The following is a 181,520-nucleotide window of genomic DNA, read 5'->3' on the forward strand; positions in this document are numbered from 1 at the left end:
ATCCGGTCATTATCCGCCCGGCCTTTACGCTTGGTGGCACTGGTGGCGGAATTGCCGAAAATGCTGGTCAACTCAGTACAATTGTCAAAAATGGTCTTAGCCTGTCACCAGTCGGTCAAGTCCTCGTTGAACAGAGCATTGCCGGATACAAGGAAATCGAATTCGAAGTCATGCGTGATTGCAACGACAACGCATTAGTCGTCTGCAATATGGAAAACTTCGACCCAGTCGGTATTCATACTGGTGACTCTATTGTGTTTGCACCCGTTCAAACACTTAGTGACCGTGAAGTTCAAACGTTACGTGATGCTGCGCTTAAAATTATTCGTGCTTTAAAGATTGAAGGGGGCTGTAACGTTCAATTGGCCCTTGATCCTAATAGCGACCACTACTACATTATTGAAGTCAACCCACGGGTGAGCCGCTCGTCAGCCCTTGCCTCTAAAGCCACTGGTTATCCAATTGCGAAGATGGCGGCAAAAATCGCGGTCGGTTTAACACTGGATGAAATTCATAATCCAAACACTAAGACGACTTACGCGCAGTTTGAACCAATGCTCGATTACGTTGTTGCTAAGATTCCCCGTTGGCCCTTTGATAAGTTCAACAAAGGTGACCGCCAATTGGGCACTCAAATGAAAGCTACTGGTGAAGTGATGGCGATTGGGCGCAACCTTGAAGAAGCACTCCTCAAAGCTGTCCGCTCACTTGAAATCGGCACTGACCATCTTGAAATTTCGGGATTAACAGCCGTCGGTGACAACGATCTTATCCAACGAATCGTACATCCCCAAGATGACCGACTCTTTTACCTCGCTGAAGCGTTGCGTCGTGGCTATTCAATTCAAGAACTTAGTGAATTGACAAAAATCGATCTTTTCTTTTTAGATAAACTTAGCCACATTGTTGAAATTGAAGAACAACTACGTACTGATAAAGGCGACTTAACGCTACTTGAAATCGCCAAGAAAAATGGCTTCGCCGATGCTAAAATTGCAGCCACTTGGCAAATTATGCCCGCTCAAGTTCGCCAAATGCGCCAGGAAAGTGGCATCCAGCCAGTTTATAAGATGGTCGATACCTGTGCAGCCGAATTCGCGGCACAAACCCCTTATTACTATGCAACTTATGAACAAGAAAACGAAAGTATCGTCAGTCCCAAACCCTCAATCCTAGTGATTGGTGCCGGGCCAATTCGAATTGGCCAAGGGGTCGAATTCGATTATGCAACCGTCCACTGTGTTCAAGCCATCCAAAAGGCCGGTTATGAAGCAATTATTATGAATAGTAATCCCGAAACGGTCTCCACGGATTTTTCAATTTCAGATAAATTGTACTTCGAACCACTCACGCTAGAAGATGTCTTAAACGTCGTTGAACTTGAGAAACCAGAAGGCGTCATCGTTCAATTTGGGGGACAGACTGCTATCAACCTCGCCGAACCACTAGCTGAAAACGGGGTGCAAATTCTTGGCACAGATGTCGCTAATTTAAAACGCGCGGAAAATCGCCATCAATTCGACCAATTAATCACTGAACTCGCCATTCCACAACCCGTCGGGGCAACTGCAACAAATACACCAGATGCCTTAAAAATTGCAGCAAACATCGGTTACCCTGTGTTAATCCGACCTAGTTTTGTACTAGGTGGACAGGCAATGGAAATCGTCCATACTGCAGAAGACCTTACCCATTACATGAAAGAAGCCGTTAGCATTTCGACTGATCAGCCAGTCTTAATTGATCGCTACTTATTGGGTAAAGAATGTGAAGTCGATGCAATCTGTGACGGCCAAGATGTCTTAATTCCAGGGATTATGGAACATATCGAACGCGCTGGTGTTCACTCAGGCGATTCAATGGCCGTTTACCCCCCACAGAACCTGACGGATACCCAAAAGCAAGCCATCATCACCTATACAACAAAACTTTGTTTAGCACTTGAATGTCGCGGCTTATTAAACATCCAGTTTATTATCCAAAATGAAGAAGTTTACGTCATCGAAGTCAATCCCCGAGCTAGCCGGACCGTCCCATTCTTGAGTAAGGTCACTGGGATTTCCATGGCGCAACTGGCAACCCAAGTCATTTTAGGTAGTACTTTAGCCGAATTAAAGAGCCCAACCGGTCTATTACCAGCTGGTCCACTCATTCATATTAAAGCGCCAGTCTTTTCATTTTCGAAACTAACGCGGGTTGACAGCTTACTCGGTCCAGAAATGAAATCCACTGGGGAAGTCATGGGGACTGATGTTACGATGCAAAAAGCGCTCTACAAAGCGTTTGAGGCTAGTGGGATGCACCTACCAAGTCATGGTAACGTCTTAATGACGATTACCAACCAAGATAAGACACACGCGCTCGAATTAGCAAAGCGTTTCCGTGAAGTTGGCTATCAAATCATCGCCACACCTGGGACTAGTCAAGAATTTCAAGCAGCTGGCGTCCCAGTTCAATCCGTTGCCAAGATTAATGCTACTAGCGGGGATTTGCTTGATAAAATCAAAGCCGGCCACATTCAATTAGTCATCAATACAACTGGTTTAAATGAAGCCCCGCAAGTTGCTAAAGATAGCATTGTTATCCGTCAAACCGCCATTGAACACGGTATTCCATTAATGACATCATTAGACACCGCCGATGCGATCTTAGCCGTCTTAGAATCACAATCGCTCCTGACCAAACCCCTTTAAAACCATTAAAAGCAACTAAAGTCTTTGGTCAAGGACGGCTTGCTCCGTTTGTCGATCCAAAGCGAACCGATTTAAAATCATTTGGTTTACCATAGGAGGCCCTTATGACGAACCCTTTAATTATTGCGCTTGATTTTCCAGACTGGGAAACAACAAATTGTTTTTTAGCGCAATTTCCAACGAATGAACCTTTATTCGTTAAAATTGGCATGGAACTTTTTTATCAAGCGGGACCACAACTGATTAAAACGTTAAAAGCGCGCGGTTATCGCCTTTTTCTCGACTTAAAACTCTACGATATTCCTAAGACGGTTCAAAACGCAATGACTGTTATCGGGCAACTCGGTGTCGATTACACAACCATGCACGCTACCGGCGGACAAGCAATGCTAAAAGCAGGGGCAATTGGCCTTAAAAAAGGGGCCGCTCTAGCTAACGTGCCACCCGCCAAACTACTGGCGGTTACGCAGTTAACCTCAACTAGCGAAGCGCAAATGCAAGCTGAACAACTTGTTAATGTCAGCCTGCCAGCGTCTGTCGCCCACTATGCAAAGCTCGCACAAAATGCTGGTTGCGATGGTGTGATCTGTTCCGCTCAAGAGGTCCCAATAATTCGTGAACATACCAATCCTGATTTTTTCTGTGTCACCCCAGGTATTCGGCCAGCAACCAGTCAAACTAACGACCAAAAACGGGCCGTTACCCCGCTAGCAGCAGCCCAAGCTAAGAGCTCAGCCATCGTCGTTGGCCGACCGATCACCCAAGCTACACAACCTTATCAAGCCTATCAGGCGATTAAATCAGAATGGGAGTCCTTCAAATGACAACAATTGCCCACCAAGTCGCACAAGCCTTAATTGATATTCATGCCATCGGTCTGCGACCAAACCAGCCTTTTACTTGGGCCAGTGGGTTGAAAAGTCCCATCTATTGCGATAACCGCCTAACGATTGGTTATCCCCAAGTACGTCAGCTCATCGCTACTAACTTAGCTACGGCAATCAAAGGGCAATTCCCAGACGTTGAAGTCATCGGGGGGACCGCGACGGCCGGCATCCCACATGCCGCTTGGGTGGCTGCTGAACTCAACTTGCCGATGGTGTATATCCGTTCGAAACCAAAAGAACACGGCCAAGGCCGCCAAATTGAAGGTCCATTTAAAGCCGGCCAAAAACTAGTCTTGATTGACGATTTAATCTCAACAGGTGGAAGTGTCTTACAAGCAGCTGCGGCGGCTCAAAAGGCGGGGGCGGCAGTCCTTGGGATTTTCGGAATTTTTTCATACGAACTAGTAGCCAGCCAAAAGAATTTTGAAGCCGCCAAATTACCACTAACAACCTTATCGAATTTCTCCGCTTTATTAGCCGTTGAAAAAGCAGCTAATAACCTAACAGCGGAACAAGTAAATGTGCTAAACGAATGGCGCCAAGACCCACAGGCATGGTCAGACGCACATTAAGCGTTAGCGTGTGACGGCAATCAGGTCGCTTAAGCCGTCAAAAAAGCGTTCCCCGAAAATTGATTTTTGGGGAACGCTTTTTATTAGGCTTGTAGCGGCTTGTTACGTAACTTCTGGACAAGTTGCTCATCCGGTGTTGTATACAATGTTTGTTGGCCTTCATAGACCACAAAACCAGGTCGCGCACCGTTGGGTTTCTTAATCTTCTTAACCTGAATATAATCAACTGGGACGGCAGCAGATAAGCGGGCCTTCGAGAAATACGCCGCTAAGTTAGCGGCTTCTTGAAGCGTGTCTTCTGATGGGTTTGGACTATCAATAATGACATGGGAACCCGGAATATTTTTCACATGCAACCAAATGTCGGATTTATGCGCTTTTTTTAAGGTCAACTGATCATTTTGATAGTTATTCTTACCAACAAAAATCCGGGTGCCATCACTAGCATAGAAAACTTCCGGTTCACTAATCTTGTAACGTCTCTGTTTCTTAGCACCAGTTTGTTTAACCTTTAGATACCCCTCGGCCTGTAATTCAGCTTTGATATCGTCCAAATCCTTTGGTTCGGCAATTTCAATTTGCGCCATCATCGTTTTGAAGTAGGTCAGTTCAGCTTCTGTTTTAGCCATTTGTTCGTTAACGTAAGCAATTGAATTTCGTAATTTCTGATATTTTGCGAAATACTTCTGCGCATTTTTAGACGGGCTAATTTGGTTCGACAGTGTAATCTTAAGCGGTTCGTTATTGGCATAGAAGTTAGGTAACGTGATTTCAGTCATGCCTCGTTCCACTTCCCGTAGGTAGGTGGTTAAAATTTCGCCTTTAATCCGGTAATCATCAGCACTATCAGCGGCTTTTAACGTTTTTTGTAGTTTTTGCAGTTTCTTTTCATCCTTTTGAATCTCGTTACGGATAAAATGGATGAGGGCCCCACCTTGTTGTTGCACACGGTCACGCTGCGCTTTGTGTAAGTAATATTGGTCTAATAGTTCACTCAATGTTGCAAAATGGCTCAGACTCCCTGTCAGGCTCTCATAGGGGAAAGCCGTAAACCACGATTTTTGAGCGCCAATCGTTAAAGTCGGGGTGGCTTGATCGAATTGCTTAAAAAACGCCGTGGCAACTGCCAAATAATGATCATGGTCGGTTAAACGCGTCTGTAGTTCAACAGCACTTTCACGACTCATCCCTTGAAATTGTCGTTGTAACCATTTCACCTGTTCATCGGCAGTTTCATTATAGTAGCTCAACCAATCAAGTGTTTTCAAATCCGTCGTAAAACCATCAACCCCAGTCGCTGCCGGGGGATTGACATAATCGGCACCAGGCATCAAAAAACGATACCGGTTTTGTGAAACACCAACGTGCCGAATCAAATCGAGAATCTTATTGGTCGCTTGATTGACTAAAATGACATTACTATGCCGGCCCATCAATTCAACGATTAGGCACAATTGTTGTAAGTCACCAAGTTCATTGCGTGATTTAAATCTGAATCTTAGAATCCGGTCACTTTCAACTTGCTCGATTTTTTCTAAAATGGCGCCATCTAAATATTTGCGTAAAGTCATCGCAAAATTGGGTGGGGTGGCAGGATTCGCATAGGGCACACGGGTCACTTGCACGCGAGCATACGAGGGGTGCGCTGATAGAAGGAGGGGATAAGTCTTGCGATTTGCACGAATCGTCAAGATCACTTCATTTGGATAAGGTTGTTGAATTTTCGTAATTTTGCCGTCTGCTAAAGTTGTGTTTAGCTCATTTACAACGGCATGGGTCATTAAACCATCAAAGGTCATTATTGCTCACACTCTCTATAATTAAATTGTCTTACTTATTGTAACGGTTTTGGAACGGAACCTCAAAGAAATTAGTTGTTTGCAATCGCTAACATGACTATTGTATAATACAATCATTAAATTGCTTTATACAATTCAAGGGGAATTTGCCATGCATTCAACCTTAACAACGTTTAATCAACTAAATCGATTATATCAGGAACAAAAGAAACACTGGGCGGCACAGCTCGGGTTGAAATTAGCACAAATCAATATTCTAATGACAATTGAACCCCATCAAGAGCAGATTGTGCATGCAAAATTAATCGTCTTAACCAAACTGGATGCTTCGACACTCAGTCGGCAATTAAATACGATGACTCAAGAAGGCCTATTAACAAAAGTGCCCGGTACTGACCCGCGCCAACGCGTGTACGCATTAACACCAGCCGCCAAAACTGCATGTCATGCATTGGAACACCTCCAAACTGAACTTGAAAACCACATTCAACAGAACTGGAGTTCCGAAGAACAACAGTTTTTAAAAATCCTACTGAACCGTTATTATCAAAGCTTCAATCGGCTACTAAAATGAAATGCCCTATACATATTTGGGAAAATCGGCAATTTTAGGGGAATTAACCTATCATTTATGATATAGTTATTACCGAATAATAAAAAAGTAGGTGTCACCATGAAAATTGCTGTAGTCACTGATAGTACCGCTTATCTCACAGAACAGCAAGTGAAAGACCATCAACTCTTCGTTGTGCCGATCCCAGTTATCCTTGATGGCCAGGTCTACGATGAAGGCGTTGATATAACCACTGAAGAGTTCTATCAAAAATTAAAAATATCCGAAACATTCCCAAGTACATCACAACCCCCACTGGGCGAAATGCTAAAACTGTACGAAAACCTAGGCAACGAAGGGTATGATGCAGTTATCAGCATTCACCTGGCTAGCACCATTTCTGGGTTTGTCACGACATTGAAAAATGCGGCAAGCACCATTGATAACATTCAAGTTGTTCCATATGATTCTGGGATTACTGTAATGTTAATGGGCTATTTAGCGATGGAAGCGGCTAGACTGGCACGCGAGCCAGAAGCAACCGTTGACCAGATCATTGCTCGCCTCGATGACCTAAAGAGTACAATGGATGAATGCTTCATTGTTAACGACTTACAAAACTTAGTGCGTGGTGGTCGTTTATCAAACGCATCCGCTTTTATTGGTAGCATGTTGAAGATTAAACCGCTTTTAACGTTTGACGCTGAAACTAACAAGATTACGGCTTTTGAAAAAGTTCGTTCATTGAAGAAGGCTTACGCCCGCGCTGAACAAATTTTTGCTGAAACAGCTGAACGTGTTGATTATCCATTACGCGCACTGATTATTCACGCCAACGATGAACCGGCAGCCATTGCTTGGCGTGATAAGCTTCGCGCAAATTACCCAGACTTACCAATTGATATCAGCTACTTTGGCCCGGTTATCGGGACCCATCTTGGTGAAAAAGCAATTGCGCTTGCTTGGATTAAAGATTTTGATAAAGCCTAGTTATAAAAAGCCTATCGAAGTATTCGATAGGCTTTTTGTGCTTTATAGAATAGCAACAGGGTCTTCTAGGGTGACCAACTTCGTACCAATCAACTTATAAATAACCGATTTAACGGCAACTTTTTGAACAATATTGAGTGGATCTTCACTTAAGTTGAATTCATTGACCGTTGATTGCGCGTTGATATTAGCAATTTCGGCATTAAATAACTGCACAAAATGATCATAGGCTTTACTAGCAGTGTTGTTTGCCAGTGATTGTGAAATTCCCTGTTTGATGACTTCCAGTGGGAAGACCAGCTTCATGATGCTCACCACGATCAATTCGGCTAAATGATCACGATTGTAACGTTTCTTTTCAGGTCGTTCAATAATCGCCATTTTGACATAACTATTAATCATCGTTTTCGTTATTTTAACGTCCAACAGGGGACTCAGCCGTTTATTGACTTCGCTAATGACTTGGTCCATATAGAGGTCTAAATCTGGAAATTCTGACCATAGTGGTAACCGTAGTTGTTGAAAGTCACCTAACCATTTTTCAAATTCTTGTGATTGCATCCTGATTAACGCCACCAATCTGTTGATAGTGTATTTATTATGCCATAGTAATTATCATTTGTCACTAATGTAGAATCGAATTCTATTATCTATTGACTTGCAATCTACATTCGCGCTATAATACTCGACAAATAGAGAAAGCGAGGCAAGAACCATGCAGCCATCTACGATTAAACGCCAACAATTAATTTATGAAATCTGGAATGCCATTACCCACGGGATTGGTTTTTTCGGTAGTTTAACGCTCGTCATTATGCTTCTAGTCAAAGGCATTCATCAAACCCTTTCACCAGTCGCGATTGCTAGTCTCGCAGTATATGGGGCTACATTACTGTTATTATACCTCGCTTCAACTTTATTTCACTGCTTGGCATTTACCAAGGCGAAACGCGTCTTTCAAATCTTCGATCATAGCAATATTTTCTTGCTGATTGCTGGGACCTACACGCCATATTGCTTGATTTTTATTGGCCATGCAGCAGGCATTAGCTTACTGATTGCAATCTGGACACTAGCAATCGCTGGCATTGTTACCCACATTTTAAGTCACGGTCGCTACCAAAAGGTTGAAACAACAATTTACGTTGTGATGGGTTGGTTATGTCTATTAGCCGGCAAGACCCTCTATGCAAACCTCAGTCCGGTTGGTTTTTGGCTGTTAGTCAGTGGCGGCGTAGTTTTTACCGTTGGTGCTCTAATTTACAGTTTTCCCAAAATTCCTGGTTTACACTTAATTTGGCATTTCTTCGTAATGCTCGGAACGACTTTGATGTTTTTTTCAATTTATCTCAACATTTAACTTGAAGGAGTACAACGCACATGACAATTAAAATTGTAACGGACTCATCAGTTCAACTAACAGCAGACGAACGCGCCAATTATGACATTCATATCGTTCCTTTAACCATTCAACAAGGGACTGAATCTTTCATCGATGGTCAAACCATCACGCGCGCCGAATTTTTAAGGCGCTTACAAAGCGCGACGACCGATTTCCCAACAACTAGTCAACCAACCGTCGGCAGCTTCGTTGAACTCTACGACCAATTGGGCACGGATGGCAGTACAATTTTATCAATCCACTGTACCGGATTACTCAGTGGCACGATCGAAGGCGCCCACACAGCGGCCCAACAATCAACAAGTGATGTCCACGTTATCGATAGTAAAGAAATTGACCGCGGACTTGCTTATCAAGTCGTCGCAGCCGCACAAGATGTTGAAGCCGGTAAGTCACTTGCTGAAATTATCGCACATCTTGACGATATTCGTAGTAGGACGGAAACCTATGTTTTCTTAGATTCACTAGATGCTCTCCAACGCGGTGGACGGATTAGCCGGATGGCCGGCCTCTTAACAAAACTGATTAAGCTCAAGGTAATTGTCCGCTTAACGGATACGGAATTAGAAGTGATTGCAAAGGGGCGGGGACTAAAAGCTTTTACAAAAGAAATCAACAATATTCGTGGACACTTAGCCACTCAAACCGTTGCTGAAATCGGCATCTCCCACGTAGGAATCACTGACGAACTATCCACGAAGATCCAAACAATCCTTGAAGAAACACAGCCGCATGTACCTTATATCGTCGCTTTAACGAGTCCCGTTATTATGAGTCACGTTGGCCTAGGCGCCTTCGGGATTTTTTACCTTACTAAATAGTACTATCCGAGAACGTCTTTTTGAGACGTTCTTTTTTGATACCTAAAATTGTGCAAAATCGAGTTGTCATATTAAAAATTATCATTTATACTAGAATGAACGTTCTAATAAGAGGAGATCATCAGATGCGTACAAAAGAATTTGACACAACAGCGGTTTTAGACAAAGCAATGCTTGTTTTTTGGCGCCAAGGGTATGAACAGACATCGATGCAAAATCTAGTAGCTGAAATGGGCATTCACCGGCGTAGTATCTATGATACATTTGGCGATAAGCACCAACTTTTCTTGGCAGCCCTAGCGCACTACCATGAGCAAACCATCGCAATGTTTGACCAAATTAATAGTCAACACAACGACCTTCGAAGTCGTTTAACGGCTATTTTTACGGCGTTTATTAAACATCCAACTCAGCAACCAAATGGCTGCTTAATTGTTAATACGGCTACCGCGTTAGCCACATTAGAAGATGATGTCCAAAAACGCATACAACACTATTTACAGCAAGAGCAAGTCATATTGCAACAATTGCTCATTGAAGGGCAAGCTGAGTTGAGACACCCCATTAAAGACGAACTGCTAGCCGCAACACTTCAAAATGCGTTGGTCGGCATTCGTGTCATGGCTAAAGTCAATCCCGATTCAGACGTCTTAATCGCAACAGCACACCAAACACTTCAAATACTCCCATGGAAAGAGGTTCTCTAAGATGAAAGCAGCCCAAATCACAAAATATAGTAAAGATCTCAATGTAACTGTTAAGGAAATGGCCATACCACAACCACAAGCTAACGAAGTACTGATCAAGGTTAGCTATGCTGCCGTGAATCCATTAGATTTAATGAATATTCACGGCAGTGTTAAGTTAATTCAAGATTATTCAATGCCGTTAACCCTTGGCAATGAAGTCGTCGGGGAAATTACCGCTATTGGTTCTAACGTCACGCTTTTTAAACCTGGGGATCTGGTTTACACCCGGTTGCCACTTGCTAAAATTGGTGGTTTTGCAGAATATGTTGCCGTTGATGCCGACGCTATTTGGTATACACCCACCACTTTATCAGCTAAAGAGGCGGTTGCTGTCCCATTAACAGGTTTAACCGCTTATCAAGGGCTTACGGAAGAATTGGCCGTTGAATCAGGTAAAACACTTTTTATTCCTGGCGGTTCTGGTAGTTTTGGGCAATTAGCCGTGCCAATCGCTAAATCTTTAGGTTTAACAGTAATTGTCTCCGGGAATGCTGAAGCACGTGGGCGCCTCTTAACATTAGGGGCTGATCAATATCTCGATTACCGAACAACCGATTATTGGCAAGTACTAAACGATATCGATTACGTGATTGATACCCGCGGTACTCAAGATATTGAACGTGAGCTTTCCATTATGAAACCAGGTGGCCGCTTATTAAGTTTGGTGGCAGGTCCTAATAAGCACTTTGCAATCACCCACGAATTACCTGCTTGGAAACGACTTTTATTTAGCTTAGCGGGGAAGAAGTGGGATAAACTCGCTGCTAAAGCTCAAGTTGACTATCGCTTCATCTTTGTTCGTTCAGATGGTCAACAACTTAAAAAAGTCACTGAACTAGTTGAAAAACAGCACATCACACCAGCTATCGATCCCCACGATTTTGACCTTGATCACATCCAAGAGGCACTCACTTTGGTTGCCAATGGTAAGCTCGCTGGTAAAGTTGTGCTTCATTTCTAATCATTGTCAAAGGAGAACAATTAATGACTTATCTAACAGCATCTAACAAAACCGTTCGTGGTCGTGACGGTAGCCAGTTTAATTACCGTGAGACTGGTGCAGGGGACGGCCTACCACTTGTTTTACTCAATCATTTATCTGCCACTTTAGACAACTGGGACCCAAGGTTCATCGACGCATTAAGTCACCATCGAAAAGTGATTGTCTTTGATAATCGCGGCATTGGCCTGTCGAACGGTGAGGTGCCAACAACAATTGAAGAAATGGCCGCTGATGTTATGCAGTTTTTAGAGTTACTCGGCTTAAAGCAAATTGATTTATTAGGCCTATCAATGGGCGGCTTTATTGCACAGACTTTCACGCTAAAATACCCATCCGTTGTTCGTAAACTTATTTTAGTCGGTACCGGTCCGCAAGGCGCTGTTGATATTGCTAAAGTTGGTAGAATTGTAAATATTGATCTTTTACGGGCAACCATTACCCGTCGTGACGTTAAAGAATATCTCTTTTTTACAAAAACAAAGCAAGGTCAGGCAGCCGGTAAAGCATTTATGGCCCGTTTAAAGCAAAGAACCATGGTTAAAGATCAACCTATCAGATTAACAGCTTATCGCCGACAATTAAAAGCAATCAAGCATTATGCGCACAGCAAACCAGCCATGCTATCACAGATCAACCAACCAACCTTGATTGTCAACGGTGATCATGATCGTATGGTGCCAGTTCTTGGTTCATATCAAATACATGAACAGATTAAGAATTCACAGCTTAAAATTTATCCAGACGCCGGCCATATGTCATTATTCCAATATACAGATGATTTTGTAACAATCCTTGAACATTTTTTAAATCGATAATCCTAAACCAGCACATCATAAGATGCGCTGGTTTTTTATTGCATCTTAACGCGAATATGGGAGTGGGTGATCCGGTTAATTTAAAAAAATATTCTAGTTTACATAATATATATTATACGAAGAATTGCTTATTTCTTAAAATGGCTTAAAATCACCAATTATTAGTCAACATCATTCAACTGATTGGCTTACTTAAATTTAATCCGTTTCGTTTTTTATACTGAATGATTCATTAACTACTATAAGCTGCTCAGCGCAAAGCCAAAGTTTTAAACTGGCTGTATATCTAATATCGCCAGCCTTTAAGCTAAATGCTATCATTCAGCGAAACAAATTTAAATCCGTGATTGCTATGGCGACTATGACGGCATTAAATTGATAAATACGCGCATTAATCCAGATTAGCCTTAAAATCACACATCAGAACGTTAAAATAGGCCTTAAATGGCTGATATAACGGCATTTATCCATGACAGTGATCTTTTAAGGTCGCCATATAGCGAAGCATCAGAGCACCTAAACAACCGCTAGTAAAGTGGTTTGCTAGACAAGTGTTGTTAAAATTATGGTTTTAACAACACTTGTGGTATTATCGCCTCATTTTTGCTAAACTATGAATAAACTACTCACTAAGGAGTTCTACATCATGGATCAACAACGTTACTTAGAACTTTGCGAAAAACAACTTGCTAATCTTCCAGATTACATTCGTAAATTCTACATTAACCGCCAAGCTAATGCCTACTCCTCGGCAACACTTTATCAATACTTGCAAGAATATATTCGCTTTTTCACCTGGTTAGTTGATGAACAGATTGTCGTGGTCCCCACTATCGCTCAGATGCCGCTATCCGCCCTTGAAAAAATGAAGCTCGAAGATATTGAGCTCTACAAGATCTTTCTAATGAATAAGCGTAAACAAAATCACCATAAGCTCTCTTTTCAAGCTGTTAACCGCTCAATTAACGCGTTAAACGCACTTTGGTACTTCTTAACCATTGAAGCCGAACAAGCTGATGGTGAGCCCTATTTTTACCGGAACGTTATGAAGAAGGTGAAACTACTTAAAGCTTCAGAGACAATGGCGACCCGTTCACGGCACATTAGCCAACAACTACTGACCGGTGAAAAGAAACACGATTTCATCACCTTCATGCAAGTCGATTATCCTAACTTACTTTCTAATCGTCAACTAGCATCATATAAGCAAAATTGTGAACGCGATATTGCCATTTGTGCACTGGCACTGGCCACTGGCATTCGACTCTCAGAGCTAGCCCAAGCTAACATCAATGATTTAAATCTTGAGCAACTGACGATTACCGTCATTCGTAAAGGCGGACAGCAAGATACTGTCCCGATTGCCCCGTGGAGCTTACCTTTTTTAAAGAATTACTGCCAGATCCGTAAGTCACGCTATCTAAAAGAAGCTAACGAACAAGCCTTATTTGTCAGCCGCTATCGTGGTAGCGCTAAGCGGATGAGCAACTATGCCATTGAAAAACTCGTTGCGAAGTATTCTGAAGCATTTGGCGTACGCCTCACACCCCATAAGTTTCGCCATACACTCGCCACTGATCTCATGGCAGCAACCCATAGTGAAACAATTGTTGCAACCCAGCTAGGCCAAACGACCACGCAAGCTACACATTTATATACGCACGTCGCTGCTGATGAACAACGCTCGGCGATGGACCAACTTGAATAGCCATCATTAGTTCTTTTTTGACAATGATGTCAATATTGTTTGGATTTTATTAGTTTATCGATTAGCACATTGCTTGACTTATACCATCTAGCGCGTATACTGAAAGCGTTCCTAAAAATTAAATGTTAACCATCACAAAGGGGAGCCATTGGCTGAGAGTGATTTTAATCAGACCCTTCGAACCTGTTTGTTAAGACAAGCGTAGGAATTGTGATGGAGTTGAAATGATAACTCCTTTTTTGTGTTGGTTGAACAAGAAAAGGGGTTTTTTTATGCAACATCAGCGTTTATTGATTCAAATTGAAGGCGCGATTATCGCGGCATTTGCCATGGCCTTGGAGTACATTCCGCATACTGTGGGCCCTTCAGCAATCGAAGTTTCCTTGGGGATCATTCCGGTTGTGATTTATAGTTTACGTCGTGGCGCCATTCCTGGGATGAGCGCCGGCTTAATCTGGGGCCTACTAGACTTAATTCTGCGTGGATTAGGCAACGGTAGTGTCTTAAATGCATGGCAAGGGCTGCTAGAATTTACCATTGCTTTCATGGTTGTTGGTTTGGCCGGTATCGTCCAACGACCGGTTCAAGTCAGTCTCCAGCAGCAGACAAAAGTCAAAACGATTACCTTTTTATGGGGGGCTGCATTCATCGGTACTTTTACAAAATACTTCTGTCACTTCTTAGCCGGTGCTGTTTATTGGGGCTCATATGCCCCCAAAGGTATGAATGCTTGGCTATACTCACTCACGGTTAATGGTGGGAGCTTTATCGCCAGTTTCGTACTAACGGGGCTCGTCCTATGTATTTGTTTAGCCATGGTGCCTAAGTTATATCTGCCAAAAGACATGGCTTTCCACATGCAATCTGAAAAATAACGAAAAGAGCCGTCCAAACACAATTTAAGTGTTCGGATGGCTCTTTTTAGTTTCCTTAACGATCCATTCTAGCACGTAAAGCGTATAAAATTGAAACGGTATCAACAACTTCTTGGAATAAAGCCCCCACCAACGCTGGAACAATTCCGGTGCTAGCAATCAACATTAAACCAATACAGATTGCAATTCCAATTAAAACCGCTTGGCGCGCAATCCGCATCGTATCACGCGCAATTTGAATGGCTTGACTGACCCGCTTTAAATCATCTTTTAGGATTACCACATCCGCTGATTCACTTGCGGCTGTTGCCCCATGGGCGCCCATCGCTATCCCGACATCAGCACTTGCCAGTGAAGGGGCATCATTGACCCCATCGCCAACCATAATGAGTGGGCGTTGGTCTTGCGGTGTCTGTTCAATGAAATGAATCTTATCGACAGGTAAACAACCAGCATGGACCTCATCAATCCCGACTTGTTCCGCAATCTGGTGGGCCGTCATTGCTTGATCGCCGGTTAGCATCATCAAGCGCCTAATCCCCAGTTGATGAAGCGTCTGCATTGTGGCTAGCGCTTCTGGCCGTAAATGATCAACAAACGTAATGTACCCCGCATATTGCTCATTAATCGCAACATAAACAGTTGTTTGCTCCTGCAAAGGTTGGTTAGCATCTGGCGCCACGAATTGCTGTTTACCAACACGAACCGTTTGTCCAGATGTCAAAGTCGCAACGACCCCAGCGCCAGTTGCTTCTTTTAGCGTTTCAATTGGCTGTAATGGTTTTACTTGCGCTGCCTTAACAAGTGATCGCGCTAAAATATGCGCTGATTCTTGCTCCGCACTAGCCGCCAATTGTAATAACTCGTTTGGTTTGATACCAATTACTGGCACAACTTGGTCGACCGCCAATTGACCATCGGTAATTGTTCCGGTTTTATCAAACGCTGCCGATTTAGCCGATGCTAATTTTTCAATTGTTGTCCCCGTTTTGACAATAATCCCATTCCGACTGGCACGACTCATCCCTGAGATTAATGCGATGGGCGCCGCCAAAATTAATGGGCACGGTGAGGCCACGACAAGTACCTCTGCAAACCGTACTGGGTCTTTAGATAACCACCAAGCTATCCCGGCAATCGCATACGCTACTAATGTAAATGGGACGGCATATCGATCAGCTAGCCGAACAAAATGGGCTGGTTGAGCCGCAGAGGTCGCTACAAGCCGCACAATTGCTTGATACTGGCTATTAATCGCTAATTGGTCGACTTGCATAGTAACCGATGTATCGCCGTTCACAGAGCCTGACATGAGCTCGTCATTCAGTGCTTTTTCAACGGGCCGTGATTCACCCGTTAACGATGATTCATCGAACAAAGCACTGCCACCAATAATATGCCCATCAACGGGAACCAATTCGCCCGGTTTAATCAGCACATGATCGCCAACTTGGAGCCTTTCGACTGAAACTTCTTCTACCACATCGTTAACAAGGCGGTGTGCTGTTTGCGGAGAGTTATCAAGTAACGTTTTTAACTCACGGCCTGCTTTATGCGCTGCATAGTCTTCTAGTGAGTCGCCACCAGTTAACATGATCAAGACCATTAATGCCGCCCAATATTCACCGACCGCTAACGTCGCAATAATGGCGGTAATTGCTAACAAGTCAATCCCGTATTGGCCTGACTTTAACGTTTTAACCATCTCAATAAACATCGAGAACGCTACTAAGCTCCCAGCTAGGCTCACTACTATTTGTGCCCACAATGGCTCATGTAGCAAAAATGCCAAGCATAGCGCAAACACACCCACGCTAATTGTTAATGCAAACTTAATGGTATGTTTCATCGTCACTCGCTCCTTCTTGTGAATTCAAGTACATTATAACACGTCGCCCAGTAGATTATAATGATTCTAATCTATTTGGCATAGAAAAAGCCCTGCCAATGATCGGGCAGGGCTTTTTGTCGCTCGTTGAGGCAAAATAGCAGTCAGGATGGCGACCATGCTGTTAGCAAAAAAAATAAAGCCCCGGCGGACTTTATTTTTAATGGTGCTTAAAAAGCTTCTGTCAATTGTGGCACCACTTGTTTCTTACGGGAAACAACACCGGCTAATTGGGCACGATGATTGTTTAATTTGACATTAAAAGCTTTTTCAAAAGCTTCTGCTGGTTCACCGATGACTAGTGCTTCTGAATTACTGTTTAAGATATCAGTGATTAACAGTACGAACAGGTCGTAACCGTTAGCTTTACTGTCGGCTTCGATAGCAGCCTCAAAAGCCGCTTGGCGTTTGAAAACAGCTTCGATATCAACCGTATTGACTTGATCAATACGAACTTTTTTACCAGCCATGTCAAAAGTTTTAGCATCAGCTTCGATTAATTCGGCTTCGCTCTTATCATCCAAGTTAGTGCCAGCTTTTAGCATTTCTAGACCATATGATTCGAAATCAATATCAGCAATTTCAGCCAATGTCTTAATCGCAATCCGATCTTTTTCAGTCGTTGTAGGTGATTTCATCAACAATGTGTCTGAAATGATAGCGCTCATCATTAAACCAGCTAATTGAACAGGGATTTCAACTTTGTTTTCGTTAAACATTGCCAATAAAATGGTGCTGGTACAGCCAACTGGTTCCGCACGGTAAAATACTGGGTTTACAGTTTCGAAGTTTGCAATCCGATGATGGTCAACAACATGGGTAACCGTCAAATCTTTGATATCAGCCACACTTTGTTGGCTTTCGTTATGATCAACTAACATCACACTGTCAACTTCACTACTTGCTTCTTTGATGATACGCGGGGTTGCTGCCGCAAAGTGACGTAATGCATAGCTTGTTTCTTCATTAGGTTCACCTAGCGCGACGGCTTCTACGTCGTTTCCTAGCTGTTGTTGAAGATAAGCAAACGCCATTGCCGCAACAATTGCGTCTGTATCTGGGTTTTGGTGACCGAATACTAATTCTTTACTCATATTTATACAGACCTTCCTTTTAAAAAAATAACATCCTAATTATACCAAAAATATTAGATGATTCTACGGTTTTGCTCTCTAATCCGCGTTAAATAGTCTTTTTCTTCTAAATAATGGTCAAATTCCCGGAAAAAGCTATCAATCCGTGGAATATCTTCTTTTTCTTTACGGAAGACAAAGGCTAATTCGAACTGAATGGCCGGATCAAATTGGACTGCGTTCCCGTTAAGGCCTAAGTTATGCGCTTCATAGAAACTCTTTGGTAAAGCAGTACTTAAGCCAGTCGCTTCAGCAAACCGCATGATTTCAAATGGTGACGTAAATTGAGCCGCACTTACTGGGCGATCAACTAATTGATTTTTATAAGCTTCACTGATGAATTGATTTAAATAATATTCATCTGGGTAGGTCACCCATTTATTATCTAATGTGTCTTTAAAACGAATTTTCTTACGGGTCTTTAAAGCAGGGTCTTGATTAATAAAAAGTAGGCGTTCATCTACAATCTTACGCGACTTATAAGGTTTCCAGTTCTTAATGCTGTCATCCGGTAGATACATGATGGCAATATCAATTTTGTTGTTTTCAAGCCGATCCCAGATTTCCTTTCGCGTCAACAAGTGCATGCTGACTTCGATGTCAGGAAATTGCTTATAATATTGGATTAAGAAAGATTGGATAACGCTGATTTCCATCGATGCCAAAACCCCAATATTAATCTTACCACGCGTAGCGCTCGTAGCGCTTTGAATTTCATCTGTTGCCGTATTTAATAAATCATAAATCTGATGGGTGACATCAAGCATTGTCCGACCAGCATCCGAAATATGTAACTTCTTGCCTACTGAATAGAACAAAGGCGCTCCAACTGTCCGTTCGAGTTTTTTAATTTGTTGGGTTAAAGCGGGTTGCGTAATGCCGAGTAGTTGTGCCGCTTGGGTATAATTCATCGTTTCTGCTAACTGCAGAAAGTAGGTTAATGTTTTAGAGGAGAAGATATTTTCTTGTTTTGTTTTCATTTTCAAATCTCCGTTCTTTAGTTTACGCCTATCATTATAATAATAAAGATATAAAAAAAGAGCAACCCCCTTTCGTTGCTCATTCTTATTAAAAGCTTAAAAATTTCTTATGTTAGCGTTGTTACTTTGGATAGTCGGCTGTATGCAATAAACGCTCGGCATTGATAACCCGATCGTGTGTCGGTGGTTCAATTCCCACCAATGGATATTTAATCCCCATCTTTTCATATTTCACGATTCCCATCGTATGGTATGGCAGCACTTCAACCCGGTCAACATTGTTTAAGGTTTGGATATAATCTCCTAAGCGCATGAGATACTCATCGTAATCCGTCCGTTCTGGAATTAAGACATGCCGAATCCACATATGATGACCATGGTTCGACATATATTCAATCATTTCCAAAATATGCTCGTTAGAAAAGCCGGTCAGCTTCTTATGCCCCGCTGGATCAATATGTTTAATATCGACCATTGAAAGGTCCGTATACTTCATCAATTCTTTAAATTGACTAAAGAAAGGTTCTTTATACGTAAATGGCTGCCCACAGGTATCCAAACAGGTATTAATCCCTTGTGCTTTGCATTTTTTAAATAAATCAATTAAAAAATCTATTTGAATTAAGGATTCACCACCACTACAGGTAATCCCACCGTCTTTACCCCAGAAGGCCTTGTATGGAAGTGCCTTTGCGATTATCTCATCTGCGGTATATGCTTCACCAGTACCAATATTCCATGTATCTGGATTATGACAGAACTCGCAGCGCATACGGCAACCTTGTAGAAAGACAACAAAGCGGATTCCTGGGCCATCGACTGAACCAAATGTTTCAATTGAATGAACGTATCCAATGGGCACCTCTGGTGTTGCATGGGGCGCGAGAACTCCCTGATCAGTCGATCGCCGTGTTGTAAATTTAATTGCCACTTCACTTTCACCTCTTAAAAGAAAAACTATCCTTTCTGGTAAGGTCGTTAATCCACGTTAACGACCTTACCAGAAAGCGGATATGACTATCCACTTTCGTTAAATTACATTTCATCAAAGAACGTTCTTGAAATAACGTCGTCTTGTTGTTCCTTCGTTAAATCAGCGAAATAGACACAATAGCCTGAAACCCGAACCGTTAATGTTGGGTATTCTTCTGGATGTTGTTGTGCGTCCATTAAGGTTTGCTTATTGAAGACATTGATGTTTAAATGCATCCCTTGATTAATCATGTAACCGTCGACCATATTGACAAGAGCATCCTGACGCGCTTCATCGTCATGTCCTAATGTGTTTGGTGTAACACCAAACGTGTTTGAAATCCCGTCAGTTGCATAACGGTATGGAATCTTCGCGGTTGAAAGTAACGATGCTAAAGCGCCGTTCTTTTCAGCACCGTATGCTGGGTTAGCACCTGGTGAGAATGGTTCACCAGCTTGACGACCATTTGGCGTTGTCCCAGTATTCTTACCATAAACAACATTTGATGTGATTGTTAAAACCGATGTTGATAATTTCGAACCACGGTATAAATGATGAGTATTCATCTTCGTATAGAAGGTCTTCACTAACCATTTGGCGATATCGTCAGCACGGTCATCATTATTCCCATAACGTGGATAATCTGGATTCTGCGCTTCAAAATCAACTGCCATGCCATCTTCATCACGAATAACTTTAACTTGGCCGTATTTAATTGCTGAGATTGAATCAACCGCATGTGATAACCCGGAAATCCCTGTTGCAAAGGTCCGGTCTAGGCGACTATTCTTCAATGCTAATTGAGCTGATTCATAGTAATACTTATCATGCATGTAATGGATAGTGTTTAAAGCATTTACGTAAACGTCTGCTAACCAATCCAACATCTTATCATACTTAGCCATGAATTCTTTGTAATCAATGATTTCACTTGTAATTGGTTGGTAAGCTGGGCCGACTTGAGCTTTACCTAATTCATCAATCCCGCCGTTAATTGCGTAAAGAATGGTCTTCGCCAAGTTAGCCCGTGCACCGAAATATTGAACGCCATCTGCGATTGGCTGGGCCGATACACAACAAGCAATTCCATAATAGTCACTCCCCCATTCATTACGCATTAAATCATCGTTTTCGTATTGAATAGTTGAACTCTTTATTGAAACCGCTGTTGCATAGCGTTTGAACCCTTCTGGTAAACGATTTGACCAGAGTAAAGTGATATTAGGTTCTGGGGCAGCGCCCATGTTTTCTAATGTTTTCAAGATACGGAAGGCTGTCTTAGTTACGTGGTGACGACCATCCATCCCCATCCCACACATTGATAATGTTGCCCAGATTGGATCTCCTGAGAATAATGCATTATAATCTTCGGTCCGAATGAAACGCACCATCCGTAATTTCATGACAAAATGATCAACCAATTCTTGAGCTTCAGCTTCGGTAATCAAGCCCCGTTCTAAATCACGTTGGATAAAGATATCCATCGTTGTATCAATCCGACCAACTGACATCGCTGCTCCGTTTTGGGTCTTGATAGCGGCTAAGTAGCCAAAATAAATCCATTGGATTGCTTCTTGCGCATTCTTAGCAGGTCTTGAAATGTCAAAACCATAGCTAGCAGCCATTTTCTTCATGTCTTGTAAAGCACGATATTGTTCATTGATTTCTTCACGAAGGCGAATCACATCATCGGTCATTTCACCATCGCCAACACCGTTAAAGTCACGAACTTTTTCTTCTGCTAACCGATCAATCCCATAGACTGCAATCCGTGGTAAGTCAGGAATAATCCGCCCTCGTGCATAGGCATCAGGAAGACCCGTAATAATCTTGTAATGCCGTGCTTTACGCATTTCTGGTGTATAGGCATCGAAAACACCTTGGTTATGTGTTTTGCGATATTCATTAAAAATCTTGTGTTGTTCAGGATCAGTCTTAAAACCATATGCTTGTAAGGCATCTTCGGCCATCCGAATGCCACCAAAAGGCATGAATGCGCGTTTCAATGGGGCATCCGTTTGTAATCCAACAATCTTTTCAAGCTCCTTGTTCAAATAACCAGGACCGTGTGAGGTAATCGTTGCTGGATTATCATTGTCAGCGGCTAAAACGCCACCTGCTTCACGTTCTTTTTTCTTCAATTCCATCAGTTGATCATTTAACGTAGTTGTTGCTTCGGTTGGTCCCGCTAAGAAGCTTTCATCACCATCATAGGCCGTAAAGTTTTGTTGGATGAAATCGCGAATATCAATTTCATCTTGCCAGTCCCCTTTATTAAAACCATCCCAGTAGTCGGCTAGATTAATTTGCTCGGTTTTTACCATGTGGATTACCTCCATTAGTCAAGTGTTGTTTATCACAGTTTTCACAAATTTAGTATAACACATCACATAGTTTATGCAAGCCCTTTCTTTTTGATTATTTGCAAACCCTTAAACTTTTCCAAAAGATTGTTCTATAGCCATTTAGCTACTTAAACCATTTTTTAATTCCGTTATTTAAATTGTGCAAAATTTATCTTGCTGTTATAGTACAAACGCCATTAATCCACATCTTATGTATAACAGAAAAAGCAAGCCATCTCATCAATGACTTGCTTTTTTATTATTTTGACTTGTCTTCATTGTTAACTGGAATGGTCGTTTGGATAAATTGAGGTTGCCCAACTTCATCAACGTCCATCACAAAACTGCCGTTCGAATAACGATCGCCAGTTGCATGTTGATAAGGATTAATTGTGATTACTTGTTGTTGATCAGTATGAATCAATAACTCGCTTGCCTGCTCAACCTTAACCATTGCTGCTACCCGATGCGGTTCTTTTTTCAATTCACGAAGAATTAAAACCCCACGACGCGCACGACTTGTTAACCCAACTTCACTTAAGAGCATCCGTTTAAAAGCTCCTCGTTGTGTAACAATGGCAATGGCTGCATGTTTATCTTCCGGATGATACAACGTAAAGTCGGTGACAACATCGCCCTCTTTGAGATCCATTAATTTGACCCCACTCGCCTTAGCGCCTGATACAGAGACTTCAGATAAAGCAAAACTTAATCCGTAACCTTTGTAACTAGCACTAAAGACGGCTAAGCCTTCATCACTTGGTACCCAGTTCACGTCTGTCACATGTGCATCCGAATGTAACTTAATAAAGTCTTGCGCTTTCGAACGGTATGTTCGACTTGGCAAGAGGTCTGTGAAAGCAGTTTGCTTAATATAACCATCATCAGTCCCAATTACAAAGTAACCAGCTTGTTCATTGGGTTTGAAGGCAAATGCTGCAATAATCACTTCATCAGCCGCCAATCCGATTGATTGCGAGATATGTTCGCCCATTTCCTTCCATTTTAAATCAGCGATTTCATGAACTGGACGCTGAATTAAATGTCCATAATTGGTAAACATCATTAGTTGATCTAAGGTTTGGAGCGGCTTTTGTAAGATGGTGAAGTCGCCGTCTTTCAGACCACTACCAGTCCCTTCTGATGCTTGGTATGAGCGCAGACTGCTACGTTTCAAGTAACCGTCATGGCTAACGGCGACCATGACAGTTTCATCAACAACCGTGACACTCGTATCAATTTCAAGTGTTTCGATTTGCGCTTCAATTGCTGTTTTTCGCTCACTCCGATAAGTTTTGACCATTGCTTTTAACTGTGCCTTAATGACCCGTGCGAGTGCTTGAGGATCACCCAGAATCATCCGGTATTCCTTAATTGCAGCATCAAGTTCAGCTGATTCTTGTTCCAAAGCAGTCACATCGGTATTCGTTAACCGATACAATTGCAGTGAAACAATCGCTTCAGCTTGCGCTTCTGTAAAGGCGTAGCTTGCCACTAAATTCTCTTTAGCATCTTTTTTATTCTTGCTACCACGAATCGTCGCAATTACTTGATCTAAAATTGAAAGTGCTTTAATCAAACCAGCAACAATGTGTTGGCGATCTAATGCTTTTTGCAAAGTATATTTCGTCCGGCGAATAACGACTTCTTCTTGATGTTCCAAGTAAGCATGGAGAATTTCTAATAAGCCGACCTGTTTAGGTTGCATATGTGAAATAGCGACCATGTTGAAGTTATACGTAATTTGTAAGTCAGTATTTTTGAAAAGATAATTCAAGATGCCCTGACTATCGGCTTGCTTTTTCAATTCAACGACAACTGATAGGCCCATCCGATCACTTTCATCGCGCACTTCGGCAATACCATCGACCTTCTTTAGCACCCGTAACTCATCAATTTTCTTGACCATCATGGCCTTGTTGACTTCATAAGGGATTTCACTGATAACAATTTGTTCACGATTCCCGCGTAATTGTTGAATGCTAGTTTTTGCTCGCAAAACAACCCGCCCGCGACCAGTTTCGTAAGCCTTTTTAATGCCGTCAATCCCTTGTAAGATCCCACCAGTTGGAAAATCAGGCCCTTTGATGAAAGTCATTATCTTTTCCAAGGTTGCGTCGGGATGATCTAATAGATAGACCAAACCATCGGTCACTTCACCTAAGTTATGGGGCGGAATTTCAGTCGCATACCCCGCTGATATCCCAGTCGCACCATTTACTAGGAGATTGGGAAAACGAGCTGGTAAAACGGTTGGCTCTTCAGCAGTATCATCGAAATTCAAAACAAAATCAACGGTCTTTTTATCGATATCCTTGAGCATTTCACCGGCAATCTTGCTTAACCGCGCTTCGGTATACCGCATTGCTGCTGGCGGATCGCCATCCATTGAACCGTTATTCCCATGCATTTCAATTAACGGTTCCCGTAATTTCCAATCCTGACTTAATCGAACCATCGCTTCATAAATCGAACTGTCCCCATGTGGATGGAAATTCCCCATGACATTCCCGACAGACTTCGCTGACTTCCGAAAGCCTTTATCATAAGTATTCCCATCGATGGACATGGCGTATAAAATTCGTCGTTGGACGGGTTTTAATCCATCGCGAATATCTGGTAACGCCCGCTCTTGAATGATGTATTTTGAATAGCGGCCAAAGCGGTCGCCCATGACTTCTTCAAGCGTTAGTTCTTGAATTTTTTGTGCTTCATCAGCCAAATTTAATCACTCACTTTTCTATTCGTCTAATTGGTCAAATAAATCCACTTCAGCGCTTGAAGTTGTCGATGCTGGTTGACCATTTGTTGTTTCTAAAATGCTGCCATCTTCAGCCATTGTAAACTTAACGTTTTCTTCAATCCATTTCCGCCGTGGCTCAACTTTATCGCCCATTAAGGTGGTTACTCGGCGCTCAGCCAAGGCAGCATCGTCAATCCGGACCCGAATTAACGTCCGACTTGTTGGATCCATCGTGGTATCCCAAAGTTGATCGGCATTCATTTCACCTAGCCCTTTGAAACGTTGTTGGCTATAGCCTTTACCCATTTCTTTAGCGACGGCTTTTAATTCATCGTCAGTCCACGCGTAGGCAATTTTAGTCTTTGCACCAGCCCCTTTTTGTAATTTGTATAACGGTGGTAGGGCAATGTAGACTTTCCCCGCTTCAATTAACGGCCGCATATAGCGATAGAAGAAGGTTAACAGTAGGATTTGGATGTGAGCCCCATCAGTATCCGCATCGGTCATGATAATTATCTTATCGTAATTACTGTCTTCGAGTTTGAATTCAGCCCCGACACCAGCGCCAATCGTATAAATCATCGTGTTGATTTCTTCATTTTTTAAAATCTCTTGTAATTTAGCTTTTTGCGTATTTAAAACTTTCCCTCGCAATGGCAGAATCGCTTGGAACTTGCGATCGCGGCCTTGTTTAGCAGAGCCCCCAGCAGAGTCCCCTTCGACCAAGTATAATTCATTCTTGGCTGCATTTTTTGATTGAGCTGGTGTTAACTTACCGGATAATAAACCATCGGATTTTTTCTTTTTCTTCCCGTTTCTACTTTGTTCACGCGCTTTACGGGCAGCTTCTCTGGCTTCTCTGGCTTTTAGTGACTTCCGAACTAACGCTTGGGCGAACTCCCCGTTTTCAAGTAAAAAGAAACTCATTTGTTCGTAAACCAAACTGTCGACCGCTGTCCGTGCTTGGGGGGACCCCAATTTGCCCTTGGTTTGTCCTTCGAATTGTAACAGTTCTTCTGGAATGCGGACGGACAAAACAGCACTGAGCCCTTCGCGGACGTCGGAACCTTCCATATTCTTATCACGTTCTTTGAGCAAGTTAACCTTACGGGCATAGTCATTAAAGGCTTTGGTTAAACCGGCTTTCATCCCAGCTTCATGGGTGCCGCCATCACCAGTCCGGACATTATTAACAAATGACATGATGTTTTCAGAATAGCCATCGTTATATTGGCCCGCAAATTCGACCTCAATCTCTTCCTTAGTCCCTTCGAAGTACAGCTTATTGCCAATCGTGTCCTTATCTTCGTTCAAATAATCGACAAACGATTGAATTCCTTCTGGGTAATGGAAAACATCTTCGCGTTGTGGATCAGCCCGTAAATCCGTTAATGTAATTTTGACATCTTTAAGTAAAAAGGCAGATTCACGTAACCGTTCTGCTAAAGTATTGTAATTGTAATTAGTGGTTTGAAAAATGGTCCCATCCGGTTTAAACGTAATTAACGTGCCATTGGGTTCTTTAACTTTGCCAACTTTTTTCAAGGTCCCAACTGGATGGCCGCCATTTTCAAAGTGTTCTTCGTAGGCAACCCCATCGCGTACAACGCGTACAGTTAACCATTCTGATAAAGCATTTACGACACTTGCGCCAACCCCATGCAAACCGCCGGATGTTTTATAACTATTCTGGGTAAATTTCCCCCCAGCATGAAGGACCGTTAAGATGACCTCAATCGTTGGAATCCCGGATTGATGCATCCCAGTAGGCATCCCACGACCATGATCCCGGACACTAATACTGTTATCCGCACCAATGACGACGTTGATTTCTGAACCAAAACCAGCCAAAGCTTCATCGACAGCATTATCGACAATTTCATACACTAAGTGATGCAAACCGCGACCGTCAGTTGAGCCAATGTACATGCCAGGCCGTTTTCGAACTGCTTCTAGACCTTCTAAGACCTGAATCGAATTATCATTATAATCTTGTTTTTGATTTGGCATTCAAGTATGACTCCTTTGTTTAAAAATGAACAGATAAGGTATATTATCAACAAGTTTGTGTGATTTTACAATCAAAAATTTAAAATTCCTATCAATGCAAATGTACGTTCGCATTCACCTATTCTAACATACAATATTCCTTTTCCCTTGTCAAAATGCTAAAATAGGGGAAACAAATGCCACAAATAGGAGTTTTTATCATGAAACTTAGTCTTATCTTTATTCTTGCGTACTTGATTGGTTCATTCCCATCAGGCGTTATTATTGGCCGCGTTTTCTGTCATAAGGATCCCCGGGATGCTGGGAGCCATAATATCGGCACAACCAATTCGTATCGCGTTCTCGGACCAATTGCTGGCACCGCCGTGTTATTTCTCGATATTTTAAAAGGCACGCTTGCTGCTAGCCTTCCGATGATTTTTCACGTGCCCCATCATGCATTGGTCCTAGTCGTTGGCTTAGCGGCGGTCGTCGGCCATGCCTACTCGATCTTTTTACACTTTACAGGTGGTAAGGCCGTTGCAACAAGTGCGGGCATCCTACTAGCATATAACCCCCTTTTCTTCGTAATTGCCAGTACAATCTTTATCAGTGTGATTCTGATTACAAGTATGGTCAGCATGGCGAGCATCCTTGGACCATTAATGATTGCGATTTTATCGTTTTACACACATGATTGGCTACTCGGTTCGATTGCAACCTTGGTCCTACTTTTCTTGGTCTATCGCCATCGTGAAAATTTACACCGCATTAAAACCGGTACTGAAAACTTAGTCCCGTTTGGCTTATACTATCGCTACAAGCAAAAACATCAATAACTAAAAAAACGCCAATGCGGCGTTTTTTTGTGCAATTAATTAAAGCTCAAGCAATTGTTCGCGTTCATTGTAAAATGACCGATAAGCTAAGTAACACGCAATAACTGAACCGAGACTGGTTGCCGATAATAGCATAAACGTCACTAAAATCTGGTACATAATCGCTTTGACTGGATCAATTCCGGCAAAAATCAAGCCCGACATCATCCCCGGCAAGCTCACAAGGCCCATTGTTTTAGCTGAATCAATCGTGGGTGCCATCCCGGTGCGAATACTTTCGCGAATAATGGCGATTGATGCTTGTTTAGCCGTAGCCCCCAAGGCGAGTCGCTCTAAAACCGGTTGCCGCTCATCCTTAAACTGGGCGCGTAAGCTCCGATAACTCAAGCCAATGGCGACCATTGAGTTGGAAGCAATCATCCCGGTAATCGGAATGATTTGTGATGGGATAAACTTAATTGCCCCAGCCAAAACTAGTAAGCCCAACGTAACTCCAGTACTTATTAAAATCGCGATAAATGAAATTAAAAACCCTTTGCGCAGTTTCCCCGCCCGCTTTTTAGCATTCGTTGCAGCATTGAAAATAATAATCAACATCATCAATAACGTCAACCAAACATCGTTAATATGAAAGATGAATTTCAATAAATAACCGACAATAAATAACTGAACGATGGCTCGTAAAACACTAATTATCAGATCTTTTTCAAGCCCAATTTTTTCGTGAAAACTAATAATTAATGCGACCAAGACTAATGTCATAGCAAACGTTAGCGAAAGCCCATTAACGGCTAAATTCATCTTGATTTACCAATTCGCCAGCCACAATTTGCACTTGGCGTCCTTTCTGTTGTAATTCTTCTGGATCATGGGTAACGGCAATCATTGTGATGCCCCAATCTTCATTGAGATGCCGGACATATGCTAATACAATTGCCTTATTAGCAGCATCTAAGCCAGTTGTAATCTCGTCAAGTAATAAAATTTCTGGTGGGAATAAAACATTGCGAATCAAGGCAATGCGCTGCTTTTCGCCACCCGATAACGTGGTGATTTTTTTCGTCAGTGGCATGTGGATCAAACCAACCGCCGCTAATGCTTTTTCAATCGCCACCATATCGACTGGTATGTGACGGATCTCATATGGAAAACGTAAATTATCACCAACTGTTTCACCAAATAGCGTTGCTTGTTGAAAGCAATACGAAACTTTTTGGCGATACTGGTTTGGACTAAATTGAGTAACTGGGCGGTCATTCAATACAATGGTCCCTTTTGTTGGTGGTAATAAATCCGCAATTAACCGTAATAACGTACTCTTACCACTCCCAGAAGGTCCTGTAATCGTTAAGTAACTGCCGGTTTCAACGGTTAAATTAATATCGGTTAAAATCACTTGTTGATCCACCTGATAAGATAACTGCTCGATTTTTAATTGCGTCATAAGCCCCTCCTGTCAATTATTTAATTCATAGTATACACGAAATTCACTTCATTAGCCTCTTCTACTGATTGGCAAAAGGACGCTTAAAAGCTTATACTAATATCAGCATGTATTAAATTATGGACGTTTCGTCCGCGCTGGAAAAGAGATGGTGATATGTTAAATAGCTTTTTGCAAGTCATGACGATTGCTGGTTCCGATTCTGATGGTAGTGCCGGGGCGCAAGCAGATTTAAATACTTTTTTTGCGCGTAATGTTTATGGCATGAGTATTCTAACGGCTTGTGTTGCCGGAAATTCATATGGGATTCATGCCAGTCAAGCGCTGGCCCCCGACTTCATTGATGCCGAATTTGAAGCCATTGCAGCTGACTTTCAGGTCCGCGCTTGTAAAACAGGGATGTTGACCGATCGTGCGACCATTTTAACCGTCGCTAATCAGTTGAAAAAACATGATTTTGGCCCCTTGGTGTTAGATCCGGTCATTATTACCAAGCATGGGGCATCATTGTTGGCAGACGATGCTTTTAACACCTTAAAAACAGAATTAGTCCCCTTGGCAACTGTCTTAACGCCTAATTTCTATGAAGCGCAAAAATTAACGGGGATTAAACTGAACACGCCCGCTGATTTCCAAGCTGCTGGGCAAGCGCTATTGGCAATGGGGGCCAAAAACGTCATGATCAAAGGCCATCACGCATCCGGACAATCAGTCGTTACAGACTACGTTCGCCTTGCTGATGGACAAGAATTTTGGTTATCGGAACCCTACATCGAAACTACCCATATTAATGGGACTGGCGATTCCTTATCGGCATGCATCTGTGCTGAACTCGCAAAGGGGCAATCAATTGAAGGCGCCATTAAGACCGCTAAGCAATTTGTTCACCGGGCGATTGCTAACCCTATTGAAGTCGGCCACAAATACGGCCCCATTAACCACCATGCTTAAAAGACAAAAAAGCCCCCGGATTTTTCCGTGGGCTTTTTTGAATGTTTAGTGTTCCGCTTCTTCAATATCAGCATTGACTTGTTGCAAGTCAAAGTCACTATTTAAAAAGGCTTGGTTATTACTTGGGAAGTGTTGTTCAAATGTTTCAAATGGTTGGATCGTCATTTGCGCATCAACCACAGTATAGTCTAGCACATGCCCCCCAAAATCGTGGGCATCGTTTAAGAAGTGCACGTGATAACCTGCAACAGCTGCCCCTTGATAAAGGGCTGGTGCATAGTATCCAATCAACGTCCCAGTTACATCGGTTTGTTCAAACTCGGGTTGCACCCGAGTCGCAGTAGTCAAATTCGGATACGGTTCATGTTGGGTTTGTACCGCGCGCGTATGCATGACTTTAAAGATGCCAGTCATTTTAACCGCAAAAAACAAATTTTTTAACGCTGCTTGCGCTAAAATTTGCGTTTCTAAAGCAGCTTTTGAAAGCTGCTGGATTGTCTGAGTAGGTAGCGATGGATCTTGCCAATGCACTGTCGCAAATGGCACTGTTGCATCAGCCGCGAGCTCAGTTACTTGCCCTGCACCATTCACAATATAGGCGTGACCATCTAGTAAGACGAGCTCCCCCGCTAAACCGTGCGCCGTACCAATGCCAAAATTACCGTGTTTTAGTAATTCAGCCACGGTCATCGTCCCTGTAAACAGCCCTGGTATCAATAATGCTAGAGTCCCGTGTTGATAAACACGTTTGCCATCATTTGTCATTTATTTTCCTCCTCAAATTAAACAAGTTGATCAGGTAATAACGCTTGCCCTAATGATTGATTATCTTTGTAATCAACAGGTACATCAACGAGGACCGGACCATCGATGGCAAAGGCTTGGTCCAATACTTTACCAAGATCTGCGGCTTTTTCAACCCGCAACCCAGTTGCCCCAAAGCTCTCAGCATATTGTACAAAATCAACAGGGCCGAACTTCACAGCGGCTGATTCACCATATTTCATTTCCTCTTGGAATTTCACCATGTCATAATAACCATCATTCCAAATGATATGAACGATATTTAAGTTCAGTCGGACTGCTGTTTCTAAGTCTTGTCCAGAAAATAAGAACCCACCGTCACCCGAAACAGACACAATTTGTGTATTTGGACGCACTAGCGCAGCACTAATCGCCCATGGCAATGCGACACCTAAAGTCTGCATCCCATTACTAAAGAGCAAGTGTCGTGGTTCATAACTTCTAAAATGCCGCGCCATCCAGATATAATGGCTACCAACATCGACAGTGACAGTCATTTCATCGGTTACCCGTGCTTGCAGTTCTGAAATAATATTTAATGGATGGCTGAGGGGATTATCAGTTGTCATTTCAGGCGCATTATCGCGTTGATTAAGTTCAGCATGTAACGCAACTAAATAATCACGCACATCGCTTGCTAGTTGATACCCTTTCATATAAGGTAATAAGAAATCTAAGGTCTGGGCAATATCGCCGACCAATTCTTTTTCTGGCTGAAAATTATGATCGATTTCAGCGCGCATATCATCAACCACCATAATATGTGCATCACTTTCAGCGTTCCAGTTACGGGGTTCATATTCGATTGGATCATAGCCAACTGCAATCACGAGATCACTACGTTTTAGAATCCGATCACCTGGTTGGTTACGGAACAAACCAACGCGACCATAAAAATCTGTTTCTAAAGCACGCGAAATCACTCCCGCAGCTTGGAATGTTTCGACAACCGGAATGTGGGTTTCCGCTACTAAATTACGAATCGCCGCCGTCACTTCTGGTGAAGAAGCACGCATACCAACTAAAAGAACTGGTAATTTTGCTTCTTTAATCCGTTGTGCCAAGAGCGTCGTTTCAACTGGACTGGCGGGGCCTAATTTAGGGGCCATCAACGGTTTAATGACCTTAGAATGGACTTCTGCGTCGGTTACATCTTGGGGGATGCTGACAAACGTTGCCCCTTGCTTAGCTGACTCTGCTTCTTGATAAGCATTGGCAATCACTTCTGATAAATTCTCGGGTTCTTGAACTTCAGCGCTGAATTTTGTGATTGGGGCAAATAACGCCGCATTACGCATGCTTTGATGCGTTAGCCGTAACAAATCAGCACGTTTGACTTGCCCTGCAATGGCTAAGACCGGATCACCTTCAGCGGTCGCTGTCACAACCCCCGTTGCTAAATTACTGGCACCAGGTCCCGAAGTCGCCATCACAACCCCTGGTTTACCGGTAATTCGCCCAATCCCGGCGGCCATAAAGGCGGCGTTTTGTTCATGGCGCGTTAAAATTAATTGGGGCGTCTTGGGATTAACAGGATGTTCTAGTCGTTCAAAAATCCGGTCAATCTTGGCCCCCGGAATCCCGAATACATATTTAACATCATGATTTACTAAACTATCAACAATGGCATCCGCGCCGTAATACTTTTTTTCTTCAGTCATGACCTACCCTACCTAACCTATGATTTTATAACTTATATCTTAGCATGGAACTACTGGAAAAACTAGCAACGTGCGTTTGAAACGCTTAACCTAGCGCCACTAATCGTATAACAAAGCGCTAAAAAAGCCACACTCCACCTCTCGGTAAGTGCGGCTTTTTTAGCATTCATTAACGAATAGTAATTTCATAGCTTGCGTTGAACGTTTCACCTGCAGCCAACTTATTGACACCAAATTTTGCTGCAAGGTCGCCATTTGCATCGACAGTGTCAGCAATCCCCCACCAAGGTTCAAGGCACACGAGGTTTCCTTCGGTTGGGTAAGGCGACCAGACACCGATGAATGGGGCCCCTGTTAGTTTCAGGGTAACTGAATGTTCTGTTTTTTCAGAACGAATACTGAATGCATTGGCTTGACCCTTTAATTCATAAATTAAAGCGTCATTTTTAAATAAGTGGTGATTGATATCCGTTGCAACATCGGTAGGAGCCAATGTTCGCTCATTCAAATTGATGAATGCGCCTTGTAATGGGATTTTAACCCGTGATTTTTGGGGGCGGTAGTCTAAGAAGTAATCTTCAAATTGCGTATCATCGGTTAATGGTACTTTGAAACCGGGATGCCCGCCAATCGAGAAATACATTGGCCCACTTGGTGCAACATTGCGAACATCATAATCGACCGTCAAGTGCATATCATGGACACGATAGCGCACGCGTAATTCAAATTCAAATGGGTAGATTTTTCGACTTGCGTCATCTGCTTGCAATAGGAAAGTAACGGCGTGATCCGATTGTTCTACCACGCTAAATTCACGATCACGGGCAAAACCGTGTTGGCCCATTGGATAGGTGTGCCCATTATACGTATATTGGTCATCTTTTGAGCGCCCGACAAATGGGAATAAAACGGGGGCATGGCGGCCCCAAACTTCAGGGTCAGCTTGCCATAAATATTCAAGCCCCGAAATGGCGCCCTTAATACTTTGCAATTCGGCGCCTTGGGGACTGAGGGTCACCGTTAAAAATTCGTTTGCAATTTGGATCATTCTAAAATACCACCTTTTAAGAATTATAGAATAAAGCGGGTTAAATCTTTGTCAGCTGCAATATCACCGATTTTGTCGTTGACGTATTGTTCTGTGATGGTAATATCACCCATCTGCATGTCGGGCCCTTCAAAGAGAATATCCTCTAATAGCTTCTCTAAGATCGTTGCCAACCGACGCGCACCAATATTATCAGTGTCGTGGTTGACTTGGGAGGCAATCGCAGCAATGCGCTCAATCGCTTCCATCGTGAAGGTGACATGCACCCCATCGGCGCCAATCAACGCCATATATTGTTTAACAAGCGCGTTGTTCGGTTCTGTCAAAATCCGAATAAAGTCTTTTTCGGTTAAATCCTCTAGTTCGACCCGAATTGGGAAACGGCCCTGTAATTCAGCGATTAAATCGCTTGGTTTAGATTCAGCAAATGCACCAGAACCAATAAATAAGATATGGTCGGTTTTCAAAACACCGTATTTCGTATTCACTTGTGAACCTTCAACGATTGGTAAAATATCGCGTTGAACCCCTTCACGAGAGACTTCACCGGATTGTTTTTTACCACCAGCCGCAATTTTATCAATTTCATCGATGAAAATAATTCCGGTATTTTCAGCCCGTTGGAGCGCATCATGATAAATATCGGCATGGTTAACTAATTTAGCGGATTCTTCTTGAATGAAGATTTCGCGAGCTTCCTTAACCGTTACCGTTCGCGTAATTTTCTTCTTCGGCATAATTGAACCCAAGGTATCGTTTAAATCAATTCCCATTTGCCCCATCATATCGTTCATTGGGGCAGCTTTTTTCGGTTCATCAACTTGAATTTCGATTTCCCGATTATCCAACAAACCTTTATCCAGCTGTTCTTTGACAGACAACCGTTCATTACGAATGTCATCCGTCACTTCTTCTGGTTCAGCTTGTCCGAAACCAGCAGGCGTTTCCCCTTTTTGAAGCGCATTAAACATGTTCATTAAATCATTCACGTTGTTATTGTTTTTACGTTGTTCCTTTTTGATGCCGGGCACTAATAATTTAACCAAGCGTTTGTCTGCTTGACGGGCGGCCTTAGCACGGACGTTTTTAAACTGTTCGGTTTCTTCCATGTGGACAGCCACATCAGCTAAATCACGGACCATTGACTCAACGTCTCGCCCCACATACCCAACTTCAGTAAATTTAGTGGCTTCAACTTTAATAAATGGGGCATCGACAATTTTTGCTAATCGCCGGGCAATTTCTGTTTTTCCGACCCCCGTTGGTCCGATCATTAACAGATTTTTAGGCGTGATTTCTTGTTGCATTTTGGTACTAAGTTGCATCCGCCGATAACGGTTATATAATGCAACCGCAACGGCTTTTTTAGCTTGATCTTGTCCGATAACAAATTGGTCAAGTTCAGCGACGATTGTTTTGGGTGTTTTATTCATTAAGTCCATTGTGCGACCTCCTAAAATGATTCGACAATCACGTTGTGGTTAGTGTAAACATCAATCCCACCAGCAATATCAACACTGGTTGTAACGATTTTTTCCACGGATAAGTCATCTTTTCCTTCGAGTAATAATGCGGTAGCTGCTGCTTGGGCGAAGTTCCCACCTGAACCTACGGCAATCACTTGATCACCTGATTCAGATAGGGTATCAGGGGTGATCACTTCGCCATTCCCTGAAATTAATAAAATATCAGTTGCATTGACTGCAATTAGCATTGCTTCTAACTTTTGAAGCGTCGGGTCTTTACGCCAATCTTGCGCTAAAGCAACGGCTGCATGTTGTAAGTCACCGGAATATTTTTCTAATTTTTGTTCAAACCATTCTTGTAATGTAAAGGCGTCAGCAACACCACCGGCAAAGCCGATGGCGACCTTATTGCCATAAATCCGGCGGACCTTCTTAGCAGAATCCTTCGTAACAAATTTTTCGCCCATTGTGACTTGACCGTCACCAGCGATTGCTGTTTTGCCATTATGTTTTACTGCACAAATTGTTGTCATTTAAATTACTCCTTATTTGGGGATTGGATGATGCTTAACGTACTTTCATCAACAACTTCTTCCGTCTTACCGCACTTGTTGAATCAGCGATTTCATCACCAATCCGTCGAGTGCTGTAAGTGCTCAGAAGTTAAACGTTGATGATGCACTTCTATTTTAGCAGTCTTTAAGACTGTGTGCTAATATTAGTCTATTTTTCATAAAAAAAAATCAAACTTTAGACCTAGTTTTAAGCGCGGGGAAAGAATTGGCGGTAATCTTTTTGTAAATGGGCGGTTGTAACATGGGTATAAATCTGGGTGGTTGATAAGCTACTGTGGCCTAATAATTCTTGGACCGTTCGTAAATCAGCACCATGGTCCAATAAATGGGTTGCAAACGTATGCCGAATCATATGTGGATGAATGTCACTTGTTAAACTCGTCTTCTTAATAATCTGATCTAAAATGTATTCAATTCCCCGACTCGTAATCGGTGCACCACGATGGTTAACGAAGACGACATCATGGTCCAAATGTTGCTTGGCCATCAATTGAACACGACCTGCTTTCAAATAAGCTTGTAAGGCGCGTTGGGCATGGTGTCCAAATGGCACATAGCGGTCTTTGTTCCCTTTACCATGCACAAGAATGACACGTAAACCGAAATCAATTTGTGCTACCGTCAACTGTGCGCACTCACTCACCCGCATCCCTGTTGCATACAGTAGTTCTAAAATAGCACGATTTCGTTGATCAAGCGGTTGCTCTCCCTCAATGGCAGCAAATAGCGCATCCATTTCCTTTTCATAGAAAAAACGAGGTAACTTATGCTGTTGCTTTTTAAGTTGGACGGCTTCAAAGGGATCAGTTTGAACAAATTCATTTTTTACTAAATACCGATAAAACGACCGCAAACTCGAAATTCGTCGGGCAACGGTTTGCCGACTATATTTTTTTTCATCCAGTTCATTCAGGTAAGTCTGCACATCCAAGGCGGTGACCTGTTTGAACGACGATAACCCTCCGTTAGCAGTTAAAAAAGCGCTAAACATTTGAATATCAGCTTGATAAGCTTTTTGGGTTTCAGACGAGTAATGTCGATCGACCACTAAATACTGTAAAAAAAGGTTAAGCCATTCTTGTTCTAACGCCAAAAAAATCCCTCCAAGCTTGATTAATATTACTTTACCACAAGCCTGGCGGGATTTAAAAGATTCGCATTAAAGTGTCCCTTTAAATTGGTCGATACTTTCAAGTGCGCGCTCAGCAAGCGCTTGGTTCCGTTCCTTTTTATCGCGAATCCGTTGCTTTAAAGGTTCAAAAATCCCAAAGTTAGCATTCATTGGTTGAAAATGTTTGGCACTGGTATGCGTGATATAGTGTGCCATTGAGCCTATTGCCGTATCCGTTGGAAAAATAACTGGTGCTTGATCCAACGCAAGTTTAGCGGCGTTAATCCCAGCCACTAGCCCAGAAGCGGCACTTTCAACGTAGCCTTCCACCCCAGTCATTTGACCAGCAAAGAATAAATCATGCCGTTGTTTTGATTGATACGTTGGTAATAACACGTCTGGTGATTTCATAAACGTATTACGATGCATAACACCATAGCGCACAAATTCAGCGTTTTCTAAACCAGGAATCAGCCGGAAAACACGTTTTTGTTCCCCCCACTTCAAATGGGTTTGGAAACCAACGATGTTATACAAACTAGCCGCTGCATTATCTTGACGTAACTGCACAACCGCATATGGTTGCTTACCCGTGTTAGGGTCTTCTAAACCAACGGGTTTCAAAGGCCCAAATAACATTGTCTTAATACCTCGCTTGGCCATCACTTCGATTGGCATACAGCCATCGAAGAATTTTTCTTCTTCAAAATCGTGCATTTCGGCAACATCAGCACTGATTAATGCCTTGTAGAAGGTTTCGAATTCTTCTTCAGTCATTGGGCAGTTTAAATAAGCGGCTTCCCCTTTATCATAGCGCGATTTGAGATAGACTTTATCAAAATCAATACTATTCTTATCCAAAATTGGCGCTGCAGCATCATAGAAGTACAAACCATTACTGCCGTTTAAGGCACTAATTTTTTCAGCTAAGCCTTCTGATGTCAATGGACCAGTTGCGACAATCGTTGGGCCTTCTGGAAAATCCGTTAATTCTTCATGATGAACTGTAACCCGATCATGATTTGCTAATCGCTTTGTCACAGTTTGAGAAAAAGGGGTCCGATCAACAGCTAATGCCCCACCAGCCGGCACGGCATTTTGATCAGCTGCGCTGATGATTAACGAGTCTAAGTGACGCATTTCTTCTTTAATTAAGCCAACCGCATTGGTAATTTGGTTCGCACGGAGGGAATTCGTACAAACTAATTCTGCGAATTGTTCTGTATGGTGTGCTGGGGTCATTTTGACTGGACGCATTTCATAGAGGTGCACATTCACACCGCGTTGGGCAATTTGCCATGCTGCTTCTGAACCGGCTAATCCGGCACCAATCACGTTTACAAAAGGTTCTGTCATTTACTAGTCGCCACTTTTCTAATTATTTTTGAACGGTTTCTTCATAGTCCCCGTTTGGACAAATCACTTGCTTGCCGCCTTTAATTTTCTTTTCAACAAGGTAGTGTTCACACTTTGGACAGTTTCTACCAACTGGTTTATCCCAAGTCACAAAGTCACAGTCGGGGTAACGATCACAGCCATAGAAGAGCCGGTTTTTCTTCGATTTACGTTCGATGACTTGTCCTTTGCCACATTTAGGACAGGTCACGCCGATTTCCTTCACAATTGCCTTGGTATTACGACAATCTGGGAAGCGACTGCAGGCGAAGAATTTACCATATCGGCCCATTTTGACAACCATTGGCGCGCCGCAGATGTCACAGTCGAAACCAGCCGGTTCATCTTTAATTTGGACTTTCTCGATTTGTTCACTCGCTTTTTCAACTTCTTTTTCAAATGGTTTGAAGAAGTTATCAATCACTTTAACCCAGTCTTCTTGACCAGTTTCAACTTCATCCAAGCGATGCTCCAAATCAGCTGTAAAATCGATATTCACAATATCTGGGAAAAACTCAACAATTAAGCCGTTGACGATTTCACCTAATTCGGTTGGTTCAAAACGTTTCGCATTCAATTTCACATAATAACGACGTTGAATAGTTTCAATTGTTGGTGAATAGGTTGATGGCCGGCCCACACCGTTTTCTTCCAAAGCCTTAACTAAATTAGCTTCAGAATAGCGGGCTGGTGGCTGTGTAAAATGTTGAGCCGGATCAGTCTTAACGAGTTTCACAGCGTCCCCGACTGCCAGTTCTGGTAAGACATTATCCTTAGCTGAATCTTCAGTATCCCGTGATGATACATAAAGTTTCGTAAAACCGGGAAACTTCATTTGTGAGCCGTTTGCTTTGAATAAAACATCGCCTTGGGCAATCTTGACAGCAACTGTATCAAATATTGCTGGTGTCATCTGGCTTGCGACAAACCGTGACCAAATTAAGTTATAAATCTTATATTGATCATTGGTTAAGACGTCTTTTAAGCTCTTAGGTGTCCGCATCACTGACGTTGGGCGGATCGCTTCATGCGCATCTTGTGCCCCTTCTGGATTCTTTGTCTGATGGACCTTTAATGCTGCATATTCTTCGCCGTAGTTATCATGAATAAACTGTGCGGCTTCGTGCTTAGCCCCCGTTGAAATCCGTGTTGAATCGGTACGCATATAAGTAATTAGGCCAACCGTGCCTTCTTTGCCACCGAGATTAATGCCTTCATATAATTGTTGCGCCTGCATCATTGTTTTCCGAGTTCTGAAATTCAGTTTCCGGTTAGCTTCTTGTTGCAAGGAACTCGTTGTAAATGGTGCGGCCGCAAAACGTTTGCGTTCCCGTTTCTTAACATCTTCAATTGTAAAATCAGTGGTCTTATCGATTTGCTTCAAAATCGCTTGAACGGCATCATTGTCGCCCAATGGTAATTTCTTACCCTTCACACCGTAGAAACTGGCGTTAAACTTACTTCGGCTTTTTTTGAATTCAGCGTCTAATGACCAGTATTCTTCTGGAACAAACGCTTTGATCTCATTTTCACGATCAATCACAAGTTTTAAGGCCACGGATTGAACCCGACCAGCACTCAAGCCTTTTTTAACTTTTTGCCAGAGTAATGGACTGATTGAATATCCAACGATTCGATCGAGCACGCGGCGCGCTTGTTGCGCATCAACGAGTTTCATATCGATACTGCGTGGCTTTTTAAAAGCATTTTTAACGGTGTCTTTGGTAATTTCGTTAAAGACAACCCGGTTTTTTTCAGTTGGATCAAGTTTTAAAATATGGGAAACGTGCCATGCGATGGCTTCCCCTTCACGGTCCGGATCGGCTGCCAGGTAGATATGATCAACTTTTTTAGCTTGCTTTTTTAATTCTTTAATCGTTTCGCCTTTACCGCGAATCGAGATATATTTAGGTTCATAATTATTTTCAAAATCGATTCCCATTTGACTCTTTGGTAAATCGCGGATGTGACCCTTGCTAGCGACAACTTTATAGTTACGCCCAAGGTACTTTTCAATTGTTTTGGCCTTTGCAGGTGATTCTACAATGACTAAATTTTTGCCTGCCATGGACAAACCCCTTTCAACAGAACGCTTTGTTCAAATCGTTCATTAGCATAAAACACTACCTTGACGATTGTCAAATGATAGTCTGCTTGATATTAACAGCTTAAAGCATAGCATAGGTTTGGCGGTATGCCAAAGAGAAATTGTTTTCCAATGCACAAATACTACTAAAAATAAAGGAATTGACAACCAAAAAAATCGGGATTTAACCGCTTGGTCAAACCCCGATTTCTTCTATTATATAGTCCCTAGATTGAAGCGCTAGTTTTGTGCACTACTTTTTTGAACCTCTCGTTCGCGAATTCCCGCGATAATTTGGGCCAGCGTAATGGTTGCCATTTCTGCTTCTGCAGCTTTTTGTACCTGCGTATAGGCCGCATCAAGTGTTGCTTGGATATTGCCACCAACCAGACAATCTGGATTCGTCTTCTCATCGACGTGTAACAATCGTTGATCTGTATCAAGGGCCTGAAAAACAGCTAACAACGTAATCTGTTCTGCTGGACGCGCTAATTTAGGGGCAATTGTGCCCGGTTTAGTCGCTAATAAATCCGCCTTCACCAGTAATGACATGAGTCGCCGCACTAAACTAGGATTAGACTCAATGCTCCCGGCAATCGCTTGGCTGGATAGATCACCCTCTTGAAACATATCAACGTAGGCCAAAATATGAATGGCATCACTAAGTTTATGAGAGTATTTCATGGTTCAACCGCCTTTTTGAAATCAATTCAGGCTTATTTAATAATCGTCTGTAACGCTTCTTTTAATGAAGGTAATGGTCGGCCTAAGACATCAGGTAGATCAGAAGTGGTTTCATCTAAATCACCCGCTTGAATCATTGTTTGAATACCAGTGACAACTTCAGCAACTTCAGCAGGTAAGCCGTTGTCTTCAAGACCTTGACAATAATCAGCCGCATCTAATGATACTACCTTAAATTCTTGATTAGTCAACTCACTAATCGCTTGAGCTAGATCGGCATAGGTGGCTGGAGCCCCAGCAAATTCGTAAATCGCTTTTGGTTGATCACTGACTAATACCTTAGCCGCAGCTTCAGCGTAGTCATGTTCAAGCGCCCAACCGACATGTCCTTCACCGGCACCATAAACGAATGGTTGACCCGCTAAGGCTCCTTTGATACTATCCATTTCGTTTTCAAGATACCAGTTATTGCGTAAGAACGTATGGTCAATGCCTGATGCTGCCAATGCTTTTTCAGTTTGAATATGATCACTTGCTAAAGCACCCGTTGCTGAATCGGCATGTGGGAAACTCGTGTAAGCAATCCATTTAACCCCAGCATTTTTAGCAGCTTCAATGACGTTTAAGTGTTGTTGGGCACGAGGAACATCGCCACCAGGTTGTGATGAAATAAATAGTAACCGATCGACCCCTTTCATTGATTCGGTTAACGTGGCAACGTCATTATAATCACCAGGACGGACTGTGACCCCGGCTGGCACCATGTTAGCTGCTTTGTCAGTATTCCGTGCTAAACCAATAATTTGTTCTGCGGGCACTAACTCGGCCAATGTCTTCATTGCGACTTGTCCAAAACGTCCTGTGACTGCGGTAATTGCATATTTCATATTAAAAATCCCCTTTTGAATTCTATTTGTTACTTTATAAGTAACTTGTGACTTTAATATTAACAGCTCGTCACAGGATTGTCAACCCTTAACTTTCAATCAAAATAATGTAACTCATCCATTAACAACTGTTGGTTTAAAAGCGGCGTCGCCCCAGCCAAGATTAGCTGATTACAACCGGCCGATAATGAATGATTAATCTGACCCGGTAAGGCATACACATTACGATTGGCTTGCAATGCTAAATTAGCGGTAATCAAGCTGCCACTTTTTTGGCGGGCTTCTGTGACCACTAAACTATGACAAAGTCCGGCGATGATCCGATTTCTGGCTGGGAAGTGGTGCTTCTTAGCGGTTACGTCCAAACCATATTCGGATAGCAATATTCCGTCTTCAGCAACTTGCTGCTGAAGACGTTCGTTCTGTGGCGGATAAAAACAATTCAAGCCCGTGCCAATTACGCCAATCGGTCGCAACCCTTTTTGAAGAGCAACTTCATGAGCCATCGCGTCCGCACCTTGTGCCAGGCCACTGATAATCGTTGTTGTTTGTGGTAAGCACAACAAATGTTGCAAGGCTTGCTTGGTATATTGCGTAGCTTGCCGTGCACCAACCACTGCAACGCACGGTTTTTTTAGTAATGCTAGGTCACCACGATAAAACAAAATAGTCGGTGGACAGTGGGTTTCTAACAACCGTTGTGGGTAGGCTGCTTCGAGAATCGTCACGTATTGAACATTCCGTTCATGTACAGCACACTTGATTTGTAACGCTGAACTATCAAAACTAGCCTGAAATAGCGGCCAGTAACGTTCCGGTAAACACGCAATCTGGGCGATTTCCAACGCCGATAACGCCCAATTATGACTTGTCACTAGCCACGCAGCCAAGCGTAATTCACTGATGGGGCCAAAACCATCTGCAAGATGTACTTTTAATAATAATTGCTTTTTAGTTAACACAAAAACAGCTCCTTTACGGTTATTTTCGTAAAAGAGCTGTTTTATTTTCTTATAAGGCATCTTTAACGGGCGAAAAACTGCGACGATGAATTGGTGTCACACCGAATTCAGCTAAACCAGCCAAATGTTTCGCTGTCCCATAGCCCATGTTATTTGCAAAGTCATATCCAGGGTATTGTTGATCATAATTAATCATCAATTGATCCCGAATCACTTTGGCCACGATACTGGCTGAGGCAATACTAATACTGCGAGCATCACCTTTGATCAATTTTGATTGCGGAATATCTATCGGGACGGTCATCGCGTCAACCAATAGATAGTTCGGTTGTATCGCTAATCCAGCGACGGCCTCGCCCATCGCAAGTTCCGTTGCGTGATAGATATTTTCTTGATCAATCCGTGGTGCGTCGGCAATCCCGATACTGACACTAACTGCTTGTGCCATGATGCCGCGATACAGTTCTTGTTTCACTTTAAACGAAAGTTGTTTAGAATCGTTGACTTGCCATAAGTCAAAATCGTGCGGCAAAATAACCGCCGCTGTGACCACCGGCCCCGCTAACGGTCCGCGCCCAACTTCGTCAACCCCGGCAATTAGGGGATACTCCGGCCACAAACTTTCTTCCATCTGCCGCCGTTTAATAAACGCCGCTTTTTGCGCCGCTAACTTGGCCATCCGCTTGTCATATTGCATCAACAACTTCTGAACACCAACTCGCGAATCACTGCGCAAAAGCGCGAGCGCTTCTTCTGCCATAGGCGCGCGTAGGCGCGCCTTAATTGAAGCAATTGATTCTGGCTTGCTCATTAGTGCGCCTCCACGGGAACAATGTCAAGGGTAAAGCGCCCCAACTTGCCTTTACGGGCGTCCGTAATAAATTTCATACAAAAGCGATCGTAATCTTCTTTAAAACCAAGTCGTTTGGTCAAAGCCATGATTAAATCAGGAGCTGTCATTTCAAGTTCAGTTGCCGTCACCTGATATTCTCTTGTCAATTGTTGCGGGTAGAACTCCTTGAAATAATCAAGCGCGTAAACGACGACGTCATCTGGATGATAGATTGCATCCGAAATGGCTCCCGTTAAGGCAAGCTTGTTTCCGACGGCTGGATCTTCGAATTTAGGCCATAAAACCCCTGGTGTGTCTAGTAATTCGAGGGATTGCCCTGCTTTTAACCATTGTTGATTTTTTGTCACACCTGGGCGATTGCCCGTTACCGCGATATTTTTTTGCACTAACCGATTTAAAATTGTTGACTTGCCAACGTTAGGGACGCCAACACACATGGCACGAATTACGGGATTTAAAAGCCCCTTTGCCCGTTTCTTAGCGAGTTTGTCGGCCAAAATTTCTTGTGCAGCTTTTTCAATTTGCGGTAATTTTGATTTGTGCTGGGCATCAAGCGCGATTGCTGTGATCCCCCGTTTTTTAAACGTTTCAATCCATTGTTGGGTGCGCTTAGCATCTGCCATATCCGCTTTATTCATAATTAAGAGGGTCGGTTTGTTTTGACCGAGTTCTGCAATCATTGGATTAATGGAAGATTCTGGGACCCGTGCATCTACGATTTCGAGAATCAAATCAACTGCTTTGAGCCGTTCTTTAATTTGTTTTTGGGCCTTTGCCATATGGCCTGGATACCATTGAATTGTCATAATAACTCCTTTATTGCTAGTTAAGTGAGAAACACCGAGTTTAATAGTTGTCACTGATTGTCTCAGCCTTTTGATGCTTTTAAGAATTGGACGTCGTTAATCGGCCAGTAGATTGCCACTGCCCGGCCGAGTATTGTATCGCGGTGAATCGGTCCAAATAAACGACTATCTTTGCTGATTTGGCGATTATCACCCAATACAAAGTATTCATTTTGTGGAATCCGCTGTTCGCCAATTAAGGCTTTTAATTCGAAATCCGACGTTAAGACCCCTGGTTTTTGTTTGGCTGCATCCAAGAATGGCTCGGCAATGTACCGTCCATTGATATACAGTTGGTCATTACGGTAGGCGACTGTTTCACCTGGCAGACCAATCACCCGTTTCACGTAAGTTGTTTGATCAGGCCGAGTAAAGACAACAATATCAAAGCGTTTAATCGGTCCACTAGTCCGTAATAAAAGTTGGTCCGCTGACTTGAGCGTTGGCGCCATTGATTGCCCTGACACCGACGCAGGCACTAGTATAAACGACCGTAACACCATCACCATGGTTCCCGCCAGCAAAAACGCTAGGAGCCAATCGCCTGTAATGACCCATCCCCGCCACAGCTTCTGCTTCGGGGTGGTCATTAGGCTTGTTCACTTTCCTGATAGGCCGCATATGCCTCGTCAAAAATTGTCATACTGGGAAGATAGCTGCCATTGAGTTCCAAATAGCGCGTTAATGTTTCGTAATTGCCGCTTTGCTTAGGGAAAGATTGGTCGAAAAAAGCATTATTGGCAAATTGTGGTACTGGTTCGTAATTATTGGGATCACGTTGCGTCATGAGGTAACGATAAAAACTCTGCTTCATCTGAACACCTTATTTCTTATTTTTTAGCGGGATATAGACGTTTAAATCAATCTTATCGTTTTTCAAATCGATATGTTTAGCAGTCACTTGCATCCCATTTTCGAGCTTAAACTCATTTAAGCGTAATATAATGCGGTTCTTGTGTGCATCTAAAACAACCCATTTAGGGAATTTATATTGACGCTTGATGTAATTAAAGACAAACGACATCGGCACCTTCAATTGGCCAACCGCTAATTGTTTGGCGCGTAATTGTACGTCGCCATTTTCTAAAACATACGGTTCAAAAAAGAGGTTGAATTCAACTGGAAACCCTAAAAATTTGAATTGACCAGATAAAATTGCCTGCTGATCCAAGGTAAGTTGATATTTAATCTTTGAATCTTCCAAATAGTTTTGTAAATAATAGGCGACTAAACTATTGATTTGTTTCTTTTGCATCTGAATTTCAAAGGTGCTATCGGCTTTGATAATTTTTTCAGTTTTAATCGTTTCAGTCTTCGGTGCAATCACGTTGTAGCCAACAAAGCCAACCGTCCCAATCACAATTGCTAATAAAACGATGAAACTGTACTTCCAATAATTGATATTGCGTTTAATGGTTGTTTTCTGTGCTGCTTGATGTGCCTGTCTGGTCGTCATAACCTATCCTTTCTCTAATCCCATGTTTGCTTGTGTGCGTTCATTACTTGCCAAAAAGCCTTTGTTACCCGTTGATAACCTTTATGATTGGGATGGAAATGATCATCTGGACTGATGTAGGGATTTAAATGCTCGTTAGCCGCTAGTGTTTTTTGCAACTGCGCACTATCCATTTTAGCGAGCGATTTCGTCTGTTTGACAAAGTGCCCATCTCCTCGTGTCAACATCCGATCACTATCGACATAGTACGTGTCTTTGAAATCATTAGCAACTGTTTTGACCGTCTGATTCCACTCCGCAACCGCCTTTGACATCCCAGTAATTTCAGGAAAATAAACATAAAATGGATTGTAGACACCCATGATGAAAATCGGGGCATCCGGATTATACTTTCTAATTTGGGTCATTAAGGTGGTTAAATTCATTTGATACTTTTGCTGACCGCTCGTAATCCGCCGTTGATCTAGTTCAAAAAAATTATTCTGTAAAACGGCCATTAAATCGTTGCCGCCAACAGTTAATGTCACAATATCAGCTTTTGCTAGTCGTTGTTGGAGCGGTTTTTGTTTCTGGACGCGTTTAGTAATTTGCACACTGGTATCACCCGTCACACCAAAATTGGCGGTCTTAACGGGATGCTTTGTCGCTTGCTGAATCTGCTTGGCGACTAATGATACATAGCCTTCTTTATTAGTCTCATCACCAACGCCATGCGTCAATGAGTCGCCAATTGCAACCAGTTGCAACGGCTTTTTTGGTTTTGGTTTAATCACTTTAGCCACCGAAGACGTTGCTGTTCCTGTCTTGGGCGCTTGGTTCAGCCGTGGCGTTAACAATTGCCAGATAATAAAGACTACTAAAATCGCACCGGCAAATAACCCTAAATCAATTAAAATTTGTCGTGCTCTCTTCAAACGTAACACCTCGGTTATTTCTAGATAATAGTTAAGGCTGGGACAATTTAATGTCAACCAGCCTTTATGTTAATACATTAATTGAAATCTTGTTAGTCCTCTGTGTAATACATGACGGCAAATGCGCCCGCACCTGAATGTGTCGCAATCACTGGATCAGTCGTCCGGACAAGAATCTCAATATTTGGGAAAACCACTTGCAATTGTGCTTTAATTTTTTCACTTAATTCCAAACCATCCGCATGAGAAATCCCGATTGCCCGAATCTTTAAGTCGCGCATATCAGCTTCCATCTCATCAATGAATTTCGTAATGGTCTTCATTCCACGGCCTTTGCGTAACACTTTTAATTCGCTATCAGCCACTTCAAGGATTACTTTGATGTTTAATAAGCTTGAAATCACACCAGCCGCATGACTCAACCGGCCCCCTTTAACAAGGTTGGTCAAATTAGTCACACCCATGTATAGTTTCGTATGATCGTGTACATTTTGGATGGCTGCTAAAGCATCATCCATATTACCGCCATTTTCAATGACTTCCGCCGCTTTTAGCACTTGAAACGCCATTGCCCGATCAGTGAAATCACTATCGATAACTGTTACATCCGCTTTTGCCATCTCACCGGCTTGGCGGGCTGTATCAACGGTCCCACTAATCGCACGTAACATGTGAATTGATAAAATCTGACTGCCATCAGCCGCTAGTCGTTCGTATGTTTCGACAAAGTTCCCGATTGCGGGTTGACTCGTCTTCGGCAAGGCATTCGCACTGGCCATTTCAGTCATAAATCGATCCCGGGTGATGGTTTCACCATCAATATACACCGTATTATCGATCATAATCGTTAACGGAATAACCGTAATATGATGTTCTTTAATTTCTTCAGGAGTTAATTGGATAGATGAATCCGTTACAATTTTAATATTAGCCACTATTACTTCAGCCACGCTTTCTATCTTAAAATCTGGGCAATAACGGCCCTATGATTTCTATGATTATGTCTATTGACAGTATATCAAACAATCCCATTTTTTTCACCAAAAGTTACTGTTTAAACCAGATTATGTCGTAATTAGTGATGCTAACGACACAAAAACGCCAATTTCTTTAGCCTATTTTTGGCTAAAAGAAACCGGCGCTTGATCGCTAATTTTTATCTCTGTAAAATTGACGCTTAACGGCAATTATTAATAGACTAGCTGCTAATAAATCAGCGCTCCCACCAGGTGAAATGTATTTTTGATGGCAATACTTTTGCAAATTTACAAAACTAACATTTGGTAATGATGTTTGGCTAGCCGACTTCGCCAAGCGTTGCATTTCAATTAATGTACCTTGATCACTACGATGCAACACACAAGTATCTGTGACACTACTCATTAAAGTTAATAACATTTGTAATTGATACTGTTGAGGTGTCGCTGTCTGCCATTTAGCATATGTTTCAAGCGCTAAAGAAATATGTGGATAGCCCAGTACCGCTTCTTCATAGGCCCCATTTACCCGATAGCGTTGTTTCACCGCTTCACCGTGGGTTAACTGCTTATTTTGATAACGCGAATCAGGGAATTGTGCTAGGCAACTAACCAGTTTCAAGAGCTCATCAGTCTGGATTGATTGCCCCGTACTGATTCGTTGGGCATAGACCGTCGTCAATAGCCCCATTACCCAGATGGCACCTTTATGAGTATTAATCCCGTTAGTTTCTTTAAACATCGCCTGTTCAGCTTTACGACCAATGTGTGCGATAGTCTCGCGTAAAGTCTGACTGATTGGTTGCTGCCAAGCAGCTTGTGCCATCTGTTCAAAATAAGGGGTTAAAGCCCGCGCGGACTTGATAAATAAAGCCAGATCCATATCTGAATGAGCCCCATTGTTGCGTGCATCCACTAAACCGGGTTTGGGGCTTAAGCAAACTTCATCAACCAAAGCTTGTTCGACGAGGCCTGCTAATTGCTTCATAACTATTTGTTGAGTCTTATTTATCAAAAGCGAAAACTCCTTAACTAATTTGTTGCTTAATCTCTAACTAACTTATTCAAAGAACCGGCCACCCAAGTTTAGACTTATCTAAACCATAATCTCTCAAACAACTATGACCAAAGTTCTTTGGTTAAAATCGGTCCAGTATCAGTTTTTAGCAGAATTTTTTTATCTGGAGTTCGTAAATATTCTTTTAGCGCAAATCCTCCCTTGGGGGTTATTACTTGTGTATCAAATTGCTCAAAGAACAAACGATTTTTAATAATAACTGCTAGTGGTATTTCCGTTGGCGCATTAGCATAAAGTAATAAATCAAAATCACTTGTTGGCTTAATGGCTTGAATCCCAGATGTTAGTTCAAATCCCAAACTGCCACCAACCCCCCATTTGAACCCAGCTAGTATTTTTTGAGCCGCATGGTATTGTTCATAGACAGGAAATTGAGCAATCTCAGCTGCTCGAAAAGATTCCCGCGCAGTAATCTCCCAAGGATGGACAATCGCTTGTATCGCGGTTATTGGAATTTCTAAAGCAAACCGCTGATGACGAGCAACACCGCGTAAGCCAATCGGCACTAAATCTGGTTGGCTAGGTAATGCCCGTCGAATAACACCAAAAACTTGTTTTGACAGTGCTAATTGCTGCACTAATTCTCGTTGTTGGATAGCTGCTTGATTGAAACGCACAATATCATGGGCCAATCTCATTGTTCAGCATGCCATTCTTCGTTCATTTTAGCCTGCACTTTATTCGTTTCAACGCGCCCCATTTTAACGGCAATTTCATTAGTATAGCGGGTCGTCAACATTGTATCGTTTGTCCGGCGAACGTCTTCAATTGCGTCATTAACTGCAGCGATAACAGCCTGAACATTGGCAATAGTTGTCGATTGATCCGTTATTTTTTCTAAGAAACGGTAGAGGGCCCCTAATTGATTGTAGTTACGAATATCATAAGCAATTGAAGGCACTTGTTGGGCAGCTGCTTCAATTTCAGCAATTGACCGTTTTGTAATGCGACTGGCACTTTCTTTAGACATAGCCTGAACTGAAATTGCAGAACTATTTAAAGCGACTAAGCGGCTTGATTGTAGACCATGGGCTAAAAACGCCCCCGAAATTGCCTTTCCAACAATCACACCGATAATTGGATGTCCAGCTTGTCTCAGCTTAGCGTAGGCAGCAGCACTATTGGCAAGTGCAACATGAATTCCAATCAATTCTTCGTTATAGCCGTAAGCTTGACTAGGGACATCAATAACGGCCACAATTGGCCGCTTAACGGCTTTATTTTGATCTGCTTCATAGATATGATTTAAAATCTGGGCCATGCGAAAGCCTTCCACCAATCCGACTTCACCCTCTCGAACACGATACATTGGATTATTAGGATCTGGCACAACCGCAGTCACTACCACCTCTTCATTAAACCGCTTTGAATCTCCATAATAAACAGTCCTTACTGTTGAATGTGGCTTCTTTAACCCCGTTAATGCTTGAAACCAATCATAACCAACACTGGTTGTCGCCGGAGATGCTTGTTCTGTGATTACTGGTAAGTCCACCGCTTGCGCTTGATGCTCAATGCGTGCTTGATTATAGGTTTCAATTGCCATTGGTTTTGAAAGATCAAGCGAATTTAATAGGGATAAGTAAAAGTCGGCGTTTTCACTACGGTGACTATCCTTGCGCGCACGGATTGCCGACAAGACTGCTGCCTTAATGCTTTCAACACTATCAGTCACCAATTCATCGATAATTTGCGCTTGAACTCGTTGACGCGCACCAATTGTATTCCAAATTAAGTCTTTATCACTTGAATCAAATTCACGAACACCGGCCTCTTGCTCAATTACTTCCGGGCCATTCAGACCAACGCGTGCTTTTTTGGTTGTAATTAAATAACTCATTAAAGCTGAAGTGATGGCCATCCCCCCAAACGCACCGACACGACCGGGGACGACCCCAATGACGGGGACATATTTTTTGAGTGCCACAATCAAGTTACCGATTTCAGAGATGGAAAGCAGACCATAGTTCGCTTCTTGTAAACGTACCCCTCCTGTATCCAATATAATAATGGGGAAAATTTCATGACCATTTTGATTTTCTTCTAAAGCATGACTTAGCGCAGCAATAATCTTTGCACCAGAGACCTCACCAATGCCACCGCCTTGAAAGCTACCTTCCATCGCAATCACAACCACTTTTTTATGGCCAATGGTCCCTAATGACACGACAACCCCATCATCACTTTCTGGGACAATACCTTGAGCAACTAGGTTCGGCGCTATCATCTGATCAAATGGCCCAACTAATTCGCGACCATTTTCTGCATCTAATAAAGCATTAACCCGTTCGCGCGCATTTAATTCTACAAAACTATTCTTCATTACCTAGTTCCTCCATTGCTTGGGTTAATCGCAGGTAAACAACCCCAGGCGTTGCCCCGAAGTCATTAATCACAATATCAGCCAAAATCGGATAACGATCGAAAAAGCGTGTTAAGACATTGCCCCATACTTCACCAAAACCGTCACTACCAGTACGAACTGTAACAGTTGATTCTGATTTATCAGTTGGAAACATTAAGATTTCTAAATCGCCTGACCCGACTACGCCAACGTGGACTCTTTGGCTAATTGGTTGACTTGTTTGATATTGATAAGCTAATTGTTCCATAAAAATCGCCCCTTCTTATGACCAAGTTCTAAATTTCATCGGTGGTTCGTATAAACCATCTGACCACTCAACTAAATCATCGATTGTCTGCGCTGCTAATAGTGAGCGTTTAGCGTCACTCCGCTTAATCCCTAAATCTTCGGGCAACTTAACAATCCCTGCGTGCCGTAACTGATCTAATGATTCTTTAGTACTTGTCATCCCTAAAGGTGTGACACCACCAATCGCAGCAATCGCAGCTTGGCGTTGCGCTTTGCTAGTTGCCTTGTAAAGATAAGCAATGCCTTCTTCCGTAACAATATGCGTTGTGTCTTCGCTATAAATCATGACCGGCGCATTAGCAAGCCCCGCTTGTTTTTGAACCGCTAAAGCATCCAAATTTTCGACAAAAATTGGTTTTTTATTAGCACCATAGGTTTCAACCATTTGTACCACTAGTTTTCGGCCTTTACCCAATGCGTTAGCTTGATCACGTAATGATTGCCAAGCTGGCGTTGCGTGCCGCCGCCCACCAGGATTATGTCCCATATTAGGAGCACCGCCAAACCCGGATAGTCGACCGCGTGTTACAGTTGAGGAATTACCATCATAATCTAATTGAAGTGTTGAACCGATAAACATATCAACAGCATATTGGCCAGCAATTTGCCCCAAAACCCGATTACTGCGCATTGTCCCATCTTGACCTACGAAGAAAATATCAGGACGGGCAGCAATGTATTTTTCCATGCCAACTTCGCCGCCAAAGCTGTGAATACTTTCAACCCACCCCGATTCAATCGCCGGAATAATTGTTGGATGTGGATTCAAAACCCAATTTCTAGCAATCTTGCCCTTAAGGCCTAATGAGGCCCCATACGTTGGTAAGAGTAATTCAATCGCTGCGGTATTAAAACCAATCCCATGGTTTAATGATTGAACACCATGTTCCGCATAAATTCCCTTAATTGCCATCATCGCCATTAGGATTTGTAGTTCTGTAATATTTTGTGGATCTCGCGTAAAAAGGGCTTCTAATTCATAAGGTTTATCAGCAGGAACCACAACATCGACCCAACCTGCGGGGATATCAATCCGTGGTAATTCATCAACGACTTCATTAACCTGAACGATAACAATTCCATCTTTAAAAGCCGCTGCTTCAACGATTGTTGGTGTCTCTTCGGTATTAAAACCGGTATACAAGTTCCCAGCTTTATCCGCTTTATCGGCGGCAACTAAAACGACATTGGGGATTAAATCGATAAATAAACGGCCATATAGTTCAAGGTAAGTATGAATATCACCTAATTTCATTTTGCCATCTTCAATCATTTGTGAAACACGGACGCTCTGGGCGCCAGCATACGAAAAATCAATTTTTGAGGCAATTTTACGCTCAAAAATATCTAAATGTTCTGGACGCGAAATACTCGACATAATCATGTGCAAGTTATTCACTTTTTTAGGATTAACCTGATTTAAACTTTGTGATAAAAAGCTTGCTTGCTTTTGGTTGTCTCCTTCCAAAACAACTTTATCACCAGGGGCAATGAGTGCCTCTAGTACGGTAATAATTTGCTTTGTTTCAACATATTTGCCAGTCATTAGCTTACTAATCTTGGCTAATCGTTGTGCTTTTTGAACCCGTTTTGTGTCCCAATTCCGTTGTGGTTTTTCCATCAATGTTCATCTCCATTTTTGATATAGAAACGTTGCGTCATCAACTCCATGTTGGTCAATATTAATTGTGCGAATAGACCGTTCACCAAACTTGACATGTATCAATTTCGTCAGTGTGTTACCAGGTGGAAATTCAAGTGTCAGCGTCATTCCCCACTCTTTAGCAACGTCCATCATCTGATTCCATTGAACCGGTTGCGCAACATTTTCTAGTAAATCTTGCCGAATTGCTTCAGTATCTTGTGTCATTCGCCCATCCGTATTTTTTAAATACGGACAAATTGTTGGGTAAAACGTTATTTGATTAATAACAGGCGTCAATGCTGCGACCGTCGCTTGCATTAAACGGCAATGTGATGGTACCGGTACTTTTAATAACTTAGCCGTACGGGCTTGCCGCAATTTTGCCGCGGCCAATGTTTTCTGAAGTCCCGTCATCTCACCCGATATTGTGTGTTGCAACGGGCTATTCTCATTTGATAGGTATACTGGGTGCATCTCATCAAAAGTAGCTTGAACAACTTGCGCCACTTCCGTTCGGGTTAACCCAACAATGACCCCCATTGCATAGCCAGTTGGATAAGCGGCCTTCATCAAAGTGGCACGTTGATAAACAATTCTGATCGCATCGTCAAATGTGATTGCTTTACAAGCAACTGCAGCACAAAAAGCGCCTAGTGAATGGCCTGCCACTAAATCCGGGCTAATTTCATTTCTTTGAATCGCAGCCAAAACAGATAAGCCTTTAACCAATAATGCTAGTTGGATAAAAACCGGGTCCTTGTAATTTTCGGGTAAATCTTCAAGTTGATAGCCAGTTATTTTTTTAACTCGTTCGATATATTGCACCGGAACCGCCCGTAGCATTCCGACTTTTTGACTACCTTGTCCTGGGAATAAAAATGCTGTCCGCATTGACTTTCCACCTTTCGTCACGACCGATTACTCTTTAATCTTAAGCGCGTTCTGTTATAATGAAAAATACTTAAAATAGATTGATTCATAACTAAAAGGTATCAATTAAGGTGGTCAACAATGAACTTAACTTACTTACAATACTTCAAAAAAGTCTTTGAAACCCGCAATATAACCCAGGCCGCTAGCGCCCTATATATTTCGCAACCGGCCCTCAGTCGCGCCATTAAACAGTTAGAATCCGAATTAGGTGTCACGCTTTTTTATCACACAGGGCGCAATATTGAAGCGACCCAATATGCCCACACCTTCTATCCCTATGTTACTAAAACCTTAGCCACCCTTGACGATGGATTTCGTGCGGTTAACGCCTTAAACAAGGAAACCATTACTTCAATCACTCTGTGCTTAGAAGTCGCATCAGTTTCAGCGCCAAACTTAATGCGCATATTTTCAGAAAAACATCCTGATATGGAATTAACGATTATCCAACATCAGCTTCCCGAAAATATTAATGCGTCTGTTTTATTTATCACTTCTGATTCAAAACCTGATTTAATTAATATTCCGATTATTAGCGAACCCATTTTAGTTGCCGTCCCTAAATCACACCCATTAGCCCAAAAAGCGCGTTTGCAAGTAACGGATATTCAACAGACACCAATTATTATGTTGAGTTCTAACAATGCCTTTCGCCACACAGTTGATATGGCCCTTGAAGCTAATCATATTCATCCTAAAATTAGCTCAACAACCGATGATCCTGCAACACTTCGTTCAATTATCAATCAAGGCTTAGGCATCACCTTTTTCCCCAAAATCTCTTGGTCCTATCAAGCTAATGACACCTTTGTCTTAAAAGAGATTGCTGGTGTTTCAATTGAACGAACTATTTATCTTTCTTCAACGTTGCAAGAAGAACACCCACTCATCCAAACAATTGCGACCACTCTTCGTGAGTGGTTCATCTGCCCTAAGTAAAGAAGGAACGTTTACTATCAAATTAATGATAGCAAACGTTCCTTCTTTACAGCTTATTTAGTTATTCTTTGATAAATTTCAAATGTATGCGCATAGCGATTACGGTCGTCCATCACACCAGGTGTTTGACTGATTAATTCGAACTGATCCATCGCCAATTTTGGCATGTAAATGTTGCCTTCAAACGTTTCAGCAATTTTTGTAACGTACAGATAATCGACATCATCAGCAAACATTGCAAAAATGTCGGCGCCACCAATGATAAAAATCTTTTTCATCGGATTGGCCTGTTCATATTCAAGCAATTCTGCTCGATTGTGCATCACAAGTACGCCATCTGCCACAGCTAAATCCGCTTGCCGTGTCATCACGATGTTTTGCCGACGCGGTAAGGGGCGAACAGGTAAACTATCGTATGTTTTACGCCCCATTACGACCACTTCATGAATGGTCTCGTGCTTAAAATTGGCCAGATCGTTTGGTAGGGACCATGGTAAATGACCATTTTGACCGATTAACCCATTTTGATCTTCAGCCCATAAAAATGCTAACATTGCCACTCCTCCTCATTAAACCGCGACAGGTGCTTTAATTGCGGGTTCTGCTTCATAATTTTCAAGTTTAATATCGGCGATATCAAAGTCAAAGATGCTTGTTTTATCTGGATTTAACCATAGTTGGGGGGCCGTATGAATTGGGCGTTCAAGCTGCGTCTTCACTTGTTCAACGTGATTACTATAAATATGGGCATCCCCCAAAGTATGGATAAATTCGCCCACTTCAAGACCAGTTTCATGCGCAATCAAATGGGTCAATAATGCGTAACTAGCAATATTAAATGGCACGCCAAGGAAAACATCCCCGCTGCGTTGATACAATTGGCACGATAACCGTCCGTCATTAACGTAGAACTGGAACATCGTGTGACAAGGTGGCAATGCCATATTGGGCACATCTTCTGGATTCCAAGCTGACACAATTAGCCGTCGTGAATCAGGGTTCGTTTTAATTTGCTCAATCACATTTTTAATCTGATCAATTGTCTCTCCAGAACGTGTTTGCCAAGCACGCCATTGTTTACCATAAATATCGCCTAGTTCACCATATTGTTTGGCAAAGCCCGCATCGTTTAAAATACGGTCGTTAAACTGTTGCATCTGGTCGCGATAAATGGCATTAAAAGCCGCATCATTTTGGGCACGATGTCCAAAATCAGTCATATCAGGGCCAGTATAATCAGCACTCTGGATGTAGCGTTCAAACGCCCATTCATCCCAAATATGATTATTGTGTTGTAGTAAGTAGCGGATGTTGGAATCGCCTTTTAAAAACCACAACAACTCGCTTTTAATTAGACCAAATGGCACTTTTTTGGTGGTTAATAAAGGGAACCCTTCATTTAAATCAAACCGCATTTGATACCCAAATAAACTATAAGTACCTGTATTGGTGCGATCTTCTTTATAATGACCTGTTTCTAAAATGGTACGTGCTAAATCCAAGTAGTTTTGCTCAGACATGGTGTAAATTCCTTTCTTAACGTGCTTTTCAAACCATGTTCCGACGTTTAGCCAAATGAGCCACACAAGCGGCTCATTTGGCTAATCCTCAGAACATCCCCAGTTTGAACGCCCTCATTTAATTTGCATATTCGCTTAAATATTCCCAACGGCTCATTTTTTCATCTAGTTGTTGGTTGAGTTGATCCATTTGGGCTTGCCACTCTGCTAATTTACCGTAATCGGCACCGTTTGCGTTCATTTGTGCTTTGATGGTTTCAATCTGTTCGTCCAAGTGTTCCATGTCAGCTTCGATGTGCTCGTATTCTTTTTGTTCGGCATATGTTAATTTTTTCTTCGGCTTTTTAACTGGTGCTTCATCAACTGGGGCGGCCGCTGCTTTAGGCGCTGCCTTAGTGGTGGTTGCTTTTTGTTTCGCTAAGTAATCGCTAAAAAGCCCCACTTCAGTACTAATTTGACCGTTGCCTTCGAAAATAAGCAATTTGTCGGCAACTTGATCGAGGAAGTACCGGTCATGGGAGACCGTGATAACCGTCCCATTGAAATTTTCCAAGTAGTTTTCCAGAATTGTTAACGTCCCAATATCTAAATCATTGGTTGGTTCATCCAGTAATAGGACGTTTGGTTGTTGCATCAAAATCTTCAACAAATACAGGCGGCGTTTCTCACCACCAGAAAGTTTCCCAATCAATGTGCCATGCATTTGACGACTAAACAGGAATTGTTCTAACAATTGTGTGACACTGATCCGGTCCCCATTTTTACCAATGACTTCTTCGCCGGCTTCTTGCAAGTAGGCAATGACTCGTTTATGAGGGTCGAGATCTTCATTTTGTTGCGTGTAGTAGCCAAGATTGACGGTTTCACCGACAATTAGCTCCCCGCTATCCAGTGGTAGCCGTTGCGCCAGCACGTTTAAGAGTGATGATTTGCCTGCTCCGTTGACGCCACTAATCCCAATTCGATCGTTAGCTTGGACTAAAATACTAAAATCATCTAGAATCTGCCGATCACCAAGGCGTAAACTGGCATGCTTTAATTCGAGTACTTTTTTTCCTAACCGTGATTGCCCCATTTGAATATCGACTTCTGAGTCATCTGGTCCAGTGGTTAAATTCGCCTTTAAATCATTGAAGCGATTAATTCGGGCTTGTTGTTTGGTTGTTCGTGCCTTAGCCCCCGCTCGCATCCACGTTAATTCTTGCTTGTAGAGTTGTTGTTGCTTATGGGCAGCTTGTTGTTCACGTTCCAGGCGATCAGCTTTTTGAGTTAAGAATTGTTCATAATTACCATCGTATGAATAGAGTTGCCCACCATCGAGTTCGAAAATCTGGTTAGCAACCCGATCTAAGAAGTACCGATCATGCGTCACAATTAAAAGGGCCCCTTGATATTGCGCCAACCGTTTTTCCAGCCATTCAATGGAATCAAAGTCCAAATGATTGGTCGGTTCATCCAAAATCAATAAATCAGGGCTTTCAATTAAGGCTTGTGCCAAGCCAACCCGTTTTTGTTGCCCCCCGGATAACGTATTGATTGGTTGGTCTAGATCCGTTAAGTGTAGTTGCGTCAATATGGTTTTGATATCCGTATCGACCGTCCAAGCATCCTGTTGTGTCATTTGGGCATCAGCCTGTTCATATTGCGCCTGCAATTTGAGATTAGTTGGATCTTGCGTATAAGCTACCAAGACCCGTTCATAATTTTGGATAGTCTTGAAGACCGGATTATCGCCGGCAAAAATGGCCGCCATAATACTTAAATTCGTATCAAAACTTGGCTTCTGCGCTAAATAACTCATCGCATATTGATTAGGCGTTTCAATCTGGCCGCTATCGTATGAATCTGTGCCGGTAATCGCGTTGAGCAACGTTGTTTTACCAGTCCCGTTAATGCCAACCAAGCCAATCCGGTCCCCTTCGCGGATTAAAAATGAGATATCTTCAAAAAGCGTTTTTTCGCCGTATGTCTTTGTTAAATGCGTTGCTGTCAATGTTTGCAATATAAGTCACCTTTTTACTTTCGTTACTATCAATCATAGCGAATAATCAGACGACTGACAATCAAAATGACAAAAAGAATATCATAAACAGCCAATGAGCAAAAAAAACTCCTGACAACGATTAAGATTGTCAGGAGTTAACTTAAATTTCAGGGTACATATCTGCAATTGTGTGTTCAGCATCAATCACGATGTATAAATGACCATTTTTTTGTGAGATTTGACTACTTTGATAAATATTATCTAAGCCACTATTATCTTTGTTCTTGAATGGGAAATAAATTTGCATTGGTGCGCGATCTTGATCGTCTTCAAAGATTAAATCGAGTTTTTCGATGTCTTGGTACTTTGTTGCCCGCCCAAACATCCCCATTTCAAGCGACCCGGTATTGATATCTTCAGATTTAACATGATCGGCTTCCGGTAAAATTTCAGCTTTAAAACTCTTGCAAGGGTGAATCTCTTGCATTGGGCCGCCATTAATGCGGCCATAACTGGTGGTAACGCGGCTAATCCAAATATCATTTAATTCTTTGTGGCTGACGGTCCAAGCGTCACCATTTCTAAAATAAAATTTTAATTCCTTAAAAACATGTTGTGTCATCAATTATCACCCTTTCTGAATGTGCTTACATGGTTATTTTAACACACCTTCTGAGGGAATGGCTTAGTTTTGTGCAGCCCATTGCAATAATTGCGCTTGGTCATTTGGTAATTGGTCTAACACCACGGCTTTTTCGAGTCGTGCCAACATTTTACCCAGTTGCGGGCCAGGTTGATAACCATTTTTTATTAAGACTTGCCCATTGATGGCTAATTCAGCCTTTTGCTTAATTTGAAGTGCCGCATACTTTGCTTGCCACTGATCAACGGCTATTGGTTTGCTTGTCATCAATTGGGCAACGACTAACGTGATGGCTAATACGTGCTGGCCAGCTTGATAAAGCGCCCATTGATCAGCAGAGCCATCTAAAATCATGGGCAGCAACACTAAACCTGCTTTAACTGCATCAAGCACATTATTAGCACTCTTCCAACGTTTTAATAATTGACCAGCAGCGGCGGGGGTTTTACCCAATAATGCATTGACTAATAGCCAAGCCGTCTCTTCATCGTGAATCTGTTGCGCAGGTAAGGCCGCTAATTTGGCTAATCCCGCTGCTTGATTCGCGAACTCTGGGCAATATTGATACAATCCGGTTTGCAAAAAAGTTTGTAAGCCATTTTGCCGCTGAATACCTTGCAGCAACTTCACAAATTCTACATGAATTCGTTCCACCGCAATTTTCGTCAGTAATTCAGCGTGTTTGGCAATCGCAGCTTGTGTTTCTGGGGTGACAGCAAATCCGAGCTGACTTTCAAAACGGACGGCGCGCATCATGCGTAATGCATCTTCGTGGAAGCGTTCATCGGCTTGGCCCACTGCTCTGATTTGTTGTGCTTTTAAATCGGTAAGCCCATCGAATAAATCGATGATTTCACCATCGGCGCGCATCGCAAGCGCATTAATCGTAAAGTCCCGCCGTTGTAGATCTTCGGCTAATGACCGCACAAACGTGACAGAATCGGGCCGTCTAAAATCTTGGTAGCCACTTTCTGTTCTAAAAGTTGTCACTTCATAGCCCGTCCCATGATCAAGAATCATCACAGTCCCGTGCTGAATCCCAGTATCGACAGTTCGTTTAAAGATTTGCTTCACTTCTGCTGGGTACGCGGACGTTGCAATATCGACATCGTGAATCGGCAAGCCTAATAAATAATCGCGGACACTACCACCGACAAAATAGGCTTCAAAACCCGCTGCTTCAATTTGTTTTAAGATTGGTAGGGCGGCTTTAAATTCCGGCGCAAAGGTCGTTACTTTCATGGATAATCCCTCTTATCTAATAATTAACTGTTTCGGATGCTATTTATCATACCACAATCATTACAGACACCAAATAGCTAGGACTGTTTTTACAGCCTACGCCGTGCTGTATTTAAGCTATCTAAAGGGGGGTTCAATGACGAATCATCACACACTGCTGTCCATTGTCCACATTATCGAAAAAGAAAAAGAGCTGCCGGTGGGCCGTTCACACCTTCTTTTTGCCGTTGCGGTTTTAACACTGGCACTCAGTTGAATAATCAACAAAACGCCCGACTAAAATATAGGCGGGCGTTTTTAAGCATTATTGCATTGCTTGGTAATCATCATAGAGTGCTTGCATATCCATATCGTTTGGGACGCGTTTTAAATATTGTTTGAGGGCCGCCAACATTTCTGGCATCTGCGCCATTTCTTGGAAGAATAAAATTAAATCGTGTAAGAAAGCCGGGTTATCTTTTAAATCCGGATAAGCTAACAGATAATTTTCGCGCGCTTGGTCGCCATCATCAACCGCCATCTGTGATTGCGCTAGTGACCAGTATAAATCAGCCGTTGGTTTATGATTTTCAATCGCCTCTTGTAAGAAGGCAATATTTTCAATATGGCGTCCCTGACGGCGATAAACTTGACTCAAGGCACTAATTTCACCCATATTATCAGGATCAATCTTTAGTGCCTCGTTTAGCATCTGTTCAGCAATCTCGTTATTCCCCAATTGAAGCGCTAAATCGCTCCCCTTTTGATAAAGCACCTCATTGTAGGCATCGTACCCAATTCCGGTCTGAACGGTCACTAAGGCATCTTCTAATTGATTCTGTGCCGCTTGAGCTGTTGCCAAGTAGGCATAAAGCGACGTATATTGTGGATCAGTCGTCTGCAACTTGGTCAAGACCTCAATTGCTTTTTGATAGTCTTTAATTTGTAAATACAAAAAACCCATTTGGAATTGATCGTCTTCTGTTAGGAATTCTGGTGTCAATCCTTCATAAATCTGTAGCGCTTCTTCAAAAGCGCCACTGCTAGCATAACTCGTTGCCAACCGCTTTTGAATATTTACCTGCCCGAATTCAACCACGTCTTGATCGATAAGGGCTTCATAATAATTAGCGGCTTTGACATACTCACCCATTTCAAAATACAATTCAGCTAAAGCAAATTGTATTACGGGTTCATCAGGATATAAGCGTAAAGCTGTCAATAATTTCTGTTCACTAACTTCTGGTAAGCCCATTGTTTGATAGACATCAGCTGCAGTTAGAAGACTTTCGGCATACGCATTGGATTCTGACGTAATATCTGCCAACCAGTTCAAGGCATCGTCGTATTGACCATTGCTGACGGCAATATCGGCAAGTGTCGTTCTGATTTGGTCTTCATCTGGAAATTGTGCCAACAATTGTTGATAGATTGTCGTGGCTTGTTCTAAAAAACCCATGGCATATAGTTCTTCAGCTAAGCTATAAAGTGTATCCGGTTCATCCGCGGCTAAAGCCTGTTGGAAATAAGTTTGCGCTTGTTCTAAATTATTATCTTCCAATGCCGCAAGCATTTGTTCTGAATTCGTCATTTAACCACCCTTTTTCGATTGTTCCATTTTAACATATTCGCAACCATTACCAATAAAAAAAGACTGGGAAAAATCCCAGCCGATTAATTGAATTCTTATTTAACAGAATCCTTTAATGCTTTACCTGGCTTGAATGCAGGTACCTTGCTTGCAGGAATCTTAATTTCTGCACCAGTTTGTGGGTTACGGCCCTTACGAGCTGCACGTTCACGTACTTCAAAAGTACCAAAGCCGATTAGTTGAACTTTGTCACCTTTTTTCAAAGTGTCTTGGATTGAACCAAATACTGCATCAACTGCAGCAGTTGCATCCTTCTTAGTTAAACCAGTCTTTGATGCTACGCTTTCGATCAATTGTGCTTTGTTTGCCATGTTTTTCACCTCCTGCTCATCACAGATAATCAGTAATTAATTACCGAAACCATTTTTGAGTGGTCAAAAATGACGAAACAATGATTTGATCACTATTTCATTTTTTAATTTATCACACAAACCTAGTGATAGCAAGGAATTTCGCTAAAAAAACGGCATTCTGAGTAAATTAGTTAATCGTATTAGCAGATTTTTGAATAACCCCCTTATTTTCGTTGCCGAGGGATCAAATGGATTGGTGTACCAGTAAAATCAAAGGTTTTTCGTAATTGATTCTTCAAGAAACGCTGATATGAGAAATGAAGTAAGTTGACATCGTTTACGAAAACGACAAATGTAGGTGGTTGAACTGCGACTTGTGTCATGTAATAAATGCGCAGGCGTTTCCCATTAATAGCTGGGGTTGGTGTCACCGTTGTTGCGTCCATCAAGACTTCGTTTAAGAGTGCTGATTGGATCCGACGATTTTGATTTTCACTCACTTGTTCAATCATCGCTGGCAAGTTTTGCAAGCGAACGCCAGTCTTAGCCGACACAAAGATGATTGGTGCATAGTCTAAGTATTGGAATTGATCGCGTACGTGATTTTCGAATTCTTTCATTGTGTGGTTGTCTTTTTTTAACGTATCCCACTTATTCACCACAATGATAATCCCACGACCCGCTTCATGGGCGTACCCCGCGACTTTCTTATCTTGTTCACGAATGCCTTCTTCAGCGTTCAAAACAACTAATACAACGTCAGAACGGTCGATGGCCCGTAAAGCACGCATTACGGCGTATTTTTCAGTATTTTCATAGACCTTACCCCGCTTACGGATTCCGGCAGTATCAATCATGGTAAATTCTTGATTATCTTCAGCCGTGAACTTTGTATCGATGGCATCACGCGTCGTCCCTTCAATTTGTGAGACAATCACGCGGTCTTCTTTTAACATCGCATTCACGAGTGATGACTTCCCAACATTGGGCCGACCAATCAAACTAAACTTGATGCTATCGTCTTCTTCTTCGTCTTCTTCAACGGGGAACTTGGCAACGGCGGCATCTAAAAGATCCCCTATGCCTTGCCCATGGGCCCCTGAAACGGCAATTGGTTCGCCAAAGCCAAGACTATAAAAATCAAAAATATCTTGGCGTTGTTCTGGATTGTCGGCCTTATTAACCCCAAGTAAGATGGGTTTATCAGCGCGGTATAAAATTTGTGCAACGCGTTCATCCGCATCGGTAACCCCTTCTCGGGCACTCACTAAGAAGATGATCACGTCTGCTTCATCAATTGCAATTTCTGCTTGTTGTTTAATCTGTTCCATAAATGGTGCGTCACTAATTTCAATCCCACCGGTATCGATTAGGCTAAATTCATGCCCTAACCATTCACTTGTGGTATAAATGCGGTCACGCGTAACCCCTGGCGTATCTTCAACAATCGAGATCCGCTCACCGGCAATGCGATTAAAAATCGTCGATTTACCGACATTAGGTCGACCAACAATGGCGATAACTGGTTTTGTCATTGTATTCATTCCCTTCGTTGTTCAGTGTACCCTGTCTGCGTCAAACTGACAAGGTCACTCCGACAAAGTCCGCTAAACTGTCGCTTCCTCTGCGTCGTACTAATCAAGCACCGACATAAACGTAGGGTCTGGGACAAAACCTAGTTTTGTCCCAGACCCTACCTTTTTGCATATGACTTTAAAAAAATTATTTATCGGTTAGTGTTTTACCAAGCATATCGCCGATACTAAAACCGGTTTCTTCTTCTGGCATGACATAGTCAGAAGGGGCGACATCTTCATGATCTGAATCCTTAGCGCCAGCAGGTTTTTCTTGAAGCGCTTTGATTGATAACCCTAAACGTTGTTGTTCAGGATCAACTGATAAGACTTTGACTTGAACCGTTTGACCTTCTTCTAAAACATCGTTTGGGGTAGCGATGTGTTGATGTGAAATTTGTGAGATATGCACTAAGCCTTCAACCCCAGGGAAAACTTCAACAAAGGCGCCAAATGTAGTTAGTCGTTTAACGACCCCTTCTAAAGTACTTCCAACTGGTGCTTTATCAGCAATATCATCCCAAGGACCAGGTTGGGTATCTTTAATGGATAATGAAATCCGGCCTTTTTCTTGGTCTAAGCTTAAGACTTTCACTTGCACTTTTTGACCAACTTCTAAGACATCAGAGGGCTGGTTAATGTGATTGTATGAAATTTCAGAAATGTGGACTAAGCCATCAACGCCACCTAAATCAATGAATGCGCCGAAGTTTGTTAAACGAGCAACTTCTCCTTCAACAACATCCCCTGGTAACATTTTTTCGAAAATAGCTTGCAACTTAGCTTGCCGTTCTTGTTCCAATAATGCCTTGCGTGAAAGGATTAGACGGTTTTCACTAGGTTCAATTTCAATAATTTGTAAAGTTAATTCTTGGCCTTTAAAGCTACTTAAATCACGGACGAAACGATCAGAAATCATTGAAGCCGGTACGAAACCACGAACACCAGCATCAACGACTAAGCCGCCTTTAACCACATCGATGACTTTAGCTGTGATTGTTTCTTGATTAGCAAATTTTTGTTCAATTTCAGACCAAACTTTACGAGCTTCTAAGCGCCGTTTAGATAATAAGTAGCTCCCATTTTCTTTATCGTTACCGATTCTTGAAATGACCACTAAATCTAATTGGTCGCCTACTTTGGCAACGTCTGCGATGTTTTCAATAGGTTGACTTGATAATTCTTTTTGAGGCACAACCCCTTCAACACCTGTTCCTTCGATGCCGACAATCACTTGTCGATCTTCAATTGCTAAAACTTCACCCTTAACAACGTCCCCAACTTTGACTTCGTGGACACTGTCTAAAGCAGCTGCCATTGCATCACTGCTTTGGGTGCTATTCAAATTAGCTTCACTCATAGCTAAAATCCTCCTTAACGACTATCTATACAGATACTATTTTAGTTGATATCGATTCGGATTACCAGTTATTTTGCCTAGTTCAACGATAAAATTACATATTTTTCTTTACAATTGCTAATATTGTGTCGACTACTTCGTCGATTGTTAACTGGGTTGTATCGATTTCAATAGCGTCAGCCGCTTTTTTTAAGGGTGAAATTGCTCGTGTACTATCTTTTTGATCACGTAATTCAATCTCGGCTTGTAACGTTGCTAACGGCGTCATAATCCCCTTAGCCGTATTTTCAGCGTAACGGCGTTTGGCCCGTTCTTGGGCACTGGCTACCATAAAAATTTTAACCTCAGCCGTAGGTAACACTGTTGTCCCGATATCGCGTCCATCCATGACCACTTGGCCTTGATCTGCAAGCTGACGTTGCCGGGCCACCATTTCAGTCCGCACCCCGGCTAAAGCTGAGACTTGTGAGACGTTATTCGTGATTGCAGGTGTCCGAATGGCTAATGTAATGTCTTCACCATTTAAAAAAACTTTTTGTCCTGCTTGATCAGGCTTGAATTGAATGTCTGCGTGTTTTAAAGCGGCTAAAATGCCCGCTTCATCCCCAAAATCTAAACCCAATTTTTGGGCCAATACAGTTGATGCTCGGTACATAGCCCCCGTATCAACATAGACAAACCCTAATTTAGTGGCCACAATTTTGGCGACCGTACTTTTCCCAGATGATGCTGGTCCATCAATTGCAATTTGCATATTCTGCCTCCTGAAAAAATCATTAAAAAAGGCTGGGAGTTTCCCAGGCCTTTTAGTAGTGCTTATTATTTAACTTTTAGGACCGTTCCCGGTGCTACTTGTGAGTTGGCTGTTAAGCCTGGATTTAATGCAAGTAGTTGATTGAGTGTTAAGCCATTATTAACCGCTGCGCGGTATAAGCCTTCGCCTGCTTTCAAGGTATAAGAACCACCCGTTGTTTCGCTTGAACTGCTACTTTGCGCTGTTGCTTCGCTACTATTATTTTGGGTCGCTGCTTGTGCTTGTGCTTGGCTTTCACTAGCTGCTTGTGCAGCTTGTTTACTGCTTTCAGCTGCTTGACTTTCACTAGCCGCTTTTTCACTTTCAGCTTGGCGGACCTTACTTTCGCTAGCAGCTTTGGCGGCACTTTCACTAGCGGCCTTCGCTTTTTTAGCTTCTTTCTTAGAAGCACTAGCACTGTCACTATCAGAAGTATTAACGACAATCTTGCTCGACTCAACTGGGCGGTTGGCCCGGCTAGAATGAATCGTATAGGCAATAATCGGAAATGCAATCATTAAAACAAGTAGTACACCTAGAATAATGGCAAAATATGTATTTCCTTTTTCCTTACTCTTGGAAGCAACACGCGATAAATTTCCACGATCATCACGATCATCATCAAACTGGCTTTCCCAGGGTTTGCCTTCCGTCTGATTATCTAATTTTTTCTTATCATCTTTGAGCATTGACGGCCCTCCCTATTGGTATTCTTTGATATTGTACCATAGACCCTTTTAAAATACCCAGAAAATCTCTAAAACAATTGCTTTAAAATACCGTCCCAATGGTCTAAACCGGCTATTTTAGGGGCTTTATCATCAATTACCGTTTTTAAATTAAATTTTTCTAAAAAAGCAGTTGAACCCTGTTCACCACAACAGCCCTCAGTATGGTCAACCTGTTGGGGGTGCTCGTCAAAATAATTCACAATAAATTGCCGCCGACAACCTTGTAGATTTAAATAATCGACCATTGTTTGAAGTGCAAAATGCTTTTCTTTTTGTCGATTCTGTAACAGCTCACTAACGGCCTGTTCATCCATGCCAATTTGCTGGTACCGGCGTAATAAGTCAAACTCGTTTCCTTGGCTTTGTTTAAACAAGGTCGGTTCTTGATAAAAACGCCGGATCAACCCAGCCGCTGGAATCCCTGATGATACTAATGACTGCTGAAGATACGTATCTTGCGGTGTTGCGAGTAACATTGCATACGCTGGTTGCCCATCGCGCCCTGCACGACCGACTTCTTGTAGATAGCTTTCAATATTTTGCGGTAAATGATAGTGAATGACGTAGCGAATATCGGCTTTATTAATCCCCATTCCAAATGCATTGGTTGCGCAGATAACGTCTAACTGTCCTTGCATAAACTGCTGCTGGATAATGAACCGCTCTTGCGTCGAAAGGGCCGCATGGTAATAGGCAACTTTCATCGCCGTCTTTTGTTGCAAGAAAGCCGCAATCTCAACCGTCTTTTGACGACTTGAAAAATAAATAATTCCCGGTCCTTGACTTTCCGTCACCAATTGCTGCAAGAAAGTATTCTTACTGGCTTCATCTGCCTGCTGGCTAACACCTAAGTAGATATTCGGGCGATCAACTGACGTTATAATCCGCTTGGCTGACTGTAAAGCCAACTTAGTCAAAATATCACGCCGGACTTGTGCGTCGGCTGTTGCAGTCAATGCGAGCGTTGCCCCAGGGTTTAGTTGCTGTTTGACTTGCGCAAGGACTAAGTAATCTGGCCGAAAATCAATCCCCCATTGTGAAATACAGTGGGCTTCATCGATGACTAATAAATCAATTTGACATTGTTGTAGTGCTTGAATAACTGCTGGTTGACTAATGGTTTCTGGCGCCATAAAAATAAAGCGATATTGTGACAACCGGCGCAACAATGCATGCTTTTGTCGTGGCTCCAAATTCGAATTAACGGCAACCGCCTTTTTTTCACCTTGATAATTCAACTGTGCCACCTGATCTTGCATCAGTGCAATTAAAGGTGAAATAATAACCGTGGTATGGCCCAGAAGATAGGCTGGTAACTGGTAACACAATGATTTGCCCGTCCCGGTCGGTAAAACCGCCAAAGTCGCTTGGCCTGCCAAAACTGAACGAATTACTTCCAGTTGCCCTGGCTTAAATGTCTCATAACCAAACCGTTCTTTTAGCGCTTTATAAATCAGTTCATCTGTGCTCATGGGAAATCACCAACCTTTGAATTTGATAAAGCCGATACTCAAAAAAATCTAAGCCGGGCAATGCTGCTTGAGCTGCATTAAAACTAAGCGTTGGCTGTTCAGTCATCAGCATCCCCAATTTTTGGATGATTGTCGGCGCTAAAAATCGGTCAAACGGGAACTGCGGCAGTAGCATTGCCGCTTCTAAGAGGTGTTCTTTAATCGTCCCAACCTTAACCCGTCGTTGCTGGCTAATTTGTTCAATACTCGCCCCTTGTTGAATCAATTGCCAAGTCTGTAACGTACTCTGACTTAGCTGGGTTTCAGCTTGATTCACCAATTCACTGAGCAAGGGATAAGTCGCCTGGCTTGCCAATAAAATACCCAAAATTTGTGCGTAAGCATCGATGGTTCGCACGCGAACCGTCAATGATTGGCTACCTAAAGCTTGTGCTAGTTGTTGTTGGCTTTTTCCTAAGACTTGATGACCAAGCAGTTGATTGGCCACTAGATCAGCTTGTTGCAAATCTAACTGTTCGAATAATTGCGTCAGTTCTGCCTGGAATTGGGTGCTAAAATTAGGGGTTCCTTTATGCCGTTTGAACCAACTAACCACCAATACGCGGTCCTTCATGCTTGTTGCCAAGGGGTAATACTGTGAATTTTGATGATGATATTCCGAAACAATTTGAACGGCGAGCATCAACCGAGCAGTAAATTGCGGTAAATGCCCCATTTGTGGCCCTTCATAGTGTACTGGCCAAACTAATGCTGTTTGCCATTGAGCTTGTTTTTGTTGACCCGCAACGGTTAACCAAACATATCGCTCATCCATTGCAATCCAGCCATTGGTCTGCAGACGTTTTAATTCCGCTTGAAATTGTGCCTGTTCTAGATTAGGATAAATTTGAAGCCATTTTAATAAACCATATGCTAAAGCGGCATATAGATTTGAAGTGGTCCGTTTACCAATTAATGTATAATAGATTGCTTGATACCGTCTTTTCTCAGGCGCTAACAAGCATAGTAAATATGCCATTAACATCATCAATTAAGTCCTTTATTGAGAAAGTGTGAATTCAATGCTCTATAGTCAAGTTATTCCGGAACGCTGTATCGCCTGTGGCCTCTGCCAATTAAAGGCCCCCGAATTATTCGATTATGATCAAGAAGGCATTGCCTTTTTTAAACCTGATCATAACCAAGGCACGACGCCAATCGAAGATCCCAAAGAACGCATTGCGTTTAAAGCGGCTTACACGTCCTGTCCAACTGGTGCAATTGTACGTCAATCAACGCCATTTTCATCGTAGCATATTTACGCCCTATAAAAAAGGTTGTGCCCGCTTGGACACAACCTTTTTTGTTGCCATCTATTTAGCAATTGGTTTTTGCATATGTTGTTTTAGCCAAGGTAAGATCCGTAAGTATAAGACGGCAAAAACCACCGTTACGAGGGCCCCTTTAATTAAATTAAACGGCACTAAGCCAAATAGAATATATTTGGCTGTCGACATCCCCAAATTTAGACCCATCAATTTAATATAAAGCGGTAAAATGAAGAGCCAGTTAGCAAATGACATGAAGATGGTCATGCTGATGGCCCCCGCAACACCCGCAATTGCTTGGCCGACTAAAACACGCGACTGGCGTTTAAATAAATAATAAAAGGGGAGCATGTAACAGATGGATGCTAAAACACCGGCAACATCGCCGACCAAACTAGGTAAGCTGGCACCAGTCATGATAAAGTGTAGCAGTGAACGAATCAATGCGACACCCATCCCTCCAATCGGTCCGTAAACGAACGTCCCTAACAGAACAATGACGTCACTAAAATCAATTTTTAAAAACGGAAATGTGAGAATAATCGGAAATTCGAAAAACATGACGACAAACGAAATTGCCCCCAGCATTGCGACCCCAATCATCGTACGAACTTTTGAAACTTGCATTACTAACACCCTCCAGATGAGGTTGCCTTCGTCAGCGGACTTCGCCAAGGCTGACTGCATCAAAAAAAGTCTGTTAATCAGGGCGATTAACAGACCTTACTTGCATACATTCATACCCAAATAAGCCCTATCTTCTTTCATCTAGACTTTCACTATCGGTACTGGAATCACACCAGTTCAGCCACCACAAGAATCAACATTGTCGTAGGTCGCGGACTTTTACCGCCGGTCGGGAATTACACCCTGCCCCTGAAGACGAACCATTAATATTTGATTGCAATAAGCATAGCAAATTAACGGACTAAAAGCAACTCATTAATCATGCCGTGTTAGTTTAGGGCGATTTTTGTGCTTGGGCTTTTCATTTAGTTCAGCAATTTTTTTGAATTCTGCTACTTCAATTGGTTTCAAAGCACGATATTCACCAGAAACTAAACCGTCTAACGTTAAGAAACCATACGTTTCCCGTTTCAACTTCGTTACGGGTAAGCCAACCGCAGCCAGCATGTTCTTAACTTGATGATTCATCCCTTCGTGGATCGTAATGCTTAAAATCGCAGTGTTTTTGCGACGATCAGTCGAGACCACTTTTACCTTAGCAGGCGCGGTCTTACGTTTTTCGAGGACGATGCCTTTACGCAATTGGCGCAACATCTCAGCAGTTGGAAGTCCTGAAACTTTCGCAATATAAGTCTTGTCGACTTTATATTTCGGATGCATCATCATGTTAGCAAAATCGCCATCATTCGTTAACAGTAATAACCCAGATGTATCGTAATCCAACCGTCCGATTGGGTAAACCCGTTCAGTGATATCCCCAAGATATTCCGTGACAACCCGGCGTTTCTTATCATCTGTCACCGCCGAAATCACTTGGCGTGGTTTGTACAAGACATAATAGACCTTGCGTTCACGCGTTAATGGTACCCCATCAACTTCAATATGATCGCTTGTACTATCAACCTTGATGCCCATTTCCTTCACCACTTCACCATTTAAGGTGACATGCCCGGTTGCAATTAAGGTTTCTGCTTTCCGTCTTGAAGCCACTCCAGCATTTGCAATCACTTTTTGTAATCGTTCCATTTATTGTTCTCCTTTGGACATCGCTTCCGACGTCGTATCTGTTTCATTTAACGTTTGTTCAAATTGGCGGTAATACAAGTCTACTGAATCACCTTCACCGTCATCAATATCCGCATCAAGTGCCAATTGTTCAAGTGGTGGTAATTCATCAAGCGATTCAAGGCCGAAGTAATCCAAGAAATAAGTGCTCGTCCCATATAAAATTGGCCGCCCAGGTGCATCTTTACGCCCTTTTTCGCTAATTAATTGGCGGGCTAACAAAGTCTGGATAGCCCCACTACTTTGTACCCCCCGAACCTCATCGATTTCAATCCGCGTGATCGGTTGGCGATAGACAATAATTGCCAATACTTCAAGCGCAGCCTGACTGATACTGGTTGAAACTGGTCCATCAAAATAGGTCTTCAATAACGTCGCGTATTCTTTTTTGGTTACTAATTTATAGATCTCTTCGGCTTGAATAAGATTCAATCCCGATTCAGCGTTGCCACGATAACGATTTGCCAATTTTTCTAATAACTGGCGGACTGCCGGTTCATCAAGATGAATGAGCTGTGCGATTTGTGCAAGCGCAATCCCTTCGTCACCCGCAACATATAATAAACTCTCAATTTCAGCGAGATGATTCAACTGAAATGCCCTCCTTCAATCGAACCATGATCGGTGCATCATAGTCGGCTTGTTCGCAAATAATTTTTCGATCCTTCATCAATTCTAGCACGGCTAAAAATGTTGTGACAATCTCGTCACGATCAGCTTTAACAATAACTAGCGTTTCAAAAGCAACCGGTTGAGCGGCTACATGACGCACAATCCAAGTCATTTTATCCGTAATCGAAATTTCGTCATTTTGGACCGTTTTGAAGACTGGTTGCTTGGCTTGCGCTTCAACCAACATTTTAGATACAGCGGCAGCTAAATCGCGCGGCTTAATAACACCGCGTGCCAGTGGCACTACTTTTTCAGCTGGATTACTACTAGCTGGCTTGGCAAAAAGCTGTTGTCGTTCCAATTCGCGTTCTTGTAACACCGTTGCCACCTTTTGAAAGGCTTGATACGCCAGTAATTGCTCCACCAATTCTTGCCGTGGATCGCTGTATTCTACTGGTGCTTCTTCAACTAATTCCGGAGCCTTCGGTAAGAGCAACTTACTTTTAATTTTCATCAATGTCGCCGCCATTACTAAATAATCACCTGCAATATCTAGTTTCAATACTTGCATTTGGTGCAAGTAATCAAGATATTGCGCGGTGATTTCAGCAATGGGAATATCATAAATATCAATCTTAGTTTGCTTAATTAAGTGTAGTAATAAATCGAGTGGTCCTTCAAAATCAGTTAAGACCAACGTTAATTGTTCAGTCATTGGTCACTCTAGTCCATTTCTGTATTCTGATGTTGTTCCCATTTAGCAATCAATGGCGCAGTCTCTAACGCCCCCATCACGCGGTTGTCCGGGTAAAGCGCCGCTAACTCATCTAACATGGCAAAATAGTTCTCGTCACTGCGTTCGGAAGGGTTTAATGAAATATGGCGCACTAAAATATAGTCCGTACCAAGTTCAATCCCTACAACGCCTGCAAAATCACCAGCTTCATTGCGCCATAAATATAAATTACGTTGATCATCCGACGTATAGAGCGCCAATTCAGCTTGTACATGACTGACCTCTTTTAAATCCGGTACAAAGGATAAAAAGCCCATCGCAATTTTTTCATAATCGTTTTTATACTTGAATAACATGTTGACCTCCATTGATCAAACAAAGTTCTAATAGCATTAACTCTACCATAGTTTATAAAGCGCGACAAATTTAATTTAATCACGCGGATGACTCCGTTGGTAAACTTCTGTCAAATGTTTCTTGCTAACATGCGTGTAAATTTGAGTCGTCGAAATATCTGCATGTCCCAATAATTCTTGCACGATTCGCAAATCCGCACCATTTTCAAGCAACACGGTAGCAAACGAATGCCGTAATGTATGGGGGGTAATATCTTTTTCAATACCAGCCGTCTTAACATGCTTCTTTAGGTTCTTCCAAATGCCTTGGCGCGTCAAGGCATTGCCATGGAAATTAACGAACAAATATGGATTAGAACGGCCCTTGGTCAATTGATTCCGACTATGATCGAGATATCGATTAATCCACTCAATTGCCACATCGCCAATGGGAATAATCCGTTCCTTATTCCCTTTACCAAGTGTTTGAATTAAGCCCAATGACAAATGCAAATCAGCCATCTTCAGATGAATCAACTCGCTAACGCGTAACCCTGTTGCATATAAGACCTCTAGAATCGCTCGATCGCGTAATCCAAGTGCGGTACTTGTATCTGGTGCTGTCAATAGTCGCTCAATTTCAGCCGACGATAAGACCGCTGGTAGGTGACGACCTTGTTTGGGTGAATCGATCTGAAGCATCGGATTTTGCATAATCTGCTTTTCACGTGCTAAATACTGATAAAACTTGCGTAACGTTGAAATACTGCGCGTAATACTACTTTGCGCCTTATGCGCATCAGTTAGTTCTTGCAAGTAGTTCAAAATTAGAAACCGATCTTCAGTAAAGCTAGCAACGTGTTGGCGTTGCAAAAATGCCGCAAACTGCTGTAAATCTTGCCGATAACTCTGTCGCGTATTTTCCGAAAGACCGCGTTCAACTTTTAGATAGTGTATATAATCTTGAATTAAATCATCCATGTGTTTCCTCTTTTACAACTGTGTCACGTCAATTTGGCGCTTAGGATCCAATTGATTAGCTGGTAACCCGTTTTGTTGATTAATTTGCTGGCACCGCGCACAAATCCCATGAAAGGTTAACCGATGATCTAACACTGCAAACGTATAATCATCACGCACTTGTTGTTCCACAGTAGATAATAAATCCGTATGAATTTCCTCAACGGCCCCACATTGCAGACACAACAAGTGATGGTGAAAATGATGGTGTTGATCCGTTTCACACAAATCATAGTGGGTCATCCCATCTTCGATAAACCGGACCTTATTCAAAATATGGAGTTCTGTCAACATTTCAAGGGTTCGATACACAGTGGCCAACCCAATTTCAGGGACTACCACTTTAGTTGCCATGAAAATCTGTTCGGCACTCAGGTGGGCTTGGGCGTGGTCCAAAATGACCGCCACTGTTGCTGATCGTTGTGCTGTTAATTTGTAGCCGGCCGCTTGTAGCTGCTCGGATATTCGGTCTAATTGCTCAGCTTTATCCATTTAGCAACTTCCTTTTCAATCATTCAAAAAAGCTTAATCTTGCTTCTCATCATCTGTAATTGGGGCAATGTCAGCTTGCCCTTTTTCAGTTAACCGCGTTAGGCCCTCTGCCTGGGTAATTAAGCCATTTTTCATTAATCGCCCTAATGCCCGTTTGAAACTACCTTTACTAATCCCAAAGTAACGCTTAATTGCTTCTGGATCGCTCCGATCAGTGTACGGCATCGCATAATCGGGTTGCCGTTTTAAAACAGCCATAATCATTTCAGCGTCGTCCCCAATTTCTTCGTATGCCCGCGGTTTCAAACTAACATTCAAGCTACCTTCAGGACGCACACCAATGACCCGCCCTTTAACTTGTTGCCCTAAACGTGGTTCTGCTTCACGTTCAGAAGGGTGAATGAACCCAATGTAAAAGTCATCCGTTAAAATAAACGTTCCAGCTAGCTTCAAACGATAAACCGTCCCCATCACGTCTTGATTCTTCATTTCTGGTTTGGCACCTTTTGAAATTGATCGGAAGATGCTTTCATCAGCCAACTGACCCCACATCCGTCCTTTTTGATCGACTTCAATGGCAATCATTAAGCGATCGCCGGGTTTGGGCCATAATTTCGTAATGCTTGGTAAAATATCCAGTGACACGACGATGTCCTTATCTGGCAAACCAATGTTGACGAAAACGCCTAAATCGCGACGCGTTTCAACCACTTCACCAAAGGCATAATGCCCCACGCGTGACTTAGGAATAAACGTTGACAAAACCAATTCTCGACTTGAGTTTTCGTAAGCAAAGCCAGTGACCGTTTCACCGATTGTAATTTCTTGTTCTAAATGCTCTTTCTTTAACGCAAATGTCACGCCGTCTTTTTGGACAAAGAAGGCTGTTTCATTTTCATCTGTTACTAAGCAAGTAATCACTTGCCCGATTAGTTCATTCATAGTTGACCTCTTTTATTCTTATTCATTAATGAATTGGTACTAAATTAAAAACCGTTAAAATGGTATAGGTAATCCCTGCTGCAATTACGGGACCAGCCGCAATGCCTTTTAGAAAAACAACGCCCATGATGGTGCCAAAAATCAAGGCCACTGTCATCTCAGGACTAGCAGCTAATAACCCCACGCCCTTTGCTGATAGCACAGCGACTAGCACGCCACACCCAACTGCAATAAAACCTGCCGGTGTTTTAAAGGCATTTATTAAATCTTTAATCCCAATTTGGCCAGTTGCAATTGGGACCAAGATTGCCACCGAGATGACTGTCACCCCCCAATTAATGCCTTTAGCTTGAATTACGGGCAGTACCTTATTTGAAATTGGGAATATCTTTACTATTAAAACAACCGCGGTCGCAATGACTAAAGATTGATTTTTCGCTAACAACGCGACGATTAAAATCGCTACTAAAAATAACCAACTTTCCATGTAAACCTCCAATAAAGTCTCCCTACCATTGTACCGATAAATGAACGACTTGTCAGTATTTTCAGAAAAGTAATTTATGATTCTTACTTTTAGATTCTTTTTAAAACAAAAAAAGCCCCCTCTTTTGGAGGGGGCCGCCTTTAATCATTCACAAATGATTAAAGGGCGTTGGTAGCACCGCGGTAAACAATACCACGACGTGAATCAACAGTTACAACTTCACCATCTTTGATAGATTCTGTTGCGTCTTTAGCACCAACAACAACTGGGATACCCATTGCGATACCAACAACAGCAGCGTGTGATGTTAAACCACCGTTTTCAACAACGATTGCACTTGATTTTTCGATTGCTGGTAAGTAATCTTTGTCAGTTGATTTAACCACTAAGATCCCACCATCAATTGCTTTTTCAGCAGCTTCTTTAGCATTTGAAGCAACAACTGCCTTGCCAACGATTGTTTCATCGCCAACACCTTGACCTTGGGTTAATTTTGAACCAATTAATTGGATCTTCATAACGTTTGTTGTGCCACGTTCACCAACAGGAACACCAGCAGTAATCAAGATGAGGTCGCCTTCTTTAGCAAAACCGTGTTCTTGAGCTGTTTGAGTAGCCAAGTTGAACATATCATCTGTATTAGCAGGTTTCTTAGCCATAACTGGGTAAACACCGTAGTTAATTGTTAAACCACGACGAGTCCGTTCGTCAAATGTAACAGCCAAGATATCGGCTTGTGGACGGTATTTAGAAATCATGCGAGCTGTAGAGCCTGATTCTGTAGCAGCAACGATTGTCTTAATCCCTAAGTTGCGTGCAGTATGTGCAACAGCTTGGCCAATTGATTCTGTCAAGTTCGTCTTGCTGTATGCTTTCAATGCATATGCATCACGGTCTGTTAATGATTTTTCTGTTCTTTCATCAATACGGGCCATTGTTGCAACAGCTTCTACTGGATAGTCACCGTTAGCACTTTCACCTGAGAGCATTGTTGCGTCAGTCCCATCAATAACAGCGTTCGCAACGTCGTTAACTTCAGCACGTGTTGGACGTGGATTTTCTTGCATTGAGTCCAACATTTGGGTTGCTGTGATAACTGGTTTACCGATTGCATTACATTTCTTAATTAAGCTCTTTTGTACAAAAGGAACGTTTTCAAATGGAATTTCAACACCCATGTCACCACGAGCGATCATTAAACCATCGGAAACTTTCATGATATCGTCAATGTTGTCGATACCTTCTTGTGATTCAATCTTAGGGAAGATTTGAACGTGTTCCATATGTTTTTCTTCTAATAATTCACGGATATCTAAAACATCTTGAGGTTTACGAACAAAACTTGCAGCGATGAAGTTGATATCGTGATCTAAGCCAAAACGAATGTCGCTAGCATCTTTTTCTGTGATACCAGGTAAGTTAATTGAAACACCAGGTGCGTTAACCCCTTTACGTGAGCCAACCATCCCATCGTTTTGAACTTCAGTAACAAGTTCTTTGTTTGCTTCGTCTTTTTCAATAATTTTAAGATCCACTAAACCATCATCGATTAAAACGTGTCCGCCGACATGTGTGTCATCGTATAGACCTGGGTAAGTAACAGCGATTTTTTCAGGTGTCCCTTCAAGGGTATCATCCATTGAAATACGCACCACTTCACCAGTGTGTAATTCAAATTTCTTACCTTGTTGAACAGTTGTCCGGATTTCAGCACCCTTTGTATCTAACATGATACCAACTGTTTTACCAGTTAATTTTTCAGCTTCGTGAACCATGTTCATCCGGCTCAAATGTTCTTCATGATCACCATGTGAGAAGTTAAAGCGGAATACATTAGCACCTGCTTCGATTAATTTTGCAATAGTTTCAACATTGTTACTTGCGGGTCCAAGTGTACTTACGATTTTGGTTTTCTTCATAAGTGGAATCTCTCCTTTTATGTCTATTTTTTAAAAGACTTTTCAGTCATTTTAACAATTTTATCTATGAAACGATGAATCTAGTAAGCTAAATCTTCGTTTAAATCATAAAGATCTAGCATTGCGTGGTGCTTGTGATTGAACAAGTCTAACATATCATGGGCGATAATCTCATTCTTTTCAATCCCAAGTGCAACGCCACCTTTGCCTTCAAGCAATAATTCAACTGCTCTTGAGCCTAAACGGCTTGCTAACACACGGTCACTAGCGGTTGGTGCCCCGCCACGAACAACGTGTCCTAAAACAGTTGAACGTAAGTGGAAATCGCCATATTCAGAAAGTTTTTCTGAGAATTCATCAGCGTGCATAACACCTTCAGCCAATACGATGACAGCATGTTTTTGACCATGTTCACGTGAAGCGCGTAACTTATCAGCAACGGCCTTAACGTCGAAATCATGTTCAGGGATAATAATATCTTGGGCGCCACCGGCAACACCAGCCCAAAGCGCGATATCACCAGCACCGCGGCCCATTACTTCCACAACGAAAGTTCTTTCGTGGCTAGCAGCTGTATCACGGATCCGGTCAATTGATTCAAGCACTGTGTTAACAGCTGTATCGAAACCAATTGTTTGATCCGTAAATGGGATATCGTTATCAATTGTCCCTGGAAGTCCAATTGCATTATAACCATGTTCAGTTAAACGAAGTGCACCGTGATAAGAACCATCACCGCCGATGACAACCAAAGCTTCAATCCCAAATTTCTTGAGTTGTTCAATCCCCTTCAATTGTCCTTCGACTTGTGCAAATTCTGGATAACGTGCTGAGTATAAGAATGTCCCACCACGTTGAATCTTGTCGCCAACCGTAATTGGGTCCATCTTGAAGATATCTCCGGCAACTAAACCAGCGTAACCATAATTGATACCATAGACTTCAAGGCCTTCATGCATTGCTTTTCTTGCAACGGCACGGATGGCAGCGTTCATACCGGGTGCATCCCCACCACTTGTCAAAATACCTATGCGTTTCATCTTTTCACCCCAGGCAAATATTTTACTTAAAAAACCAGTTGGTCTTTCAAAGTCACTAATATATTATCACTTTTCAGAAAATAAGTCTTGTCTTTTGCGAAGATTTTCGCAAAGATAGCGCAATTTATTTATTGGTCAACCCCTTTTAAAATCACATTGCCCGTCCCTAAAAGGTTTGTAAGCGCAGTTGTTAGTTTTTCATTGCTTGCAACCCAATAGCGCTCGTTCAATAGAATTGACTGTTTATCGGCTGCCTTATACAAAATAACTGGCGTTGTCCCCCGATTTGCTTGTAACAATTGATACATTTGTTGTTGTACCTGACTCGTCAACGCCGTTTGAACCCGTAAATACAGGGTCGCCTTTGGGAGTGCCTTTTGCGCATCTTGTGCCAATTGAATCTGGTTAGCAACCACTTGCAAATCACGGCGTTGCTCAACTTTCCCAGCAACAAAAACGACTTGCCCGGTTTGTAACCATTCGCTAACTCGCTGGTAGATGCTTGCAAAGAGTGTCACACTAATTTCACCGGTTGCATCTTGCCCCGTTACAAACGCCATTTGGTCCCCCCGTTTAGTCCGAATTACTTTAATTCGGCGAACGAATAGGACCAAATGGACCGATTGCTCGGCGGATAAATCACTGATATCGGGTACATGGTAATGTTGACGCACACGATCGTATTTTTCAACCGGGTGCCCCGAAACATACGCCCCCAGATATTCAGCTTCTTTATCTAGCCGTTCGGTTAAGGTTAAATTCGAAACGGCCCGTTCTTTCGGCGCTAATACAGCAAATAAATCGACGTTATTCCCCGACAGCTTCACACTATCAAGTAGGTCGGCTAAGTTGGCTAACAGTGCATTGCGATTAGGATTAAACTGATCGAATGCGCCACTATAAATCAAGGCTTCTAATGCCTCTTGCTTAAGGAATTTAGAATCCATTCGCTGCAAAAAAGTCAACAACGATTTAAACGGCCCGTTGGTTGTCCGCTCCTGAATAATGGCCGCCACAAAATCACGACGGACTTTCTTAATGCTAAAGAGACCGAAAATAATCCCCGAATCAACTAATTTAAAGTAGCTTTGACTACGGTTAACATCCGGCGGCCACACTTTAAGCTGGCGTTTTTTAGCCTCTGCTAGATAAGTTTTCGTCTTCGCCGGATTATTCAAAACGGCATTTAATAAAGCTGCAAAAAAGGCTGCCGGATAATGAACCTTCAAATAAGCCAACCAAAAAGCAATTTTACTGTAAGCAACAGCGTGTGAGCGATTAAATCCGTAGTTAGCAAACCGTTCAATATAATCATAAACCGTTGTGGCAGCGGCCTCTGTGTGGCCTCGTTCGAGCGCACCTTGAATAAACTGCGTCCGACTAGCATCAATTACCGCTTTTTTCTTCTTACTCATTGCTCGCCGCAATAAGTCGGCTTCGCCTAAGCTAAAGCCCCCCATCTTGGACGCGGCCTGCATAACTTGTTCTTGATAGACTAAGATGCCGTACGTTGGTGCTAATATATCGGCTAATGACTCGTCCGGATAAGTGACAGGTTCTTGACCACTTTTACGAGCAATAAACACGTCAATGTTTTCCATTGGACCGGGCCGATACAAGGCATCTGTCGCCACAACGTCTTCAAATGAACTCGGCGCCAGACGTCGCAAAACATTCTTAATGCCTGGTGATTCAAATTGAAAAATACCATTAGTATCACCTTGTTGAAATAGAGCAAGTGTTTTAGGATCATCCAATGGAATGGCGTGCGGGTCAAACGGCTGGCCAGTTTGCTGGCCAACTAACTTCACGATATTGGCGAGAATCCCTAAATTACGTAACCCTAAAAAGTCAATCTTCAATAGGCCAAGTTCTTCCACATTCCCCATCGGTAATTGCGTGAGTTCAATCTCTTCACCACCACTTTGTAAGGCAACCGTATCGGTTAAGGGGGCTTGGCTCAACACAATTCCCGCCGCATGCGTTGAATAGTGTCGCGGTAATCCTTCGAGTTTCTGAGCGGTCTCGAATAATAACCGGTTTCTAGTGGAATCAGCCACCAAATTCTTTAAAGGTTGTGATTGTTGATAAGCTTCTTTTAACGTGATTTTAAGCACATCTGGAATCGCCTTAGCCCAATCATTCATTTCAAACTGACTTAAACCAAATACCCGCCCCACGTCACGTAACGCCATTTTAGCCGCAAGCGTTCCAAAGGTAATAATTTGTGCCATATGATTACGACCATATTTATGATAGACATATGCTAACACTTCATCGCGGCGATTGTCTGGGATATCTAAATCAATATCGGGCATATTCGCCCGATTAGGGTTCAAAAAACGTTCAAACAGTAATTGATATTGAATCGGATCCACATCAGTAATCATCAGCGCATAGGCCACCAACGACCCGGCAGCAGAGCCCCGACCCGGGCCCGTCATAATATGTTGTTCATGGGCATAACGCATCACATCGGCAACGATTAAAAAATAATCGGCAAAGCCCATCTCGTTGATAATCTGCAATTCATACCGCAAGCGTTCCTGATACTGTCGTGGAATCGCTTGATTGACAAAGCGTGCTTGTAAGCCTTGTTGACTCAGTTGTTCTAGATAAGCCGCTGCCGACTCTTGATGCGGTGTTTTAAACCGTGGTAGTTGAGCTCGCTTGAAAGGCAACTCAACTTGGCATAGTTGGGCAATCTTATCCGTATTTCGCACAGCTTCAGCCAACTGCAATGCTTCAAATTCGGCTGTAATTTGATCAGCCGTTTGCAAGTAATAACCACCTGAGGTCGTTTGATCCCCATCACGGAAATTGACTTGCGTACCGGCTTTAATATGTTGTAACACTTGCACTGAAAAAGCGTCATCTGGTTCTAAATAGCGCACATCACCTAATGCAACCAATGGGATTGCCGTCGCCTGACTCAACGCCATTAAACAACGCCGTTGGGGAGCTGCTGCTTGCTTAGCACTGATTCCTAAATACAAGCTATCCGGATCAACAGCTGCCTGGAGTTGCGTCAAATATGTCATTGCCGAATCCTCTGCTTGTAAAAGTAAGCGGACTAGTTCACCATCTTGGGCCGGCGTAATGACCACTAAGTGGCTTAACCACTGCGTGATAGCGGTAAATGAAACCAAATCAGTTTGAGTCATAATCTTCGAAGAAAGCTTCAGAATATTTTGATAACCAACGAAATCTTTCGCTAAGACAATGAGCGGAAAGCGCTCATCCGCTTGAAGCAGTCCACCAATTTCAAGCGTCAAACCTAAGATTGGCTGTAACTTAGCCGCCTTAGCCGCCTTATAAAAATCAACCAACCCATAAGTGACATTTTTATCCGTCAGCGCAATACTGCGGTAGCCACGTGCCTTAGCACGTTCAATTAATGCATCAATTCTAGTGGTACTTTCCAAGAGCGTATAGGTACTCTTAACCTGTAGTTGAACAAATGGCAAGCAACGCCCCTTCTTTCTTCGTTAATTCGATTACCTTTAGTATAACAAATTATTTCAAATGATTCTCTTTGGAAAACGTGTTACAATATCATAGAACTGAATCAAAGAAAGAAGGCCAACTATGAAATACGTCATGAATCTACTTTGGACATTGATTTTTGGGTTTGTCATTGGATTTATTGGTTCTAAACTAACGAAAACCGGCTTTAATATTCAAACAACCGTCATCGTCTCGGTTATCTTTGGACTTTTGCTCAACTTTTTACCCCTTGTATTACCAAAAGATCCAGCTAAATAAATACCGAAAAGGGCCGCAACAAAAAGTTGCGGCCCTTTTTGGATGCTTTATTTGGTAATGTAAATATACAAATCGCTTGTTGAAAAGCCGGTATTGAACTTCACCCCATTTGATTCGATGGTCTTCATCGTCGTTTGACTACCTTTTTTATTTTTCTTCGTATAATCACTGAATTCAGACATCACTTTTTGGGAATCAGCACCTGTTGCTTGAGCTATCAGTGCAAAACTGGTCCCAAAATCTTTAAGCGCTGCTTTGTCCTTCAATGCTTTAACCGGTGTAATGAGCGTCATCCCCATCACATCTTGATTATCAACAGAGCCGCGGATTGTCACATGCTTTGTTGCAACCCATTCAGTAACCCCATTTTTAGGGGTCGTCGGCAGCAATTGATCTTTTTGAGACTGTTGAGCCTTTTGCATGGCTGCTTGCACTTCTTGTTGACTCTGCTTAAGCGCCATCAAATCAGCTGGTGCCAGTTGGCCGGCTTTGGCTGCGGCTGCTTGCTTTTGCAATTCTTGGGCTTTAGTTTGGTCAGTTTTAGATAATGCCATCCCAATTAAGGCTTGGTTGTATTGTGTTGCAATCTTAGCATATTGACCAACTGACTTGCTAGCTGCAATCGATACCTTCTTTTGAACCGTTTTACCGTTTGCTTTAGCTTGCACGGTTACCGTTTGTTTGTTAGTCGTTGTTGGTACTTGAATCACATAAGTCCCATCTTTGACCGTCGCTTTTTGAAAATGGTTATTATTAACCCGGTATTTTAAATCTGCTTTCTTTGTTGTCGAACCTTTTACGACTGCCACCATGCCATTTTGGCGATAGTTTGTTTTAGTTGTTGTCAATTTGGTCGACCCACAACCAGCCAGTAGACTGATTAACCCTAAGCTAGTCACTAAGCCAACAATTGTTTTTTTCATATTCGTCACCTTTTCATTGAAATTTAACTCGTTGAAATCTTAGCTTAACCCTTTTAGAATCACAATTCAAGCTAAAACGACGAAGTGTCACATTTTTTAAGCCCCATTAAAAAAGAGCGCCCACTTAATAGCCGCTCTTTTAAACACTTATTTTAAACTTGTTTTCTTTTCATAACGGTTAAACATATATAATGCAACAATTGTGAAGAAAATTGGGCCAGCAACTGACCAAATTGTTTGACTTAAATTACCGTCAATTGCCGGTTGAATAATCGTAAAGACGTTCGCAAAACCGACTGTAAACATGACCATGCAGACACAGAATTTATAGAAGGTCTTGCCCTTATAAATGGTAAATGGTTTTTCGATACTTTCGTCCTTTTTGAAGCCAAAGTATGAGTAAGCCACAAACATGTATGGTAACGTCATTGAAACGTTCGTCATCGCCGTTAAGATGTCGAAGAACTTAGCAGCACTCTTACCACCAAAAGCAACAAATGCAATAATGACAATGACGATTGCAGCTTGCACTTTCATGGCATTGACTGGCATGTTATTACTATTTTTCTTAGTAAATGACTTAGGCCAAAAGGCAGCAGGGGTCCCTTCGATAATTGTTTTTAATGGCGAGAAAATAATCGTAAAGAAAGCGCCACTAAGTGCTAAGAACATTGAAAGTCCCATGTAACGACTGAGCCAAATCCCAACTTGAATAGCAGCATGTTGACTTAAATGCATTGCTAGCCCTAATTGGTAACCCATGTTGTTCATGGCAATATAAGCAACGTTCCCCAAAGTAACCGTTGCATTTGATTCCGTTGCTTTGGCGAAACCACCACCATCGGTAAAGACAAATTTCCAATTTGTGAAAGTCCCCATCATAAAAATCCCAATGGCATAGCCGACCACAATAACAACCGCTGAAATGGCTAACCCTTTTGGAAAGTTAACCTTAGCATTTTCGGTCTCATCAACTAATCCACCAACAACTTCAAGCCCACCATAAGCAAAAATGGCAAATACAACGAAACTAAAGACTTGAATCATTGAGGTATAACTTTGATTTGGTGATTGGAAAAATGCGTGTGCTGTAACCGGTTGTGCCATGACACCTTTATTTAACACAAGGATTAATAAACCACCCAAGAATAAGATTACGTTAATTAACGTAATGGCTGAACCACCGATACTAGTGATTCTCTTGATTTTATCAAGTCCTTTTGACGTGACAAAGGTAATGACAATAATCCAAATAATAGCTAAAATCCCGAGTGTTTGTACCCCGTTTGTCAAACCAAAGATTGACCATTCTTGTGTTTTATCAACCCCAAAAATGGCATTTGATAATGGAATCCAGATTCCGTTGCCGACATTCACCATCCAAATAATGTACGAAGCAAACCACATGAATGTCCCGACAAAAGCAAATTTAGCATTGACGGATCGCTCCATCCAAGAATAAATGCCCCCTTTTGCTTCACCAAAGGCCGCTCCCATTTCTCCAAGCATAAATGCATAAGGAATAAAGAAGGTAACAGCTGCTAAAACATACCAAAAAATTGATGCATATCCCATCAGGTAAAACGCCCGTGGGATATTCGTAAATCCAAAGACTGACGTAAAGACCATTAAAATAAGCGCACCGAGCGTTAACTTATTCGTCTTCTTCTTTTCTGCCACCTAAACCACCGCTTTCATTTTTTCTTCAGACTTGATCACAATGATTAATCTGCTGAATAAAAATTAGCCCATTAACATTTGTTAACAAACTAATTAATTATCCTATATTTTACGGCGAAACCTGAAAGAGGTAAACGAATTCACCGTTTTTGTAATTGAATTATCTGTGAATTTTAATTCAAATCTCATTTTCTAGTCAATTACTTATTTTTCACAGCTAGTTTTTCGTCAACCGCTGATTTTTTTAAAGTAATCCCAATCGCAATCTTATACACCACACTCTGACATGCCATTTTGAGGAGCGTTTGTTGGGTGGCCGTCACCAATGTCCCCGCTGGATTTTTTTCTTGCTCATAGGGGCTGTAATCTTCATCTAACTGATGAATTGCTGCTAAAAAGGTTAAGATAAAATAATCATAAAATTGCTTTTCATTTCGGTGGACCATTTCAACAGTCATCAATTGTTTGATTTCTTCAATCGAAAAACTCGTTTTCAATAAGGCGATCATCAACACTTGAGCAATTTGCGATTTGGCATACCGTTTTTTAATTGGCGCGGCCACAATTTCTTTTTTGACATAATTATTAATCATCGCGGCGGTGATTTCATCTAAGCTTAATGCGTTTAAGGATTGATTAATATAACCAACGACTTGATCCATATATAGCGCTAAATCAGGCAAGTCCGTCCAACGTGGTAAGCGTATAATTTGTAAACGATTGAGTTTTTGGTGTAGGTCTTCATTTTTCATAATTATCAATATCCTATTATTCAATATTTATTATAGCACTATCTAGTATTCAAAACTAGAAAAGTGTATAAAAAAAGAGTTTCCGATACAGAAACTCTCGCTGACGCTTAGTCGTTAGCTTTTGGTGTAACAACTTGTTCGCCTTTGTAGAAACCTTTTGGTGATACACGGTGACTTACACGGTATTCGCCATTAGTTGCATCGAATTGAACGTTTGGTGTGTTCAATTTGATATGACCACGACGCATCCGTTTCTTCGTCTTTGATGTTCTTCTTGCTGGAACTGCCATTATTTTCAGACTCCTTTATATCTTAGATTCATTAATGATATACCGAACTCGGGGAATTTGGCAAGGATTATCTCAATCCCATTCAAATTGATTTTTTAATCATCACGTGTCCCGCTACTTTTGTCCGCGACTTCTATAATACTATGTTTATCCGCTGAGAGCAAGTCAATTCCAGAAAAACAATTGATTAACGCTTCGCAATGGCCAACTTCCAAAGTGGCACTAGCCTTAGTCATCATTAACAGTCTGGATTGCGTTTTTAATCAAAGTGCCACCAAGCATTGCGCTACCAGTAATGCGCCATGCTTAATATCAAAAAAAAGCGCCGCAAATCAAATTTGCAGCGCCTAATTAACTCATTAACGATTTTCAAAAACTAACTGATTATCTTTTAAATTAATTTCGACCGTTGTTCCTGGTAACATATGTCCGGCAATAATTTCTTTAGCCAATGGGGTTTCGATATGGTTTGTAATAAAGCGCCGTAATGGCCGGGCCCCAAACGCAGGATCGTACCCTTCTTCTGCTACCCATTGTTTAGCAGCATCTGAAATCGTCAAGGTCAATTCTTGATCCGATAAACGTTCTGATAACTCATGAAGCATCTTGACCACAATCGCTTGAATATCATCTAAGTTCAATGGGGTGAACATGATTGTATCGTCAATACGATTCAAGAATTCTGGCTTGAATTTCGTCTGAATCAAGGCTTGAACACTTTCTTTAGCCGCTTGTGAAACTTGACCGTCGTCATCGACACCATCCAATAAGATTTCAGAGCCTAAATTAGAGGTCATAATGATAATTGTATTTTTAAAATCAACCGTTCGTCCTTGCGAGTCTGTCAACCGACCATCATCCAACACTTGTAATAAAATGTTAAAGACATCTGGATGAGCTTTTTCAATTTCATCCAATAACACAATCGTGTAGGGATTACGGCGAACTGCTTCAGTTAATTGGCCACCTTCTTCGTAACCAACGTAGCCCGGGGCGGCACCGACTAGCCGTGATACGGCATATTTTTCCATGTATTCACTCATATCGATACGGACCATATGCCGTTCCGAATCAAACAAATTCTCAGCTAACGCTTTTGCTAATTCCGTCTTCCCGACCCCTGTTGGTCCTAAAAAGAGGAATGAGCCCAGTGGCCGATCTGGATTTTGTAAACCAGCTCGTGAACGCAATACGGCATCTGTCACAGCATTAACGGCTTGATCTTGACCAATCACCCGTTCATGTAGAACATCCGCAAGGCGAAGCAATTTTTGCCGATCACCGGCCACTAATTTGGCAACCGGAATACCAGTTTGGGCGCTAACCACTGTTGCAATTTCATTTTCAGTGACAGACTCCTGAACCATCCAGTCCTCTGGCTTTTCAGCTTTTTCAAGGTTAGCAAGCTCTTCTTCTAACTGTGGAATCGTCCCATGTTGTAACTTAGCAGCAGTCTCTAGATCGTAATTTCCCTGTGCTTCTTCTAATTGCCGTTTTGCGGCATCAATTTCTGTTTTTTTGTCATTAATACGATTTAAATCTTCTTTTTCAGTTTCCCATCGCATCTTCAAATTGTTCGTTGTTTCGCGTAAATCAGCTAATTGTTTTTGCGTCTCAGCCAATCGTTTTTGCGAAGCAGCGTCGGTTTCTTTCTTTAAAGCTTCTTCTTCAATTTCAAGTTGCATTAATTGCCGCGTTGCTTGGTCTAATTCTGTTGGTTGTGAATTCATTTCAACATTAATATTGGCACTAGCTTCATCCACGAGGTCAATTGCTTTATCTGGTAGGAATCGATCAGTAATGTAGCGGTTTGACAGCGTTGCAGCTGCGACTAACGCATTATCGTGAATCCGAACACCATGGAAGATTTCAAACCGTTCCTTCAAACCACGTAAAATACTAATCGTATCTTCAACGGATGGTTCTTGAACAAGTACTTTTTGGAAACGCCGTTCAAGTGCCTTATCTTTTTCAATATTTTGCCGGTATTCATCTAACGTTGTCGCACCGATCATGTGTAATTCACCACGCGCTAACATTGGTTTCAAGAGGTTGCCAGCATCCATGCTGCCTTCGGTTTTACCAGCGCCAACGATTGTATGAATTTCGTCGATGAAAACTAGAATCCGTCCTTCACTCTTCTTAACTTCTTGCAACACTGCTTTGAGCCGTTCTTCGAATTCACCACGGTATTTGGCCCCGGCAATTAACGTCCCCATATCAAGCGAAATGATCGTCTTATCTTTTAAGTTGTCGGGCACGTCTTTACGAACGATTCTTTGAGCTAAGCCTTCGACAATCGCCGTTTTCCCAACCCCTGGTTCCCCGATTAATACGGGATTATTCTTTGTTTTCCGCGATAAAATTCGAATAACATCGCGAATTTCTTCGTCCCGGCCAATGACCGGATCCACCTTGCCAGAACGAACCGCTTTAATCAAATCCGTCCCATATTTTTCAAGTGCTTGGTAATTATCTTCTTGATTCTTAGATGTCACACGTTGTCCCCCTCGTAAGTCAGTAATGACTTTCTTTAATTTTTGTTCAGTAACATTTTGTTTCTGTAAATATTGGACCAAGGCTTGGTATTTCAAGCCCATTAAGCCCAAGATAACCGTTTCAGTTGATAAAAATTCATCTTGGAATTCTGTTTTGTATTTTTCAGCGGCGGTCAACACCTGGTACAAATTTTGTGAGATGTTTTGTCCATAATTTGTTTGACCTTCAACCGTTGGAATTGCATCAATTTCACGATCAATCTCTGCCTCAAGGGCATCGATATCTGCCCCGGCTTCTTGGTAAATTTGACGGCCTAATTGTTGTGGTTGGACTAAATATTTAAAGAGGTGGGGAATATCAATTTCAGTTTGATGACGCGTCATCGCGATTTTCTGCGCTTGTGCAAGTGCATCCTGGACAGCTTGTGTCATTTGTTCTGGATTCATAGACGTCATTCCTTTTTCAGTTATTTTGTAAGTTAGAAGTCAGATTATTCTGACTAATTCTATAATAGTCAAAATAGGTCAAACTTTCAAGTGATTCGCCTATAAATCAGACTTAAGGCGGAGAGTTCGTGCTGGCAACCGGAGACTTGTTGCAAATTAGCCAAAAAAAGAGACTAAGACAACGTCTGTCTTAGCCCCATTCTTAGGCATTATGGTGATCACTTGTTTGTGTGATTTGATTAATTTTAGCGTGTAATTCATGAACTTCAGCTTCCTTGTCCGCTAACGCCTTATCAAATGCTTTTTGCTGCTTCAATTTTTCCGCTTCAACTGCTGCTTTAATTTGAGCAGCTTGGTTATCGCGTAATTCGGTAATTTCTTTTGTCATTTCCTTTTGCGTTTTCCGTTGACTCAACGTGCTGCCAGTTGCTGCCAAAAAGGTAATGATGGCGCCAATCAATAATGATACCAAAATTACGATAATCAATGGCCACTTAACATGCGTAAACCCAAAGTTAATGGCCACTGGTTCAACATTTAATACGGCAAAAATCACGACAATTAATGCTAACACCAATACTGTGATTAATCGACCTTGTTTTTTCATAAAACTGCCCCCTACTTCTTATTCAATAAGTTACCAGCAACATAGTCCCCAATGTGTGGTGCCAGTTGATAAAACTGAGCACCAATTGCCATCAACCATGGTGCGTTAATTTCACGTTTTGCATGGCCAATCGCTTTCACAATCCGGTAAGCGAGTTGATCAGGATCCAAAACAACCCAATCAACCGATTTCAAATAATTACCAGTCTTATCCGCGATATCAAAGAAAGCTGTATCAATCGGCCCCGGATTAACGGTGGTTACTTGAACACCAAATGGTTTCAATTCTAAGCGTAAGCCATTCGAATAGCCAACTACCGCGAACTTAGTTGCCGAGTAGATGGCCGACTTAGGTGTCGCCATCTTGCCGGCCATGGAGGCAATGTTAATGATGTGCCCGCCGCCTTGTTCAATCATCATCCGGCCAAAAGCACGCGTCATGTACATCAAGCCTAGTACATTGACCCGAAACATTTGCTCAACAACTGTCATCGCTGTATCAAATGCATTTTCAAAGCGCCCAAAACCAGCAGCATTAACTAACACATCAGGAATTCCGACTTCATTTTGGACCTTAGCCACAACCGTTTCAATTGCTGTTGGATCACTCACGTCAAGGACATAGGCATAAGCAGGCTGCCCTGAAAGGCGGTGTGCTTCTTCACGGACCGCTGCTAATTCAGCTTCACGACGGGCTAAAACAACAATAATCGCCCCTTTGCTAGCGGCTTCATAGGCAATTGCTCGGCCTAAGCCAGACGAGCCCCCAGTAATCACCACAATTTTACGGTTTAAATCGCGCAATGCTGCTAATTTAGTCATTTGTTTACTCCTTTCGACCATGGAATGGAATGTCATAGGTATCTAAATCACTAACCACTTTTGTATTTTTAAAAATAGTACGGGCATCATTTTGTAAATCTCGTACCGCTTGTCCAAGATACCGAGCAGAAATATGTGTCAATAACAACCGCTTCACATGCGCAGCTTTTGCGACTTTCGCTGCATTAATATTGGTTGAATGGAAGTACTGCCGGGCAATCTTTTGTTCTTGTTTACCAAAGGTTCCTTCATGCACTAAGACATCTGCATTGGCGGCCAACCGGGCAATTGGTGGACATTGCCGGGTATCCCCAATAATGGTAACAATCCGGCCTTTTTGAGCATGTCCAATGTAATCTTTGCCATCAATTTGACGGCCATCCGCCAGTGTGACCACTTCGCCTTTTTTAATCTTGGCATATATTGGGCCTGCAGGAACACCATCTGCCTGCAATTTCTCAACTTGCAGTTCACCCGGATGATCCTTTTCAACAATCCGGAAACCATAACTGGCAATCCGGTGATCCAATTTGGCACATTCAACTCGGAAAGTCGCGTCATCAACCAAAACACCTTCTTCAGGTAGCACCACAAAATTTAACGGATACGTTAAATGACTCTCTGAGATTTTCAAGCTTGTCCGCACGTATTCTTCAGTCCCCTTAGGACCGTAAATCGTAAGTGGTTCATCACCACCTTGGAAAGAGCGACTTGATAAAAAACCTGGTAGGCCAAATAAATGGTCGCCATGTAAGTGGGTCAGGAAGATTTTTTTAACTTTGCGCGGTTTTAATGTCGTTTTTAAAATTTGATGTTGGGTTGCTTCACCAACGTCAAACAGCCACACTTCATTTCTTTCATCCAATAATTTCAACGCGACACTCGTCACGTTACGTTGTCGTGCTGGGACGCCAGCACCTGTTCCTAAAAATTCTAATTCCATTTAGCTCTTCCAATCTGTCTTTAATTCAACGCTTTATTTTGCCGCGAGGGCTTTGGTGACAATGGCGGCATATTCGTTTACCCCAGTTGGGTTCGGATGCACCTTATCTTGGTAGAACCAGTCGCCATGTTTGGCCGCTTGTGAATACCAATCAATCACCGTTAAGTTTGGATACTGTTTAGTTGCATTATTAAGCGTCTGATTAACATCATTTTGCCAAGGTCGCGTTGGGACAAATGCGTTGAGCCAGTAGACTTTCCGCTTTGGCCCAATGGCTGCCATAAATTGCGCCATTTGCTCTTGCGTAAAGGCCCCGTTTGTTCCTAAGCTAACCAACACCGTATCGCTAAGGGCTTGTTTTTGATCATAATCTTTGACAATTTGAATACTTTGATAAAGTTGGCGCCCAACAGCCGCGTCAACTAGCATATTAGGGAACAATTTCTGTAAAGCTTGACTCCCATCGAGTAAAACCGAATCACCAATCGCAGTCACCGAGATATTCTGGGCCCGTTGAATCGTGACTTGACTCAAGCCGTATTTTTCAAACTCTTGGTTGATTGGATGCTTTTGGGCAGCCGCCTCGGCCGCTTCTTCAGCTTTTGAAGATGATACGTTTGTTTGTCTAGCCTTATTTTTGGCTTTTGCTTTTTTAAGCAATGCATCCTTGCGCTTTTGATTCGCTTTTTGATTCTGCTTAATATTGACCGCCAATGCCGACTTATGCGTGTCTGGAGCCGGTTGGAAGGGGGCTTGAAATACGCCGACTAATCCAATTAAAAAGACAATTGCTAGTCCGCTCATTCGCGCGACTACTCGGTTCCAATGCGGATGTTGCGTAAATTGTTTCAACTGGTGCCATAGCTGGTTGTAGTGATACTGTGCCAGCGGCTGTTCAATAAAGCGGTAAGATAACTCGGTTAATCCAAAGATAATCACCACTTCAATGACTGGATACAATACCGGATGATCCGCCACATTCTTGAAGAGTCCTTCAAAAAAAATCATAACTGGAAATTGGTATAAATAAATGCCATAACTCCGTTTACCTAACCAGTTAAAGACTGGATTGGTCAATAGTCGATTCCAATCAGCACCTGGATGGGCGACAACTGCGACTAAAACACAGACTAAGGCACTAAACAGAAAGAGGCCACCACGGTATACAAGACCACTTTCGGCGTTCAATTTAACCATTAACCAAATTAAACTAAGTACGCTCACTAACCCCATCCCATCGAGGACGAGGCGCTGTTTAAGCACAATCTTTTGCTTAAGCGCTGTTGATGGCCAGACAAACGCCATCGCTGCGCCTAGTAAAATTGAAAAGACTCGTGTATCAGTACCATAATACAAACGACTAGGATCCGCATTGGGCTGATACAATATTGCCATCCAAATTGCTGAAATAATGCTGACTGCTAATAATATCTGGGCAATGCGATTTTTATTCTTAACACCAATAATCAAGGCCACAACAATAAAGGGCCAAATTAGATAGAACTGACCTTCAATCGATAGCGTCCACAAATGGGTGAACGGTGATTCATTGTTGGCAAAACGGTCAAAATATGACTGTCCATGTCCAATTTGCCACCAGTTATAAACGTATAAAATGTTCGTGATGATGATCTGATTGAGTTGGTGCAACATTTCTCGCTGAAACAGCGTAATATACGCTCCCGTTGCAAACAGCATCGTTATCAGGCCTGGGTACAATCGTTTCACCCGACGTAAGTAGAAACTTTTTAAATTAATCCATTGATTTTGTTCCCACTCTTGAACCAATAAATCGGTGATCAGATATCCCGAAACCACCATGAAAATCGGCACTCCTAAATAACCACCAGTAAAAGTATATGGCATTAGATGGTATAAAATAACCCCGATTACGCCGATTGCGCGTAAACCATCAAAACCAGTGATGTATCGACTATTCTTTAAACGCTTCTTACCCGCCATTTTTTCAACCTACTCTACATTCTAATAATTGCTATTATAACAATATTTTAGTGATGTGCCTACATTAAGCCCCGTTATTTTATGCATTCCATAGAAAAAGGAAGCATCCAAAAATGAATGTCTTCCTTTCTTGACGTGCTTATTATTCAACAAATTCAAACGTAAAGTTATCAATTGCCACTAAATCGCCATCATGGGCGCCACTTTCACGTAGGGCGTCGTCAATCCCCATTGAACGTAATTGCCGCGCAAAACGCATAACACCATCTTGATGATCCAAATTACTCATCTTGAAGAGTTTTTCAACCTTGTCACCAGACACAATAAACGTGCCGTATTCATCTTGTTCAATATTGAAAGCAGGTGCTTCTGGTTGATATTGATAAAGTTTTTGTGTTTGAACTTCTTCGACGTCGCCCATTGGGAATTCGGTCGTTTCAGCTAATAAGTCAGCTGTCTTATTCATCAATGGTTGAACCCCTTGATGCGTAATACTTGAAATTTCGAAAATCTCATGTGAATCGCCGGCAGCTGCTAATTTTTGTTTAAACTCGGCTAATAATTCAGCAGAACCCGGTAAATCCATCTTAGTTGCCACGATGACTTGTGGCCGTTCTAAGATTTTGGGATCGTAGGTTTCTAATTCATGATTAATTTGTTGATAATCTTCAAATGGGTCACGACCGGTTTGATTATCCATTTCGACTAAATGCAAGACAACCCGCGTTCGTTCAACGTGCCGCAAGAATTGAATCCCTAACCCAACACCATCTGAAGCCCCCTCGATTAACCCAGGTAAATCGGCTAAGACAAAGTCGCGCCCATCATCGAGTTGAACCATCCCAAGATTAGGCACCAACGTTGTAAATTGGTAACTAGCAATCTTGGGTTTAGCACTTGTGACCACAGACAATAATGTCGATTTTCCAACAGATGGGAAACCAACTAATCCAACATCAGCAAGCACTTTTAATTCAAGTTGAATACTGCGTTCTTCACCAGGTTCACCGTTTTCGGCGACTTCTGGGGCACTATTGCGGGCGTTAGCGAAATGCATGTTGCCACGGCCACCGCGCCCGCCCTTAGCGACTACTAATTGTTGGCCATCTTTAGTTAAATCACCGAGTAATTCATTGGTTTGGGCATCGCGGACCGTTGTGCCAGGAGGGACTTGGACAAATGTATCTTCGGCACCACGGCCGTACATTTGCTTATTCTGACCATTTCCACCGCTGTTGGCTTTAAAGTGGTGACGGTAACGGAAGTCCATCAATGTTCGTAAACCTTCGTCTACAACCAAAATGACACTTCCGCCCCGACCACCATCGCCACCGGCTGGTCCGCCAAGTGGCACAAACTTTTCACGCCGAAATGCAACTGCACCATCGCCGCCTTTACCAGCTTTCACATCAATTTTGACTTGATCTACAAACATATTTTGACTCCTTCTCATCGTTAAACAGTACCTTATATACTACCGAAAAAAAGACTAAAAGTAAACAGATAACTGGCTAAACACCGAATTGGCTTTGCTGTACGTCAAAAAGCGTACGCATCAAGTAAACCTGAGCAGTACGCTTTTTCATTTATTAATGGCTGACGGGCACCAATTTGAATTGGCTCCATGGTTTCAAGTAATCTAATAAGCATAATTCAGTTGGTGCGATATGCCCGACAACGTTGACCCGACCGTCATTGGGCATCGCTTGGAGCGCAATTTGCGTTTCCCCTTTATATTGACCGTAACCCACATTATCAATTAGGATATCACCACGTTTGATAGCAACTGAGTTGTGCGCTGGAAACGGGAGCTCTTTGTAGATAACACGCGTCATTGTGGACCGTAAAAGATATTCGGAGCGATCACCACGATAACTGTGCAAACTTTCAAAAAGTACTTTGCGTTCGTCAGGCGTAATATCATCAACGACTTCAATCGCTACTTCTGGGAATTCGGCATTAAAGACGTGCTGCATCGTCTTTAATTCTGCTTCAGAAGCATAAGCATTACCAACAATAAGGTCATCAACATTATCCATTAAGACGTAATGTTTCATCTGGGTCGCTATTGGCAAATCACGATCAACTTCCAACGTTGGTAGCCCGTCTTGAGTTGGCCATGGTCCAAAAGTCGCTTCATGTGAGTTGACAAACGCTGCTGTATTAAGATGGTACTGCGCAAACTGGGCCGTACATTGCTTGAAGAAGCCCTCACCTAAACCTGAATAGCGATGTGGGTAGAAGTTATGACAGCCGAATAAATTTTCTCGTTTTGGTGAGTAACTCATAATATTATCGACGTAACTGGTCCCTTGACTCATATTAATTTCAATTTTTAAATCATATGGATTACGTGTCATTTGCGCTTCTTCTTGACCGGTAAAACCATTATCGAGTCGAATGCCCCAAGCACCGAGTTCATGGAAGAAACTTAAATTATCATATGAGATGCCAAGTTGCTGGAACAACCCCGGGTTAATGTCAATCATCACTTGCATTCCTAATTGGTTGGCATGGGCCACGACGCGCTTAAAATTACCGAACACTGCTTCTTGATCGCCAGAAACTTCCAATAAAGAAGTAAAAACTCGCTGAAAGCCATATTGATGTGCCAAATCTAAATATGCCGCATCCTTTTCAAAAGTTGATCGCTCTGGATAAATTGAAACGCCTAATTTCCCCATGAATAGTACCTCCTAGTCAGTGGCTATACCGCCCTGTCATCTATTAGTCTAGCATACCTTAATTAATTTTGAAAACACTTACACTAGTTTTGAACTGGTCTATTTCTAGCATGATTTGTAATTTACTTGCTAATGGACCAATCTTTTTTTCGGTCTATCCCAACGTTTTGGTGGTTTTTGAACGTTTTTGCAATATTTTGATTGCTTTCGTATGGAAACGATGTCATAATGATGCTACGGAGGTTTTGTCATGTTAACAGAGGAACGTCACCAAGCCATATTAAAACTTTTAAAACAGCAAGACGTCGTTAAAATGCAAACTTTGTGCCAGTTACTAAACGCTTCTGAATCAACTGTCCGTCGTGACTTACAATTGCTCGAAGAACAAGGACTTGCCACTCGGATTCACGGTGGTGCTAAGCGCATCAATACGTTACAAGAAGAACTTGGCCAGATTGAAAAAAATAGCAAGAACGTTCACGAAAAAAACGCGATTGCCAAATTTACCGCAGCCCACATTCAACAAGGTTGCGTTATTTACTTAGATGCTGGCACAACAACGCAAGCCATTATCCCCTACTTGAAACCCGAAATGAATTTGACGGTTGTCACCAACGGGGTTGACACAGCCTCGCTTTTAGCAGACCACCAGATACAAACTTTCCTACTCGGTGGCCGGGTTAAGAGTAAAACCAAGGCAATGATTGGCGCTGCTGCTTTAGAAACACTTTTGCAATTCCAATTCAACCAAGCAATCCTTGGTACAAATGGTATTGATGTTGAAGCTGGGCTAACAACCCCTGATCCAGAAGAAGCCACCCTAAAGCGATTTGCGATTCAACAAGCGAGCCAAACAATGGTTTTGGCGGACCATACAAAGTTCGACGCTGTTTCATTCAGTAAGTTTGCGCCATTGGGACAAGTGCAATTGATTACTGATCAATTACCGCCATCTGTTTACAAACATTATCATTCACACACAGAAATCCAGGAGGTTTTATCTTGATTTATACGATTACGGCGAATCCATCAATCGATTACGTCATTCAACTTGAAAAATTAAATACCGGCAACGTTAACCGCGTTCAATCTGACGTTAAACTGCCAGGTGGCAAAGGAATCAACGTTTCACGCATCCTTGCTGAATTAGCGTTACCAAGTGTTGCATTGGGCTTTGTCGGTGGCTTTACTGGTCAATTCATTCAAAGCAAACTCAATAATGCTGCCATCGATTGTCGCTTTACCGAAGTCGAAGAAGACACTCGGATTAACGTTAAATTAAAAGACAATACTGAAGAAACTGAAATTAACGGCCAAGGCCCACACATTTCAGCTGCTGCCGTTGACCACTTGAAACAACAGCTATCTAAGCTAGAAGCCGGCGACATTGTCTTTATGTCAGGGAGCTTGCCACCTAATTTACCTGCTAGTTTCTATAAAGATTTAATTCCATTGATTCAAGCCCACAACGCTGAATTTGTCATTGATACGACTGGTCAAGCTTTATTAGACACATTGGCTGAAAAACCGCTAGTCATCAAACCAAACCATCACGAATTAGCAGAACTATTCGACACACATTTTGCCAATCAAAGTGAAATCATTACCGCTGGTCGCAAATTACTAGACCAAGGCGCCCAACACGTTTTGGTCTCAATGGCCGGTGATGGTGCTCTCTTAATCACCCAAGATCATGCTTACCTCGGTGGTACCCCAAAAGGCACAGTCATTAATTCCGTTGGCTCTGGCGATTCAATGATTGCCGGCTTTGTCGGAACATTCGCGCAACATCACGATGCACTAGCGGCCTTCAAAACAAGTCTTGCTTGTGGCAGTGCGACGGCCTTTTCAGAAGATTTAGCCACTAGCGCTAAGATTAACGAACTCTTACCCCAAATTGAAATCACACAAGTTGATTAATTTTAAATACAAAGGAGATTTATTATGAACATCCAAGATTTACTCTTAAAAGATGCGATGATCATGGATTTACAAGCAACGACTAAAGAAGCTGCTGTTGATGAAATGGTTGCACGTTATAAAGACATCGGCGTTGTCACAGATGATGCCCTCTATCGTAAAGATATTTTGGCCCGAGAAGCACAATCTTCAACTGGGATCGGTGAAGGGATTGCGATGCCCCATGCAAAAGACAGTGCTGTCCAACGCGCAACTGTTCTATTCGCTAAGAGCCAAAACGGTGTTGAATACGACGCCTTAGATGGCCAACCCGTTTACTTGTTCTTCATGATTGCTGCGCCAGAAGGGGCCAATGATACCCATTTACAAGCCTTAGCGGGACTTTCATCCCTTTTAATCAATCCACAGTTAGTCGCTGATTTGAAACAAGCCCAAACACCTGAAGACGTGCAAACTCTTTTTGCTAATGCACAAGCGGCTAAAGATGCCGAAGATGCTAAGGAAGAAGCTCAAGAAGCCGCTAAAACCAATGCTGCAACACCCACACCTACTGACGAACAAAAACCATTCATCGTTGCTGTCACAGCTTGTCCAACAGGGATTGCTCACACTTATATGGCTGAAGCTGCTTTGAAAGAAACAGCCGCTAAAATGGGCATCGACATCAAAGTTGAAACAAACGGTTCTGAAGGGGTTAAACATCAATTGACTGCCGATGATATTAAGCGTGCAACGGGGGTCATTATCGCTGCCGACAAGAAAGTCGATATGCCTCGTTTTGACGGTAAACATCTCTTGAACCGCCCCGTTATCGACGGTATCAAGAAACCAGCTGAACTCATCCAAAAAACATTGGCCGAAGAAGGGGCAATTTATCACGCAACTGAAAGCCAATCGAGTGAAGAAGCCTCAGCGGATAAGAAAACCCTTTGGAGTCGGATCTACCAAGATTTAATGAATGGTGTTTCAAACATGTTACCATTCGTTGTTGGTGGTGGGATTTTAATGGCCATCTCATTCCTTTTGGAACAAACCGTTGGCGCACATTCCACAACTTTCATTTTCTTGAACTCATTAGGGAATAATGCCTTTAACTTCTTAATTCCAGTGCTTGCTGCGTATATTGCAATTTCAATCGGTGATCGACCGGCTTTAATGCCCGGATTTGTCGGAGGCTATATGGCTAGTCAAGCAACAGCAAGTGTCCTAGCTTCAAAGAGTCCAGCCGGATTCCTTGGTGGTTTAGCCGCTGGGTTTATTGCTGGTTGGGTCATCGTTGGTTTGAAAAAAGTTTTCAAGAACTTACCACAAACCCTTGATGGTTTAAAACCTATCTTAATTTTCCCTGTCCTAGGGCTATTGATTGTCGGTTTTATTATGTACTTCATGATTAACCCCGTCTTTGCTCAAATTAACCTCTGGTTGAGTACTTTCCTCACCCACTTAGGTGCCGGTAACGCCTTATTACTTGGTGCCATTTTAGGAGGAATGATGTCCGTTGATATGGGTGGTCCTTTCAACAAAGCGGCTTATACCTTCGCAATCGGCGTCTTCACAACGACTAAAGATGGTTCACTGATGGCTGCTGTAATGGCTGGTGGGATGGTTCCACCATTGGCAATCGCAGTTGCTGCTACTATTTTCAAAAATAAATTTACCGGTAGTGAACGGAAACAAGCCTTTGCAAACTATGTATTAGGTATTTCATTCATTACTGAAGGGGCTATTCCATTTGCTGCCGCAGATCCATTACACGTGATTGTTTCAAGTGTGATCGGTTCAGCAATCGGTGGTGGTTTAACACAATTATGGCAAATCACTGTTCCTGCCCCCCATGGTGGCATTTTCGTGGCCCCACTTGCCAACCATGGTTTACTCTTCATCCTTGCCGTTTTGATTGGGACATTTGTCAGTGCCTTCATTTTAGGTCTCTGGCGTCCCGCTGCTAAAGAAGCCTAATAAAAAATCCCAAGTCCAATGGACTTGGGATTTTTTTATGGCCGAATTAAGCTAACCCCCTTCAGTCTAACTCCCACTAGCAGTTTTTAGTCAGCTTTGAAACTGGTATTATGGTGTTGCTTCCATTCGTTGATATAATTCAAGCGTTGTTTCATACGGGACTCATTGCCTTGCTCCGTTGGCCGGTAATAGATATGTTCGGCAATGCTTTCAGGTCGCGTTGGCATCGTTGTCAACTTATCATCATAAAAATGTGCGAGTTGATAGCCTTTACCGTAGCCAACTTCCTTCATCAATTTAGTAGCTGCATTGCGCAAGTGTAAAGGTACTGGTTCATCAATGGTCTTTTTGATATCTTTTTGAACGGCGGTCCGCGCTTTATAAGTTGCATTTGATTTAGGCGCCAGCGCTAGATAAATCACGCATTGCGTCAAATGAACGTCGCATTCCGGTAAGCCAATAGCCTGACAAGCTTGAAAGACATTCATTGCCAAATTCAATGCATTGTTATCCGCTAAACCAATATCCTCACTTGCAAAACGGACAAGCCGCCGAGCGATATAAATCGGATCTTCACCACCGTCAATCATCCGCCCCAACCAATAAATTGCTGAGTCGACGTCACTATTGCGCATCGACTTATGCAATGCCGAAATAATATTATAGTGTTCCTCACCGTCTTTATCATAATAAGCGGTTTTCTTATTCAGTAGTTCCCCTAGTAGGTCGCTGTTAACGGTCACTTGATGGTCTTGCACATCACTATTAATGACTAACATTTCTAAAATATTCAATGCCGTCCGCGCATCACCATTCGAAAAAACCGCAACTTGTTTCAACAGCGCATCACTGATATGAACGGTTAAATCCGGAAAGGCTTGTGGTACCTTCAAGACACGTTGCAGTAATTCAATAATATCGGCTTCCGTCAATTGCTTTAACACAAAGACCCGCGAGCGTGATAGCAACGCTGAATTGATTTCAAACGACGGATTTTCGGTTGTTGCGCCAATTAAGATAATGCTGCCTTTTTCAACATACGGCAAAAAAGCATCCTGCTGTGCCTTATTAAATCGATGAATTTCATCAATAAAGACAATTGTCCGCGCACCGAGTTGCCGATTTTCTTCAGCCTCATTCATAATCTTGCGAATCTCTTTAATTCCGTTCATTGCGGCACTAAAGGTAATAAATTTCGAGGCCGTTTTACGCGCGATAATCTCCGCTAAGGTCGTCTTACCAACGCCGGGTGGCCCCCAGAAAATCATTGAGGTCACTTGATCTTTATCAATCATTTCCCTTAAAAACTTACCGGGCCCGACTAAATGCTTTTGACCCACAAAACTGTCTAAATCAGTCGGTCGAACACGGTTAGCAAGCGGCGCATTCATCGCCATTTCTTGGTCAAATAAAGAGGTTTGTCCCATTTTCTCACCCCACTTTAGTTGTTGTTAACTGGAACTGCTTAAAATGCGCCCGTAGATAACGTAAGGTTAAACTCTCAACGTCTGAGGCCACGAGGTTAAAAGGCTCACCCATCGCCATCACTTGGCCACCTTGACTGCCACCTTTAGGTCCTAGATCAATTAAATAATCGGCATTCGTCATCAAATCAAGGTCGTGCGTAATCATAATAATTGTTGCACCTTTAGCTTTAAGCTGATTAATAACGCCCACCAAGGTTTCAACGTCACGCGGATGCAGCCCAACGGAAGGTTCATCAAACACAAACAGGGTTTTCGCCCGTTGTTTATTCAAGTGCGTTGCTAGTTTTAAGCGCTGAGCTTCACCGCCGGAAAGACTCGGCGTACTTTCACCAAGATGTAAATAAGCCAAGCCAATTTCCTTAAGAATCTTGAGTTCCTTTTGAATAGCTGGCACATCTGCAAAGACTGGTATTGCGTCTTCCACCGATAAATCCAATAAATCAACAATGCTATAGCCTTGCCACTTGATAGCTTCGATAGCCGGCTTGTATCGTTTGCCATGGCATTCTGGGCAAATTTCTGCCATGTCTGGTAAGTATTGAATATCTAAAATAATGCTGCCTAAACCACCGCAATTCGGACAAGCGCCTGCTTTATTGTTATAAGAAAAATGAGCAATGCCGTAATGATGGGCTTGTGATTCGGGTAGACTAGCAAATAATTTACGGAGATTGGTCATAATGTTGGTATAAGTCGCTAACGTTGAACGCGCATTTTTACCAACCGGCTTAGCATCAATGCTGACAACTGAAGTTAGCGTAGTCGTCAACTCTGTAACCTGTTCGGGAAGTTGGTCATGCTGCTGGTGTGCTTGAATTGCGGGCACTAAACTGTCTAGAATCAAACTCGTTTTACCGGCTCCTGAAAATCCAGAAACCGCCGTAATTTGGTTATCGGGAATTTCGATAGTCACATCATGCAAGTTAAAATACGGCCCAACCGTCATGGTTGTCTGCGTACTGGCCACTTGAGTCGTTACTTTAGGATACAAAATAGACGCCTGTCCGGCAATGTACGGTCCAATCAATGAATGCGGATCATGGACTAAATCTGCTGGTTTCCCTTGGGCAATCACTTGGCCACCTTTGCGGCCGGCTTCTGGTCCAATTTCAATAACCCAATCAGCTTGACTGATAATATTCACTTCATGATCAACAACCACTAACGAATTACCTTGCGCCACTAACTGCCGGAAAATATGAATTAATCCTTCCACGTTATCGGGATGCAGGCCAATTGATGGTTCATCTAAAACGTACAACACGCCAGTTGTCGCTGTTCGCAACGTCCGTGCCAATTGAATTCGTTGTAATTCACCAGTCGATAATGTATTCCCATTGCGTGATAACGTCAGGTAATCCAATCCCAATTCGCGTAAAGGTTGTAGCGTTTCTAATAAGTTCTTAAATAAGATCGTCGCCATTTGCTGCATCTCATCCGGGAGGTCAGCTTTAGTAGCATTCACCCAATCTTCTAATGCCCCTAACGTCAAATTGGAAACTTCTGCAATGTTTTGCCCGCCAACTATTTGGGTAAGTAATTCCGGATTTAACCGTGTCCCATGACACGTTGGGCAGGTTGAAAAATGAAAGAAGGAATTGACTTTAGCCATTGCGCGCTCACTTTTAACCGACTTTAGCGATTCATAGACTGCATCGTAAGCATTTTCATAAAGGGTATTCTCTGTACTAAAAACACGCCCAGTTGAAGTATGGAAATCAACCGCGTACTTCGCGCGTTTACCATGCAAGACGATTTCTTTTTCCTTAGCCGTCAAATCTTTGTAAGGAACATCAATGCGCACCCCGATATGAGCTGCGACCGTTGGCATGAAATTACGACCAGGCAAGCGCCATGAGGCAATCGCCCCGTCTTCAATACTGAGATTTTCATCTGCAATGATTTTACGCTCATCTAGCGTTTGGATTTGCCCGGTCCCATGACATTCTGGGCAAGCACCAGCCGAATTAAAGGCAAAATCTTCGGCTGATTTAGCCATAAACTGAACTTGACATGTGGGACACGTAATCAGCCCCATCTTATCACCCGCTAAGTCCATGACTTGGGCAATTTTTAGGCTCGGTTGAATCGTATGCCCATTTGGACAACGCGTCGTCCCTAGCCGTGAAAAAATCAGCCGTACTACATTAAAAAGCTCACTCATCGATCCGACCGTCGAACGTTCGGATGGCACACTGGGCCTTTGCCGGAGGGCAATGGCTGACGGAATATGCCGCACTTCCTGAACTTGTGAGCGTTTATTTTGCGTAATCCGCCGCCGCGTGTAAGTCGATAACGCCTCTAAATAGCGCCGGGAACCTTCCGCATATAAAATCCCCATAGCAAGTGAACTTTTCCCTGAACCCGACGGTCCTGAAATCGCCACAAATTGATTTAAAGGAATATCGACGTTAATATTTTGCAAGTTATTAACATTGCCACCTCGCACTTCAATCTGAGTTGGTTGCTTAGTTACCATGATTGACTCACTCCTTTTTTGACTGCCGATTAAAAGCGGCCGCCTCTGCTTCTAAATTCGCTAAAATTCGTTCTAAATAGCCATCAACGGCTGCCACTTCAGCATCCGAAAACCCTTTGTAAAAAACGGCGCTCAATCGCCGACTAACATCATCGCCGACCTGTTGCTGACTGGCTCCCAAACGCGTTAAATCAAAGACCCGTTTGCGCTTATCGATTGGCGAATGTTCACTAATTAATAGCCCTTGTTCTTCTAACCGTCGTAACATCAACGATAAACTACTATTTGCCAATCCCGTCACTTGGGCTAATTCTGTCGCAGTTTGCGGATGATGATCCCATAATGCTGACAAGATTTTCCCTTGTTCAGCATTATAGCGTGCGCGTGGGTCAGCCGTTAAGTAACGATTAAAAAGTCGGGTGTTTAATAAGCGAATCTTCAACGTTAAATAACCACCCTTTTTAGTTTTCATCCCATCCACTCCTCCATGGTCTTGATAGCAGCCTTAATTATATATTACTATATAAAAACAATTTTAGCGATAAAAAAACACCATGGTGACCCACGATGTTTCTAAAGGAGCTGTTGCAGATGCTCTGCCTGGACACTCCGAACTTCTTCAACCACTACCAATGCCTGCTGGTCAATCGTCGAAATCACTGGGACTAACGCCGCGAGTTGTTTGGCCGTACAAATCACATACAGCATCGGTCGCTCATTTTGACGATAGTACCCTTGGGCTTTAATAATCGTGATCCCTTGGTGGAACTGCGACGAGAGGGTCGCAGCAATTGATGCATACTGATCTGAAATAATCGTCACTGCGCGTTTTGCTCCAAATTTAGCGAGTAATTTATTTAAAACAACAGCTGATAAATACAGTTCAATAATTGTTAAAAGCATATTTTGAAAGCCAATAATCAAGCCCGACGGAAGCGCAACAATTAAATCGAAAAAAAGCATTGCGGAACCATTTTGAACCCCTAAATACCGGTTGGCAATCTTCGCTAGAATCGTACTACCGGCGATTGTTCCCTGGCAATGCATGATAATCGCCATCGCAATCCCCATTAATACGCCACCAATCATCGTTGGAATCAGCGTCTGTGTCGTATGATAATCGATAAAATGTGGGAGCCGTAAGAATACTGAAATCCAAAGCACTGCCCATACCGAATACCAGATGGTCTGCTTCTCCAAATATTTAAACCCGACAATCACTAACAAGCCGTTCAAGACTAAGTTCGTAACAGCTGGCGGAATCGCCAACGCATAGTAGCCAATTGCCGTCAAGCCGGTTACACCACCTTCACCGATATGGTGGGGAATCAAGAAATCATTAATCGCCACAGCATATATAAAGGCCCCAATCATCATTCCAAGCCCATTTTTTAACAGGGAATTTTTCTGCATCTCACTCACATCCTCATTCAAACTAACACAAGCGTACCATATTCCGCCATACAGATAAAAGGGGGGGACCACTTAAAAAACGTTAGGCCAACTAGTAGTTAGACTAACGTTTTTGCGGAAATATCGAGTGAAATGTACTTCAAACACACAATTAAAGTGATAATTTAATCGTCTGTGCCACAGCCTTCGCTATCCCGAGTGCCTCCAGGTCTTCAACTGAGGCTTCTTTGATATGCTTCATCGAACCGAAATTCTTCAAAAGTTTCGTCCGCGTCTTAGGACCAACGCCCTTAATATCATCGAGCTTAGAACTTAAGGAATTCTTACCGCGTAATTGTCGATGAAAACTGATGGCAAAACGATGGACTTCATCTTGAATCCGCGTCAATAAGTAAAAGCCTTGGCTCTTCGGATCCAACTGAATGGTTTGCTCAACTTCGCCATATAATAGCGCGGCCGTTTTATGGTGCTTATCCTTGACCATCCCCGCCACTGGAATTGACAGGCCTAATTCGTTCTCTAAGACGTCTTTAGCCGCATTAAGCTCCACAATCCCACCATCCATTAAAATTAAATCAGGCAACGGCTTCCCCTCTTTGAGCAACCGCGAATATCGGCGAAAGATGACTTCGCGCGTATTGGCATCTTCATTGGCCCCTGCACGGTCTGGCGTTTGCGTTAACTTATACTTGCGGTAAAGTTTCTTCTCGGCACGACCATCAACAAACGTGACCATTGCTGAGACTGGATCAGTCCCTTGGATATGCGAATGATCAAATGCTTCAATCACGTGTCCATGTGGTAACCCAAGCGCATCCATAATCTCATCCTGAGCGCCAATGGTCTTACGATTATCGAGTTCCAATAAACGAAACTTTTCTTCCAATACGAGCCGGCTATTTTTTTGGGCCATTTCCATCAGTGCTTTTTTCTCACCGCGTTGTGGCGTTCGAATTGGCACATTCAAAATTTCGGCGAGGACTTTCTTTTCAACCCCCTCTGGAACTAAAATCTCACGTGGCAGCACATTATTTTTGCGGTTGTACCATTGTAAAATAAAGGTCGCTAATTCTTCTTCAGGCGTGCTAACACATGGGAACAGCCGCTTTTCACGACGAATCAGCCGGGCTTGGCGGATAAAGAAGATTTGAATCGACAACCATCCTTTATCCAAATAAAAGGCAAATAAATCGCGTGGTGTATTGTCGTTAGAAATAATCTTTTGCTTTTCAACTGTGGCTTCAATGTAGCGCAGTTGATCGCGTAATTCTGCAGCCCGTTCAAACTGCATCTCTTCGGCGGCAGTCGTCATTTTAGCTGTCAGTTCTTTTTTTACCGGGTCAACTTGCCCATTTAAAAAACGTTTAATCTCCTTGATTTGGGCTGTATAGACACTTTCAGGGACTTCTTTAAAACACGCGCCCAAACATTGACCCATATGATAATACAGACATGGCCGTCCTTGGTGCCCCTGACAGCGCCGCAGAGGATAAACCCGTTGTAAAAAGCGCAAGGTTTCTTGAGCGGCGTACACATCTGGATATGGGCCAAAATAAAAGCCACCATCTTTTTTGACATCCCCAGTAATCAGTATCCGGGGATCGCGTTCATTCGTAATCTTAATGTAAGGGTAACCGGTGCCTCGTTTGAGTTTAATATTAAAGTAGGGTTGGTGCTTCTGAATTAAGGTAATTTCCAACAAAAAGGCCTCTTTATTCGTCGAAGTAATAATCGTTTCAAAATCGACAATTTCAGAGACCAGTTTGGCCGTTTTCCCTTCGTGACTACTTTTAAAATAAGAGCGCACGCGGTTTTTAAGATTTTTTGCCTTCCCTACATAGATAATCTTGGCATTGATATCCTTCATGATATAACAGCCGGGTAACGCGGGTAATAGCGCCAATTTATGTTCAATGTGTTCGCTTGCCAAAAACACCACTCCTCTAATTCAAAACAAGTGTTCGTTTTTCTATTTTACGTGTTTTTGGCTAAATTGCAACTATTGTGCTAGAACCTTGGCTAAAAACTGTTGGGTCCGTTCTTCTTGGGGGTGGTCAAAAATTGCTGCCGGGGTCCCTTTTTCGATGATTTGACTGTCTGCCATGAACCAGACTTCATCGGCCACTTCGCGTGCAAACCCCATTTCGTGAGTCACAACAACCATTGTCATCCCTTCGTGGGCCAAATCCTGCATCACCTTGAGCACTTCGCCAACCATTTCTGGATCGAGCGCTGAAGTCGGTTCATCGAACAATAGTACATCAGGGGCCATTGCAAGTGCGCGCGCAATGGCAATCCGTTGTTTTTGCCCACCAGATAGTTGCTCACTATAGGCATCCGCCTTATCAGCTAAGCCAACCCGTTCAAGGAGCGCCTTTGCTTTGGCTGTTGTTTCAGCCGCTGATTCTTTTTTCACTTTTTGCGGTGCTAACGTTAAGTTATCAAGTACCGTTAAATTAGGGAATAAGTTGAAGTTTTGAAAGACCATTCCCATCTTCGTCCGGATTTGATCGAGTTGTTTTTCACTCAGCGTCATCAAATCGGTGCCTTCAAATAAAATTTGTCCGCTCGTTGGATCCTCTAACCGATTCAAACACCGTAATAAGGTACTTTTTCCCCCACCGGAAGGGCCGATAACAACAATGACTTGACCAGCTTGTACTTCACCACTAACCCCATTTAAAACAAGGTTGTCCCCATATTTTTTGACCAATTGATTAATTTTAAGCATGCTGCATCTTCCTTTCCACATGGTTCAAGAGTTTCGAAAGGCTAAAGGTCATTATAAAGTAGATGACCATGGCCACAAAAATCGGTGCGACACCTTTATAAGTTGCTGATTGAACCACTTTCAGTTGATAAATCAAATCGGTGACCCCAATAATCGAAACGATTGAACTTTCCTTGATTAAAGAAATAAATTCATTCCCTAGAGCCGGCCAGATATTCTTCAGCGCTTGTGGTAAAACAATATAGCGCATTGTATCGCGTTGTGATAAGCCCAAACTTCTTGAAGCTTCGGTTTGGCCGGCATCGATTGCATTGATGCCGGAACGGATAATTTCGGCAACATACGCCGCACTATTTAAAGAAACGGCAATTACCCCTGCTACAAGGGCTGGAATATTAATCCATAAGCCAATCCCGAAGTAAACGAACATGATTTGGATCATCAATGGTGTGCCGCGGACAAATTCGATGTACATAACTGCAAGTGCGCGCACTAACTTGTTCTTAGCTAGACGACCAAAGGCCAATAGTCCCCCGATTAAAATCCCAATTGCAATTGAAACGATAGTGATGAATAGCGTGTAGCCAATTCCTTTAGCGAAATATGCCCAATAATGCCACATGCTGGTGTTGTGCGTGTTGATTTTCATCAGTTGCCCCGCATGTTTTAAATATTGGGGAATTAATTTTTGCTTTTTAATTTGTCCAATACTTTTATTAGCGACTGCGACCAAGGTTGGCGAATCCTTTGGAAAGGCAATTGCTGAGCCTTGCATATCTGCGCCTAAATCAAATTTTCCATCAATTTGAACAAGATCGGGATCATTGCTGGCATATGCGGTGGCGACTGGTTCTTCAGCCACAATCCCATCGATTTTATGACTTTTTAATGCAAGCACGAGATCTGGTACTTTGGCCAAGCCCGTTATTTTAGCATCTTTAATTTGCTTTTTGGCGAGCGTTTGTTGAAAGCTCCCCGTTTGGACGCCGACTTTTTGACCCTTAAAACTATTTTTGGAGTGGTAAATCTTTGCATCAGCCTTATTAACTAAAATCGATTGGCCCCCAAGATAATAGACGTTAGAAAAATCAACACTCTTGCTTCGTTCATCGGTCGGTGACATCGCAGAAATGACCATATCGACTTTACCAGTTTCCAAACCAACCAGTAGCGCATCAAAGTCCATCGACTTTACCACTAACTTAACGCCTAAATCATCAGCTAGCTTCTGTGCAACTTGAATATCCATACCAACAATCTTATTTTTACCGTTTTTATTCACTAAAAATTCATAAGGTGCATAATCAGGACTCGTCCCCAGAACCAACGTTTTTTTAGCTTGAACCTGACTAACCGACTGCCCAACCGCCAAAACAGGCTGCTGCTGAATCATAAAAAACGTTAATAGTCCCATGAATGGTAAACCAACAAAAGCGAGTAATTTTTTTATCGTCATCTTTTTTCCTCCTATGATTAGGAATATCATACAATTAATTAAATAATTATGCAATATTTATTTATCAATCATGAAACATTGGCGAAATCATTATTATTTGGTATGATAGATGCAAATTAGAAAAGAGGGATTAGGATGGGCTTAAAAGTCACTAACAGAACCGATTTAACTGGTTTATTCGATAAATTTGCATCATTACCAGAAGAACGCCAAAAAGTTGAAACACAAGTTGAAAAAACGGCTGATAAATTAAAAAAAGAAGCTGCCAAACAAAAAGAAAAGAAATAAACGGTTCCGATAACGTCAAAAAGGGCGCTAAGACAAAAGTTGATTTGTCTTAGCGCCCTTTTTTATCGTTTAAACATACTGATCTTCACTGTTAATCATCGCTGGTAGCACCCTTTTTTATTCGGCGTGTCTTTCTGGGTAACGCTGTTTCAATTGTTCGATGTTTTCACGAGCGACTTTATCAAAGTCGAGATTATTCCATTCCGCAATTTGTGATAAGTACCAAAGTACATCACCAATTTTCTTAGACATTATTTGTTCATCTAATTCATGGCCTTGAAACGCATATTTTTTAACGATATCAACTACTTCACCACTTTCACTTGCTAAGCCCAAAGCTAAGTTAGTTAACACTTGTTCATTACCATATAACGTTCGGTTGGCTAACTTTTGATAGTCATTAAATTCCATTATGCTTGTCCCCCTATTGCACATTGCTTTTCAATCCATTCCCAGACCTGCTCTTTGCCCGCCCCAGTAAGGGCACTAAAGCAAACAAATTGATCGACTGGATTAAAATCAAGCGCTTCTTTGATAATCTTTTCTTGGCGATTCCATTTTCCTGTTGAAATCTTATCCATCTTAGTGGCAACCACTAAAACAGGGATATCATAATATTTAGCGAACACGTACATCGCAATATCATCATCAGTTGGTTCATGACGGCCATCAATTAATGAAATAAGCCCTTTTAGATTTGAGCGACTGGTTAAATAAGCCTCAATAATTTGCCCAAACTTTTCCCGTTGTTTCTTTGAAACTTTGGCATACCCATAGCCAGGAACATCGACAAAGTAAAGTTCATTTTCAACCCGATAAAAGTTTAAAGTCTGCGTCTTACCTGGCTTACTAGATGTGCGAGCATAGCTCTTACGGTTGATCAACTTATTGATTAATGACGACTTCCCGACATTTGAACGACCAGATAACGCAATTTCAGGTAATTGATCAGTTGGGTACTGCGAAGCAGCTACCGCACTCATCACCATTTCAACATCATGTACTTCCATAATAACCTCCGATTATTTCCTTCGAATGCTAGTTTAGCATAAATAAATAATTATTGCGCCGTTGACATCTCTTTGGTTTCGTGGTTAACACACCGGCTTCGAAGCATTAAATTGTGCTATTCCCCCGTTTAAAAGCCCTTAACGCAAAAAACTGCCAAGACAAAAGCTAATTTGTCCCGGCAGTTTTTGGATTTTTATGATGCTTCTTGGCCGTCAGCTAGAAAAAGCTGGGGTTTAGCAGTGCCATCCACCGCTTCTTTCGTTACGACAACCTTCGTAACATCTTCACGACTTGGAATATCAAACATCATATCCATCATAACTTCTTCAATAATTGACCGTAAACCACGGGCCCCGGTGTTACGTTCAATCGCTAGATGTGCAATCGCATGGAGTGCTTCTGGTGTAAATTCTAAGGTAACATTGTCCAAGGCCATCAACTTGCTGTATTGTTTAACAAGCGCGTTCTTAGGTTCAGTTAAAATATGCACCAAATCATCTTCAGTCAGTTTTTCTAATGCAGCAGTAATCGGAATCCGACCAATGAATTCAGGAATAATCCCAAACTTCATTAAATCTTCCGTTACGATTTGTTGCATCAAACTTTGATCTTCATTGGTAGTTTGCCCATTCTTGCTCCCGAAGCCAATTGTCTTTTCACCTAGGCGATTTTTGACAATCGTTTCGATACCGTCAAAGGCGCCACCAATGATGAATAAAATATTGGTGGTATCAATTTGGATTAACTCTTGTTGTGGATGCTTACGACCGCCTTGCGGTGGCACGCTAGCAATTGTTCCTTCAAGAATCTTCAAGAGGGCTTGTTGGACCCCTTCACCCGAAACATCACGTGTGATCGATACGTTTTCGCTCTTCTTGGCAATTTTATCGATTTCATCAATATAAATAATCCCGCGTTCAGCACGATCAACATCGAAGTCTGCATTCTGTAACAGCTTCAAGAGGATGTTTTCAACATCTTCACCCACGTAACCCGCTTCAGTTAAAGTGGTGGCATCCGCAATTGCAAATGGCACGTTTAAAATGCGGGCTAATGTTTGCGCAAGGAATGTCTTCCCGGAACCAGTTGGTCCAATTAATGCAATATTACTCTTTTGTAATTCAGTGTCCCCTTCTTGGGCGACTGACATTTGGTTGACCCGTTTGTAGTGATTATAAACTGCGACAGATAATGCTTTTTTCGCTTCTGTTTGACCAATCACATAATCATTTAAAATAGCTAAAATTTCTTTTGGCTTCGGCACTTCTAATAAGTCACTGAAGGCCTCATCCTTAAACTCTTCATCAATAATCTCTTTGCAAAGGTCAATACATTCATTACAGATATAAACACCAGGGCCAGCCACGATCTTTTTCACTTGATCTTGTGACTTCCCACAAAACGAACACGTTACGGGTCCGTTCGTTGTTTCTGTATCATCTAGCATACTGGGATTCTCCCCTTTCTCGATATCCGCTTACCGCTGTGAGTTATTAAAATACACCCCTACAACGTAATTCAGACTATAGCATAACTATGGACTAGAATAAAGTAAAATTACTCGCACACCGTCAATGATACAAAAGCGGGTCCAAAGTAAACACCTTGAACCCGCTTTTTAGCATCATTTAAAGCTTGGATTGATCAGACGACCTTATTTAGCGTCTTTCACTTCTACAGCTGAATCAGCAATGATTTCGATTGCTTTCTTGACACCGATATCGTGTTTCAACATGTCATCTGATAAGACGCTACGTACAGCGGCTTCTTCCATGTTGTATTGTTCAGCTAAACTCTTAAGTTCGGCAGCAACTTCGTCATCTGTTGCTTCGATGTTTTCAGCTTCTACAACGGCTTCCAGTACAAGACTTGTCTTAACCCGTTTGTCAGCATCAGCAGCAAATTGTTTCTTCAAATCATCTTCAGTTGTACCAGTGATTTGATAGTACATTTCTGGGTTGATACCTTGTTGTTGCATGTTACCTAAATATTGTTGTAATTGACTGTTGATTTCTTCGTCAATCATTGCTTGCGGTAATTCACCAATTGTTGCATTTTCAGTTGCTTTAGCAACGGCTGTATCTTGGATAGCCGCATCTGCAGCAGCATTTTTTTGTTGTTTTAATTCTTCACGAATTTTTTCTTTTAATTCATCTAATGTATCAACACTTTCGTCGATATCCTTAGCAAATTCGTCATCTAATTCAGGTAATTCCTTGGCTTTCACTTCGTGGATGGTTACCTTGAAGATTGCTTCTTTACCAGCTAATTCTTCAGCTTGGTAATCTTCAGGGAAGGTAACTTTAACATCAACATTGTCGTCTGCTTTGTGACCGACTAATTGATCTTCAAAACCTGGAATGAATGAGTTTGAGCCAAGTTCTAATGAGTAGTTGTCCGCTTGACCACCGTCAAAAGGTACGCCATCTACAGAACCAGCATAATCGATGACAACCGTATCGCCGTTTTCAGCAGCTGCATCTTCTTTCAATACTAATTCGGCTTGACGTTCACGACGGTTTTCAATTTCTTGATCAACGTCTTTGATTGTAATGCGACGGCTTTGTTTTGGTACTTCTAAGCCTTTATAGTCGCCTAAAGACACTTCTGGTTTAACAGTAACTTGAGCCTTAATTACCCAAGGTTCGCCTTTTTCCATTTTTTCAACATTAATTTGTGGTTGATCAACTGGTTGAATAGCAGCTTCTTTAACAGCAGCATCATAAGCTTCTGGTAAGATTGCATTTAAAGCATCTTCATAAAGGGCTTCTTCACCATACATCTTGTTAAAGATTTGACGAGGCATTTTACCTTTACGGAAACCTGGTGTGTTGATGTTTTTACGTATCCGTTTGAACGCAACGTCCAAACCTTCACTAATTTTATTTAAATCAATTTCAAAGGTTAGTTCACCATCATTGGCGCCCTTTTTTTCCCATTTTGCTGACATAATTTCCCTCCGACAGTTATATTCACAATCTATCAATTGCATACTTAATCAGCATAAACTATTTAGCCTAAATTGTAAATATTTATTGGTCTAAAAAGCGATAAAATCCGACATTTTAGTCATTTACGACTAACTGCTATCGAATTAAAGGTACAAAAAAACTCGCAGCTTTTACACCACGAGTTTTTCGATTCAACTAGGTTGAATATTAGTCGATAATTTCACTAACGACACCGGCACCAACAGTACGGCCACCTTCACGAACAGTGAACTTAAGACCTTTTTCGATAGCAACTGGTGAGATTAATTCAACAGTAAATGTTACGTTATCGCCAGGCATAACCATTTCGACACCTTCTGGCAATTCGATAACACCTGTAACATCAGTTGTATGGAAGAAGAATTGAGGACGATAGTTTGAGAAGAATGGTGTATGACGACCACCTTCGTCCTTGCTTAAGATATAAACTTCACCCTTGAATTTCTTGTGAGTTTGAATTGAACCTGGTTTAGCCAAAACTTGACCACGTTCGATGCTATCACGGTCGATACCACGTAATAAAGCACCAACGTTATCGCCGGCTTGACCTTTATCCAATGTCTTACGGAACATTTCCAAACCAGTAACAGTTGTCTTAGCAACTTCGTCTTTCAAACCAACGATTTCAACTTCGTCACCGACAGTAACTTGGCCACGATCGATACGACCTGAAGCAACAGTACCACGACCAGTAATCGTAAATACGTCTTCAACAGGCATTAAGAATGGTTTGTCTGTGTCACGTTCTGGTGTTGGGATATATTCATCAACAGTAGCCATCAATTCTTCAACAGCTTTAACGTCGTCAGGATTGCCGTTCAATGCACCAAGTGCTGAACCGCGGATAACTGGAATATCGTCACCAGGGAAATCGTATTCTGATAATAATTCACGAACTTCCATTTCAACTAAGTCCGTCAATTCGTCATCATCAACTAAATCGGTCTTGTTTAAGAAGACGATGATGTAGTCAACACCAACTTGGTGAGCAAGTAAGATATGTTCACGTGTTTGTGGCATAGGACCATCAGTTGCAGCAACAACTAAGATAGCACCGTCCATTTGAGCAGCACCAGTGATCATGTTTTTAACGTAGTCAGCATGTCCTGGGGCGTCAATATGTGCATAGTGACGGTTTTCTGTTTCATATTCAACGTGGGCTGTATTGATAGTGATACCACGTTCTCTTTCTTCTGGAGCAGCATCGATGTTTGCATAGTCTTGAGCTTCAGCCAAGCCTTTGTCTGACAACATCTTTGTGATTGCTGCTGTTAAAGTTGTTTTCCCATGGTCAACATGTCCAATAGTACCAATGTTAACGTGGGGTTTTGTTCTTTCGTAATGTGCTTTTTCTGCCATTAAAACGAACCTCCTGTATTTTCGCAAGAAAAAATCAGTGTTTAGATTTACTAAACTGATAATCCTTTACATAATATTATAATACTTCAAGCGCTAAAATCAAAGTGTTTTTTTGCACTTGAAGAATTCAAAAATGATTATATCTGCTATGAGCGCGTTTGTAAACACTTAATGCTTAAAAAAAGTCAGTTTGAAAGCAATATTTAGGTGTTTTCTATCCTAAACATCAAATTTCCCTGTCATTTCTTGCAACTTTTTCACCCAGTCTTGTATCTTTTCTGAAATAACCACTGATGCCGTATAATCCGGACCCAGTAGCTGCTTAAGCCATGCTTGTGCCCACTCTGTAGAATCATCGATAATTTCACCTTCAAAAGGATATAAATATGCAAATCCCATTTTAACATCCGCTATAACTTGGGCTAATAAAATGGGGTCTTCCGATGCTAATTGCGCATTTAAAGCCGCCAATATTGCGTTAAAGGTCTTACTTTCGCCCATCAATTGGGTGTTAGCAGGTACAAACGTTTTAGTCTGTTCAAACCATTGCATCGTGACTGATTGTTCAATATTGAGCTGAACCAGGGTTTCAATGACCGTCGCTTTCACAAAAGCATGCGTGTATGGATTCATTAAAACTGGCGTAACGCTGGTTACATAAACATGCCGTGGTAACTGTTCAGCTTGTGTCAACATAGCAAGCTGTTCAGATAAGGGGTGTGCCGTAAGATTATAGAGACCTTCTGCTTGCTTACGGATCATTTCTTGATGGTTGGCTTGAAACTCTAATTCACTAGCTGTAATCATCATTTTAAACGTTCTGATAGCTTGAGGCGCAATGGTTGCGTGCCGTAATGCTCCCCATATTTGATTAGCCGTAACAAACCGGTGGTTGTTTAATAATAATGCAAGGTAAAATCGAGCCAAGTCCGTTTGTTGTAAATAATCGGCTTGTTGTTCTTCGACGACCGCCAATGCTGTTTGCGTATCACCAACTTCAATCAACGCACTCGCCCACAATAAATTTGCTGACAATGTCTGCTCTAGTTGATATGCGGCTTCAAAATGATCGCATGCTTGCTGCCAATGGTGTTGATTTAACGCTGCTTTTCCCATCCGAATTAGACGATCATATTGATTGGGGAACTGCGTAATATCACCCATTTAATCCCTTCCTTTCGACAACGAATAAAACAATAGCGTCTAGAATCAACTGCCGTGATCCAGACGCTATTGTTTCAATGTTATTCAGCGGCTTTTTCAGCCTTTGGTTTATTATCTTTTCTTTGACGACGATGATTTTGATTAATTTCCATAATCACTGGTAGAATTACCGGCCGGCGTTTCGTTTGTTCATACAAGTAATGGCTTAAATTTTCCCGCACATCTTGTTTCAAATGACTCCAGTCAAATTCTTTGTTATCCAGATTATTTTGCACCGCTTTTTTGATAATTTCCGCACTTTCAGCCATCAAGTCTTTGCTCGTCTTGACGTAAACAAATCCTCGGGCTGTAACTTTAGGTTCTGCAATAATCTGTTTATTCTTGCGATCAATCGTGACAACGGCGATAAAAATTCCGTCTTCTGATAATAATTTCCGATCACGTAATACAATATTGCCGATATCGCCGATCCCGCTACCATCAATCATGACGTCAGTTGCATCAACTTGCCCACCGACGTGCATCTTACCTTTTTCATAAGCGACAATATCGCCCTTACCCACGATGAAAATATCTTTGTAAGCCATCCCTGTTTCGTGTGCAATGTCTGCATGGGCTGCCAATTGACGATATTCACCTTGAATAGGCATCAAGAATTGCGGTTGCATTAAATTCAACATTAACTGCAAGTCATTCTTGTTGGCGTGGCCTGACGCGTGCATATCATCACCGATTGTCTTGACTTCGCCACCTGCCCGATAAACCATATCCTTGGTCTTCGCTAAAATGGTATCCATCGCATGCGAAGGCGAGGTCGTTAAGTAAACCAAGTCACCCTCTTCGATATGAATTAAACGGTGATGACTCGTTGCCATCTTTTGAAGCGCCTTAATTGGTTCGCCCATTCGACCGGTTTCTAAAATCACCGTTTGTTCAGGTGCAAGTGTCTTTAAATCTTTGGGTTGTCCTAAAATAGCATCATCTGGCAAGACAATCATTGATAATTTCATTGCTGTCCGGACAATTTTTTCTAAGTCACGCCCCGTTAAGACTACTTTGCGGCCCGTTTTATAAGCCGCATCAATTACTTGTTGAATCCGCATGATATTTGAAGCCACAGAAGCTACAATAATCCGGCCAGTTTGATATTTAAACGTTTCTAAAATCGATTCAGCAATATCGCGTTCGTTAGCCGTTGCAAAAGGTGATTCCGCATTAGCAGAATCGCTCAAAAGCGCTAAAACACCTTGTTTGCCGATTTCAGCTAACCGAGCATAATCCGTTTGATACATCGGCATTGCTGATTGGTCAAACTTGAAATCTCCCGTGTAAACGATTTGTCCTTCGTCCGTCTTGACAACGATTCCTAATGAACCAGGAATCGTATGGGTCGTTTTGAAAAATGAAACAGTTGCACGTTCGAAATCGATAGCCGTATTAGCGTCGATGACGTGGAAGTTTTGGAACTTACGTAATTTGGGTTCGCTGCTAACTGTAATTTGGGCTAAAGCAATCGTTAATTCAGAGCCAAAGACTGGCACATCGTGTTCCTTCAAGAAATAAGGCAGCGCACCAATTGCATCTGCATGCCCGTGTGTTAGAAAAATTCCAGCAACGCGATCGGCATTTTCTTCTAGATAGGTCATATCAGGAATCACAATATCAATCCCTAATAACTCAGTTTCTGGATATTTCAAGCCACAATCTAATACATAAATTTCGTCGTCCACTTCGACAATGTTCAAGTTCTTACCATTTTCACGAACACCGCCAAGCGGCATAATCTTAATGTTACTCATTCTTTCACCTCTAGCACTTGAGAAATTAATTTCTCAAACTATTTTGTTTGTTCTAGTCGTTCATTCATTTAAAACTCATCCGTCTTAAAGCCTATTTCATATTTTATCACAATTTAAACAAACTAACAGCTATTGATTACTAAAAGCCTTTAGAACACAAAAAAGCGGGTCCGCATCGCGGATCCGCTTTTTAAAAATGAATTAACGACGTAAGCCAAGGCTCTTGATTAATTCACGGTAACGTTGAACATCGCTTTCACGTAAGTAACGTAATAAGTTACGCCGGTGACCGATCTTCTTCATTTGACCAACATATGAATGGTGATCTTTCTTATGAATAGATAAATGTTCGTTTAATGCGTTGATTTCTGCAGTCAATACAGCGATTTGTACTTCTGCTGAACCTGTGTCACCTTCGTGACGAGCAAATTGATTAATAATTTCGTTCTTTTTTTCTTGTGAAATAGCCATGCTAATTTCCACCCTTCTAGTATAATAGCCTAGAACAACGTAAAGCGTCGGGTGAACGTCGCTAAACAGAGTAATAGGCCTGTGCAATAAGCACTTAATAAGTGTACTAAATATCAGCGTCAAACGCAAGCGACAGTTTTAAACTAATCAAGCAGTCAAGCTGAAATACTTTACAAGTTTTTATTGCAATCACTCTCACTGTTTTGGTATAATAACGACTGTTGAAATTAAAATCTTTTTTATAAAGATAGTGAAACCCATCGGAGGTGAACAACATGCCACAAATTAAATCTGCTATGAAACGTGTGAAGACAATTGAAAAAGCTAACCAACGTAACGCTTCTCAATTAAGCACAATGCGTTCAGCAATCAAAAAGTTCAAAGCTGCTAAAACAGCAGGCAGTGACGAAGCTGCAGACCTATTGAAAGCTGCGACACGCGCAATCGATATGGCCTCAACAAAAGGCTTAATCCACGCCAACAAAGCTGGCCGTGATAAGTCACGCTTAAACAAAATGATGGCTAAATAATTTAACCACCAAAAAAAGCCCCCACAACCATTTGGTTTGTGGGGGCTTTTTTATTAATTTTAAGCAACATCTTCTGCCGCAAATTGTAACATGAAAAGTTCAAACAACAAAGTTGCTTCACCTTGACCAGTTTTTATTTTTTCCTCAATACCTTCTAAACCGAGATATGCTTGAGCAAGCATTGGCTTAGAAAAATGCCGACTTTGTTGAAGCGCTAATTTAATCCGGTACGGGTGAACTTTCAAAACACTCGCCAAATTACCTTGGCTATACCCTTTTTCGAAAAGAATTTTCACTTGCAACAACAAACGAAATTGGCCTAATAGAATGGCATTAATTTTAAGCGGTTCTTCTTTTTGCAATAATAAATCGTGATACATCTCTAAAACCGGGCCAACCTTCTTTTGTAAAACTAACGGTACCAATTCAAAAACGTTATCTTCAATACTACTTGTCACCAATGCACTAATAGCCGCTTCAGTGATCACCCGACTTTGTTGCGCATAAAGCATTAATTTGGGTAATTCAGCCATTATTTGGCTGTAATCACCATTGGTCTTACTTAGCAGCAACGTCATTGCTGCCGGTTCAATCGTGACTTGTTTATGATGTAGTTGAGCAGTCACTAACTGTTGGACTTGGCGCTCATCAATTTTTTGAACATCAATGATGGTTGCTGTCTTCTTCAGTTGTTTAACCATTTTCTTGCGTTCATCTAACTTCGCATAAGGCGCAAAAATGACAAGTGCAGTTGTCGGTTGCGGTGCTTCCAAGTAAGCTTGGAACCCTTTTAAATCATGCTCAAGTTTCGTTTTAACTTTTTCACCGGTCAAAAAGAACGGATTTTGCATAAAAACAATTCGTCGTTCGCCAAAAAAAGGGGCCGCTTCTGCATCTTCTAATGCCCGTGCCACTTCAGTCTGGGCGAGATCATAGCTTGCAAAATTCATTGTCATCTCTTCGACCGAAAGGGTTGCTTTAAACATTGCCTTAACTTCTTCAATGAGCGCCGATTCTTGACCTAATACAAGATATACCGGTGCAAACGTCTCTTGATTTAGTGCTGCTTTTAGTTGTTCTGTTTTCATCTAGACACAATCCTTTAGTGTTGTTTTAATTATTGGCACTTGACCGAACCCGTATTGCCATTCTAACATCCCACAGTCAGCTGTGTTCCAAAATGGGACGTTTGCGCGCTTTAAAGTCCGTAACGTCGCAGGATGTGGATGCCCATAGCGATTATGGCGTCCCGCGGAAATCAACGCTCCTTTTACTTGCCACGCTGCAATTGCTTGGGGATCACTCGCAGTTTGGCTACCGTGATGCCCCACCTTTAAGTAATCAACCCGTAATTGCGGGTAACGATCAACAATTGCCACTTCACCCGCTTTTTCTAAATCACCCGTAAATAACCAACTGGCACCACCAATTCGGGCTTGTAAGACGAGTGAGTCAGCATTACGACCTGGTCCGGCCGTTACTGGGGCTAGTACATTGATCTGTTGGTGTCCAATCATAAAATGCTGACCCGCCAAATAAGGCTCGATTGCAACTGTTTTAAGATGCGACCGCATTTGACGCTGAAATTGCTGGTTTTGCGGTAAGCCCGCAGCACAAATCAACCGCTTAACCCGGATGTGGTGCAGGATTTTGTCTAAATCCCCTATATGGTCAATATCTTGATGTGATAATGCGATGGCCTCTAAATGATCAATCCCACAGCTGTAGAGATAGTTAACCGTTATTTTTTCCGCTCGACTAACAATTGGTCGTCGTTGCCATTTTTTCTGCCGTAAAGCTAGACGTCCACCAGTATCAATCAACAGGTTATGCTGATTGAACGGTTGTTGAATTAACAGACTATCACCCTGACCAATATCGAACATAATCACTCGGCCAACTGGATTGAAGTGTATGCCAATAAAACTAATGGCATACAGACTGATAACAGCCCACCAGCCAAACTTAGCTCGCCGACTAGTAGTTGCCATCAACCATAGCGTCACTACCACAATCAAAAACAGTGGTATCAGCTGGATTTTACCAAACGTGATTGTCGCATATGGGAACGTCGCCACCCAGGCTAAGCCTTTATACAGAGTCGTTAACAAACCTTCTTCTAACCAAACTACTGTATGACTAACCGGCCATAAACCAATCGCCACCACAATCAATCCCAACATGAATGGTAAAAATAGCGGTGCAATCAGCCCGTTAATTAGAATTGTCAATACATGCCAACGATAATTAAAGCGCAAGCACACCGGTAAACTTAACAAGCCTAACCAAAAGGCCGTTGCAAAAGCGCCGGATTGCCGTTGGTAAATCAGACCCAAGGCCATTAGATAGCTCAATAAGCCTCCCATACTTAACAATAAATACGGCTGCCAAAAAAGATTGACCAGTAATACCCAACTCCAACTGTCTAAGCGCGATTGCTGAAAATGACTTACTTCGCAGATCAATCGTAATAAAATCAGCCCGATGGCCCGGGTAATGCTTGTGCCACCCCCTACAAATAAAGCATAAACGGGTAGTAAACCAAACAAGCTAACATTCACCCATTCACGTGGGATGCGACACAGCGTTGCTAGTCGACGAATGATGGTAACCAAGTAGAATACATGCAATCCAGATAAACTCAATAAATGGATAATCCCCAATTGACCTAATACATTCTGGTAGCTTTGGCCATCTGATTCTTGAACACCACATAGCAACGCCTCTGCATGAAATCGCAACGCCGGCGGTAATTGCCGTAAATAAATCAATGCTTGCTGGCGAAGCAAGTGGAACCGATCTCGCCAACCTTGTGGTGGAATCGGTCTAAAAACCGTTCCATCCATTAAGTTTGCTTGATAAAAACAACGCTTTTGCTGGCCCATAAATTGAGCATAATCAAATTCATTACGATTTGTAGCCCTTGCAATCCGTTCCAATTCAATATCTCCAGCTAGCAATAACGGTTGCTGTATCCTTTGCCACTGGCGCTTTTCTATTGGGCTTTGGCAGCGATAATAGCAGACAAGTAACTGATTATCCGTTTGCCCTTGGGCCATTAATTGAATGCGATCACCAGCTACTTTGATTGTATCGGGTTGAATTTTATACACTTGATTATTTGGTCTAACCGGCTGTTCGTATGCGCACCGTGCTAGCCAAAAACGGCAACCACCTAAACCTAACACCAATCCACTGACCAGTAACAGTGCCGGTTGGTGTAAACACCATAGTCGCAGCAGACACACTATTAAAAGACAACTAAAAAAGAGCGGTGCTTGTCCGAGGAGTAACGCATTTAAACTCGCTAAACAAATAACTGGATAAATCCAATTATTCTTAATCACTCAGCAGTTTGTTCATTCTCCAAAAAGTTAACGAGGGTGTTGGCGTCATTGGCCGTTAAATCGACTTGATCTAATTCAATGCCGGATTTTTCAATCAATTCATACGCGTATTCATCGTTATGGTAATCCTTTTGATAATGAATTTTACTTATCCCAGCTTGAATAATTAATTTAGTACATTGAAGACACGGAAAATGGGTGACATAAATCTCAGCACCTTCCGTCTGTACGCCAAACTTGGCACACTGCGTCAATGCGTTCATCTCGGCGTGAATCGTCCGTAAACAATGCCCGTCCCGTAATAAACAACCGACATCAATACAATGACTTTCATGTGCCACGGAACCGTTATAGCCTCCTGCAATAATTCGCCGATTACGAACCACTAACGCCCCCACAAATAATCGCGGACACGTGCTGCGCATCGACAATAAAACCGACTGAAGCATAAAATATTGATTCCACGGCATTCTCTTTTCTGACACACGAATTCCCCCTCTAACGTTAATAGTTTTAGTATAGCAAAAAAAGACCATTCACAAACTAATTAACACAAATTTGTGGCCGTAATTGTTCGAACGTTTTCGGCCCAATTCCCCCAACTTTTTGAAGATCTTCAATTTGTTTAAACTGCCCTTGTTCATCCCGGTAGGCAATTATTTGTTCAGCTTTTTTAGGGCCAATACCGTTTAGCGTTTGTAATTGTGTTGCATCTGCCTGATTAAGATTTATTTTAGTCGCCGTTGCCTCTGTTGTTACCCCTGATTGACTCTTAGCATGCGTTGCTGTTGACTTATGCGGTTCATCAGCTGCTTTAACCAACTCTTCGGCTGGAACAGCTTCACCTTTGGTTGGCACATAAATAACAAGTTGGTCAACCAGGGTTTGTGCTAAGTTTAACTGACTCGTATCCGCTGCGTCGGTCACGTCACCAGCTTGCTTCAGCACCTCAAACAAGCGTGTCTTCGTAACACAGATTGGATAAATCCCTGGGTGGGCCACAGCGCCTTTGATATCGACAAACCCGCCCTTTAAAGTGCTTTTCTTCTGTTTGACAGGCTTTGTCGGCGCTTTTGGCTTAGTTGATTGCGCCATCAGCTGTTGATTGGTTGATAGAAACCGTTGTTGTCGGCTATGTTGCCAAAATAAGCCACCACCAAGCAAGATTATCACTAAACAAGGGGCCCACCAGAATCTGCGATACCGTTGCCAATAGTCCCGCCACATTTTCGCCACCTCCTTATCCCTAATTACCCCAAAACGCAAAAAAAATTTGCCGATTCTTACAAATCGACAAATTTTTTAATGTTGCGCTAAATAATTCAATGCATCGTCCAAGGTTTTGACAGGAACGATTTTCATCTTCGTGCCAATTTTTCGAGCGGCTGCTTTGGCAATCGCATAGTTATTTTGATAGTGGGGCTCTACCTTTAGAATTGCTTTGGTCACTGGATCATCAGGTGCGAAAAAGACTTTAGCACCTTCTTGACTAGCAATCAGGACCTTCTTATCAATCCCACCGATTGGCCCGACTGTCCCATCAGGCGCCATGGTTCCCGTTCCGGCAATCTTACGCCCTTTTGTTAAGTTTTGTTTCGTTAATTGATTGTAAATCTGTAAGGTAAACATCAAGCCTGCAGAAGGGCCACCAATTTCACCTGCATTAACCTTAACCGGCACCTTTGTCACAATTTTTGAGTGATCCGTCAGTGTAATCCCCAAACCAGCGTAGCGAGATTTAGGTAATTTAATTAATTTACGGGTTGCAGTCTTGTGCTGACCGTTATGTTCATAGCTAATTGTGACCTTTTGATTCACTTTTAGTCCTTGAACATACTTGACGAACTTATTCGCACTCTTAAAATGATGCTGATCAATTGCCGTAATTGTATCACCTACGACCAAGTCTTTTTTAAAGGCTGAATTATCTAAAATTGACATTACATAGACCCCAAGATATTGAGTGTGGTATTCCTGATGCGCCTTTTGATAAGCCGCTTCAATCGCAAAATTAATTGAACTTTCCATGTAATATTTTTGAATCTGATCATACGCTTCAGTATCATCATCACCCATTAGTTCATCACGACTAATAATTTCCGTGAAGGGTTGCGTTTTAGACAACAGCAGTTGTAAACCCGTTACTGGACCTTGAATCCCAACAGTGGTTAACATAAAATGCCCCTTTTGCGAATCTCGTTGACCATTCACTTTAACAAACTGGTTGGTATTTTCAGCCGAACCGACCCCCTCAACATAATAATGCGTTGGAATCAAACAAAAAGCAAATAACACAATTAAGCCGATAATCCATAGGAGATGTTTTAATAAACGTTTATTTTTATTCATATTAATCACTTTCAGATCTTAGTTTTTGTGCAAGTGCAGTCGCAACAACCGGTGGCACTAATTGTCCAACCTGACCACCAAACGTTGCGATTTCTTTCACCATACTTGATGAGATAAAAGCAAACTCTTGTTTTGCTAATAATAACACCGTTTCTAAGTCGGCATCTTGTGTCTGATTCAATGCGGCAATATCCCGCTCATATTCAAAATCGTTGGCATTACGAATACCACGAATCAAATACCGCGCCCCCACTTCTTTAGCAAATCTTGCTGTCAACGTCTTCGATTGGGCCATCACTTTAACGTTAACTAAGTGGTGGGTGGCTGCTTCAATCAGTTTAACTTTCGTGGTTGCGTCAAATAACGGTTGTTTAGCAGCGTTGGTCATCACCGCAATAATCACCTGGTCAAACAGGTGACTTGCCCGTTCAACAGTATCCAGATGCCCATTTGTAAACGGATCAAAACTCCCTGGGAACAATGCAATTTTCGGCATTTGACTGCCTCCTAACCAATAAATTTAAAAATTGCCACTTCTGTAATGCCATAATTTTGTTGCCGTTTCAGTATGTAATGCGGAATATCCGTTGGATAAGCAACTGTCGTATCTGTTTCACAAAGAATCGTCGCATCTGGTGCTAATAAATCCATTTCAACAAATTGTTGCAAGTGAAGTAGCATCTGTTGTTGCTTGTAGGGCGGATCCAATAAGATTAAATCGAATTGAACCCTTGCATCCGCCAGTTTAACCAATGCCTTTTCAGCTGGCATCTTCCAAATTGTAAAACATTCTGGCATTTTAGTGACACTAACGTTTTCTTCAATCGTTTGAATCGCTGCATATTGACGGTCAACTAAATAAGCATGATCCATCCCACGCGAAACGGCTTCAATTGCCAGACCACCGCTACCGGCGTACAAATCAAGTGCTTGTCCACCATCAAAAAATTGTCCTAACATACTGAACATCGCTTCTTTAACCTTGTCCGTTGTAGGCCGTGTTTTCATCCCGGGGACCGCCTTTAGCTTGCGACCCCCGAATTCTCCTGCAATAATTCGCATCCTGATTACTCCTCTGATTCTGCCGCATCGGCAATTTCTTGGTCTGAGCGTCCTACGCGATTACTAAAATCCATATCAATAGCTGGTCTTTCAGAAGGCGTCACTCGTTTGACGTAGTGCAATTTTTTTAACCGTTGCATCACAGTTTCGGCATCTGCCAGATCTACGTATAAATAAACATATTTCATTCGTTTTGAAGTGTAATACACAAGGCCATAACGCCGTAACTGTTTTACTTGTCGTAGTGAATAGAGCCAAACGACAATCCCTTGACGTTGTGTGATTTCCAATGTCATTTAATCAGTCCTTTTACGTTTAGTCAAAAATCATCATTGCTTGTTCATCGGTACACAAGAGTGTTAAGTGCTGATAGTTTGGATTATTAATTGCAAGTTGTAGCGCTAGATTCTGCTGTTGCGCCAACAATAGCTCTTGCGAACTAAGTCCTTGCGGCCAATAAAAAAATTGCTCGCGTCGCGGAAACCCCGCCGCTTTCAACGGGGCCTGTTTAAAGTCGGTTGCTGTTAAAAAGGCATCCGGCTCATGTACCGCTTGTTTGCGCACTTGACGCAAATTGCGCAGTCCTTTTTTAGTTAACCACTGCGTTGGCGTCCTTGTTAATTCACTCATCAAATGTTGCGCGTTTTGCAACGGCAATTGATTGATTGCAAGTCCAGATTGGTCATTATTTTGCCGTAGTGTCTGTACCGTTTGCTCCAAAGTCAATTGTCGTTGGTCAGCGGTTGGCGATTGTTGTGTCTTAGCTAGCTCATCTACTGGCACTGGCGTTTTTGAAACAACCTGATATAAGCCAGTTTGTAACAACCGATTCGCATTTAAATACAAGATTGCCGTCAATCGTTCTTGCTGCATCACCAAAATTGCAAACGTCTGGTTTTTAAATGCCACTAAAGGGGTTTGTTGGTGTTGCTCTGGCGTTAACCGCAACTTAAACTGTTGCTCGTGTAACGTAACTGATAGTGACGTCGGTAGCACCGCGTTTTTAGTTAATTCGGCGCGTTTTTGAAAGAAATGAAACGGCGCTACATCGTTATTGGCACCAACAACCATGATTTGTTGTGTCTGATTAGATTGGTTATCAATCAATGCTTCAACATACTGCCGGCTGTCGAGGTGAAATAACCACCGTCGTTGATTCTCATCTGTCAGTTGTTGCTCGACCGGTTGTCCATAGGTTGCAATTAACTGCTCAGCTGGCTGATTAATTAATTTCGCCGGCCCCTGCGTCTTAGTGTGCGGTATTTGTTTTATTGATCGTTGCGTTAACGGACCTTGGGCATCCTTAGGCGGATTAAACACTGGCGGTTGAATAATCGGCCAACCGTAAAGAATGATCAACCAGATAAGCAATGCAACGATTAGGCGGCGTGTACCTTTAATCATGATTTCACCCCACTAATTCGTTAGCGCCGCTTTTTTCTCTTGGGCGCTGATGTTCAAGACGATCCCCAATGCCATTGCGAGCACCAACATACTTGATCCCCCATAACTGATAAACGGTAACGTTACCCCAGTAATCGGCAAGATGCCTAACAGCCCACCGACGTTGAACAAGGTTTGCACAAAAATAATGGTTCCAATCCCGTAACACAATAAAGTGTGATACATCTTAGTTGCGTGAATCCCTAAGTAAAAAATTCGTGCTAGTAGTGCAAATAATAACCCAATAATGATGAGCGTTCCAATGACCCCTAATTCTTCAGTGGTAATTGATAAAATAAAATCGGTATACGGTTCTGGTAAGTAACCGCGTTTTTGGATACTATTACCGAGCCCTAAACCAAACCACCCCCCATTGTTAATTGCATAGTAGGAATTCACTAACTGACTCCCTCCCATATTTTCTAGTTCAAAGGGGTGTAAAAACGATAAAATCCGATTGAACTTATAAGAATTAACGTTAGTAGAAAAGTTAAAGTGCCGTAAAATACTAAATAAAATCACGACGGTTGTTGTGACTGCCGTGATCAACAAAAAACCGTACCGATACGCCATCCCAGTGCCCAAAAACATCACGACCATCACAGCCGCCAAGATACTAGCCCCTCCTAAATCAGGTTGGATAAACACTAATAAGATAATCCCAGCGACTAATACAAGCGGATTAAAGAATAATTTTAAATTATCAACAAATCCGTCGGCCAGTTCATTTTCCTTACGTGATAGCATATTAGCAAGATAAACAACAATCAATAACTTCGCAAATTCTGACGGTTGGATGGTCAATGGTCCCAACTGAATCCAAGCAGTAGCCCCATTAACCGCTGCACTTGGTCTGAAACGGCTTAAAAAAAATAAATAAATGAGTGCCCCGAAGACCGCAAACGTCATCCATTTTAGAAAAAATCGACTTTTTAAAACGGATAACTTAAGGAAATAGGTGATCATCATCAAGATAAAGCCCAACGCGATAAACACTAATTGCTTGGTAAAATACGCATCTGGTTGCATGCCGCGAATCGACATTAGATCTGAACTCGCTGAATAGACCATTAAAGCACCAAATGCACATAAGATGACATATGGCAGCAATAACCAATAGTCTAAATACTGAATTTTACTTTTTTGAATTTTTTTCCACACAGTTACACCTAATTTCTATTTCGTTCGTATTCACTCTGCCCTTGCCCAGCCTGCATACCAATTTGATTAACCCGTTCTTCTAATTCACGCATCAAAGTTGCGCCCTGTGTTGCACTAATCAGTTGCATTCGTTTTGCAAAATCAACCTCGCGCGAAAAACCAAATAATTGGGTATCAATGACTTCTTCAATAACCGGACATTGACTCATACAAAGTGCATCAATTTGAGCACCCAACAGTTGCTCAATGCGTAGAGCGTCCGCTTCTAAAGTGCGATAAGCTGTTGTTTCTTGTTCAATCATAATTTACGCCTACCTATTCGTTATTAAAAAGCATACTCTGCTCGTTATTATACCATATTTACGCACAAAAAAGAGGTCGCCAGTTGGCGACCTCTGATAGTTTTTAATGCTTAACCTTTTTTACGTTTCTTGTCAGCTTTTTGACGCATATTGGTATCAAGAATCTTCTTACGTAAACGAACCGAAGTAGGCGTTACTTCACAGTATTCGTCATCGTTTAAGAATTCAATTGATTCTTCAAGCGACATTTGTTTAGGGGTCTTGATGGCAGCTGAATGATCTTTACCAGAAGCACGCGTATTCGTTAAGTTTTTACCCTTAGTAACGTTTACGGCGATATCTGTATCACGGCTGTTTTGACCAACAATCATCCCTTCATAAACATCAACGCCAGCGCCAATGAATAATTGGCCACGATCTTCAACTGATTGTAAACTATAAGTTGTTGATGAACCAGCATTGATTGAAACTAATGCACCATTACGGCGACCTGGTTCCCAGTTTTTAATCACTGGCATGTATTTTTCGAAGGTGTGATTCATAATTCCGTATCCACCAGTCATCGTTAAGAATTCTGTTGAATACCCGATTAAACCACGTGAAGGTGCTAAGAAAGTCATCCGCGTTTGGTTATTGGCATCACTTTCCATGTTTTGCATTTCACCTTTACGTTGGGCCATTGAGTCGATTACTGAACCTGTATATTGGTCAGGCGTATCGATTTGAACCATTTCGAAAGGTTCGCAAGTAACACCATCAATTTCACGATAAATAACTTCTGGACGTGATAATTGTAATTCAAAACCTTCACGACGCATTTCTTCAACTAAGATTGAAAGATGTAACTCACCACGCCCTGAAACAATCCAAGCGCCGGCTTTATCAGTATCTTCAACACGAAGTGAAACGTCAGTGTGTAGTTGATGACGTAAACGTTCTTCAATCTTACGGCCCGTAACAAATTCACCTTCACGACCAACAAATGGTGAATCATTAGCAGCAAATGTCATTTGTAAAGTTGGTTCGTCAATGCGAAGAATTGGCAATGCTTCTTGATGGTCAACTGGTGTCACAGTTTCCCCAACATAGATATCTTCCATCCCTGAAACAGCGATTAAATCGCCAGCTTTGGCTTCTTCGATTTCAACCCGGTTTAACCCGATGAAACCAAAAATCTTAGTTACGCGGAAGTTTTTGGCAGAACCATCCAGTTTCAAAACAGAAACTTGGTCACCAATTTTGATTGTCCCGCGAGAAACGCGGCCAATCCCAATCCGGCCAACATAATCATTGTAATCCAACATCGCCACTTGGAATTGAAGTGGTTCGTCACTATTATCAATTGGTGCTGGAATTGTCTCTAAAATTGTGTCAAAAATGGGATCCATTGTATGTGCTTGTGTATCTAAATCTGATTCAAGGCTTGATGTCCCGTTAATCGCACTTGCATAGACAACTGGGAATTCAAGTTGATCTTCATCAGCACCAAGTTCAATGAACAATTCAAGTACTTCATCAACCACTTCTTCAGGCCGCGCGCCGGGGCGATCAATTTTGTTGATAACAACGATTGGTGTTAAATGTTGATCCAATGCTTTTTTCAAAACAAAACGAGTTTGTGGCATTGTACCTTCAAAAGCGTCAACGACTAATAATACACCGTCAACCATTTTCATAATCCGTTCTACTTCACCACCGAAATCAGCATGACCTGGTGTGTCTAAGATGTTGATTTGTTTACCGTTATATTTAACAGCCGTATTCTTTGAAAGAATTGTGATGCCACGTTCTTTTTCGATATCATTTGTATCCATTGCACGGTCAGAAATTTCTGCATGGCCATCCAATGTATCTGATTGTTTTAGCATTTCGTTAACTAAAGTTGTTTTACCGTGGTCAACGTGGGCGATAATTGCGATATTGCGAATGTCTTCTCTTTTTTTCAAGTGTTTCAGCTTCCTCTCGCTAGTGACGTGACTAGTGTTGTTTATCTCATGTATACAGGCTATTATTTTACCATAAAAAAATGGACTGTGCTTCTTATATTAGCGTTTTTTTGAAAATACGCAAGTTTTTTTCATGAAAATTTAATTATCTTTAGTCATTTGAACCATTCATAATCGTGATAATTTCTTGTATTGCTTGCTTTGGCGCGATAATCATCCCTTCTTTTTGTGTCATGGAAATCGGTTGACCATCAAATTGTAAAACTTGAAATCCTAGTGTCTCAGCTAAAACACGTCCTGCAGCAATATCCCATGGCGCTAATTTCGAGATATAAGCTTGCACTTGGCCTTTCAATAAATGGGCAAACGTGATACCAGCACTCCCGTAAATCCGAACGCCAGAGCTATGGTACAAGACTGCTTGTAAGTGTGCTTCATTGGTGACCATCATCCGGGTATTGACGCAGATCAAACCGTCTTGCAACGGTTCATCAACAGCGTGTTTGAGGGCAGCTTCGTTTTCGAATATGCCCAACTGCGGACCACCCCAGAATAATTGATCAGCCATTACATCGTAAATAACCCCAAATAGTGGCTGCCCATCTTCATAAACACCAATCATAATGGCGAAATTCGCTCGTTGTTTCACAAAATTCATGGTACCATCAATCGGATCAATAAAAAAAGTTAGCCCCTGTTGCCAATCATCAGGTACCTCACCAGCACCTTCTTCACCGACTAATTGTGCGTTCGGATAAGCCGTCTTAATCTTCTCAGCTAAAAAAGTTTGATTAGCACAATCGACATTAGTCACTAAATCATTAGGTCCCGACTTAGTACTAACCGTTAACGGTTGTTTAATTTGTATCCGGGTATAAGCTGCTGCTTCAAGGATCCACTTTTGTAGCGAACGACTCAACCGATACAATGCTTCTTGTTCCATTTTTTCATCCACTTTCACTCATTAGGCGTCATTTTAATTTGGGTGCGGCTAGTCTTTTGGACAGCCTGCATACACCGATAGATTGAATAGCCCGACGCTTCTGAAAAGGCCTTATCAATTTGTTTTTCTTGCATCTTGCTTTGAACGATCACTTTGAAATCGCGATAAGCAGCTTGTAAATCGGTCACTTTCGCGCCGAATTCATAAGCTTGTTCAACGAGATTATATAATCGCATGACTTGGACAACTTCAGCGGACGTCCAGTCGGGTTCTATGGGATAGCTATAGTTCGTTTGCATAAACGCTCCTAAATTTTACATAAATTTGCACCAGTTTCAATTCAACTGATACCTTTAATCTCTCATATTATAACGCATTTTTTTAGGGGCTGTCGATTCCTTTTAGAAACAGCAACATCAAAAAAACGGCGCACTCCACTGGTGCGTCGTTATTCTAACTATTTTTTAAATATGAATTGGTAAGCCTAATGCTAATTCGGCATCATCCATGATTGCTTCACTTAACGTTGGATGCGGATGAATCGTTAAAGCAAGTTCTTCTGCGTTCATTCCTGACTCAACCGCTAATGTCAATTCAGAAATTAAATCACTCGCACCAACGCCGGCCACTTGAGCGCCAAGGACTGTGTTATCGTCTACGTTCGTGACTAACCGTACAAAACCTTCTGCATCCGCTAAGGATAAGGCACGACCATTGGCTGCAAATGGAAATTTGAACCCTTTGGCATTAATCCCTTTGGCTTTAGCTTCAGCAACCGTTAGCCCCGTCGTCGCCAATTCAGGATCCGTGTAACAAACGGCAGGCATTGCATGATAATCAACCGCTACTTTCTTACCAGCAATAGCTTCTGCCGCAACTTTGGCTTCATAACTTGCTTTATGCGCTAAAGCTGCTCCAGCAACCACATCACCAATTGCATAGATGCCTTTAACATTAGTTTGTCCTTGTTGATCGACTTCAATCAAGCCCCGATCAGCCATCTTGATGCCGGCTTGTTCCAATCCCATTTCATCAGTGTTTGGCCGCCGACCAACCGTTACCATCACATAGTCAGCAACGAGTTGTTCTTCTTTACCCTCGACTTCGTATTTAACCGTCACGTTTTGATCGGTTTCAATCGCTTCTTTCGCCATGGCACCAGTAATCACATCGACGCCTTTTGCCTTAAAGTTCTTTGTCACTAGTTGTACCATGTCTTTTTCAAAGTTGGGTAAAATTGACGCTGTCCCTTCGAGAATCGTCACGTGGGCGCCTAAATTTGCATAGGCCCCAGCAAGTTCTGAACCAATATAACCGCCACCGATAACGACCAATTCCTTTGGCACTTCGGTTAAGCTTAGGCCGCCCGTTGAATCAATGACCCGTTTGTTAAATTTGAAACCCTTAATTTCGATTGGGCGACTACCAGTAGCAATGATTAAGTTTTTAAAACTGTACGTTTGCGCACTTTCTTCTTTAATCACGCGTAAGCTATGTTCGTCTACCAAAAAGGCTGCGCCATCCAACACATCAATCTTGTGTTTTTTGAACAACATTGAAATACCGCCAGTTAGTTTTTCAACAACCTCGTGTTGCTTCCAAGCTTGCGTCTTCGCAAAATCCAACGTCGCCCCAGTAGTCGTCACACCAAAGACAGCAGAATCCTTCGTCGCTTGTAGTCGATGGCCAGCAGCAATCAAAGCCTTGGAAGGGATACAGCCAACATTTAAACACACACCACCGATTGTTTCACGTTCAATCACGGTTACTTTTTGACCCATTTCAGCCGCGCGAATTGCCGCAACATAGCCCCCAGGTCCCGAACCGATGACTACGGTATCTAATTCAATTGCAAAATCACCTACAACCATTTAAAATCATCCTTCCATCAATAATAGCTCTGGATCAGCTAATAATTCTTTTAATTCGTTCATGGCACGTTGCGCAGTCCCACCATCAATTAAACGATGATCGAATGATAGTGATAATTTCAAGACTTTACCAACAGCTAGTTCACCATCAGCGTTGACAATCGGTTCTGTCCCAATCCGGCCCACACCCAAAATCGCTACTTCTGGATAATTGATAACCGGTGTAAACCAACCACCACCAATTGAGCCGATGTTACTAATCGTCATTGAACCACCACTCATTTCGGCTGGTTTCAACTTGTTGTCCACCGCTTTTTGCGTATTCTCACTAATTTCTTTAGCAATGGCAAAAACACTCTTACTATCAGCATCCTTAATATTTGGCACATAAAGGCCATGATCTGTATCTGTTGCAATCCCGATATTAATGTAGTGTTTGTAAACAATTTCGTTGGTTGCATCATCAATTGACGCGTTCAAAGTTGGGAAATCGCGCAAGACAGTCACCAAGGCTTTAACAATGTATGGTAAGAAGGTTAACTTAATAGTCTTCTTAGCGGCCACATCCTTAAATTTCTTACGGTGCATCATCAATTTAGACACTTCTACTTCGTCAAATAAAGTAACGTGTGGCGCAGTGTGCTTGCTTGTCACCATTGCTTTGGCAATTGCCTTACGAGTTGGTGACATCTTTTCACGTGTTTCCCGTTCTGGGATCGCCGATGCGGTCGTTGTCGCAGCAACTGATTGGGCAGTTGGCGGCGTTGATTGGGCTGATGCTTTTTCAGCAGGAGCTGGGTTCGCTGGAATGTTTTGCATGAAGTTTTGCACATCGTCTTTAGTAATCCGACCATGTTTGCCAGTAGCTGGCACTTGACTAATATCAACATCGTTTTCTCGTGCAAATTGACGAACGGATGGCATTGCTAAAATCGGCCGATTTTGATCACTAATCGCAACTACTGTTTGCCGACTTGGGACCGTTGTTTTAGCTGATGCTGCAACTGGCGCTTGGCCAGACGATGCCACACTTGCAGCAGAATTATGACCCGGTGCATCGATTTCAACCAGTCCTTGCCCGACCGTTGCCACTTCACCTTCACCTACTAAAATTTTGACTATTTTCCCACTAACGGGTGATGGGATTTCTTCGACCGATTTGTCATTTTGAACTTCAAGTAAAACATCGTCTTCTTGAATGGTATCGCCTTCGGCAACCGCCCATTTTTGAATTTCACCTTCGGCAATCCCTTCACCAATATCTGGTAATTTAAATTGGTAAATGCCATTAGTTGGCTGTTCAGCAGCCGCTGTCCCAGTAGATTCAGTGGTACTTGGTGTGTCATTGTCTTCAACATCCGGTGCGTCAATTTCAACCAATCCTTGCCCGACCGTTGCTACTTCACCTTCACTTACTAAAATTTTAACTATTTTCCCACTAACAGGTGATGGGATTTCTTCGACCGATTTGTCATTTTGAACTTCAAGTAAAACATCGTCTTCTTGGATGGTGTCGCCTTCTGCAACCATCCATTTTTGAATTTCGCCTTCTGCAATCCCTTCACCAATATCTGGTAACTTAAATTGATATGCCATACGTCTAACGTCCCTTCTTTCGTTATCGACTAAAAGTTAATAACCTCTTTGACCTTGTTTTCAATATCAGTTGCATTTGGCAACAAAGTTGCTTCAGCTTGTCCAAATGGAAATGGCGTATCTGGTGCGGAAACACGCGCAATTGGGGCTTCCAATGAGAGAACCGCCCGTTCTGAAATTTCAGAAGCAACTTGTGCCCCAACACCAGCTTGTCTTTGTGCTTCTTGAACAATGACTACCCGCCCGGTCTTTTCGACTGAAGCAACAATTGTTTCAACATCTAATGGGGCAATCGTCCGTAAATCGATAACTTCAGCTTTAATATTTTCTTTAGCTAGATTTTCGGTCGCTTTAACAGCTTCTCTCACCATTGCACCATAAGTAATGATGGAAACGTCCGTCCCTTCAGTAACCACAGCCGCTTTGTCAAGTGGCACTGTGTAGGATTCATCCGGCACTTCTTCACGGAACGACCGATATAATTTCATATGTTCAAGATATAAAACAGGATCGTTTGAACGAATCGCAGCAATTAATAAGCCCTTGGCATCATATGGATTGCTTGGCACAACCACACGAATTCCTGGAATTTGCGTAATCATTCCTTCAAAATTATCTGAATGTAATTCTGGTGTGTGCACGCCACCGCCAAACGGTGCTCGAATCGTGATTGGCATGTTACGTGTGCCCCCCATTCGATAACGGGTTCGTGACATCTGACCAGCGATTGAATCCATTGTTTCAAATACAAAGCCAAAGAATTGAATTTCCGGTACAGGACGGAATCCTTCTAACGCTAAACCGATTGATAAACCACCAATCCCCGATTCAGCCAACGGTGTATCAAAAACGCGGTCTTCACCATGTTTAGCTTGTAACCCTTCAGTCGCTCGGAAAACCCCGCCGTTCTTACCAACATCTTCCCCGAAAATCAAGACGTTTTTATCATCCGCAAGTTCTAAATCCAGCGCATTTGTAATTGCTTGAATCATCGTTTTTTGTGCCATCTTAGTTCGACTCCTTTGCACTGTATTCTGCGATTTGTTCTTTAACATTTTGTGGTTGATCTTCAAATGTAACCTTCAAGAAATCTGTCACTTTTTGTTTAGGTGCTGCATCAGCTTCGTTGATTGCCGCTTTAATATCTGTTTTAACTTGTTCAATTAATTGATCTTCTTGATCTTGGGACCAAAGTCCTTTATCGGTCAAAAAGCGCCGCATTCTAACCAGTGGATCCCGTTTCAACCAAATATCATCTGTTTCTTTAGTTCGATAGCGGGTTGGGTCATCCCCTGATAATGTGTGTGGTCCGTAACGATAGGTTAACGTTTCAATTAAAACAGGGCCGTTGCCAGCAGTTGTAAAAGCACGTGCTTCTTTCATCACTTCATAAACTGCTAATGGATCCATCCCATCAACTTGAACAGCAGGAATCCCAGCTGCTACCCCTTTTTGAGCCAGGGTTACAGCAGCTGTTTGCTTTTCGCGTGGGACCGAAATGGCAAAGCCGTTATTTTGAACAACGAAAATAGCTGGTGCTTTAAAAGCCCCCGCAAAGTTTAACCCTTCATAGAAGTCACCTTGCGAAGTTCCACCATCACCGGTATAAACGTAAACAGCATTGGCTGATTGACGTTTCTTCATCCCGACTGCAACGCCCATTGCTTGAATATATTGTGCACCAATAATAATTTGTGGCGGCATAGCTTTCAAAGATTCGGGATACTTGTTACCATCAATGTGACCACGAGACCATAGAAATGCCTGTGATAGCGGTAGTCCATGCTGCACTAATTGCGGCACATCACGGTACCCAGGGAACAAAAAGTCGTCTTTAGTCATCGCAAAATTACTTGCCAATTGACTTGCTTCTTGCCCTGCGGTTGGTGCATAAAACCCTAAGCGACCTTGGCGGTTCAAAGCAGTTGCTCGTTGATCAAGCACGCGCGACCAAACCATTTGTTGCATCAGTTCAACCAATTGGTCATCACTGAGATCCGGCATTAATTCCGGATGAACAATTTGGCCAGTTTCATCTAAAATTTGAACGGTCTTAAAATCGTGGCTCTCATCGCTCAATAACTTTTCAAAATTAACGGCAGCTTTATTATTGGCCATAGTATCCATATCTCCTCTTCAAAAAACTGTTTTATTGACTGCTAATATCTGTATTAATTAATCATCTTTACAAGTCTAATTTAGCATTTCGCATCACGAAATGCAAGCGTTTTATAAACGATATTAGCCAACTTACGTTACCATTAGTTTTCATTGTATGTGAATCTAATCACTAGTTAATTGATTTTTATCGCTGTTCTACTTCTGTTATAATTAAATTTCGATTTCTGTTATATAATAGCATGTAATAAGCACAAAAAAAGAGCCCGCCATAGCGGACTCATCATTTATTTTAAGTTGGGGTATTTCTATGCCAAGACCGGTTGGGGTATCTCAGCGTTACCAGCATGTACTAAGAGCTCTTGTGACACTCTGACTACTGGTTTAATTAGTTGACTAACTTGCGTATATTGTTCACTGACTCGTAAAACATTTAAATTAAAAGCAACCGTTATCTGCCCAAAGCTGACGAGCTTAATCATTGTTAACAACATTGACCCAACAACTAATGTTGCCAAGCCCATGAATGCAAATTGATTAACCGCCAATACTGCACAAAATGAAACTAATGCAGCTACCGCCATCATAAAAGGACTGCCGGTTTTAACTTTAGTCGTTTGCGTTTTAGCGCCAATCGTTGCATCTAACACAACACCGTGTACCATTTCGGTAACTGTTTCTCCCGCTTCGACAACGTTAACATCTTTGTTAATTGTCGCGATTGTTACAGGGGTTTTTTCACTAGTAGCCAATACTAAAATGTCACCTGGTACAATTTGATCAGCATTGATTAAGCGTAAGAAACCATCACGCATAACGCTGACTTGTACTTGTGAATTTTCTAATACACTTTCTCTTTTAGCAGCTTCGACAGTTGTTAAGCCACTTGGCCGAGTTGCCAATAAACGCATTAACATCCCACTGCTTGTAATCCCGTTGATGTTAACGTCTTTTTGTAATTTCTTGTGCATCGCGTTCGCCACTCCTTCCTTCTTGAGGAAGTCGTCGTAAACCGCTAGCCGAATGCTGGCAGTAAAATGACAGACCACCTCGAATGATCACTATCGCTACTACTTACAGGTCCTTCAGCTGTTTTTATCATTTTACTCACCAGACTTTCTCGACTTTAAATTTAGGTATACCGCTTCATCCAATAAAAAAAGACGCACAACAATTGAGCGTCATCCATTCATCATGGCGTTCCCAATCGTTCAGTTTTAGCACTATATGACGTAGAAAGCATGTTCAGCTACGTTAGAAAAAGCCTTCATTGGCAGTTTCAGTTGACTCAATTGGCATCTCTCGATGTTTCTGAGTAGTAGCGTTTGTTCATATAGGAGCCTCACCTAACGGAAAAGCAATATATCTATACACATATAGTACCTGTTTTGTTTCAACAGGTCAAGCAATTCATTCCGTTTTAATTTAAATTGTGCTAAAATAGTGAATGACGAATTAATCGGAGGTCTTAACTGTGATATTAATGAAAGATATTATCCGCGAGGGTAATCCAACACTTAGAAAAATAGCTGAACCCGTCACTTTTCCGCTATCAGATGAAGAGCGACAACTTGCTGCTGACATGATGGCCTTCTTGGAAAATAGCCAAGATCCTGAACTTGCTGAGAAATATCATTTGCGAGCAGGGGTCGGCTTAGCTGCTCCGCAAGTGGATGTTTCAAAACAAATGTCCGCGGTCTTAGTTCCCGGTCCGGACGAACCTATTTTCAAAGATGTAATTATCAACCCTAAAATTATCAGCCACTCGGTTCAAAACGCAGCGCTTGCTGAAGGCGAAGGCTGTTTATCAGTCGATCGTGAAGTACCCGGCTTTGTGCCTCGTCCTGATCGGATTACCCTCCGATATCAAGATTTAGACGGTGAAAGCCACAAAATTCGCTTAAAAAATTATCCAGCCATTGTGTGTCAACACGAAATTGATCATTTAAATGGCATCTTATTCTTCGATCACATTAACAAGCAAGACCCATTCGCAGCACCCGACGATCTACTTATTATTGAATAAGAAGGCCTTTTCAATTGACCTGCTGTGCTAGATTCGAGAATATGGTATGAAAAGGACGTAATAAAAGCGTGCTTGAAATCTTTTAACAGAGATTTCAAGCACGCTTTTTTACGCTTTTGCAGCTTCTGGTGTATCAGCAAATTGACTGTTATATAAATTAGCATATACGCCACCGTCTGCTAATAGTGAATCATGGGTGCCTTGCTCAACAATTTGGCCATGTTCCATCACTAAAATCAAATCCGCATCGCGAATCGTCGATAGGCGATGGGCAATTACGAAACTAGTTCGCCCTTGCATTACTTTTTCCATTGCTTTTTGCAATAAACCTTCTAGGCGTGTATCAACAGAGCTCGTTGCCTCATCTAAGATTAAAATCTTTGGATCGGCGATTACCGCCCGGGCAATCGTCAACAGTTGCTTTTGCCCAAGCGAAACGTTACTTGCTTCTTCATCAATGGTCATTTGGTAGCCATTTGGTAGCGTATGGATAAAATGATCAACATTAGCTGTTTTGGCCGCATCAACAACTTCGTATTCTGTCGCATCAAGTTTCCCAAAACGAATATTATCCGTAATTGAAGCATGATATAACCAAGCGTCCTGAAGTACCATCCCAAATTGAGAACGGACTTGTTGCTTACTTAATTGCTTCGTGTCCACCCCGTCAATTCGAATGGTTCCAGAAGTGACATCATAAAAGCGCATTAACAAATTGATCATCGTTGTCTTCCCGGCACCAGTCGGTCCAACAATCGCTACCTTGTCACCGGGATTAGCGGTAAAGTTCAAATGCCGAATCAACGGCTTATCTGGATGATAGCTGAAACTGACATCATCAAATTCAACTTTACCTTGAACAACGGCTGGCAATGAGGCCGTTTCCTTATCAGTTGCTTCGATTGGTTCATCTAAAATCTCAAATACACGACCAGTTGCCGCGGCGGCTGATTGAATCACACCGGACAACTGCGTAATCTGTGAAATCGGTTGGTTAACTTGCCAAATGTACTGGATGAAAGCTTGTAAATTACCTACGGAAATAACACCGTGTAAGACGTAATAACCGCCTAATGTTGCCATCCCAGCGTATGTCATATTCGTCGTTAGCCCAACTAATGGCATCATCAAGCCTGAAACAAAGGCAGCCTTGAAGCCATAATCCGTCAAACGATCCGTAATTTCTGCAAAATCAGCAATCGCTCGTTCTTCTTGTCCATATAGTTTCAAAACACTGAAACCACCATAATTTTCTTGGACGAACCCGTTCATTTCACCTAACGTATTTTGTTGCCCCTTAAAATACGGTTGCGATTTCTGGATGATTCGCCTTGAAATCAATAATGATGCTGGAATCATTATCAATGATAAAAGCGCCATCCAGATATTGATCGTAATCATCATGATAACGGCCGTGATAATGCCCAAAATAGAAGTTACAACTTGAATTAAGCTCTGTTGTAGGGCATTTGTAATCGCGTCTACGTCATTGGTCACCCGTGATAAGATATTACCTTGTTGTTGCGAATCAAAAAAACGAACTGGTAGCGCATTAATTTGCAAGTCAATATCGCGCCGCAAATCGCGCATGGCCCGTTGAACAGATCGGGTCATCCAAAACGAGCCTAAAAACATCGTCACTTGATATAACAGCGCAAAACTCAGAATCAGCGCAATGACTTTTGTGATATAACTAAAATTAATCGCAACATGTTGTGCTAAATTACGACTAATTTCAGTAATGGCCAGCCCCATAATAACTGGCCACAGTGCATTAGCAAGCACCGAAATGACGGTGGCAGTAATGGCCAGCCAAAATGTCACTTGATACGGCCCAATGTAGCGCATTAGCCGTTTAAGTTCTCTAATATTCTTCATTGAGTTCCTCCTGTGATAACTGTGATGCCGCAATTGCTCGATAAATCTCGTTATCGCTTAATAATTCACGATGCGTCCCAATACCAACCACTTGGCCTTCATTTAAGACAACAATCCGATCAGCATTCATGATAGTGCCAACACGTTGGGCCACAATCAGCACCGTTGTTTCTTTGGTAATTGACTTCAACGCACTACGTAATGCTGCATCCGTTTTATAATCTAATGCTGAAAAACTATCATCAAATATATAAAGCGCTGGCCGCCGAACGATCGCTCTTGCAATTGCCAAGCGTTGCTTTTGACCACCCGATAAATTACTCCCACCTTCAGCTAAATAAGTCTGTAAGCCGTCTGGTTTTTCAGCAACAAAGGTATCTGATTGGGCAATTTTCAAAGCTGTCCACAATTCATCATCAGTTGCATTTGGATTCCCATAACGCAAGTTCTCCGCAATTGTTCCGGTAAACAACACCGCTTTTTGCGGAATAAAACCAATCTTTTGGCGCAACGCCTTGAGTTGATAATCACGGACATCATACCCGTCGAGCTTAATTGCGCCACGCGTTACATCAAAAAAGCGCGGAATCAATTGAATCAACGTCGACTTACCACTGCCGGTACTTCCAATAAAGGCGACCGTTTCCCCCGGATGAGCTTCAAACGTCACATCCCGAACGACAGGACTTTCAGTCGGGCCTGGATAAGCAAAGGATACATTCTCAAACACCAATTCACCTTGTGAGTCAGTGGTTGTTACCCCATCTTCTTTTTCAGTAATATTAATGGGCGCGTTCAGAATTTTTTCAATTCGTTCAGCTGAAACAGCAGCCCGCGGATACATCATGAAGACACTGGCAAATAACATAAACGAAAACAGCACATGGAAAATATACTCGATAAATGCAATCAACGTCCCAACCGCCAAGTGACCACCGTCAATTTGAACAGCCCCTTGCCAAATGATTAAGACGAAAACGATGTTAAAGATGAATGAAAAACCCGGTTGTGCTAAAGCCACCAACGTAAATAGCCGAATTGAGCTCTGACTATAATCATCATTCACTTTTCTAAAGCGTAATTTCTGGAATTGTTCCCGCACAAATGCCCGAATGACCCGAATCCCAGTCAAGTTCTCACGGAGATTCAGGTTAATTGCATCCAGATTTTTTTGCTGTTCTGTCGACATCGGTTCGGAAACGCGTCCAATCAAAACAACTCCTGCTAACAAAATTGGGATGGCTGCGAACACAATCCACGATAACGATTGGCTTGTCCGCACGATCATGAAAGCACTAGCGACAATCATCATCGGTGTCATGAAACCCGTCCGCAACACTTGCGTCATAAATTGCATCACTTGGAACGCATCATTTGTGGTCCGGGTAATCAACGAAGACACACCAAACTCGCCGTACTCACTGTGTGAAAACTGCATGGTTTGTTTAAAAATATCCTTCCGAATATCACGAACGATATTGGTCGTTAACTTGCTACCTGTATAGGCCAAGCCAATTAAACCAATTAGTCCGATCAAAGAGATGCCGACCATCAATAAACCAAATTGCCAAACAGGGCCAAAAGTATTTTGATTAATCCCTTTGTCAATAATTTGTCCTAATAAAGTTGGTAATCCTAATTCGATGAGAATAAATCCCAATACGCAAATAAAATTCCAAAATAGTAATTTTTTATACCGGATTGTATAGCGCCACATTAATTTCATCGGTGCAAACTCCTTCTAAATTCCAAATTTAATCTTCTACTTGAGCCATATCTTTGACATACTCGATTGTTTCGCGATTGACAATAAAAGCAACATCAAAATGTAAGCGCTCTTCTAAAAACCACACGTCAGTCACTAGTAATGCTGGATAACGTGGACTAACGGAGGCAATCCGCCGTTGGTAAGCTACCTCATTAAGTTGCTCCTCAATTGCGACTGCGATATCCTTTAGTGCTGATGACGTTTGGCGGATGGGTACTTGGTATTCGAAGACCATTACATTATTGCCCCAAATTTCAGTGGGCAGGTTCGAAACCAATTTGGCTTGGGGGGCAAAAAAATCCGGTTGACTCGCTTGCATTTTCTGATAAGCCACCGTTGCAATTTCATCCGCAATTTCTTGACTACTGTGTTGTAAAATCCGCGTCGCTCTTTGTCGGCGTAATCGCTTAATTAACCAGGTTAATAAAAGGGCTAAGGCAACAATAATAACGACTGACAACCAAATTAACATAACAATCCCTCACTTCCATTGCTCACTAATATAACAATTATAACTGAATCGAAGCAAACACGCTATCTAGAGCACATCGCTCAATGTATACTTTACCGAAAAGATATGCTAGAATATTCTTAAATGTTGAGTAATCAACCCCTGGACGGTTAATCTTTCGTTTAAAACTATGATGAATAATAAAGGAGTCTTACAATTGATTTATAAAGTACTTTTCCAAGCAGACAAAACCCAAAGTCCTCTACGCGAGGCAACCAAATCGATTTATTTAGAAGCAGACAATGCCGTTAAAGCACGACAACTTGTTGAAGACAATACTCCCTACAATATTGAATTTGTACAAGAATTATCTGGCAAACACCTTGCTTTTGAACAAGAATCAGAAGATTTTAAATTAACGGAGTTTTAATTAAATGAAACTCGATATTAAGAATAATGAAACCGCCGTTTTCGCTGTAGGGGGACTGGGTGAAATCGGTAAAAATATGTATGGTGTTCAATTCCAAGACGAAATTATCGTGATTGATGCCGGCATTAAATTCCCTGAAGACGAACTCTTAGGCATTGATTATGTTATTTCAGATTATCAATACCTTCAAAAGAACCAACAAAAAATCAAAGCCCTCGTCATTACCCATGGGCATGAAGATCATATTGGTGGTCTACCTTACTTCTTACAACAAGTTCCTAACGTACCCGTTTACGCTGGTCCATTAGCACTAGCATTAATTCGCGGTAAGTTAGAAGAACACGGCCTTTTGCGGTCAACAGAATTACACGAACTAAACGAAGATACCGTCCTTAAATTCCGCAAAACAAGTGTTGATTTTTTCCGGACTACCCATTCAATTCCTGATACTTTAGGCGTGGCAGTTCACACACCTCAAGGGGTAATCGTTGAAACTGGGGACTTTAAGTTTGATTTGACCCCCGTTGGTAATCAACCTTCCCCCAATCTTCAAAAAATGGCGCGTTTGGGTGAGGAAGGCGTTTTATGTTTAATGTCCGATAGTACCAATGCTGAAGTGCCCAACTTTACAAAGTCTGAGCGTTTCGTTGGGACTTCAATCCGCCATATTGTAGAACGCATCGAAGGTCGAATTATCTTCGCAACATTTGCTTCTAATATTTCGCGGGTCTCACAAGCCACTGATGCTGCGATTGCCAACGGGCGTAAGATTGCTGTCTTTGGTCGTAGTATGGAAGCGGCCGTTGTTAATGGACGTGAACTCGGCTATTTAAACATTCCCGATGAAGCTTTAGTCGATGCCAATGAATTAAATTCGTTACCCGCCGACAAAGTAATGATTCTATGTACAGGGTCTCAGGGTGAACCAATGGCTGCTTTAAGCCGAATTGCCAACGGAACCCATCGTCAGATTTCGATCCAACCTGGTGATACCGTTGTCTTCTCAAGTAATCCAATTCCTGGCAATACAATGAGCGTTAACCATGTGATTAACAAGCTTTCAGAAGCCGGTGCTGAAGTAATTCATGGTAAAGTGAATAACATTCATACTTCAGGTCACGGTGGTCAAGAAGAACAAAAATTAATGCTTCGTTTGATTAAACCGAAGTATTTCATGCCATGTCACGGTGAATACCGGATGCAAAAAATCCACACGGAACTCGCCCAACAATGTGGTGTGGCACCTGATAACTGTTTTATTCTTGAAAACGGTGATGTTTTAGCACTAACTTCCGACTCAGCACGGGTTGCTGGTCACTTTAGTGCCGAAGATGTTTATGTTGATGGTAACGGGATTGGTGATATCGGCAATGTCGTTTTACGCGATCGGAAAATGCTCTCTGAAGAAGGCTTAGTGGTGGTGGTAGCTACCATTAACTTTGGTGCTAAGAACATTCTCGCTGGTCCTGATATTCTCTCGCGTGGTTTTGTCTACATGCGTGAATCAGGTGAACTGATTAGTGAAGCCCAACGCCGAGTGTTCCGAATGATTGTCAATACGTTTAACGCAAACGATAAGGTTACTGAAAACCAAGTCCGGGAAGCAATCATTGATGGCTTACAGGACTTCTTGTTCGAAAAAACAGAACGCCGCCCAATGATTTTACCAATGATCATTCAGAGTACAGAATAGTTAGCTTTTGCGCCCAGTCATAATGACTGGGCGCTTTTTTTATCGTCTAACGTAATTTTTTATTGTCAACATTTAGTAAAAACCGCTATAATATACAACAGATTAAATTTTCTGAAAGGCGGCTTGTTCATGCCCTCCAATCCCCGTTTTTATATCATTTTAAATCAAGTTGCCGGTACCGGTCAGGCAGCAATGATCTGGCCTAAAATTGAAGCGCAATTAAAGCAAAAACAAATTCACTATGACCTCCAACTCTCCCACTACGCAGGTCATACAACCCAATTAGCCTTTCAATTCGCAAAATTTAAGTACACGGATCAAATTTTATTAATTATTGGTGGCGATGGGACACTCAATCAAGCTATTAATGGCCTCCAAAATGCCCAACGCGGTGATATTCCAATTGCTTATATCCCTTGTGGTTCAGGTAATGACTTCGCTCGTGGGGTCGGCATTAGTCGTGATCCATTGACCGCACTTCAACAAATCTTATCGGCTACAACGCCAACGGCCATCGATTTAGGTTATTATCATGACACAACCAAAAATGACCATGGTTACTTCGTTAACAATGTCGGAATTGGTTTTGATGCCAACGTAGTTAGTACCACCAATCACTCAAACCATAAGCGCCTTTTGAATCGACTGCACTTGGGCTCATTAGCTTACATCAGTTCGTTAGTCAAGGCCTTCATGCACCAAGATGCATTTGAAGTTACCGTCACAGCCGATCATCAAACCCATTATTTTAAGCGCGGTTTTTTAGTAACAACCACTAACCATCCCTATTTTGGCGGTGGGGTGCCCATCATGCCAAGCGCGACGGTCGACAATCATCAACTCGATTTGATTGTCATTGAGAAACTGAATCCCTTTTTCTTTAGCTATCTTTTTGTGATGATGCTGTTTGGCCGGCATACCCGTTATCAAGCAGTGCATCATTTTGAAGGAACCGATTTAGCAATTCAAACGAAGACCTTAGAATTCGGCCAGATGGATGGTGAAGAACTCGGTACTCGGACGTTTGACATTCACTATAGTCTTCGAACTCAAGCATTTTGGTTAAATAAGGCATAACAAAAAAGGCGATGTCTCCAGATGGGGGCATCGCCTTTTAACGTGCGTTTTTTTTGAGTCATTTTTTCTAAAACGGCATCATACTAAGCATTACCAGAACACCATTTCACGGTTATAACCAACGCGCAGCAGTCCTGCTTTAGAAGTAATCTGAAAAGTAGGGCTGATCCATTGGAATAATGTTCTCAAGATTTTTTAGTGCTTGCCGATTTGCTTGAAGTCTTTCAATCTTCGCCAAATATGATGGTCGTCGATAGCTCATCAGCATCGTCGTTAGTGTCTGGATATCGCATTTGATGGGTTCGCCCACTGGCCGGTTAGTTACTTGCACTTTGCCTTGGTCATCCCAATAAACGCCAAACGTGCCATTATTCCATTCAGCTAATGGATCGGTTAATTCAATATGAAATGCTTGCCCATCGGTTTCAAACGGATACGCCAACAAGAACTCGCGAACATCAACAATTCGTGCCATGAAATATGGCTTAATGGTCTGTTCAATGTCACCATCTTCAAGTAAAAACGTAATTGGCTCATCTTGATACAGATTGCCTTTGACATGTTCAATCATCGAATAGTGCGCTCCAATAAAGTTCCATAGGCCGATCCGCGCTTCTTGATTGAGATAAATCATTTCCTTAATATGGAAGACTTCGTTTGCAATCCAGTATAAAACGTAGCCCGTGGGTTGTTCATTCTCATCGTAATAAACACCGGCAATCCGTTCTTCTTCATTTTCCCAACGCCAATATTCATCCCAATTCAGTTCGTTACGAATCATTGCGCCGTGATTCTTCAGTGCAAATCGTTGGTACGTTTTAATCACGTCTTCATCGTCAATGTCAAGCCGTTCCACGTGCCCATTTACCGGCCGTTGTTTAGGCAATTGGCTATCCCGAATATCATAAGTCAGGTGATCTGACATAATCTCCCACCCTTTCTTACGATAAAACGGAATACTGTATGGATATAAATACGAAATCCATTGCTTATTCTCACGCATCTTGTTCAACCCGACTTTCACCAAGTCGTGCATCAATCCGTGCCCTGCATATTCTGGGTAAGTCCCAACACCTGTCAAGCCCCCCATATTAAATACCTGACCATGAATATTCACCCGGCAATGGTAGATGGCTAATTGCGAAATTAGTTCGTCACCATTAAACCATCCAATAACGTCAGATTTTTCTAATACAGGCCGTTTGGCGCGTTCTAGCTCGCCTTCTTCGTAACCACTATCAGAAACTTCTTGATCGGTTACTTGAAAGACATACCGTAATAAATCATTAAATTGTTCTAAATGCTCAATTGTCACGGGTCTAATCTCTAAATTAGATCGCTGATCAACCATTATTTCGCCTCATTTTTTTGTTAGTTATTTAACCTATTATACACTATTTCGATTTCGGCATAAAATCGTACGGTGTCAGCCCGGTCATCCCAATCATTGGATCTACTTGTTGTTGCGTTAAAATCGTTGGTGTTAAAACATAACTGATTGGCGTTTCTTGAATCACGTCATCTTCTGGTACTAAGTTCAATTGTTCATCAACAGCTGTTTCTGGCGTTGGTTGGGTAGCAGTGGGTTTGGCTTCCGCTTGCCCCACACTGGCCGTCTTAATGGCTGCGCTGAGTTGTTCACCTTTGAAAACACTTTGGAGCCGTTCTTTCAATGTCGTTTGCCGATTGGCTGAAAGTTCTTGGGCCGCTTTTTGAAAAGCACTCGGTTCGCCAATCAAAATCAATAACGACTTGGCCCGCGTTACCGCCGTGTATAGCAAGTTTCGTTTCAACATTCGCTGATACTGATTAACCAATGGCAAAATCACCATTTCAAATTCCGATCCTTGTGCCTTATGAATTGACGTACAGTAAGCCAATGTAATTTTATGCCACTCACTCCGTTTATAGGTCACTTCCGCACTATCAAACGCAATTGTAATCTCATCAACCTTGTCCGCACTTTTTTTAGCATAAGTAATCCCTGTAATCTGCCCGATTTCACCGTTAAACACATTTTGCTCTGGACTATTAACCAGGTGTAGCACTTTATCGCCAATTCGGTAATGGACGTTCCCAATGCTGACTTGTTTTTTTCGATCATCTAGTTTCGGATTCATGATATTTTGAATCATCGGATTCAATTGATCAATTCCAGCTGAACCCTTATACATTGGGGCTAACACTTGAATGTCCTTTGTTTCAAAGCCACGCGCCTTCGCTTTAGTGACGACTTGTTCAATGACCGATTCAATCTGATAAGGATTACATTGGATGAAGCTACGGTCTTTTTGCGGCTTTAATAAATCTGCTGGGAGTTGTCCCTGATTAATCTCATGGGCCAACGGAATGATCGTTGATTGATCGTCTTGCCGGTAGATCCGTTGTAACTCGACTGCCGGAATAACGTTACTTTGCAATAAATCAAAAAAGACTTGCCCAGCCCCGACTGACGGCAATTGATCCTTGTCCCCAACTAATACAACTTGCATATGACTTGGCACAGCCCGGAGTAATGAACGGAACAAGTAAGTATCGACCATCGACATTTCATCGATAATTAACAAGCCCCCTTCAAGTTCTTTATTGCCCGAAACATCCGGATTATTTTCCCGGCCGGTAATCCCGAGTAAACGATGAATTGTACTAGCAGGCAACCCCGTCGTTTCACTCATTCGCTTGGCGGCACGGCCTGTTGGGGCGGCCAATAGAATCGGAAACGGTGTGTCTTTATATTCACTAATGTCTAATGAGAGACCATTTAATTCAGCATACAACGTCACAATCCCATTAATAATCGTTGTTTTCCCAGTACCGGGGCCCCCAGTCAATAAGAACGCCCGGTGGGTCATTGCGAGTTTAATCGCTTCTTGTTGCACATCATCGTATGTCATCTTGAAACGTTTTTCAAGGTGGCGGATTTCTTGATCTAAATCATGTTTGGGATAGCTGAGCTGATCACGTTCATTTTCAATTCGCATTAAATGGTTCGCAATTTGCCATTCGGCATTAAATAGTCCATTCGGATAGATACGGTTCTCATCGCCAACAACTTTCCCATCGTGCGCGAGGGCCATCAGTTGTTCAGCGACTAGGTTCGGGTCAATCGCGACATTGCGGGCTTTTTCCATCAGCTCAATACTAGCTGCCAACAATGGCTTAGCCTGGGTGTAGGTGTCCCCTGCTTGATTGGTCAGCTCATTTAACGCTTGCATTAACGCCCCTTGTACCCGGACGGCTGAATCAGCGGCAAATCCGAGTGATTCTGCCAAATTGTCCGCACGTTTAAAGCCAATCCCAGTAATGTCAGCTACGAGTTGGTACGGATTTTCTTGGATAACTTTCAGCGTGTCTTCATGATAGGTCTGATAGATGTTATAGGCCATCGAACTGCCAAAACCGTAGTTATTTAAGCCGATAATAATCTGCTCCATACCATTATTGATCGTCAATGTTTCAACAAGTTGTGCTTGTTTCTTCGCATTTAGTCCCAAGGGGGCTAATACCGTTGGATCAGCTAATATTTTGTCAATCGCGTCAATTCCTAGGGCATCGACGATTTTTTCGGCCGTTTTCTGCCCAATCCCCGTAAATTTTTCGCCAGACAAATAAGCGACTAAGCCAGCCTTGGTCGTTGGTTGGTCTACTTGGTAATTATCGGCTTGGAATTGCTTGCCATATTTAGGATGCGTGACGACTTTCCCGTAGAAAGTGTAGCGTTCATCTTCTTTGATGTCACCAAAACTCCCGGTCACCACAATTTCTGGTTCGGGCCAGTCAATCGTCTTATGCGCTACTTTAACAAGAAGAATTTTGAAAAAATTATCCGGACTCTCATAGAAAATACTCTGGACGGTCCCCGTGACTGTTGGTTTGGTTTCGTCTGTCTTTGCTATATCCACAATCGCCATCCCTTATTTTTTTTGCTTTTTAGCCTGCATGAAGCCTTCAATATCAATTAATTGTTGTTTGTTTTTCTTAAAATAATCTGGTGCATAGTGCTTGGCTTGTTCGAAATAAGGCTCACTATCAGCGCCTAAAACCAGTTGTGTCAAGCCATATTTAAATAATACCTCACCATTTTGAGGCGCAATGGTCAACGCTTTTTTTAGGTAAGTCTGGGCTTGATCAAAATCACCCAAACTCGTCAAAATATCGCCCACTAAAAGATTAGCGTCCAATTGATCGGGTTCTTGTTCTTGAACGGTCAACGCAAACGCCAAGGCCCGTGGATTTTGTTCAAGTTGATGATACGTCTGTGCAAGCATATACTGTGCATCGGGCGACTGTGAGTCTTGTACCAGCTGCATGAACAATGGCACCGCTTGTTGATAGGCCTCTGCTTGATAATAAAGTGTTCCTAATGCATAAGTCAATGCAGCATCTTGAGGAAATTGCGTCAATGCTTTTTGCAAAAGGGTTTCGGCTTGTTCAAAATCTTTAAGGGTCGTTAAAAACGTTGCAAGGGTAACATAGGCTTCAATATCTTCTGGGTGATCCTGTAAATATTGTACGAGGGCTTTAACAGCGGCTTCGTGGTCGCCAGCAGCCCACTTTGCTAGAATTGATTGCACGTGATCATCTCCTATATCGTATCTGTTGTTGATAATTGCTTACTCAAAAAATGGGTATCGTTCCATTTTACAAGGTTAAACGATGCTCCTTGATTATCAGTTGTCAGCGTTGTCACCGACGAATTCGTTACCCCACCGTCTTTGCGGACCTGAGCGAGAGGGGTCTTCAAAAGTGATTGGATCATCGCAACCATTGCGGCCCCATGACTGACAATTAAAATATGATCATCCGGCTGAGCCGCCTTAACAATCGTATCAATCGCCTGTGTCGTACGCGCAATCACTTGTTCAAACGTTTCTCCTTTAATTTCAGTTGGATCATAGTCAGCTGGGGCCTCTCGAAAGGCCTTCACGATTGCGGGGTATTGTTTTTCTACTTCCGTAAAGCGCATCCCTTCCATTAAACCCAGATTGAATTCGTGAAGCGCCTCAACAACCGTAATCGGAAAATCCTGCCCTAAATCGCGTTTTAGCGTTATAGAGGTTTCCCGTGTACGTTTTAACGGACTTGTATATAAATGGTCAAAATGAATCGGTTTTAAGAAATGGGCCAATTCCTCAATTTCAACGTAACTACTGGCTAATAACGGTGAATCACCATGAGCACCTTGATAGCGACCTTCCAAATTCCATTCAGTCTTACCGTGGCGAATTAAATATAAGGTTGTCATGCGTTTTCTCCTTAAAATAACTTACTTTTCATTATGAAAGAGTTATGCGGTAAATTCAAGTCAATCGATTAATAAAGCAGCATTTTTCCCGGTAAAACGCCATCAAAAAAACCGCTCGGATAAAAAATTTTATCCGAGCGGTTTGAGCTATTCATCAAGCTAATTGGGCTCACAACTTCCCGATTAACCCGCGATGCATAATCGGCTCTAAATCGTACACTTTATTTACTTTCAGCGACAGCTTGCATTGCAATCGCATTGACGTAATTGACCGGTTGGTCATAGTTTGGCTGGAAGAACATATCCACCATCGCCAATTGATCAATCGTCATCTTTGTTTGAATTGCCATTGAGATGATGTTGGCAGCTTGGGCAATGTCATACATACTTGTGAATGAGCCACCTAAAACTTGCCGCGTCTTCGGATCCCACGTTAAGTTCATCAAGACGGGGGTCGTCGATGGCATAAAATCTGGACGGTAATCTTGTTCTAAGGTGGTTGTCGCAACTTCAATCCCACGTGCTTTGGCCCCTTCAACCGTTAGACCACTACCTGCGTAGGTGCGTCCAAATAATTCAACGGCAGATGTTGCTTGGGTGCCCATATATTTTTCAGTTGGTGTTTCAATATTGCGGCCAATCAAGAGCCCTTGGCGAACTGCATTTGTTGCCAAAGGAATGTAATCCGCTTTTTGCGTTGGGTTATAATGAACAGCTGCTGAATCACCGGCCGCATAAACGTCTTTAACAGAAGTTTGCATATATTCATCCGTTAAGATAGCGCCGTTACCTAACATATCAACTTGTCCTTTGAAAAGACCAGTGTTGGGGCGGAACCCAACACATAAAATTGCCATATCTGCTGTATATTCGTTCTTATCCGTCTTAACCGTTACTTGATCAGTGCCTGAGAAGCTGACCACTTTTTCACTGAGGGCCAACGTCACGCCATGATCACGGTAATCCTGTTCCACAATTTCGGAGATATTAGGATCAAAGTTCTTGCCAAGTGCGTGTGGTAACGCATCAATTAATGTCACTTGCTTGCCAATGGTTGCATAGGCTTCTGCCAATTCAGCACCGATGTAACCTGAACCAATCACGATAACACTCTGCACATCTGGGGCACTTTTTTTCAATTCATTAGCATGATTCCAGTTTTTGCAGAGTTTGACATTTGGATTGTCAATCCCTTCGATTGGTGGAATCACTGGTGCTGAACCCGTGGTCACAATAATTTTATCGAATTTTTCGGTTGTTTCTTCTTCTGTCACTAGGTTCTTAACACGTAATTTTTTTTGGTCTAAATCAGCTTCTAAAACAGTATGTTGCATTTTCATGTGGGCGCCTGCTTGAGCTAACATTTCTGGATTTGAATAGAACATTTTCTGAGGTTCGGTGACGTGGCCACCTACCCAAAGGGCAATCCCACATGATAGGAATGATAAATTGTCGTGTGTTTCATAAACCGTTACATCCCAATCAGGATGTTCCGCCAATGTTGCTTGGGTTGCAAAAGTCCCTGCGTGTGTACAACCAATAACTGCTACTTTCATCATGTTACCTCCTAGAAATATCCAAAAAACGACATTTAATCGTTGAAAATTTGTGAAATATTACGCAACTAGCACGTGACTATATTGTACGCCATTCAGTTTTAAAAAGTCAATCGCTTCCGGCTATTAAATTAATTTCACAATTTAAAATGAACCACTGCTTATGTTTTGAACATGATATTGTGATTTTATTCTAAAAAACATTGCCTTCTTATTAAGCAAAATCATAAAAAAAGTGCCGATAAACGTTAATTTATCAGCACTTTTAATAATTTAATTAGACATATTGTAATACTTTCATATCAGCATTATCATTAGCAGCCTTGTATGCCACATCGATTGTGCCGCCACCTAAACATTCTGCACCGTCATAAAAGACAACCGCTTGACCAGGGGTAATGGCGCGCACTGGATCATCAAAGACAACCGTTGCAGTTGTCTTTGATGTCATGTGTACTGTTACGCCGACATCTTGTTGACGATAACGGAACTTCGCTGTGCAATGAAAATCGGTTCCGTGATCAACTGGGGTAATCCAAGAAATATTACTTGCATCTAGTTGATCTGCATAAAGTAATTCATTATGGTAGCCTTGACCAACATATAAAATATTCTTGTCTAAATCTTTTCCAACGACAAACCATGGGTCATTTGACTGACCACCGCCACCGATACCAAGACCAGAGCGCTGACCAATCGTATAGTACATTAAACCGTCATGCGTTCCTTTTTCAAGGCCATCGACAGTCATCATCTTACCGGGTTGTGCTGGTAAATATTCACTTAGGAATTGTTTGAAATTCCGTTCACCGATAAAGCAAATCCCCGTAGAATCTTTCTTCTTAGCAGTTGCTAAGCCAGCTTCTTCGGCTAAACGACGAACTTCTGCTTTTTGCATGTGCCCAATTGGGAACATTGATTTTTGTAATTGATCTTGCGAAAGGGCACTCAAGAAGTACGTTTGGTCTTTATTGCTATCACCGCCACGCAACATGTGGGCGATGCCGTTATCGTCACGCTCAATCTGCGCATAGTGGCCCATGGCGATGAAATCGGCGTCTAATTCCATTGCGTAGTCTAAGAAAGCCTTGAACTTCACTTCTTTGTTGCACATGACGTCTGGATTAGGCGTTCTGCCGTGCTTGTATTCGTCTAAGAAGTACTCGAACACGCGGTCCCAATATTCTTTTTCGAAGTTAACGGAATAATAAGGAATGCCAATTTTAGAAGCAACTTTGGCAACATCCTCATAATCTTCCGTTGCGGTACAGACCCCATTTTCATCTGTATCGTCCCAATTTTTCATGAAAACACCAATCACATCATAACCTTGTTGCTTTAACAATAAGGCTGTGACTGATGAATCTACCCCGCCGCTCATACCAACGACGACGCGTGTATTACTGTGGTCAACCACACTATCACCATCATTTCAAATAGATTCTAGTTTTCTACGATTTGAAGGTCGTGAATTCCAGTAACTACCATTATAACAAGCTTGGTTAATATTTCAAACTAAAACACTCACTTTTCATAAGTTAAACGCAAAAAAGCGGTTTACCCATCAATTTCCTGGTAAACCGCTCTTAAACCGGCATTTAGCCTTCTTTAATTAACACATCACGAGCCACTAAATTATCAATAATAAAATTAAACTGTTCAACGTTTTCAGCATTCTTGTCACTCTTGAAAATGTCGACTGGATGTAGGCCATCTGGCGATGTTACTGACATCTTCAACGTTTGTAAGTCTTTGCCAATTGTCATCTTTAACTTGATGGCACTGTTAAATGGTGAATTAGGATCTAATGGGCGTTCCATTTGAAAATTACCATTATTTGTAGGCACAAAGCCAACATCTCTTAATGTATATTTTTTTACGGCGGGGTTGAGTCGATATTGAACCTCACTCCCAAGAACCGTTGCTGTTGTTTTTAATAAAGCCATCTGCCGAACCTCCATACACTGAATAAGTCTATTTTAGCATAAGCACGTAAACGCTGCCTACCCCTTAGCCGCTTGCTTTGCCAAATTGCGTTTCACAATCTTCGTAAGGGCTTCGGCAAAAGCCGTAACATCTTCGGCCGTCGTTTCGTGGCCAAAGCTAATCCGGATACTTTCAGCAACCCGGGGGCTATGTTCACCGTACATCGCAATCAACACATGTGATGGCTCCAAATCACCAGCCGTACATGCCGAACCGCCCGAAATCGCAAAGCCCGCTAAATCAAGATTCATTTGTAAAACGTAGGTTGAAACCCCCTTAATCCAAAGGTTCACAACGTGGCCGACTTGATCAGCACCTTCTGCATTCAGCGCAAAATCAATGTCATTTGCCGCTAAAGTCGCCAGTAATTGCTGTCTGAACCCAGCATATCGCGCTTGAAGATCGGCTTTAACCGCTGGTGTCAATAATTCAACCGCCTTAGCAAAACCAGCCACCGCGGGCACATTTTCAGTGCCTGCCCGGCGTTTCTTTTCTTGTTCGCCGCCTAAGACAAATGATGGTAAATGAATTGCATCGTTGACGTAGAGGAATCCGATTTGCTTTGGCCCATTAATCTTATGGGCCGAAACTGCTAATAAATCAATATTATCAGCTTGTACATCGATATCTAACAAACCATACGTTTGGGTGGCATCTGTGTGGAACCAGGCATTTGATTCACGGACAAGTTCCCCAATTTCGTGAATTGGCATGTGACTTCCGACTTCGTTATTACCCATCATAATGGATACTAAAATCGTTTCGGGGGTCAAAGCTGCTTTCAAGTCGTTTAAATCAATGACCCCTTGTTCGTTAACAGGCAAGTAGACCACATCAAAGCCTTGAGATTCTAAATAAGCCATGGGTTTTAAAACGGAATGATGTTCAATTGCCGTTGTAATAATCCGCTTACCCTCATTGGCGCGAAGTTTAGCCGTCTGTAAGATTGCTGTGTTATTACTTTCAGTTGCACCACTCGTTAAGATAATTTCATTATCTTTAGCATGTATACTCTGGGCCAAGGTATGACGGCTCGTATCCAACACTGTGTGCGCTTGCCGTCCAAAATAATGGGTGCTTGATGCATTCCCAAAATCGGCTTGCATCTGTTCGGTCATTGTCGCGATGACCTCTGGGGCCATCGGCGTCGTTGCCGCGTTGTCCAAATAAATATGTTTCACAATTTTTCGCCTCATTTTAAAAAAAGTATCTATCATAGTTTACCATAGTTCCCTTTTAAAGCACGGATAAACACTTTTGGGCACCAAAAAAGGCCAGGACAAAGTACCTCTTGTCCTGGCCCTTTAAACACTTAATGACAGATTAAGCAGTCATCAAAGCTGCTTTTTGAGCAGCCGTTAATGATTCGTTCATCCGGCCGCTCTTAAAACCAGCTAAATCAACCGTTACAAACTCAAAACCAGCTTGTTGCAATGCTTGGTTGATTTGGGCGCTGTGGGTTAAGAAATCAGTAATTTGTGCTTCTGGGACTTCAACCCGGGCGATTGATCCGTGGTAGCGAACACGGACCGTTGCAAAACCTAAATCGCGCAAGAATTTTTCAGATTGCATAACTCGGGCAATTTTTTCTTCCGTTAAAGCTGTGTTATATGGGAAGCGTGATGAAACTGAACAACTAGCGACCTTGTTCCAGTTATTCAAGTTCAATTCTTTAGCTAATTGACGGACATCAATCTTATAGAAACCAGCTGTTTGTAGAACACTTTCTGCGCCAGCTTCGTCACGCGCCCGTAACCCTGGACGAAAATCACTATTATCGTCCATAATCATCCCGTCTAAAACGTGATCAAACTTTTTTTCAGCAGCGATTTGATTCAATTGTGCGTAAAACATTTTCTTGCTGTAATACCATGTTTCTGGTGTGTTGTTGGCGATATGTTCGTCAGATAAGTAGTTCAACGTTGTCGTTTCGACATTAGCACCCATTTCCTTAGCTAAGGTGATTGCTTTGTTGAATTCTTCATCTGTGAATAATTCTGAGTTAGCAACTACTGCTAAGACATTTTCTTGGCCGAGTGTTTCTAGCGCCATTTTAAGCACTAATGTACTATCAATTCCACCAGAAAACGCAACAAGCACTTTTTTCATTTGTCGTAAACTGGCAGTTAAGATTGCTTTTTTTTCAGATAATGTATTCATTGTTAAAAACTTCTTTCTATATAATTAAATTAATTGTTTTAAAGCTGTTAATGCATTTTGAATACGATCGGCATTCACCAAATCGTTGCTATCCAAACTCTTGACAATCATCAAGTTTAAATATGTGGCACTATCAACAAATGTTTTGAAAGTTGATTGACTAGCGGTTTGTTGCGCATCATCAAGACTGCCATAGAGTTGTTCCACTGTTAAAAGTGCTTGTTGAGCTTCGATCAAGCTTGTTGAGATTGTCCCCGGTTGTGAAGCATGAGCAGCGACTTCAAATAAGTCGACCATCATGTTTTGAGTTTGTTTAATTTGTTCACACATGATTGATTCCTCCGATTAAATTAGATGCCAAAAAAACTACGCATAAAGATTGCGGCACATAGACCACCAACAAATGGAGCAATCCCAGGCACGATAATCCCGTATTGCCAATCTGAATTAGCTTTATTTTTAATTGGCAAAAGTGCGTGGGCAATTCTAGGGCCCATATCACGTGCAAGGTTCATTGCAAATCCGGTAGGACCGCCCATCCCCATCCCAATTGCCCAAACAAGTAATCCAACTGCGATTGGTACAATTCCAGGCGTCTTGATTTGTGTAATAGCAATGATTGATGAAATGAAAATAAATGTCGCAAAAAATTCAACGAAGAAGTTCCGTGGTAAGTTACGAATACCAGGTGCTGTTGAAAAGATATTGCGGATCGCAACGGGATCGACATTGCCCTCTGATGCTTTAAATTCATCGGCATACATGATATAGACGATGACTGCCCCGACAACTCCGCCCAAGACTTCTGCGACTGAGTAAGGAATGAACATTGCCCATGAAACATTACCTAAGATACATTGTGCTAACACCATAGCGGGATTGATTGAAACATCCCCGAAAATGAATAATGAGACTGTAATCCCAAACCCCCATGTGGTGATAGCAAACAAGTGACCTGACCCGCGATATTTTGACCCTTTGAGGACTTCATCACTGTGAACCCCGACCCCGAAAATAATCATGAGCGCCGTGCCCATGAATTCTGCTAATAACTGATGAATCATGACTAAATTCCTCCAAATAATAACGATTTAATATCTAAATTTTAATTGCTTTAATGTGTGCCATCAGGATAGACCCGACTAGGGTATACTCTGATAAGCAGCGAGATAGACTTGATTAAGTGCTACGCCGTGCGTCTTAGCGGCAGCCAGGCAATCATCGAACTCTGGACTATATTTTTGAATATCATCATAGTTTACGATTTTGACCCGAATATCACCGAAACGAGTGGCTACGGTGATAAAATGCCGTGGCATAATGGTGCGCCCCATCGTCTGGTAACGCACACCAACAGTCGTTGTGTGTTTTAAGATCAGATAAGTCATGGTTTGTTGATCGATTGGATGAATCATAACCGTCAGCTTAATCGCGGGCCGATTTTTCTTCATTTGGATTGGACTGAAAAAGGCATCGAGCGCACCGTTAGCCATTAATAAATCCAAAACCGGCGCTAAACTTTCTGCTGACTGGTCATCAATGTTGGCCTCCAACACTAAAATCTGATCGGCTTTATCTTCAACAATTTGTTGGCTTAGTTTTTTTTTTCGCATAACATTACACGTAATGCATTGAGTTGCGGTGTTTTTCGATTACCAAAACCATAGCCGACTTTAGTAATCGTCTGGTCATCTGGGATTGGACAGAATTGGTCGACAATTGTTTTAACAATTCCCATCCCAGTAGGCGTGATCAATTCGGTCTGCAAGTTTGGGTTTTGCTTAATCGGAATTGTGCTACCGACGCGCATTTGCATCACAGCCGGGACTGGCACGGGCATCATACCATGGGCGACTTTGATCAAGCCTCTTCCGTCCGTTAATTCGGATGAATAAACTTGATCAACCGCCAACAATTCGAGGGCCACGAATGCCCCCACAATATCGACAATCGAATCGAGCGCCCCAACTTCATGAAAATGGACAGCATTTAATGGTAAGTTATGAACGATTGCCTCTGATTGCGCAATTTCTGTAAAAACTTGTTTGGCATTCGTTTTAACATAATCGCTTAAATCACTGTGATCGATGATGGCTTCAATGTCTTTTAAATGTCGGACTTCATCCCCCTGGCTGTGCGTGTGTCCATCCGTGTGTTGATGGTGTGCTGGTGTTGTTTCAATAAAACCTTCATCCTTGTGCACGGTTTCTGGTAAATGAACATCAAAATCGGTGCCATAAATACTGCTTCTAGCAATCCGTTTTGCGTGTAAATGATAGCCAGGAGCATTCAACTTAGCCAATTCTGTTTTAAACTGTTTGAAATCAACACCTAAATCGAGCAATGCGCCAATGAACATATCCCCACTAATTCCTGAAAATGCGTCTAAATAAAGCGTTCTCATTTGTCATCCTCCATGTCGCTCAAATGATTGATCATACTTGCTGAGTAGCCCGCGCCAAAGCCGTTATCGACATTGACGACGGTAATCCCAGACGCACAACTATTAAGCATGGTCATGAGCGCTGTTAGTCCGCCAAAGTTAGTTCCATAGCCAATACTGGTTGGCACGGCAATCAGAGGTTTTTCGATTAATCCACCAACCACACTCGCTAAGGCGCCTTCCATACCGGCGACCACGATGACAACTTGGGCTCGGCGAATTTCATCCAAATGTGCAAACAAGCGATGAATGCCTGCCACACCAACATCATAGATTCGTTTAACTTGATTACCGTATACTTCAGCAGTGACCGCCGCTTCTTCGGCCACTGCCATATCAGAAGTCCCTGCTGTGACAACGGCGATATAGTGCTCCGTGGTTGGTAGGGGTTCAACCATCAATACGACACATTGCGCCATTTCGTAGTACATGGCTGCCGGTTCCGCTTTTTGAATCGCAGCGTACTTTTCTGGGGTAACTCGTGTACATAAAATATTTTCGGCATGTCGTTTTAACGAACCAATAATGCCAATGATTTGGTCCGCCGTTTTACCGGCTCCATAAATTACTTCCGGATAACCATTGCGCTTTTGCCGACTTAAATCAACCTTGGCAAAGCCTAAATCATCAATGGCTTGCGCGTGTGTCAACTGTTTGGTTGCATTTGCCACGCTGAGTTTTTGATTTGCAACAGCTTCTAAAAGCTGTTGTAGCTCATTTGTTGTGTCCAAACTACTCATTCTTTCTATTGTTATTTCACAATAACCCCTAAACCATCCGGGATTACTGTCACTTTGGCGTCTGCCCCTTCAATTGCATAGGCCCGTTCTAACGCCGCATCTAAACTGGTTGCCAATTCCATATGCATGTCAGTAATTAATTGTGGATCAACCAAATCTGACACGAAAATCACATGATGTTGGACCAAAATCCGAGCCAAGATTTGTGATGTCCATTGATCAGGCACTGTTTCAAGCCGGGGGGTATTAATCGCTTGCTCTAAGAATTCTTTAGGATCTTTAACATCCGCAATATTGTGGTAAAACCCATCACCACCATGACCGTCACGGGCACCGGCGACCATGATAATCACGCCCCCTGGTTTATTTGTTGCTTCGGCAGCGGTCATCCCTTTAACGGCTTGGTAAATATTTTGATCGAGCGGATAGCCACCATTTGTTGAAATGGCGATATCACAATCGATTTTATCGACTTTTGATAGACTTTCAACGAAGTCACAACCTTTTTTGTGCGCGGTTTCTAAATTACCGGCAAATGAGCCAATGATGTGCTTGTCTTCATCTAAAACAACGTTCAAGATGAATTCAAGCCCAGCTTGTTTAGCGGCGTAAACCATATCCTTGTGGACTGGGTTATGCATTAAGTTCCCGGTCCTTGAATAATGAGAATTGATGAATTCGCCGGAGTGATTAGCCATAATTGTTTTATATGAAGCCACACCCGGTAACACAGATTTCCGACCACCTGAAAAACCAGCGAAGAAATGTGATTCGATAAAGCCTTCTGAAATTAATAAGTCAGCTTCAACAGCAACTTTATTGATAATACAATCGCCGCCGGATGGTAATTGACCGATTTTCACAACTGAGCTGTCATCAGTTGAAACATGCATGACAATTTCTTCGTTTGCAACGATTTTCTCACCATATTTGTTAACCAATTCTTCGTGCGTTGATGGTCGATGGAACCCAGTCGCAACTAAAATCCGAATCCGTGCATCGGGGGCTACAGAACGAATCCGTCTTAGTAAAATCGGCATGATAATATGTGAAGGAACCGGTCGTGTATGATCAGAACTGATAATCACAATATTCTTTTTTCCCTTAGCTAACGCTTCTAATTTAGGGCTATCAATGGGATTGTCCAATGATTTTTCCACCGTCTGTACTTCACTCATTGGATTTTGATACGTAGCAGCTTGTGAAACAAGCTGCCCGGCAAAATTCGCATCTGCAATATTAGCCGTAATAATTTTTTGATCGTAAGGTAATTTAATCGCTACCAAACTATAGACTTCCTTCCTCAATGCTGATTGCATGCTTTTTAAAGCTACGTCCATAGTTATACAGATTTTCTGAAAAGGATGCGATATAATTTATGAACAACATTTCATTATTACTTTTGCGTGTAACAAATGTTAACAACTTTATAATCTCCAAGACGTATAATTTAGACTAAAATTATTTAATGATTAGTAAATATAGCAAATCAGCACAAAGGGTAGGCAGATAGATTATGGTTTTAACAGATATTGAATTTTTAATTAACTTTTTAGAGGAACGGCACGTCCCGGTAATTACCAAAAAGAAGCACACCTACCTGACGTACCATGGTTTGGAAGAACGCTATACTTATATTTTGAAAAAAGGCGTGATTAAAAACTCAATCATTTTGCAAGATGGTCGTGAATTCAATCTTTCTTACATCACCCAGCCGGATGTTATTTCACTTTTACGGGATGAAATTTCAAAATATACTGATCAACCGTTTAACGTTCGTGTTGAAACAGAGGAGGCAACCTTCTATCAAATTGACCGGGTAACCTTCTGGAATTACGTGAATGCCACCCCCGAATTGCAGAATTACGTTAAGAATTACTATCGTAAAAAATTATCCGAGAATATTTATCGCTTGCAAAAAATGGTGATGAACGGTAAAAACGGTGGGCTGTGTGCCTTCTTATACAGCTTAATTGATCTATTTGGTAAAAAACGGCGTGATGGCATCCTGATTGATTTTGTCGTCACGAACGAGGACATTGCCGGTTTCTGTGGGATTAGCTCGCGTAGTAGTGTTAATCGCATGCTCAATCAACTTAAAAAAGCCAACGTGATTGCAATCACCGAGCATAAATTCTTAATTAAAGATGTCAGTTACTTACTTGACAATATCGCCAATTAGCCATTTGTTAACATATGTAAACATGATTCGTGATTGCAAACGGTTATGAGACGCGTAGCCTTAATAGCCGAGAACAAATCAGCGGAGGTTTTTATGTATGCATATTCCAGATAATTATTTAAGTCCTCAAACGTGTGCCGTGCTTGCAGCGGCCGCTATTCCTGTCATGGGCTTGGCACTCAAGAAAGTCAAATACCAAGTAAGCGAAAAAAAAGAAACGGTGCCCATGTTAGGGATTTCCGCTTCGCTATCGTTTCTGATAATGATGTTTAACGTGCCTATTCCTGGTGGTACAACCGCCCACGCGGTTGGTACAACCCTATTAGCGATTCTCATTGGGCCATACGCTGCTAGTCTAGCCGTAATGATTGCACTCATCATGCAGGCCTTTTTATTTGGTGATGGCGGGATTCTCGCACTCGGTGCCAATATTTTCAACATGGCCATCATCATGCCATTTATCGGCTATGGTCTCTATCGACTATTCCAAAAAGCACACCATCCCAAAGTCGGGGCCGTAATTGGCGCATATCTCGGGATTAATGCCGCCGCATTAATGGCCGCTATTGAACTTGGCCTGCAACCACTCGTTGCGCATAACGCAGCTGGGCAACCCTTGTATGCCCCTTATCCATTACACATTGCAATTCCAGCCATGTTGTTCGCTCATTTATTAGTCGCTGGTTGGGTGGAAGCCGGCTTTACCCTCGCCGTTTATCAGTTCATTTGCCGGGTCGCCCCCAGTGAACTCTACGCCACACCGCACCAATCAGTGACTGCACAGCCCCCACACCATTTACAGCGTGCCCTTTACTTATTCATTTGTGGCTTAATTGTTCTGTCGCCCGTCGGCTTACTGGCCAAGGGAACCGCCTGGGGCGAATGGCGCGCAAGCGAACTCATTGCCCAACTCAAGCATGATCACCTAGGTCACAGCTTACCAAGTGGCATGGCCCATGGCTTAAACTTTAAGGCCCTCTTTAATGACTACACAGTCGCTGGCGTCCCATTGTCCCTTGGCTACATTTTATCAGCGATAACAGCAGTCATTATTTTTTATCTTATCGGAAAACTGGTGATGAATCATTATTCAACCCAATCCTAAATTACCAACCTGGCTACAAACAACAGAAGCTACGCCCAAAACGGTCGCGCCGTTCGACCGTTTTTTAATTCAAAATTTACGTTTTAGTGATCGTTTACTGCGGCGCTTTAATCAAACAAAACCTCAACCTTTAACTGCCCGTCAAACACCTGGCATTCAACTGATTAGTTTATTAGTGACACTCATCATTCTCGTGTTAACCCACAGTCTGCTTTTAATTTGGTTGATTGGTTTATTAACATTAATACGCATTTGCTACTTACCAAGTCAGCATTTATGGCCGCTTTTTAAACGCGTCGGTGACATCAGTATCATTGCGATTTTATTAATTCTCCCAAATTTTTGGCTCGGCCAAATTGCTACAACGCTTTTATTTATCGTACGGACTGAAATCATGTTATTAAATATTGCTTTTTTTCTCGAAACGATTACTTGGCCTGCCTTTATTGTTGCTTTACGCCAATTAAGACTCCCTAGTCTGCTAATTTTAACGCTCGAAATTAGTCTGAAATACAGCCATTTGCTCGCCCAATTTTTACAAGAATCACTCTGGGCAATTCGTTTACGATCAACCGGTAAAAACCATCAACAGCAAACTTTAGTTGGTTCACTGATTGGTCGTCTCTACTTGAGTTCTCGCGATTACATTGCTGCACTATACGATGCGATGATTCTCCGAGGCTATACCGGACAAGTCACCCGGCGGACGCCGCTAACAGTGAATCACTACGACTGGCGCTTAATCAGCTGGGATCTAGGGCTATTTTGCCTATTCTGTTTCATTCGGAGGTAATCAGATGCTGAATTTACAACACATTCACTACGCCTATTCACAAAGCGATAGTCTTAATGATATTTCCCTGACCATCGATGCGGGGGAGGCTGTCGCGTTTATGGGACCCAATGGTTCAGGTAAATCAACTCTTTTTAAATTAATTAATGGTTTGATTCAGCCTAGCGCTGGCCAATATTATTTTAAAGACCAACTTGTCGATGACCGTTTCCTCAAAAAACCGGCACAAGCCACTACCCTCCACCGCGCAATCGGCTTTGTGTTCCAAAATAGTGACGTTCAGTTATTCAACGAAACTGTCCGTGCTGAACTCGCCTTTGGTCCGGAACAAATGGGGCGCGATTCAGACGAGGTGCAACGCCGCGTTGATGATTGCTTAGCCCTACTTCAAATTGAAAAACTTGCCGATCGTGTGCCTTATCAACTCTCAGGTGGTGAAAAAAAACTCGTCGCTTTGGGTAGTGTGCTAACGATGAATCCTGAAATGATTGTTCTTGATGAACCGTTTAATGGCTTATCAGCAGCTTACCAATCACTATTGATTCGCTTATTGCAACAACTGAATGCAGCCGGTAAAGGTATCTTAATTGCCAGCCATAACTTGGCACAGATCAAACAAGTCGCCAAGCGCTTGGTAGTGTTTAACGAAAATCATCAAATAACCGATGACTTACCACTTGCAAAGCTTGAACAAGAACCGAAACTGCAGCAAAATTTAGCATTACTTTAAAAGAACGACCAACTAAGTTAGCTGGCCGTTCTTTTTTGGTTGTTGACTTAAACAGTCTTAAAATTTAAAATTACGCATCGTAACAAAAAAAACTTACCCCTCAGGATAAGTTTCTTTTGATACCTATTGACACACCATTCGGAATATAACCGGTTTGAATGCACTCATTTTATTTAATATTCTTCAAGAAGTTAAGCAACATTGCTGCTGATTTTTGACCGGCTTCTACGATGAATTCATCAAACGTTACGCCGGCTTCTTCATCGCCAACATCACTCATTGCGCGAATAACGACGAATGGAATCTTAAATTGCGTTGCCACTTGACCAATAGCCGCGCCTTCCATTTCACAAGAAAGTGCTTCTGGGTAAATTTCTTTAATTGCCTTGATTTTATCTTGGCTAGCAACGAATTGATCACCGGTCACAATTAACCCAACCCGTGGTTGTAGGTCAACCGCTTTGGCAGCCGCTTCGATTTGTTTGACAATCTTTGTATCGCTTTCAAAGCGTTGGGGTTGTTGGGGAAGTTGCCCTGGTAAATAACCAAAGGCAGTTGCTTCTGCATCGTGATAAGCGACTTCGCTTGAAATTACAACGTCGCCGATGTGAAGGCCTTCACCAATCCCTCCAGCTGAACCGGTATTAATGACAACATCTGGTTTTTCTTCAGCCAATAAGATTGCTGTCGTCATCCCCGCTTGCACTTTACCAATCCCTGATTCAACCAACGTCACTTCATGACCATATAATTGTCCTTTATAGAAAGTATTCCCGGCCACCGTATGTTGTTGCACATCTTCTAATTTTGTTAAAAGCGTCCGAATTTCTTCTTCCATGGCGCAAATGACACTAATTTTCATACTATTTCTCTCCATTCTAAAAAAATATTAACTTTACCATTCTATAGGAAAAAAAGAATCAAGTAAACGATAATAATTAAGCCCAAGGTAATGCCAATCGCCCAATTCAATCGTTTCTTCATTCGTTTCACCGCTGGTGGATCAACGCGCTTAGTCCGCCGCGTTACCGTTTCTGGTTCATCTTCGGTCACCGCTTTAAGGACTTCTTTTTGTTGTTCGCGCGCGTATTCTCGCTCGGCCCTGAGGCGCTCTTGATCGCGCCGTTTAAAAGCGGCTTCTTCAGCCGCTTTTTGTTGTCGATATTCTTCGCGCGTCTTAGGTTCGTTCGTCATCTTTACCGCTCCTATTTTGCTTGTAATTGCCAGTAATACAACGCCATAATTGTTTTGGCATCACAGATTAAACCAGCGGCGACCGCGGCTTGTGCTTCTTCGAGCGTTAATTTTTCGACATTCAAAAATTCATCGTCGTCTAACGAACGCTTATGGGTCACCGGCATTAGGGTATCAGTATAATATAAAGTCATTAATTCATTTGAAAAGCCGGGTGATGAAAAGAAATTCGTCACATGTACCAATCGATTGGTTGTTAACCCGGTTTCTTCATTTAATTCCCGTAATGCGACCTGCTCTAAGTTCGTTTCACCCGGATCAATTTTGCCAGCTGGAATTTCCAACGTCTCACGCTGCATGGGTGCCCGCCATTGTCGGACTAAAACCATCCGCTCATCTGCCGTAATTGGAATAATTCCAACCGCGCCATGATGGTAGACAATCTCGCGACTTGCAATTTGCCCATTTGGTAGTGCGACTTGTTGAACGGCTAAATCAATAATCTGACCATTGAATCGTATTTCTTCTGAGAGGACCTTTTCTGTATAATCCATCTGCTAATGCCACCTTTACCGTTTAATCGCTATTATACGCGCATTTAAAATTGTCCGCCATCGTCAATGCTAAATTCAGGTTCACGACTGAATTAAAAATCCATCCTTAGGCGGATACTCTTTTGGCTCAATTCCTGTTAGAATAAAGGCATCAATTAAATCAGGAGCTGACAATTATGTTTAAAAAAATAACGATTTGGTGCACAGGCATGCTGATGACAGTTGTCTCCATTCCCGTTCTTGCAATATGCTTTGATATTCATGGTGATTGGGATAATATCATTTGGTTCAGCCTTGGTTTATTATTAGGGCTAATTTACGTCACAATCAACCTCCACCGGCTCAAACGACAACCAAAATACAAAAAGGATCAGCGTATTTCTCCAAAAATGCTCAAGCATTACCAAGATGCTGGCATGAGTGATGCCGAAATTGACTTTTTTAGACAAACGATGCAACAGGCTGAAGCACAAATTAAGATACTCGCAAACAATATGCAGGCGCTCCCTAAATTACGGGCAATCGACCTGAATCACGACACAACCAAGGTCAGCCAATCGCTTTTTCGCGCAATTGTGAAAGAACCAAAGCGGCTTCATAATGCTGGCGACTTTTTATATCGACACTTACCTTCAATCAACGAACTCACTAGCAAATACATCGAAATTAATCATCATGAAGTCAAGACAGCTGATACCTACCTCGTTTTAGATAAATCAGCTGCGGCAATCGATGCCCTTAGTCAACAGATTCAACAAGACTATGCCAACTTCGTGGCCGAAGACGTTGCTGACTTAGACACAGAAGTCGCCGTCGCCCAACAACAAATTACCCCAGATCCTAAGGAGGAAAACTAATGTCTGAAACGCCTAATCCAACGAATGATTTGATGAACGATTTATTAAAAGATCCTTTTGACCAAGGTGCCCCCGTAGTCGCTGAACAATCAACACCCCAGGCGGAAGCCACAATGATTCATCAGCTCTCTCCTGAACAACAAGCCCAGGCCGAACAATTAGCACAACAATTGGACGTCAACGACCAACAAGCCGTCCTGAACTATGGTGCTCAAGCGCAAAAGAAACTCGGGGCTTTTTCGCAAACAATGCTCAATCAAGTCCAAAGCCAAGAAACAGGCGAAATTGGTGATGCGTTAACTTCATTGATGTACCGTTTAAACGAAGCCAATCCTGACGAATTACGTGCTGAAGACAGCAACGTTTTCAAGCGGATGTTTGGTAAGATTAAGAAATCAGTCTACGAAATCACCGCTAAGTATCAGAAAATTGGCGCTCAAATCGATGGCATTGCCGTTAAATTAGATAAAGAAAAAAAGGCATTAATGCGCGATAATGAGACCCTCGAAACACTGTATGCAAAGAACAAAGCCTACTTTGATGCGCTCAATATTTACATCGCTGCTGGTCAGTTGAAGATTCAAGAATTAGAGACAACGACCATTCCAGAAGCAATGGAACGCGCCAAAAATAACGATAACCAGATGGTCGTGCAAGAAGTCAATGATCTCAATCAATTCAAGAATCGCTTGGAAAAACGGACTTATGATCTGGAATTAGCACGTCAAATCACGTTGCAACAAGCCCCTCAGATTCGCCTGATTCAAAACACTAACCAGGCACTAGCTGAAAAGATTCAGGCTTCAATTAATACCGCGATCCCCCTCTGGAAAAATCAAGTTGCGATCGCCCTCACCCTTCTTCGTCAAAAAGACGCGGTCACTGCTCAACGACAGGTGTCTGAAACTACTAATGATCTTTTGAAGAAAAACAGCGCGATGTTGAAGATGTCTTCAATTGAAACCGCCAAAGAAAACGAGCGCGGCGTCGTTGATATCGAAACCTTACAAAAAACACAAAACGATCTTGTTGAAACCCTCCACGAAACGCTGAAGATCCAACAAGAAGGACGCGAAAAACGGCAAGTCGCTGAAAAAGAACTCAATCACATGGAAAACGAGTTGCGCGAACACTTATTGGCTTATACGCAAGGCCAAACCGTTGCTAACAGTGAACCAAAAGAAGTTAATTAATACAACCAGTGCCACATTCGTTAGTTTTTTTACTAACTGATGTGGCACTTTTTATCTCTATTAAGCTAATTTAGCAGTTTTAGTTTACAATACATACGCAATCAAGGCTTTTTCAACTGACTCTTTTTTTATAAACCGTCTTTATATACGTATCCCTTACCCATAAGATGTCTACTATCGTCCTCAAAATTTATCCTATCAACTAAATAATTTCATCCTAAGCATAAAAAAGGCTTGATTCCTATCAACATTAGAAATCAAGCCCGTACAATATAAAATTAAATTATTTTACTATTAGCCGCCATTTTTTTGATGAGCAGCACTATTTTTGAATAGTTAAGCTGTTTTGCGCTGTTTCAACATCCGCCAACCGGTTAAAGCTGTCGCGATTAAACAAATCACTAAGGCCACCATAAAGGCCACATGCATCCCAGCAATAAAAACAGTCGCATGGTCTGGCAGATAGCCTGTCACTTTTTGCCCATAATTGCGACTCATTGCACTGTACAAAACAGTCGTTGATAATGAAATCCCAAAGACCATCCCGAGGTTGCGCGCAAGGGCGTTAATTCCACCCGCAATGCCTAAGTCTTCAACACCAACCGAACTCATGACAATCGTATTATTCGGTGCTTGGAAAATTCCATTGCCAAGGCCAACTAAGCCGACAAAGAACATGAATAACCAGATAGGGGTGTGCAGATTCATCAACATATAGCCAATCTGACTGATGGCAATCAACACTAACCCGATAAACGTTAACCTTTCCGGCCCAATTCGATCCGAAAGACTGCCAGCAATCGGTGCGACCACCACTTGGACAATTGGAAAAATCATCAAGCTGTAGCCGGCAAGATTAGGCGCTAAGCCTAGCGCATTTTCCAAATAAAATGGTGAAATCACGTTGAAAAAGAAATTAACGATAAAAATCAAGACCGCACACATTAAACTCAGACTAAAATCAATATTTTTGAATAATCTAAATGATAATAAGGGTTGTTCAACATGTTGTTCGAGCCAAACAAAGATGCCAGCACTAATGAAAGCCACCATAAAGGCCGCCAAAATGATTGGTGCTGTAAAGCCGATTTGTTGGCCAATAAAAATACCGAGAAATAAGCTAACAATTAAGCCTGCAAAACTGATAAACCCCATATAGTCAATTTTTTCATGCGTTTTAATAATATCCTGCGGTAAAATAAAATGACCAAAAATAATGGTTAAAAGTCCAATTGGCACGTTAATCCAGAAAATATAGCCCCAACTAAAATGCGCTAAGATTAACCCACCAATTCCTGGCCCAGCAATGCTGCCTAATGCAACGAACGATCCCGTTAGCCCTAATGCGCGCCCCCGTTCTTTGACTGGAAAGACTTCAGTGATGATGCCATTGTTATTACTCATAGTCATCGAAGCGCCAAGGGCTTGAATAACCCGAGCTCCTAGTAGTAACGGTAAGCCACCGTTGAAGCCACATAACCATGAACCAATCACGAATAAGAAAGTTCCAATTTTAAAAACTTTGACTTTTCCAAATGCATCGCCAATTTTGCCGAATAGTAACAACAAGGCACAAATCATAATCAGATAAATCGACACAATCCATTCCGCTTGATTCATCGGAATCTTTAAATCACGGCTCATAACTGGCAGCGCAATATTGACAATGCTGCCATCAAGCGTCGACATGAAGGTAAATAGTCCAACAGCCATTAATATTCGCCAACGATTTTTTTGAACTTGCGGATTATCCGCATAACTTAATGCCATCTGGAAATCACTTTCTTTCTTTTAAATTTATTTTATTATACCGTGATTTTAGTTAAATATAAAAAAACTTCCCCAATCAATAACGGTTTTTGATTGAGGAAGTTGCCATTACTTCACTTGTTTTTTTCTATATCGCCAAGTAACTAAGGTAAAACCAATCACAATACTGATTACTGGTTCAATAAAGGAATAAGTAGCAAACGGTACATAATCAATTGGATTAACGCCAAGGGTCCCAGCTATGAAAATGCCACTGACGCCCCATGGGACTAAGGCATTTACTGCTGAGCCACCAGCTGAAAGTGTTCGACTTAAATACTTACGGTCCAATGACAATTTGTCATATGCTGATTTAAACGTTTCTCCGGAAAGAATCACTGATAAGTATTGTTCCCCCACCAAGAAGTTGATCCCAGTTGCACTTACAATCGTCATCATAATCAGCTTGCCTGGCGTGTTAACGAACTGCTGAATATTCGTAATCAATACTTCAACCACCTGATACTTAATCAGCAAGCCACCAAGTGATAGTGCCAGGATGATGAGGGCCGCTGAGCCTAACATACTTGCCATGCCCCCTCTGGTAAGGAGCATATTCATTTGTCGATTACCTGTCTTAGCCACGAACCCATTCATCAGCATGTCACACAATTCTTTTAGACTGTAATGGGCCTTACTCCTAAATAGAGTGATAAAAACAGCAGTAAATGAACTGGTTAGTAACGATGGAATTGCCGGTACTTTTAACCATGCAAAAATAAACAAGATAATGACTGGCAAAATAGCCCAAAATGAAATGTCAAAGTGTGTCATCAACACATCTGCCATTTGCTGAATACCAGCCATATTAGCTGATTTCGCACTACTACCAACCACCATATAAAATATAAGCGCAATTAGCGCTGCTGGCAATGCCGTTTCAGCCATACTTTTAATGTGATCATAAACATCAATTCCAGCAATCCCGGATGCTAAATTAGTGGTATCTGACAAGGGTGAGAGATTATTCCCTAAAAACGCCCCCGACACAATGGCGCCCACCGTCAATGCGGTTGAAAAGCCCAATATATGGCCAATCCCTAAAAAAGCAATCCCCATTGTTGAAATGGTTGTAAACGAGCTGCCCACGGTAATGCCAATGACAGCACATAACAGAAAAATAGTGGGAATAAAGAATTTAACCGACACCAGCTTAAACCCATAATACATGATTGTGGGAATGGTCCCACTAGCAATCCAAGTTGCCACGAGCACCCCAATCAGTAGAAAAATAATAATCGGAATCATTCCCGGTTTAATCCCTTCAACTATGCCATCATGAATTTCATCCCAAGAATACCCACGAAACTTACCATAAAATAAGAGGACCGTAAAAACCATTAAGATTGGAATATGCGGTGTCATCTTGTATTTAATGATTAAAATACCAAGACAAGCTAACATCCCGACCAAAATCACAATCGATTCCAGTAAACTTGTTGGCTGTTTCTTTTTTTCTTGTGTCATTTGAACACCCTCTAACTGATTCAATTGTCAAAACTATGAAAAACGGCCAACCTTTTAAAAGCTGACCGTTTTTTGAAACTATTTTTGTTGCATATCTTTTTGAATATCAATTAACCATTGATCATTCTTATATTTACTAATAATAAATGGAATAACTGTAAAGACAATTGAAATGATAACAACCAATAATGATTGTGATAAGCTTGTTGTGAATAAGGTTGCGAAGACAATAATGGCAATCCCTAAAATCAAAGCAATGGAAACTGTCCAAACTAAGCCGTTACCTTTTTTACCAATTCGGTATGGCCGCTCTAAATCCGGTTGATCTTTACGTAATTTCAAGACCGCTACGGCGATTAATAAGTAAACAATTGCATACAAAATCGTTGTTGCATTCGTTAACGTTAAGAATACGCCGTTGACGTCTTTCATAAAGCCATATAATAAAGCAAATAATGAAATTGCGATGGTTTGTGTTAAGACAACATTTTTTGAAACGCCATATTGGTTTTGTTTGTGGAAGCCTAATTTTGCTGGTAAATAACCGTCACGAGCAACTTGAATGATAGTCTTTGAAGGACCTGTGACCCATGCAGATAATTGCAATAAGACCCCAATGAAAACCATAAAACTAAAGACATTGGCGATCATTGTTGGCCAACCAAGAATTTGACAATAAATTAAGATTGGTTGGGTAATGTTTGAAAGTTCCATTTTACCCATTGGGACAACATTAGCAACTAACATTGCGTTTACCAAGTTCAAGACAACTAACCCAATTAATGAAACGAAAATCCCTTTCGTAAAGGTTTTTGATGGGTTGTGTAAACGGGGAATAAAGACAGATGACATTTCAATCCCAGTAAAGATGAATGAGATCCCCGCCATATATTTCAATGATGATAAACCGTCTTTAGTTGGAATTAATTTGCTCATTGAGAAATGTCCCAATGTTCCGCCAGGCATAATTCCGTTTTTGATAAGTGCTGCAATGCCCATAACCGCCATAATAACGATTGGAATGTAAACACCTAACCAAACACCGATATTACCGCCGACTTTAGCCATGTCATATTTTAAGTTTAATAAGGTAATGATCCAATAAAATACTAGGATACAACCAAGAACAAACCAGTGGTTATTCCCTAAGGTTGGATTACCAAATGAATTACCTAACAAAGGCCCGATAGTTGAAGCAACCATAACCATTCCTGGGAACATTTGTACCCAAAGTAACCAAGCTGCAACAAAACCTAATTTACTACTTAAAGCTGTTTTAATCCAAAGTTGTGGGCCACCTTCTTCAGGCATTGCAGTCCCTAACTCACCAGCAATCAAAGCGATTGGTAGTGCGAAGAATAATACCGCAAAGATTGAATAACTGATTTGAGCCCAACCGGTTGCAGCTAACGTCGGAATACTACGAACAGTTGCACATAAAGCCATTGTTAAACCAATAAAGGTTCCTAAAGCAATTTTATTAACTTGTTTATTTTTCATTTTTACTTTTCCTCCGATTTCATCTCACAATAAGAAAGCCGCTTGCGCGGCTTCTCTTTTTACTAAACAATTACTTAGAATTATTTACGATCTTCGTAAATGGCTTCTAATTTTTCTTGCATAGCTTGTTTGATCTTAGGAGCAAAGTAATCAAAGTTTTCTGCTTTGTTCATATATGGTGTCATAACAGCGGCCCGAAGAACCGTTACTTTACCGGCTTCTTTCCAACCTTCTTCAGTAACGCCTAAGTTATTAACAAACTTGAATGGGCTGTTACCATAATCTGGAATAGCAAAATCAGTATGTGATGTTAGGTATTCGTTACCATAGATGCTACCAGTTACATATGAAGCTTGGTTGTAGAATTCGTGATTTAATGCGTTCATTTCGACAAGGTTGTTATTACCTTTTTCTTGGAAGACATAGTCAACCATGTTGAAGTCAGGGTCTGTTAAAGGATGAACTTCAATTGTCTTGTCGCCAACTTTAAATTCTAAATCACTTAAGAAGTTGTAGAAACGACGAGCACCTTCGATTGAAGCCCCAACTAACTTACCATAACCAGTGACGTTCAGTGGTAATGTCTTATGGGCAGCCCATACTGATGCAGCAGTTGCGCCAGCTTTTGAACCTTCAAGAATGTATGCCCCTAATAATGCAGGAATATCAGCGCCTTTTTCAAAGACGTATGTTGCGAAGTATGAAATCACATCGCGCATACGGATATCTTGAATGGCAATCCCACCAGCTGAATAAGGAATGTAACCCATCTTGTGTGGATCAATTGTAACTGATTCTGCTTCAGGGAATGCAGCATATGCCTTATACGTATGTTCTGAAATAAGGTTTTCATCTTCAGTAAAGACATTGTATTCAGCGAATTTACTTTGTAAGTCTTTGTATGGCATTAATTTGTTATCTTCATCAAGTAAGATAGCACGACCATAACCACCGTAAGCAGCATCAATGTGGAAGTAGAAATAGATGCCTTCTTTAACAAGTTTGTTACGTAATTCAGCAATTTCATTGATGCCGTCAACAGCCCCTTCTTCAGTTGAGCCAACAACGCCGACAACCCCAAGAATTGGTGTTTCTGTGCTTGCTAATTCACGAATAATTTTTTCTAATTCATTAATATCCATCCGGTAATTTGAATCAACTGGTACAGGAATGACTTGATCCAAACCGATACCGATAATATCAGCGGCTTTTAACCATGAATAATGTTTTGTTTGTGGTACTAACCATTTGCCTAACTTATCAAGATCTTTACCACCACGAGCTGATTTAGCTTTGATTTCATCGATCTTGTCGCCGTTAGCTTCAACTAAATCCATAATTTCTTTAGTTGACATGTTTGATAATTCCCAGTCTGTCTTACCAGCAACAATCGTTGGATCAACAGCCTTCATTGCAAATGGAAGTGATTTGATATTACGTGCATACCATAACCCTTCCAAGTTAGCTAATGAGCCATCAGCCACAATGTGGCCCCAGCCATTTTTGTAACCCATCAATGTTGCAAATTCCAAACCAACTTCTTCTTCCATTTGGGAAGTTGCGGGTGATGATTCATAAGCAACGTTATTACCATTCCATAACATTGCATAGTTATATGCCAAAATGGCTGGCATTAACGTTTCTGAGTTCATATGTCCCCAGTAACGGCCAGCATTATGCCAAGGAACTGATTGTGAACGTAAACGTGATGAAAGTTCATCTAAAACGTCTTTCATGTTATTAACTGTTCCTTGGAACTCAGGTGATGTTTGTTGTTCAGCTGAAATCATTGGTTTGTCTTGTGGCATATAGTTTTGACGCCATCCAAGATGTTCATCAACCAACTTACCTAACAAATCCTTATACAGTTGACCATTCTCAGCTTTATCACCGATAAATAGAGCAGATAAATCTGTATCTTTTGCACTAAAACTAGTGTTACTCATAACAAAAAATCCTCCTAAATGTAGATATAGTATAACCCCAATCAATACAATACGCCCCTTGTAAGAAAAAGTAAACCATAATAACGCTTACATTTTTTAGGAAAACGAAAAATAGCCGTCAAAACGCGTTTGACGGCTACTCTTGCTGTTGTATTTTTGGGGTTATACTATAATGCTCTACATTCACGAAGAACTCAGTAACATTTAGTATAGATACAAAAGCCTTCATTTAGTTTTTGGAACGTCACTAGTCGGTAACACGTGCTAAGAAGTAATTCTTCTTCCCACGGCGGATAATCACGAACTTACCATCAAAGCTAGTCATTGGATCAATCATTGCATCAGTTTCTTGGATTCGATCGCCATTAATTGTGATGGCGCCATTTTGAACATCTTCACGTGCTTGACGTTTTGAAGGTTCAATCCCCGTATCCACTAAGAAGTCGACAATGTTCTTTGCTTCTTGACTAATTTCAACTGATGGTGCTTTGCCAAAAGCTTGTTCTGCTTCAACAACATCTAAAGCTTTGATATTACCTTCAAAAAGTAATTCAGTAATGTGTTCTGCTTCATCTAATGCTTCTTGCCCATGCACAAAACGTGTCACTTCTTGTGCTAACCGTTTTTGCGCTTCACGTTTTTCAGGTTCAGTTGCCACTTTTTGTGCTAATTCTTCAATTTCATCTTCTTCCAAGAATGTGAAGAATTTCAGGTATTTAACAACATCGCGGTCGTCTTGATTTACCCAGAATTGGTAGAATTCGTATGGTGAGGTCTTTTCAGGGTCAAGCCAGATTGCGCCGCCTGCTGTCTTACCAAACTTAGTACCATCAGCTTTTAACATTAATGGAATCGTTAAGCCGTAAACTGGTTCGTCACTACCTTCAAGTTTGTGAATCATATCAATCCCAGAAGTAATGTTTCCCCATTGGTCGGCCCCACCAATTTGAAGTTGAATGTTATGTTCGTCATGTAAATGCTTGAAATCAATTGATTGTAAAATTTGGTATGTGAATTCAGTAAATGAAATCCCGACTTCCAAACGACTAGCAACAATGTCTTTAGCTAGCATTGTATTGATATTAAAGTTTTTACCGTAGTCTCTTAAAAAGTCCAATAATGAAATTTTTGACAACCAATCGTAATTATTAACAAACGTGACGTTGGCATCTTTACCAAATAATTTCCGCATTTGGCTTGATAAAGCTTCGACATTTTTTTGAACCTTTTCCATTGTTTGTAACTGCCGTTCTGAGTTACGCCCACTTGGATCACCAATGGAACCTGTCCCACCACCAATTAGGATGTATGGATGATGGCCGGCTAATTGAAAACGCTTCATCATCATAAATGGAATCAAATGGCCGATATGCAAACTATCGCCAGTTGGATCAGCACCACAGTATAAAGAAATTTTGTTATTTTCAACTAATTCACGTAAACCTTCAGCATCTGTTTGTTGGTTGATGGCATCCCGCCATGTTAATTCATCAATAATATTTTTTCTCATCAAAATTTCCTCCTAAATAAAAAAGTCCCAGCAATCTTTAATAAAATAAAGACTACTGGGACGAAATATCATTTTTTCGCGGTACCACCCGTGTTATATTTTGAAAGTGCACTTTCAAAATATCACTCTAGATTTTAACGTAAATCCAACGTACGATTTAATGAAACGAAAAGTGTAATTCGACTTAGAAACATATATCAGGTCTCACCAAATCCCGACTCTCTGTAATAGTGGTTACTAATTCTACTGCGCTTTTCAATCGCTCTATTAACTTATGTGCTTATCATAGTTCACACGATAAACAAAGTCAACACTTTTGGGCTATTTTTTTATAAACTTGGACGATTTTATTCTAATTTAAATCTAATCAAATTAAAATCACCCTATTTTACTTTAAATTAAAGTTTTACAACATTCGCAGCTTGTGGTCCCCGTGTCCCCTCAACGATGTCGAATTCAACCGCTTGACCTTCTTCTAATGACTTGAAACCTTCGTCTTGGATCGCACTGAAATGAACGAAGATATCGTCTTGACCTTCTACTGAAATAAAGCCAAAACCCTTTTCATTGTTAAACCATTTTACTGTTCCTTTTTCCATGATGTTACTCCTTTTAAATCCACAATTATTATTTAGCACCAGAATTGGTAATCTAAACAAGTCAATTGTACGCGATTTTGTAACCGCATGCAAGCGCAAAATAAATTAATTAAGTTTATAGCGAGTACGCCGTTGATATTGTTCACCAGGGTGCAAAACAATATTCCCAAACGCACTATGATGAATGGCATCTGGCATCATTTGAGCTTCCATCGCCACTGCTTGGTGGGGTTGAATTGCCTGATTCGTTAAGTTCGGTTCAGCACCGAATCCGTTAGCAGTATAAACGACGATTGCATTGCCTTCCGTGTTGATTGTGATTGAACGACCACTTTTAGGATCGCGTAAAACCGCATCCGCTTTATTTGGCATGTGATTCAGCAAGAATGGGTGATCAAAACCACCAACCAATTGAGTTTGCTCATTTTCGCTGTCAAAAGCTTCTTGTAAAGCTCGCGCCTGGCGTAGATCAAAGACCGACCCCACTACTGATGCTAATTCACCGGTTGGCAAACCATCTGGTTGAATTGTCCCAAAGCGATCACTATCGATTTGCAACGTGTGTTGGCCAACAAATTGGTCGAAATCACCCGTCAAATTCAGATAGACATGGCATGTTGGATTAAACAATGTGGTTTTGTCAGTCGTTGCTTGATAGTCAATTAGCCATTCATTGGCCTCATTTAACGTATAAGTTGTTGTTACCGCTAAATTACCAGGAAAGCCGTTTTCACCGTCTGGACTAGTTAATGTGAAAACAACGCTAATCGCGTCCTCTTTTTCAACCACTGATGACTGCCAAACTTGTGATTCAAAACTATTTGGACCGCCATGATTCGTGTTGACACCGTTATTAATCGGTGCTTGATAATCATGGCCATCAAGTGTAAAAGCGCCATGGCCAATGCGGCCTGCAACGCGGCCCACTGTCGCACCAAAATAAGCTTGTTGTTTTACAAAATCCGCTAGATTGTCATAGCCAATGACAACATTGGCCATCTGACCATTTTGATCAGGCATCACCAATTGAGTAATCGTCGCACCATAATCCATCACAGCTAATTGATAACCCTGCCGATTCTCTAACCAATACTGCCAAACTGTTTGACCATTTATTTCACCAAATACTTCTCGCCAATACTTCATGAATGTTCCTCCTCAATAGGTTAAACATGTTGCGTAAATTTGATAAATGCCGCTTGACCTTGTTTGTCACGTTTAAAAACACCAGCATCTTCTAAAACACGCATGAAAACTTTTCCGACTTCAGTGCGTACCAATTGGATCACGTTATCCGCTGTGATTTCTGCATTGGCAGCTTTAATTTTATCCGCCCAGTCTTGATGATAAGCGGCCATTTGGTTGGGTTGATCACAGAGATAGTGTTCAACTTCTGCCATTTCAGCTTTGAGCCGTGGCGGCAAAATCGCCAAGCCCATCACTTCAATTAAACCAATATTTTCTTTTTTGATATGTTGCACATCGGCATGGGGATGATAAATCCCATCTGGATGTTCTGCGGAAGTTTGATTATCCCGTAACACTAAATCAATTTCAAATTGACCATCTCGCATCCGCGCAATCGGCGTAATCGTATGATGCGGTGTCCCATCTGCTGAATGGGCTAAGATTTGGACACTTGGATCACTGTAATTTTGCCAAGTGGTTAAAATTTGGGCAGCGAGTGTTTCCAAATGCGTTGCATTCGCACTCGTCAAACGAATGACTGACATTGGCCACTTCACAATCCCCGCCTGAACATCATCATACCCGTCAAAATGGAGGGGCGTCTCAATGGGGGCCTTAGCCATTGGAAAATCATGACGGCCGCCTTGATAATGTTCATGGGTCAAAATCGAACCACCGACAATTGGTAAATCAGCGTTACTTCCGGCAAAATAACCGGGAAACTGCTTCACAATCTGTAATAGATTTTTGAAGGTTGTGGCATTAATCACCATTGGTTCGTGTTGCCCATCAAGGAAAATCGAATGCTCATTAAAATAAGCATAGGGTGAATATTGAAAGCCCCACGTCTGGTTCGCCAATTCAAAACGAATGATGCGGTGATTCCGCCGGGCTGGGAAATCTAAGCGCCCTGTATATCCCTCATTTTCCATACATAACTGACACTTCGGATAACCCGTTTGTTTCATCGTTTTGGCTAACGCAATTTGTTTCGGATCCTTTTCCGGCTTCGATAAATTAATCGTGATTTCTAAGTCGCCATATTGCGTTGGCACTTGATAAGCAATATTTTTTGCAATTGCGGCCACCTTAACATAATCGTTGGCCCGACTTAATTCATAAAAATCGGCAAGCGCTTGTTGGGGATCACTTGCATACTGATGCCAAAAACGGCGATTCACCGCACTTGGTAAGGGCGTCACCAAATCCATTAACTTGGCCCCTAAAATATCTTGTTCTGCCGCTAAATCAGCAATTCGTCCATTAACGACTGCCAAGTGCAACAAGGCGTCCTTTAATCCGATGAGACTTCGATCAGTCACTGTAACGTCACTGTCTTCTTCACCAACAAGATCTAATACGAGATTAAATAAGTATTGTTGGTCTTCTGCTGTATAAAGTGGCTCTTGAAAGGTAATCACTTTTTTAATAAATGTTTGAATCAATTCACTTGCTTGCATATGCTTTCCTCTACCGATCTGCGTATCCTGCTGGATGATTTAAATGCCAATTCCAGGCGGTTTCAATAATGGCTTCCATGTTATCGTATTGTGGGGTCCACCCTAACACGGCGCGGGCTTTGTCACTGGCGGCAATCAAAGTGCTTGGATCACCAGCACGCCGTGGCGCCATTTTAACGGGGATTGCTTTGCCGGTTACGGTGCGGGCCGCTTCAACAATCTCCATGTTTGAAAACCCAGTTGATGATCCTAAGTTAAACGCGTTACTATCATGGCCAGCTTCAAGATAACCGAGTGCTAAAATATGGGCGTCGGCTAAGTCTAAAACGTGGACATAATCACGGACGTTGGTGCCATCTGGGGTCTCATAATCGTCGCCAAAAATCGATAATTGATCGCGCTTTC

General features: G+C 42.0%; 167 protein-coding genes, 3 riboswitches and 1 other annotated feature (1 of these 171 running past the window's edge). Of the genes, 32 read left to right on the plus strand and 135 right to left on the minus strand.

What is annotated here, in order from left to right; genetic code table 11:
* The 3 genes from carB to pyrE form a co-directional block, all read left to right on the plus strand.
* A protein-coding gene (gene carB / locus J7Q78_RS01955; RefSeq protein WP_208422309.1) for a carbamoyl-phosphate synthase large subunit crosses the window boundary here: on the plus strand, positions 1 to 2,693 show its 3' portion. 490 nt of this gene lie to the left of the window's left edge; the window shows 2,693 of its 3,183 coding nt (coding positions 491-3,183); the start codon falls outside the window, past its left edge; its stop codon occupies positions 2,691 to 2,693.
* A gap of 104 nt (positions 2,694 to 2,797) precedes the next feature.
* On the plus strand, positions 2,798 to 3,517 hold the full coding sequence (gene pyrF / locus J7Q78_RS01960; RefSeq protein ID WP_208422310.1) for an orotidine-5'-phosphate decarboxylase: 720 nt from the start codon (positions 2,798 to 2,800) through the stop codon (positions 3,515 to 3,517).
* The gene (gene pyrE / locus J7Q78_RS01965; RefSeq protein ID WP_208422311.1) at positions 3,514 to 4,152 is read left to right on the plus strand and encodes an orotate phosphoribosyltransferase; all 639 of its coding nucleotides are present in this window, start codon (positions 3,514 to 3,516) and stop codon (positions 4,150 to 4,152) included. The genes pyrF and pyrE overlap by 4 nt, the downstream gene beginning before the upstream one ends.
* Positions 4,153 to 4,235: 83 nt before the next feature.
* Here pyrE and J7Q78_RS01970 read toward each other — a convergent pair whose 3' ends face one another.
* Positions 4,236 to 5,951, minus strand: coding sequence for an NFACT RNA binding domain-containing protein (locus J7Q78_RS01970; RefSeq protein ID WP_208422312.1), 1,716 nt, complete (start codon positions 5,949 to 5,951; stop codon positions 4,236 to 4,238).
* Positions 5,952 to 6,102: 151 nt separating this feature from the next.
* Here J7Q78_RS01970 and J7Q78_RS01975 point away from each other — a divergent pair, with 151 nt between their 5' ends.
* The gene (locus tag J7Q78_RS01975; protein ID WP_154242012.1) at positions 6,103 to 6,525 is read left to right on the plus strand and encodes a MarR family winged helix-turn-helix transcriptional regulator; all 423 of its coding nucleotides are present in this window, start codon (positions 6,103 to 6,105) and stop codon (positions 6,523 to 6,525) included.
* A gap of 99 nt (positions 6,526 to 6,624) precedes the next feature.
* Positions 6,625 to 7,494 carry a DegV family protein gene (locus J7Q78_RS01980; RefSeq protein ID WP_154242013.1) on the plus strand — a complete coding sequence of 290 codons (870 nt, stop codon included), beginning with the start codon at positions 6,625 to 6,627 and terminating at the stop codon, positions 7,492 to 7,494.
* 42 nt (positions 7,495 to 7,536) lie between these two features.
* On the opposite strand, the gene J7Q78_RS01985 is transcribed toward J7Q78_RS01980, so the two are convergent.
* Complete coding sequence (locus tag J7Q78_RS01985; protein WP_154242014.1) at positions 7,537 to 8,055, minus strand: DUF1836 domain-containing protein; 519 nt, start codon at positions 8,053 to 8,055, stop codon at positions 7,537 to 7,539.
* Between the two features lie 154 nt (positions 8,056 to 8,209).
* Between J7Q78_RS01985 and trhA the strand changes: the two genes are divergently transcribed.
* The 7 genes from trhA (at position 8,210) to thiT (ending at position 14,867) form a co-directional block, all read left to right on the plus strand.
* Positions 8,210 to 8,854 carry a PAQR family membrane homeostasis protein TrhA gene (gene trhA / locus J7Q78_RS01990; protein WP_154242015.1) on the plus strand — a complete coding sequence of 215 codons (645 nt, stop codon included), beginning with the start codon at positions 8,210 to 8,212 and terminating at the stop codon, positions 8,852 to 8,854.
* A 20-nt stretch (positions 8,855 to 8,874) separates the two neighbouring features.
* Positions 8,875 to 9,717 (plus strand): DegV family protein, encoded by an 843-nt coding sequence (locus J7Q78_RS01995; protein WP_208422313.1) that lies wholly within the window; start codon positions 8,875 to 8,877, stop codon positions 9,715 to 9,717.
* A gap of 125 nt (positions 9,718 to 9,842) precedes the next feature.
* Positions 9,843 to 10,424: a TetR/AcrR family transcriptional regulator gene (locus J7Q78_RS02000; RefSeq protein WP_154242017.1), complete on the plus strand. Its 582-nt coding sequence runs from the start codon at positions 9,843 to 9,845 to the stop codon at positions 10,422 to 10,424.
* Between the two features lies 1 nt (position 10,425).
* A complete protein-coding gene (locus J7Q78_RS02005) occupies positions 10,426 to 11,427 on the plus strand; it encodes an NADP-dependent oxidoreductase (protein ID WP_208422314.1) in 1,002 nt (333 codons plus the stop codon).
* A 23-nt stretch (positions 11,428 to 11,450) separates the two neighbouring features.
* The gene (locus J7Q78_RS02010) at positions 11,451 to 12,284 is read left to right on the plus strand and encodes an alpha/beta fold hydrolase (protein ID WP_154242019.1); all 834 of its coding nucleotides are present in this window, start codon (positions 11,451 to 11,453) and stop codon (positions 12,282 to 12,284) included.
* 646 nt (positions 12,285 to 12,930) lie between these two features.
* Positions 12,931 to 13,992 carry a tyrosine recombinase XerS gene (xerS, locus tag J7Q78_RS02015; RefSeq protein WP_208422315.1) on the plus strand — a complete coding sequence of 354 codons (1,062 nt, stop codon included), beginning with the start codon at positions 12,931 to 12,933 and terminating at the stop codon, positions 13,990 to 13,992.
* A gap of 128 nt (positions 13,993 to 14,120) precedes the next feature.
* Positions 14,121 to 14,217: riboswitch (TPP riboswitch) on the plus strand.
* A gap of 47 nt (positions 14,218 to 14,264) precedes the next feature.
* Entirely contained in the window at positions 14,265 to 14,867 is a 603-nt protein-coding gene (gene thiT, locus J7Q78_RS02020) for an energy-coupled thiamine transporter ThiT (protein ID WP_208422316.1), read from the plus strand.
* 55 nt (positions 14,868 to 14,922) lie between these two features.
* On the opposite strand, the gene J7Q78_RS02025 is transcribed toward thiT, so the two are convergent.
* From J7Q78_RS02025 to parE, 7 genes are all read right to left on the minus strand, one after another.
* Positions 14,923 to 16,716: a heavy metal translocating P-type ATPase gene (locus tag J7Q78_RS02025; protein ID WP_208422317.1), complete on the minus strand. Its 1,794-nt coding sequence runs from the start codon at positions 16,714 to 16,716 to the stop codon at positions 14,923 to 14,925.
* A gap of 209 nt (positions 16,717 to 16,925) precedes the next feature.
* Positions 16,926 to 17,849 (minus strand): manganese-dependent inorganic pyrophosphatase, encoded by a 924-nt coding sequence (locus J7Q78_RS02030; RefSeq protein ID WP_154242022.1) that lies wholly within the window; start codon positions 17,847 to 17,849, stop codon positions 16,926 to 16,928.
* Between the two features lie 53 nt (positions 17,850 to 17,902).
* Complete coding sequence (locus J7Q78_RS02035) at positions 17,903 to 18,868, minus strand: LysR family transcriptional regulator (RefSeq protein ID WP_208422318.1); 966 nt, start codon at positions 18,866 to 18,868, stop codon at positions 17,903 to 17,905.
* A gap of 121 nt (positions 18,869 to 18,989) precedes the next feature.
* Positions 18,990 to 19,793 (minus strand): pyruvate formate-lyase-activating protein, encoded by an 804-nt coding sequence (pflA, locus tag J7Q78_RS02040; protein ID WP_407929550.1) that lies wholly within the window; start codon positions 19,791 to 19,793, stop codon positions 18,990 to 18,992.
* Between the two features lie 110 nt (positions 19,794 to 19,903).
* Positions 19,904 to 22,165 (minus strand): formate C-acetyltransferase, encoded by a 2,262-nt coding sequence (pflB, locus tag J7Q78_RS02045; protein WP_208422319.1) that lies wholly within the window; start codon positions 22,163 to 22,165, stop codon positions 19,904 to 19,906.
* Between the two features lie 280 nt (positions 22,166 to 22,445).
* Positions 22,446 to 24,908, minus strand: coding sequence for a DNA topoisomerase IV subunit A (parC, locus tag J7Q78_RS02050; RefSeq protein WP_208422320.1), 2,463 nt, complete (start codon positions 24,906 to 24,908; stop codon positions 22,446 to 22,448).
* A gap of 18 nt (positions 24,909 to 24,926) precedes the next feature.
* Positions 24,927 to 26,939: a DNA topoisomerase IV subunit B gene (gene parE / locus J7Q78_RS02055; RefSeq protein WP_208422321.1), complete on the minus strand. Its 2,013-nt coding sequence runs from the start codon at positions 26,937 to 26,939 to the stop codon at positions 24,927 to 24,929.
* A gap of 200 nt (positions 26,940 to 27,139) precedes the next feature.
* Between parE and plsY the strand changes: the two genes are divergently transcribed.
* On the plus strand, positions 27,140 to 27,757 hold the full coding sequence (gene plsY, locus J7Q78_RS02060; RefSeq protein ID WP_154242028.1) for a glycerol-3-phosphate 1-O-acyltransferase PlsY: 618 nt from the start codon (positions 27,140 to 27,142) through the stop codon (positions 27,755 to 27,757).
* A gap of 39 nt (positions 27,758 to 27,796) precedes the next feature.
* Here the strand turns inward: plsY and J7Q78_RS02065 are convergent, their stop codons facing one another.
* Together J7Q78_RS02065 and J7Q78_RS02070 are read right to left on the minus strand one after the other, a co-directional pair.
* Positions 27,797 to 28,558, minus strand: a complete 762-nt coding sequence (locus tag J7Q78_RS02065) for an ABC transporter permease (protein WP_208422322.1) — start codon at positions 28,556 to 28,558, stop codon at positions 27,797 to 27,799.
* Positions 28,542 to 29,201: an ABC transporter ATP-binding protein gene (locus tag J7Q78_RS02070; RefSeq protein ID WP_208422323.1), complete on the minus strand. Its 660-nt coding sequence runs from the start codon at positions 29,199 to 29,201 to the stop codon at positions 28,542 to 28,544. Before J7Q78_RS02070 ends, J7Q78_RS02065 begins: the two co-directional genes overlap by 17 nt.
* A gap of 156 nt (positions 29,202 to 29,357) precedes the next feature.
* Between J7Q78_RS02070 and thiD the strand changes: the two genes are divergently transcribed.
* The gene (thiD, locus tag J7Q78_RS02075; RefSeq protein ID WP_208422324.1) at positions 29,358 to 30,152 is read left to right on the plus strand and encodes a bifunctional hydroxymethylpyrimidine kinase/phosphomethylpyrimidine kinase; all 795 of its coding nucleotides are present in this window, start codon (positions 29,358 to 29,360) and stop codon (positions 30,150 to 30,152) included.
* Between the two features lie 45 nt (positions 30,153 to 30,197).
* On the opposite strand, the gene budA is transcribed toward thiD, so the two are convergent.
* The 24 genes from budA to J7Q78_RS02195 all read right to left on the minus strand — a co-directional run bounded on the left by budA (position 30,198) and on the right by J7Q78_RS02195 (position 54,143).
* Positions 30,198 to 30,917 carry an acetolactate decarboxylase gene (gene budA, locus J7Q78_RS02080; RefSeq protein WP_154242032.1) on the minus strand — a complete coding sequence of 240 codons (720 nt, stop codon included), beginning with the start codon at positions 30,915 to 30,917 and terminating at the stop codon, positions 30,198 to 30,200.
* Between the two features lie 17 nt (positions 30,918 to 30,934).
* A complete protein-coding gene (gene alsS, locus J7Q78_RS02085) occupies positions 30,935 to 32,617 on the minus strand; it encodes an acetolactate synthase AlsS (RefSeq protein ID WP_208422325.1) in 1,683 nt (560 codons plus the stop codon).
* A gap of 169 nt (positions 32,618 to 32,786) precedes the next feature.
* Positions 32,787 to 33,665, minus strand: coding sequence for an aldose 1-epimerase family protein (locus J7Q78_RS02090; RefSeq protein WP_208422326.1), 879 nt, complete (start codon positions 33,663 to 33,665; stop codon positions 32,787 to 32,789).
* A gap of 23 nt (positions 33,666 to 33,688) precedes the next feature.
* On the minus strand, positions 33,689 to 35,107 hold the full coding sequence (gene hslU / locus J7Q78_RS02095; protein WP_208422327.1) for an ATP-dependent protease ATPase subunit HslU: 1,419 nt from the start codon (positions 35,105 to 35,107) through the stop codon (positions 33,689 to 33,691).
* Positions 35,108 to 35,118: 11 nt separating this feature from the next.
* Complete coding sequence (gene hslV, locus J7Q78_RS02100) at positions 35,119 to 35,664, minus strand: ATP-dependent protease subunit HslV (protein ID WP_154242036.1); 546 nt, start codon at positions 35,662 to 35,664, stop codon at positions 35,119 to 35,121.
* 229 nt (positions 35,665 to 35,893) lie between these two features.
* Positions 35,894 to 36,799 (minus strand): tyrosine recombinase XerC, encoded by a 906-nt coding sequence (gene xerC, locus J7Q78_RS02105; RefSeq protein ID WP_154242037.1) that lies wholly within the window; start codon positions 36,797 to 36,799, stop codon positions 35,894 to 35,896.
* 66 nt (positions 36,800 to 36,865) lie between these two features.
* Positions 36,866 to 38,173 (minus strand): FADH(2)-oxidizing methylenetetrahydrofolate--tRNA-(uracil(54)-C(5))-methyltransferase TrmFO, encoded by a 1,308-nt coding sequence (gene trmFO, locus J7Q78_RS02110; protein ID WP_154242038.1) that lies wholly within the window; start codon positions 38,171 to 38,173, stop codon positions 36,866 to 36,868.
* A gap of 22 nt (positions 38,174 to 38,195) precedes the next feature.
* Positions 38,196 to 40,280, minus strand: coding sequence for a type I DNA topoisomerase (gene topA / locus J7Q78_RS02115; protein ID WP_208422328.1), 2,085 nt, complete (start codon positions 40,278 to 40,280; stop codon positions 38,196 to 38,198).
* 258 nt (positions 40,281 to 40,538) lie between these two features.
* The gene (locus J7Q78_RS02120; RefSeq protein ID WP_208422329.1) at positions 40,539 to 40,982 is read right to left on the minus strand and encodes an Rrf2 family transcriptional regulator; all 444 of its coding nucleotides are present in this window, start codon (positions 40,980 to 40,982) and stop codon (positions 40,539 to 40,541) included.
* 32 nt (positions 40,983 to 41,014) lie between these two features.
* Complete coding sequence (locus J7Q78_RS02125; protein ID WP_154242041.1) at positions 41,015 to 41,869, minus strand: SDR family oxidoreductase; 855 nt, start codon at positions 41,867 to 41,869, stop codon at positions 41,015 to 41,017.
* A 95-nt stretch (positions 41,870 to 41,964) separates the two neighbouring features.
* Positions 41,965 to 42,831 carry a DNA-processing protein DprA gene (dprA, locus tag J7Q78_RS02130; RefSeq protein ID WP_154242042.1) on the minus strand — a complete coding sequence of 289 codons (867 nt, stop codon included), beginning with the start codon at positions 42,829 to 42,831 and terminating at the stop codon, positions 41,965 to 41,967.
* A gap of 49 nt (positions 42,832 to 42,880) precedes the next feature.
* Positions 42,881 to 43,642 carry a ribonuclease HII gene (locus tag J7Q78_RS02135; protein ID WP_208422330.1) on the minus strand — a complete coding sequence of 254 codons (762 nt, stop codon included), beginning with the start codon at positions 43,640 to 43,642 and terminating at the stop codon, positions 42,881 to 42,883.
* Complete coding sequence (ylqF, locus tag J7Q78_RS02140) at positions 43,642 to 44,493, minus strand: ribosome biogenesis GTPase YlqF (RefSeq protein WP_173011543.1); 852 nt, start codon at positions 44,491 to 44,493, stop codon at positions 43,642 to 43,644. The genes J7Q78_RS02135 and ylqF overlap by 1 nt, the downstream gene beginning before the upstream one ends.
* Before the next feature lie 59 nt (positions 44,494 to 44,552).
* Positions 44,553 to 45,119, minus strand: a complete 567-nt coding sequence (lepB, locus tag J7Q78_RS02145; protein WP_208422331.1) for a signal peptidase I — start codon at positions 45,117 to 45,119, stop codon at positions 44,553 to 44,555.
* Complete coding sequence (locus J7Q78_RS02150; RefSeq protein ID WP_154242046.1) at positions 45,119 to 45,343, minus strand: YozE family protein; 225 nt, start codon at positions 45,341 to 45,343, stop codon at positions 45,119 to 45,121. The genes lepB and J7Q78_RS02150 overlap by 1 nt, the downstream gene beginning before the upstream one ends.
* A gap of 9 nt (positions 45,344 to 45,352) precedes the next feature.
* Complete coding sequence (locus J7Q78_RS02155; RefSeq protein ID WP_154242047.1) at positions 45,353 to 45,985, minus strand: YpmS family protein; 633 nt, start codon at positions 45,983 to 45,985, stop codon at positions 45,353 to 45,355.
* A 14-nt stretch (positions 45,986 to 45,999) separates the two neighbouring features.
* Positions 46,000 to 46,899: an SGNH/GDSL hydrolase family protein gene (locus J7Q78_RS02160; RefSeq protein WP_328798335.1), complete on the minus strand. Its 900-nt coding sequence runs from the start codon at positions 46,897 to 46,899 to the stop codon at positions 46,000 to 46,002.
* 92 nt (positions 46,900 to 46,991) lie between these two features.
* Entirely contained in the window at positions 46,992 to 47,834 is an 843-nt protein-coding gene (locus J7Q78_RS02165) for a DegV family protein (RefSeq protein ID WP_154242049.1), read from the minus strand.
* Positions 47,835 to 48,048: 214 nt separating this feature from the next.
* Entirely contained in the window at positions 48,049 to 48,864 is an 816-nt protein-coding gene (locus tag J7Q78_RS02170; RefSeq protein WP_208422397.1) for a triphosphoribosyl-dephospho-CoA synthase MdcB, read from the minus strand.
* A gap of 131 nt (positions 48,865 to 48,995) precedes the next feature.
* Complete coding sequence (locus tag J7Q78_RS02175; RefSeq protein ID WP_154242050.1) at positions 48,996 to 49,592, minus strand: malonate decarboxylase holo-ACP synthase; 597 nt, start codon at positions 49,590 to 49,592, stop codon at positions 48,996 to 48,998.
* Positions 49,589 to 51,277 carry a biotin-independent malonate decarboxylase subunit beta gene (mdcD, locus tag J7Q78_RS02180; RefSeq protein WP_154242051.1) on the minus strand — a complete coding sequence of 563 codons (1,689 nt, stop codon included), beginning with the start codon at positions 51,275 to 51,277 and terminating at the stop codon, positions 49,589 to 49,591. The genes J7Q78_RS02175 and mdcD overlap by 4 nt, the downstream gene beginning before the upstream one ends.
* Positions 51,267 to 51,566, minus strand: coding sequence for a malonate decarboxylase subunit delta (locus J7Q78_RS02185; RefSeq protein ID WP_154242052.1), 300 nt, complete (start codon positions 51,564 to 51,566; stop codon positions 51,267 to 51,269). Before J7Q78_RS02185 ends, mdcD begins: the two co-directional genes overlap by 11 nt.
* A gap of 15 nt (positions 51,567 to 51,581) precedes the next feature.
* On the minus strand, positions 51,582 to 53,228 hold the full coding sequence (gene mdcA, locus J7Q78_RS02190) for a malonate decarboxylase subunit alpha (protein WP_154242053.1): 1,647 nt from the start codon (positions 53,226 to 53,228) through the stop codon (positions 51,582 to 51,584).
* Positions 53,229 to 53,234: 6 nt separating this feature from the next.
* A complete protein-coding gene (locus tag J7Q78_RS02195; RefSeq protein ID WP_154242054.1) occupies positions 53,235 to 54,143 on the minus strand; it encodes an ACP S-malonyltransferase in 909 nt (302 codons plus the stop codon).
* 120 nt (positions 54,144 to 54,263) lie between these two features.
* On the opposite strand from J7Q78_RS02195, the gene J7Q78_RS02200 reads away from it, so the two are divergent.
* Positions 54,264 to 55,124, plus strand: a complete 861-nt coding sequence (locus J7Q78_RS02200) for a LysR family transcriptional regulator (RefSeq protein WP_154242055.1) — start codon at positions 54,264 to 54,266, stop codon at positions 55,122 to 55,124.
* A 53-nt stretch (positions 55,125 to 55,177) separates the two neighbouring features.
* Here J7Q78_RS02200 and J7Q78_RS02205 read toward each other — a convergent pair whose 3' ends face one another.
* The 13 genes from J7Q78_RS02205 to J7Q78_RS02265 form a co-directional block, all read right to left on the minus strand.
* The gene (locus J7Q78_RS02205) at positions 55,178 to 55,678 is read right to left on the minus strand and encodes a dihydrofolate reductase (protein ID WP_208422332.1); all 501 of its coding nucleotides are present in this window, start codon (positions 55,676 to 55,678) and stop codon (positions 55,178 to 55,180) included.
* A gap of 15 nt (positions 55,679 to 55,693) precedes the next feature.
* On the minus strand, positions 55,694 to 56,644 hold the full coding sequence (locus J7Q78_RS02210; protein WP_154242057.1) for a thymidylate synthase: 951 nt from the start codon (positions 56,642 to 56,644) through the stop codon (positions 55,694 to 55,696).
* Between the two features lie 118 nt (positions 56,645 to 56,762).
* The gene (locus J7Q78_RS02215; protein ID WP_208422333.1) at positions 56,763 to 58,646 is read right to left on the minus strand and encodes an ABC-F family ATP-binding cassette domain-containing protein; all 1,884 of its coding nucleotides are present in this window, start codon (positions 58,644 to 58,646) and stop codon (positions 56,763 to 56,765) included.
* A 142-nt stretch (positions 58,647 to 58,788) separates the two neighbouring features.
* Positions 58,789 to 59,250 carry a hypothetical protein gene (locus J7Q78_RS02220; protein WP_154242059.1) on the minus strand — a complete coding sequence of 154 codons (462 nt, stop codon included), beginning with the start codon at positions 59,248 to 59,250 and terminating at the stop codon, positions 58,789 to 58,791.
* 63 nt (positions 59,251 to 59,313) lie between these two features.
* Entirely contained in the window at positions 59,314 to 60,513 is a 1,200-nt protein-coding gene (locus tag J7Q78_RS02225) for a CCA tRNA nucleotidyltransferase (RefSeq protein WP_154242060.1), read from the minus strand.
* 304 nt (positions 60,514 to 60,817) lie between these two features.
* Positions 60,818 to 62,083 (minus strand): tetratricopeptide repeat protein, encoded by a 1,266-nt coding sequence (locus tag J7Q78_RS02230; RefSeq protein WP_208422334.1) that lies wholly within the window; start codon positions 62,081 to 62,083, stop codon positions 60,818 to 60,820.
* Positions 62,084 to 62,178: 95 nt separating this feature from the next.
* Complete coding sequence (locus tag J7Q78_RS02235) at positions 62,179 to 62,454, minus strand: HU family DNA-binding protein (protein WP_154242063.1); 276 nt, start codon at positions 62,452 to 62,454, stop codon at positions 62,179 to 62,181.
* Positions 62,455 to 62,660: 206 nt separating this feature from the next.
* On the minus strand, positions 62,661 to 63,971 hold the full coding sequence (der, locus tag J7Q78_RS02240; RefSeq protein ID WP_154242064.1) for a ribosome biogenesis GTPase Der: 1,311 nt from the start codon (positions 63,969 to 63,971) through the stop codon (positions 62,661 to 62,663).
* 187 nt (positions 63,972 to 64,158) lie between these two features.
* Entirely contained in the window at positions 64,159 to 65,370 is a 1,212-nt protein-coding gene (gene rpsA / locus J7Q78_RS02245) for a 30S ribosomal protein S1 (RefSeq protein WP_208422335.1), read from the minus strand.
* Between the two features lie 94 nt (positions 65,371 to 65,464).
* Positions 65,465 to 66,124: a (d)CMP kinase gene (cmk, locus tag J7Q78_RS02250; protein WP_154242067.1), complete on the minus strand. Its 660-nt coding sequence runs from the start codon at positions 66,122 to 66,124 to the stop codon at positions 65,465 to 65,467.
* 65 nt (positions 66,125 to 66,189) lie between these two features.
* Complete coding sequence (locus J7Q78_RS02255; protein ID WP_208422336.1) at positions 66,190 to 66,852, minus strand: LysM peptidoglycan-binding domain-containing protein; 663 nt, start codon at positions 66,850 to 66,852, stop codon at positions 66,190 to 66,192.
* Between the two features lie 68 nt (positions 66,853 to 66,920).
* Positions 66,921 to 68,366 (minus strand): RecQ family ATP-dependent DNA helicase, encoded by a 1,446-nt coding sequence (locus J7Q78_RS02260; RefSeq protein WP_208422337.1) that lies wholly within the window; start codon positions 68,364 to 68,366, stop codon positions 66,921 to 66,923.
* A complete protein-coding gene (locus J7Q78_RS02265; RefSeq protein ID WP_208422338.1) occupies positions 68,353 to 69,393 on the minus strand; it encodes a helix-turn-helix domain-containing protein in 1,041 nt (346 codons plus the stop codon). Before J7Q78_RS02265 ends, J7Q78_RS02260 begins: the two co-directional genes overlap by 14 nt.
* A 34-nt stretch (positions 69,394 to 69,427) precedes the next feature.
* Between J7Q78_RS02265 and J7Q78_RS02270 the strand changes: the two genes are divergently transcribed.
* Entirely contained in the window at positions 69,428 to 69,658 is a 231-nt protein-coding gene (locus tag J7Q78_RS02270; protein WP_208422339.1) for a ferredoxin, read from the plus strand.
* Positions 69,659 to 69,718: 60 nt separating this feature from the next.
* On the opposite strand, the gene J7Q78_RS02275 is transcribed toward J7Q78_RS02270, so the two are convergent.
* The 12 genes from J7Q78_RS02275 to dnaE form a co-directional block, all read right to left on the minus strand.
* Complete coding sequence (locus J7Q78_RS02275; protein WP_154242073.1) at positions 69,719 to 70,300, minus strand: ECF transporter S component; 582 nt, start codon at positions 70,298 to 70,300, stop codon at positions 69,719 to 69,721.
* Positions 70,301 to 70,425: 125 nt separating this feature from the next.
* Positions 70,426 to 70,561, minus strand: a riboswitch (FMN riboswitch).
* 54 nt (positions 70,562 to 70,615) lie between these two features.
* Entirely contained in the window at positions 70,616 to 71,386 is a 771-nt protein-coding gene (locus J7Q78_RS02280; RefSeq protein ID WP_154242074.1) for a pseudouridine synthase, read from the minus strand.
* Positions 71,387 to 72,016, minus strand: coding sequence for an SMC-Scp complex subunit ScpB (gene scpB, locus J7Q78_RS02285; RefSeq protein WP_154242076.1), 630 nt, complete (start codon positions 72,014 to 72,016; stop codon positions 71,387 to 71,389).
* Entirely contained in the window at positions 72,000 to 72,752 is a 753-nt protein-coding gene (locus tag J7Q78_RS02290) for a segregation and condensation protein A (RefSeq protein WP_208422340.1), read from the minus strand. Before J7Q78_RS02290 ends, scpB begins: the two co-directional genes overlap by 17 nt.
* An 8-nt stretch (positions 72,753 to 72,760) precedes the next feature.
* Positions 72,761 to 73,129 carry an N-acetyltransferase gene (locus J7Q78_RS02295; protein WP_154242079.1) on the minus strand — a complete coding sequence of 123 codons (369 nt, stop codon included), beginning with the start codon at positions 73,127 to 73,129 and terminating at the stop codon, positions 72,761 to 72,763.
* A gap of 75 nt (positions 73,130 to 73,204) precedes the next feature.
* Positions 73,205 to 74,089, minus strand: a complete 885-nt coding sequence (gene xerD, locus J7Q78_RS02300) for a site-specific tyrosine recombinase XerD (protein WP_208422341.1) — start codon at positions 74,087 to 74,089, stop codon at positions 73,205 to 73,207.
* Positions 74,090 to 74,101: 12 nt separating this feature from the next.
* Complete coding sequence (locus tag J7Q78_RS02305) at positions 74,102 to 74,620, minus strand: Fur family transcriptional regulator (protein WP_208422342.1); 519 nt, start codon at positions 74,618 to 74,620, stop codon at positions 74,102 to 74,104.
* Between the two features lie 33 nt (positions 74,621 to 74,653).
* A complete protein-coding gene (locus J7Q78_RS02310; RefSeq protein WP_154242084.1) occupies positions 74,654 to 75,562 on the minus strand; it encodes a CvfB family protein in 909 nt (302 codons plus the stop codon).
* A gap of 25 nt (positions 75,563 to 75,587) precedes the next feature.
* A complete protein-coding gene (locus J7Q78_RS02315; RefSeq protein WP_154242085.1) occupies positions 75,588 to 76,049 on the minus strand; it encodes a DUF441 domain-containing protein in 462 nt (153 codons plus the stop codon).
* A gap of 158 nt (positions 76,050 to 76,207) precedes the next feature.
* Positions 76,208 to 77,968: a pyruvate kinase gene (gene pyk / locus J7Q78_RS02320; protein WP_154242086.1), complete on the minus strand. Its 1,761-nt coding sequence runs from the start codon at positions 77,966 to 77,968 to the stop codon at positions 76,208 to 76,210.
* An 80-nt stretch (positions 77,969 to 78,048) separates the two neighbouring features.
* A complete protein-coding gene (gene pfkA / locus J7Q78_RS02325; protein ID WP_154242087.1) occupies positions 78,049 to 79,008 on the minus strand; it encodes a 6-phosphofructokinase in 960 nt (319 codons plus the stop codon).
* A 128-nt stretch (positions 79,009 to 79,136) separates the two neighbouring features.
* Positions 79,137 to 82,475, minus strand: coding sequence for a DNA polymerase III subunit alpha (gene dnaE / locus J7Q78_RS02330; protein ID WP_208422343.1), 3,339 nt, complete (start codon positions 82,473 to 82,475; stop codon positions 79,137 to 79,139).
* A 121-nt stretch (positions 82,476 to 82,596) separates the two neighbouring features.
* Between dnaE and J7Q78_RS02335 the strand changes: the two genes are divergently transcribed.
* Positions 82,597 to 82,773, plus strand: a complete 177-nt coding sequence (locus tag J7Q78_RS02335) for a YjzD family protein (RefSeq protein WP_004270393.1) — start codon at positions 82,597 to 82,599, stop codon at positions 82,771 to 82,773.
* Between the two features lie 47 nt (positions 82,774 to 82,820).
* On the opposite strand, the gene J7Q78_RS02340 is transcribed toward J7Q78_RS02335, so the two are convergent.
* The 11 genes from J7Q78_RS02340 to J7Q78_RS02390 form a co-directional block, all read right to left on the minus strand.
* Positions 82,821 to 83,696, minus strand: coding sequence for a hypothetical protein (locus J7Q78_RS02340; RefSeq protein WP_154242089.1), 876 nt, complete (start codon positions 83,694 to 83,696; stop codon positions 82,821 to 82,823).
* 147 nt (positions 83,697 to 83,843) lie between these two features.
* Complete coding sequence (yjeM, locus tag J7Q78_RS02345; protein WP_154242090.1) at positions 83,844 to 85,376, minus strand: glutamate/gamma-aminobutyrate family transporter YjeM; 1,533 nt, start codon at positions 85,374 to 85,376, stop codon at positions 83,844 to 83,846.
* Between the two features lie 200 nt (positions 85,377 to 85,576).
* On the minus strand, positions 85,577 to 86,128 hold the full coding sequence (locus J7Q78_RS02350) for a DUF1836 domain-containing protein (RefSeq protein ID WP_154242091.1): 552 nt from the start codon (positions 86,126 to 86,128) through the stop codon (positions 85,577 to 85,579).
* Positions 86,129 to 86,235: 107 nt separating this feature from the next.
* The gene (rpmF, locus tag J7Q78_RS02355; protein ID WP_004270395.1) at positions 86,236 to 86,418 is read right to left on the minus strand and encodes a 50S ribosomal protein L32; all 183 of its coding nucleotides are present in this window, start codon (positions 86,416 to 86,418) and stop codon (positions 86,236 to 86,238) included.
* Between the two features lie 359 nt (positions 86,419 to 86,777).
* Positions 86,778 to 89,363, minus strand: a complete 2,586-nt coding sequence (gene clpB / locus J7Q78_RS02360) for an ATP-dependent chaperone ClpB (protein WP_208422344.1) — start codon at positions 89,361 to 89,363, stop codon at positions 86,778 to 86,780.
* A gap of 202 nt (positions 89,364 to 89,565) precedes the next feature.
* Positions 89,566 to 89,970, minus strand: coding sequence for a LapA family protein (locus J7Q78_RS02365; protein ID WP_154242093.1), 405 nt, complete (start codon positions 89,968 to 89,970; stop codon positions 89,566 to 89,568).
* 11 nt (positions 89,971 to 89,981) lie between these two features.
* Positions 89,982 to 90,791 carry an SDR family NAD(P)-dependent oxidoreductase gene (locus J7Q78_RS02370; RefSeq protein ID WP_154242094.1) on the minus strand — a complete coding sequence of 270 codons (810 nt, stop codon included), beginning with the start codon at positions 90,789 to 90,791 and terminating at the stop codon, positions 89,982 to 89,984.
* A 4-nt stretch (positions 90,792 to 90,795) separates the two neighbouring features.
* Positions 90,796 to 91,734 (minus strand): ribonuclease Z, encoded by a 939-nt coding sequence (gene rnz / locus J7Q78_RS02375; RefSeq protein WP_154242095.1) that lies wholly within the window; start codon positions 91,732 to 91,734, stop codon positions 90,796 to 90,798.
* Between the two features lie 33 nt (positions 91,735 to 91,767).
* Positions 91,768 to 93,696 carry an acyltransferase family protein gene (locus J7Q78_RS02380; RefSeq protein WP_154242096.1) on the minus strand — a complete coding sequence of 643 codons (1,929 nt, stop codon included), beginning with the start codon at positions 93,694 to 93,696 and terminating at the stop codon, positions 91,768 to 91,770.
* 142 nt (positions 93,697 to 93,838) lie between these two features.
* A complete protein-coding gene (obgE, locus tag J7Q78_RS02385) occupies positions 93,839 to 95,131 on the minus strand; it encodes a GTPase ObgE (RefSeq protein WP_154242097.1) in 1,293 nt (430 codons plus the stop codon).
* Positions 95,132 to 95,285: 154 nt separating this feature from the next.
* A complete protein-coding gene (locus J7Q78_RS02390; protein WP_208422345.1) occupies positions 95,286 to 96,380 on the minus strand; it encodes a DUF871 domain-containing protein in 1,095 nt (364 codons plus the stop codon).
* Positions 96,381 to 96,630: 250 nt separating this feature from the next.
* Here J7Q78_RS02390 and J7Q78_RS02395 point away from each other — a divergent pair, with 250 nt between their 5' ends.
* Genes J7Q78_RS02395 through J7Q78_RS02405 form a run of 3 tightly spaced genes read left to right on the plus strand, consistent with a single transcriptional unit; the run spans position 96,631 to position 100,259 of the window.
* The gene (locus J7Q78_RS02395) at positions 96,631 to 97,386 is read left to right on the plus strand and encodes a DeoR/GlpR family DNA-binding transcription regulator (protein WP_154242099.1); all 756 of its coding nucleotides are present in this window, start codon (positions 96,631 to 96,633) and stop codon (positions 97,384 to 97,386) included.
* The gene (gene pfkB, locus J7Q78_RS02400; RefSeq protein ID WP_154242100.1) at positions 97,383 to 98,300 is read left to right on the plus strand and encodes a 1-phosphofructokinase; all 918 of its coding nucleotides are present in this window, start codon (positions 97,383 to 97,385) and stop codon (positions 98,298 to 98,300) included. Before J7Q78_RS02395 ends, pfkB begins: the two co-directional genes overlap by 4 nt.
* A gap of 24 nt (positions 98,301 to 98,324) precedes the next feature.
* The gene (locus J7Q78_RS02405) at positions 98,325 to 100,259 is read left to right on the plus strand and encodes a PTS fructose transporter subunit IIABC (RefSeq protein WP_154242101.1); all 1,935 of its coding nucleotides are present in this window, start codon (positions 98,325 to 98,327) and stop codon (positions 100,257 to 100,259) included.
* An 86-nt stretch (positions 100,260 to 100,345) separates the two neighbouring features.
* Here J7Q78_RS02405 and J7Q78_RS02410 read toward each other — a convergent pair whose 3' ends face one another.
* The 7 genes from J7Q78_RS02410 to J7Q78_RS02440 form a co-directional block, all read right to left on the minus strand.
* The gene (locus J7Q78_RS02410; protein ID WP_154242102.1) at positions 100,346 to 101,686 is read right to left on the minus strand and encodes a replication-associated recombination protein A; all 1,341 of its coding nucleotides are present in this window, start codon (positions 101,684 to 101,686) and stop codon (positions 100,346 to 100,348) included.
* Between the two features lie 4 nt (positions 101,687 to 101,690).
* Positions 101,691 to 104,225 (minus strand): AAA family ATPase, encoded by a 2,535-nt coding sequence (locus tag J7Q78_RS02415; protein WP_208422346.1) that lies wholly within the window; start codon positions 104,223 to 104,225, stop codon positions 101,691 to 101,693.
* A 7-nt stretch (positions 104,226 to 104,232) separates the two neighbouring features.
* On the minus strand, positions 104,233 to 104,697 hold the full coding sequence (locus J7Q78_RS02420; protein WP_154242105.1) for a MarR family winged helix-turn-helix transcriptional regulator: 465 nt from the start codon (positions 104,695 to 104,697) through the stop codon (positions 104,233 to 104,235).
* Positions 104,698 to 104,798: 101 nt separating this feature from the next.
* Positions 104,799 to 105,638, minus strand: coding sequence for a YitT family protein (locus J7Q78_RS02425; protein WP_154242106.1), 840 nt, complete (start codon positions 105,636 to 105,638; stop codon positions 104,799 to 104,801).
* Positions 105,639 to 105,789: 151 nt separating this feature from the next.
* On the minus strand, positions 105,790 to 107,568 hold the full coding sequence (uvrC, locus tag J7Q78_RS02430; RefSeq protein ID WP_154242107.1) for an excinuclease ABC subunit UvrC: 1,779 nt from the start codon (positions 107,566 to 107,568) through the stop codon (positions 105,790 to 105,792).
* A 69-nt stretch (positions 107,569 to 107,637) separates the two neighbouring features.
* Positions 107,638 to 108,369, minus strand: a complete 732-nt coding sequence (locus J7Q78_RS02435; RefSeq protein ID WP_208422347.1) for an amino acid ABC transporter ATP-binding protein — start codon at positions 108,367 to 108,369, stop codon at positions 107,638 to 107,640.
* Positions 108,362 to 109,783 carry an ABC transporter substrate-binding protein/permease gene (locus J7Q78_RS02440; RefSeq protein WP_235688034.1) on the minus strand — a complete coding sequence of 474 codons (1,422 nt, stop codon included), beginning with the start codon at positions 109,781 to 109,783 and terminating at the stop codon, positions 108,362 to 108,364. The genes J7Q78_RS02435 and J7Q78_RS02440 overlap by 8 nt, the downstream gene beginning before the upstream one ends.
* 177 nt (positions 109,784 to 109,960) lie before the next feature.
* On the opposite strand from J7Q78_RS02440, the gene J7Q78_RS02445 reads away from it, so the two are divergent.
* Positions 109,961 to 110,113: an SPJ_0845 family protein gene (locus tag J7Q78_RS02445; protein ID WP_173011539.1), complete on the plus strand. Its 153-nt coding sequence runs from the start codon at positions 109,961 to 109,963 to the stop codon at positions 110,111 to 110,113.
* A gap of 117 nt (positions 110,114 to 110,230) precedes the next feature.
* Here J7Q78_RS02445 and J7Q78_RS02450 read toward each other — a convergent pair whose 3' ends face one another.
* From J7Q78_RS02450 to rpsO, 8 genes are all read right to left on the minus strand, one after another.
* Positions 110,231 to 110,524, minus strand: a complete 294-nt coding sequence (locus tag J7Q78_RS02450; RefSeq protein ID WP_208422349.1) for a nucleoside triphosphate pyrophosphohydrolase family protein — start codon at positions 110,522 to 110,524, stop codon at positions 110,231 to 110,233.
* A complete protein-coding gene (gene yihA / locus J7Q78_RS02455; protein WP_208422350.1) occupies positions 110,524 to 111,123 on the minus strand; it encodes a ribosome biogenesis GTP-binding protein YihA/YsxC in 600 nt (199 codons plus the stop codon). Before yihA ends, J7Q78_RS02450 begins: the two co-directional genes overlap by 1 nt.
* A gap of 194 nt (positions 111,124 to 111,317) precedes the next feature.
* Positions 111,318 to 112,571, minus strand: coding sequence for an ATP-dependent Clp protease ATP-binding subunit ClpX (gene clpX, locus J7Q78_RS02460; RefSeq protein WP_154242112.1), 1,254 nt, complete (start codon positions 112,569 to 112,571; stop codon positions 111,318 to 111,320).
* Positions 112,572 to 112,778: 207 nt separating this feature from the next.
* Positions 112,779 to 114,074 carry a trigger factor gene (tig, locus tag J7Q78_RS02465; RefSeq protein WP_154242113.1) on the minus strand — a complete coding sequence of 432 codons (1,296 nt, stop codon included), beginning with the start codon at positions 114,072 to 114,074 and terminating at the stop codon, positions 112,779 to 112,781.
* A gap of 208 nt (positions 114,075 to 114,282) precedes the next feature.
* Positions 114,283 to 115,473 carry an elongation factor Tu gene (tuf, locus tag J7Q78_RS02470; RefSeq protein ID WP_154242114.1) on the minus strand — a complete coding sequence of 397 codons (1,191 nt, stop codon included), beginning with the start codon at positions 115,471 to 115,473 and terminating at the stop codon, positions 114,283 to 114,285.
* A 219-nt stretch (positions 115,474 to 115,692) separates the two neighbouring features.
* Complete coding sequence (locus J7Q78_RS02475; RefSeq protein WP_154242115.1) at positions 115,693 to 116,637, minus strand: hypothetical protein; 945 nt, start codon at positions 116,635 to 116,637, stop codon at positions 115,693 to 115,695.
* 80 nt (positions 116,638 to 116,717) lie between these two features.
* Entirely contained in the window at positions 116,718 to 118,436 is a 1,719-nt protein-coding gene (locus J7Q78_RS02480; RefSeq protein WP_154242116.1) for a ribonuclease J, read from the minus strand.
* Between the two features lie 201 nt (positions 118,437 to 118,637).
* Positions 118,638 to 118,907 carry a 30S ribosomal protein S15 gene (rpsO, locus tag J7Q78_RS02485; protein ID WP_154242117.1) on the minus strand — a complete coding sequence of 90 codons (270 nt, stop codon included), beginning with the start codon at positions 118,905 to 118,907 and terminating at the stop codon, positions 118,638 to 118,640.
* Positions 118,908 to 119,182: 275 nt separating this feature from the next.
* Here rpsO and rpsT point away from each other — a divergent pair, with 275 nt between their 5' ends.
* Positions 119,183 to 119,437 (plus strand): 30S ribosomal protein S20, encoded by a 255-nt coding sequence (gene rpsT, locus J7Q78_RS02490; RefSeq protein WP_154242118.1) that lies wholly within the window; start codon positions 119,183 to 119,185, stop codon positions 119,435 to 119,437.
* A 59-nt stretch (positions 119,438 to 119,496) separates the two neighbouring features.
* On the opposite strand, the gene holA is transcribed toward rpsT, so the two are convergent.
* The 19 genes from holA to J7Q78_RS02585 form a co-directional block, all read right to left on the minus strand.
* Positions 119,497 to 120,525, minus strand: a complete 1,029-nt coding sequence (gene holA, locus J7Q78_RS02495; protein WP_208422351.1) for a DNA polymerase III subunit delta — start codon at positions 120,523 to 120,525, stop codon at positions 119,497 to 119,499.
* On the minus strand, positions 120,526 to 122,784 hold the full coding sequence (locus J7Q78_RS02500) for a DNA internalization-related competence protein ComEC/Rec2 (RefSeq protein ID WP_208422352.1): 2,259 nt from the start codon (positions 122,782 to 122,784) through the stop codon (positions 120,526 to 120,528). It lies immediately after the preceding gene.
* Complete coding sequence (locus tag J7Q78_RS02505) at positions 122,781 to 123,269, minus strand: ComE operon protein 2 (RefSeq protein ID WP_004270740.1); 489 nt, start codon at positions 123,267 to 123,269, stop codon at positions 122,781 to 122,783. The genes J7Q78_RS02500 and J7Q78_RS02505 overlap by 4 nt, the downstream gene beginning before the upstream one ends.
* Before the next feature lie 58 nt (positions 123,270 to 123,327).
* Positions 123,328 to 124,011 (minus strand): helix-hairpin-helix domain-containing protein, encoded by a 684-nt coding sequence (locus J7Q78_RS02510; RefSeq protein WP_208422353.1) that lies wholly within the window; start codon positions 124,009 to 124,011, stop codon positions 123,328 to 123,330.
* Positions 124,012 to 124,086: 75 nt separating this feature from the next.
* Positions 124,087 to 125,133 carry a SepM family pheromone-processing serine protease gene (locus J7Q78_RS02515; protein ID WP_208422354.1) on the minus strand — a complete coding sequence of 349 codons (1,047 nt, stop codon included), beginning with the start codon at positions 125,131 to 125,133 and terminating at the stop codon, positions 124,087 to 124,089.
* Position 125,134: 1 nt separating this feature from the next.
* Positions 125,135 to 125,629, minus strand: a complete 495-nt coding sequence (gene coaD, locus J7Q78_RS02520) for a pantetheine-phosphate adenylyltransferase (protein WP_208422355.1) — start codon at positions 125,627 to 125,629, stop codon at positions 125,135 to 125,137.
* An 11-nt stretch (positions 125,630 to 125,640) separates the two neighbouring features.
* Positions 125,641 to 126,195, minus strand: coding sequence for a 16S rRNA (guanine(966)-N(2))-methyltransferase RsmD (gene rsmD / locus J7Q78_RS02525; protein ID WP_208422356.1), 555 nt, complete (start codon positions 126,193 to 126,195; stop codon positions 125,641 to 125,643).
* Between the two features lie 5 nt (positions 126,196 to 126,200).
* Positions 126,201 to 126,491: a YlbG family protein gene (locus J7Q78_RS02530; protein ID WP_208422357.1), complete on the minus strand. Its 291-nt coding sequence runs from the start codon at positions 126,489 to 126,491 to the stop codon at positions 126,201 to 126,203.
* 19 nt (positions 126,492 to 126,510) lie between these two features.
* Positions 126,511 to 127,599 carry a CAP-associated domain-containing protein gene (locus tag J7Q78_RS02535; RefSeq protein ID WP_208422358.1) on the minus strand — a complete coding sequence of 363 codons (1,089 nt, stop codon included), beginning with the start codon at positions 127,597 to 127,599 and terminating at the stop codon, positions 126,511 to 126,513.
* A 12-nt stretch (positions 127,600 to 127,611) separates the two neighbouring features.
* Entirely contained in the window at positions 127,612 to 128,799 is a 1,188-nt protein-coding gene (locus J7Q78_RS02540) for an FtsW/RodA/SpoVE family cell cycle protein (protein WP_208422359.1), read from the minus strand.
* A gap of 8 nt (positions 128,800 to 128,807) precedes the next feature.
* A complete protein-coding gene (locus J7Q78_RS02545; RefSeq protein WP_208422360.1) occupies positions 128,808 to 129,101 on the minus strand; it encodes a DUF1507 family protein in 294 nt (97 codons plus the stop codon).
* A gap of 110 nt (positions 129,102 to 129,211) precedes the next feature.
* Positions 129,212 to 131,047: a translational GTPase TypA gene (gene typA, locus J7Q78_RS02550; protein ID WP_208422361.1), complete on the minus strand. Its 1,836-nt coding sequence runs from the start codon at positions 131,045 to 131,047 to the stop codon at positions 129,212 to 129,214.
* A gap of 151 nt (positions 131,048 to 131,198) precedes the next feature.
* Entirely contained in the window at positions 131,199 to 131,990 is a 792-nt protein-coding gene (locus tag J7Q78_RS02555) for an inositol monophosphatase family protein (RefSeq protein WP_208422362.1), read from the minus strand.
* A gap of 14 nt (positions 131,991 to 132,004) precedes the next feature.
* Complete coding sequence (locus J7Q78_RS02560) at positions 132,005 to 132,289, minus strand: UPF0223 family protein (RefSeq protein WP_154242131.1); 285 nt, start codon at positions 132,287 to 132,289, stop codon at positions 132,005 to 132,007.
* A 165-nt stretch (positions 132,290 to 132,454) separates the two neighbouring features.
* Entirely contained in the window at positions 132,455 to 133,861 is a 1,407-nt protein-coding gene (gene lpdA / locus J7Q78_RS02565) for a dihydrolipoyl dehydrogenase (RefSeq protein ID WP_208422363.1), read from the minus strand.
* Between the two features lie 6 nt (positions 133,862 to 133,867).
* The gene (locus J7Q78_RS02570) at positions 133,868 to 135,457 is read right to left on the minus strand and encodes a dihydrolipoyllysine-residue acetyltransferase (protein WP_208422364.1); all 1,590 of its coding nucleotides are present in this window, start codon (positions 135,455 to 135,457) and stop codon (positions 133,868 to 133,870) included.
* A 29-nt stretch (positions 135,458 to 135,486) separates the two neighbouring features.
* Complete coding sequence (locus J7Q78_RS02575; RefSeq protein ID WP_208422365.1) at positions 135,487 to 136,464, minus strand: alpha-ketoacid dehydrogenase subunit beta; 978 nt, start codon at positions 136,462 to 136,464, stop codon at positions 135,487 to 135,489.
* A gap of 1 nt (position 136,465) precedes the next feature.
* Entirely contained in the window at positions 136,466 to 137,575 is a 1,110-nt protein-coding gene (gene pdhA, locus J7Q78_RS02580) for a pyruvate dehydrogenase (acetyl-transferring) E1 component subunit alpha (protein ID WP_154242135.1), read from the minus strand.
* Positions 137,576 to 137,883: 308 nt separating this feature from the next.
* Positions 137,884 to 138,546 (minus strand): hypothetical protein, encoded by a 663-nt coding sequence (locus J7Q78_RS02585; RefSeq protein ID WP_154242136.1) that lies wholly within the window; start codon positions 138,544 to 138,546, stop codon positions 137,884 to 137,886.
* A gap of 224 nt (positions 138,547 to 138,770) precedes the next feature.
* A riboswitch (M-box (ykoK) riboswitch) is annotated at positions 138,771 to 138,936 on the minus strand.
* Positions 138,937 to 139,049: 113 nt separating this feature from the next.
* Between J7Q78_RS02585 and def the strand changes: the two genes are divergently transcribed.
* Positions 139,050 to 139,601 carry a peptide deformylase gene (def, locus tag J7Q78_RS02590; RefSeq protein ID WP_208422366.1) on the plus strand — a complete coding sequence of 184 codons (552 nt, stop codon included), beginning with the start codon at positions 139,050 to 139,052 and terminating at the stop codon, positions 139,599 to 139,601.
* A 108-nt stretch (positions 139,602 to 139,709) separates the two neighbouring features.
* Here the strand turns inward: def and J7Q78_RS02595 are convergent, their stop codons facing one another.
* From J7Q78_RS02595 to J7Q78_RS02605, 3 genes are read right to left on the minus strand one after another with little or no spacing between them, the layout of a single operon-like run.
* Positions 139,710 to 141,479, minus strand: coding sequence for an ABC transporter ATP-binding protein (locus tag J7Q78_RS02595; RefSeq protein ID WP_208422367.1), 1,770 nt, complete (start codon positions 141,477 to 141,479; stop codon positions 139,710 to 139,712).
* The gene (locus tag J7Q78_RS02600) at positions 141,466 to 143,205 is read right to left on the minus strand and encodes an ABC transporter ATP-binding protein (RefSeq protein ID WP_208422368.1); all 1,740 of its coding nucleotides are present in this window, start codon (positions 143,203 to 143,205) and stop codon (positions 141,466 to 141,468) included. The genes J7Q78_RS02595 and J7Q78_RS02600 overlap by 14 nt, the downstream gene beginning before the upstream one ends.
* 28 nt (positions 143,206 to 143,233) lie before the next feature.
* On the minus strand, positions 143,234 to 143,719 hold the full coding sequence (locus tag J7Q78_RS02605) for a hypothetical protein (RefSeq protein WP_208422369.1): 486 nt from the start codon (positions 143,717 to 143,719) through the stop codon (positions 143,234 to 143,236).
* A 196-nt stretch (positions 143,720 to 143,915) separates the two neighbouring features.
* On the opposite strand from J7Q78_RS02605, the gene J7Q78_RS02610 reads away from it, so the two are divergent.
* The 3 genes from J7Q78_RS02610 to J7Q78_RS02620 all read left to right on the plus strand — a co-directional run bounded on the left by J7Q78_RS02610 (position 143,916) and on the right by J7Q78_RS02620 (position 146,898).
* The gene (locus J7Q78_RS02610; protein ID WP_154242141.1) at positions 143,916 to 144,128 is read left to right on the plus strand and encodes a DNA-directed RNA polymerase subunit epsilon; all 213 of its coding nucleotides are present in this window, start codon (positions 143,916 to 143,918) and stop codon (positions 144,126 to 144,128) included.
* A gap of 4 nt (positions 144,129 to 144,132) precedes the next feature.
* Entirely contained in the window at positions 144,133 to 145,821 is a 1,689-nt protein-coding gene (gene rnjA, locus J7Q78_RS02615; RefSeq protein WP_154242142.1) for a ribonuclease J1, read from the plus strand.
* 129 nt (positions 145,822 to 145,950) lie between these two features.
* Positions 145,951 to 146,898, plus strand: a complete 948-nt coding sequence (locus J7Q78_RS02620) for a diacylglycerol/lipid kinase family protein (RefSeq protein ID WP_208422370.1) — start codon at positions 145,951 to 145,953, stop codon at positions 146,896 to 146,898.
* 139 nt (positions 146,899 to 147,037) lie between these two features.
* Here J7Q78_RS02620 and J7Q78_RS02625 read toward each other — a convergent pair whose 3' ends face one another.
* From J7Q78_RS02625 to larA, 15 genes are all read right to left on the minus strand, one after another.
* Positions 147,038 to 148,249: a GNAT family N-acetyltransferase gene (locus J7Q78_RS02625; protein WP_154242144.1), complete on the minus strand. Its 1,212-nt coding sequence runs from the start codon at positions 148,247 to 148,249 to the stop codon at positions 147,038 to 147,040.
* A 43-nt stretch (positions 148,250 to 148,292) separates the two neighbouring features.
* A complete protein-coding gene (recD2, locus tag J7Q78_RS02630; protein WP_208422371.1) occupies positions 148,293 to 150,809 on the minus strand; it encodes an SF1B family DNA helicase RecD2 in 2,517 nt (838 codons plus the stop codon).
* A 3-nt stretch (positions 150,810 to 150,812) separates the two neighbouring features.
* Positions 150,813 to 151,472 (minus strand): tetratricopeptide repeat protein, encoded by a 660-nt coding sequence (locus tag J7Q78_RS02635; protein ID WP_208422372.1) that lies wholly within the window; start codon positions 151,470 to 151,472, stop codon positions 150,813 to 150,815.
* A gap of 11 nt (positions 151,473 to 151,483) precedes the next feature.
* Positions 151,484 to 152,143, minus strand: a complete 660-nt coding sequence (locus J7Q78_RS02640) for a histidine phosphatase family protein (protein ID WP_208422373.1) — start codon at positions 152,141 to 152,143, stop codon at positions 151,484 to 151,486.
* Positions 152,144 to 152,364: 221 nt separating this feature from the next.
* The gene (locus J7Q78_RS02645; protein WP_208422374.1) at positions 152,365 to 153,699 is read right to left on the minus strand and encodes an FAD-dependent oxidoreductase; all 1,335 of its coding nucleotides are present in this window, start codon (positions 153,697 to 153,699) and stop codon (positions 152,365 to 152,367) included.
* 277 nt (positions 153,700 to 153,976) lie between these two features.
* Positions 153,977 to 155,116 (minus strand): tRNA 2-thiouridine(34) synthase MnmA, encoded by a 1,140-nt coding sequence (mnmA, locus tag J7Q78_RS02650; protein ID WP_154242149.1) that lies wholly within the window; start codon positions 155,114 to 155,116, stop codon positions 153,977 to 153,979.
* Positions 155,117 to 155,297: 181 nt separating this feature from the next.
* Positions 155,298 to 155,645, minus strand: a complete 348-nt coding sequence (locus J7Q78_RS02655; RefSeq protein WP_208422375.1) for a DUF1831 domain-containing protein — start codon at positions 155,643 to 155,645, stop codon at positions 155,298 to 155,300.
* 57 nt (positions 155,646 to 155,702) lie between these two features.
* Positions 155,703 to 156,866, minus strand: coding sequence for a cysteine desulfurase family protein (locus J7Q78_RS02660; RefSeq protein WP_208422376.1), 1,164 nt, complete (start codon positions 156,864 to 156,866; stop codon positions 155,703 to 155,705).
* A 142-nt stretch (positions 156,867 to 157,008) separates the two neighbouring features.
* The gene (gene larE, locus J7Q78_RS02665; protein ID WP_208422377.1) at positions 157,009 to 157,845 is read right to left on the minus strand and encodes an ATP-dependent sacrificial sulfur transferase LarE; all 837 of its coding nucleotides are present in this window, start codon (positions 157,843 to 157,845) and stop codon (positions 157,009 to 157,011) included.
* Positions 157,846 to 157,869: 24 nt separating this feature from the next.
* Positions 157,870 to 158,175 carry a hypothetical protein gene (locus J7Q78_RS02670; RefSeq protein WP_208422378.1) on the minus strand — a complete coding sequence of 102 codons (306 nt, stop codon included), beginning with the start codon at positions 158,173 to 158,175 and terminating at the stop codon, positions 157,870 to 157,872.
* A gap of 20 nt (positions 158,176 to 158,195) precedes the next feature.
* The gene (larD, locus tag J7Q78_RS02675) at positions 158,196 to 158,909 is read right to left on the minus strand and encodes a D/L-lactic acid transporter LarD (protein ID WP_208422379.1); all 714 of its coding nucleotides are present in this window, start codon (positions 158,907 to 158,909) and stop codon (positions 158,196 to 158,198) included.
* Between the two features lie 78 nt (positions 158,910 to 158,987).
* Complete coding sequence (larC2, locus tag J7Q78_RS02680; protein WP_208422380.1) at positions 158,988 to 159,458, minus strand: nickel pincer cofactor biosynthesis protein LarC2; 471 nt, start codon at positions 159,456 to 159,458, stop codon at positions 158,988 to 158,990.
* Positions 159,440 to 160,249, minus strand: a complete 810-nt coding sequence (gene larC / locus J7Q78_RS02685) for a nickel pincer cofactor biosynthesis protein LarC (RefSeq protein WP_208422381.1) — start codon at positions 160,247 to 160,249, stop codon at positions 159,440 to 159,442. Before larC ends, larC2 begins: the two co-directional genes overlap by 19 nt.
* Positions 160,246 to 161,028 carry a nickel pincer cofactor biosynthesis protein LarB gene (gene larB / locus J7Q78_RS02690; RefSeq protein WP_208422382.1) on the minus strand — a complete coding sequence of 261 codons (783 nt, stop codon included), beginning with the start codon at positions 161,026 to 161,028 and terminating at the stop codon, positions 160,246 to 160,248. The genes larC and larB overlap by 4 nt, the downstream gene beginning before the upstream one ends.
* 11 nt (positions 161,029 to 161,039) lie before the next feature.
* A complete protein-coding gene (gene larA / locus J7Q78_RS02695; RefSeq protein WP_208422398.1) occupies positions 161,040 to 162,314 on the minus strand; it encodes a nickel-dependent lactate racemase in 1,275 nt (424 codons plus the stop codon).
* Between the two features lie 230 nt (positions 162,315 to 162,544).
* Here larA and J7Q78_RS02700 point away from each other — a divergent pair, with 230 nt between their 5' ends.
* The 4 genes from J7Q78_RS02700 to J7Q78_RS02715 all read left to right on the plus strand — a co-directional run bounded on the left by J7Q78_RS02700 (position 162,545) and on the right by J7Q78_RS02715 (position 165,838).
* Positions 162,545 to 163,210, plus strand: coding sequence for a Crp/Fnr family transcriptional regulator (locus tag J7Q78_RS02700; protein ID WP_208422383.1), 666 nt, complete (start codon positions 162,545 to 162,547; stop codon positions 163,208 to 163,210).
* A 97-nt stretch (positions 163,211 to 163,307) separates the two neighbouring features.
* Positions 163,308 to 164,315, plus strand: coding sequence for a cobalt transporter CbiM (cbiM, locus tag J7Q78_RS02705; protein WP_208422384.1), 1,008 nt, complete (start codon positions 163,308 to 163,310; stop codon positions 164,313 to 164,315).
* Positions 164,316 to 164,412: 97 nt separating this feature from the next.
* Complete coding sequence (locus J7Q78_RS02710) at positions 164,413 to 165,108, plus strand: energy-coupling factor transporter transmembrane component T (protein ID WP_268911922.1); 696 nt, start codon at positions 164,413 to 164,415, stop codon at positions 165,106 to 165,108.
* Positions 165,109 to 165,112: 4 nt separating this feature from the next.
* Entirely contained in the window at positions 165,113 to 165,838 is a 726-nt protein-coding gene (locus J7Q78_RS02715; RefSeq protein ID WP_208422385.1) for an energy-coupling factor ABC transporter ATP-binding protein, read from the plus strand.
* Positions 165,839 to 166,007: 169 nt separating this feature from the next.
* On the opposite strand, the gene J7Q78_RS02720 is transcribed toward J7Q78_RS02715, so the two are convergent.
* The 3 genes from J7Q78_RS02720 to J7Q78_RS02730 are packed head-to-tail and all read right to left on the minus strand — an operon-like array spanning position 166,008 to position 167,586.
* Entirely contained in the window at positions 166,008 to 166,700 is a 693-nt protein-coding gene (locus tag J7Q78_RS02720) for a 5'-methylthioadenosine/adenosylhomocysteine nucleosidase (protein ID WP_208422386.1), read from the minus strand.
* Between the two features lie 41 nt (positions 166,701 to 166,741).
* Positions 166,742 to 167,032 (minus strand): hypothetical protein, encoded by a 291-nt coding sequence (locus J7Q78_RS02725; RefSeq protein WP_154242162.1) that lies wholly within the window; start codon positions 167,030 to 167,032, stop codon positions 166,742 to 166,744.
* A gap of 11 nt (positions 167,033 to 167,043) precedes the next feature.
* Positions 167,044 to 167,586, minus strand: a complete 543-nt coding sequence (locus tag J7Q78_RS02730) for an NUDIX hydrolase (protein WP_208422387.1) — start codon at positions 167,584 to 167,586, stop codon at positions 167,044 to 167,046.
* 176 nt (positions 167,587 to 167,762) lie between these two features.
* Between J7Q78_RS02730 and J7Q78_RS02735 the strand changes: the two genes are divergently transcribed.
* Entirely contained in the window at positions 167,763 to 168,443 is a 681-nt protein-coding gene (locus J7Q78_RS02735) for a 5-bromo-4-chloroindolyl phosphate hydrolysis family protein (protein WP_208422388.1), read from the plus strand.
* Positions 168,443 to 169,636, plus strand: coding sequence for a toxic anion resistance protein (locus J7Q78_RS02740; RefSeq protein ID WP_208422389.1), 1,194 nt, complete (start codon positions 168,443 to 168,445; stop codon positions 169,634 to 169,636). The genes J7Q78_RS02735 and J7Q78_RS02740 overlap by 1 nt, the downstream gene beginning before the upstream one ends.
* A 336-nt stretch (positions 169,637 to 169,972) precedes the next feature.
* On the opposite strand, the gene J7Q78_RS02745 is transcribed toward J7Q78_RS02740, so the two are convergent.
* The 9 genes from J7Q78_RS02745 to J7Q78_RS02785 form a co-directional block, all read right to left on the minus strand.
* Positions 169,973 to 171,406, minus strand: coding sequence for an MFS transporter (locus J7Q78_RS02745; protein WP_208422390.1), 1,434 nt, complete (start codon positions 171,404 to 171,406; stop codon positions 169,973 to 169,975).
* A gap of 108 nt (positions 171,407 to 171,514) precedes the next feature.
* On the minus strand, positions 171,515 to 172,912 hold the full coding sequence (nhaC, locus tag J7Q78_RS02750; RefSeq protein ID WP_208422391.1) for a Na+/H+ antiporter NhaC: 1,398 nt from the start codon (positions 172,910 to 172,912) through the stop codon (positions 171,515 to 171,517).
* A gap of 78 nt (positions 172,913 to 172,990) precedes the next feature.
* Positions 172,991 to 174,412, minus strand: a complete 1,422-nt coding sequence (gene tyrP, locus J7Q78_RS02755; RefSeq protein ID WP_208422392.1) for a tyrosine-tyramine antiporter — start codon at positions 174,410 to 174,412, stop codon at positions 172,991 to 172,993.
* A gap of 80 nt (positions 174,413 to 174,492) precedes the next feature.
* Positions 174,493 to 176,358, minus strand: a complete 1,866-nt coding sequence (gene tdc / locus J7Q78_RS02760) for a tyrosine decarboxylase (RefSeq protein ID WP_208422393.1) — start codon at positions 176,356 to 176,358, stop codon at positions 174,493 to 174,495.
* Positions 176,359 to 176,605: 247 nt separating this feature from the next.
* A complete protein-coding gene (gene tyrS, locus J7Q78_RS02765) occupies positions 176,606 to 177,868 on the minus strand; it encodes a tyrosine--tRNA ligase (protein ID WP_076787307.1) in 1,263 nt (420 codons plus the stop codon).
* Positions 177,869 to 177,921: 53 nt separating this feature from the next.
* Positions 177,922 to 178,136: a binding site (T-box leader), on the minus strand.
* 130 nt (positions 178,137 to 178,266) lie between these two features.
* A complete protein-coding gene (locus J7Q78_RS02770; protein ID WP_057907942.1) occupies positions 178,267 to 178,467 on the minus strand; it encodes a cold-shock protein in 201 nt (66 codons plus the stop codon).
* Positions 178,468 to 178,572: 105 nt separating this feature from the next.
* Positions 178,573 to 179,613, minus strand: coding sequence for an aldose epimerase family protein (locus tag J7Q78_RS02775; RefSeq protein ID WP_154242170.1), 1,041 nt, complete (start codon positions 179,611 to 179,613; stop codon positions 178,573 to 178,575).
* Positions 179,614 to 179,633: 20 nt separating this feature from the next.
* Positions 179,634 to 181,115 carry a UDP-glucose--hexose-1-phosphate uridylyltransferase gene (gene galT / locus J7Q78_RS02780; RefSeq protein ID WP_208422394.1) on the minus strand — a complete coding sequence of 494 codons (1,482 nt, stop codon included), beginning with the start codon at positions 181,113 to 181,115 and terminating at the stop codon, positions 179,634 to 179,636.
* 10 nt (positions 181,116 to 181,125) lie between these two features.
* A partial coding sequence (locus tag J7Q78_RS02785) for a GDP-mannose 4,6-dehydratase (protein ID WP_208422395.1) occupies positions 181,126 to 181,520 on the minus strand: 395 nt, incomplete at its 5' end.

Source organism: Latilactobacillus fragifolii, assembly GCF_905332535.1.
Lineage (GTDB): Bacteria > Bacillota > Bacilli > Lactobacillales > Lactobacillaceae > Latilactobacillus > Latilactobacillus fragifolii.

Bases quoted from the DNA above. Each gene is read 5' to 3' on its own strand.
- tuf (WP_154242114.1), bottom strand. From the start codon at position 115,473: ATGGCAGAAAAAGCACATTACGAAAGAACAAAACCCCACGTTAACATT.
- J7Q78_RS02365 (WP_154242093.1), bottom strand. From the start codon at position 89,970: ATGAAAAAACAAGGTCGATTAATCACAGTATTGGTGTTAGCATTAATT.
- J7Q78_RS02350 (WP_154242091.1), bottom strand. From the start codon at position 86,128: ATGAAAAATGAAGACCTACACCAAAAACTCAATCGTTTACAAATTATA.
- J7Q78_RS02225 (WP_154242060.1), bottom strand. From the start codon at position 60,513: ATGAAAGTAACGACCTTTGCGCCGGAATTTAAAGCCGCCCTACCAATC.
- larC (WP_208422381.1), bottom strand. From the start codon at position 160,249: ATGAGAACGCTTTATTTAGACGCATTTTCAGGAATTAGTGGGGATATG.
- J7Q78_RS02670 (WP_208422378.1), bottom strand. From the start codon at position 158,175: ATGTGTGAACAAATTAAACAAACTCAAAACATGATGGTCGACTTATTT.
- J7Q78_RS02065 (WP_208422322.1), bottom strand. From the start codon at position 28,558: ATGAATTTAGCCGTTAATGGGCTTTCGCTAACGTTTGCTATGACATTA.
- J7Q78_RS02030 (WP_154242022.1), bottom strand. From the start codon at position 17,849: ATGAGTAAAGAATTAGTATTCGGTCACCAAAACCCAGATACAGACGCA.
- pflB (WP_208422319.1), bottom strand. From the start codon at position 22,165: ATGGTAAAAACCGAGCAAATTAATCTAGCCGACTACTGGGATGGTTTT.
- larE (WP_208422377.1), bottom strand. From the start codon at position 157,845: ATGAATACATTATCTGAAAAAAAAGCAATCTTAACTGCCAGTTTACGA.
- J7Q78_RS02410 (WP_154242102.1), bottom strand. From the start codon at position 101,686: ATGGGACAAACCTCTTTATTTGACCAAGAAATGGCGATGAATGCGCCG.
- J7Q78_RS01980 (WP_154242013.1), top strand. From the start codon at position 6,625: ATGAAAATTGCTGTAGTCACTGATAGTACCGCTTATCTCACAGAACAG.
- J7Q78_RS02135 (WP_208422330.1), bottom strand. From the start codon at position 43,642: ATGAGCAAGCCAGAATCAATTGCTTCAATTAAGGCGCGCCTACGCGCG.
- J7Q78_RS02070 (WP_208422323.1), bottom strand. From the start codon at position 29,201: ATGACGCAATTAAAAATCGAGCAGTTATCTTATCAGGTGGATCAACAA.
- J7Q78_RS02025 (WP_208422317.1), bottom strand. From the start codon at position 16,716: ATGAAACATACCATTAAGTTTGCATTAACAATTAGCGTGGGTGTGTTT.
- recD2 (WP_208422371.1), bottom strand. From the start codon at position 150,809: ATGGCGATTGTGGATATAGCAAAGACAGACGAAACCAAACCAACAGTC.
- larC2 (WP_208422380.1), bottom strand. From the start codon at position 159,458: ATGCGAAAAAAAAAACTAAGCCAACAAATTGTTGAAGATAAAGCCGAT.
- alsS (WP_208422325.1), bottom strand. From the start codon at position 32,617: ATGACTGAAGAAAAAAAGTATTACGGCGCGGATGCCATTGTTGATAGT.
- J7Q78_RS02230 (WP_208422334.1), bottom strand. From the start codon at position 62,083: ATGACGAATTCAGAACAAATGCTTGCGGCATTGGAAGATAATAATTTA.
- J7Q78_RS02420 (WP_154242105.1), bottom strand. From the start codon at position 104,697: ATGAAAACTAAAAAGGGTGGTTATTTAACGTTGAAGATTCGCTTATTA.
- J7Q78_RS02395 (WP_154242099.1), top strand. From the start codon at position 96,631: ATGTTAACAGAGGAACGTCACCAAGCCATATTAAAACTTTTAAAACAG.
- J7Q78_RS02210 (WP_154242057.1), bottom strand. From the start codon at position 56,644: ATGTCTGAGCAAAACTACTTGGATTTAGCACGTACCATTTTAGAAACA.
- J7Q78_RS02150 (WP_154242046.1), bottom strand. From the start codon at position 45,343: ATGAAGCAGAGTTTTTATCGTTACCTCATGACGCAACGTGATCCCAAT.
- clpB (WP_208422344.1), bottom strand. From the start codon at position 89,363: ATGAATCCAGAACAAATGACACAAGCTGTCCAGGATGCACTTGCACAA.
- J7Q78_RS02445 (WP_173011539.1), top strand. From the start codon at position 109,961: ATGGGCTTAAAAGTCACTAACAGAACCGATTTAACTGGTTTATTCGAT.
- J7Q78_RS02600 (WP_208422368.1), bottom strand. From the start codon at position 143,205: ATGAAATTAATGTGGCGCTATACAATCCGGTATAAAAAATTACTATTT.
- mdcA (WP_154242053.1), bottom strand. From the start codon at position 53,228: ATGGAAAAACCACAACGGAATTGGGACACAAAACGGGTTCAAAAAGCA.
- yihA (WP_208422350.1), bottom strand. From the start codon at position 111,123: ATGGAAGTACATGATGTTGAAATGGTGATGAGTGCGGTAGCTGCTTCG.
- J7Q78_RS02745 (WP_208422390.1), bottom strand. From the start codon at position 171,406: ATGGCATTAAGTTATGCGGATAATCCGCAAGTTCAAAAAAATCGTTGG.
- J7Q78_RS02655 (WP_208422375.1), bottom strand. From the start codon at position 155,645: ATGGCTTTATTAAAAACAACAGCAACGGTTCTTGGGAGTGAGGTTCAA.
- xerD (WP_208422341.1), bottom strand. From the start codon at position 74,089: ATGGATGATTTAATTCAAGATTATATACACTATCTAAAAGTTGAACGC.
- hslU (WP_208422327.1), bottom strand. From the start codon at position 35,107: ATGGACTTAATGAATAAAACACCCAAAACAATCGTCGCTGAACTTGAC.
- J7Q78_RS02305 (WP_208422342.1), bottom strand. From the start codon at position 74,620: ATGGATAAAGCTGAGCAATTAGACCGAATATCCGAGCAGCTACAAGCG.
- J7Q78_RS02515 (WP_208422354.1), bottom strand. From the start codon at position 125,133: ATGAATAAAAATAAACGTTTATTAAAACATCTCCTATGGATTATCGGC.
- J7Q78_RS02625 (WP_154242144.1), bottom strand. From the start codon at position 148,249: ATGGTTGATCAGCGATCTAATTTAGAGATTAGACCCGTGACAATTGAG.
- budA (WP_154242032.1), bottom strand. From the start codon at position 30,917: ATGACAAATGATGGCAAACGTGTTTATCAACACGGGACTCTAGCATTA.
- hslV (WP_154242036.1), bottom strand. From the start codon at position 35,664: ATGACAACAATTTGTGCAGTAAAACATAATGGCAAAACAGCAATCGCT.
- xerS (WP_208422315.1), top strand. From the start codon at position 12,931: ATGGATCAACAACGTTACTTAGAACTTTGCGAAAAACAACTTGCTAAT.
- holA (WP_208422351.1), bottom strand. From the start codon at position 120,525: ATGAAAACAGAACAACTAAAAGCAGCACTAAATCAAGAGACGTTTGCA.
- pfkA (WP_154242087.1), bottom strand. From the start codon at position 79,008: ATGAAACGCATAGGTATTTTGACAAGTGGTGGGGATGCACCCGGTATG.
- J7Q78_RS01970 (WP_208422312.1), bottom strand. From the start codon at position 5,951: ATGACCTTTGATGGTTTAATGACCCATGCCGTTGTAAATGAGCTAAAC.
- rpmF (WP_004270395.1), bottom strand. From the start codon at position 86,418: ATGGCAGTTCCAGCAAGAAGAACATCAAAGACGAAGAAACGGATGCGT.
- obgE (WP_154242097.1), bottom strand. From the start codon at position 95,131: ATGTTTGTAGATCAAGTCAAAATTGATGTGAAAGCTGGTAAAGGCGGC.
- J7Q78_RS02715 (WP_208422385.1), top strand. From the start codon at position 165,113: ATGCTGAATTTACAACACATTCACTACGCCTATTCACAAAGCGATAGT.
- J7Q78_RS02170 (WP_208422397.1), bottom strand. From the start codon at position 48,864: ATGAAGCAATTAGCAGGCCTCGTCGAACAAGCTTTGGTTGATGAAGTT.
- tig (WP_154242113.1), bottom strand. From the start codon at position 114,074: ATGTCAGCAAAATGGGAAAAAAAGGGCGCCAATGATGGTGAACTAACC.
- nhaC (WP_208422391.1), bottom strand. From the start codon at position 172,912: ATGACACAAGAAAAAAAGAAACAGCCAACAAGTTTACTGGAATCGATT.
- J7Q78_RS02640 (WP_208422373.1), bottom strand. From the start codon at position 152,143: ATGACAACCTTATATTTAATTCGCCACGGTAAGACTGAATGGAATTTG.
- trhA (WP_154242015.1), top strand. From the start codon at position 8,210: ATGCAGCCATCTACGATTAAACGCCAACAATTAATTTATGAAATCTGG.
- J7Q78_RS02480 (WP_154242116.1), bottom strand. From the start codon at position 118,436: ATGAGTAACATTAAGATTATGCCGCTTGGCGGTGTTCGTGAAAATGGT.
- J7Q78_RS02265 (WP_208422338.1), bottom strand. From the start codon at position 69,393: ATGATGTTAATGGCATATTTACTATGCTTGTTAGCGCCTGAGAAAAGA.
- pyrF (WP_208422310.1), top strand. From the start codon at position 2,798: ATGACGAACCCTTTAATTATTGCGCTTGATTTTCCAGACTGGGAAACA.
- clpX (WP_154242112.1), bottom strand. From the start codon at position 112,571: ATGCTAGATGATACAGAAACAACGAACGGACCCGTAACGTGTTCGTTT.
- J7Q78_RS02405 (WP_154242101.1), top strand. From the start codon at position 98,325: ATGAACATCCAAGATTTACTCTTAAAAGATGCGATGATCATGGATTTA.
- J7Q78_RS02090 (WP_208422326.1), bottom strand. From the start codon at position 33,665: ATGATCCAAATTGCAAACGAATTTTTAACGGTGACCCTCAGTCCCCAA.
- J7Q78_RS02335 (WP_004270393.1), top strand. From the start codon at position 82,597: ATGAAATACGTCATGAATCTACTTTGGACATTGATTTTTGGGTTTGTC.
- pyk (WP_154242086.1), bottom strand. From the start codon at position 77,968: ATGAAGAAAACCAAAATCGTAAGTACACTTGGACCCGCAAGTAACAAT.
- J7Q78_RS02290 (WP_208422340.1), bottom strand. From the start codon at position 72,752: ATGACTGAACAATTAACGTTGGTCTTAACTGATTTTGAAGGACCACTC.
- galT (WP_208422394.1), bottom strand. From the start codon at position 181,115: ATGCAAGCAAGTGAATTGATTCAAACATTTATTAAAAAAGTGATTACC.
- J7Q78_RS02555 (WP_208422362.1), bottom strand. From the start codon at position 131,990: ATGGAACAAGAAGCATTGTATCGGTTGAGTCGTTCGCTACAAAAGTGG.
- J7Q78_RS02120 (WP_208422329.1), bottom strand. From the start codon at position 40,982: ATGAAATACTCTCATAAACTTAGTGATGCCATTCATATTTTGGCCTAC.
- J7Q78_RS01975 (WP_154242012.1), top strand. From the start codon at position 6,103: ATGCATTCAACCTTAACAACGTTTAATCAACTAAATCGATTATATCAG.
- coaD (WP_208422355.1), bottom strand. From the start codon at position 125,629: ATGCCGAAAATTGCATTGTTCCCAGGGAGTTTTGATCCGTTTACAAAT.
- J7Q78_RS02255 (WP_208422336.1), bottom strand. From the start codon at position 66,852: ATGCTCAAAGATGATAAGAAAAAATTAGATAATCAGACGGAAGGCAAA.
- J7Q78_RS02340 (WP_154242089.1), bottom strand. From the start codon at position 83,696: ATGAAAAAAACAATTGTTGGCTTAGTGACTAGCTTAGGGTTAATCAGT.
- tyrP (WP_208422392.1), bottom strand. From the start codon at position 174,412: ATGAAAAATAAACAAGTTAATAAAATTGCTTTAGGAACCTTTATTGGT.
- J7Q78_RS02205 (WP_208422332.1), bottom strand. From the start codon at position 55,678: ATGTTAGCATTTTTATGGGCTGAAGATCAAAATGGGTTAATCGGTCAA.
- J7Q78_RS02010 (WP_154242019.1), top strand. From the start codon at position 11,451: ATGACTTATCTAACAGCATCTAACAAAACCGTTCGTGGTCGTGACGGT.
- plsY (WP_154242028.1), top strand. From the start codon at position 27,140: ATGAAACTTAGTCTTATCTTTATTCTTGCGTACTTGATTGGTTCATTC.
- J7Q78_RS02415 (WP_208422346.1), bottom strand. From the start codon at position 104,225: ATGGTAACTAAGCAACCAACTCAGATTGAAGTGCGAGGTGGCAATGTT.
- J7Q78_RS02005 (WP_208422314.1), top strand. From the start codon at position 10,426: ATGAAAGCAGCCCAAATCACAAAATATAGTAAAGATCTCAATGTAACT.
- J7Q78_RS02645 (WP_208422374.1), bottom strand. From the start codon at position 153,699: ATGAAAGTAGCAGTTATTGGTTGTACACACGCAGGGACTTTTGCAACC.
- J7Q78_RS02450 (WP_208422349.1), bottom strand. From the start codon at position 110,524: ATGGAATTTAATGACTATCAAAAGTTAGCCAACCGAACGTTATATGGT.
- J7Q78_RS02310 (WP_154242084.1), bottom strand. From the start codon at position 75,562: ATGAATGAACTAATCGGGCAAGTGATTACTTGCTTAGTAACAGATGAA.
- thiT (WP_208422316.1), top strand. From the start codon at position 14,265: ATGCAACATCAGCGTTTATTGATTCAAATTGAAGGCGCGATTATCGCG.
- pdhA (WP_154242135.1), bottom strand. From the start codon at position 137,575: ATGGCCAATAATAAAGCTGCCGTTAATTTTGAAAAGTTATTGAGCGAT.
- J7Q78_RS02200 (WP_154242055.1), top strand. From the start codon at position 54,264: ATGAACTTAACTTACTTACAATACTTCAAAAAAGTCTTTGAAACCCGC.
- J7Q78_RS02770 (WP_057907942.1), bottom strand. From the start codon at position 178,467: ATGGAAAAAGGAACAGTAAAATGGTTTAACAATGAAAAGGGTTTTGGC.
- J7Q78_RS02560 (WP_154242131.1), bottom strand. From the start codon at position 132,289: ATGCAAACGAACTATAGCTATCCCATAGAACCCGACTGGACGTCCGCT.
- J7Q78_RS02380 (WP_154242096.1), bottom strand. From the start codon at position 93,696: ATGGCGGGTAAGAAGCGTTTAAAGAATAGTCGATACATCACTGGTTTT.
- thiD (WP_208422324.1), top strand. From the start codon at position 29,358: ATGTTAAATAGCTTTTTGCAAGTCATGACGATTGCTGGTTCCGATTCT.
- J7Q78_RS02440 (WP_235688034.1), bottom strand. From the start codon at position 109,783: ATGGGACTATTAACGTTTTTTATGATTCAGCAGCAGCCTGTTTTGGCG.
- J7Q78_RS02730 (WP_208422387.1), bottom strand. From the start codon at position 167,586: ATGGATTATACAGAAAAGGTCCTCTCAGAAGAAATACGATTCAATGGT.
- lepB (WP_208422331.1), bottom strand. From the start codon at position 45,119: ATGACCACCCCGAAGCAGAAGCTGTGGCGGGGATGGGTCATTACAGGC.
- J7Q78_RS02545 (WP_208422360.1), bottom strand. From the start codon at position 129,101: ATGATTGAACAAGAAACAACAGCTTATCGCACTTTAGAAGCGGACGCT.
- J7Q78_RS02275 (WP_154242073.1), bottom strand. From the start codon at position 70,300: ATGCAAGTTTCAAAAGTTCGTACGATGATTGGGGTCGCAATGCTGGGG.
- J7Q78_RS02035 (WP_208422318.1), bottom strand. From the start codon at position 18,868: ATGAAAACAAAACAAGAAAATATCTTCTCCTCTAAAACATTAACCTAC.
- J7Q78_RS01985 (WP_154242014.1), bottom strand. From the start codon at position 8,055: ATGCAATCACAAGAATTTGAAAAATGGTTAGGTGACTTTCAACAACTA.
- cbiM (WP_208422384.1), top strand. From the start codon at position 163,308: ATGCATATTCCAGATAATTATTTAAGTCCTCAAACGTGTGCCGTGCTT.
- mdcD (WP_154242051.1), bottom strand. From the start codon at position 51,277: ATGAAGAATAGTTTTGTAGAATTAAATGCGCGCGAACGGGTTAATGCT.
- J7Q78_RS02235 (WP_154242063.1), bottom strand. From the start codon at position 62,454: ATGGCAAACAAAGCACAATTGATCGAAAGCGTAGCATCAAAGACTGGT.
- lpdA (WP_208422363.1), bottom strand. From the start codon at position 133,861: ATGGTTGTAGGTGATTTTGCAATTGAATTAGATACCGTAGTCATCGGT.
- J7Q78_RS02570 (WP_208422364.1), bottom strand. From the start codon at position 135,457: ATGGCATATCAATTTAAGTTACCAGATATTGGTGAAGGGATTGCAGAA.
- J7Q78_RS02175 (WP_154242050.1), bottom strand. From the start codon at position 49,592: ATGAGATTGGCCCATGATATTGTGCGTTTCAATCAAGCAGCTATCCAA.
- J7Q78_RS02315 (WP_154242085.1), bottom strand. From the start codon at position 76,049: ATGGAAAGTTGGTTATTTTTAGTAGCGATTTTAATCGTCGCGTTGTTA.
- J7Q78_RS02735 (WP_208422388.1), top strand. From the start codon at position 167,763: ATGTTTAAAAAAATAACGATTTGGTGCACAGGCATGCTGATGACAGTT.
- tdc (WP_208422393.1), bottom strand. From the start codon at position 176,358: ATGAGTAACACTAGTTTTAGTGCAAAAGATACAGATTTATCTGCTCTA.
- J7Q78_RS02585 (WP_154242136.1), bottom strand. From the start codon at position 138,546: ATGCACAAGAAATTACAAAAAGACGTTAACATCAACGGGATTACAAGC.
- rnjA (WP_154242142.1), top strand. From the start codon at position 144,133: ATGAAACTCGATATTAAGAATAATGAAACCGCCGTTTTCGCTGTAGGG.
- der (WP_154242064.1), bottom strand. From the start codon at position 63,971: ATGACAAAACCAGTTATCGCCATTGTTGGTCGACCTAATGTCGGTAAA.
- J7Q78_RS02740 (WP_208422389.1), top strand. From the start codon at position 168,443: ATGTCTGAAACGCCTAATCCAACGAATGATTTGATGAACGATTTATTA.
- parE (WP_208422321.1), bottom strand. From the start codon at position 26,939: ATGCCAAATCAAAAACAAGATTATAATGATAATTCGATTCAGGTCTTA.
- topA (WP_208422328.1), bottom strand. From the start codon at position 40,280: ATGGCAGGCAAAAATTTAGTCATTGTAGAATCACCTGCAAAGGCCAAA.
- pyrE (WP_208422311.1), top strand. From the start codon at position 3,514: ATGACAACAATTGCCCACCAAGTCGCACAAGCCTTAATTGATATTCAT.
- J7Q78_RS02535 (WP_208422358.1), bottom strand. From the start codon at position 127,599: ATGATTAAAGGTACACGCCGCCTAATCGTTGCATTGCTTATCTGGTTG.
- J7Q78_RS02295 (WP_154242079.1), bottom strand. From the start codon at position 73,129: ATGTTATTCAAGTATAAAAACGATTATGAAAAAATTGCGATGGGCTTT.
- J7Q78_RS02280 (WP_154242074.1), bottom strand. From the start codon at position 71,386: ATGGAACGATTACAAAAAGTGATTGCAAATGCTGGAGTGGCTTCAAGA.
- J7Q78_RS02725 (WP_154242162.1), bottom strand. From the start codon at position 167,032: ATGACGAACGAACCTAAGACGCGCGAAGAATATCGACAACAAAAAGCG.
- J7Q78_RS02605 (WP_208422369.1), bottom strand. From the start codon at position 143,719: ATGTTAATTTGGTTGTCAGTCGTTATTATTGTTGCCTTAGCCCTTTTA.
- J7Q78_RS02510 (WP_208422353.1), bottom strand. From the start codon at position 124,011: ATGTGGCGGGACTATTGGCAACGGTATCGCAGATTCTGGTGGGCCCCT.
- J7Q78_RS02700 (WP_208422383.1), top strand. From the start codon at position 162,545: ATGGTTTTAACAGATATTGAATTTTTAATTAACTTTTTAGAGGAACGG.
- J7Q78_RS02260 (WP_208422337.1), bottom strand. From the start codon at position 68,366: ATGAGCACAGATGAACTGATTTATAAAGCGCTAAAAGAACGGTTTGGT.
- J7Q78_RS01995 (WP_208422313.1), top strand. From the start codon at position 8,875: ATGACAATTAAAATTGTAACGGACTCATCAGTTCAACTAACAGCAGAC.
- larB (WP_208422382.1), bottom strand. From the start codon at position 161,028: ATGAGTAGTTTGGACACAACAAATGAGCTACAACAGCTTTTAGAAGCT.
- J7Q78_RS02000 (WP_154242017.1), top strand. From the start codon at position 9,843: ATGCGTACAAAAGAATTTGACACAACAGCGGTTTTAGACAAAGCAATG.
- J7Q78_RS02195 (WP_154242054.1), bottom strand. From the start codon at position 54,143: ATGCGGACAGCATTTTTATTCCCAGGACAAGGTAGTCAAAAAGTCGGA.
- J7Q78_RS02595 (WP_208422367.1), bottom strand. From the start codon at position 141,479: ATGAAGAATATTAGAGAACTTAAACGGCTAATGCGCTACATTGGGCCG.
- rnz (WP_154242095.1), bottom strand. From the start codon at position 91,734: ATGGAATTAGAATTTTTAGGAACAGGTGCTGGCGTCCCAGCACGACAA.
- J7Q78_RS02475 (WP_154242115.1), bottom strand. From the start codon at position 116,637: ATGGGTGATATTACGCAGTTCCCCAATCAATATGATCGTCTAATTCGG.
- J7Q78_RS02435 (WP_208422347.1), bottom strand. From the start codon at position 108,369: ATGCTTAAAATTAATCAATTGGTCAAAAAATATGGGGACAACCTTGTT.
- trmFO (WP_154242038.1), bottom strand. From the start codon at position 38,173: ATGACAGAACCTTTTGTAAACGTGATTGGTGCCGGATTAGCCGGTTCA.
- J7Q78_RS02125 (WP_154242041.1), bottom strand. From the start codon at position 41,869: ATGAAATATGCAATTACCGCAGTCACAGGACGTTTTGGACAAGTCGCA.
- J7Q78_RS02425 (WP_154242106.1), bottom strand. From the start codon at position 105,638: ATGCAGAAAAATTCCCTGTTAAAAAATGGGCTTGGAATGATGATTGGG.
- larD (WP_208422379.1), bottom strand. From the start codon at position 158,909: ATGATTCATCAGTTATTAGCAGAATTCATGGGCACGGCGCTCATGATT.
- J7Q78_RS02620 (WP_208422370.1), top strand. From the start codon at position 145,951: ATGCCCTCCAATCCCCGTTTTTATATCATTTTAAATCAAGTTGCCGGT.
- cmk (WP_154242067.1), bottom strand. From the start codon at position 66,124: ATGCAAATTGCAATTGATGGACCAGCATCATCTGGGAAAAGTACGGTC.
- rpsA (WP_208422335.1), bottom strand. From the start codon at position 65,370: ATGAGTGAAGCTAATTTGAATAGCACCCAAAGCAGTGATGCAATGGCA.
- J7Q78_RS02530 (WP_208422357.1), bottom strand. From the start codon at position 126,491: ATGACATTGGAAATCACACAACGTCAAGGGATTGTCGTTTGGCTCTAT.
- J7Q78_RS02775 (WP_154242170.1), bottom strand. From the start codon at position 179,613: ATGAAGTATTGGCGAGAAGTATTTGGTGAAATAAATGGTCAAACAGTT.
- J7Q78_RS02720 (WP_208422386.1), bottom strand. From the start codon at position 166,700: ATGAAAATTAGTGTCATTTGCGCCATGGAAGAAGAAATTCGGACGCTT.
- J7Q78_RS02185 (WP_154242052.1), bottom strand. From the start codon at position 51,566: ATGGAACAATTAGCTTATCAATATCAAACAAGTCAACCAATTAGCCAA.
- J7Q78_RS02220 (WP_154242059.1), bottom strand. From the start codon at position 59,250: ATGACACAACATGTTTTTAAGGAATTAAAATTTTATTTTAGAAATGGT.
- rpsO (WP_154242117.1), bottom strand. From the start codon at position 118,907: ATGGCTATTTCACAAGAAAAAAAGAACGAAATTATTAATCAATTTGCT.
- J7Q78_RS02370 (WP_154242094.1), bottom strand. From the start codon at position 90,791: ATGACTAAATTAGCAGCATTGCGCGATTTAAACCGTAAAATTGTGGTG.
- rsmD (WP_208422356.1), bottom strand. From the start codon at position 126,195: ATGCGAATTATTGCAGGAGAATTCGGGGGTCGCAAGCTAAAGGCGGTC.
- rpsT (WP_154242118.1), top strand. From the start codon at position 119,183: ATGCCACAAATTAAATCTGCTATGAAACGTGTGAAGACAATTGAAAAA.
- J7Q78_RS02270 (WP_208422339.1), top strand. From the start codon at position 69,428: ATGCTCTATAGTCAAGTTATTCCGGAACGCTGTATCGCCTGTGGCCTC.
- J7Q78_RS02390 (WP_208422345.1), bottom strand. From the start codon at position 96,380: ATGGGGAAATTAGGCGTTTCAATTTATCCAGAGCGATCAACTTTTGAA.
- J7Q78_RS02575 (WP_208422365.1), bottom strand. From the start codon at position 136,464: ATGGCACAAAAAACGATGATTCAAGCAATTACAAATGCGCTGGATTTA.
- tyrS (WP_076787307.1), bottom strand. From the start codon at position 177,868: ATGAGAAAAAATATTATTGATGAATTAACATGGCGGGATGCCATCAAC.
- J7Q78_RS02155 (WP_154242047.1), bottom strand. From the start codon at position 45,985: ATGACGACCAGACAGGCACATCAAGCAGCACAGAAAACAACCATTAAA.